The sequence below is a fragment of the Gemmiger qucibialis genome, assembly GCF_027689445.1.
Taxonomy (GTDB): Bacteria; Bacillota; Clostridia; order Oscillospirales; family Ruminococcaceae; genus Gemmiger; species Gemmiger qucibialis.
In genome coordinates this window covers 346,030-576,715 of the sequence record NZ_JAQFEN010000002.1, presented here as the reverse complement: position 1 = coordinate 576,715, position 230,686 = coordinate 346,030, and the positions used below count along the sequence as shown (strand labels likewise).

205 protein-coding genes, 7 tRNA genes, 1 pseudogene, 2 riboswitches and 2 other annotated features (2 of these 217 running past the window's edge) are annotated in these 230,686 nt (G+C 56.5%); of the genes and pseudogenes, 90 read left to right on the top strand and 123 right to left on the bottom strand.

Going from position 1 to position 230,686, the window contains the following annotated elements; genetic code table 11:
* Window positions 1-1,166: the 5' end (the start) of a transglycosylase domain-containing protein gene (locus PG062_RS06465; protein WP_270751646.1), read on the bottom strand. The gene continues 1,315 nt to the left of window position 1, outside the view; 1,166 of the gene's 2,481 nt are visible here — the first part of the coding sequence; its start codon is at window positions 1,164-1,166; its stop codon lies off the left edge, out of view.
* Between the two features lie 299 nt (window positions 1,167-1,465).
* On the opposite strand from PG062_RS06465, the gene PG062_RS06460 reads away from it, so the two are divergent.
* The 7 genes from PG062_RS06460 to PG062_RS06430 all read left to right on the top strand — a co-directional run bounded on the left by PG062_RS06460 (window position 1,466) and on the right by PG062_RS06430 (window position 5,379).
* On the top strand, window positions 1,466-1,777 hold the full coding sequence (locus PG062_RS06460) for a hypothetical protein (RefSeq protein ID WP_113999996.1): 312 nt from the start codon (window positions 1,466-1,468) through the stop codon (window positions 1,775-1,777).
* A gap of 153 nt (window positions 1,778-1,930) precedes the next feature.
* Window positions 1,931-2,173, top strand: coding sequence for an acyl carrier protein (locus tag PG062_RS06455; RefSeq protein ID WP_113999997.1), 243 nt, complete (start codon window positions 1,931-1,933; stop codon window positions 2,171-2,173).
* Between the two features lies 1 nt (window position 2,174).
* Entirely contained in the window at window positions 2,175-2,591 is a 417-nt protein-coding gene (locus PG062_RS06450) for a MaoC family dehydratase (protein WP_270751645.1), read from the top strand.
* 17 nt (window positions 2,592-2,608) lie between these two features.
* Complete coding sequence (locus tag PG062_RS06445; protein WP_270751644.1) at window positions 2,609-3,355, top strand: SDR family NAD(P)-dependent oxidoreductase; 747 nt, start codon at window positions 2,609-2,611, stop codon at window positions 3,353-3,355.
* A complete protein-coding gene (locus PG062_RS06440; RefSeq protein ID WP_270751643.1) occupies window positions 3,348-4,361 on the top strand; it encodes a hypothetical protein in 1,014 nt (337 codons plus the stop codon). The genes PG062_RS06445 and PG062_RS06440 overlap by 8 nt, the downstream gene beginning before the upstream one ends.
* 11 nt (window positions 4,362-4,372) lie before the next feature.
* Window positions 4,373-5,137, top strand: coding sequence for an SDR family NAD(P)-dependent oxidoreductase (locus PG062_RS06435; protein WP_114000001.1), 765 nt, complete (start codon window positions 4,373-4,375; stop codon window positions 5,135-5,137).
* A gap of 29 nt (window positions 5,138-5,166) precedes the next feature.
* Window positions 5,167-5,379 carry a zinc ribbon domain-containing protein gene (locus tag PG062_RS06430; protein WP_270751642.1) on the top strand — a complete coding sequence of 71 codons (213 nt, stop codon included), beginning with the start codon at window positions 5,167-5,169 and terminating at the stop codon, window positions 5,377-5,379.
* Between the two features lie 506 nt (window positions 5,380-5,885).
* Here the strand turns inward: PG062_RS06430 and PG062_RS06425 are convergent.
* The 3 genes from PG062_RS06425 to PG062_RS06415 all read right to left on the bottom strand — a co-directional run bounded on the left by PG062_RS06425 (window position 5,886) and on the right by PG062_RS06415 (window position 9,237).
* The gene (locus tag PG062_RS06425) at window positions 5,886-6,836 is read right to left on the bottom strand and encodes an alpha/beta fold hydrolase (protein ID WP_270751641.1); all 951 of its coding nucleotides are present in this window, start codon (window positions 6,834-6,836) and stop codon (window positions 5,886-5,888) included.
* Window positions 6,837-7,019: 183 nt separating this feature from the next.
* Window positions 7,020-7,418, bottom strand: a complete 399-nt coding sequence (locus tag PG062_RS06420; protein ID WP_270751640.1) for a Fur family transcriptional regulator — start codon at window positions 7,416-7,418, stop codon at window positions 7,020-7,022.
* Window positions 7,419-7,959: 541 nt separating this feature from the next.
* Window positions 7,960-9,237: a replication-associated recombination protein A gene (locus tag PG062_RS06415; protein ID WP_114000005.1), complete on the bottom strand. Its 1,278-nt coding sequence runs from the start codon at window positions 9,235-9,237 to the stop codon at window positions 7,960-7,962.
* Window positions 9,238-9,540: 303 nt separating this feature from the next.
* Between PG062_RS06415 and PG062_RS06410 the strand changes: the two genes are divergently transcribed.
* From PG062_RS06410 to bsh, 3 genes are all read left to right on the top strand, one after another.
* Window positions 9,541-10,200, top strand: coding sequence for an endonuclease III domain-containing protein (locus PG062_RS06410; protein WP_270751639.1), 660 nt, complete (start codon window positions 9,541-9,543; stop codon window positions 10,198-10,200).
* A 145-nt stretch (window positions 10,201-10,345) separates the two neighbouring features.
* Complete coding sequence (locus tag PG062_RS06405; RefSeq protein WP_270751638.1) at window positions 10,346-11,101, top strand: GntR family transcriptional regulator; 756 nt, start codon at window positions 10,346-10,348, stop codon at window positions 11,099-11,101.
* Between the two features lie 163 nt (window positions 11,102-11,264).
* The gene (gene bsh, locus PG062_RS06400; RefSeq protein ID WP_270751637.1) at window positions 11,265-12,239 is read left to right on the top strand and encodes a choloylglycine hydrolase; all 975 of its coding nucleotides are present in this window, start codon (window positions 11,265-11,267) and stop codon (window positions 12,237-12,239) included.
* Between the two features lie 329 nt (window positions 12,240-12,568).
* Here the strand turns inward: bsh and PG062_RS06395 are convergent, their stop codons facing one another.
* Entirely contained in the window at window positions 12,569-13,426 is an 858-nt protein-coding gene (locus PG062_RS06395; protein WP_270751636.1) for an AraC family transcriptional regulator, read from the bottom strand.
* Between the two features lie 206 nt (window positions 13,427-13,632).
* Here PG062_RS06395 and glgP point away from each other — a divergent pair, with 206 nt between their 5' ends.
* The 11 genes from glgP (at window position 13,633) to PG062_RS06340 (ending at window position 26,277) form a co-directional block, all read left to right on the top strand.
* Entirely contained in the window at window positions 13,633-15,897 is a 2,265-nt protein-coding gene (gene glgP / locus PG062_RS06390; protein WP_270751635.1) for a glycogen/starch/alpha-glucan family phosphorylase, read from the top strand.
* 287 nt (window positions 15,898-16,184) lie between these two features.
* Window positions 16,185-17,492 carry a TrkH family potassium uptake protein gene (locus tag PG062_RS06385; RefSeq protein WP_270751634.1) on the top strand — a complete coding sequence of 436 codons (1,308 nt, stop codon included), beginning with the start codon at window positions 16,185-16,187 and terminating at the stop codon, window positions 17,490-17,492.
* 7 nt (window positions 17,493-17,499) lie between these two features.
* The gene (locus PG062_RS06380; RefSeq protein WP_270751633.1) at window positions 17,500-18,171 is read left to right on the top strand and encodes a potassium channel family protein; all 672 of its coding nucleotides are present in this window, start codon (window positions 17,500-17,502) and stop codon (window positions 18,169-18,171) included.
* 327 nt (window positions 18,172-18,498) lie between these two features.
* Window positions 18,499-19,230 carry a DeoR/GlpR family DNA-binding transcription regulator gene (locus PG062_RS06375; protein ID WP_408611397.1) on the top strand — a complete coding sequence of 244 codons (732 nt, stop codon included), beginning with the start codon at window positions 18,499-18,501 and terminating at the stop codon, window positions 19,228-19,230.
* Window positions 19,227-20,135 carry a 1-phosphofructokinase gene (pfkB, locus tag PG062_RS06370; RefSeq protein ID WP_114000014.1) on the top strand — a complete coding sequence of 303 codons (909 nt, stop codon included), beginning with the start codon at window positions 19,227-19,229 and terminating at the stop codon, window positions 20,133-20,135. Before PG062_RS06375 ends, pfkB begins: the two co-directional genes overlap by 4 nt.
* 269 nt (window positions 20,136-20,404) lie before the next feature.
* Window positions 20,405-22,357, top strand: coding sequence for a PTS fructose transporter subunit IIABC (locus tag PG062_RS06365; protein WP_270751631.1), 1,953 nt, complete (start codon window positions 20,405-20,407; stop codon window positions 22,355-22,357).
* 63 nt (window positions 22,358-22,420) lie between these two features.
* Window positions 22,421-22,903: a hypothetical protein gene (locus PG062_RS06360; RefSeq protein WP_270751630.1), complete on the top strand. Its 483-nt coding sequence runs from the start codon at window positions 22,421-22,423 to the stop codon at window positions 22,901-22,903.
* A gap of 121 nt (window positions 22,904-23,024) precedes the next feature.
* Complete coding sequence (locus tag PG062_RS06355; RefSeq protein WP_270751629.1) at window positions 23,025-24,368, top strand: alanine/glycine:cation symporter family protein; 1,344 nt, start codon at window positions 23,025-23,027, stop codon at window positions 24,366-24,368.
* Between the two features lie 99 nt (window positions 24,369-24,467).
* A complete protein-coding gene (locus PG062_RS06350; RefSeq protein WP_270751628.1) occupies window positions 24,468-25,898 on the top strand; it encodes a DUF3329 domain-containing protein in 1,431 nt (476 codons plus the stop codon).
* 53 nt (window positions 25,899-25,951) lie between these two features.
* Window positions 25,952-26,143: a ferredoxin gene (locus PG062_RS06345; RefSeq protein ID WP_114000912.1), complete on the top strand. Its 192-nt coding sequence runs from the start codon at window positions 25,952-25,954 to the stop codon at window positions 26,141-26,143.
* Between the two features lie 58 nt (window positions 26,144-26,201).
* Window positions 26,202-26,277 (top strand) — tRNA-Gly (locus PG062_RS06340).
* Window positions 26,278-26,364: 87 nt separating this feature from the next.
* Here PG062_RS06340 and PG062_RS06335 read toward each other — a convergent pair.
* Window positions 26,365-28,491 (bottom strand): polysaccharide deacetylase family protein, encoded by a 2,127-nt coding sequence (locus PG062_RS06335; RefSeq protein ID WP_270751626.1) that lies wholly within the window; start codon window positions 28,489-28,491, stop codon window positions 26,365-26,367.
* 248 nt (window positions 28,492-28,739) lie between these two features.
* Here PG062_RS06335 and relB point away from each other — a divergent pair, with 248 nt between their 5' ends.
* Entirely contained in the window at window positions 28,740-29,090 is a 351-nt protein-coding gene (gene relB / locus PG062_RS06330; RefSeq protein WP_270751625.1) for a type II toxin-antitoxin system RelB family anti-toxin, read from the top strand.
* Window positions 29,091-29,105: 15 nt separating this feature from the next.
* Window positions 29,106-29,438 (top strand): hypothetical protein, encoded by a 333-nt coding sequence (locus tag PG062_RS06325; protein WP_114000909.1) that lies wholly within the window; start codon window positions 29,106-29,108, stop codon window positions 29,436-29,438.
* 476 nt (window positions 29,439-29,914) lie between these two features.
* Here PG062_RS06325 and pepT read toward each other — a convergent pair whose 3' ends face one another.
* Window positions 29,915-31,138, bottom strand: coding sequence for a peptidase T (gene pepT, locus PG062_RS06320; protein ID WP_270751624.1), 1,224 nt, complete (start codon window positions 31,136-31,138; stop codon window positions 29,915-29,917).
* Window positions 31,139-31,348: 210 nt separating this feature from the next.
* Between pepT and PG062_RS06315 the strand changes: the two genes are divergently transcribed.
* The 8 genes from PG062_RS06315 to PG062_RS06280 all read left to right on the top strand — a co-directional run bounded on the left by PG062_RS06315 (window position 31,349) and on the right by PG062_RS06280 (window position 40,743).
* Complete coding sequence (locus tag PG062_RS06315; RefSeq protein ID WP_270751623.1) at window positions 31,349-32,401, top strand: polysaccharide biosynthesis protein; 1,053 nt, start codon at window positions 31,349-31,351, stop codon at window positions 32,399-32,401.
* Complete coding sequence (locus tag PG062_RS06310; RefSeq protein WP_270751622.1) at window positions 32,398-33,597, top strand: capsular polysaccharide biosynthesis protein CapF; 1,200 nt, start codon at window positions 32,398-32,400, stop codon at window positions 33,595-33,597. The genes PG062_RS06315 and PG062_RS06310 overlap by 4 nt, the downstream gene beginning before the upstream one ends.
* Window positions 33,598-33,960: 363 nt before the next feature.
* The gene (wecB, locus tag PG062_RS06305; RefSeq protein ID WP_270751621.1) at window positions 33,961-35,100 is read left to right on the top strand and encodes a non-hydrolyzing UDP-N-acetylglucosamine 2-epimerase; all 1,140 of its coding nucleotides are present in this window, start codon (window positions 33,961-33,963) and stop codon (window positions 35,098-35,100) included.
* Window positions 35,101-35,469: 369 nt separating this feature from the next.
* On the top strand, window positions 35,470-36,699 hold the full coding sequence (locus tag PG062_RS06300) for a glycosyltransferase family 4 protein (RefSeq protein ID WP_270751620.1): 1,230 nt from the start codon (window positions 35,470-35,472) through the stop codon (window positions 36,697-36,699).
* 37 nt (window positions 36,700-36,736) lie between these two features.
* Window positions 36,737-37,465, top strand: coding sequence for a glycosyltransferase family 2 protein (locus PG062_RS06295; protein ID WP_113999737.1), 729 nt, complete (start codon window positions 36,737-36,739; stop codon window positions 37,463-37,465).
* A 15-nt stretch (window positions 37,466-37,480) separates the two neighbouring features.
* Window positions 37,481-37,843 (top strand): DUF2304 domain-containing protein, encoded by a 363-nt coding sequence (locus PG062_RS06290; protein ID WP_113999738.1) that lies wholly within the window; start codon window positions 37,481-37,483, stop codon window positions 37,841-37,843.
* Between the two features lie 21 nt (window positions 37,844-37,864).
* Window positions 37,865-39,322 carry an MBOAT family O-acyltransferase gene (locus PG062_RS06285; RefSeq protein WP_270751619.1) on the top strand — a complete coding sequence of 486 codons (1,458 nt, stop codon included), beginning with the start codon at window positions 37,865-37,867 and terminating at the stop codon, window positions 39,320-39,322.
* Between the two features lie 20 nt (window positions 39,323-39,342).
* Window positions 39,343-40,743: a hypothetical protein gene (locus PG062_RS06280; protein ID WP_270751618.1), complete on the top strand. Its 1,401-nt coding sequence runs from the start codon at window positions 39,343-39,345 to the stop codon at window positions 40,741-40,743.
* Window positions 40,744-40,960: 217 nt separating this feature from the next.
* Here PG062_RS06280 and PG062_RS06275 read toward each other — a convergent pair whose 3' ends face one another.
* The gene (locus PG062_RS06275; protein ID WP_270751617.1) at window positions 40,961-41,482 is read right to left on the bottom strand and encodes a PglD-related sugar-binding protein; all 522 of its coding nucleotides are present in this window, start codon (window positions 41,480-41,482) and stop codon (window positions 40,961-40,963) included.
* Window positions 41,483-41,931: 449 nt separating this feature from the next.
* Here PG062_RS06275 and purE point away from each other — a divergent pair, with 449 nt between their 5' ends.
* The 13 genes and pseudogenes from purE to PG062_RS06210 all read left to right on the top strand — a co-directional run.
* The gene (gene purE, locus PG062_RS06270) at window positions 41,932-42,438 is read left to right on the top strand and encodes a 5-(carboxyamino)imidazole ribonucleotide mutase (protein WP_113999742.1); all 507 of its coding nucleotides are present in this window, start codon (window positions 41,932-41,934) and stop codon (window positions 42,436-42,438) included.
* 95 nt (window positions 42,439-42,533) lie between these two features.
* Window positions 42,534-43,247, top strand: a complete 714-nt coding sequence (gene purC / locus PG062_RS06265) for a phosphoribosylaminoimidazolesuccinocarboxamide synthase (RefSeq protein WP_113999743.1) — start codon at window positions 42,534-42,536, stop codon at window positions 43,245-43,247.
* Window positions 43,248-43,349: 102 nt separating this feature from the next.
* Window positions 43,350-44,819, top strand: coding sequence for an amidophosphoribosyltransferase (gene purF, locus PG062_RS06260; RefSeq protein WP_270751616.1), 1,470 nt, complete (start codon window positions 43,350-43,352; stop codon window positions 44,817-44,819).
* 21 nt (window positions 44,820-44,840) lie between these two features.
* Window positions 44,841-45,881 carry a phosphoribosylformylglycinamidine cyclo-ligase gene (purM, locus tag PG062_RS06255; RefSeq protein WP_113999745.1) on the top strand — a complete coding sequence of 347 codons (1,041 nt, stop codon included), beginning with the start codon at window positions 44,841-44,843 and terminating at the stop codon, window positions 45,879-45,881.
* Complete coding sequence (gene purN, locus PG062_RS06250; protein WP_270751615.1) at window positions 45,878-46,471, top strand: phosphoribosylglycinamide formyltransferase; 594 nt, start codon at window positions 45,878-45,880, stop codon at window positions 46,469-46,471. The genes purM and purN overlap by 4 nt, the downstream gene beginning before the upstream one ends.
* A gap of 21 nt (window positions 46,472-46,492) precedes the next feature.
* Entirely contained in the window at window positions 46,493-47,224 is a 732-nt protein-coding gene (locus tag PG062_RS06245; RefSeq protein WP_270751614.1) for an IMP cyclohydrolase, read from the top strand.
* Window positions 47,225-47,228: 4 nt separating this feature from the next.
* Window positions 47,229-48,410: a phosphoribosylaminoimidazolecarboxamide formyltransferase gene (locus tag PG062_RS06240; RefSeq protein ID WP_113999748.1), complete on the top strand. Its 1,182-nt coding sequence runs from the start codon at window positions 47,229-47,231 to the stop codon at window positions 48,408-48,410.
* A gap of 184 nt (window positions 48,411-48,594) precedes the next feature.
* Window positions 48,595-49,893 (top strand): phosphoribosylamine--glycine ligase, encoded by a 1,299-nt coding sequence (purD, locus tag PG062_RS06235; RefSeq protein ID WP_113999749.1) that lies wholly within the window; start codon window positions 48,595-48,597, stop codon window positions 49,891-49,893.
* A gap of 6 nt (window positions 49,894-49,899) precedes the next feature.
* On the top strand, window positions 49,900-53,586 hold the full coding sequence (locus PG062_RS06230; RefSeq protein ID WP_270751613.1) for a phosphoribosylformylglycinamidine synthase: 3,687 nt from the start codon (window positions 49,900-49,902) through the stop codon (window positions 53,584-53,586).
* 29 nt (window positions 53,587-53,615) lie between these two features.
* A complete protein-coding gene (gene purB, locus PG062_RS06225; RefSeq protein ID WP_270751611.1) occupies window positions 53,616-55,049 on the top strand; it encodes an adenylosuccinate lyase in 1,434 nt (477 codons plus the stop codon).
* Window positions 55,050-55,598: 549 nt separating this feature from the next.
* Complete coding sequence (locus PG062_RS06220) at window positions 55,599-55,883, top strand: hypothetical protein (protein WP_195380173.1); 285 nt, start codon at window positions 55,599-55,601, stop codon at window positions 55,881-55,883.
* Between the two features lie 16 nt (window positions 55,884-55,899).
* Complete coding sequence (locus tag PG062_RS06215) at window positions 55,900-56,391, top strand: helix-turn-helix domain-containing protein (RefSeq protein WP_195380174.1); 492 nt, start codon at window positions 55,900-55,902, stop codon at window positions 56,389-56,391.
* A gap of 37 nt (window positions 56,392-56,428) precedes the next feature.
* A pseudogene (locus PG062_RS06210) lies at window positions 56,429-56,569 on the top strand (cysteine-rich KTR domain-containing protein); the annotation flags it as partial.
* Here PG062_RS06210 and PG062_RS15985 read toward each other — a convergent pair.
* The 22 genes from PG062_RS15985 to ylxM all read right to left on the bottom strand — a co-directional run bounded on the left by PG062_RS15985 (window position 56,561) and on the right by ylxM (window position 78,278).
* Window positions 56,561-56,881 carry a hypothetical protein gene (locus PG062_RS15985; protein WP_514130911.1) on the bottom strand — a complete coding sequence of 107 codons (321 nt, stop codon included), beginning with the start codon at window positions 56,879-56,881 and terminating at the stop codon, window positions 56,561-56,563. The pseudogene PG062_RS06210 and the gene PG062_RS15985 sit on opposite strands and share 9 nt — an antisense overlap.
* Before the next feature lie 415 nt (window positions 56,882-57,296).
* Window positions 57,297-57,914 carry a zf-HC2 domain-containing protein gene (locus tag PG062_RS06200; protein WP_270751610.1) on the bottom strand — a complete coding sequence of 206 codons (618 nt, stop codon included), beginning with the start codon at window positions 57,912-57,914 and terminating at the stop codon, window positions 57,297-57,299.
* Window positions 57,911-58,411, bottom strand: coding sequence for an RNA polymerase sigma factor (locus tag PG062_RS06195; protein WP_270751609.1), 501 nt, complete (start codon window positions 58,409-58,411; stop codon window positions 57,911-57,913). Before PG062_RS06195 ends, PG062_RS06200 begins: the two co-directional genes overlap by 4 nt.
* 139 nt (window positions 58,412-58,550) lie before the next feature.
* Entirely contained in the window at window positions 58,551-59,834 is a 1,284-nt protein-coding gene (locus PG062_RS06190; protein ID WP_270751608.1) for an FtsQ-type POTRA domain-containing protein, read from the bottom strand.
* Window positions 59,835-59,892: 58 nt separating this feature from the next.
* Window positions 59,893-61,014, bottom strand: coding sequence for an undecaprenyldiphospho-muramoylpentapeptide beta-N-acetylglucosaminyltransferase (gene murG / locus PG062_RS06185; protein ID WP_270751607.1), 1,122 nt, complete (start codon window positions 61,012-61,014; stop codon window positions 59,893-59,895).
* Window positions 61,015-61,279: 265 nt separating this feature from the next.
* The gene (locus PG062_RS06180) at window positions 61,280-62,527 is read right to left on the bottom strand and encodes an FtsW/RodA/SpoVE family cell cycle protein (RefSeq protein WP_270751606.1); all 1,248 of its coding nucleotides are present in this window, start codon (window positions 62,525-62,527) and stop codon (window positions 61,280-61,282) included.
* Between the two features lie 27 nt (window positions 62,528-62,554).
* Window positions 62,555-63,568 carry a phospho-N-acetylmuramoyl-pentapeptide-transferase gene (gene mraY / locus PG062_RS06175; RefSeq protein ID WP_113999758.1) on the bottom strand — a complete coding sequence of 338 codons (1,014 nt, stop codon included), beginning with the start codon at window positions 63,566-63,568 and terminating at the stop codon, window positions 62,555-62,557.
* A 24-nt stretch (window positions 63,569-63,592) separates the two neighbouring features.
* A complete protein-coding gene (locus tag PG062_RS06170; protein ID WP_113999759.1) occupies window positions 63,593-64,972 on the bottom strand; it encodes a UDP-N-acetylmuramoyl-tripeptide--D-alanyl-D-alanine ligase in 1,380 nt (459 codons plus the stop codon).
* A 76-nt stretch (window positions 64,973-65,048) separates the two neighbouring features.
* A complete protein-coding gene (locus tag PG062_RS06165) occupies window positions 65,049-67,694 on the bottom strand; it encodes a penicillin-binding transpeptidase domain-containing protein (RefSeq protein ID WP_270751605.1) in 2,646 nt (881 codons plus the stop codon).
* A gap of 177 nt (window positions 67,695-67,871) precedes the next feature.
* The gene (locus PG062_RS06160; RefSeq protein ID WP_113999761.1) at window positions 67,872-68,348 is read right to left on the bottom strand and encodes a hypothetical protein; all 477 of its coding nucleotides are present in this window, start codon (window positions 68,346-68,348) and stop codon (window positions 67,872-67,874) included.
* A 104-nt stretch (window positions 68,349-68,452) separates the two neighbouring features.
* Window positions 68,453-69,376, bottom strand: coding sequence for a 16S rRNA (cytosine(1402)-N(4))-methyltransferase RsmH (gene rsmH / locus PG062_RS06155; RefSeq protein ID WP_270751604.1), 924 nt, complete (start codon window positions 69,374-69,376; stop codon window positions 68,453-68,455).
* Window positions 69,377-69,444: 68 nt separating this feature from the next.
* Entirely contained in the window at window positions 69,445-69,861 is a 417-nt protein-coding gene (gene mraZ, locus PG062_RS06150; protein WP_113999628.1) for a division/cell wall cluster transcriptional repressor MraZ, read from the bottom strand.
* Window positions 69,862-70,152: 291 nt separating this feature from the next.
* Window positions 70,153-70,638 (bottom strand): ATP synthase subunit B family protein, encoded by a 486-nt coding sequence (locus tag PG062_RS06145; RefSeq protein ID WP_113999629.1) that lies wholly within the window; start codon window positions 70,636-70,638, stop codon window positions 70,153-70,155.
* Window positions 70,635-71,186, bottom strand: coding sequence for a 16S rRNA (guanine(966)-N(2))-methyltransferase RsmD (gene rsmD / locus PG062_RS06140; RefSeq protein ID WP_270751602.1), 552 nt, complete (start codon window positions 71,184-71,186; stop codon window positions 70,635-70,637). The genes PG062_RS06145 and rsmD overlap by 4 nt, the downstream gene beginning before the upstream one ends.
* 394 nt (window positions 71,187-71,580) lie before the next feature.
* A complete protein-coding gene (uvrC, locus tag PG062_RS06135) occupies window positions 71,581-73,425 on the bottom strand; it encodes an excinuclease ABC subunit UvrC (RefSeq protein WP_270751601.1) in 1,845 nt (614 codons plus the stop codon).
* A gap of 105 nt (window positions 73,426-73,530) precedes the next feature.
* Window positions 73,531-73,794 (bottom strand): HPr family phosphocarrier protein, encoded by a 264-nt coding sequence (locus tag PG062_RS06130; protein WP_113999630.1) that lies wholly within the window; start codon window positions 73,792-73,794, stop codon window positions 73,531-73,533.
* 271 nt (window positions 73,795-74,065) lie between these two features.
* Complete coding sequence (gene trmD, locus PG062_RS06125) at window positions 74,066-75,304, bottom strand: tRNA (guanosine(37)-N1)-methyltransferase TrmD (protein ID WP_270751599.1); 1,239 nt, start codon at window positions 75,302-75,304, stop codon at window positions 74,066-74,068.
* A 3-nt stretch (window positions 75,305-75,307) separates the two neighbouring features.
* Entirely contained in the window at window positions 75,308-75,838 is a 531-nt protein-coding gene (gene rimM / locus PG062_RS06120; protein ID WP_270751597.1) for a ribosome maturation factor RimM, read from the bottom strand.
* Window positions 75,839-75,928: 90 nt separating this feature from the next.
* A complete protein-coding gene (locus PG062_RS06115; RefSeq protein ID WP_113999633.1) occupies window positions 75,929-76,162 on the bottom strand; it encodes a KH domain-containing protein in 234 nt (77 codons plus the stop codon).
* A 19-nt stretch (window positions 76,163-76,181) separates the two neighbouring features.
* A complete protein-coding gene (rpsP, locus tag PG062_RS06110) occupies window positions 76,182-76,421 on the bottom strand; it encodes a 30S ribosomal protein S16 (RefSeq protein ID WP_113999634.1) in 240 nt (79 codons plus the stop codon).
* Between the two features lie 122 nt (window positions 76,422-76,543).
* Window positions 76,544-77,887: a signal recognition particle protein gene (gene ffh / locus PG062_RS06105; RefSeq protein WP_270751596.1), complete on the bottom strand. Its 1,344-nt coding sequence runs from the start codon at window positions 77,885-77,887 to the stop codon at window positions 76,544-76,546.
* Entirely contained in the window at window positions 77,877-78,278 is a 402-nt protein-coding gene (ylxM, locus tag PG062_RS06100) for a YlxM family DNA-binding protein (RefSeq protein WP_256359660.1), read from the bottom strand. Before ylxM ends, ffh begins: the two co-directional genes overlap by 11 nt.
* Window positions 78,279-78,601: 323 nt before the next feature.
* On the opposite strand from ylxM, the gene PG062_RS06095 reads away from it, so the two are divergent.
* Window positions 78,602-79,495: a PLP-dependent cysteine synthase family protein gene (locus PG062_RS06095; RefSeq protein WP_270751595.1), complete on the top strand. Its 894-nt coding sequence runs from the start codon at window positions 78,602-78,604 to the stop codon at window positions 79,493-79,495.
* A 157-nt stretch (window positions 79,496-79,652) separates the two neighbouring features.
* On the opposite strand, the gene PG062_RS06090 is transcribed toward PG062_RS06095, so the two are convergent.
* Window positions 79,653-79,736, bottom strand: a tRNA-Leu gene (locus PG062_RS06090).
* A 256-nt stretch (window positions 79,737-79,992) separates the two neighbouring features.
* Between PG062_RS06090 and PG062_RS06085 the strand changes: the two genes are divergently transcribed.
* Window positions 79,993-80,077: transfer RNA gene (locus PG062_RS06085), tRNA-Tyr, on the top strand.
* A 274-nt stretch (window positions 80,078-80,351) separates the two neighbouring features.
* On the opposite strand, the gene PG062_RS06080 is transcribed toward PG062_RS06085, so the two are convergent.
* From PG062_RS06080 to PG062_RS06035, 10 genes are all read right to left on the bottom strand, one after another.
* Window positions 80,352-81,203, bottom strand: a complete 852-nt coding sequence (locus PG062_RS06080) for a C40 family peptidase (protein WP_270751594.1) — start codon at window positions 81,201-81,203, stop codon at window positions 80,352-80,354.
* A gap of 23 nt (window positions 81,204-81,226) precedes the next feature.
* Entirely contained in the window at window positions 81,227-82,207 is a 981-nt protein-coding gene (locus tag PG062_RS06075; RefSeq protein ID WP_270751593.1) for an ABC transporter ATP-binding protein, read from the bottom strand.
* Complete coding sequence (locus PG062_RS06070) at window positions 82,204-83,190, bottom strand: ABC transporter ATP-binding protein (protein WP_113999639.1); 987 nt, start codon at window positions 83,188-83,190, stop codon at window positions 82,204-82,206. Before PG062_RS06070 ends, PG062_RS06075 begins: the two co-directional genes overlap by 4 nt.
* A 20-nt stretch (window positions 83,191-83,210) precedes the next feature.
* Window positions 83,211-84,116, bottom strand: coding sequence for an ABC transporter permease (locus tag PG062_RS06065; protein ID WP_270751592.1), 906 nt, complete (start codon window positions 84,114-84,116; stop codon window positions 83,211-83,213).
* Between the two features lie 3 nt (window positions 84,117-84,119).
* Window positions 84,120-85,040, bottom strand: a complete 921-nt coding sequence (locus PG062_RS06060; RefSeq protein WP_270751591.1) for an ABC transporter permease — start codon at window positions 85,038-85,040, stop codon at window positions 84,120-84,122.
* A gap of 526 nt (window positions 85,041-85,566) precedes the next feature.
* On the bottom strand, window positions 85,567-87,249 hold the full coding sequence (locus PG062_RS06055; RefSeq protein ID WP_270751590.1) for an ABC transporter substrate-binding protein: 1,683 nt from the start codon (window positions 87,247-87,249) through the stop codon (window positions 85,567-85,569).
* 241 nt (window positions 87,250-87,490) lie between these two features.
* A complete protein-coding gene (locus PG062_RS06050; protein ID WP_270751589.1) occupies window positions 87,491-88,996 on the bottom strand; it encodes an IMP dehydrogenase in 1,506 nt (501 codons plus the stop codon).
* Between the two features lie 254 nt (window positions 88,997-89,250).
* Window positions 89,251-90,456: an HAAS signaling domain-containing protein gene (locus tag PG062_RS06045; RefSeq protein WP_270751588.1), complete on the bottom strand. Its 1,206-nt coding sequence runs from the start codon at window positions 90,454-90,456 to the stop codon at window positions 89,251-89,253.
* Window positions 90,453-90,773 (bottom strand): PadR family transcriptional regulator, encoded by a 321-nt coding sequence (locus PG062_RS06040; RefSeq protein ID WP_270751587.1) that lies wholly within the window; start codon window positions 90,771-90,773, stop codon window positions 90,453-90,455. The genes PG062_RS06045 and PG062_RS06040 overlap by 4 nt, the downstream gene beginning before the upstream one ends.
* 210 nt (window positions 90,774-90,983) lie before the next feature.
* Window positions 90,984-92,681 (bottom strand): M3 family oligoendopeptidase, encoded by a 1,698-nt coding sequence (locus tag PG062_RS06035; RefSeq protein WP_113999644.1) that lies wholly within the window; start codon window positions 92,679-92,681, stop codon window positions 90,984-90,986.
* Between the two features lie 299 nt (window positions 92,682-92,980).
* Between PG062_RS06035 and PG062_RS06030 the strand changes: the two genes are divergently transcribed.
* Window positions 92,981-93,994 (top strand): alpha-hydroxy-acid oxidizing protein, encoded by a 1,014-nt coding sequence (locus PG062_RS06030; RefSeq protein WP_113999645.1) that lies wholly within the window; start codon window positions 92,981-92,983, stop codon window positions 93,992-93,994.
* A gap of 619 nt (window positions 93,995-94,613) precedes the next feature.
* On the opposite strand, the gene PG062_RS06025 is transcribed toward PG062_RS06030, so the two are convergent.
* Together PG062_RS06025 and PG062_RS06020 are read right to left on the bottom strand one after the other, a co-directional pair.
* Window positions 94,614-95,522 carry a class B sortase gene (locus tag PG062_RS06025; RefSeq protein WP_270751586.1) on the bottom strand — a complete coding sequence of 303 codons (909 nt, stop codon included), beginning with the start codon at window positions 95,520-95,522 and terminating at the stop codon, window positions 94,614-94,616.
* Window positions 95,523-95,524: 2 nt separating this feature from the next.
* Window positions 95,525-97,519: an MSCRAMM family protein gene (locus PG062_RS06020; RefSeq protein ID WP_270751585.1), complete on the bottom strand. Its 1,995-nt coding sequence runs from the start codon at window positions 97,517-97,519 to the stop codon at window positions 95,525-95,527.
* 274 nt (window positions 97,520-97,793) lie between these two features.
* Here PG062_RS06020 and PG062_RS06015 point away from each other — a divergent pair, with 274 nt between their 5' ends.
* Complete coding sequence (locus PG062_RS06015) at window positions 97,794-98,195, top strand: NifB/NifX family molybdenum-iron cluster-binding protein (RefSeq protein ID WP_270751584.1); 402 nt, start codon at window positions 97,794-97,796, stop codon at window positions 98,193-98,195.
* A 143-nt stretch (window positions 98,196-98,338) separates the two neighbouring features.
* Here the strand turns inward: PG062_RS06015 and PG062_RS06010 are convergent.
* The 8 genes from PG062_RS06010 to PG062_RS05975 form a co-directional block, all read right to left on the bottom strand.
* Window positions 98,339-98,419, bottom strand: a tRNA-Leu gene (locus PG062_RS06010).
* Between the two features lie 364 nt (window positions 98,420-98,783).
* Window positions 98,784-99,341, bottom strand: coding sequence for a Fe-S-containing hydro-lyase (locus tag PG062_RS06005; protein ID WP_113999649.1), 558 nt, complete (start codon window positions 99,339-99,341; stop codon window positions 98,784-98,786).
* A gap of 7 nt (window positions 99,342-99,348) precedes the next feature.
* The gene (locus PG062_RS06000; RefSeq protein ID WP_270751582.1) at window positions 99,349-99,567 is read right to left on the bottom strand and encodes a hypothetical protein; all 219 of its coding nucleotides are present in this window, start codon (window positions 99,565-99,567) and stop codon (window positions 99,349-99,351) included.
* Window positions 99,568-99,783: 216 nt separating this feature from the next.
* Entirely contained in the window at window positions 99,784-100,623 is an 840-nt protein-coding gene (locus tag PG062_RS05995; RefSeq protein WP_270751657.1) for a fumarate hydratase, read from the bottom strand.
* Window positions 100,624-100,625: 2 nt separating this feature from the next.
* The gene (locus PG062_RS05990) at window positions 100,626-101,801 is read right to left on the bottom strand and encodes an NAD(P)-dependent malic enzyme (protein ID WP_113999651.1); all 1,176 of its coding nucleotides are present in this window, start codon (window positions 101,799-101,801) and stop codon (window positions 100,626-100,628) included.
* A 42-nt stretch (window positions 101,802-101,843) separates the two neighbouring features.
* Window positions 101,844-103,034: a cation diffusion facilitator family transporter gene (locus PG062_RS05985; RefSeq protein ID WP_270751581.1), complete on the bottom strand. Its 1,191-nt coding sequence runs from the start codon at window positions 103,032-103,034 to the stop codon at window positions 101,844-101,846.
* Between the two features lie 175 nt (window positions 103,035-103,209).
* Entirely contained in the window at window positions 103,210-104,502 is a 1,293-nt protein-coding gene (locus tag PG062_RS05980) for an adenylosuccinate synthase (protein ID WP_113999653.1), read from the bottom strand.
* 194 nt (window positions 104,503-104,696) lie between these two features.
* Window positions 104,697-104,900, bottom strand: coding sequence for a DUF896 domain-containing protein (locus tag PG062_RS05975; RefSeq protein ID WP_113999654.1), 204 nt, complete (start codon window positions 104,898-104,900; stop codon window positions 104,697-104,699).
* Window positions 104,901-105,134: 234 nt separating this feature from the next.
* On the opposite strand from PG062_RS05975, the gene PG062_RS05970 reads away from it, so the two are divergent.
* The 4 genes from PG062_RS05970 (at window position 105,135) to PG062_RS05955 (ending at window position 108,256) form a co-directional block, all read left to right on the top strand.
* Window positions 105,135-106,328, top strand: a complete 1,194-nt coding sequence (locus PG062_RS05970; protein WP_113999655.1) for a trigger factor — start codon at window positions 105,135-105,137, stop codon at window positions 106,326-106,328.
* 145 nt (window positions 106,329-106,473) lie between these two features.
* A complete protein-coding gene (locus PG062_RS05965) occupies window positions 106,474-107,313 on the top strand; it encodes a YhfC family intramembrane metalloprotease (protein WP_270751580.1) in 840 nt (279 codons plus the stop codon).
* Window positions 107,314-107,316: 3 nt separating this feature from the next.
* A complete protein-coding gene (locus PG062_RS05960; protein WP_113999657.1) occupies window positions 107,317-107,604 on the top strand; it encodes an autorepressor SdpR family transcription factor in 288 nt (95 codons plus the stop codon).
* Window positions 107,588-108,256 (top strand): SdpI family protein, encoded by a 669-nt coding sequence (locus tag PG062_RS05955; RefSeq protein ID WP_270751579.1) that lies wholly within the window; start codon window positions 107,588-107,590, stop codon window positions 108,254-108,256. Before PG062_RS05960 ends, PG062_RS05955 begins: the two co-directional genes overlap by 17 nt.
* Window positions 108,257-108,425: 169 nt before the next feature.
* Here PG062_RS05955 and PG062_RS05950 read toward each other — a convergent pair whose 3' ends face one another.
* Together PG062_RS05950 and PG062_RS05945 are read right to left on the bottom strand one after the other, a co-directional pair.
* Window positions 108,426-109,397, bottom strand: a complete 972-nt coding sequence (locus PG062_RS05950) for a 3'-5' exonuclease (RefSeq protein ID WP_270751578.1) — start codon at window positions 109,395-109,397, stop codon at window positions 108,426-108,428.
* Entirely contained in the window at window positions 109,394-110,212 is an 819-nt protein-coding gene (locus tag PG062_RS05945) for a Cof-type HAD-IIB family hydrolase (RefSeq protein WP_113999660.1), read from the bottom strand. The genes PG062_RS05950 and PG062_RS05945 overlap by 4 nt, the downstream gene beginning before the upstream one ends.
* 739 nt (window positions 110,213-110,951) lie before the next feature.
* On the opposite strand from PG062_RS05945, the gene PG062_RS05940 reads away from it, so the two are divergent.
* Window positions 110,952-111,503, top strand: a complete 552-nt coding sequence (locus tag PG062_RS05940; RefSeq protein ID WP_270751577.1) for a manganese efflux pump MntP — start codon at window positions 110,952-110,954, stop codon at window positions 111,501-111,503.
* 191 nt (window positions 111,504-111,694) lie between these two features.
* Here PG062_RS05940 and PG062_RS05935 read toward each other — a convergent pair whose 3' ends face one another.
* The 6 genes from PG062_RS05935 to PG062_RS05910 all read right to left on the bottom strand — a co-directional run bounded on the left by PG062_RS05935 (window position 111,695) and on the right by PG062_RS05910 (window position 121,522).
* Window positions 111,695-112,738: an RICIN domain-containing protein gene (locus tag PG062_RS05935; RefSeq protein WP_270751576.1), complete on the bottom strand. Its 1,044-nt coding sequence runs from the start codon at window positions 112,736-112,738 to the stop codon at window positions 111,695-111,697.
* 307 nt (window positions 112,739-113,045) lie between these two features.
* Complete coding sequence (locus tag PG062_RS05930) at window positions 113,046-114,974, bottom strand: ABC transporter ATP-binding protein (protein ID WP_114001091.1); 1,929 nt, start codon at window positions 114,972-114,974, stop codon at window positions 113,046-113,048.
* Entirely contained in the window at window positions 114,967-116,730 is a 1,764-nt protein-coding gene (locus PG062_RS05925; RefSeq protein ID WP_270751575.1) for an ABC transporter ATP-binding protein, read from the bottom strand. Before PG062_RS05925 ends, PG062_RS05930 begins: the two co-directional genes overlap by 8 nt.
* Window positions 116,731-117,139: 409 nt before the next feature.
* On the bottom strand, window positions 117,140-117,631 hold the full coding sequence (locus PG062_RS05920) for a MarR family winged helix-turn-helix transcriptional regulator (protein WP_270751574.1): 492 nt from the start codon (window positions 117,629-117,631) through the stop codon (window positions 117,140-117,142).
* Window positions 117,632-117,783: 152 nt separating this feature from the next.
* Window positions 117,784-119,400: a hypothetical protein gene (locus PG062_RS05915; protein WP_270751573.1), complete on the bottom strand. Its 1,617-nt coding sequence runs from the start codon at window positions 119,398-119,400 to the stop codon at window positions 117,784-117,786.
* Window positions 119,401-119,476: 76 nt separating this feature from the next.
* The gene (locus PG062_RS05910; RefSeq protein WP_270751572.1) at window positions 119,477-121,522 is read right to left on the bottom strand and encodes a penicillin-binding transpeptidase domain-containing protein; all 2,046 of its coding nucleotides are present in this window, start codon (window positions 121,520-121,522) and stop codon (window positions 119,477-119,479) included.
* A 397-nt stretch (window positions 121,523-121,919) separates the two neighbouring features.
* Here PG062_RS05910 and PG062_RS05905 point away from each other — a divergent pair, with 397 nt between their 5' ends.
* Window positions 121,920-123,287 carry an MATE family efflux transporter gene (locus PG062_RS05905; protein WP_270751571.1) on the top strand — a complete coding sequence of 456 codons (1,368 nt, stop codon included), beginning with the start codon at window positions 121,920-121,922 and terminating at the stop codon, window positions 123,285-123,287.
* Between the two features lie 123 nt (window positions 123,288-123,410).
* Here the strand turns inward: PG062_RS05905 and PG062_RS05900 are convergent, their stop codons facing one another.
* The gene (locus PG062_RS05900) at window positions 123,411-124,406 is read right to left on the bottom strand and encodes an asparaginase (protein ID WP_270751570.1); all 996 of its coding nucleotides are present in this window, start codon (window positions 124,404-124,406) and stop codon (window positions 123,411-123,413) included.
* 206 nt (window positions 124,407-124,612) lie between these two features.
* Here PG062_RS05900 and PG062_RS05895 point away from each other — a divergent pair, with 206 nt between their 5' ends.
* The 9 genes from PG062_RS05895 (at window position 124,613) to PG062_RS05855 (ending at window position 132,817) form a co-directional block, all read left to right on the top strand.
* The gene (locus PG062_RS05895) at window positions 124,613-124,990 is read left to right on the top strand and encodes a BlaI/MecI/CopY family transcriptional regulator (protein WP_113998878.1); all 378 of its coding nucleotides are present in this window, start codon (window positions 124,613-124,615) and stop codon (window positions 124,988-124,990) included.
* Between the two features lie 39 nt (window positions 124,991-125,029).
* Window positions 125,030-126,931 (top strand): M23/M56 family metallopeptidase, encoded by a 1,902-nt coding sequence (locus PG062_RS05890; RefSeq protein ID WP_270751569.1) that lies wholly within the window; start codon window positions 125,030-125,032, stop codon window positions 126,929-126,931.
* 10 nt (window positions 126,932-126,941) lie between these two features.
* On the top strand, window positions 126,942-128,165 hold the full coding sequence (locus PG062_RS05885; RefSeq protein WP_270751568.1) for a murein hydrolase activator EnvC family protein: 1,224 nt from the start codon (window positions 126,942-126,944) through the stop codon (window positions 128,163-128,165).
* 45 nt (window positions 128,166-128,210) lie between these two features.
* Window positions 128,211-129,671, top strand: a complete 1,461-nt coding sequence (locus PG062_RS05880; RefSeq protein WP_270751567.1) for a M23 family metallopeptidase — start codon at window positions 128,211-128,213, stop codon at window positions 129,669-129,671.
* A 443-nt stretch (window positions 129,672-130,114) separates the two neighbouring features.
* A complete protein-coding gene (locus PG062_RS05875; protein ID WP_113998882.1) occupies window positions 130,115-130,579 on the top strand; it encodes an Lrp/AsnC family transcriptional regulator in 465 nt (154 codons plus the stop codon).
* Between the two features lie 140 nt (window positions 130,580-130,719).
* Window positions 130,720-131,094, top strand: coding sequence for a GntR family transcriptional regulator (locus PG062_RS05870; protein WP_113998883.1), 375 nt, complete (start codon window positions 130,720-130,722; stop codon window positions 131,092-131,094).
* Window positions 131,091-131,951, top strand: coding sequence for an ABC transporter ATP-binding protein (locus PG062_RS05865; protein WP_270751565.1), 861 nt, complete (start codon window positions 131,091-131,093; stop codon window positions 131,949-131,951). The genes PG062_RS05870 and PG062_RS05865 overlap by 4 nt, the downstream gene beginning before the upstream one ends.
* 2 nt (window positions 131,952-131,953) lie before the next feature.
* A complete protein-coding gene (locus PG062_RS05860) occupies window positions 131,954-132,607 on the top strand; it encodes an ABC-2 transporter permease (protein ID WP_270751564.1) in 654 nt (217 codons plus the stop codon).
* A gap of 135 nt (window positions 132,608-132,742) precedes the next feature.
* Window positions 132,743-132,817, top strand: a tRNA-Gly gene (locus tag PG062_RS05855).
* A 188-nt stretch (window positions 132,818-133,005) separates the two neighbouring features.
* On the opposite strand, the gene PG062_RS05850 is transcribed toward PG062_RS05855, so the two are convergent.
* The 9 genes from PG062_RS05850 to rfbC all read right to left on the bottom strand — a co-directional run bounded on the left by PG062_RS05850 (window position 133,006) and on the right by rfbC (window position 142,806).
* The gene (locus tag PG062_RS05850) at window positions 133,006-135,162 is read right to left on the bottom strand and encodes a polyribonucleotide nucleotidyltransferase (protein WP_270751563.1); all 2,157 of its coding nucleotides are present in this window, start codon (window positions 135,160-135,162) and stop codon (window positions 133,006-133,008) included.
* A gap of 415 nt (window positions 135,163-135,577) precedes the next feature.
* Complete coding sequence (gene rpsO, locus PG062_RS05845; RefSeq protein ID WP_113998887.1) at window positions 135,578-135,850, bottom strand: 30S ribosomal protein S15; 273 nt, start codon at window positions 135,848-135,850, stop codon at window positions 135,578-135,580.
* A 187-nt stretch (window positions 135,851-136,037) separates the two neighbouring features.
* Window positions 136,038-137,882: a glycosyltransferase family 2 protein gene (locus tag PG062_RS05840; RefSeq protein ID WP_270751562.1), complete on the bottom strand. Its 1,845-nt coding sequence runs from the start codon at window positions 137,880-137,882 to the stop codon at window positions 136,038-136,040.
* 194 nt (window positions 137,883-138,076) lie between these two features.
* The gene (locus PG062_RS05835; RefSeq protein WP_270751561.1) at window positions 138,077-138,418 is read right to left on the bottom strand and encodes a transposase; all 342 of its coding nucleotides are present in this window, start codon (window positions 138,416-138,418) and stop codon (window positions 138,077-138,079) included.
* Between the two features lie 51 nt (window positions 138,419-138,469).
* Window positions 138,470-138,718: a fatty acid kinase subunit FakA-related protein gene (locus tag PG062_RS05830; protein ID WP_113998889.1), complete on the bottom strand. Its 249-nt coding sequence runs from the start codon at window positions 138,716-138,718 to the stop codon at window positions 138,470-138,472.
* A 21-nt stretch (window positions 138,719-138,739) separates the two neighbouring features.
* Window positions 138,740-140,626, bottom strand: coding sequence for a glycosyltransferase family 2 protein (locus PG062_RS05825; protein ID WP_270751560.1), 1,887 nt, complete (start codon window positions 140,624-140,626; stop codon window positions 138,740-138,742).
* 5 nt (window positions 140,627-140,631) lie between these two features.
* Window positions 140,632-141,414 carry an ABC transporter ATP-binding protein gene (locus tag PG062_RS05820; protein ID WP_113998891.1) on the bottom strand — a complete coding sequence of 261 codons (783 nt, stop codon included), beginning with the start codon at window positions 141,412-141,414 and terminating at the stop codon, window positions 140,632-140,634.
* Between the two features lie 12 nt (window positions 141,415-141,426).
* Window positions 141,427-142,224 (bottom strand): ABC transporter permease, encoded by a 798-nt coding sequence (locus PG062_RS05815; protein ID WP_113998892.1) that lies wholly within the window; start codon window positions 142,222-142,224, stop codon window positions 141,427-141,429.
* A 15-nt stretch (window positions 142,225-142,239) separates the two neighbouring features.
* Complete coding sequence (gene rfbC, locus PG062_RS05810; protein ID WP_270751558.1) at window positions 142,240-142,806, bottom strand: dTDP-4-dehydrorhamnose 3,5-epimerase; 567 nt, start codon at window positions 142,804-142,806, stop codon at window positions 142,240-142,242.
* A 241-nt stretch (window positions 142,807-143,047) separates the two neighbouring features.
* On the opposite strand from rfbC, the gene PG062_RS05805 reads away from it, so the two are divergent.
* Both PG062_RS05805 and PG062_RS05800 read left to right on the top strand, forming a co-directional pair.
* Window positions 143,048-143,608 carry a 5-formyltetrahydrofolate cyclo-ligase gene (locus PG062_RS05805; protein WP_158538786.1) on the top strand — a complete coding sequence of 187 codons (561 nt, stop codon included), beginning with the start codon at window positions 143,048-143,050 and terminating at the stop codon, window positions 143,606-143,608.
* 117 nt (window positions 143,609-143,725) lie between these two features.
* Window positions 143,726-144,439, top strand: coding sequence for a hypothetical protein (locus PG062_RS05800; RefSeq protein ID WP_270751556.1), 714 nt, complete (start codon window positions 143,726-143,728; stop codon window positions 144,437-144,439).
* 210 nt (window positions 144,440-144,649) lie between these two features.
* On the opposite strand, the gene PG062_RS05795 is transcribed toward PG062_RS05800, so the two are convergent.
* The 8 genes from PG062_RS05795 to coaD form a co-directional block, all read right to left on the bottom strand.
* Window positions 144,650-146,020 carry an NCS2 family permease gene (locus PG062_RS05795; RefSeq protein WP_270751656.1) on the bottom strand — a complete coding sequence of 457 codons (1,371 nt, stop codon included), beginning with the start codon at window positions 146,018-146,020 and terminating at the stop codon, window positions 144,650-144,652.
* 271 nt (window positions 146,021-146,291) lie between these two features.
* Window positions 146,292-147,392, bottom strand: a complete 1,101-nt coding sequence (acrA, locus tag PG062_RS05790; protein ID WP_113998897.1) for an acryloyl-CoA reductase electron transfer subunit beta — start codon at window positions 147,390-147,392, stop codon at window positions 146,292-146,294.
* A 17-nt stretch (window positions 147,393-147,409) separates the two neighbouring features.
* Window positions 147,410-148,195, bottom strand: coding sequence for an acryloyl-CoA reductase electron transfer subunit gamma (acrB, locus tag PG062_RS05785; protein ID WP_270751555.1), 786 nt, complete (start codon window positions 148,193-148,195; stop codon window positions 147,410-147,412).
* Window positions 148,196-148,211: 16 nt separating this feature from the next.
* Window positions 148,212-149,381 carry an acyl-CoA dehydrogenase family protein gene (locus PG062_RS05780; protein WP_270751554.1) on the bottom strand — a complete coding sequence of 390 codons (1,170 nt, stop codon included), beginning with the start codon at window positions 149,379-149,381 and terminating at the stop codon, window positions 148,212-148,214.
* 132 nt (window positions 149,382-149,513) lie between these two features.
* A complete protein-coding gene (locus tag PG062_RS05775) occupies window positions 149,514-150,386 on the bottom strand; it encodes a 3-hydroxyacyl-CoA dehydrogenase family protein (RefSeq protein WP_113998900.1) in 873 nt (290 codons plus the stop codon).
* A 183-nt stretch (window positions 150,387-150,569) separates the two neighbouring features.
* Window positions 150,570-151,355, bottom strand: coding sequence for an enoyl-CoA hydratase-related protein (locus PG062_RS05770; protein ID WP_113998901.1), 786 nt, complete (start codon window positions 151,353-151,355; stop codon window positions 150,570-150,572).
* Window positions 151,356-151,373: 18 nt separating this feature from the next.
* On the bottom strand, window positions 151,374-152,588 hold the full coding sequence (locus PG062_RS05765) for a thiolase family protein (protein WP_113998902.1): 1,215 nt from the start codon (window positions 152,586-152,588) through the stop codon (window positions 151,374-151,376).
* Window positions 152,589-152,688: 100 nt separating this feature from the next.
* The gene (gene coaD, locus PG062_RS05760) at window positions 152,689-153,177 is read right to left on the bottom strand and encodes a pantetheine-phosphate adenylyltransferase (RefSeq protein WP_113998903.1); all 489 of its coding nucleotides are present in this window, start codon (window positions 153,175-153,177) and stop codon (window positions 152,689-152,691) included.
* Between the two features lie 569 nt (window positions 153,178-153,746).
* Between coaD and PG062_RS05755 the strand changes: the two genes are divergently transcribed.
* Together PG062_RS05755 and PG062_RS05750 are read left to right on the top strand one after the other, a co-directional pair.
* The gene (locus PG062_RS05755; RefSeq protein ID WP_113998904.1) at window positions 153,747-155,093 is read left to right on the top strand and encodes a butyryl-CoA:acetate CoA-transferase; all 1,347 of its coding nucleotides are present in this window, start codon (window positions 153,747-153,749) and stop codon (window positions 155,091-155,093) included.
* A gap of 476 nt (window positions 155,094-155,569) precedes the next feature.
* A riboswitch (ZMP/ZTP riboswitch) is annotated at window positions 155,570-155,660 on the top strand.
* Window positions 155,661-155,713: 53 nt separating this feature from the next.
* Complete coding sequence (locus tag PG062_RS05750; protein WP_270751553.1) at window positions 155,714-157,381, top strand: formate--tetrahydrofolate ligase; 1,668 nt, start codon at window positions 155,714-155,716, stop codon at window positions 157,379-157,381.
* Window positions 157,382-157,503: 122 nt separating this feature from the next.
* Here the strand turns inward: PG062_RS05750 and PG062_RS05745 are convergent, their stop codons facing one another.
* The 4 genes from PG062_RS05745 to rplM all read right to left on the bottom strand — a co-directional run bounded on the left by PG062_RS05745 (window position 157,504) and on the right by rplM (window position 160,502).
* The gene (locus PG062_RS05745; RefSeq protein ID WP_270751552.1) at window positions 157,504-158,019 is read right to left on the bottom strand and encodes a transporter; all 516 of its coding nucleotides are present in this window, start codon (window positions 158,017-158,019) and stop codon (window positions 157,504-157,506) included.
* A gap of 377 nt (window positions 158,020-158,396) precedes the next feature.
* Window positions 158,397-159,524 (bottom strand): resuscitation-promoting factor, encoded by a 1,128-nt coding sequence (locus PG062_RS05740; RefSeq protein ID WP_270751551.1) that lies wholly within the window; start codon window positions 159,522-159,524, stop codon window positions 158,397-158,399.
* 130 nt (window positions 159,525-159,654) lie between these two features.
* Window positions 159,655-160,053 carry a 30S ribosomal protein S9 gene (gene rpsI / locus PG062_RS05735; protein WP_113998908.1) on the bottom strand — a complete coding sequence of 133 codons (399 nt, stop codon included), beginning with the start codon at window positions 160,051-160,053 and terminating at the stop codon, window positions 159,655-159,657.
* A 17-nt stretch (window positions 160,054-160,070) separates the two neighbouring features.
* A complete protein-coding gene (rplM, locus tag PG062_RS05730; RefSeq protein ID WP_270751550.1) occupies window positions 160,071-160,502 on the bottom strand; it encodes a 50S ribosomal protein L13 in 432 nt (143 codons plus the stop codon).
* A 494-nt stretch (window positions 160,503-160,996) separates the two neighbouring features.
* On the opposite strand from rplM, the gene PG062_RS05725 reads away from it, so the two are divergent.
* Genes PG062_RS05725 through lepA form a run of 3 tightly spaced genes read left to right on the top strand, consistent with a single transcriptional unit; the run spans window position 160,997 to window position 164,794 of the window.
* Window positions 160,997-161,737 (top strand): tRNA 2-thiocytidine biosynthesis TtcA family protein, encoded by a 741-nt coding sequence (locus PG062_RS05725; RefSeq protein ID WP_270751549.1) that lies wholly within the window; start codon window positions 160,997-160,999, stop codon window positions 161,735-161,737.
* Between the two features lie 40 nt (window positions 161,738-161,777).
* Window positions 161,778-162,986, top strand: coding sequence for an alanine racemase (gene alr, locus PG062_RS05720; protein ID WP_270751548.1), 1,209 nt, complete (start codon window positions 161,778-161,780; stop codon window positions 162,984-162,986).
* Window positions 162,986-164,794: a translation elongation factor 4 gene (lepA, locus tag PG062_RS05715; RefSeq protein WP_113998912.1), complete on the top strand. Its 1,809-nt coding sequence runs from the start codon at window positions 162,986-162,988 to the stop codon at window positions 164,792-164,794. The genes alr and lepA overlap by 1 nt, the downstream gene beginning before the upstream one ends.
* 237 nt (window positions 164,795-165,031) lie before the next feature.
* On the opposite strand, the gene pheT is transcribed toward lepA, so the two are convergent.
* The 3 genes from pheT to PG062_RS05700 all read right to left on the bottom strand — a co-directional run bounded on the left by pheT (window position 165,032) and on the right by PG062_RS05700 (window position 169,657).
* Complete coding sequence (gene pheT / locus PG062_RS05710) at window positions 165,032-167,452, bottom strand: phenylalanine--tRNA ligase subunit beta (protein WP_270751546.1); 2,421 nt, start codon at window positions 167,450-167,452, stop codon at window positions 165,032-165,034.
* A 14-nt stretch (window positions 167,453-167,466) separates the two neighbouring features.
* Window positions 167,467-168,489, bottom strand: a complete 1,023-nt coding sequence (gene pheS, locus PG062_RS05705; protein ID WP_270751545.1) for a phenylalanine--tRNA ligase subunit alpha — start codon at window positions 168,487-168,489, stop codon at window positions 167,467-167,469.
* An 87-nt stretch (window positions 168,490-168,576) separates the two neighbouring features.
* Window positions 168,577-168,823, bottom strand: a binding site (T-box leader).
* A 108-nt stretch (window positions 168,824-168,931) separates the two neighbouring features.
* Window positions 168,932-169,657 carry a Bax inhibitor-1/YccA family protein gene (locus PG062_RS05700; protein WP_270751544.1) on the bottom strand — a complete coding sequence of 242 codons (726 nt, stop codon included), beginning with the start codon at window positions 169,655-169,657 and terminating at the stop codon, window positions 168,932-168,934.
* 326 nt (window positions 169,658-169,983) lie between these two features.
* Here PG062_RS05700 and hemW point away from each other — a divergent pair, with 326 nt between their 5' ends.
* Complete coding sequence (hemW, locus tag PG062_RS05695) at window positions 169,984-171,066, top strand: radical SAM family heme chaperone HemW (protein WP_270751543.1); 1,083 nt, start codon at window positions 169,984-169,986, stop codon at window positions 171,064-171,066.
* A gap of 3 nt (window positions 171,067-171,069) precedes the next feature.
* Here the strand turns inward: hemW and PG062_RS05690 are convergent, their stop codons facing one another.
* The 15 genes from PG062_RS05690 to PG062_RS05620 all read right to left on the bottom strand — a co-directional run bounded on the left by PG062_RS05690 (window position 171,070) and on the right by PG062_RS05620 (window position 185,758).
* Window positions 171,070-171,459 carry a type II toxin-antitoxin system PemK/MazF family toxin gene (locus PG062_RS05690; protein ID WP_270751542.1) on the bottom strand — a complete coding sequence of 130 codons (390 nt, stop codon included), beginning with the start codon at window positions 171,457-171,459 and terminating at the stop codon, window positions 171,070-171,072.
* A gap of 291 nt (window positions 171,460-171,750) precedes the next feature.
* Complete coding sequence (gene acpS / locus PG062_RS05685; RefSeq protein ID WP_113998918.1) at window positions 171,751-172,128, bottom strand: holo-ACP synthase; 378 nt, start codon at window positions 172,126-172,128, stop codon at window positions 171,751-171,753.
* Window positions 172,125-173,504, bottom strand: coding sequence for a CCA tRNA nucleotidyltransferase (locus PG062_RS05680; protein ID WP_158538787.1), 1,380 nt, complete (start codon window positions 173,502-173,504; stop codon window positions 172,125-172,127). Before PG062_RS05680 ends, acpS begins: the two co-directional genes overlap by 4 nt.
* A gap of 46 nt (window positions 173,505-173,550) precedes the next feature.
* The gene (locus tag PG062_RS05675) at window positions 173,551-173,940 is read right to left on the bottom strand and encodes a hypothetical protein (protein ID WP_113998920.1); all 390 of its coding nucleotides are present in this window, start codon (window positions 173,938-173,940) and stop codon (window positions 173,551-173,553) included.
* Window positions 173,941-174,061: 121 nt separating this feature from the next.
* Window positions 174,062-174,505, bottom strand: a complete 444-nt coding sequence (locus tag PG062_RS05670; protein WP_270751540.1) for a GNAT family N-acetyltransferase — start codon at window positions 174,503-174,505, stop codon at window positions 174,062-174,064.
* A gap of 378 nt (window positions 174,506-174,883) precedes the next feature.
* Window positions 174,884-175,903 (bottom strand): glycosyltransferase family 2 protein, encoded by a 1,020-nt coding sequence (locus tag PG062_RS05665; protein ID WP_270751538.1) that lies wholly within the window; start codon window positions 175,901-175,903, stop codon window positions 174,884-174,886.
* Between the two features lie 205 nt (window positions 175,904-176,108).
* The gene (locus tag PG062_RS05660) at window positions 176,109-176,786 is read right to left on the bottom strand and encodes an HAD family hydrolase (RefSeq protein WP_270751537.1); all 678 of its coding nucleotides are present in this window, start codon (window positions 176,784-176,786) and stop codon (window positions 176,109-176,111) included.
* 305 nt (window positions 176,787-177,091) lie between these two features.
* Window positions 177,092-177,232 carry a hypothetical protein gene (locus PG062_RS05655; RefSeq protein ID WP_158538904.1) on the bottom strand — a complete coding sequence of 47 codons (141 nt, stop codon included), beginning with the start codon at window positions 177,230-177,232 and terminating at the stop codon, window positions 177,092-177,094.
* A gap of 143 nt (window positions 177,233-177,375) precedes the next feature.
* Window positions 177,376-177,501, bottom strand: a complete 126-nt coding sequence (locus PG062_RS05650) for a hypothetical protein (protein ID WP_256359671.1) — start codon at window positions 177,499-177,501, stop codon at window positions 177,376-177,378.
* Window positions 177,502-177,787: 286 nt separating this feature from the next.
* Window positions 177,788-178,204 (bottom strand): putative ABC transporter permease, encoded by a 417-nt coding sequence (locus tag PG062_RS05645; protein ID WP_158538905.1) that lies wholly within the window; start codon window positions 178,202-178,204, stop codon window positions 177,788-177,790.
* Window positions 178,205-178,308: 104 nt separating this feature from the next.
* On the bottom strand, window positions 178,309-179,754 hold the full coding sequence (locus PG062_RS05640) for a nicotinate phosphoribosyltransferase (RefSeq protein ID WP_270751536.1): 1,446 nt from the start codon (window positions 179,752-179,754) through the stop codon (window positions 178,309-178,311).
* A 227-nt stretch (window positions 179,755-179,981) separates the two neighbouring features.
* A complete protein-coding gene (locus tag PG062_RS05635) occupies window positions 179,982-181,331 on the bottom strand; it encodes a D-alanyl-D-alanine carboxypeptidase family protein (protein WP_270751535.1) in 1,350 nt (449 codons plus the stop codon).
* Window positions 181,332-181,488: 157 nt separating this feature from the next.
* Window positions 181,489-183,531, bottom strand: coding sequence for an ATP-dependent DNA helicase RecG (gene recG, locus PG062_RS05630; protein ID WP_270751534.1), 2,043 nt, complete (start codon window positions 183,529-183,531; stop codon window positions 181,489-181,491).
* 96 nt (window positions 183,532-183,627) lie between these two features.
* On the bottom strand, window positions 183,628-185,328 hold the full coding sequence (gene fakA / locus PG062_RS05625) for a fatty acid kinase ATP-binding subunit FakA (protein ID WP_270751533.1): 1,701 nt from the start codon (window positions 185,326-185,328) through the stop codon (window positions 183,628-183,630).
* A gap of 76 nt (window positions 185,329-185,404) precedes the next feature.
* The gene (locus tag PG062_RS05620; protein ID WP_114000827.1) at window positions 185,405-185,758 is read right to left on the bottom strand and encodes an Asp23/Gls24 family envelope stress response protein; all 354 of its coding nucleotides are present in this window, start codon (window positions 185,756-185,758) and stop codon (window positions 185,405-185,407) included.
* A gap of 359 nt (window positions 185,759-186,117) precedes the next feature.
* On the opposite strand from PG062_RS05620, the gene PG062_RS05615 reads away from it, so the two are divergent.
* Window positions 186,118-186,585 (top strand): CBS domain-containing protein, encoded by a 468-nt coding sequence (locus PG062_RS05615; RefSeq protein ID WP_270751532.1) that lies wholly within the window; start codon window positions 186,118-186,120, stop codon window positions 186,583-186,585.
* Between the two features lie 503 nt (window positions 186,586-187,088).
* On the opposite strand, the gene PG062_RS05610 is transcribed toward PG062_RS05615, so the two are convergent.
* The 12 genes from PG062_RS05610 to PG062_RS05555 all read right to left on the bottom strand — a co-directional run bounded on the left by PG062_RS05610 (window position 187,089) and on the right by PG062_RS05555 (window position 205,012).
* Complete coding sequence (locus PG062_RS05610; RefSeq protein WP_270751531.1) at window positions 187,089-190,328, bottom strand: hypothetical protein; 3,240 nt, start codon at window positions 190,326-190,328, stop codon at window positions 187,089-187,091.
* Window positions 190,328-192,841 (bottom strand): efflux RND transporter permease subunit, encoded by a 2,514-nt coding sequence (locus tag PG062_RS05605; protein ID WP_270751530.1) that lies wholly within the window; start codon window positions 192,839-192,841, stop codon window positions 190,328-190,330. The genes PG062_RS05610 and PG062_RS05605 overlap by 1 nt, the downstream gene beginning before the upstream one ends.
* 389 nt (window positions 192,842-193,230) lie before the next feature.
* Window positions 193,231-193,605 (bottom strand): 50S ribosomal protein L7/L12, encoded by a 375-nt coding sequence (rplL, locus tag PG062_RS05600; protein ID WP_270751529.1) that lies wholly within the window; start codon window positions 193,603-193,605, stop codon window positions 193,231-193,233.
* Window positions 193,606-193,691: 86 nt separating this feature from the next.
* Window positions 193,692-194,207 (bottom strand): 50S ribosomal protein L10, encoded by a 516-nt coding sequence (rplJ, locus tag PG062_RS05595; protein WP_270751528.1) that lies wholly within the window; start codon window positions 194,205-194,207, stop codon window positions 193,692-193,694.
* Window positions 194,208-194,252: 45 nt separating this feature from the next.
* Window positions 194,253-194,393: a sequence feature (ribosomal protein L10 leader region), on the bottom strand.
* A 46-nt stretch (window positions 194,394-194,439) separates the two neighbouring features.
* The gene (rplA, locus tag PG062_RS05590) at window positions 194,440-195,132 is read right to left on the bottom strand and encodes a 50S ribosomal protein L1 (RefSeq protein WP_114000483.1); all 693 of its coding nucleotides are present in this window, start codon (window positions 195,130-195,132) and stop codon (window positions 194,440-194,442) included.
* Between the two features lie 59 nt (window positions 195,133-195,191).
* Window positions 195,192-195,617, bottom strand: a complete 426-nt coding sequence (gene rplK / locus PG062_RS05585; protein WP_114000482.1) for a 50S ribosomal protein L11 — start codon at window positions 195,615-195,617, stop codon at window positions 195,192-195,194.
* Between the two features lie 154 nt (window positions 195,618-195,771).
* Window positions 195,772-196,314 carry a transcription termination/antitermination protein NusG gene (gene nusG, locus PG062_RS05580; RefSeq protein ID WP_114000481.1) on the bottom strand — a complete coding sequence of 181 codons (543 nt, stop codon included), beginning with the start codon at window positions 196,312-196,314 and terminating at the stop codon, window positions 195,772-195,774.
* A 24-nt stretch (window positions 196,315-196,338) separates the two neighbouring features.
* A complete protein-coding gene (gene secE, locus PG062_RS05575) occupies window positions 196,339-196,647 on the bottom strand; it encodes a preprotein translocase subunit SecE (protein WP_114000480.1) in 309 nt (102 codons plus the stop codon).
* Between the two features lie 19 nt (window positions 196,648-196,666).
* On the bottom strand, window positions 196,667-196,816 hold the full coding sequence (rpmG, locus tag PG062_RS05570) for a 50S ribosomal protein L33 (protein WP_114000479.1): 150 nt from the start codon (window positions 196,814-196,816) through the stop codon (window positions 196,667-196,669).
* A gap of 231 nt (window positions 196,817-197,047) precedes the next feature.
* Window positions 197,048-200,587: a UvrD-helicase domain-containing protein gene (locus tag PG062_RS05565; RefSeq protein ID WP_270751527.1), complete on the bottom strand. Its 3,540-nt coding sequence runs from the start codon at window positions 200,585-200,587 to the stop codon at window positions 197,048-197,050.
* 402 nt (window positions 200,588-200,989) lie between these two features.
* Window positions 200,990-204,319 carry a PD-(D/E)XK nuclease family protein gene (locus PG062_RS05560; RefSeq protein ID WP_270751526.1) on the bottom strand — a complete coding sequence of 1,110 codons (3,330 nt, stop codon included), beginning with the start codon at window positions 204,317-204,319 and terminating at the stop codon, window positions 200,990-200,992.
* Window positions 204,320-204,373: 54 nt separating this feature from the next.
* Entirely contained in the window at window positions 204,374-205,012 is a 639-nt protein-coding gene (locus PG062_RS05555; protein WP_270751525.1) for a stage II sporulation protein R, read from the bottom strand.
* On the opposite strand from PG062_RS05555, the gene PG062_RS05550 reads away from it, so the two are divergent.
* Window positions 204,985-205,281, top strand: a complete 297-nt coding sequence (locus tag PG062_RS05550) for a hypothetical protein (protein ID WP_270751524.1) — start codon at window positions 204,985-204,987, stop codon at window positions 205,279-205,281. The two genes, PG062_RS05555 and PG062_RS05550, sit on opposite strands and share 28 nt — an antisense overlap.
* Window positions 205,282-205,627: 346 nt before the next feature.
* Here PG062_RS05550 and ispE read toward each other — a convergent pair whose 3' ends face one another.
* From ispE to PG062_RS05520, 6 genes are all read right to left on the bottom strand, one after another.
* A complete protein-coding gene (ispE, locus tag PG062_RS05545; RefSeq protein WP_270751523.1) occupies window positions 205,628-206,545 on the bottom strand; it encodes a 4-(cytidine 5'-diphospho)-2-C-methyl-D-erythritol kinase in 918 nt (305 codons plus the stop codon).
* Between the two features lie 27 nt (window positions 206,546-206,572).
* Window positions 206,573-207,751: a pyridoxal phosphate-dependent aminotransferase gene (locus tag PG062_RS05540; protein ID WP_270751522.1), complete on the bottom strand. Its 1,179-nt coding sequence runs from the start codon at window positions 207,749-207,751 to the stop codon at window positions 206,573-206,575.
* Window positions 207,751-208,230 (bottom strand): Lrp/AsnC family transcriptional regulator, encoded by a 480-nt coding sequence (locus PG062_RS05535; protein WP_113998876.1) that lies wholly within the window; start codon window positions 208,228-208,230, stop codon window positions 207,751-207,753. Before PG062_RS05535 ends, PG062_RS05540 begins: the two co-directional genes overlap by 1 nt.
* Window positions 208,231-208,388: 158 nt before the next feature.
* Window positions 208,389-209,192 (bottom strand): TIGR03915 family putative DNA repair protein, encoded by an 804-nt coding sequence (locus tag PG062_RS05530; RefSeq protein ID WP_270751521.1) that lies wholly within the window; start codon window positions 209,190-209,192, stop codon window positions 208,389-208,391.
* Entirely contained in the window at window positions 209,171-210,535 is a 1,365-nt protein-coding gene (locus PG062_RS05525; RefSeq protein ID WP_270751520.1) for a putative DNA modification/repair radical SAM protein, read from the bottom strand. Before PG062_RS05525 ends, PG062_RS05530 begins: the two co-directional genes overlap by 22 nt.
* A 170-nt stretch (window positions 210,536-210,705) precedes the next feature.
* Complete coding sequence (locus PG062_RS05520; protein ID WP_113998875.1) at window positions 210,706-211,332, bottom strand: LexA family protein; 627 nt, start codon at window positions 211,330-211,332, stop codon at window positions 210,706-210,708.
* Window positions 211,333-211,651: 319 nt separating this feature from the next.
* On the opposite strand from PG062_RS05520, the gene PG062_RS05515 reads away from it, so the two are divergent.
* The 4 genes from PG062_RS05515 to PG062_RS05500 all read left to right on the top strand — a co-directional run bounded on the left by PG062_RS05515 (window position 211,652) and on the right by PG062_RS05500 (window position 213,307).
* Window positions 211,652-211,936 carry a hypothetical protein gene (locus tag PG062_RS05515; protein WP_270751519.1) on the top strand — a complete coding sequence of 95 codons (285 nt, stop codon included), beginning with the start codon at window positions 211,652-211,654 and terminating at the stop codon, window positions 211,934-211,936.
* 273 nt (window positions 211,937-212,209) lie between these two features.
* A complete protein-coding gene (locus PG062_RS05510; protein ID WP_270751518.1) occupies window positions 212,210-212,959 on the top strand; it encodes a copper homeostasis protein CutC in 750 nt (249 codons plus the stop codon).
* 126 nt (window positions 212,960-213,085) lie between these two features.
* A tRNA-Ser gene (locus PG062_RS05505) sits at window positions 213,086-213,176 on the top strand.
* A gap of 40 nt (window positions 213,177-213,216) precedes the next feature.
* Window positions 213,217-213,307 (top strand) — tRNA-Ser (locus PG062_RS05500).
* 346 nt (window positions 213,308-213,653) lie between these two features.
* Here the strand turns inward: PG062_RS05500 and PG062_RS05495 are convergent.
* Both PG062_RS05495 and fucO read right to left on the bottom strand, forming a co-directional pair.
* The gene (locus PG062_RS05495) at window positions 213,654-214,103 is read right to left on the bottom strand and encodes a hypothetical protein (protein ID WP_270751517.1); all 450 of its coding nucleotides are present in this window, start codon (window positions 214,101-214,103) and stop codon (window positions 213,654-213,656) included.
* 206 nt (window positions 214,104-214,309) lie between these two features.
* The gene (gene fucO / locus PG062_RS05490; protein ID WP_113998849.1) at window positions 214,310-215,458 is read right to left on the bottom strand and encodes a lactaldehyde reductase; all 1,149 of its coding nucleotides are present in this window, start codon (window positions 215,456-215,458) and stop codon (window positions 214,310-214,312) included.
* Window positions 215,459-215,854: 396 nt separating this feature from the next.
* On the opposite strand from fucO, the gene sdaAB reads away from it, so the two are divergent.
* Window positions 215,855-216,541 (top strand): L-serine ammonia-lyase, iron-sulfur-dependent subunit beta, encoded by a 687-nt coding sequence (gene sdaAB / locus PG062_RS05485; RefSeq protein ID WP_270751516.1) that lies wholly within the window; start codon window positions 215,855-215,857, stop codon window positions 216,539-216,541.
* Window positions 216,542-216,543: 2 nt separating this feature from the next.
* Window positions 216,544-217,419 (top strand): L-serine ammonia-lyase, iron-sulfur-dependent, subunit alpha, encoded by an 876-nt coding sequence (gene sdaAA / locus PG062_RS05480; RefSeq protein ID WP_113998847.1) that lies wholly within the window; start codon window positions 216,544-216,546, stop codon window positions 217,417-217,419.
* A 176-nt stretch (window positions 217,420-217,595) separates the two neighbouring features.
* Here the strand turns inward: sdaAA and PG062_RS05475 are convergent, their stop codons facing one another.
* The 3 genes from PG062_RS05475 to PG062_RS05465 all read right to left on the bottom strand — a co-directional run bounded on the left by PG062_RS05475 (window position 217,596) and on the right by PG062_RS05465 (window position 219,705).
* Window positions 217,596-218,585 (bottom strand): helix-turn-helix domain-containing protein, encoded by a 990-nt coding sequence (locus PG062_RS05475; RefSeq protein ID WP_270751515.1) that lies wholly within the window; start codon window positions 218,583-218,585, stop codon window positions 217,596-217,598.
* Between the two features lie 138 nt (window positions 218,586-218,723).
* Window positions 218,724-219,215 (bottom strand): HD domain-containing protein, encoded by a 492-nt coding sequence (locus PG062_RS05470; RefSeq protein ID WP_270751514.1) that lies wholly within the window; start codon window positions 219,213-219,215, stop codon window positions 218,724-218,726.
* A gap of 97 nt (window positions 219,216-219,312) precedes the next feature.
* Entirely contained in the window at window positions 219,313-219,705 is a 393-nt protein-coding gene (locus PG062_RS05465) for a BlaI/MecI/CopY family transcriptional regulator (RefSeq protein ID WP_270751513.1), read from the bottom strand.
* A 364-nt stretch (window positions 219,706-220,069) separates the two neighbouring features.
* Between PG062_RS05465 and serC the strand changes: the two genes are divergently transcribed.
* Window positions 220,070-221,167: a 3-phosphoserine/phosphohydroxythreonine transaminase gene (serC, locus tag PG062_RS05460; protein ID WP_270751512.1), complete on the top strand. Its 1,098-nt coding sequence runs from the start codon at window positions 220,070-220,072 to the stop codon at window positions 221,165-221,167.
* 176 nt (window positions 221,168-221,343) lie between these two features.
* Entirely contained in the window at window positions 221,344-222,504 is a 1,161-nt protein-coding gene (locus PG062_RS05455) for a phosphoglycerate dehydrogenase (RefSeq protein WP_113998842.1), read from the top strand.
* Window positions 222,505-222,906: 402 nt separating this feature from the next.
* On the opposite strand, the gene PG062_RS05450 is transcribed toward PG062_RS05455, so the two are convergent.
* A complete protein-coding gene (locus tag PG062_RS05450) occupies window positions 222,907-223,086 on the bottom strand; it encodes a DUF2613 family protein (protein ID WP_113998841.1) in 180 nt (59 codons plus the stop codon).
* 387 nt (window positions 223,087-223,473) lie between these two features.
* On the opposite strand from PG062_RS05450, the gene PG062_RS05445 reads away from it, so the two are divergent.
* The 9 genes from PG062_RS05445 to PG062_RS05405 all read left to right on the top strand — a co-directional run.
* Window positions 223,474-224,325: a bifunctional hydroxymethylpyrimidine kinase/phosphomethylpyrimidine kinase gene (locus PG062_RS05445; RefSeq protein WP_270751511.1), complete on the top strand. Its 852-nt coding sequence runs from the start codon at window positions 223,474-223,476 to the stop codon at window positions 224,323-224,325.
* A 23-nt stretch (window positions 224,326-224,348) separates the two neighbouring features.
* A complete protein-coding gene (locus PG062_RS05440; RefSeq protein ID WP_113998839.1) occupies window positions 224,349-224,846 on the top strand; it encodes a tRNA (cytidine(34)-2'-O)-methyltransferase in 498 nt (165 codons plus the stop codon).
* An 8-nt stretch (window positions 224,847-224,854) separates the two neighbouring features.
* A complete protein-coding gene (locus tag PG062_RS05435) occupies window positions 224,855-225,763 on the top strand; it encodes a DegV family protein (RefSeq protein ID WP_270751509.1) in 909 nt (302 codons plus the stop codon).
* An 88-nt stretch (window positions 225,764-225,851) separates the two neighbouring features.
* Window positions 225,852-227,279: an MATE family efflux transporter gene (locus tag PG062_RS05430; protein ID WP_270751508.1), complete on the top strand. Its 1,428-nt coding sequence runs from the start codon at window positions 225,852-225,854 to the stop codon at window positions 227,277-227,279.
* Window positions 227,280-227,296: 17 nt separating this feature from the next.
* Complete coding sequence (locus PG062_RS05425) at window positions 227,297-227,638, top strand: arsenate reductase family protein (RefSeq protein ID WP_113998836.1); 342 nt, start codon at window positions 227,297-227,299, stop codon at window positions 227,636-227,638.
* A 482-nt stretch (window positions 227,639-228,120) separates the two neighbouring features.
* On the top strand, window positions 228,121-229,599 hold the full coding sequence (locus PG062_RS05420; RefSeq protein ID WP_270751507.1) for an alpha-N-arabinofuranosidase: 1,479 nt from the start codon (window positions 228,121-228,123) through the stop codon (window positions 229,597-229,599).
* On the top strand, window positions 229,599-229,862 hold the full coding sequence (locus PG062_RS05415) for a DUF6171 family protein (RefSeq protein ID WP_113998834.1): 264 nt from the start codon (window positions 229,599-229,601) through the stop codon (window positions 229,860-229,862). The genes PG062_RS05420 and PG062_RS05415 overlap by 1 nt, the downstream gene beginning before the upstream one ends.
* A 150-nt stretch (window positions 229,863-230,012) precedes the next feature.
* Window positions 230,013-230,106: riboswitch (PreQ1-III riboswitch) on the top strand.
* Window positions 230,107-230,115: 9 nt separating this feature from the next.
* Window positions 230,116-230,646, top strand: a complete 531-nt coding sequence (locus PG062_RS05410) for a QueT transporter family protein (protein WP_270751506.1) — start codon at window positions 230,116-230,118, stop codon at window positions 230,644-230,646.
* A 33-nt stretch (window positions 230,647-230,679) separates the two neighbouring features.
* Window positions 230,680-230,686, top strand: partial view of an HAD family hydrolase gene (locus PG062_RS05405; protein WP_270751505.1) — the 5' end (the start) only. Its footprint extends 653 nt past the window's final position; 7 of the gene's 660 nt are visible here — the first part of the coding sequence; the start codon lies at window positions 230,680-230,682; its stop codon lies off the right edge, out of view.

Here is a 230,686-nt window from a genome sequence, read left to right as displayed (position 1 = left end):
TAGGTAATCTCGCTGTCCGCCGGGATACCGGAAGAAACCTCTTCCTCGTGCCACAGGGCCGGGAACAGCTCGCCGTCGCCGGTGTCCTCGTTCAGCATGACCTGCTCCATGGCAGACTGTGCTTTCTGGTCCAGGGTAGAGTAGATGCGCAGGCCATCGGAGAAGATCTTATCCTGTGCTTCGGCACGGGTGCAGCTTTCCTGCTCCATGATTGCCTGGGTGACATCCGCAAACAAAGCGTCATCAAAATAAGAGTTGCGGGAAGTACGGGTGACCTTTTCGGTGGCCGATTTGCTCTCGGCCAGGGTGATGGGTTCCGCCTGTGCAGCAGTGCACTCTTCATCAGTAATATATCCCTGGTTGCGCATCAAAGCCAGAACATGGTTGCGGCGCTTGAGCAGATTTTCCGGGTTGGTAGCCGGGTTAAAGCTCTTGGGATTCTTGGTGATGGAAGCCAGCTCGGCGCATTCGGCCAGGCTCAATTCCTCCACGCTCTTGCCAAAATACTCCTGTGCGCCGGCTTCCATGCCATAGATGGTGCCGGTCAGCGGGATGGTATTGAGGTAAGCTTCCAGGATGGTTTCTTTGCTGTAGCGGTTGCAAAGGCCCAACGCGCGGAAAATCTCGCGCACCTTACGCAGAACGTCCTGTTCACTATCACCGGTCAGGTTTTTGACCAGCTGCTGCTCCAGCGTGGAAGCGCCCTGCTTGGAGCCAAGCAGCGCGTTTCCGGTAAACTCGTTCAGGGCAGCGGCAATGGTGCGCTTGACGTTGATGCCGGGCTCGCTGCGAAAATCCTTATCCTCAACGGCGATGACCGCATTCTGCAGGTTTTCCGGCATGGCCGAAATTTCGCGCCAGATGCGGTTATTTTCGCCAGCAAAGGTGTTCACCTCGTTGCCATCACGGTCATACACAATGGAGGTCTGTTTGAGCTTCTGCTCATCCAGGTCCAGCTTGCCGTCCGGGTCCTCGGTCACCTGCACCACATACAGCGAAAGCAGCACCGCACCGGCGCTGGCCGCCATGACGCAAACGCACAGCAGGCAGCCAATGAACCGCATGATGGTGCCGAATATACTGCGGTGCGGCTTATTTTTTTTCTTTTTTCCGTTTTTCTTTCGGGCGGAAGTTGCGGCTGTTTCCGGGCTTTTTGCACTTTGCATGGAAATGTGCCGTTCCTGTTTGGGGTCTATGGGGACCGCCTCCTTTGGGATAATTGCGGCAGGCGCGGAGCCTGCCTGCGCCTGCACTGATACGCGGCCGCACAGCGCGGTCACGCAGATGGGCATAAAGCCATAGAATGAATTATATCACAAAGTATTGCCAAAAGTACAGTAGCAGGCAGACAATTTTCACTTTTTTACGGTTTGGGTGCCGCCAAACCGGGCATACTGCTTGCAGGAGCGTACTATTTGATTTGTGAAATTTGCGAATACCACAAAATAGAGGGAGGTTTTTGCCCATGCGTTACCAACTGCCGCGGGGCTATCGCCGCTACCTGCTGGGGCTGGCCATGCTGGCGCTGCTGTGCATTGCCGCAGCCGTAACAGTGTTTTTTGTTCCGGTGCAAAAACAGCAGCCGCAGGCGCAATACTTGTTAAAAGATAACGCCGGGCGGCTGGCCCTGTATACCCCGGACGGCACCGGTCCCCTGGCGCAGTACGATGTATACACCCGCCTGCTGCCGGAGCCGGACTGCCTGGCATTGCAGCAGGGCGTGAGCATTTATACCGAAGCCGAATTGCAGCAAAAATTGGAAGATTACGGCCTGTAGCCCCCTTTTACCCTGTCTGCGCTTGTGTTGCCGGGCATTTTATGGTACACTTCTATTTAATAAGATGTGGTAGTGTCCCCTGCGGCAAGCCGCCATCTTGAATGATTGCTGTCATTATATAATGTGTTTATTTTTGTAAGGAGTGTTCTAACTATGACCGAACAGGCAATTCTGGAAGCTGTACAGGAAATTTTCCGCGATAATTTTGACGATGATACCCTGGAAATCACCCGCGCCACCTGCGCTGATGACATTGAGGATTGGGACAGCCTGGAGCAGATCAACCTGCTGACCGCCATCGAGAAAAAGTTCAATATCAAATTCAAGCTGGCCGATGTGCGCAACCTGAAAAACGTTGGCGACCTGCTGGACCTGGTTGCCCGCATGGTGGGTTAAGATGAACCACTACACACTGGCCGAGATGACCCCCGGCCTGAGCGAAAGCTTTACCGTTACCGTAACGGAAGAGATGATGGCCCGGTTTGAAGCCATCACCGGGGATGTTTCCCCCATCCACATGGATGCCGAATACGCCCAAAAGCGCGGCTACCCCGGCCGCGTGGTATACGGCATGCTGGGTGCCAGCTTTTTCTCCACCCTGGCGGGCGTTTACCTGCCGGGCGAACACTGCCTGCTGCACGGCGTGGAGTGCAAGTTCGCCAAGCCGGTTTTCATTGGGGATACTTTGACCATTACCGGCACCGTGGTAAACGTGAGTGAAGCCGTGGCTGAAGCGGAGATCAAGGCTGTTATCACCAACCAGGACGGCAAACGGGTCACGCGCGGCATCATCAAAGCCGGGCTGGCCAAATAAAAGTGAGGGTAACTTCCATGGCATATACATATCTCATCACCGGCGCCACCAGCGATGTGGGCGCCGCACTGATTCGCCGCCTGCTGACCGAAGCCCCCGGCGAGGACCGCACCATTCTGGCACAGGGCTGCGGCGATCTGGCCCGGCTGGATGCCTTAGTGCAGCAATTCCCCGGCCGCATTGTTACCTTTGACGCGGACCTTTCCAGCCCCGAAGCGGTGGATGCCCTGTGCGCCCGCTTTGGCAAAGATTTGCCCTGCCCCACCCATTTTGTACACCTGCCGGCCCTGCCGGTGGTGAACGCCAAGTTCAAAGCGTTTGATGAAGCCCGGTTCCAGAAGGACTGGGAGATTCAGGTACATTCCGCCGTCAAGCTGTGCAAGGCGGTGTTGCCCGCCATGAGTAAGGCGAAGTTTGGCCGGGTGTTGTTTATCCAGACCAGCTACACCATTGGCTGCCCGCCCAAAAACACAGCTGCCTATGTAATGAACAAGAGCGCTATCGGCGGGCTGGTGAAAAGCCTGGCTGTGGAGTACGCCCGCTTTGGCATAACGGTAAACTGCGTGGCCCCCAGCATGATGGAGACCCACTTTTTGAAGGATACGCCGGACCTGATCGTGCAGGCCGCAGCGGCAGACAACCCAATGGGCCGCAACGCCACGCCGGAGGATGTTGCCCCGGCCATGGCGTTCCTGTTGAGCGAGGAAGCCCGCTTTATCACCGGCGTTACCCTGCCGGTCACGGGAGGTTCCGCCATTGTCTGACCTTGTGCTGCGTTTAGCCCGCCCCGGCGAGGATGCCCGCATTGCGGATTTCATCAACCAGAATTTTGACATGCGCCTGCCGCTGATCAACCGGGCCGATTTTTACCAGTTCTATTATGCCCACACGCCCGGTGCCGCCCCACAGTTTGCGCTGGCGGAGCAGGACGGCGAAATTCTGTGCGCCGCCGGGTACATTCTGGCCAACCAGAGCGAAACGCCGGACATCTGGGTTTCGGTCTGGGTTGCCGCAAAGGGCCATAACGGTGTGGGACTGGAGTTGATGGACGCCCTGTCCGGGCTTTTGAATGCCCGCGTGGTTGCCTGCAACAACATCCGCGCCAACACCTGTGTGCTGTACCACTTTTTGGGCTGGCAGGCCGAGCGCCTGCCGCATTATTACCGCCTTGGCGCACCCGGTGCAAAGGGCTGGCAGCTGGCGGTGCTGGGTCCAAATTCTGCTCCCTTGCCGGTACAGGATGACCTGCCCCTGATTCGTGTGCCGGATGCCGCTGCGCTGGCCGAACTCGGCCTGCCCCACAGCAGCCACACGCCGCATAAAGATCCCTGGTATTTGCAGCGCCGGTACTTTGCCTACCCGCACCAGAGCTATGATGTGTGGGCGGTGCAGGAAGCCGGTGCCCTGCTGGCTTACGCGATCACCCGCACCATCACAGCTGCCGAGACCGGCTGCGTACCGGTGGTGCGGCTGGTGGATTTTATCGGCGATGATGCTGTTCTGCCCCGCATTGGCGGCGCACTGGACAAGCTGCTGCACGATGCGGGCGCGGAATATCTGGATTGTTACAACGCCGGTATTCCTGCCGCCGTATGGGCCGCCGCCGGGCTGACGGAGCGGTGCGAGGACGATGGGGTCATTATCCCCAACTATCTGACCCCGCCGCTGCGGCAGAACACCGAGTATTATTACTTTACCAACCAGCCGGACGGCTTTGTTCTTTTCAAGGCTGACGGCGACCAGGACAGACCCAACCTGCCCTGCGATTGAGGATAACTGCCATGAAAATTGCATTGGTGACCGGTGCTTCCAGCGGTTTGGGGCGCGAGTTTGTGCGCCAGATTGCGGAGCAGGGCAAAGTGGAAGAAATTTGGGCCATCGCCCGCCGCCGCGACCGGCTGGAAGCGCTGCAATCCATCAGCGCGGTGCCCATCCGGGTGCTGGCGCTTGACCTGACCCGCCCGGGCGATATGGAGTACCTGCGCAACACCCTGCAGGATGAACTGCCGGACATCCGCATTTTGGTCAATGCGGCAGGCATGGGACGCATGGGTCCGACGGTGGATATTCCCGCCAAAGACAACGACGCCATGATCGACCTGAACTGCCGCGCCGCCGTGGATGTGACCGATGCGGCGTTCCCCTATCTGCACCCAGGCAGTCAGGTACTGGAGATTTGCTCCACCGCGGGGTTCCAGCCCATTCCGGGGCTGAACGTATACGCCGCCACCAAGGCGTTCCTGCTCAGCTACACCCAGACGCTGCATTACGAGCTTTCCCCTGCGGGCATCCATGTTACTGCGGTATGCCCCTACTGGGTCAAGGATACCGAGTTCATTGGCATTGCGGAAAAAGGCGGGCATGGCTTCCGCCATTATCCGCTGGCCAGCCGCAGCCAGGATGTTGTGCGCCGCGCCCTGCGGGACAGTGCGCTGAACCTGCGCGTCAGCACACCGGGGCTGGTGTGCACGCTGCACCGCGCCGCGGCAAAAGTTACCCCCAACCTGCTTTGCCTGCCGCTGGCCGACTGGCTGAGCCACGTTTGATCCAGCCTTACAATACGGAGGAATCCATTATGGAAAAGCACCAATACATCTGCCCCAAATGCGGCTGCCAGCAGTATGAATCGGACCGGCTGCAGGCCACCGGCGGGAACTTCGCCAAAATGTTTGACATCCAGAACAAAAAGTTCGTCACCATCAGCTGCTGCAACTGCGGCTACACCGAGCTGTACCGCCAGACCGGCGGCGAAGGCTGGGATTTGCTGGACTTTTTGAGTGGGTACTAAAACCGCGGGCATTCCATCCCCCCGCCTGCCGAGCGTTGCAACAGCCCGGCATCGCCCCGGTACGTTTTCAGCCTATGATTTCTATTTAGGGTGTATCTGAAAAGTCGAAAATATCGTCTATTTCTACAAGCGCAGAGCAGGGTTTTACGCTAAATCCTGCTTGTGTTTGCGAAATATCCGTCATTTTCTTTGTTTTCAGATACACCTTAGCGTTTACTATGTTTTAAGGCCCGATGCGCTTGCATCGGGCCTTAAGTTTTTATTTGCAATAAATAATAAAGTATATTCGTGTCAGCGCTTCAAAAAGCGCGATAAACAATAAAATCGCCAGCAGGGCGGGATGACCTCATCCCGCCCTGTCCCATGCCCATATGGCCCATTAAAAATGTGCAACTAACGAACATATTATTTGTGGAGCGATGCAATTTCCATTATCGCATATGCCCCAATGTATCGGAACGGTCAAGACCGTTCCCTACAGAATACCGTGTTTATCCTATCATTATTTATTGACTCTCATCTTCCGGCAGGCGATCCATCAGCCAGCCGTACACATAATCAAACACTTCTTCGCGGTTGGTTTCGTTGTGCAGCTCATGGCGGGCATCGTGCCAGATTTCGCAGCTCAGGTCCTGTACACCGGCATCCCCCAGCATGGCCCACACTTTGCGCACGCCCGCGCCGTAATCACCAACAGGGTCCGCCGTTCCGGCAATCAGCAGCACCGGCAGATCCTTGCGGATATTCTGTGCCCATTTGCGGCTGCTGACATGGCACAGGGTGGCCAGCATTTCGCGGTAGGTCGCCGCGGTAAATGGGAAGGTGCACAGCGTGTCTGCATCGTATGCCTTTACCACTTCCGGGTCACGGCTGATCCAGGCATTGGGCGAAACAGCATCCGGAATGCGGTTGCAATAGGCCCCCATATTCAGCTTGACCAGCGTTTTGGAAACATATTTTGGCCCGCGCACAGCTGCGGTCAGCGCGGCAACCGCCCAGCCCGCCTGGTTGCGGATGTGCGGACCCGCCGTGCCGCTGAAAATAGCGCCGGAGATGCTTTCCGGCCAGGTTTCGGCATACCAGCGGGCGTAAAAGCTGCCCATGCTGTGGCCATACAAAAATACCGGCACGCCAGGGAACTTTTGGTGGATGATGCCGTTCATCGTGTGCAGGTCGTTCAGCAGGTGGTAACGGCCGTGGGGCTCGCCATAATGGCCGTGCTCCCCTTTGTTTGCGGTACCGCCGTGACCCAGGTGGTCGTTGCCGGCCAGAGCTATGCCGCGCTGGGCATACCACTGCGCCATGGGGCGGTAGCGCTGTACATACTCGCACATGCCGTGGCTGAGCTGCAGCACGGCGCGCACCGGCACCCCCGGCATGGTATACATGCTGGCCGCCACGGTATGAACGCCATCGGCAGACGGGAAACGAATTTCTTCACACTGCAGTTGGGGCATAGGTCTTACCTCCGCTGTTTTGGTCTGGCCGCACCGCACAGGGCAGCACATTCACTATTCTATAAATAGTGTACCACAGTTTACCGCGCAGAACAACGCACAGCAACGCTGTTTTGCACAAAATACACCCCACAAATGCCAAAACAGCCCGCCTGAACGGTGAATATCGGGCGGGCTGTCTTCTTACAATTTCTCGGTTTCCTTGGCCGCTTTGACGGCGCATTCATCGCACAGGCCAAACACAGTCAGGCTGTAATCTTCCGGCACAATATCGGGGCAGGCATCAATCAGGGCTTTGAGCTTCGCATCCGAAATATGGATGCTTTTTACTTTTTGGCAGCTGCGGCAATACAGCTGCTGATGATCCTCCTGCGGGCCCTCAAAACGGTCTGCTTCGCCGGGGATGGAAACACGCCGCACTTTGCCAATATCAACCAACGTATTCAGGTCGCGGTAAACGGTGCCAAGGCTCAGCCGCGGGCACACTGCCCGCAGAGACGTACAGATCTGCTCCGCGGTTGGATAATCGCTGCGCGAAAGTACCTCCCGCAAAATCAGTTCACGTTGATGAGAATAGCGCATACTAAAAATCTCCTTCTCATACAATGCAGAGGAAAGAACTCGAAACATTTTCCACTTCACATTGTATACATGATTCCTGTACCTTATCATATCAAATGATATTAAAGATTGTCAATACATTAAAATGTGACGTTTTTTCGAAAAAGTTCTTGATATTTTCTTTCAAGCTAACAGGAATTGACTGTAATAATGTTGCCTTTTCTGATTATCTCGGCATTTTTCTTTTGTCATTCAGGAGATGATTTAATTTTTGACACTGTTTTTTCTTTTTGTTCAATTCCCATAAAATATTTTCATCAAAAAAATATTTTTATATTCCTATTTTGATATAGGTTATTATGGCTTTTATTGCGCGCAATTATAGTTGGCAATACCGCATAATTCTAAGTGCCGATACGGCGAGCGAGGTGCGGCAGATGCCAAGCCAAAAGCGCAGATAATACTGGATGTCTTATCGAGCATTTTGGCAACGCAGATGCCGTGCCGCAGCTGCCGGAGCGGTGCTTAAGCCGCAAGGCGGGAATTGTGCGGTGTTGCCAGTTCATTTTTTGAACTTATCACCTTTGATGCGCTGCCAGTAAGCGGCGGCGGCCTGCTCGTTTTTGTTATCGCCAAACTGGTAATACTGGCGGTCCCGGATGGCATCCGGCAGGTACTGCTGGTCCACCCAATGGTTGGCAAAGTCGTGTGCGTACTGATAATGCTGGCCTTTTACTGCGGCATCGGCGCCATCATAATGCTTATTTTGTAGCTGCCGCGGGATCGGCCCGCTGCGGCCTGCCCGCACATCTGCCAGCGCACGGTCAATAGCGGCTTCGCCCGTGTTGGATTTGGGGCTGGTCGCCACCAAAATTACCGCGTCCGCCAACGGAATGCGCGCTTCCGGCAGGCCCAGCATGTTGGCAGCATCCACAGCCGCTTTTACGATCGGGATGATCTGCGGGTAAGCAAGGCCAACATCCTCGCAGGCGCACACCATCAACCGGCGGCAGGCGCTGGGCAGGTCCCCCGCTTCCAGCAGCCGGGCCAGATAGTGCAGCGCTGCATCCGGGTCCGACCCGCGCATCGACTTCTGATAGGCCGAAACAATATCATAATGGTCATCGCCCTCTTTATCGTATCGCATGGCGGTACGCTGGGCCACCTGCGTGACCATTTCCAGCGTAACCAGCCGCGTGCCATCCTGCACGGGGGCTGCGTTGACGGCAAATTCCAGGTTGCCCAGCGCCTTGCGCATATCGCCGCCCGCGCTTTGGGCCAGGTATTCCAGCGCATCCACCGGGATGTTGACCGGCGTACCGTCACTTTCGCCCAGGCGCTGGGCGGCGTGTTTCACGCCTTCGGCAATATCCTCTGCCGTCAGGGATTTGAACTCGAACACTGTGCAGCGGGATAACAGCGCGTTATATACATAAAAGTATGGGTTCTCGGTCGTGGAGGCAATCAGCGTCACGGTTCCCTGCTCCACGCATTCCAACAGGCTTTGCTGCTGGCGCTTGTTGAAATACTGGATCTCATCCAGATAGAGCAGAATTCCGTTGGCGGCATGCAGGGTGCCAATATCGCCCAATACGCTTTTGATATCGCTGGTGGAAGCGGTAGTACCGTTCAATTTATACAGCCGCATACCGCTGTTGGCCGCAATAATGCTGGCCACGGTGGTTTTGCCTACGCCGGACGGGCCGTAAAAAATCATATTGGGGATCACGCCTCTGTCAATGGTGCGGCGGAACACCTGGCCGGGGGCCAGGAGATGGCGCTGGCCGCACACTTCATCCAAAGTGCGCGGGCGCAGGCGTTGGGCAAGCGGTTCCTTCATGGGGGTACTCCTTTATGTTACCTTTATATATAAGGAAATATATTCTAAACTTCATTCCAAGTGGCAGACATGCACCGACGCTCAAAATCCTTTGTGAGCAAAAAATTATGTTCGCGTGCCGCCCCGGCATGAGAAGGTAGGTTTTTGTGAGGGAGCAAGGGGCAGCGGCCCTTCTTTTGAAGCTTTGCAGCGTTAGAAGGCGGCACCATGCTACTTGCATTATAAACGCTATCTGTGGTAGAATCAAGCCGTAAGCCCCGCCGGCCCGCGCGCCGGGAAGTGATAAAAGAGAGTGTGACCCCCATGGAGATTCATGATAAAAAACAGCTGGCCGCCATCTGCATTGAGCGGCTGAAAAAAGAATACCCGCTTTCGGACTGTACGCTGGATTACGAGCACGCCTGGCAGCTGCTGGTGGAAGTGCGCCTTGCTGCACAGTGCACCGATGCCCGCGTGAACGTTGTGGTACAGGATCTGTTTGCCAAATACCCGAATGTGGCCGCTTTGGCCGCCGCGGAGCCGGAGGAAATTGAAGAGATCGTGCGGCCCTGCGGACTGGGGCGCAGCAAGGCGCGGGATATCAGCGCCTGTATGCGGATGCTGCGCGACAAGTATGACTGCAACGTGCCCGATGATTTTGACGCCCTGCTGGAACTGCCCGGCGTTGGCCGCAAAAGTGCCAACCTGATCATGGGCGATGTGTTCGGCAAGCCCGCCATTGTAACGGACACCCACTGCATCCGGCTGTGCAACCGCATTGGGCTGGTGGATAACATCAAGGAACCCAAAAAGGTGGAAATGGCGCTGTGGAAGATCATTCCCCCGCAGGAGGGCAGTGATTTCTGCCACCGGCTGGTGGACCATGGCCGCGCCGTGTGCACCGCACGCACCACACCGTATTGTGAGCGCTGCTGCCTGCGGGATGTGTGCCGCTATGCGCATGAAGAAGGCAAAGCGGACTGAAGCAAGGAACGCACTACATCGCACCACGCCTTTTATTTGCCTGCTTTTTTATAAAACACTTGGTTTTTGGCTTTGGGGTATGCTATAATAAGAGTACGACTTTTGCGGCCTGCACCGGCACGCACAGGAAAGTAGGAACCCGATTATGGCAACCAAACATCCCGACAGCGCCCCCCGCCTGGGTGGCGTATTGATTTCTAACCAGGTTGTGGCCGAGCTGCTGGAGCAGCTGCGCAACGGTATTTGGCAGGATACCGACCATCTGCCGCCCGAGCTGGAGCTGGCCAACCGGCTGAACGTAAGCCGTACCGTTGTGCGCGATGCACTGAGTGAACTGGAACGTGCCGGCTACATTGAGCGCGTGCGCGGCATTGGCACCGTGATCAACCGCGATGTGGTCAACCTGGCCCGCCGCATGGACCAGAAGTTTGAATTCACCCAAATGATCCGGGCGCGCGGCATGCAGCCCAACAGCGACGATCTGCGGGTATCGCGCCACACGGCAGATGCCGATGCAGCCCAGGCACTGAACATCAGCCTGGATACCCCGGTTTATTACATCTGCCGCCGGGTGCTGGCGGATAACACCCCAGTATTATTTTCTACCGATATCGTGCCATGCTCGCTGTTCGGCACCACCCGCACCGATGGCATTGACTTCACCCGCCCCATTTTCGATATTCTGGATGAAGCGTGCGGAATTCAGATTTCCAGCACCATTACCCATCTACGCGCCGCCATGGGGGACCCCGCCGTGCGCCATGCCCTGGCCCTGCAGCGTGATCAGGCCTTGTTGGAATTGAGCGAAACCTGCTATTCTCGCCTGTGCCGCCCGGTGCTGCGCTGCCGCACTTTTTATACGGACTTTTTTGATTTTGCACTGGTGCGCAAGCTGGTGTAAATCCACTTTTCTCCCGCAGGACCTGTTTACAAAGCAGGGCTGCGGGATTTTTTATTTGGTACAAAATTTCAAAAGTTCACAAAATCTTCTCGATAGCAGCACTGCGCCGTGGTATAATAACGTTAAAGACATCATTTACGATACGACCGGAGGGCTTATTTGTATGTGCACTGCTGCAACGTACCAGACCAAAGATTTTTATTTTGGCCGCAACCTGGACTATGAATTCGGTTACGGCGAGACCGTCACTTTTACCCCGCGGCACTATCCGTTCCAGCTGAACGGCCTTGGCGTGCTGGACCAGCACTATGCCATTTTGGGCATGGCCTGCGTGCAGAATAACTATCCCCTGTATTACGATGCCATCAACGAAAAAGGGCTATGCATTGCCGGGCTGAACTTTGTGGGCAACGCCTGGTATTGCAAAGATGAACCCGGCAAAGATAATGTTGCCCAGTTTGAGCTGATCCCCTGGTTGCTGGGCCGCTGCGCTACCGTACAGGATGCCCGCACCCTGCTGGACCGCATGAACCTGGTGGATACCCCGTTCTGCGAAGGGATGCCCGTTGCCAGCCTGCACTGGATGATTGCCGATAATCATGAGTGCATCACGCTGGAATCTACCAAAGACGGCCTGCATGTATATGATAACCCCGCCGGTGTGCTGACCAACAACCCTCCGTTCCCCATGCAGCTGTTTGCTTTGAATAATTATATGCAGCTTTCCCCAAAGGCAACCGGCAACCACTTTGCACCCAACGTGCCGCTGAACGCTTACAGCCGCGGCATGGGGGCCATGGGTCTGCCGGGGGATCTTTCGTCTCAGTCGCGGTTTGTACGGGCGGCTTTCGTGCGCGCCAACTCCCGCTCCGGGGAAAGTGAAGCAGAAAGCGTGAGCCAGTTTTTCCATATTCTCGGCTCGGTAGAGCAGCAGCGCGGCTGCTGCGAGCTGGACAACGGTAAGTACGAGATTACCCTGTACACCAGCTGCTGCAATGCCGACAAAGGCATTTATTACTACACCACCTATGAAAACAGCCAGATCACCGCTGTGGATATGCACAAAGAGGACATGGACGGTACCGAGCTTGTCAGCTATCCGCTGGTAAAAGAGCAGCAGATCCGTTGGATGAAGTAATTTTTGTCGCTATTTTCTTTTGCCTGTAGGGTCCCCGCCCGGCCACACCGCTTTCCTGCCGGATTGCCCACTTTATCATTTCTATGGCAATACCGCACAATTCCCGCCTTACGGCTTAAGCACCGCTCCGGCGGCTGCGGCACGGCATCTGCGTTGCCAAAATACTCGATAATACACAAAGTATTATCTGCGCTTTTGGCTTAGCAGCTGCCGCACCTCGCTCGCCGTATCGGCACTTAGAATTATGCGGTATTGCCCTATAAGAATATATAACCCCGCCGCCCGGATGCTGTGCACATTCCGGGCGGCGGAGTTTGGTTTTTGCTGCTTTATTTGCTACGGTATTCCCGCGGGGTCATGCCATAGCGGCGCTTGAACAGGCGGTTAAAGTATGAAAGGTTATCAAACCCCACCCGGCCTGCGATATCCAGCACGGTGGCGTCCGTAATGCGCAGCAGTTCTGCGGCAAGGTTCAGCCGGTGGTCGTTCAGGTAGGCGGTAAAGCCCTGGCCGGTCATTTTTTTGAACCAACGCATAAAATGGCTTTGGCTGCATCCGCAGGCTTCGGCGGCGTCCTCAATCCGCAGCGGGGTAGCATATTCCGCTTCGATCAGCTGCAAGACCGTTTTCAGGCGGCGGGTGTCAGTAGTATCCGCCGGGAGCGGGGTGCCGTGCTGGCCAATCAGGATGGACAAAAACCGCAGCAGCGCCCCTTTGATGGCCAGCTCATACCCGGCGGTTTTTACCTTGTTGGCTTCCTCCGCTTCCTGCAGGCAGGCCGCCGCCTGGGGATAGCCCGCCTCGCCGGGGATGATGCGCGGCTGCAAAGCCATGCGGCCGCTTTGCAGCGGCAAAAGGTAGCGCTCGGCGCACAGATCATCCGCACCACCCAGCAGCTCCAGCTCAAAAATGATATTTTCGTATTCCATCACGGCCTGGCCGCGCTGGTGCAGGGCGTGGAGGGTGCCGGGGGAAAAAATGTAAATATCACCCTGCTCCGCCGGGTAAGCGTTCACACCGACCTGCACGATTCCGCTGCCTTTTTTAACATAGACAAGTTCCATACTGTCGTGCCAGTGCAACGGCACCTGCAAAAAGTCCCCCGGTATGGTGCAGGGGTAGATATTAAAAGGGAACCGCACCGCACCATGGTGTTTGGTTTCCCGCAAGCGTTCCTGGTTTGGCATGTTGTAGCCCCCTTTTGCATTCCTGATGCTTGTATTGTACCACAATCCGGCAGAATTGCACAAGAATTTTACCGATTTTGTATGATATTCTGGATATAGCAAGAGGAAGTGCGGGCCGCACCGCAAGCTTCCCCACTTGAGGCCTGAACCAAAGGCGATAGCAACGCCTTGGCCTCTGCAAATTAATTTTTTAGGAGGAACCCGCTATGCAGACCATGACGGAAACTTTACAGAAGCTGATCGGCAAGCCCCTTGTCGAATCCACCGACCAGGAAATTTACCTTGCCCTGCTGGATCTTGTGCGCAGCAAGAGCGCCGCACAGGTACGCCCGGTCAACGGCCGCAAGCTGTATTATATTTCGGCTGAATTTTTGATCGGCAAACTGCTTTCCAACAACCTCATCAACCTCGGCTTGTATGATGATGTGCGTGATGCCCTTGCTGCCGCAGGCAAGAGCCTTTCCGACATCGAGGAAGTCGAGCCGGAGCCGAGCCTTGGCAACGGCGGTTTGGGCCGTTTGGCTGCCTGCTTCCTGGATTCTCTGGCAACGCTGAACCTGCCGGGCGACGGCATCGGCCTGCGTTACCACTTTGGCCTGTTCCACCAGAGCTTTGCCGACGGCTTGCAGAACGAACTGCCGGACCCCTGGCTGAACGAACATTCCTGGGCGGAAAAGACCGATATCACCTACCCCGTCACCCTGGCAGGCAAACCTTACACTGCCCGGCTGTACAAACTGGCCGTGACCGGCTACGAGGGCCGCACCAACACCCTGAACCTGTTTGACCTGGACACCATTGATGAAAGCATTGTGCATGACGGCATCCAGTTCGATAAAACCGCCATTGCCAAAAACCTGACCCTGTTCCTGTACCCGGACGATTCCGACGAAGCAGGCCGCATGCTGCGCATCTACCAGCAGTACCTGATGGTCAGCGCCGGTGCCCAGCTGATTTTGGCCGAATGCGCCGCCCGCGGCTGCAACTACCATGACCTGGCCGATTACGCCGCCATCCAGATTAACGATACCCACCCCAGCATGGTTATCCCCGAACTGATCCGCCTGCTGGGCGAAAAGGGCATCGAGTTTGACGAAGCCGTCAAGATCGTAACCGACACCTGCGCTTACACCAATCACACCATCCTGGCCGAAGCGCTGGAAACCTGGCCGCGCAGCTATCTGGACAAAGTTGTGCCCCAGCTGATGCCGGTGATTGAAAAGCTGGATGCTGCCGCCAAAAAGCGCACCAATGATACCGGCCTTGCCATCATTGACGCCGACGACCGCGTGCACATGGCCCACATGGACATCCACTTTACCCATTCCACCAACGGCGTTGCCGCCCTGCACACCGAAATTTTGAAGGAATCCGAGCTGAACGGCTTCTATAAGCTGTACCCGGAAAAGTTCAACAACAAAACCAACGGCATCACCTTCCGCCGCTGGCTGCTGGAATGTGACCCCGCACTGGTCAAAGAGATTGAATCCCTGATTGGCCCCGGTTTCCGCAAGGATGCCGCCGAGCTGGAAAAACTGCTGCCCTATGCCGAGGATGCCAATGTGCTGCAAAAGTTCTCCCAGGTCAAGGCCGACAACAAAAAAGCCCTGGCTGACTGGCTGGAGCACACCCAGGGTGTGAAGGTTGACCCCACCGCCATGTTCGATATCCAATCCAAGCGCCTGCATGAGTACAAGCGCCAGCAGCTGAACCTGCTCTACCTCATCCATCAGTATTTCGAGATTCGCGCGGGTCACACCCCGGCTGTGCCGCTGGTGAGCATTTTTGGTGCCAAGGCCGCCCCAGCTTACATCATCGCCAAGGATATCATCCACGCTTTGCTGACCCTGTCCAAAGTGATTGCCGCTGATCCGCTGGTGGCCCCCTGGCTGCAGGTCGTGTTTGTGGAAAATTATAACGTGACCGCCGCCGAAAAGATGATCCCCGCCTGCGATCTTTCGGAGCAGATCAGCCTGGCCTCCAAGGAAGCATCCGGCACCGGCAACATGAAGTTTATGCTGAACGGCGCTTTGACCCTTGGCACCATGGACGGCGCAAACGTGGAGATCAGCCAGCAGGTTGGCAACGAGAACATCTACATCTTCGGCCAGACCTCCGGCCAGGTCATCCACCGTTATGCTGCGGGCGATTACAACCCGGCAGACTGGTACGAGGGCGACCCCAACCTGCGCCGTGCCATCGACTTTTTGACCGGCCCCGAAATGCTGGCCGCCGGCAAGGAAGAAAACCTGGCCCGTTTGCAGCATGAACTGAAAACCAAGGACTGGTTCCAGACCCTGCCCGATTTCAACGCTTATGTGGTGCGCAAGGGCCAGGCTTTGTCTGATTATGCCTGCGACCCGCTGGGTTGGCGCCGCAAGTGCCTGATCAATATCTCCAAGGCTGGCTTCTTCTCCAGTGACCGCACGATTGCAGAGTACAACAGCGATATCTGGCACCTGGGCGAATAATTTCCCGCCTGCCCCACTGCGTTAAAATTCCATCATCTCCCCTATGGTCCGGCAATTTTTTGCCGGGCCGTTTTTGTTTCGTATACATTTTCTTACCGCAGCCAGATTCCTTTATTCCTCTTTCCCTGCCCGGTGCCCAATCCTTATCCTGCCTTTATCTTTTGCACAAAATGCTTGACATCGCCGCTAAAAGCGGCTATGTTTATATATCAAGTGAGCTTTTTCGTCCAAACAAATATGATAAGTGGGTTTAGTTGTTGCCTTGCTGACCCGGCCTGATACTGCATATGAAACGATTCAAACAAATTTTCAATCATCAGCCTCCTGCAAGATTGATTGCTCTGGGGTTTGCTTCCACCATTTTACTGGGTACGCTTTTGTTGCTCATGCCATTTTCCATCCGGTCGGGCATTACCGTACAGCCGGTGGACGCTCTGTTTTCCGCCACAAGCGCCGTCTGTGTAACCGGCCTGCTGACCGTGGATACCGCCGATACCTTTACCCCCGTGGGGCAGGCTGTGATGGCGGTACTGATCCAGATCGGCGGTTTGGGCATTACCTCCATCGGCATGGGGCTTGCCTTGGCTGCGGGACGGCGCATCAGCCTGCGGGAGCGTACCCTGATCCGGGAAGCCATGAATGTGAGCAGTCTGGAGGGCATGGTGCGGCTGGTACGCGCCATCATTAAGCTGACCCTTGCTTTTGAGCTGGCCGGGGTCATCCCCATCTTTGCAGTGTTTGCGCAGGATTATCCACCATTGAAGGCGCTGGGTTTGAGTGTGTTCCACTCCATCTCATCCTTCAACAACGCTGGCATCGATATTTTAGGTGGCGGGCGCAGCCTGACCCCCTATCGGGATAATGTGCTGCTGAATTTGAGCACCTGTTTTCTGATTATTTCGGGTGGTATCGGTTTTCTGGTCATGGTGGATGTGGTCAAGTGTCGGTTCCGCTTCCGCAAATTCACCCTGCATTCCAAGGTTGTGGTAACCACCACGGCATTTTTGCTGGCAGCAGGTACCCTGTTATTAAAGTTCACCGATCCTCTCAGCTGGCTGACAGCATTTTTCCTGAGCGTATCAGCCCGCACGGCCGGCTTTGCCACGCTGGATCTGGGCAAACTGAGCAACGCCGGGTTGTTTACGATTCTTATCCTGATGTTCATTGGCGCTTCGCCGGGGTCTACCGGCGGCGGCATCAAAACCACCACCATTTTTGTTCTGGCGCAAGAGATTCGCTGCATTTTCAGCAAGCAGCGGCCGGGTGCATTCCGCCGTGCATTGCCTGCCAACGCCATTGCCAAGGCTTCCACCATTGGGCTGCTGGGCATGCTGGTGGTATGCTGCACCACATTTCTGCTCTGCATCCTGGAACCCGGCCTGCCGTTCATCAGCCTGCTGTTTGAAGCGGTCTCCGCCTACAGCACTGCCGGGCTTTCCACCGGCATTACAGCGCAGCTTTGCCTGCCCGCCAAGCTGGTGCTGATTTTTACCATGTACACGGGCCGCGTTGGGGCTTTTACCCTGCTTTCCCTCTGGGTGGAACGCCCGGAACCCAACGCGCACTTTACAGAAGAAGCCATTACGATTGGATAGGTGCATTATGAAAAAACAGGATTCTTCCGCTTTGTTCGGCGTTATCGGGCTGGGGCGCTTTGGTTCTGCGCTGGCCCGCACCCTTGCCGAAGCCGGCAAAGAGGTAATTGCCGTTGACTGCGATGAGCAGAAGGTCAAGGCTATTCGCAAATATACTGACTATGCCTTTGTGGTAGATGATTTGAGCGAAGAGGCTCTGACCGAAGTCGGCATTCAGAACTGCGGTACGGTAGGCATCTGTATTGGCGAGCAGATCGACATCAGCATTCTGACCTCCATGCTGGTGCTGAACATGGGGGTGCCGCATGTGATTGCCAAAGCCAGTAGCCCTGGACATGGCGAGGTTCTCAAGCGGCTGGGCGTGACCGTTGTTTATCCCGAAGCCGATATGGCAGTGCGCATTGGCAAGCGCCTAATCTCCGGCAACCTGCTGGACTACATTGCCCTGGAGGACGGTGTGGAGGTACAGCGCATTCAGGTAAACGGCAAGATGCTGAACAAAAGCATCCGGGAGCTGGATATCCGCCGGCTATACGGCATTAACATTATTGCCATCGAACGCGACCACCGTACCGATGTGGAGTTTTCGCCGGACTCTCGGTTCCAGAACGGGGACACCATTTTGGTGATTGGGAAAAGCGAAAAAATCGACCGCTTTGAACGCTCTTTTCAGGATTGACGCTTTTTGACTGAATCTGATTTTTACTTTCCGTTTTTTGACGATCCTTACGATACATATTTCTCGGCCGGGCACTGCCGCTGCGCAGTGTCCGGCTTTTTATGTGCTTGTTTTCCAAATGCAGAGCGTTTATCGTTGTCAAATTGCACAAAAAGTAGCCCGCAAATTTTATGTTTTGCTTTGGCGTTTCATGATTGCTTTTGACTGTTTGTGCGTGTATAATACAGGCGTAAAGCAAAAAAGCTTCAAGAATTGCCAGGGGAATCACCTGAAGTATTGTCCTGTTTTAAGGAGGATATTGTCTTGCTTGCCGAAGAACGTTTTGCTATGATATTAGATTTGCTGGCACAAAAGCGCTCGGCCACCGTGCTGGAGCTGTGTGATGCCCTGGATGCAAGCGAATCCACCATCCGCCGCGACCTGACCCAGCTGGACCGGCAGGGCCTGTTAAAAAAGGTACACGGCGGTGCCACGCTGGTTGGGCGCACCGTTTTGGCGGACGAGCCCCCCATGGCGGCCCGCGAGGAACAGTCTGTGGAAGAAAAGCGTCTGATTGCCCGCGCCGCCGCCGCAATGATCACCGAGAAAGACTTTGTCTTTCTGGATGCCGGCAGCACCACGCTGGCGCTGGCCGCCGCGCTGGAGGGCCCTGCCCTGCAGGCTGCCTATGTGACCAATGGCATTGCCCATGCGCGCATGCTGGTGCAAAAGGGCTGCCGCACCTACCTGCCCGGCGGGCAGGTGCGCCCCATCACGGAAGCCATTACCGGGCCGGAAACGCTGGCCGCTTTACAGCACTACAACTTTACCAAAGCGTTTATGGGTGCCAACGGCGTAAGCCCTGCGGAGGGCTTTACCACGCCGGACCCGGAGGAAGCCAGCATCAAAACCGCCGCATTGCAGCGCGCGCGGGAACGCTGGTTTCTGGTGGATAACACAAAGTTTGATATGGTATATTCCGCCGTGATCGGGGATATTGGCTGCGGGGCCATTTTGACCAACCACTGCCCGGACCCCCGGTACGCACAGCTTACCTTTGTAAAGGAGTGTTCCGTATGATCTACACCGTCACATTTAATCCTGCGATCGACTACGTTCTGCATCTGACTGCCCCCCTGGCGGTTGGCGAGATCAACCGCACCTCAGACGAAGCCTGCCAGTTTGGCGGCAAGGGCATCAATGTTTCCGGCGTTTTGCGGGAGCTTGGGTGCGAAAGCATCGCCCTTGGCTTTACAGCTGGCGAAACTGGTGCCTGGCTGGAGCGCGGCTTGCAGCTTTCCGGCCTGAAAACCCGCTTCATCCGCCTGCCGGACGGCATGACCCGAATCAACGTTAAGGTAAAGGGCGCAAAAGAGACCGAGATCAACGGTTCCGGCCCGAACATTACTCCCGAAGCCATGCAGGCCCTGTGGGACAATCTGGAAGAACTGGGCGAGGGTGACATTCTGGTACTTGCCGGCAGCATTCCTTCCAGCATGCCGCAGGATGTTTACCAGCAGATTCTGGCTCGGCTGGATGGCCGCGGCATCCGCTTTGTGGTGGATGCCACCCGTGATTTGCTGGTAAAGGTACTGCCCTACCACCCGTTTTTGATCAAACCCAACAACCATGAACTGGGTGAGATCTTTGGCAAAGAGCTCAATCGTGATGAAGAGATTACCCAGGCTGCCCGGAAATTGCAGCAGCGTGGTGCACGCAATGTTCTGGTAAGCATGGCGGGCGATGGTGCCCTGCTGCTGGATGAAACCGGTGCGGTGCACCGCATTGGCACCCCAAAAGGCAAAGTGGTAAACAGCGTTGGCGCTGGGGACAGCATGGTAGCCGGTTTTATTGCCGGTTACCTGCAAAGCGGGAGCTACTCTTACGCCCTGCGCCTTGGCACCGCCTGCGGCAGCGCAACGGCATTCAGCCTGGGCCTTGCCGAGCGCCGCGATATTGATGCCCTGCTGAAAACCATTGAATGATTCAGGCTGATCTGAAAAGTCGAAAATTCAGTCTATTTCTTTGGGCAACACCGCACAATTCCCGCCTAGCGGCTTAAGCACCGCTTCGGCGGCTGCGGCACGGCATCTGCGTTGCCAAAATGCTCGATAAGACATCCAGTATTATCTGCGCTTTTGGCTTAGCAGCTGCCGCACCTCGCTCGCCGTATCGGCACTTAGAATTATGCGGTATTGCCTTTGTTTTTAAAACCACCCCAGTAAATGCAAAACATGTAGAAGGAGAAGGAAAGATGCGTATCACGGAACTATTCAACATCCAATCCATTGCACTGGATTCTGCCGCAGCGGACCAGGCGCAGATCATTGACGAACTGGTGGAGCTGCAGGCCACCCACGGCAACCTGACCGACAAAGCCGCGTACAAAGCTGCCATTTATGCGCGTGAAGCGGAGGCTTCCACCTATGTGGATAACGGCATTACGGTGCCGCATGCACGCGCCGCCTGCGTGACCCGCCCCAGCCTGGCTGCCCTGCGCCTGAAGACCCCCGTGCAGTACAATGCTGACGATGACGGCAAGACGGATCTGCTGTTTATGATTGCCGCACCGGAAAACGGCAGTCTGCACATTGATATGCTGGCCCGCCTGATGCAGATGCTGATGAATGAAGACTTTGTGGCAAAGCTGCGCGCCGCCAAAACGCCCAAAGAATTTTTGGATACGATTGACGCCCAGGAGGAAGCCCAGTTCGGCAACGAGAGCTTTACTCAGGAAGAGCTGCCTGCCACCTACCGCGTGTTGGCCGTTACCGCCTGCCCCAACGGCATTGCCCATACCTACATGGCCGCCGAAGCACTGAACAAGGCCGCTCAGAAGCTTGGCATTCCCTGCAAGGTTGAAACCAATGGCTCTGATGGCCCCCAGAATGTGCTGACCGCCGATGAGATTGCCGCCTGCGATGGCATTATTGTGGCAGCTGACAAAAATGTGGAAACCGCCCGTTTTGACGGCAAGCCGGTGCTGTTCGCCCATGTGGATGATGGCATCCATAAGCCGGAGCAGCTGCTGCAGAGCGTTTTGGACGGCAAAGTTCCGGTGTTCCATTCCACCGTGCGCGAATCTGACAAGAACCTGCTGGAGCAGAACCGGGGCGGTGCCGCAAAGGACAGCCTTGGCCACACCCTGTACAAGCACCTGATGTACGGCATCTCCCACATGATCCCCTTTGTTGTGGGCGGCGGCATCATGATTGCCATTGCTTACCTGCTGGATGATTACAGCATTGACCCCGCCAACTTTGGCATGAACACCCCGGCTGCCGCATTCTTTAAGACGGTCGGCTCCGCTGTGTTCAACTACATGTTGCCCATCCTGGCTTCTTACGTTGCCATTTCCATTGCCGGTGAACCCGCTTTGGCTGTCGGCTTTGCCGGCGGTGTGCTGGCTATGAACGGCACTAACTTTACCGGCCTGCTGAACTGCCAGGTGGATGGCGTTTCCGGTGGTTTCCTGGCTGCCTTGCTGGCTGGCTTTGTGGCCGGTTATGTAGTCCTTTTCCTGAAAAAGATCACCGAAAAGCTCCCAAAAAGCGTCAGCGGCCTGCGCCCCATGCTGATCTACCCGCTGGGCGGTGTGTTTGTGATGGGCGTGTTCATGTGCGGCATCAACCCGGTCATGGGCATCATCAACGACTTTATCACCAACTGGCTGAACTCCCTGGGCGGCACCTCTGCCATCCTGCTGGGCGCTGTCTCTGCTGTTATGATGAGCATTGATATGGGCGGCCCCTTCAACAAAGCTGGTTACCTGTTCGGCACTGCAGCCCTTGCTTCCGGCAACTATGAGGTCATGGCTTCCGTTATGGTCGGTGGCATGGTTCCTCCGATCGCCATTGCATTATCCACCACCTTCTTCCCCAAAAAGTGGACCCCGGACGAGCGCCGCAACGGTGTGATCAACTATGTAATGGGCCTCTGCTTTGTTACTGAGGGCGCTATCTCCTATGCAGCCTCTGACCCGCTGCACGTTATCCCCAGCTGCGCCATTGGTGCAGCCACCGCCGGTGCGCTTTCCATGGCGTTCCACTGCGGCCTGCGCGCCCCCCACGGCGGCATCTTCGTGTTCCCCGTTGCCACCAACGCCCCGATGTACTGCGTTGCTTTGGCCGTTGGCAGCATTCTGGGCGGGTTGATCCTGAGCCTACTGAAAAAGAACCTGCCCCAAGAGCAATCCTCTGAATCCTGATTTCCTGAATTTTAACTTTCTGCCCCGGTGGGGTGCGGCGCTGCTGCCCCTGCCGGGGCTTTTTTGCTTCCTGTGCTTACAAAAGCAAAATACGGCCCAAGATTTTTGGCAATACCGCATAATTCTAAGTGCCGATACGGCGAGCGAGGTGCGGCAGATGCCAAGCCAAAAGCGCAGATAATACTGGATGCTGCAAAGGTGAGCGCCGTCAGTGGCGGAAACAGCGAACCGAAGCAGGGGCAGCGGTCGCAGAGTGCGAGGGGCTTTTGCCCCCGAAGCACGATGCGGGTACCGCAACCCGACATTATCGAGCATTTTGGCAACGCAGATGCCGTGCCGCAGCTGCCGGAGCGGTGCTTAAGCCGCAAGGCGGGAATTGTGCGGTGTTGCCTTTTCTTTTCCTGTGTTTCCCCCAACGCGGACGGATTTTCCGGCGTTCTGTCCCGGCGTTTTCTCGAATTTGCGAATCATTTTTTGTTTTCTCAATTTCCGCGTCATGTTCCAGGAAAAGTCATACTTTGTCACGCCAGAGTGTTTTCGGTATAAATACACTTGACTTTATCTAACGGGCATGGTATTGTTATTAGGTCGCTTCGTGGCAGCTGCCCATACCGGGCGCTGCCGGATGTGTAAGATATGGGATATTGTATTAGGGGGAATTTTAATCATGGCAGCATTTACGCAGATCGTAGAGCAGGCCAGCGACATTTTGTGGAATTATCTGTTGCTGTTCCTGCTGGTGGGCACCGGCATCTTCTTTACTATCAAGCTGCACTTTGTTCAGTTGAGCAGTTTTGCAGATGGTGTGCGTCACTTGTTCAAAGGTTTCAGCCTGCACGGCAAGGCAGCTGATAAAGACGGCATGAGCTCTTTTCAGGCATTGGCCACCGCCATTGCCGCACAGGTTGGCACCGGCAACATTACCGGCTGCGCCACCGCCCTGGTCAGCGGCGGCCCCGGCGCATTGTTCTGGACCTGGGTTTCTGCCTTTTTCGGCATGGCTACCATTTACGCCGAAGCCGTTCTGGCCCAGACCTACCGCACCACGGTGGACGGCCAGGTGACCGGCGGCCCGGCGTATTACATCCGCGCGGCATTCAAGGGCAAGTTTGGCAAGTTCCTGGCCACTTTCTTCTCCGTTGCTTTGATCCTTGCCCTCGGCTTTATGGGCAACATGGTGCAGTCCAACTCCATTGGTGATGCGTTCCACAATGCGTTCGGCGTTAACCGCGTGGTGGTTGGCGTTGTGATCGCCGTTCTGGCAGCTTTCATCTTCCTGGGCGGTGTTAAGCGCATTGCCGCTGTTACCGAAAAGCTGGTTCCCATCATGGCACTGTTTTACATTATCGGCTGCGTCATCATCCTGGTCATGAACGCATCCGCCATTCCCAACGCATTTGTTCAGATCTTCACCCTGGCTTTCCAGCCGCAGGCCATTGCCGGCGGCGTGGCTGGCGTTACTGTGCAGCAGGCCATGCGTTACGGCGTTGCCCGCGGCCTGTTCTCCAACGAAGCCGGCCTTGGCTCCACCCCGCACGCCCACGCACTGGCCAAGGTCAAGCAGCCGCAGGACCAGGGTGCGCTGGCCATCATCGGCGTATTCGTTGATACCTTTGTCATCCTGACTCTGACCGCCCTGGTACTGATCACCTCCGGCCTGATTCCGGAAGGCATGACCGGCACCGCCCTGACCCAGGCCGCATTCAGCCTGACGTTTGGTTCCTTTGGCAAGGTGTTCATTGCCATCTGCATGCTGTTCTTTGCGTTTTCCACCATTTTGGGCTGGTACTTCTTCGGCCAGGTCAACTTCAACGCTCTGTTCGGCTCCAAGTACACCAAGGTGTACAGCCTGATTGTTGTGCTGTTCATCCTGATCGGTTCTTCCCTGAAAGTGGATCTGGTTTGGGCGCTGGCGGACTTCTTTAACGGTCTGATGGCGGTTCCCAACCTGCTGGCGCTGCTGGCGCTTTCCGGCGTTGTTGCAGGCATCGCCCGCAACAAAAAGGACTGACCTTGCACTTTGGCAGCACAACCGATATAATAAAGATAATGTTGATCTTACGGGCTCCCCTGTTCGGCAGGGGGCCCGTTTTTGTTTTGGAGGTTGCCCATGGCACAAACAAAAAAGCCCCTCAGCAGCCGCATGTTCCGGCTTGTGGCCGGGCTGGTGTTCTGCTGGATGCTGCTGCTGAACTGCTTAACGCCCTACCTGGCCGATGATTACACGTTCGCTTATGCCTTTGATACCGGCGAACGGCTGCACAGCCTGCCGCAGTTGATTTCCAGCCTGGTGTTCCACTATCACGAATGGAGCGGCCGGGTCATCGTCAAATTTTTTGCCCAGGGGTTCACCATGTTTCCCAAGCTTCTGTTCAATGTGTGCAATGCTGGGATGTTTATGGCGCTGGGTCTGGTTTTGTACAAGCTGGCCGTTGGGCGGCGCAGCCAAAAAGCGGACTGGCTGGTTTTGGCCCTGATTTATGCCGCGCTGTGGGAGATCAGCCCTGTATTTGGCCAGACCAATTTGTGGATGTGCGGCGCCTGCAACTACCTGTGGGCCACGGTGGGATGCTGCGCCTTTTTGCTGCCCTGGCGGTATTATTTGCAGCAGCCGTTTGCCAGTACGGCGCGCATGGCGGCCGGCATGGCGTTGGCCGGGCTGCTGGCTGGTTGGTTAAGCGAGAATACCAGCGCCGGAATGCTGGTTTGTTTGGTGCTGGCCGGCGCTGTTGTGTTCAAGCGGGAGCGCAGGCTGCCCGCCTGGATGGCGACCGGCCTGGCGGGGGCGCTGGTTGGGTTTGCTTTGCTCATCACCGCGCGCGGCAACTTTAACCGTGCCAGCGGCTTCAGCGATTACGACAGTCTGCTGACCCGGTACGCCATGCGCTTTTTTGCCTGCCTGAATATGCTCAAAGACTATGCCCTGCCCCTGCTGTTTTCCTTTGCGATTTTGTTTTTGCTGCTCTGCTTTGCCCGGCAGGATGCCGTAAAAGCTGACCTGCTGTGGCCGCTGATTCTGCTGGCCGGGGCGCTGGGGGCAAACTTTGCCATGATCGGCAGCCATGACTACTATCCCCGCTCCACCCACGGTGTGTTTGCTCTGCTGGCTGCCGCCTGCGCCGCCTGCCTGGTACAGCTGAACAGCAAAGCGTTCCGCCGGGGCCTTGCCTGCTTGAGCGCCTGCGTGGGGATCGTCTGCGGCATCCACATGCTGGAAGCCGGGTATGACATTGCCAGCTACTGGATGATGGACCATGTGCGCACCCAGACGCTGCGGCAGGAGATTAGCGAGCTGGATGAGCCCGCCGCGGCTAACATTATTAGCTATGGTATCGAACCCTACACCAAATGGTGCGGCGCATACGGCCTGCCGGATATCCGCGAAAACGGTGAGGATTCCCTCGCTTTGGGCCGCGCCCGCTGGTTCGGCGTAACCAGCATTACCGCCACCGAAACCCGTACCTACCCCTTTGCAGGCCACACCAACGAAACCTATGCCGCCGGGGAAACCGCCGCAGAAAACGCAGAAAGCATGGATTGATTGCCGCTGATTGGGCATACTGTTGATAACACATCGTGAAAGGATGACTGCCCATGAAGTTCCATGTAAATGCCGACTGCATCGGCTGCGGTTTGTGCGTGAGCACCTGCCCCGAAGTTTTTACCATGACGGACGGCGGCACCGCAGCCGCTGCCCCTGCCGATGTAACCGGCCCCGATGAAGCCGCCGCCACCGATGCCATGCAGACCTGCCCCGTTGGCGCGATTGAATCCGTTGACGGCTGATACCTTCGACCGGGGCTTGACAAACCGGAACTTGGGAAGTATAATAAAAGCTACCGATGCGGGATTAGCTCATCCGGTAGAGTGACTGCTTCCCAAGCAGTAGGTGGCGAGTTCGAGACTCGTATCCCGCTCCAAAAAAGCGCAGAACCAAAAGTGGTTCTGCGCTTTTTCTTTTTATTCAACAGCTTTTGGATTTTTTGTTGAAAAACCGCGCTGTATTGTCAGTCTATGATCAGCAGTGCATTTTCCAGATTCTGGATGGCGCCTTGCTGGCTTTGGGTATAGGTCCCCGCCCGCAAAATATCCAGCAGGGTGCGCACCGCTGCAACCGTAAGCACCGGGGCTTTGGCCGCAATGCGGGTGGTGTATTGGGCCACCGCGTAGGATTCCGGCTGGATTTCCAGATTTGCTGCCACGCGGAAATAGGCAGTGTTTTCCGGCATTGTCACCGCAAAGTCGGTCAGTACCTCACCGGCGGCATTGTTGGGGGCCTGGCGGCAGGCCAGCACGCTGTTGTCTGCCGCATAGATCACATACAGCGCGTTGTTCCAGTTGGCCGAACAGCTCAGGCGGTAGGTATCCCCTGCCGCAGCGGCAACTTTTTCGCTGATGCGCCGATTCTCGTTTGCATAGTTGACGGTCGATCCGGAAATTTTGAGCACATAGTTGGCGTGCCAGGCAACCGTCATGCTTTTTACCTGCTGCACCAGGTTTGCCGCGCTGACCAGCCTGACGGCGGGCAGCGCCTGGTACAAATTGCCCGCCACGATCAAAGTAGCTGCCCCCTGCGGCACGGTCACTGCCTGCCGGGTCAGGGTATTGCCGCCCGCAGCATAATCGGCATCGGCCGCTTTTACGGCAAGGCAGGTACCCGCCGCATCAAAGAAAGAATAGAGCGCAAAACCCGTATACGCCCAGGCCGTTACCAACACCTGGGCCGCGCTTGTCACATCCACCGGCTGGGTGACCCGGAACCCGGTATCTGATGTTTTGATTGCCTTGCCGGTGGCGGTGGAGATCACATATCCACTTTGCAGGGCTGCCCCCACATTGGTGATGCCATCTGCCGGGCGTAAGTTCTCCAGCGCGTTGGTCCAGGCGCGGCCATCCGCATCCACCACAAAAAACGGTTCCGCTGCATCCGCGCCCGGCTTTTGGTAGTCGCCCGCTTCCACCACGTTGCCGGTGGCATCCAGTGCATCGTACAGGTCCATCAGCTCCGCACCGCTGGCCCGGATATAGCCCACCAGCTCTTTGAGCTGTGCTGCATCAAAGGTCGTGTACCATGCGTGGGTCATCAAAATCAGCCAGCCGCCATCCTGCACGGCTTTGTCTACCCACGCTTTTACATCCTCCAGCGTGTAGCTTTTGTTCTTTGGGAACACTTCCACGCGCTTCATGCGGCAGCTTTCATACGGGATCTGGTTGATGCCTTTTTCCACCGTAAGGCCCAGGTCAAAATGCTTTTTTACGGTGTTCAGGCAGTCCGCCTTATAGCGCCCGTTCACATAGGCATAGCTGCGCACCCCACGGATGCCCCAGCGGCGCATCTCTGCTTCAAACTGCTGCAGGGTGGCTTCCAGCGTTTCGGGGGTATCCTGCTCCATATCGGTTTCGGTCATCGTATGGCATGCCACTGTCACGCCGCTGCGCGCCATTTCCTGCAGCTGTTCCACCGTCATGCGGCCGGTTTTGCCCATAAGCCCCGCCGGGCAAGCCACGGTATAAGGCATACCAAGCTCCTGCACCAGCGGGAACAGCACGGTGTACGCTTCGCTGCGGCAGTCGTCATCCACAAACGATACAATGGCTTTCTTTTTGCTGCGGCCCGCGTTGGTCAGCATGTGGGGTGTGGTTTCGGTTTGGGTGGTGGTGCCGTCGGCCCAGTACAGGTCCATATCCTGCGCGGACGCCTTGGCCAGCACCTGCCCGGTACTGCCGCCCGTGGGGATCAGCTTATCGGCATACTGTTTCCACACACTTTCCGCCGGGTCGGTCTGCTGGCCGGGCACCGGGGCGTGGTTCAGCACCAGGTATGGGATGTTGCAGCTGATGCACTGCACGCCATCCCGCACGCCGCGCACCGTAACGCTGCCGCTGTTGGTTGCCTGCGCTGTGGCGGCGGGCGGCACCGCTACGGTGTCCCCTGCATCCGCCAGCACCGTTGTCCCCTCCGCCTGGGGGTCCGGGGTAAACGTGACATCCAGCGCAAGGCCATCCCACCCGGTGCCGCGCTGGAAATGCAGAGCCTCCATGCCATAGCTGGCTTTGGTGCCAAGGCACAGCATACGCATGGGGCTGCCAAGAATTTTAGGGTAATATCCTTCCAGTTCAATTTCGTGGGTCATTCCATTCCTCCTTATGATCCATTTGAAACCTGATAAGTTACTTGTGTTTCAAATAAAAGCGGCCCTGCTGCCGCCGCTTTGTTGTTGTTTTCTCTGTCTTTGCCTGTTTTGCAGCCGAAAGAGAACATTCCTTCTTGAAACTTATCAGGTTACTCACAGGATAGCATCCTTGCTGTAACTTGTCAAGTTATTTTTATCATCTTGTAAACCCGCAGGTTTTTTGCTATACTTTTTGGGAGGTGATCCGCATGACCATTGGGGAACGCATCCGCGAAGCACGCACCGCCAAAGGGCTGACACAGGAGCAGCTGGCCGAACAGGTGCATGTGACCAAACAAGCGGTTTATAAATACGAGACCGGCATTGTAACCAATATTCCACTGGATAAGCTGGAAAGCATTGCCGCCTGCCTTGGCGTGGCGCCCGGCTACCTGGCCGGGTGGCAGGGCTCCCCTGCCGGGGCGGAACTGGACGCTTTGATTCAGGACGAACCCATTGCCGCCTACCAGAACCTGAAAGACCAACTGACCCAGGCCGATAAGGAAGATATTGCCCGCCTGATCCAACTACGCGCGGAACTGAACCGCAGCAAAACCTGAAAGTGAGGAGATTTTATGCTGGACTGCCTGCCCATCTACCATTGGTTCCACTGCGGCAACCCGTACTCCGGCGCACAGGGCGGCATGCGCTATCTGGTAGCCCCCGCCAAAAAAGCTGACCCCGCCGATGAAAGCGGCAAGCGGAAGATCGAATATCTGACCGCCACCATCTGGCCTGGCCCATGGAGCTTGGAACACACCGCCGATGAAAAGCAGGAGATGGCAGAGTTCCCCGGCAATCAGGAGGGGCTCGATGCCGCCGTTGCCTGGCTGCACGAACGGTACGAAGCCGAACCGGATAAATGGGCCAATATTCCCTCCATTCTGGACTGTGAACCGGATAAATAAGCAAATAAACAAACAGCGCCCGACAGGTACGCTTAAACCGTCGGGCGCTATTTTTCTATCAGGAATGAAATAATAAATAATAATGAATAAAGGCAACACCGCCGTGGGCACCACACGACTATTACTCTTTTTTATGCGAAGCCAATTAAAGGCAATACCGCATAATTCTAAGTGCCGCTACGGCGAGCGAGGTGCGGCAGCTGCTAAGCCAAAAGCGCAGATAATACTGGATGCTGCAAAGGTGAGCGCCGCCAGTGGCGGAAACAGCGAACCGAAGCAGGGGCAGCGGTCGCAGAGTGCGAGGAACTTTTGCCCCCGAAGCACGATGCGGGTACCGCAACCCGACATTATCGAGCATTTTGGCAACGCAGATGCCGTGCCGCAGCCGCCGGAGCGGTGCTTGAGCCGTTAGGCGGGAATTGTGCGGTATTGCCTAAAGTTTTTCGCCAGGCCTTTTTTCAAAAAGGCCGCGCTGGTTACTGGACATCCTTGTAAATATCGGCCAGGTTCAGCAGAATCTCGGTTGCCTTATCCATAGCCTCTACCGTGATGCCTTCGCACGGGCCATGGTAGTTAAAGCCGCCGGTGCCAAGGTTCGGGCATGGCAGGCCCATGTAAGACAGGGTCGCGCCGTCCGTGCCGCCGCGAATGGGCGTTTCCAGCGGCTCCAGGCCAACCTTGCGGATGGCGGCGCGGGCATTTTCCACCAGATGGAAATGCGGCTTGATCTTTTCCAGCATGCTGAAATAGCTGTCCTTCAGCTCCAGCTCCACGGTGCCTTCGCCATACTTTTCGTTCAGCAGCTTGGCAATGTGGCGCATGGTCTCCTTGCGGGCGGCAAAGCTTTCGGCACTGTGGTCACGCACAATGTAGCCCAGCTTGGCGCCGGTCACATCGCCTTCCATGCTGCACAGGTGGTAGAAACCCTCGCGGTTCTCAGTGTATTCGGGGCGGTCGTAATACGGCAGGGCGTTGTGGAACTCAATGGCAATGTTCTGCGCATTCTTCATGGCGTTCTTTGCGCTGCCCGGATGGACCGAGAAGCCGTGTACCGTGACAAAAGCAGCGGCAGCGTTAAAGTTTTCATAGCTGATTTCGCCCGCTTCGTCGCCGTCCACCGTGTAGGCATAGGCTGCGCCAAAATGCTCCACATCAAACAGGTCAGCACCCTGGCCAACCTCCTCATCGGGGGTAAAGCCCACGCAGATCTTGCCGTGGGGGCGGTTTTCTTTCTGCAGGATCTCCAGCATGGTCATAATCTCGGCCACACCGGCTTTGTCGTCCGCACCCAGCAGGGTGGTGCCATCGGTGGTGATCAGGGTTTGGCCCTTGAGCTTTGCCAGGAATGGGAACTGCCTGGTGCTGAGAACTGCGCCGGTACCGGGCAGGACAACATCGCCGCCGTCATAATTTTCATGGATCTGGGGCTTCACATTCTCGCCCGGTGCATCGGGGGAAGTATCCATATGGGCAATAAATCCAAGGCCCTTGGCAGCTTCGTGGCCGGGGGTGGCGGGCAGCGTGGCGTAAACATAGCAGTGCTCATCCACATGGGCATCCGCAAGGCCAAGGTCCTGCAGCTCCTTGACCAGCATGCGGGCCAGGTCAAACTGGCGGGCGGTGGTGGGGTGGGTATCGCTTACGGGGTCCGAGGTGGTATACACCTTAACGTAATTCAGCAAACGTTCATAAGCGCGCATAAAATCTGATTCTCCTTTATTGTATAATGGTTGCACTGGAGGTATTGTACCACAAAAAACAGCATTTTCCAAGGTCAGGCCCTTTTCAATCTGTAACTTTTATGTTAGAATTGGTTGTATATAGGGGAAGTGTTGGCTTTATGGGCATTGGAAGATGCCCGACGCTGCTGCGCCTACCACCAAAAGTTCGTCCCCTGACAGGAGGAAACCATGGCAGATACCATTTTCAAAGATAAAACCTTGTTGATCACCGGCGGCACCGGCAGCTTTGGCCACACCGTGCTCAAGCATTTTTTGACGACTGATATCGGCGAGATCCGCATTTTCAGCCGTGACGAGAAAAAGCAGGACGACATGCGCCATGAGCTGCAGGCCAACTATCCTGACTATTACAATAAAGTCAAGTTCTACATCGGCGATGTGCGCAACATCCAGAGCCTGCGCGATGTGATGCCCGGCGTCAACTTTATCTTCCATGCCGCTGCGCTCAAGCAGGTTCCTTCCTGCGAGTTTTTCCCCATGGAGGCCGTGCGCACCAACATTGAGGGCACCGACAACATGCTGCATGCCGCCATTGAAGCAGGCGTGGAGCGCGTGGTCTGCCTTTCTACCGATAAAGCCGCTTACCCCATCAATGCCATGGGCATCTCCAAGGCCATGATGGAGCATGTTATCACTGCCAACGCGCGTGTCAGCGCACAGCGCGGCGGCCCGGTCATCTGCTGCACCCGTTACGGCAACGTGATGTGCAGCCGCGGCAGCGTGATTCCGCTGTTTGTGGAGCAGATCAAGGCCGGCAACCCCATTACCATCACCGATCCCAACATGACCCGCTTTTTGATGAACCTGGATGAGGCCGTTGACCTTGTCATGTTTGCCTTTGAGCACGCCAATCCGGGCGATCTGTTCATCCAGAAATCCGATGCTTCCACCATTGGCGATCTGGCCAAAGCCGTGCAGCAGCTGTTTGGCGACACCGGCACCCGCGTGATCGGCACCCGCCACGGCGAAAAGCTGTACGAGACCCTGATGACCAAGGAAGAGCGGATGCGCAGCGAGGATATGGGCAACTATTACCGCGTTGCCGCCGACAACCGCGACTTGAACTATGACAAGTACTTCATCAAGGGCCAGGTTCACACCCAGGCCGATGAAGATTATACCAGCCACAACACCCGCCGCCTGGATGTGGAGGGCACCATCAAAAAGATCATGACCACCGAGTACATCCAGGAAGCACTGAAAGAGGCAGGCAAGGCATGAACATTCTTGTCACCGGGGCAAAGGGTTTTGTCGGGCGCAATCTGTGTGAAAACCTGAAAAATATCCGCGATGGCAAAAACCGCACCCGCCCGGCCCTGAACATTACTGATATTTTTGAGTATGACCTGGACACGGCTCCGGCGCTGCTGGATGAATACTGCGCCAAGGCAGACTTTGTATTCAACCTGGCCGGGGTCAACCGCCCCAAAGTGGAAAGCGAGTTCATGGCGGGCAATTTCGGCTTTGCCTCCACCCTGCTGGATACGCTGAAAGCCCACGGCAACACCTGCCCGGTGATGCTGTCCAGCTCCATTCAGGCCACGCTGATCGGCCGCTATGGCAAAAGCGATTACGGCAAAAGCAAGCTGGCCGGAGAAGAACTGTTCTTTGAATACAGCAAAACCACCGGCGCCCCGGTGCTGGTTTACCGCTTTCCCAACCTGTTTGGCAAATGGTGCCGCCCCAACTACAACAGCGCCGTGGCTACTTTCTGCCACAACATTGCCAACGGCCTGCCCATCACCGTCAATGACCGCGCAACTGAGCTGGAACTGCTGTACATTGACGATCTAGTAGAAGAGATGCTGGATGCGCTGGAAGCTGCGCCCCACCGCTGCAATTATGACGGACTTACCCCGGTGCCTGCCGTGGATGGCCGTTACTGCTTTGCTCCCGTCACCCACAAAGTGACCCTTGGGGAGATTGTGGATCTGTTGGAACAGTTCCACGCCCAGCCCGCCACGCTGGTGGTGCCGGAGATCCCGGCGGGCAGCTTTGCCAAAAAGCTGTATTCCACCTATCTTTCCTACCTGCCCAAAGAGCGGATTGCCTTTCCCTTAAAAGTCAACGCAGACGAGCGCGGCAGCTTTACCGAGCTGCTGAAAACTGAAAACTGCGGCCAGTTCAGCGTGAACATTTCCAAGCCCGGCATTACCAAGGGCCAGCACTGGCACAACACCAAGTGGGAATTTTTTATTGTGGTTTCCGGCCACGGGCTGATCCAGGAGCGCAAAGTTGGCTGTGACGAAGTGATGGAGTTTGAGGTGTGGGGCGATAAGCCCACCGCCGTGCAGATGCTGCCCGGCTGCACCCACAACATCATCAACTTAAGCGATACTGAAAACCTTGTGACCCTGATGTGGGCCAGCGAACCGTTTGACCCCGCCAAGCCGGACACGTTCTTTTTGAAAGTGTAACATTTTAAACGTATATACTCAGGTAGGAGTTAGGAGTTTTGAAACCTGGTCAAGGTAAATGTCTCAGAACATTCAAAGCCGTTCCCTGCGAAACTCTTTATCGTTTGCGGAAGACAATAAAACCAGCAGTCGTTCTTCAACTCCTAAGGCAATACCGCATAATTCTAAGTGCCGATACGGCGAGCGAGGTGCGGCAGCTGCTAAGCCAAAAGCGCAGATAATACTGGATGTCTTATCGAGCATTTTGGCAACGCAGATGCCGTGCCGCAGCCGCCGAAGCGGTGCTTAAGCCGCTAGGCGGGAATTGTGCGGTGTTGCCCTAACTCCTCACTCCTACCTCCTAACTGTATCGGGTGTTTTACAATGAACAAGCTCAAACTTATGACCATTATCGGCACGCGGCCGGAGATCATTCGGCTGTCGGCTGTGATTAAAAAGTGTGATGTGTATTTTGACCAGATTCTAGTCCACACCGGCCAGAACTATGATTATAACCTGAATCAGGTATTCTTTGAGGACCTGGGCCTGCGTGCGCCGGATTTCTATCTGGATGCCGTCGGCAAGGACCTGGGTGAAACCATCGGCAACATTATTGCCAAGTCCTACTCCCTGATGGTGGAACAGAAGCCCGATGCCCTGCTGATTCTGGGCGATACCAACAGCTGCCTTTCCGCCATTGCGGCCAAGCGGCTGCACATTCCCATCTTCCACATGGAAGCCGGCAACCGCTGCTTTGACGAGTGCCTGCCTGAGGAAACCAACCGCCGCATTGTGGACCACATTTCCGATGTGAACATGTGCTATTCCGAGCATGCCCGCCGTTACCTGAATGCCGAAGGCACCGCCAAGGAGCGCACCTTTGTGACCGGTTCCCCCATGGCGGAAGTGCTGCACGCTAACCTGGCCAAGATCGAAGCCAGCGATGTGCTGGAGCGCCTGGAGCTGGAGCCGCACAAATACATGCTGCTTTCCGCCCACCGCGAGGAGAACATTGATACCGAAAAGAACTTTATCGACCTGTTCACCTCCATCAATCACCTGGCCCAGACCTATGATATGCCCATTCTGTATTCCTGCCATCCGCGCAGCAAAAAGCGGCTGGACGCCATGGGCTTCCAGCTGGACGAGCGCGTAAAGCTGCATGAGCCCCTGGGCTTCCATGATTACAACCATCTGCAGATGAACGCGTTTGCCGTGGTCAGCGATTCCGGCACCCTGCCGGAGGAATCCAGCTTCTTTACCAGCGTGGGACATCCGTTCCCGGCTGTCTGCATCCGTACCTCCACCGAGCGACCTGAAGCACTGGACAAAGGCTGCTTTGTGCTGGCCGGCATCAGCGAGGGCGGCGTGGAACAGGCGGTTGCCACCGCCGTTGCCATGAACGCCAACGGCGACAACGGCATCCCCGTCCCCTACTACACGGAAGACGTTTCCACCAAGGTCGTCAAGATCATCCAGAGCTACACCGGGGTGGTTAATAAGATGGTATGGAGAAAAAACTGAGTTTTTTTAGTTAGGAGGTAGGAGTGAGGAGTTAGGGCAATACCGCATAATTCTAAGTGCCGATACGGCGAGCGAGGTGCGGCAGATGCCAAGCCAAAAGCGCAGATAATACTGGATGTCTTATCGAGCATTTTGGCAACGCAGATGCCGTGCCGCAGCTGCCGGAGCGGTGCTTAAGCCGCAAGACGGGAATTGTGCGGTGTTGCCTTAGGAGTTTTTTGAGGCTGCGACAAGCTGAATGCTTTGGAACGGTCAAGATCGTTCCCTACAGAGCATTTTATAGATTGCAAAAGACCTCAAGTCTAGCAGCCGTTCTTCAACTCCTAATTCCTACTTCCTAACTCCTAACTTTCGAAAGGTGTGTGCCCTTTGCCCTCTCAAAAAAAGATTCTTGTTGTTACGCAGCATTTCTGGCCGGAAAATTTCCGCATCAATGATATTGTGGAAGGTTTTTTGCAGGATGGCATTGCGGTGGATGTGCTTTGCGGGCTGCCCAATTACCCAAAAGGCGAATGGTTCCCCGGTTACAGCGCCGCCGGCCCTTTTGAAGAAGAATGGCACGGTGCCCGCCTGTACCGCTGCAAAGAGGTTCCGCGCAGGGGCAACACCTCGGTCAACATTTTTTTGAACTATGTCAGCTGGCCGTGGTACGCCGCCCATGCGCTGCACCGCCTGCCGGGCGGGTACGATGCGGTGTTCTGCTTTAACACCAGCCCGGTACTGATGTGCTGGCCCGCCATCCGCTATGCCAAAAAGCACCACATTCCCTTTACCAACTATGTGCTGGATATCTGGCCCGAAAACCTGTACAGCGTGCTGAATGTGAAGAACAAAGCCCTGCGCGCGATTGCCCAGGGTGTAAGCGACGCTTTATATAAGAAGGCCGACCGACTGATTGCCATGAGTGAGCCGCTGCAGCAGCGGCTGTGCCAGCGCACCGGTATGCCGCCGCAGAAAGTTGCTGTGATCCCGCAGTACTGCGAGGATTTCTACGCCGTTCCTCAGCCGGATGCCGCTTTGCAGACGCAGTTCGGCGGGCGGTTCAACCTGGTGTTTACCGGCACTTTTACCCCCGCCCAAAGCCTGGAGACCGTCATCACGGCGGTGCAGGATGCGCGCAGCCGCGGGGCAGATATGTTGCACCTGTTGCTGGTGGGCGATGGCATGAGCCGCGCCGCGCTGGAAGCCAAAGTGAAAGAGCTGCACGCCGAGGATGCCGTTACGTTTTACGGCAGTGTTCCGGCAACGGATATCCCCAAGTTCACCGCGCTGGCCGATGCTTTGATCGTCTGCCTGTCGGATTCGCCGGACTTGGGGCTGACCGTACCGGCCAAGGTTGCCAGTTATATGGCCGCCGGCAAGCCGGTCTTGGCCAGTATGGACGGCGCCGGCAATGCGGCGGTTGCCGCGGCAGGCGGGGTAAGCTCCCCTGCCTGTGATGCCGCTGCCCTGGCAGACAACCTGCTGGCACTGACCCGCATGGACGCCGCCCAGCGCGCCGCCATGGGCCAGAGCGCCAAAGAATATTATCTTGCGCATTACCGCCGCAGCGAGCTGCTGCGCAAACTGGAACATTTTATTTTGGAAGGCCGCGTTTGATGCCAAACCGGTCGTTCCCCTGATGTGAGGTGCCCTTTTGAATCACCCAGCCAAAATTCTTGTTATCATTCCCTGTTATAATGAGGAAGCCAACATCGTCAGCACCGTGGAACGCCTGCGTGCCACCTGCCCGCAGGTTGACTTTTTGATCATCAACGATTGTTCCACCGACCGCTCGGCTGAATTGCTGGCGGAGCATGGCTACCCGTTTTTGGATCTGCCGGTCAACCTTGGCATTGGCGGCGGCGTGCAGTGCGGTTATCGCTATGCCCGCGCCAATGGTTATGATGTTGCTGTACAGATGGACGGTGACGGCCAGCACGACCCCGCTTATCTGATGCAGGTCGTTCAGCCGGTATTGGACGGCAAGCTGGATATGTGCATCGGCAGCCGCTTTATCAAGTGCGAAGGCTTCCAGACAAGCTTTATGCGCCGGGTCGGCATCCGCTTTTTAAGCTGGCTCATCCATATTCTCTGTGGTCAGCGCATTCTGGATGTCACCAGTGGTTTCCGTGCCACCGGTCCCCAGCTAACCGCCTATTTTGCGGAGCATTATGCTTCGGATTATCCGGAGCCGGAAGCCATTCTGGCTGCCACGCTGGCCGGGTTCCGCGTAGGCGAAGCCCCGGTCGTCATGAAAGAACGTCAGGGCGGCGTTTCCAGCATTCGCAGTTTTAAAAGCGCGTATTACATGATCAAGGTTTCCCTGTCTTTGATCATTGACCGCCTTTCTATCAAGAAAATCCACCAGCCGAAAAGCAAATAAGGAGGCACAACGCCCATGACGGCACATTTCCAGTTTTTTATGATTTTGGGTGCGGCCATCCTGCTGCTGATTATTTTTGCGCTGCTGAAAAAGGGCCAAATGAGCGTAAAATACAGCCTTCTCTGGCTGGCACTGGCCGTGGTTCTTGTCATCTTTGCGGTATTCCCCTATGTTGTTTACGTCCTGCGTGATCTGCTGGATGTACAAATGCCGGTCAACCTGGTATTTATGCTCATGTTCTGCTTTGTGCTGCTGGTGCTGCTCAGTTTAAGCATCGGCGTCAGCCAGCTTGCGGATAAGTGCAAGCGCCTTACCCAGGAAAATGCTATCCTGGAAAAGCGCGTGCGGGATTTGGAGAAAAAACTCAGCGGCAAATAATCCCGCCAAAGGAGTTTGAGGATGGAACTGACAACACTGCTATTTCTTGGCTTTTTTGCGGCAGTGGCGCTTTTGAACTATACCCTGCCCCGTGTTCTGCGCCCTTACTGTCTGCTGGCTGCCAGCTACCTGTTTTACTGTTGGGGGGCCAACGACCGCCTGTTGGTACCGGTTTTGGTTGCGGCAACACTGGTCACATGGGGCTGCGGGCTGGTGATCGGCAAATGCCGGATAGGTCCCGTGCGGGTGATTTTCCTGCTTTTGGCGGTGTTCACCTGTGTGGGGCTTTTGTTCTATTACAAATACTGGAACCTGTTGGCGGCAGATATCCTGAGCGGCACGGTATTGCAGCCCCGCACGGATATGGTTACCCCGCTGGGCCTGGGCTACTTTACCCTTGCTGCGCTCAGCTACACCATTGATGTATACAAGCGCCGCTGCAAGGTTGAGCTGAACCCGCTGCATTATGCGCTGTTCGTCAGCTTTTTTCCCACCATGACCACCGGCCCAATTGAGCGCTACCCCCATTTTCGGCCACAGATCCACAAATCCCGCCGGTTCAGCTACACCCGGTGTGCGGGCGGTGCGTTCCGCATGCTGTGGGGCTACACCAAAAAGATGGTCCTGGCGGACAACATGAACCTGTACATCAAGATGGTGTACGATACCCCCGCTGATATGAATGGCCCCAACCTGGTGGCCGCCACCCTGCTGTTCAGCCTGCGGCTCTACCTGGATTTTTCCGGCTGTTGCGATATCGCCATCGGTGCTGCCCGCATTTTGGGGTATGACCTGCTGGAAAACTTTCACAGCCCGTTCGAGGCTACCAGCTTTGCCGGGTTGTGGCAGCGCTGGCACATGAGCCTGACTGGCTGGCTGCGGGATTATATCTACATTCCTCTTGGCGGCAGCCGCTGCAATGTGGTGCGCCATATGCTGAACACGCTGATCGTGTTTGCCGTCAGCGGCCTATGGCACGGGGCTGACCTGCGCTATCTGGAATGGGGCATTGCCTGCGGCGTGATTTCAGTCATTGCCCAGCTGAGCAAAGCTCCACGCAAAGTGTTGTGGCGCTATAACCCGCTGTACCGCGAGCCTGCCGTGCAGACCTTCCTCCAGCGCTGCATCACCTACCTGCTGTTCAGTTTTACAATGGTGTTTTTTGCTTCTGCCATTTACAACGCTGCCCCCGGCGAGGTATTCGCCGGAATACTGCAGGGCTGGCAGGGCGGCTTTGCGGCTGGATGGGAAAGCGTTACCAATCTGGTCACCAGCAGCGGCATTGACGGCCGCCTGCCGGTGGTGTTGACCTGCGGTACCGCCATTGTGCTGGCCATGGAGCACAACGGCAACAATGTTGCCCGCTGGATCCGCAAGCAGTGCTTTGTGCTGCGTTGGACGGTCTATTATGCCGCTGCGGTATCCATCTTGTTCTTTGCCGCGTTCGGGCAGTCGGCGTTCATTTACCAGCAATTTTAACGGGGGGAGGGAGATCAATTATGCCAACACAGACCCCTGCTTCCGCCCCGCGCGGCACCCAAAAGGTCAGCCGCAGTGCTGTTGCCGCCCCGGCCCGCAAGCCCACCACAAAGCAAAAAAAATCCGCTCCCTCACCGCGCAGACGCCCCAAAAAGCCAAATATCTTCGTTCGCTTTTTGCATGGTTTGGTCCGCCGGCTATACTTTGGCAGCAAAACGTTGTTCAAGTTTGCCCTGTTCATTCCCATTCTGGTTTTCATGGTCTGGTTCAGCTATACGGTAGACCGCAGTGGCCTGTTCCAGGGTGAGCTTGCCCCCCGCCGCATTGTGGACTTGATGCTGCAGGGCTATGATGTGAGCAACTTTGAGCAGATGAACGAAATTGAGCGCGAGGTTGTCCAGCTGTTTGCACAGGATGTTCCGGACACCCCGGAAGTGATCGGCATTGGCTCCAGCCGCGTATTACAGTTCACACGGGAACTTGTCGGAACCGACAGTTTTTTCAACATGGGCGTTACCGGCGCGGATGTGCGCGATAACATGACCAGCTATTATAAGATGGTCTGTTACGGCAAAGCGCCCAAGGTGCTGATTTGGAGCGTGGATCCCTGGGTGCTGTATGGGGACGAAGCCGCCTTTGACAAGCGCGCCGATGTGGAGCTGTACAACGAATTTTTGACTAAGGTTCTCGGTGTTGAAACCGACTATGAGGAAGAGGACCGCGTGGCGCTGTGGAAAGCGCTGGTGGAACCGGCTTATTTTCAGGGCAACGTAGACTATTACTTAAAGAACCGCGGCCAGAGCGTTGTGACGGATGACAATGGCAACCCCATTGACTTTAACCCGGTGGACGGCGACCCTTACGAGCAGCCCACCACCATCAAGCGCTCTGACGGCAGTGTGCTGTATGACCCCGAATTCCGGGATGCCAACACCGACCAGGTGCGTGCCCTTGCCGCCGAAGCCTGCCCCACGTTCAACAGCGTACATATGGAAGGGTTCGACTCGCTTTCCCCCAAGCAGGAAGAAGCGTTTGACAAGTTTATCCAGTATGCGCGAAATCAGGGCACCACGGTGATTTTGGCCCTCTCCCCCTGGCACCCGTACCTGTATGACTTTCTGCTGACGGAAACCGACCAGCACCAGGGCTTTTTTGAAACCGAAAACTGGATCCGCCAGTATGCGCATGACTACAATATTCCGCTGTACGGCAGTTATGACCCCACCTGCATTAAGGGGTTGGATGAGACCGACTTTTTCGATGGCCTGCACTGCAAGGGCTGCGGCATCGCCAAGTTCTTCCCCGGTGTGCCGCAGGTGTTGCAGGATGTTAAAAACAACACCCTGCCCGACCCCCTCAGCGTGACCCCGCGCACCACCCTGCCGGTGGATGGTGAGGAGAATGTTGAAAACGTCGGGTAAGCGCTTTGCTTCTTTTAGCAGGTTGTTCCCTGCTTGATTTTCGCCTTTTGCTTACGACTTATAAAACCAGCCGCCTGCTTTGTGCATTTGCACGGCAGGCGGCTGGTTTTTACGTTCGTTTATTATTAAGGGCAACACCGCAATATACCCAAATTGCGGGGCCGCTTTTTTCAAAATTCTGCCTGCATTGTTTGGCTGCCGGTTCCGCGCAGCTGCATTATTTTTCCCATGGGCTGCGGATAATTTCGTCGCTGTCCACTTTCATGCAGCGCTCCACGGTTGCCCCGGCTTTGATGGTTGCACGGGGGGCGGCGTGCACACCGTCTTCCAGCACGGCGTTATGGTCCACAATGGCACCGGCATTGATGATGCACCCTGCCCCCACTTTGGTTCCTGCGCCCACAAAGGCAAATGGCAGCACCACGGTCCCTGCCCCCAGGGCTGCGCTGCTGCATACTTCTGCCGCCGGGTGTTCAAACACCGGTGTCTGGTAGCCCGCAGCCACCAGCTTTTGCAGCCATTGCAGCCGCAGCTCATTGTTGCCAAGGCCCACAAAAGCCGCGGTGCAGCGTTCCCTGATGGTGGGATCCAGGTAATCTGCCAGTTTGCCCGCAGCGTCCGGTGCCTGGTCATCCAGGTACAAAATACGGGAATAGCCGCCGGCTTCCGCCAGCATTTCTCCCAGCTGTGTGCCAAAGCCCCCCTTGCCAAGCACAAGGGCTGTGTGGAACAATTTCATTGCGATACCCCTTTCCCATCCTGCCTTATGGCAGTATTTTCTGGTATGGTTATTATAGCACAAAAATCCTTATCAAAAAAGTCATACTTCACCCCGTTTTTCTCCATCAACTTTGACAAAAAGCCCTATCTTATTTTAAACACAATAGGAAGTGCGCCAAAAATAGTTTTGGCTCTTGCTTTTTTGCGCTGCACGCTTTACACTTTAATTACAGAGATTTTCCGTACGGGTGTTTTGTGTGTTATTCTGTACACAGCCCGCCAGGGGATCCAGCCATACATTAAAGGATGGAGGGCGACTTTGTGCATTACACGAATCTTTTCGGACCATTCCCGGTCGGTTTGCGCAGCTGTGTTCTTCATGCGGTGTATTATAAGCATAATAGCCTTGTATAAGCGCAGTGTACCCGTGTACACCGCGCTCTTATTTTTTGAAGGAGGATCTGTAACATGCCGAACCGTAAAAAGGTTGCCATCATCATGGGGTCTGACAGTGACTGGCCAGTTGTAAAAAGTGCCTGCGGGGTGCTGAAAGATTTCGATGTACCGTTTGAGGCGCACATTCTTTCCGCCCACCGTACGCCGGAAGCCGCCGCTGCCTTTGCCAAATCTGCCCGCGCCAATGGTTACGGTGTTATCCTGTGCGCTGCCGGTATGGCGGCCCACCTGGCAGGTGCCTTTGCCGCCAACACCACTTTGCCGGTGGTCGGCATCCCGATGAAGGGCGGTGCCATGGACGGTCTGGATGCTCTGCTTGCTACCGTGCAGATGCCTTCCGGCTTCCCGGTTGCCACGGTTGCCCTGAACGGTGCCAAGAACGCCGCTTACCTGGCCGTTGCCATCCTGGCTGTTGCCGATGATGAGCTTGCCGCTAAGCTGGATCAGTTCCGTGCCGACACCGCCGCCGCCATTGCCAAAAAGGACGCCGCCATCGCTGCCGAAGCCGCAGCTATGTAACTTCAAATCCCGGTTTATTTGCTGTTGTTTTATTCCTTTTTATAAAAGGGATTCCATAAATCAATTCATGAAAGAATATAAAGGAGCGCATTACAATGAACGTTGAAATTAAAGAACAGATGTACGAAGGCAAAGCTAAGCAGGTATTCGCAACTTCTGACCCCGAAATCGTTATGGTTCATTACAAGGACGATGCCACCGCCGGCGACGGCGAAAAGAAGGGCACCATCCGCGATAAGGGCATTGTCAACAACAAGCTGTCCAACGCTCTGATGCAGAAGCTGGAAAAAGAAGGCATCCCCACCCATTATGTTGAGGAGCTGAACGACCGCGATACCCTGGTCAAGAAGGTTCAGATCGTTCCTCTGGAAGTCATCATCCGCAATGTTGCCGCCGGCCACTTCAGCCTGCGCATGGGCGTGCCCGAGGGCAAGGTGTTCAAGACCCCCATCCTGGAGTACAGCTACAAGAACGACGACCTGCATGACCCGTTCATCAACCATTATTACGCCTTGGCCCTTGACCTTGCCACCCAGGAAGAGCTGGACACCATTGCCAAGTACGCCTTCAAGGTCAACGAAGTGCTGAAGAAGATCATGCTGGATGCCAACATCCGCCTGATCGACTTCAAACTGGAGTTTGGCCGCCTGTCTGACGGCACCATCATTCTGGCTGACGAGATCAGCCCGGATACCTGCCGCTTCTGGGATGCCACCACCGGTGCCCACCTGGATAAAGACCTGTTCCGCCGCAGCCTTGGCGGTGAGGCCGATGCCTACCAGGAAGTTATGAAGCGCCTGCTGGGCTGATTGAACCAAGCTTAGTCCAGCCAATGTTCAGGGTGTACTGGAACCGCCGTTCGCTCTTCCGGTGCACCCTGCCATCGTTTGAAACAGGAAACGGAGAACTGAATGAAGGAGCTTTGTCCCGCCGAAGCACTGCATGAAGAATGCGGCGTGTTCGGTATCTATGATTCCACCGGCAAAACCAACATGGTCAGCGCCGTGTACAGCGCGTTGTATGCCCTGCAGCACCGCGGCCAGGAAAGCTGCGGCATTGCCCTGAACGTGGACGGTGTGCTGACCGGCTACCGCGATCTTGGCCTGGTCAGCGAGGTATTTACCCCGCGCGTGCTGGCTGACCTGCCGCAGGATGCCAAGATGGCCACCGGCCATGTGCGCTATGCCACCAGCGGCCAGCGCACCCGCGCCAACGCCCAGCCCATGGTTCTGCACCACTGCAAGGGCACTATGGCCATCTGCCACAACGGCAACCTGACCAATGCCCCCCAGCTGCGTCACAAGCTGGAAATGAACGGTTCGATCTTCCACGGCACTTCGGACACCGAGGTCATCGGCTATCTGCTGACCCAGAACCGCCTGATCAGCCCGGATATTGAAACAGCTGTCTGCCGCACGATGGAGCAGATCGTGGGTGCTTACAGCCTGGTCATTATGACCCACACCAAACTGATCGCCGCGCGCGATCCTAACGGCTTCCGCCCTCTCTGCATTGGCCAGCTGCCGGATGGCTCCGGCTGGGCTTTTGCTTCGGAATCCTGTGCGCTGGATGCTGTAGGCGCCCGCTTTGTGCGCGATGTACTGCCTGGCGAGATCGTGGTGGCAGACTACACCGGCCTGCGCACCATCCGCACCCACTGCGGCACCGCGCCGCACACGATGTGCGTGTTTGAGTACATTTATTTTGCCCGCCCCGATTCCATCATCGAGGGCACCTGCGTGCATGACGCCCGCCTGCAGGCCGGGCGCTTTCTGGCACAGGAGCATCCGGTGGAAGCCGATGTCGTCATCGGTGCGCCGGATTCCGGCCTGGATGCCGCCCTTGGCTATGCGCAGGAAAGCGGTATTCCCTATGGCGTGGGCTTTATTAAAAACAAATATGTGGGCCGCACCTTCATCCAGGGCTCCCAGGCCCAGCGTGAAAGCAGTGTGCGCATCAAATTGAACGCAATTTCCTCCACCGTTGCGGGCAAGCGCGTTGTGCTTGTGGATGACTCCATCGTGCGCGGCACCACCAGCGCCCGCACCATCAAGCTGCTGCGCGACGCCGGTGCCAAGGAAGTACACTACCGCATTTCGGCCCCGCCGTTTGCCCACCCCTGCTATTTCGGCACCGACATCCCGGACGAAAAAGACCTGATTGCCACCGGCCATACGGTGGAGGAGATCCGCCAGATCGTGGGGGCCGATTCCCTGGGCTACCTGAGCATTGAACATGTGACCCAGCTGGCCATCCACAGCAAGTGCGGGTTCTGCACCGGCTGCTTTACCGGCCATTACCCGGTGCCCGCCCCCAACGAGACGATGGACATTGTATATGATAAACCCCTGAGCCAGTCCCAGACCAAAAAACGCCTGTAAGCTGATAAGGAGAGAAACATAATGGAAAAAAGCTATTCTGCAAGCTACGCTGCCGCTGGTGTGGATATTACTGCCGGTTACAAGGCAGTTGACCTGATGAAGCAGCACGTTGCCCGCACCATGAACGAGCACTGCATTGGCGGCCTGGGCGGCTTTGGCGGCCTGTTTGAGCTGGACTGCACCGATATGCCCCACCCCGTGCTGATTTCCGGCACGGACGGCGTTGGTACCAAGCTGCGCATTGCCCAGTACATGAACAAACATGACACCGTTGGCATTGATTGCGTTGCCATGTGCGTGAACGATGTCATCTGCGCCGGTGCTAAGCCGCTGGTGTTCCTGGATTACATCGCCTGCGGCAAAAACGTGCCGGAGCGCATTGCCGAGCTGGTTGCCGGTGTAGCCGAAGGCTGCGTGCAGGCTGGCTGTGCCCTGGTTGGCGGTGAGACCGCCGAGATGCCCGGTTTTTACCCGGAGGACGAGTACGACCTGGCCGGCTTTACCGTTGGCGCTGTGGACAAGAGCAAGATCCTGGACAACTCCACCATGCAGCCCGGCGATGTGATCATCGCCCTGCCTTCCACCGGCGTACACTCCAACGGGTTCTCCCTGGTGCGCAAGATCTTTGACCTGGAGAACAACCCCGATGTGCTGAAAAAGACCTTTGACGGCATGGACAAGACCCTGGGCGAAGCCCTGCTGGCCCCCACCAAGATTTATGTCAAGCCTGTGCTGGCCGTGATGAAGGAAGTTACCGTCAAGGGCGTTTCCCACATTACCGGCGGCGGCTTTTACGAGAACATTCCCCGCAGCCTGAAAGCCGGCTGCTGCGCTGTGATCAAGAAGAGCGATGTGCGCACCCCTGTGCTGTTTGATGTGCTGGCCAAAGAGGGCAACATTCCGGAGCGCGATATGTTCAACACCTTCAACATGGGCGTTGGTATGATTTTGACCGTGGCTGCCGAGGATGCCGACAAGGCCATTGAGATCCTGAAAGCCAACGGCGAGGATGCTTACCGCCTTGGTGTGATTGGCGAAGGCAGCGGGGTGCAGCTGGTATGATGAAGATTGCTGTGCTGGTTTCCGGCGGCGGCACCAACCTGCAGGCCATCCTGGAAAGCGAACGCCGCGGGGAGAACCCCAACGGTAAGGTTACCCTGGTGGTTGCCAGCAAACCTGGTGTGTATGCGTTGGAACGCGCTGCAAACTTCGGCGTGGAAACCGCCGTGGTGCGCCGCAAGGATTACGCCACCAGCGAGGAGTTTGACACTGCCCTGCTGAGTGTGCTGAAAGACCATGGCATTGAGCTGGTGGTTCTGGCAGGATTTTTGAGCGTGCTGGGCCCCAGCGTGATTGCCGCTTACCCCAACCGCATCCTGAACATCCACCCCAGCCTGATTCCCAGCTTTTGCGGCCCCGGCTACTATGGCCTGAAAGTGCATGAGGAAGCGCTGAAGCGCGGCGTGAAAGTGACCGGCGCTACCGTCCACTTTGTCAACGAAGTGTGTGACGGCGGGCCCATCCTGCTGCAAAAAGCCGTGGAAGTGCAGCCCGGTGATACCCCCGAAGTGCTGCAGAAGCGCGTGATGGTGGAAGCCGAATGGAAGTTGCTGCCCCAGGCCATTGCCATGGTGTGCAATGGCGAAGCCTGACCGAACAAGGAGGATTCCCGCATGAAAAAGAATCTTTATACTTATCTGGCCGGTAACGAATATCCCGGCCGCGGCATCTGCATCGGCCGTTCGCCGGATGGCACCAAGGCCATGATTGCTTACTGGATCATGGGCCGCAGCGCCAACAGCCGCAACCGCGTGTTTGACGCCATCCCCGGCGGCATCCGCACGGTAGCCGCAGACCCCGCCAAGCTGGAAGATCCCCACCTGATCATCTATAACCCGGTTTTGACCCTGAACGATACCACCATTGTGACCAACGGTGACCAGACGGATACCATTTACCGCTACATGCGGGATAACCTGTTCCCCGGTTACGGCTTTGAAGCAGCCCTTGCCACCCGCACTTTTGAGGACGATGCCCCCAACTTTACCCCCCGCATTTCCGGCGTTGTGGATATGCGTCGCGGCGGCTACAAGCTGAGCATCCTGAAAAGCTGCGATGGCAACCCCGCCAGCGTGCAGCGCCAGACCTTTGACTATCCACAGCCCGTTGCAGGCGAAGGCCAGCTGATTACCACCTACCAGAAAAACGGCTCCCCCATCCCCAGCTTTGCCGGTGAGCCGCTGCGCGTGACACTGGACCAGAACGATGCCGACGAATTTGCCGGAAAGTTGTGGGAAGCCCTGAACGAAGATAATAAGGTCAGCCTGTTTGTGCGTGCCATCACGCTGGAAACCGGCGATTATGAAGATGTGATCCTGAACAAATACAACACGGTGGAGGGCTGAACTTATGAACGAATTCCAGCTGAAATACGGCACCAACCCCAACCAGAAGCCTGCCCGCATTTTTATGGCAGACGGTTCTGATCTTCCCGTTACCATTTTGAATGGCAAGCCGGGCTACATCAACTTTCTGGATGCGTTCAACAGCTACCAGCTGGTGCGCGACCTGAAAAAAGCCCTGGGCCAGCCTGCTGCTGCCAGCTTTAAGCATGTTTCCCCCGCCGGTGCCGCCATTGGCCTGCCACTGGACGAAACGCTAAGAAAGATGTATCATATTAGTGCAGAGGCTGAGCTTTCTCCCCTGGCCTGCGCTTATGCCCGCGCCCGTGGTGCGGACCGCATGTCCAGCTTTGGTGACTGGATCGCCCTGTCTGATGTGTGCGACCTTGCCACCGCAAAGCTGATCCAGCACGAAGTTTCGGACGGCATCATTGCCCCCGGCTATGACGCCGACGCCCTGGAAGTGCTGAAATCCAAAAAGAAAGGCAACTACAACATCGTTGCCATTGATCCGGATTATATCCCCGCTCCGCTGGAGCGCCGCACCGTATTCGGTGTCACCTTTGAGCAGGGCCGCCAGGATCTGGAGATCAGCGTGGATACCATGCTGCAAAACTTTGTAACCGAGAACAAGACGGTGACCGATGCCCAGAAGCGCGATCTGATCATGAGCCTGATCGTGCTGAAATACACCCAGTCCAACTCCGTCTGCTATGTGCAGGACGGCCAGACCATCGGTGTGGGCGCAGGCCAGCAAAGCCGCATCCACTGCACCCGCCTGGCAGGCCAGAAAGCCGACAACTGGCAGCTGCGCCATATGCCCAAGGTTCTGGACCTGCCGTTCCGCGAGGATATCTCCAAGCCAAACCGCGATAACGCGATTGATGTTTACATCGGCGATACCCCGGAGGATGTGATTGGGGATGACGTTTGGGCCGAAACCTTTACTGTGCAGCCTGCCCCGTTGACTGCCGAGGAAAAGAAAGCCTGGCTGAGCAAGGTAACGAATGTTGCCCTGGGCAGTGATGCATTCTTCCCCTTTGGGGACAACATTGAGCGCGCCCGCCGCAGCGGTGTGACCGCCATTGTGCAGCCGGGCGGCTCCATCCGCGATGATCAGGTTATTGCCACCTGCAACAAGTACGGCATTGCCATGGCGTTCTGTGGTATCCGGCTGTTCCACCACTAAGCAAAAACGAAGTTTTTGCTAAATAATAAATAATAAAGAATAATTAAGAATGAAGGTGTGCCGCAAGCGGCACGGTTTTGGATATTAGAGTTCTAATATTTTTTAAGCGGTGCGCAGCAACGCGGTCCACCTTCATTATTCTTTATTCATTATTCTTTTTTCATTTCAAGCTAAGGAGTTTGCCATGAAAATTCTGGTTGTTGGCGGCGGCGGGCGTGAACACGCCATTATCCGCGCGCTGAAAAAAAGCCCCGACTGCGGCGATATCTGGTGTGCCCCTGGCAACGGCGGCATTGGTTACGATGCCACCTGCAAAAACATCCCTGCAACGGATGTAGACGCCATGGTCGCCTTTGCCAAGGCAGAAGCCTTTGATTATGTTGTTGTTGCACAGGACGATCCCCTTGCCCTTGGCATGGTGGATGCTTTGGCCAAGGTGGGCATCCCTGCTTTTGGCCCGGATGCCGCTGCCGCCCGCATTGAAGCCAGCAAGGTGTTCAGCAAGGACCTGATGAAAAAATACGGCATTCCCACCGCCGGCTATGAAACCTTTGACGACCCCGCCAAGGTGATGGATTACATCCGCAGCAAGGGCAAGTACCCGGTTGTTATCAAGGCGGATGGCCTGGCGCTGGGCAAAGGCGTGCTGATCTGCCAGAATGAGCAGGAAGCCGCCGATGGCGTAAAGGAAATCATGCTGGACAAAAAGTTCGGCGCTTCCGGCAACCATGTTGTGGTGGAAGAATTTTTGACCGGGCCGGAAGTCAGCGTGCTGTCCTTCTGTGATGGCAAAACCGTCAAGCCGATGGTTTCCAGCATGGACCACAAGCGCGCTTTGGACCATGACGAGGGCCTGAACACCGGCGGCATGGGCACCGTTGCCCCCAACCCCTGCTACACCCCCGCCATTGCTGCCGAGTGCATGGAGAAGATTTTCCTGCCTACGGTTGCCGCCATGCAGGCAGAGGGTTGCCCCTTTAAGGGCTGCCTGTACTTTGGCCTGATGCTGACCCCGGACGGTCCCAAGGTGATTGAATACAACTGCCGCTTTGGCGACCCCGAAACCCAGGTAGTATTGCCCCTGCTGGAAAGCGACCTGCTGACCGTGATGCAGGCCTGCACCAACGGCACGCTGGACAAGACCGAGGTCAAGTTCAGCGATGGCGCTGCCGCCTGTGTGGTGCTGGCTTCCGGCGGATACCCCGTTGCCTATGAAAAGGGCAAGGAGATCACCGGCCTGGAGAATGGCCAGGTGCCCGGTGCTGCCGATGTGACCGTGTACCATGCCGGTACCGCCATCAAGGATGGCAAGCTGGTTACCAACGGCGGCCGCGTGCTGGGTGTAACGGCAACCGCCGCCACCCTGCCCGAAGCCTTGAAAAAGGCTTACGCCGCTGCTGACTGCATCCATTTTGACAAACTGCACCGCCGCAGTGATATTGGTGCCCGTGCCCTTGCGGCAATGAAAGCACAGGAGGGTTAAACAAGAATGGTTTACCGCATTTATGTAGAAAAAAAGCCCGGCTTTGACGGCGAAGCTCAGGGCCTGAAGCATGAACTGGTTGAGCTGGTTGGCATTAAGGGCCTGAAAGCTCTGCGCCTGTTGAACCGCTATGATGTGGAAGGCATTGACCGCGACCTGTTTGAGAAAGCCATCCCCACCGTGTTCAGCGAACCGCCAGTCGATGTGACCTATACCGAGCTGCCCACCGCCAAGACGGTGTTTGCTGTGGAGTATCTGCCCGGCCAGTTTGACCAGCGTGCAGATTCTGCTTCCGAGTGTATCCAGCTGCTGAGCCAGGGCGAGCGTCCGTCTGTGCGCAGTGCCCGCATCTACCTGCTGGACGGCGAGCTGAGCGCAGAGGATCTGGAAGCCATCAAGAAGTACGTCATCAACCCGGTGGAAGCCCGCGAGGCCAGCCTGGACACCCGCGATACCCTGAAAATGGAATTTGCCGTGCCCACCGCTGTGGAAACCCTGAACGGCTTCTGCGCTTTGGATGACGCTGCGTTGGAGAATTTTCGCAATGAAAAGGGCCTGGCCATGGACCACGCCGACATTGTGTTCTGCCAGAACTACTTCAAATCTGAACAGCGCGACCCGACCATTACCGAAATCCGCCTGATCGATACCTACTGGTCTGACCACTGCCGTCACACCACCTTCGGCACCATCCTGAACGATGTCAAGATTGACGACGAAGTTGTGCAGGCTGCATTTGACCGTTACATGGCCCTGCGTGCCGAGACCGGCCGCGATAAAAAGAACCGTACCCTGATGGACCTGGCCACCATCGGTGCCAAGGCCCTGAAACAGCGCGGCATCCTGCAGAACCTGGACGAGAGCGAAGAGATCAATGCCTGCACCGTCAAAATCAAGTGCGATGTGGACGGCGAATTGCAGGATTGGCTGTTCCTCTTCAAGAACGAGACCCACAACCACCCCACCGAGATTGAGCCATTCGGCGGCGCTGCTACCTGCATCGGCGGTGCCATCCGTGACCCGCTGTCCGGCCGCAGCTATGTTTACCAGGCCATGCGCGTGACCGGCGCAGGCGACCCGCTCAAGCCGGTTGCCGAAACCATGCCCGGCAAGCTGCCCCAGCGCAAGCTGGTTACCACTGCTGCTGCCGGTTATTCCAGCTATGGCAACCAGATCGGCCTTGCCACCGGCCAGGTTGCTGAACTGTACCACCCCGGCTACGTGGCAAAGCGTATGGAGATCGGCGCTGTTGTGGGTGCTACCCCGGCCAGCCATGTCCGCCGCGAAGAGCCCCAGCCCGGCGATGTGATCATCCTGCTGGGCGGCCGCACCGGCCGTGACGGCATTGGCGGCGCTACCGGCTCCAGCAAGGCCCACAAGCTGACCAGCCTGGAAACCTGCGGTGCCGAGGTGCAGAAGGGCAACGCCCCCATTGAGCGTAAGCTGCAGCGCCTGTTTCGCCGCGAGGACGCCTGCTGCATGATCAAGCGCTGCAACGACTTTGGCGCAGGCGGCGTTTCCGTTGCCATCGGTGAGCTGGCCGACGGCCTGAACATTGACCTGAACAAAGTTACCAAGAAGTACGAGGGCCTGGACGGCACCGAGCTGGCTATCAGCGAAAGCCAGGAGCGCATGGCTGTTGCCGTTGCCGCTGAGGATGCCGAAAAGTTCATTGCCCTTGCCAATGAGGAAAACCTGGAAGCCACCGTGGTTGCTACCGTTACCGAGGAAAAGCGGATGCGCGAGAACTGGAACGGCGTTGCCATCGTGGACCTTTCCCGCGAGTTCCTGAACTCCAACGGTGCCGAGCGCCATGCCGATGTGCATGTTCTGCCCGGCACGGTATGGCAGCCCCAGTGGGCCGGTTCCACCTTTGCCGAAAAGCTGGAAAACCTGGTTGGCGACCTGAACGTTTGCAGCCAGAAAGGCCTGGGCGAGCGGTTTGACTCCACCATCGGCGCTTCCACCGTGCTGATGCCTTACGGCGGTAAATACCAGCTGACCCCCACCATGGCCATGGCTGCCAAACTGCCGGTGGATGGCGAAACCACCACCTGCTCCGGCATGGCCTGGGGCTTTAACCCCTATCTGACTGAAGCGGACCCCTACCGCGGCGCTTACATGGCCGTTGTGGAAAGCGTGACCAAACTGGTTTGCGCCGGTTTCCGCCACAAGGATATGTACCTGACTTTCCAGGAATATTTTGAGCACCTGAACACTGCCCCCGAACGCTGGGGCAAGCCGCTGGCCGCCCTGCTTGGCGCGCTGGATGCCCAGATGGGCCTTGGCATTGCTTCCATCGGCGGCAAGGACAGTATGTCCGGCAGCTTTGAAGGCCTGGATGTTCCCCCCACGCTGGTCAGCTTTGCCACCGCCATTGGCAACACCGCCAACGTCATGAGCCCTGAGTTCAAGAAAGCCAACAGCTCTGTTGTCATCCTGAAGCCGCAGTACAAGGACGGCATGCCGGAGATCGGCAGCCTGCTTTCCATCTACAAGATCGTGGAGCAGATGATCGACGAAGGCAAGGTGCTGGCCGCAGCAACGCCGGGTTACGGCGGCGTTGCCGAAGCACTGTTCAAGATGTGCGTCGGCAACCACGTGGGCCTGTCCCTGAGCCGCGATATCAACCTGGACGACCTGTTCAAGCCCTGCTATGGCGCAGTTATTCTGGAGCTTCTGGATGCTTCTGCCGGTGAATTCCTCGGTTCCACCACCGTGGATTACGTCATCAACGTCAACGGCGAAAACATCGACCTGCAGCACCTGCAGGATGTATGGGAAGCAAAGCTGCAGCCTGTCTTCCCCTACCTCAAGGCTGGCGAGGAAGTTAAATCCCTGGAATACAAGGTCAACTGCTTCCAGCGCGTTGCCCCGGCTGTGCGCCTGGCCACCCCGCGCGTTATCATCCCTGTGTTCCCCGGCACCAACTGTGAATACGACACTGCACGCGCATTCCGCCGCGCCGGTGGCGACCCGCACATTCTGGTGTTGAAGAACCTGACCCCCGCCGACGTTGCCGCCAGCTGCGAAGCCCTGGTGAAAGAGCTTGACCAGAGCCAGATTCTGATGCTGCCGGGCGGTTTTTCCGGCGGCGATGAGCCGGACGGCTCCGCCAAGTTCATTGCGGCGTTCTTCCGCAACCCCGCTGTGGCCGATGCCGTCAACCGTCTGCTGAACCAGCGTGACGGCCTGGCACTTGGCATCTGCAACGGCTTCCAGGCATTGATTAAGCTGGGCCTTGTGCCTTATGGCGAGATCCGCCCGATTACCGAGAACGACCCGACCCTAACCTTTAACACCATCCACCGCCACCAGAGCATGCTGGTGCGCACCCGCGTAGCTTCCAACAAGAGCCCCTGGCTGAGCGAATGCAATGTGGATGATGAACACCTGATCGCCATCAGCCACGGCGAAGGCCGCTTTGTCTGCAATGACGGCCTGCTGCAGCAGCTGATCAACAACGGCCAGGTTGCCACCCAGTATGTTGACCTGAACTGCGTGCCCACCATGGATATGCGCTACAACCCCAACGGGTCTGTGCTGGCCATTGAGGGCATTACCAGCCCGGATGGCCGCGTGTTCGGCAAGATGGGCCATTCTGAGCGCAGCGGCGACAGCCTGTACAAAAATGTTACCGGCGACAAGTACCAGCCGATTTTTGAAGGCGGCGTGAACTACTTCAAACTGTAAGACATGCTGTAAGAAAGGAAACCCGACCAATGGCACATGATCGTTATATTTCTCCGTTTTCCACCCGTTATGCTTCCGATGAGATGCAGTATACTTTCTCGGACGATAACAAGTTCCGCACCTGGCGCAGGCTGTGGATTGCGCTAGCCAAGGCTGAGCAGAAGCAGGGCCTGGACATTACCGATGAACAGATTGCCGAGCTGGAAGCCCACAAGGATGACATCAATTACGAGGAAGCCACTGCCCGCGAAAAGCTGGTGCGCCACGATGTCATGAGCCATGTTTACGCTTACGGCCTGCAGTGCCCCAAGGCAAAGGGTATCATCCACCTGGGTGCTACCAGCTGCTATGTTGGCGATAACACCGATGTTATCATCATGCGCGAAGGCCTGCAGCTGGTGCGCAAAAAGCTGATCGGCGTGCTGGCCAACCTGGCCGATTTTGCCGAGCAGTACAAGGATATGCCCTGCCTGGCTTACACCCACTGCCAGCCCGCCCAGCTGACCACCGTTGGCAAGCGCGCTACCCTGTGGATGAACGAGTTCTACATGGACCTGCAGGAGATTGACCATCAGATCAGCCAGCTGGCCCTGCGCGGCGTTAAGGGTACCACCGGCACCCAGGCCAGCTTTATTGAGCTGTTCAACGGCGATTCTGCCAAGGTCAAGGCAGTGGAAGCCGATGTGTGCGCCCAGATGGGCTTTGACAAGGTTGTGCCCGTCTGCGGCCAGACTTACAGCCGCAAGGTGGACTACAATGTGCTTTCCGCCATTGCCGGTCTTGCCCAGAGCGCCATGAAGATGGCCACCGACATCCGCCTGCTGGCCAACTTTAAGGAGATGGAGGAGCCGTTTGAAAAGAACCAGATCGGTTCTTCCGCCATGCCGTACAAGCGCAACCCCATGCGCTGCGAACGCATCTGCGCGCTTTCCCGCTACCTGATGGTGGATGTGCTGAACCCCGCCATTACCGCCGGCACCCAGTGGTTTGAGCGCACGCTGGACGATTCCGCCAACAAGCGCATCGCCATGGCTGAGGGCTTTTTGGCCGCTGATGCCATCCTGAACATTCTGCTGAATGTTTCGGACGGGCTGGTGGTTTACCCCAAGGTTGTCCGTAGCCGCGTGATGGCTGAGCTGCCGTTCATGGCCAGCGAGAACATCATGATGAAAGCCGTCAAGAAAGGCGGCGACCGCCAGGAGCTGCACGAGCGCCTGCGCGAGCACGCCGTGGCCGCTGCCGCTGTGGTCAAGCAGGAGGGCAAGCCCAATGATATGATTGCCCGCGTGGAAGCTGACCCTGCATTCGGTCTGACCCGCGAGGAGATCGAGGCCGAGCTGAGCCCTGAAGATTTCACCGGCCGCGCCCCGCAGCAGGTGGAAGAGTTCCTTGCCGAAGTTATCCGTCCCGTGCTGGACGCCAACAAAGAGGATCTTGGCCAGCATGTGGAGCTGAATGTTTGATTTATTTGGGCTTGAGGAATTATAAGATTACGATAGCATCATGATTGGATGAATAAGCGAAAGGCTGCTTCTTCGGTTGAAGGAGCAGCCTTTTTGAGTTTTAGGGGGATTATATTCCATCATACATCTAAGGCAACACCGCACAATTCCCGCCTTGCGGCTTAAGCACCGCTCCGGCAGCTGCGGCACGGCATCTGCGTTGCCAAAATGCTCGATAAGACATCCAGTATAACAAGTCGAAAATGACACAAATCTCACAGTATGAGCTTGTGCTCCATAAGGACGATAACTGGAAGATTGTAGGATGAATATTACAGCAGAATAGTATAGTGTTTTATTGCTTTATCTATACTGTTCTGCGTTTCATTATGATATAGTATGAATTAAGAAATATACCAATCAGTGTTTGTAGAATTTGTAAATTCCTATTTTGCTTTTGATGACTAAAATGCAAATTGTTACCGTTGCGTCTGTTTTCACAAGCGTTGCGTGACATAAAAAGAATTCTATTTTATTATTTTAGTATCAAAAATAAAGGAGGTTCTTTTTATGCTGAAGGAATTAAGGAAAAACAAAATGAGTGTTGTTGTAACTGGGATTTTATTTGGTGTTATGGGGGTGTTAATTATTCCTATAATAGCGGGAATTGTAAAAATATTAGGTACATTATCCCAAAAGTATCCTAGAATATACAAATATAGTATGATTGCTTTTATCATTATGTTATTGGCAATCAGCCTATTTTATTTAGTTATTAAACATCAGATTATTTTTCTTGCAATAGTAACTTATTTAGCAATGAAATTATGCGATGTTATATATAAAAGAAGATAATAAATGGAGTACAACTATGGAAATATCAGATTTGATTAAATCAGCCAGAATTGAAAAGGGATTAACCCAACAACAACTGGCTGATGCAGTCTTTGTTACGCGACAGACAATTTCGAAATGGGAATTGGGAAAAAGTGTTCCTGATCAAGCCTCTCTAGTATTGCTATACCAGTGTTTGGATATCAATGATAATGAGAAGAAACAATTATCAAAGCTTATTTTTAATAAACAAAATATTATATTAGTTTTGATAGCAATTTTATTTTCTCCTATTGTTATTGGTGTACGTTTTATCTGTTGTAAAATTGATAAGATTGAAAACCGAAAAATTAAAGCGATAATCAAGACCATTAGCTTTGTTGTATTCTCATTATATCTAATATCTTTAAAAGAAAATGTGGCATATTTGTTAATTGGTATATTTTCTATAGGGTATTTGTTATATCAATTCTATTTGAGTAGTTTGGAAAAAACTAATGCGTCATACACACAAAAATATAAAGAATAGATTTTAAAAATCTATTATCGTAAAAGGTGGTGCTTCTATGAGTAATCAATCATGGGTGTTATGTCCTATTTGTAATAACAAGACACGAACCAAAATACGGGGCGATACAGAATTGATAAATTTCCCGTTATTCTGTCCGAAGTGCAAGCAGGAAACTTTAATCAATGCTTCAAATCTCCCCCGCCGCCACATCGCCGGATTCTATGCATTGGGCAAGAGCGGTCTCATAGGGGATATCCCGCTGGATCATGGTCACATTATAGGTGGCAAAATGGTAGCCGTTTGCTTCGCAGGCGGCTTTTATTTTTTGCAGGGCGGGCTGGAAATCCGCGCGCTGGGGCTGCGATGTGGTTTCAATCGTGACCCACAGTTTGGCCGGTATATGCTGCAAAATGTCTTTTTCAAACGGGGCGTCCAATGGCAGCCACTGCTGGTATTCCATGCCCAGATCAAAGGCATTTTTCCCTGATTCATACGGCAGAATCACCATCACGCACTGCTCCGCTTCATCGTAGGGAATGTCGTATTCCGACAAAGCATCAACCAGGACCGGTGCCACCTCATCCTGCGCCTCCAGCTCCATGCGATTAGATGTATTAAGCCGCGCATCTATGTACTGGGTGTGGTCGATCGTATAGATATCACTGGTAAAAAGCCAAAAGTGCGTTTCCACATAAAACCAGGTATCCTTGCTTTGCTGGGACTGCACTCTGGTTGTATAGCAGAATCCCCGCATCGAACCCGCGCCTTCCGCCGTAAAGGTCTGGTCCGGGTAAAGTTTTTCCGCAAACTGTATGGCCCGGTGCATGGCCCAGCGCTCGCTGATAGGGTCGCCGTTGATGCAGTCAAAGGCCAGCAGCACCAAAGCAATCAGCACCGCCGCCAGAATGCCTGCCATCTTCCGCTTACTTTTCACTTTCATGTTTTTTCTCTCCTTTCCCGCTGGCATAGTTCAGCAGCCAGCCAATCAGGCAGCCAACTCCGCACAGCCCCAGCATAAAAACGCTGTACACAATTAGGGTGACCGGGTACTCCATCAGGGTGGCCCCATACTGCCAATAACGCACGAAGGTCCGCAGCAGCGCGCAAAGGGCAATGCCCTCCCCCACTGCCATCAGCAGCTTCCACATCTGGGGGTCCTGATACACGGCCGCAGCACACACAAACGGGAAAATCAGGATGATCCAGTTGGAATGTTCGCCGTAACTTGTCAGCACCCCAAAGCCCATGCCCAGCGCGGCAAACATCAACAGGCCGGTATTGTATTTATGGCGGATCTTTTGCAGCAGGCGGGCATCATCGGGTGCAGGCAGGTTTTGGGGCAGGGCCTGCCCGCCGCCCGCCTGCCACAGGGTGCGGCATTCCGGGCAGGTTTGCAGGTGGGCTTTTACCAGCGCTTCACTTTCCGGGCTGGCAACGCCATCCTGGACCAGCGGGATCAAATCCCGGCAGACCGCGCAGGGAATTTCGGTTTCTGCTTTTCCCTGTTCTGCTTGCCGGTTTGTTTTTTTTTCTTGCGTCATTCGTCGTATCCCTCCTTTTGCAGGGTTGCTTTCAGCCAGGCGCGGGTACGGTGCTCCACCACCCGCGCGGATGCTTCGGTTATTTGCAGTTTTTGGGCAATTTCCTGGTACGAATACCCCTGCGCCCGCAGGTATACCACGCTGCGGGTGCGCTCGTCCTTTTGCTGCAGCAAAGCCTGCACGCGGCGCAGCTTTTGGCGGGCGGCGGTGGTTTCGGTCAGGGCATCATCGGTTATGTAGCGTTCCATCAAATCGTCCAGGCTGACGGACTGGTGCCGCCTGCGCAGGCTTTCCAGCCAGATATTGCGTGCAATGCCAAACAGCCAGGTTTTTACCTCGCACTCTCCACGGAAAGTGGGCAGCCGCTTGATGACCCGCACAAAGGTTTCACTCAACAGGTCTTCCGCCTGCACAGGGTCGTGGGTCAAAAAGCAGAGGTAGCGGTACAGATCCATCCGGTAGCGCCGGTACAGTTCCTCCAGCTCCGGCAGTTTCATGCTTTGGCCCACCTCCTTTCGCTTTGTTCAGGCGCCTTACATGATATTGGTGGCCGCGGCTGCCGTTTTGTTACAGGCAGCGATAAAAAAAGTCCTGCCGCACCGCTTGGAAACGGCATCGGCAGGATCGGTTGTTCTTTTATTCCTGGCTTTGGGTGTCATCCTGGGGCGCATCGGCAGTCAGGTCTGCACCATCTGCTGCTGCATCGGCGGCAGCATCCGTGGTATCCTCTGCCGGGGGTTCCGGGGTCGGCTCCGGGGTGGCCACAGGGTTTTCCGCCGGCAAAAAGCGCGGCTGAATGGTGCCGTCCGTCTGCTGGTCCGAAACATCCAGCGTACCGCGGTCACTGCTTGCCAGGCCATCGCCACCGGTATCCAGAATGATATAGGCGGCAAACCGGATCTTGTAATCCAGATTGTTTGCCGTGCCCAGCTGAACCGACACACGGCCCTGATACAAAAAGCTCAGCTCGGTCATGTTCTGCATGGTCAGCACCGTGGTGCCATCCAGCAGGCCATACTGGTCCAGTTCGCCCAGCAGTTCGTTCAGCACCTCGTTGGGGGTCTCCTGTGCCGTATCGGCTTCGTCTGCATTTTCCGGCGTTGCGGTGCCGCTTGGCATGGCCGTTGCCAGGGCGGTCGGCTCGCTGGGGGCATCCAGTGTCAGGAAGCTGCCCGGCGTGGTGGCCGCGCCCTCTGGCAGCAGGGCATCCAGCTGCACCAGATTATCCGGCTCTGCTGGCTCCACACGCAGCACTTTCAGCTGTTCGCTCAGCACCAGCCAGCTGCCGGAATACTCCATCTTAAAGCGTTCCACCGCAGGCTGCACCCGGATGATCACGGTGCCGGGGGCCTGGCGGGTGACGACTGCCACATCCAGGTACGGCATCTGCGCCAACAGCTGGTCAGATTTTTCTTTGGTGGAAAAACCGTACAGGTTATCCCCCACCTGAATGCCGGTTGCATCGATCATCTGTTGTTCGGTATAAATGCCGGTATTGGCGGGGGTGGTGCGGTCCGCATTTTCCACCCGGAAATCCGTCACCTTGAACAACAGGTTGATGGAAAGCACAATGCCGACCACCAGCACTGCCAAAACGCACAGCACCCCGATGATGGCCTTGCGGCGGCGGATTCGCAGCTGTTCCGCGCGGGTAACGCGGCGCTGCACCTGTGGCGCGCTGGAACGGTACCCCGGCTTTTGGGGGTTCTGTTGGGGGCGGGGGCGCTTTTGCTGCTGTTTGGGCGGCTGGCGTTCGGGCTGTTTTGCGGGACGCTGGCCGCTGCCCTTTGGCCGCTGCTGGCTGCCCGCCGGGCGGCTGCTGCGCTGCGGCGGGGCGCTTTTGGTGTTGCGATGGCTGGGCTGACCCTTGCGGGGAGGTACACTTTTTTTCTGGTTTCGGCTGCGCTGATTGCGGTCCATGGGGTGTACCTCCTTTCTGTGTTTCAGCTTTTATTTGCTGCCGGTTTGTTCCGGCAGGTTACTTTCCGTTCACCAGTTCCAGCAGCTTTGCGGTGATCAGTTCCAGGCTCTTGGGGTTGCCCAGGGTCTTGGCGGCGGTGCCCATGGCCGTCAGTTTGCCGGGCTCTGCCAACAAGGCATGCACGGTTTCGATCAGCTTGATACCGGTCAGGTCTTTTTCTTCAATCACAATGGCGGCACCGGCGTTTTGCAGCTCCAGTGCATTGTAATACTGGTGGTTTTCGGCCACATTGGGGCTAGGGATCAGGATGGACGCGCGGCCCATGGCTTCCAGCTCCGCCAGCGTCAGCGCACCGGAGCGGGAAATAACAAGGTCCGCCGCGGCCAGCAGATCCGGCATATTATCAATGTATTCTTTTACCACAAGGTTGGCACCGGGGGCAAAGTGGTTCTTGGCTTCCAGGTCCTCAAACAGCTTTACGCCGCGGCTGCCGGTGGCGTGCAGGTGCAGCACGGGCAGATCGTTTGCCTGCTCCCACGCGCACAGCTCTGCCACAACCTCGTTGATACGGCGGGCCCCCAAAGAGCCGCCGAAGCTCAAAATCACGGTGCGGTCCCCCGCGTGCACAGCAGCACGGGCGGCGGCGCGGTCACGGTTCAAAATTTCCGGGCGGACAGGGTTGCCAACCACAAGGGTCTTCTCCGGCGCGCCAAGCTTTTCCACCGCAGCGGCGGAAGCGGCAAACACCACGTCCACATCCTTGGCCAGCAGCTTGTTGGTCACACCGGGGAATGCGTTCTGCTCATGGATGGCGGTCTTGATGCCCTTTTTGGCGGCGGCGCGCACCACCGGGCCGCTGACATAACCGCCGCAGCCGATGACCAGATCGGGCCGGACCTCTTTCAGGATAGCCGCCGTGCGCGGGCCGGACAGGGCCAGGTGGTAGAGCGCTACCACGTTGCGGCCCACGTTCTTCAGGGTTGGCTTGCGCTGGAAACCGTTGATCTCAATATGGTGGAACGGGTACCCTGCCTTGGTTACAAGGCCGTACTCCATGCCCTCTTTCCGCCCGGCAAAGTGGATCTCGGCCGCGGGGTCCGCCGCCTTTAAGGCTCCGGCAATGGCAAGCGCCGGGTTGATATGGCCGGCTGTGCCGCCGGCAGCAATCAAAACACGCATAATGGTTCCTCTTTTCTCCGTAAAATCGAACGTTTATGTTATGGCAATACCGCATAATTCTAAGTGCCGATACGGCGAGCGAGGTGCGGCAGCTGCTAAGCCAAAAGCGCAGATAATACTTTGTGTATTATCGAGTATTTTGGCAACGCAGATGCCGTGCCGCAGCCGCCGGAGCGGTGCTTAAGCCGTAAGGCGGGAATTGTGCGGTATTGCCTTATATCTAAAACCAAAGAGAACAATGCTTTCCGCAGGCATGCGGGAATTCTCAGTTGCTGTGCAGGGCTTTGTGGGTGCGGCGCTGCGGGTTCATCCGGCGGGCAAGTTCTTCATGCGAGCGCTTGCTGCGCGCAGCGTTTTGCGCGTTGCCCGCCCGCGATATGCTTAGTATAATGCCCATCTCACACAATAGAATCAGCAAGCTGGTACCACCGGAGGAAAAAAACGGCAGGCTGATGCCGGTATTTGGGGCCACATTGGTGACCACCGCAATGTGGATCATGGTCTGCCAGGCAATTTGCGACATAATGCCAATACCCAGCATCGTACCAAAATAATCCGGCGAGTTCAGGGCGATGATAACGCCCTGAATGATCAGTGCGGCAAAAAGGCCCATACAGATCACCGCACCGATAAAGCCCAGCTCTTCGCACAGAACGGAAAAGATAAAATCGTTGCTGGCTTCCGGCAGCCAGAGGTGCTTTTGGCGGCTGTTGCCAATGCCCAGGCCGGTCAGCCCGCCGGACGCAATGGAATACAGGCTCTGCTGGGTCTGGTACAAAATATCGCCCTCGTCACCGTTCCATGCGCCGAGGCGCTGCTGAACATAGTTATTCTGTCCGGTCAGCATTTTGTAAATCACAAACGCAGCCGCGCCTGCCGCCGGGATGCACCAGAACCGGCCCACACCGCCACACAAAATCATACTGCCCGCAATCAGCAGGATCAGCATGATAGCAGAGTTATGGGGTTCTTTGTACAGCAGAACCACCACCGGCAGCAGCGGCAGCACGGGCAGCACAATGCCGTAAAGCAGTGTTCCCCGTTTTTCATAATGCCGGTCCGCAAAGCAGGCAAGACCCAAAATAGCCGAAAACTTTGCCAGCTCCGAAGGCTGCAGGGTTGTGCCAAACATATACACCCAGCGGTAACAGCCGTTGTACGGCTCACTGAACAGGGCCCACACCAAAAGCAGCAGCGTTAAAATGTATAAGTACCAGTTCATGTGGCGCAGGCTGCGGTAGTTGATGTTGGAAATCAGATACATCAGCACCAGCCCCACCACCGCCAGAATTACCTGCGGGCGGATAAAGTGGTAAATATCCCCCTTGAAGCGGTAATACCCGGTGGAGTAACTGGCGGAGAACAGCATGATCAGCCCGTAAGTCAACACAAGGATCAGCGTGCCAACAAGGCCATAGGAAAGTTTGCCGCGTTCCTCTTTTTTGAACGCGATTTCCTTAAAAAACCTGCCAATGTTGCCAAAGGCCAAATCGAAAAGCTGGGCAAGCGTCATTTGCGGCACAGCCCCCTTTCTGATATTTTATGCCATGTAAACGTACATCAGGCCCAGCACCACGCCGATAATGGCGATCAGGCTGAAGAAAAAGTCGATCTTGACTTCTTTCCAGCCGCGCATCTCGAATGCGTGGTGGATCGGTGTCATGCGGAAAATGCGCTTGCCGTGGGTCAGCTTGAAGTAAACGCGCTGGATCACAACGGTCATGGCGTCCCAGATATACACAATGCCAAAGAAGAACACCAGCTCCGGCCGGCCCATGATAAAGGCAAGGGCCGTTACCATACCGCCCAGGAACATGCTGCCGGTATCGCCCATGAACACTTTGGCCGGGTAGAAGTTCCACACCAGGAAGCCCGCTGCCGCAGCAGCCGTTGCCGCCGCCAGAACGGCCACATGATAAAAGCTGAGCATGCTGGCAGCCAGCAGGTAGCCCAGCATGGAAACAAAGGTCACACAGGAGCACAGGCCGTCCAGACCATCCGTCAGGTTGACGGCATTGACCAAAAAGATGATGCCGAAGAACGCAATGGGGTAATACACCCAGCCCAGATCTACCGCACCGATAAAGGGCAGCATAATGATGGTGGTCAGCAGGCCCTGCATGTGCAGCCCCACCAGGAAGCCGCCGGTAACAATGAACTGCATGATAAGCTTTTGCCAGGCAAGCAGGCCCAGGTTGCGGTGCTTGACGACCTTGATATAGTCATCCAGAAAACCGATAAAGCCGGAACCAAACGCCAGGAACAGCGCCAGCAAGGCGGCGCGCACCTGCACAATGCCCAAAAGGTCCTGTGCATAGCGGTAGAACCCGGCATACACCAGGCCGCAGGCCACCAGAATGCCAAAGATGAAGCACAGGCCGCCCATGGTGGGTGTGCCCTGTTTTTTGTTATGCCAGGTCGGGCCGGATTCCCGGATGGTCTGGCCGAAGTGCAGCTTGTGCAGTGCCGGAATTACAAAACAGCCTGAAAGTGCCGTAACGGCAAACGCACCGATTGCCGCGGCAACCAGCATCCAAGAAACGATCATTCCCATGTGATATTCCCCCAAAATATGCAATTATGCGTTTGGCAGCGCCGCGTAAAGCTGCTTTAATACATCATCCAGCTTCATGGCGTGGCTGGCTTTTGCCAGCACAACATCGCCGGGGCGGACGTTCTGCCGTAGATATTCTACTACTTCCTCCGCTGCTTGGCAATGGATGGTTTGCAGCCCTTTCTGCCGGGCTGCTTCGGCCATGGCTGCGCTCAACGGGCCGTAAGCCACCAGCAGGTCAGCGGCATCGGCAGCCCATTTGCCGGTCTGGCGGTGGCCGGGTTCACTGGCAGCGCCAAGTTCCAGCATATCGCCCAGCACGGCAATGCGGCGGCCGCCGGGGCCGGGCTGGCGGTCATGCAGAATCTGCAAGGCTGCTTTCATGCTGTCCGGGCTGGCGTTATAGCAATCCTCAATAAAGGTCACACCGCCGTGCTGCACAATGTTCTGGCGCATACCGGTGGTCTGATAGCTGGCCAGCGCACGGGCGGCGCGGGCACGCTCCAGCCCCAAGCGGGTGGCTGCAGTGTAAGCAGCAAGGGCATCATACACGGTATGAACGCCTGCCGTGGGGATGGTTACACTGAACTCATAGGTTTCACCGTCCACATTATCCACCAGGGTAAAGCCGGTACCCTCCCCTACGGTATGAATATTGATGGCGCGCACATCGGCGGAGCTGGAGCGGATGCCGAACCACACCGGGCGCAGGCGGCCGGGGATCTGCGCGGTGGGCAGCAGGTCATCGTCCGCATTCAGAACCAGCGGGGCGCCGTCCGGCAGGCCTTGGCAGATTTCCATCTTTGCCTTCAATATATTCTCCCGCGTGCCAAGATTTTCCAGGTGGGAAACGCCGATCATCGTAATGATACCGGCAGACGGCCGCGCTGCGCGCACCAGGCGGGCAATCTCGCCCAGGTGACTCATGCCCATTTCCACCACAGCATACTGGGTGGTATCTTCCAGGCGGAACAGCGTGTTGGGCAGGCCGATCTCATTGTTCTGGTTGCCTTCTGTTTTTAAGGTATTGCCAAAAGCCGAAAGAACCGCATAGCAGAACTCTTTGGTGGTGGTTTTGCCCACGCTGCCGGTCACACCGATCATCAGCGGGCTGAACAGCGTGCGGTAGTTGGATGCCATACGGATCATGGCAAGGTAGCTGGATTCACAGATGACAAGGTGATCCTCCGGCACGCCCTCCACGGGATGGTTGGCGATCACATACTCGGCCCCGGCCTGGTACGCCTTGGCGGCATAGTCGTGGCCGTCCACACGCTCGCCGGGGAAGCAGACAAAAATGCAGCCCGGCTGCACCTTGCGGGAGTCCGTTACAACGGCGGTGATGGGCACCGGGCGGGCCAGTGCCAGCCCGGCCAGAAGTTCGTTCGCGTTCATGGGTTTCATGGGAACACGCTCCTTTTGGTTGGTTTAGTTGCGGCATGTTTCAGTTTGCTGTGGGGTCCCCCTGCCGTGGCCGGGGTTATTGCTGCTCGGCATCGCTGCCGGTATCATCCTGGGTCGTGCTTTCCTGATCGTTTTCACCGGCGGCGTCCTGGGGCGTATCGTCCTGGGCGGCATCGTCCTGCGAGGTATCTGCATCCTGCTGGGCATCGCTGCTGCCGTCTGGTTCCGTGGTCAGGGTAACGACTGTGCCGTAGGGCACCACACTCCCAACCTCAATATCCTGGCTGACAACACGGTCCGATGCACTGCCCGAAATTGCCACATTGACGCCGGAAGCCTTGAGCATCTGTGCGGCAAAGGTTCCGGTTTTGCCGGTGGCATCCGGCACGGTGGTGGTGGCGTCGGTGGTGGACTGGGTATACAGGTAAACCGTGGAGCCTGCGGGCACCACGGTGCCGCCTGCGGGGTACTGATACACAACATCGCCATCGCTGGTATCCACAAACCGGTGGGAAAGCCCGGCGGCGTTCATCTTGACCTGGGCGGAAGTCCAGCGGGTGCCAATGGCATTTGGCACTTCCACACTGCCGTTGCTATCATAAGAAGCATCCCGTTCAATGCCAAGATACGGCGCGATCTGGCTGATGATGTTGCCGGTAACAGGGGCCACAATCTGGGAAGCGTAGTCAACGATCCAGCGCGGGTCATCCATCATGACCAGCACCAGAATTTCCGGGTCGTCCGCCGGAAGGATGGCAGCAAAGCTGATGGCCTTGCGGTAGTCGCCGTCCGGGCGGTACTTGTAAGCGCCTTTCCAGTCCAGCTGTTCTCCCGTACCGGATTTGCCGCCGATGCGGTAGCCCGCCACATAAGCGCTGGCACAACCGTGATAGTCCAGGTCATTGCTGGTACCGGTGTGACCCACGTTGTTTTCCATCATGGCGCGGATCTGCTCACTGACTTCCTCGCTGACGACCTGGCGCTTAATGTCGGTTTCAGCCTGCCATACCACGTTGCCGGTGTCGTCCGTCATATTATCCACCACATAGGGGGTCATCAGGTAGCCGCCGTTCACGGTGGAAGCCACGGCGGCTGCCATCTGGATCAGGGTCAGCTTTTGGGACTGGCCGAACGCGGTGGAGTACAGGTCCGTTTCCACCTGCTCCATCTCCTGCTGGGTTTTGGAGATGCCCTTTGCCTCATACGGCAGGTCAATGCCAGTGGTCTGGGTCAGGCCAAACGCCTGGTAGTAGTTATAAAAGAATTCGGCGCTCATTTTTTCCGCCACCTGGATAAAGTACAGGTTGCAGCTGTGGTTCAGCGCCCCGGCCATATCCAGCCAGCCGTGAGCGTTGCCCTCGGCGCAGCGGTAGCTGTGTTCCCACTCGGTATTGGGGAATACTGTCAGGTCGCTGCCGCAGTAAAACTGCTGGTCCGCCCCCATCAGGCCGGAATCCAGCGCCGCAGCGGCCGTCATGAGCTTAAAGACTGAGCCGGGGTAATGCAATTCCGTCACGGCTTTGTTCTTCCACTCGGCCTCACGGATCATGCCCTGCAGCTGGCTTTTTTCGCTGGGAACGTCGATTTCGTTGCCTTCTTCGTCGATGCTTTTTGTTCCGTTGGGGTTCACAACGCCGTCCGCAATGATATCAGCTACGGCGTCCTGCCCCAAACGGCTTTGCAGGACGGAAATATCGTCCTCCGTCAGTGCCGTTCCGGCATTATCCAGGATAGCCTGCAATTTGGGTTCGGTGATATTATACGGATCGTTGGGGTCAAACTGCGGCGCCGTTGCCATACCCAGCACCGCGCCGGTGTTCACATTCATCACAATGGCGCTGGCACGGTTCTGCACATCATAGTCATCAATCGCGTTGGAAAGCTCGGTTTCCAGCACGGTCTGGATGGTATCGTCAATGGTCAGGTTCAGGTTATAGCCGTTGATAGCCGCATGGGTATCGCTTTCCTCGTTAGCCAGTTCATAGCCCCATGCGTTCTCGCTGCTGATGCTGCGCCCCGGTGTACCGACCAGTTTCTCATCATACGATTTTTCCAGGCCGTACATGCCGTTGCCGCTGTCATCACAAAAGCCCAAGACCGAGGAAAGGTACATTCCGTTAGGGTATTCCCGCGTGGAGGAGGATTCCTTGTACATGGAAAGCACCGTTTCGTACTTGGCATCCGGATCCCCCTCCGCCTTGCCGTTGGTAATGCGTTTGGTGTTGGCATAGTCAATAATGGATTGCGCCGTTACCATATCAATGTCCTTGGCAATCACGCGGTACTGGCTGTTCGTTTTGCTCAGCTGCTCCTGAATTTTTTCCGCGCTGACGCTCCCGTTCAGCAATTCGCTGATTTTCTGGCTGGCTTCCGCCACATAATCCTGGTTGCACTTGGACGGGTTGGCAATAATGTTCCACACCACACTGCTTTTGGCCAGCAATTTGCCGTTAGCGGAATAAATAGAGCCGCGCGTGGCGGGGATCTGGGTATCGGAAAGCTGCTGTTCCGCCGCCTGAACACGGTACTGCTCAGCATCCCGGATCTGCAGGGTATACAGCTTATAAATCAGAACGCCGCACCCCGCAGCGATAAAGCCGATCACCAGCAGCAAAACCATGATGCGTCCGTTCAGCGTAAGCGCATGATTCTGCCCCGGCTCCGGGCTGCGACGGTTGTGATGACGCGTGGATTGATTCTTGTTGTCGGGTTGCTTTGGCATAGGTTCATTCCTTTACAGAAAAGGCTGTTTGCACGAATACGCGCCCGCCCATGATGGCAAAAAAAGCGTGCTCCTGTTGGGATGCACGCTTTGGCGCAATGTAAGGGCAGCACCGCATGATTCCCACCTGACGGCTTGGGCACCCAAAGTTATGCGGTATTGCCTTGACCGGATCGCTTACGGGTCAAAACTGCCAAGCAGACTGAGCGCTGCGGTTTTGATACCGGCAAAAAACTTGTCTGCTGTACCGGCTGCGCGTTCGATCACGCTTTCATCCTCCAGCCGGACATACGTCACCTGGCTGGGGTCCATTTTAACCAGCCCCAGCCGATCCTCCGCTTCCTGCTGGACGCTGGTGCTGTTGGTGATCTGATCCATGGTGGTGGACAGATAGTCGTTATAGCTCTGGGCATTGGTCAGTTCCGACTTGGCGTCATCAATTTCGCCGGAAAGCTGTGTGATGCGTGCCTGGCTGGCGACAATGCTGGCAAACAAACCAAAAAAGATGGCAATGACCAGCACCGTGCCCGCCGTGCGGGCAAACTGGCGTGCCTTGCTCAGGCCGTAGCGTCCGCCCTTGACAACGCGCACCCGCGGTGTGCGGGAGGAACCGGAATGATTGTTGGTTGAAATTTCTGCTGCTGTGGAAGCCATGGGCGCCGCCCCCTTTCTCGTATCGTAAAATTTCGGCTTTCCTTAAGCTGTGCGGCATGGTCACAAGCGCCATGCCGCGCTGCCAATGTTCCCTCCTGGCACACTTATAATTTTTCCAGTACGCGCAGCTTGGCGGAACGGCTGCGGCGGTTTTCTTCCAACTCACCAGCGTCCGCTTCAATCGGCTTGCGGGTAATCAGTTTAGCTTTGGGCATCCCGCCGCAGGTGCAAATAGGCTGCTCCGGCGGGCAGGTGCAGCGCTGGGCCCAGCGGCGGAACTTCTGTTTTACCAGCCGGTCCTCCAGGCTGTGGAACGTGATGATGCAGAACCGCCCGCCGGGGGCCAGGCGGCTGAAAATCGCCTCCATCCCCTCGTTCAGGGCATCCAGTTCCCCATTGACGGCAATCCGCACTGCCTGGAAGCTGCGGCGGGCGGGGTTCTTGTTCTTGCGGCGCTCGGCAGGCGGCATAGCGGATGCAATCAGGTCCGCAAACTGCAGAGTCGTCAAAATCGGGGCTTCCTCCCGTGCTTTCACGATTTTACCCGCAATCTGCCAGGCATACGGTTCCTCACCATAATCGCGCAGGATGCGGGTCAGTTCCTCACGGTCCAGGGTGTTCACCAAGTCTGCCGCGGTGGGCCCCTGCTGGCTCATGCGCATATCCAGCGGGGCATCCGCGTGATAGGAGAAGCCACGCTCGGCATCGTCCAGCTGGTGACTGGAAACGCCAAGGTCCAGCAGCGCGCCATTGATGAAGGGGATCTCCAGTTCATCCAGCACGCGGGCGGTTTCGCGGAAGTTGGCCTGAACCACCTGGGCGGGTAAGCCCTTTAGCCTTGCGGCAGCAGTTGCCACCGCATCCGGGTCCTGATCCAGCGAGATCAGCCGCCCGGTGGTCAGGCGTTTTGCTATTTCCTTTGAGTGGCCTGCCCCGCCGGCCGTTCCGTCCAGATAAATCCCGGCAGGGTCAATGGCCAACCCATCAAGGCATTGGCTGAGCAAAACGGGGATATGACTAAATTCCACGGTGTTCTCCTCTTTCCCCGTTTCACACGGTTTAACATGCAGGGGTACACCCCCGCTCAAAGTGTATCTTAAAAATCAAGGTCTTCCATTGCGGCGGTAAAATCTTCATCGCTTTCCGCCTGGCGGGCTTCCCAATCCTGGGTGTTCCAGATCTCCGCAAAGTTGCGGTTGCCGATCACGCTCACATCGTGGTCCAGGTTGGCGTATTCCCGCAGTTTTGCGGGCAGCTGAATGCGGCCCTGCTTATCCGGTGTTACTTCCACCGCAGAGGAATACAGCATACGGCTGACATTGCGGCCCTTTACCATACCTTTTTCGGCAATGCGCTGGGCCACTTTTTCAAACTCCTCCGGCGGGAACGCGGCAAGGCAATGGTCCAGCCAGCGGGTCACGATAAAGGTTTCGCCCATTCCATCCCGGAACTTTGCGGGGAAATTCAGACGGCCCTTTGCATCCACTGCGTAGTCATACTGACCCATGAACATTGTCGAACCCGCCCCCTTCCCGGTTGGAACTGTCGCTTTTTTAGCGTTTCAGCGGAATTTCGCGGTTAACAACCCTGTGGAATGTGTGGATAACTCACCACTTCAACCCTAAACTGCCCACTTTTACCCACTGGAACACTTATATAGTACCAAATCGCGGGGCAAAAAGCAAGCCCACAGCGCCAAAAAGCGCTGCGGGCCATAAAGTTTTCACAAATGCTGTCTTATTTGTTGTTTGCGGGGCGGGAACCGTGCAGATCTCTTTCACAAAGCCCGCACAGGGGGCCGATTTTACAGATTCGGTTTCTGTGGGCCATGGGGGCCGCGGCTGGCCAGGTTGCGCAGGTTCATGCGGGTATTTTTGATATCCGCCACACTGCGGGCCAGAACTTCCTCCGAGTTTTTGAGGATATTCTCACAATAAGCCGCGGAGGCATTGTTGATCTTTTTCGCCTGTGCCTGTGCGGCGTTCACCAACTCCACGGCCATCTTCTGTGCGCGCTTGGTGATCTCTTTGTCCGATACCAGTACCCGTGCGCGTTCCTCTGCCTGCTTGATGATGTTATCCGCATCGGTCTGGGCGTTCTTTAAAATCTGCTCGCGGTCTGCCACAATCTTTTTGCTGTCGCGCAGTTCATCGGGCAGGTTATTGCGCACCTCATCCACGATATCGCGGCAGCGGTCCACATCTACCACACGCTTGGCGGCGGCAAACGGCACAGCGGTACCCTCCTCCAGCGTTTCCTCCAGCATATCCAGCAGTTCCTCAACATTCATAGCTGTTCCTCTTTCTCATAGCGGCTTACCAAAATCTTGCCGTACTTATATTGTTTTGCCAAAACAAGCCCCTCAACCTGTTCCGGCAGCTCGGCGTCCAGTTCTGTTTCACACAGCACCACACCGCCAGGGGCCATGTGCGCTGCCAGCTGCGGCAGTGCTTTGGCTACCGTGCCGTGGTGGTACGGCGGGTCCAGCAGGGCAAGATCAAACTCTTCCTGCGTGGTGGCCAAAAAGTGGAACGCATCATCCGGGATGACCCGGCTCTGCGCAAACACGCCCGCCGTTTTGCAGTTGGCCAGCACGATCTGGATCGCCTCGCGGGAAGCATCCAGGAAAACACAGCGCTTGGCCCCGCGGGATAATGCCTCAATGCCAAGCTGGCCGCTGCCTGCAAACAAGTCCAGCACGCGCGCGCCGGGCACAGAGAACTGTACGCTGGAGAACATTGCCTCCTTTACGCGGTTAATGGTGGGGCGGGTAACATCCTCCCCCGGTAGCGCAGCAAGGTTTTTGCCGCGGGCTGTACCTGCAATCACACGCATCATGTTAGACCGCCTGCCTTTCATTTGTTATATGGCAGCCACCCATCCCGCTGGGAAGCTCAAGCCAGAGCACTCCTATTCGGGATAAACAGTTGCACTTATGGCAATACCGCATAATTCTAAGTGCCGATACGGCGAGCGAGGTGCGGCAGCTGCTAAGCCAAAAGCGCAGATAATACTTTGTGTATTATCGAGCATTTTGGCAACGCAGATGCCGTGCCGCAGCCGCCGAAGCGGTGCTTAAGCCGTCAGGCGGGAATTGTGCGGTGTTGCCTTATACATTATGGATGGTTCAAATCCGCTTGTCAAGGGAGTTTACCGTCATTCATTCTTATTTTACAACCCAGCCTGCAATCCAGCCGGGTTTTCCCCTCTCCTGCCGTTGCCGGCGTTGAGTTTACTGGCGCAGAGCATTATAAATGCTCTCCGCCTTGGCGTGGCTGATGCCCTTGACCTCTTCCAGGTCCGAAATAGACGCCTGCTTGACTGCCGTTACGGTTTTGAAATATGCCAGCAGTGCCGCGCTGGTCTTGGGGCCAACGCCGGGCAGCTCTGTCAGGGTTGCCGCATAGGACTTTTTGTGCATCATCCGCTTGCGGTAATCGTTGGCATAGCGGTGGGTTTCATCCTGGATATTGGTCACAAAGGTAAAGATATTGCGGTGCCGGTTGATGGCGATTTCCCCGCCCGCATCATCCACAATGGCGCGGGTGCGGTGGTGGTCATCCTTGACCATGCCAAAGGTGGGCACATGTTCCAGTGCCGTGCCGCGCAGTGCCTGTTTAACGGCGCTCACCTGCCCGCGGCCGCCATCGATCAGCAGCAGATCCGGCATGGTGGCAAACTGGTTGGTTTCATTATCCGGCTTTTCGCCGCGCCGGGCCGCCTCGTACTCCGCAGCCCGGCGGGAAAGCGTTTCCGCCATAGAGGCATAGTCGTCCGTGCCGGCAACGGTGCGCATCTTAAAGCGGCGGTAGCCGGCGCGGTAAGGCTTGCCATCCTTGAACACCACCATACCGCACACGCTGGAGCCATCGCCCCAGTTGGAAATATCATAGCTTTCAATCACCCTCGGCGGGGTTTTCAGGCCCAGCACCTGGGCGGCTTCTTCCAGCAGCTTTTCCTCGCGGGTATAGCGGCCGCTCTCGCGCCCCAGGCGCTCCACAGCGTTGGTGTAGGCCATTGTTACCAGCTTGGCCACATCGCCGCGCTGGGGCACATACAGCTCCACCTTGCTGCCGCGTGCTTCGTTCAGCGCCTGGTTCAGCGCTTCGGCGTCCGGCGGCAGGGTATCCACCGCAATGGTTTTGGGGATCGTCTCGCCATCCAGATAATACTGGGGCAGGAATTCCTCCCGCACGGCTTCGATATCGGTCGTATCATGAAAGACGAACTCCCTCTTATCGGTCAGGCGGCCATCCCGGTAGCGCAGCACCGCTGCGCATACCGCGCGGGTAGTGCCCGCCAGTGCGATGACGTCCATCTCTGTCCCGGCATCCATAACCACCTTCTGGCCCGCCGCCACGCGGTCAATGGCCGCGATCTGATCCCGCAGCAGGGCGGCTGTTTCAAAATCCAGCCGGTCAGACGCCGCCTGCATCTTCTCTTTCAGCTGCTTGACGATATCTTTTTTGCCGTACCGGATCATGCGCAGGGCGCCCTGCACCGCTTCGTTATAAGCTTCGCAGGTGATTTTGCCGCTGCACACGGCCATGCACTTGCCGATATGGGCATTCAGGCAGGGGCGGCCCTTGCCGATATCACGCGGGAACTCTTTATTGCAGCGGGGCAGCAAAAAACAGTTCTGGGCAGTTTCCACCATCTCCCGCACCGCAAAAGCCGAGGTGAACGGGCCGATATAATCGGCGTTCTCATCGTCCTTTTGCAGGGCAGCAGAAATACGCGGCCAGGGGCCGTGGGTGATCTTTACATAGCTGTAGCCCTTATCATCTTTGAGCAAGATATTATACTTTGGCGTATGGGCCTTAATCTGGCTGGCTTCCAGCACCAGGGCCTCAAATTCGCTTTGGCAGACGATGACATCGAATGCAAATGCGTGGTTGATCATTTGGGTGACCTTCGCGTCATGGGGCACGCCCTCGCGGAAATACTGTGAAACACGGATGCGCAGGCGCTTGGCTTTGCCAATATAGATGATGGTATCCGTTTTATCGCGGATGATATACACCCCCGGCAGCAGCGGGAGCATACAGGCTTTTTTGTAGAGTTCTTGTTTTGTCATGGTTTTTGAATAAGGGTGGTGAGTGATTTTTTGTCTGCGCGGCATGGCCGCGCAGACAAAAAAAGGCGGGTGACCAGTCACCCGCCGCAAAAACAAAAGATCTGATTATTCAGAGAAGCCGGAGTTGACCAGCTTGACCAGACCATCCACAGCAGCCTGTTCATCAGTGCCGTCAGCAATGATACGGATGGTGGTACCGCCAACGATGCCGAGGCTCAGAACACCCAGCAGGGACTTAGCGTTGACGCGGCGCTCTTCCTTTTCGACCCAAATGGAAGACTTATACTCGTTTGCCTTCTGGATGAAGAAGGTGGCCGGACGAGCGTGCAGACCTACCTGATTCTCAACGGTAACTTCTTTAACGTACATAACTATTCTCTCCTACTTATATGAAAAGATACGCCCAAGTTCTCTACCGCGGGCTCCTTTCAGGCGGTATTGCACAATCAGTGCCGCCTTGATTGTTTATATTTTATCCCATTTGTTCGACTTTGTACAGTGTAAATTTGCAATTTTGGCAGGATTCCGCATTTGGCACAAATCGCGCCGGGCCCGCTTGTGCAACTTTACCAGTTTATTTTCAACCGGATTGTAGATAGACTACAAAACCTGTACGAAAAACCGACAGAATACCGCAGGTTCAGCCTTGATCCTGGGGCTGATAGCGCATAACAAGCTCTTTGCAGGGCTTGCAGAATGCTACATTCACCCCCGGCTGGTACATGTTCCGCACGCCATCCGGCAGGTAGCCCATGCGCCGGTAAAGGCCGATGGCCGCCGTGTTTACATCCAGCACGGCCAGCCAGGGCCGGGCGTGCTCCGCAAGTTTTTTGCGCGCAAAATCCAGCAGCTTTGTGCCAATGCCGCTGCCGCGGGCGGACTGTGTGACAAACAGGTGGCCGATCTCCCCCGTTTTATGGCAGACACCCACCATGCCGTCCGGCGTATCTGAAGTGGTGTGCAGGTAGAATGCCCAGCCCGCCTTGCGCTCTTCTTCCAGGCACTGGCGCATGACTTCCGGCGTATATTCTGCAAGGCCTGCTTCGGTGCACACATCCCGGCAGACGGTGCGGCAGCCTTCGGCAAACAGTTTTGCGGCTGCATCCAGCTGGGCATCCGCCTTGATCAGCTGGGCACGCTCGGTACGCTTCCAGCGCGGGATCTGGGTGATCGGGTGGGTGGCGCACCACTGGTCATACAGGTCCGGGCGGCGCTGGCGGGTGCGTTTCCGGCTCTGGCGGCCGCGCCAGGCGTCAATTTTGTTGTGGTCCCCGGTCAGCAGCACCGGCGGGATGGGCTGGCCCTCCCACACTTCCGGGCGGGTGAACTGGGGGTATTCCAGCAAGCCGTCCCAGTAGCTTTCATCCTGGTAGCCTTTTTCCTCGGCCAGCACGCCGGGCTGCAGGCGCAGCACACTATCTGCCACCACCAGGCTGGCCAGCTCGCCGCCGGTCAGCACATAGTCGCCGATGGAAATTTCCTCATCGCCAAAGGTATCAATCACGCGCTGGTCAATGCCCTCATAGTGGCCGCACACCAGCGCAAGGCTTTCATAGCTGGAAAGCCGACGGGCGGTCTCCTCGTTATAGGGCTGCCCGGCGGCGGTCAAAAACACCACATGGGGCTTGGCGCGGCCCTGCTGGGCACACTGGTCCGCCACAGCGCGCAGGCAATCTGCAATGGGCTGAGCATACAGCACCATGCCGCAGCCGCCGCCATAGGGGTAATCGTCCGTCTGGCGCTGTTTGTTTTTGGTGTAATCCCGGATCTGGTGGCAGTGCGCTTCAAACAGGTTTTTGGCGCGGGCACGGCCCAGGATGCTGGTGCTCAAAAAGCCATCGCACAGTTCCGGGAACAGGGTGACAATATCAATGCGCATCAATTACTCCTCATCGCCGTTGACCGGCTCATCAAACATGCCCGCAATAGGTCGCATTTTTACCGTGCGGGCCGCAATATCCACATCCACCACAAACTCCGGCACGGCAGGAATCCAGTGCTCTTCCCCCGCTGCATCGCGCACAATATAGATATCCTGTACGCCGGGGTGGTCCACCTTTGCAACGATGCCAAGGGTGCGGCCATCGTCCGCATGCAGCACAGTGCAGCCGATCAGATCATCAATAAAATAGCGGCCCTCCGGCAGTTTGGCATCCGCCTTGGCAAAATAGTAGGTTTTGCCCACCTGGGCGCGGGCGGCATCCATATCCTCCACCCCGGCCAGCTTGACCAGCAGCATATTGCCCTGGGCGCGCACCCCGCGCAGCGCAACTTCGCCGCTGCCGTTTGCGGCAGCGTACAGGCGCTTGAACTTGGCCAGGAACTGTGCGCCGTCGCACAGCGGCAGGGCTTTCATTTCGCCGCGGACACCGTGGGTGGAAACAATTTTGCAGGCGGGCAGATAGTTTTGCATAGGGGGAACCTCCTAGAATAAATCACACAAAAGCGGCGGCAAATAAAAAGCACCCTGCGCGCAAAGCGGCAGAGTGCTGGGTGGCAAAAATCAACCGATTTCCACCACGACTTTTTCGTTCTGGCGGACGGCGGCGGCACGCATGACAACACGGATTGCCTTGGCAATGCGGCCCTGTTTGCCAATCACGCGGCCCATGTCGCCTTCTGCCACCGTGAGGTGGTACACAACCGTGCCGTCCTCACGCGCGGGGTCAACCGTTACCTGCACCGCGTCCTTATCTTCCACAAGGCCACGGGCAACGGCAATCAGCAGTTCCTGCATGTGGCGTTCCTCCGTTTAATTACAGGATGTTCTCTTTCTTCAGCAGAACACGAACAGTATCGGTAGCCTGAGCGCCGTTGGCCAGCCACTGCTTAGCCTTGTCGGCGTCGATCTTGACAACGCTGGGCTCCTTGGTCGGATCGTAGTAGCCGATCTCTTCGATGAAGCGGCCGTCACGAGCAAAGCGGCTGTCAGCAACAACAATGCGGTAGAAAGGAGCTTTCTTGGCGCCGATGCGGCGCAGACGAATCTTAACCATGGTAAATATCCTCCAAAATTTTGTTTTTACGGCCCCGTGGTTTTCCCTCGTGGGCTTGCAATTTATATATCACCCTGGGGCCAGAGAGGCTTACGGGTCATATCAAATTCATAACAGGCTGCTCAGCGCAGGCCTCTCATTCCGCCAAGGCCGCGCATAAAGCCCTTGGGGTTGCGCTTGACCTTTTTCATCATCTTCTGCATGGCTTCAAACTGGCGCAGCAGCTTGTTCACGTCCTCAACCGTCTGGCCGCTGCCCGCCGCAATGCGGCGCTTGCGCTTGGGGTTGATGATGGAAGGATGCGCACGCTCTTCCGGCGTCATGGAGTAGATGATAGCTTCAATATGGGGCAGCGCCTTTTCATCGATCTGGTCCATCTGTTCGGAGCTGATCTGGTTGGCGCCGGGCATCATGGCCAGCAGCGCGGACGCACCGCCCATCTTGCGGATCTGGGCGAACTGGGTCAACATATCGTTCATATCGAACTTGTTGGCCATCATTCGCTTGGCGGCTTCTTCGGCTTCCTTGTCATTCTGCAAGGTCTGGGCCTTTTCGATCAGGCTCAGCACATCGCCCATGCCAAGGATTCGGCTGGACATGCGCGCCGGGTAAAACGGCTCCAACGCATCCAGCTTCTCGCCGGTGCCCTGGAAGTAGATCGGCTTGCCGGTAACGGCCAGAACCGAAAGCGCCGCACCGCCGCGGGTGTCGCCGTCCGTCTTGGTCAGGACCACGCCGCTGATGCCAACCTTTTCGTTAAAGGTCTTGGCAACGTTGACGGCTTCCTGACCGGACATGGCATCCACAACCAGCAGGGTCTCATCCACCTCAACAGTCTGCTTGATGCGCACCAGCTCGTCCATCAGCTGGTCGTCGATCTGCAAACGGCCTGCGGTATCAATGATAACGATATCATAGCCGTGGTCTTTGGCGTACTCAACTGCCTGCTTGGCAATCTTTTCCGGCTTTTCGGTGCCCATCTCATAGACGGGAACGCCTGCCTGCTCGCCTACAATGCGCAGCTGGTCAATTGCTGCGGGGCGGTAGATATCACAGGCTACCAGCAGTGGGCGGCGGCCCTGGGCTTTATAATAGCGGCCCAGCTTTGCCGCATGGGTGGTTTTACCGTTACCCTGCAGGCCGCACATCATCATAACGGTCTGGCCCTTATTTTTGATGTGCAGGGTCTGGGGTTCTTCGCCGCCCATCAGCTTGGTCAGTTCTTCGTTGACGATCTTGACAACCTGCTGGGCGGGGGTCAGGCTTTCCATCACTTCCTGGCCCATGGCGCGCTCCGAAACCTGCGCGCAGAAATCCTTTGCGACTTTGTAGTTGACGTCCGCTTCAAGCAGCGCCATGCGGACTTCCCGCATCGCAGCCTTGATATCCGCTTCACTCAGCTTGCCTTTGCCGCGCAGTTTTTTGAAAACGCCGTTCAGACGCTCGCTTAAAGATTCAAATGCCATCGGGCAGTTCCTCCTGCGTATCAAGGCGGTGAATAATGGTCAGCATCTCCTCGGTAGCCCGCTGAACGCGGGTATCCGGTTCAAACAACCCAGTATTGCACACGCGCACCTCGCTGACAAGCTCTTCCAGCCGGGCAAGATCTGCCCGAATGGCTTCGGTCCGGCGGGCAGTGCCCAACTTTTCCTCCATCTCCATCAGGGTCGCTTCGCCATGCTTGATGGCATCCCGTACTCCCTGGCGGGTTATGCCATAATTTTCGGCAATTTCGGCCAGCGAAAGGTCATCGTTATAATATTCTGTCAGAATATTGCGCTGTTTTTCCGTCAGGACCATGCCGTAATAATCCAGCAGGATGGAAAACCCAAGGTCCTTACCTGCTTTGGCTGCCACGGCTGTGCCCCCTTTGTGTTGTCTGTTCCTCTGACTGCTGTAAAGTGTTTTTCTTTACAGCTTTTGAATTATAACACTCTAAAGTCATACTGTCAAGGCCCAAAGGTGCGGTATCCGGCTGTTTTTTGCGTTTTTTTCAGCTTTTTGTGCCCGCCCAGCATTTTTGCCGTAAAAACTGCGGCAAAATATGTTTTTTTCATGTACAAAGCCGCGCCGGATATGCTATAATATGTTGTATATTGGGTGAAATTTACAGAACGGGGCGGATTTTACGGACTGCGTGTTCTCCCCTGCCTGATTTTTGCAAGGAGGTCTGCCAGGCTATGGCAATATTGCAGAGCTATTATCAGGACGTGTACCGTTCCCCGGTGGTGCGGCTTTCGGGGTATTCCGGGCGGCACGAACTTGCTTCCAGCATATTGGCATATCTGGATTTCGGCGGCGCTACCGGCACCTGCAAGGACGGCGTGGCCGAAACCATGCTGGCTTTTGCCACCGAGCGCGGCACATTGCAGCCCGGCATGCCGGTGGTGGAAGCCAGTTCCGGCAGTTTTGGCGCTGCCCTTGCGGTAAGCTGCGCCACCACAGGCCACCCCTGCATTCTGGTGGTGCCCAGCAGCCTACCGCTTTCCCGCAGGCAGCATTTGCAAAACCTGGGGGCGCGTATTGTGGTATGCGGCAGCGGCGGCCGCCGTGCGCTGGAACAGGTTGCCAAAGACACCGCCGCCCGCTATAACGGTTACTTTACCAACTACTTTGCCAATGATGATAACCCCGAATACCACCGCCGCGTGACCGGCCCCCAGATTTTAAAAGCCGCCGGGGATGCGATTGATGCTGTGGTGATCGGCGTGGGCAGCGGCGGCACCATTACCGGCGTGGCGGAATACCTGAAAGCCTGGAACAGCATGATCCGCATTGTGGCCGTGGAGCCCAGCGAATGCGCCGCCATTTCCGGCGGGTTCATTGGCCACCACAGCATTGCGGGCATCGGGCCCGGTTTTGTGCCGGAAAACTATAACCCCTATGTAGTGGATACCGTGCTGACGGTCTCTTCGGCCGATGCCGAGCGCGCCGCACGGGAGGTGCTGTTCTATGACGGCATCCCCGCCTGTTCCAGCGCCGGCGCAACCCTGTGTACTGCCACCCAGCTGATGGGCACCGGCAAGTGTAACCGCCCTCTGTGCATTTTTGCCGGACGCCGCACTTACGAATGATTCAAATAGACCAGGCCGCACGGCTGCCGCCATTAAAGAATGGCGCAGGCTGTGCGGCCTGTTTTGTTCTATGTACATTGTGAGAGGCTTTGTTGAAAGAGTGGGTACTGATAAACCAAAAGAGCGCTGAACCTTAACGATTCAGCGCTCTTTTGGTTGGTGCGGAAGATGGGACTTGAACCCACACGTCATAGACACACGCACCTCAAACGTGCCTGTCTGCCGATTCCAGCACTTCCGCATAAGGCAATGCCTTGGCATTGCAAAAAGTATTTTAGCATACCCGCCGCAAAAAAGCAAGGGCTTTTTGGGCTTTTCTTCAAATTATTAACCACTGTGCCTTCTCGCGCGAAAATTGTTCGTTATACAGCATCTTTTACCCCATTTTCCCGCATTGCAGCAAAAAACTTCAATTTTTTTCAAAATAGGGCTTGCATTTTTGCTCAGGCTCTGATATACTAATCAAGCACTGTTAAGGCAGGCGCACGAATGAATATGGGAGCTTTCCCGAGTGGCCAATGGGGACAGACTGTAAATCTGCTGCTTAATGCTTCGGTGGTTCGAATCCACCAGCTCCCACCAAAAGAGATCCGCAACTGAGGTTGCGGGTCTTTTTTTGTGCTGGAACTGGTAGGGTTCGAACAGATCGGTCGCCCGAAGGCGGCAGGCAACAGTCCTGCGGACTGTTGCTTAGACCGCGACTTGGCGAATCCACCAGCTCCCGCCAAAGTGTTGAACGTTAAAACGTATGTTTTATCGTCCAGTTTTTTTATCTGACCGCATTTATTATAAAACCCATATCAAAGCGCCCCTCTGTTCCTATCACAGAGAGGCGCTTTTCTTCATTTCAATTTTATCAGGTTGCCTCCCGGCGGGCAAAGTAGGAGCCTACTGCGGTGATCTGCTTGGGCAGGTCAGGGCGGTAGAGGGGGGAATCCGGGTAAAAGCTGTTGATCACAACACCATTATCCCCTGCTCGCGCGGTGGAATGAATGTACTCTCCATTGCCAAGATAGAGCGCCACATGGCCGGGGAAATACACCAGATCTCCCACGCGCATATCCGAAACATGGGCCGGATGGATGGGGTAGCCCTCTTTCAGCTCGGAATCCCGCCAGATGGAAATACCGCACAGCAGGTATGCCATGCTGCACAGGCCGGAGCAATCAATGCCCGCCGGGGTTTTGCCGCCCCAGCGGTAGGGCGTGCCAAGGTAGCGCTTGGCTGCCTGGGCAATGGCTGCACGCAGCTTTTCCTGGTCCTGCTCGCAGGGCTGGGTGTACAGCGGGGCCAGCGCGTCCGCACGCAGGTAACCGGTGCGGCCATCCGGCAGCGTTACGGCCTGCCAGCCGTCTTCCGGCTCCCCCTGCACGGCCACGCGGGCGCCCAAGGGCAGGCCAGCAGCCACGCAGGCCCCCTGCACACGGGGTTCCGCCAGCACATCAGCCCAGCGGGCTATGACCACCATCTGCGGCTGAACCAGCCATTCTTCCGCCTTGGGGCCAGTCAGCAAAGCATCCTGTGCTACCCAGCCGGTATAGCCGTAAAAGGTGCGTACCGGTACCATGTGCTGTTCAGCTTCGCCGGTAATTTCCACCGGCATGCCCAGCAAAAGCTCATCCACCAGACGGGATTGCTGCGGGTTCTGCGCCCAGAGGGCCGGGTTTGTGGTAAGCGGCGCTATGGCCACGTTGATTACTGCCTGCATTGTTATTTCCTCACTGTGTTATCTCAGTCCCAGTTTTCGCCCGCGCGGTGGCAGGCAACCATACGGCCATCCCATTCCCGCAGCTCCGGAACCTCGGTGCCGCAGCGCTCCGTTGCGTAAGGGCAGCGGGTATGGAAGCAGCAGCCGGACGGCAGATTGACCGGGCTGGGCACTTCGCCCATCAGCACACGGCGGTGCTGGTTGCGGCGGTGTGGATCCGCCTGCGGGATGGCATCCATCAAAAAGGCGGTATAGGGGTGCATGGGGCGGCTGTAGAGCTCTTCCTTGGTGGCAACCTCGCACACATGGCCCAGGAACATTACGCAGACGCGGTCCGCAATAAAGTTGATGACAGAAAGATCATGCCCGATGAAGAGATAGGTCAGGCCGTACTGCTTTTGCAGGTCCTTGAGCAGGTTCAACACCTGGCTCTGCACCGAAACATCCAATGCGGAGACCGGTTCATCGCAGACGATCAGGTCCGGCTGCAGCGCAATGGCGCGGGCAATGCCGATGCGCTGGCGCTGGCCGCCGCTGAATTGGTGCGGGTAACGGTTCAAAAACTCTGCCGGTACACCAACAGCCTGCATCAATTCCAGCACGCGGTGGGTGGTTTCGGCTTTGGTTTTGCATACATGATAGGTTTCCAGCGGTTCGGCAATGATATCCCGCACCTTCATGCGCGGGTCAAGGCTGGCATACGGGTCCTGGAAGACCATCTGCATCCGGCGGCGCAGGGGGGCAAATTTCTTATCCTTCATGGCGGTGATGTTCTGCCCCTCAAAGGTCACGCTGCCCCTGGTTGCGGGCAGCATGCGGATCAGGGTGCGTCCCAGGGTGCTTTTGCCGCAGCCGCTCTCCCCCACCAGGGCCAGCGTTTCGCCGCGGTACAGGGTCAGATCCACATTGGTCAGGGCATGGACGGTCTGGTCTTTTTTGCTGGTTTCAAAGTTTTTATAAATACCTTTTGCCTGCAAAAGAACTTCGTGTTTTACCTCGCTCATTGATGTTCCTCCTCACAGCGGAAGCAGCGCACCTGATGATCCGGTGCAACGGGATGCAGCTGCGCTTTTTCCGTGCGGCATTGGTCGGTGGCATATTCGCAGCGGTTGCTGAACGGGCAGCCCTGCGACAGGTGCAGCAGGTTGGGCACCACACCGGGGATGGTGTGCAGCCGCTCAGCGTTCTGGCCAATGCGCGGGATGGAATCCAGCAGGCCCTTGGTATAGGGGTGCATGGTATGGTCAAACAGCTCAAAGGTTTCGGCCTGTTCCATGATCTTGCCTGCGTACATGACATACACATAGTCACAGATTTCCGCCACAACGCCCATGTTATGGGTGATGATCAGCACGCTCATGCCGGTTTCGTCCCGCAGCTCCTTCATCAGGCGCAGGATCTGGGCTTCAATTGTCACATCCAGTGCGGTGGTGGGCTCATCGGCAATCAGCAGCTTGGGCTTGCATACCATGGCCATGGCAATCATCACGCGCTGGCGCAGGCCGCCGGAAAGCTCGTGCGGGTAGCAGTCATAGCGCTTTTCCGCTTCGGGGATGCCAACACGCTGGAACATTTCCACCACGCGCTGCTTGGCTTCCGCCTTGCTCATGGTCGGGTTATGCACCAGCAGCGTTTCGCGCACCTGGCGGCCCACCTTGAGCACCGGGTTCAGGCTGGTCATCGGCTCCTGAAAGATCATCGAAATATCATTGCCGCAGATCTTGCGCAGCTCTTTATCCGAAAGTCTGGTCAGGTCCTGATCTTCAAACCGGATGCTGCCGCCCGCCACGCGGCCGGGGTATTTCAGCAGGCCCATAATGGATTTGGCGGTCATGCTTTTGCCGCAGCCGCTCTCCCCCACCAGGCCGATGATCTTGCCCTTGGGAATATCCAGGTCCAGGCCATCCACCGCCGGGGCCACGCCTTTTTCGGTAAAGAAATAGGAGTTCAGGCCGCGGATTTCCAGAACATTATTATTATTTTCCATCTTTTACTTCTCCCCCGCCGTTACTGGTTCTTCATGTAGGGGTCCAGCACATCGCGCAGACCGTCACCCAAAAAGTTGAACGCCAGCACCACGATCATAATGGCAATGCAGGGTGCCAGGGCCAGCCAGGGCTGGGTGAACAAAAACTGCTTGGACTGGTTGACCATCAGGCCCCAGGATGCTGCCGGGGGCTGTGCGCCGATGCCCAAAAAGCTCAGCGAGCTTTCAGACAGAATGGCAGAGGGAACATTCAGGGTAAACAGAACGATCAATGAGGGAATGCAGTTGGGCAGGATATGCTTGAGCATGATTTTGCCGTTGCTGACGCCGATCGAACGGGCAGCCTCAACATATTCGCTCTCCTTCAGGCTCAGGGTCTGGCTGCGCACCACGCGGGCCACACTGGCCCAGCTGGTGAGGGAAAGCGCGATAAACAGGTTGACAGTGGACTGGCCCAGGGTGTACATAACCACCATGGCCAGCAGCAGGGACGGGATGGACAGCATGATATCCGCCAGGCGCATGATGACATAATCCACCCAGCCGCCAAAGTAACCGGCCAGCAGGCCAAAGAAGATGCCCACCACCAGCGAGATGATGCTGGGCAGAATACCGATGGTAAGCGAGAGGCGCGAACCATACAGAATACGGGAGAACACATCGCGGCCCAGTTCATCCGTGCCAAACCAGTGGGCAGCGCTGGGGCCCTGCAAACGGCTGATCAGGTCCTGCTCAGCCTCACCATAGGGGGCCAGAACGGGAGCAAAAATAGCCATCAGGATGACAACCAGAATCAGCACAGCCGAAAAGGCAGCCAGCTTGTTCTGGCGGCACATGTGCAGCAACTGTTCTTTCAGGCCGTCCTCTTCGCCGATCTGGCTTTCCAGTTCCTGCGGCTGGGCATTTTTCAACATTTTGTCTGCCATGGCTTATGCCTCCTTTCTGATGCGCGGGTCCAGCACAGAATACAGCAGGTCTGCAATCAGGTTGCCTGCAATGACCAGCACGGTGGTAAACAGCACGGTCCCCTGCAGCACCGGCATATCACGGTTCTGGATTGCTGTGGTGGCAAGGCGGCCGATGCCAGGAATGGCAAAAATGCTCTCGGTGATAACCGCGCCGGACAGCATGCCGGAAAACTGCAATGCCATCATGGTAATGACCGGCAGCATGGAGTTTTTGAGCGCATGGCCCAGAATGACCGCCTGCTTGCGCAGGCCTTTGGCACGGGCGGTATCAATATAATCCGCCTGCATCACTTCCAGCAGGCTGGAGCGCGTCATACGGGCAATGCTGCCTGCGCTGTTCCAGCCCAGGGCAATGGCGGGCAAAATCATGGAAAGGAAGGTACCATCCAGCGTAAGCGGGAATGCCTTGATTTTGAAGGCAAACAGGTATTGCAGCAGCAGCGCCACCATGAAAATAGGCATGGAAACGCCAGCCAGCGAAACGCCCATGAACAGGTGGTCCACAAGGCTGTTCTGCCTGATGGCTGCTATAATACCGGTGCCAAGGCCCAGCACCCAGGCGAACAGCGCCGCCAGCAGGGCCAGTTCCAGCGTGTAGGGGAACGCCTCCATGATCATATCGGTAACAGCGCGGTTATATTTATAACTGATGCCCAGGTCCCCATGGATCGCCCCGGCCAGATAGTCAAAGAACTGCACGATCACCGGCTTATCCAGCCCCATCACTTCAGTCAGGCGGTCAATGGTGGCCTGGTCCACATGTTCACCCAGCAGCATAGCCGCCGCATTGCCGGGAACAATGCGCAGCATGATGAAGATGAGCAGTACCACGCCGATCAGCACCGGAATGGTGCCCAAAATGCGCTTTATCACGCTTTTCACACGGAGTCACTCCCCTTTTGTCCCTCACAGCCGCTGTTTCCAAACTGCCAATCGGTTAAAACCACGCTCTGTGCAGGTGAACATCATTTTCCCCGCAGGCGTTGCTTCGGCACAGCGCTTTTATAAAAAGCGCTAAGGCAATACCGCATAATTCTAAGTGCCGATACGGCGAGCGAGGTGCGGCAGATGCCAAGCCAAAAGCGCAGATAATACTGGAGTCTTATCGAGCATTTTGGCAACGCAGATGCCGTGCCGCAGCTGCCGGAGCGGTGCTTAAGCCGCAAGGCGGGAATTGTGCGGTGTTGCCCTAAGTTTTCAGGTTCGTGGGCGCACAATGTGCGCCCCTACGGTCCCTGCCAGGCAGAATGCAGTTTTACCTTATGGACAGTCTGTTTGAGCGGCTGTATATTTTTACACTTTTATGCTGTAAAATATACAAGCATTAAAATTATAACATAAAAAATGCAGGCTGCAACCTGTGGTCGCAGCCTGCATTGCATTATTTGTAACTTTTTTTGTCCAAAAATTACTTCAAGGTAACGTTGATATACTGGGTATCGTTATAACCAGCCCAGTGCGGGGTGAAGGAGGCGATCCGGTCGCCCTTAACAAACAGGTGGGAACGGCTGAACATGGGTACCCATGCAGCGTCCTCTTCCACGATCTGCTTTTCCAGCGCGGCATACTCGGTCAGGCGTTCGGTGTCGTCCACAATGCCGCGGGCGGCAGCAACACGGCTCATAACGTCGGTGTTAAAGTAGTTCAGGCTGCGCACATTGCTCTTTTCGGGGGTACCGAAGAACGTGTAAATGAAGTTATCCGGGTCGTTATAGTCGGCCGTCCAGGAGCTGACAAAGCTGACCATATCGCCGCTCTTGCGCAGATCCAGCCAGCTGGCGGGGTCATAGCTCTTGATCTCGGCGTTAATCCCGATCTGCTGCAGGTACTGCTGCACGATCTGGATGACCAGCAGAGTGGAATCGCTGCTGGAGTTATCGGCAGCAATCTCCATGGTAAAGCCATCCGCGTAACCGGCTTCGGCCAGCAGGCTCTTGGCCTGTTCGGGGTCGTACTTCAGCCAACCCTCGTTGTCCTCGGTGTAGCCGATCAGGCCTTTGGGGTAAATGCCGTCCACCAGGCTGCCATCGCCGTTATACACGGTATCCAGGATGGTCTGGCGGTCAATGGCCATCTGGATGGCCTTGCGGACCTTGACATCGTTCAGCGGCTCCACATTCTCGTTCAGAGCCATGTAGGTGGTGCCCAGACGGTTGGAGGTTACGATATCATCGGCATACTGGGTCTTGTAGGTAGAGTTGACAACGGCAGCGTCAATGTAATCGCAGTCCAGGATATCCAGCTCACCGTTCTGGAACATCATGCTCATGGTGGAAGAATCCGGCACGATGGAAATTTCCACATGCTGCACGCTGGGCTTTTCGCCCCAGTAGTTGGGGTTGGCATCCAGCACAATGCTGCTGTCGCGGGTCCAGCTGGTGACCACATACGGGCCAGAGCCGATGGTCTTGGAGCAGTCCATACCAAACTGGTCGCCTGCTTCCTCCACGTTCTTCTCGCTCATGATGGAGCAGGAAGCGGTTGCCAGCTCATACAGGAAACCGGCAAACGGCTTCGACAGGGTAACGGTAAAGTGGGTGTCATCAATCACCTGAATGCCTTCCAGGTCGGTGGCGGTGCCATCCATCACAGCTTCCGCACCGGCAATGGCAGAGGCATAATCCGTCTGCACGCTGTCCGGCAGGGCCAGCATACGGGTAAAGGTATACTTGACATCGTTGGCGGTCAGCGGGGTGCCGTCAGAGAACGTAACACCGCTGCGCAGGGTGAAATCATAGGTCAGGCCGTCGTCCGAAACGGTGTAGTCTTCCACCAGGCTCTTCTCCAGCTCAGTGGAGCCGTCCGCATTGGTTTTGATCTCAAACAGGCGGTCAAAGATATTCAGCGGCACCATGTAGTCGTTGTTGGTCTTGTGCACATCCATCGTCTGGATATCGGTGTTCATGGCAACGCGCAGCGAACCATCTGCTGCAGCCCCGGTGGAAGCGGCAGCTTCGGTGGAAGATGCCCCGGTATCGGAGGATGTATCAGCGGAGGAAACCGCTGGGGTGGTGGACGCGGAGCTGCCGCAGGCAGCCAGCATGCTGGCCAGCAGTGCAGTGCTCAGCGCAGCGCAGGCAAATTTTTTCATAATTCTTTCCCTCTCTTAATTGGCGCAGCCATTCTGCCGCGTCCCTGATTGTTTTGGGGCTGAGCCCCCGGCCCCAGGCGGTTAAAACGCACAATGTTACCGCCTGAACCCGCAAAAGTGCAAAAAAGGGCAGCTGTATTGGTAGCTGCCCCTTTGCATCTCATGTTGGTTATAATACCACAAATCCTATCAGATTGCAAGCGCAAATTCTGCTGGCCGTGGTTCCCCAACCCGGAACAGCTTAAACGTTGTTCGGGCTGTTTTTCAGGATAACGTCATGGCTGCCGCCTTCCACAATGGAGGTGGAAGAAACAACCGTCAGACGGGCTTTCTGCTGCAGTTCCGGGATGGACAGCGCACCACAGTTGCACATGGTGGAGCGCACCTTGTACAGCGTGGTCTGCACGCCATCGGCCAGCGGGCCGGCATACGGAACGTAAGAATCAACGCCTTCCTCAAAGCTCAGCTTCTGGGCACCGCCAAGGTCATAGCGCTGCCAGTTGCGGGCACGGTTGGAACCTTCGCCCCAGTATTCCTTCACATAGTTGCCGCCAACGCGCAGCTTGTTCGTGGGGGATTCATCAAAGCGGGCAAAGTAACGGCCCAGCATAACAAAGTCAGCGCCCATTGCCAATGCCAGGGTGATGTGGTAGTCATGCACAATGCCGCCATCGGAGCAGATGGGGATATAGATGCCGGTCTGCTCATAGTATTCATCGCGGGCTTTGGCAACCTCGATAACGGCGGTTGCCTGGCCGCGGCCAATGCCCTTGGTTTCGCGGGTGATGCAGATGGAGCCGCCGCCAATGCCGATCTTGACAAAGTCTGCACCGGCTTTTGCCAGGAACAGGAAGCCCTCGCGGTCCACCACGTTGCCTGCACCGACCTTTACCTTGTCGCCGTAATGCTCACGGATCCAGGCGATGGTACGGGACTGCCATTCGCTGTAACCTTCGGAAGAGTCGATGCAGAGCACATCCACGCCGGCATCCACCAGGGCGGGCACGCGCTCGGCATAGTCGCGGGTATTGATGCCGGCGCCGACAACATAGCTCTTGTTGGCATCCAGCAGCTCATTGGCATGTTCCTTGTGGGAATCATAATCTTTGCGGAAAACCATATACTGCAGGTTGCCCTGCTCGTCTACCAGCGGCAGAGAGTTGATCTTGTTATCCCAGATGATATCGTTGCAGTCATGCAGGCTGGTGTTGGCCGGTGCGGTAACCAGCTTGTCCAGCGGGGTCATGAACTCAGTCACTTTCAGATCGGTGCTCATGCGGGACAGGCGGTAGTCACGGGATGCCACAATGCCCAGCAGCTTGCCGTGGGGGGTGCCGTCAGCCGTGATGGCAACGGTGGAATGGCCGGTACGGGTTTTCAGGTCCAACACATCAGCCAGGGTAGCCTCCGGCGGCAGGTTGGAATCAGAGGTGACAAAGCCCTTTTTGTAAGCCTTGACACGGCGAACCATATCAGCCTCGGACTGAACGGACTGGGAGCCGTAAATGAAAGAAACGCCGCCCTGCTTGGCAAGGGCAATGGCGAGCTTTTCACCGGAAACGGACTGCATGATAGCCGAAACCATGGGGATGTTCATGGTCAGGGGGCAGGCTTCTTCGCCCTTGCGGTACTTGACCAGCGGGGTTTTGAGGCTGACAGCCGTGGGGATGCACTCCGAAGAGGAATAGCCGGGGACGAGCAGATACTCGCCGAAGGTACGGGACGGTTCACTAAAATAATACGCCATTTCGCAATTCTCCTTTACCCTTTTCGTTGCCTGATTTGCTTATTGGTTATTGTACCACATTCGCGTACAATATGCAAAATTTGTTGCATTAAATCTTTTTTTGGCCTTTTGGGCAAAAGTTGTATAAACTGCACCATGGCCAGGCGCAAGAGTATGACTAATCAAAACATTTTGCACATCGGCACCCGTCCGCCGTTTGGAACGGGCTTCAAACGCGTTCCGGCATGCCGCACATGTGATGCTCTTTTCCCCGCTCATTCCTCAAAGTTCAGGGTAATATCCCCCAGCGCGGCATCCAGAATCACAGCGTTGGCTGCTTTGCTGTTGGCGCTGTAAGGGCTTGCCTGCTTGGCGCCGCTTACCGTAATGCTGCCCAGGCCGCATGCAGCCTGCACGCTGTAACCGTCTGCCTTTTCCCCCAGGGTCAGGGCAATATTGCCCAGCTGGTCGGTTACCTGCACCTGGCTGGCCCCCACCAGGCGGCTGATCGTCACATCGCCCTGGGCGTCTTCAATCGTCACGCACTCTGCCTGCACGGTGCCAAGCTCTGCACTGCCCAGGGCAAGCGTTGCATCCAGCTGCCCGGTTTGCAGCTCATCCGCATACAGGCTGCCGAGGGCAAGGTCTGCCTGTATGCTTTTGGCTTTCAGTGTACCAAGGTCGGCGCTGCCCAGGTTCAGATTCAGCTCTATCTGTTCCAGTTCTATCTCCGGCAGGGCGATGCTCAGCGCGGGCGTGGGGTCACTGCCGAAAATATAGCCTTTGGGTATTTTGTACCGCACCTTAAAGCTGTCCTCGTCCACGGTACGCTCCAGCCAGTCGGAATAGAAATTTTCAAACCGGAGTGTTATCTCATCCGCTGCATTGCTGCGCACAAAAGCAACCTCGCCGCAGTCCAGGTCCAATACCATCGTTTGGACCTGCTTTGCATCCAGCGTCATCGTGCTGCTTTCCAACCGATTGGTGCTTTCGCTTTTTGCACTTTCCTTTGTGATGGCTGTTTCGGTATTTTCATCCGTGCTTTCGTCCATATTTTCGGTTGTTCCCCCGGCGGCTTCCCCGGTGGCTTCCTGCGGGGGAACTTCTTCTGCCGTTGCGCTCTCTGCAATGCTGTACTGATATTTTGTCACAATTTTGAAAGAGCCGATGAACACCAGCAGCACAACAATCAAAATTGCAAGGATAGCCAGCACAATCCACACCGGGCTTTTTCTGCGCCTGCTGCCCTGTTCTGGCATGCTGTTATCCGGCATCGGCGTGCCGAACTGTGCCCCGGTACCCTCCCATATCTTTTCCGCCACATTCTGGGGGCTGCCCAGTTCCTGGATGGTCTGGGCCTCTTTTTCGGGGCCTGCAGCATCAAAGTATTCTTCGTAATAATCCAGGGCATCCCGGCGTTCGGCTTCCGGCATTGCGGCCAGCAGAGCTGCCAGCTGCTGCATATATTCCTGCCTTGTCATTTTGCATCCTCCCCAAAAATATGGTCAATGTTGGCGGCGTAAACTTTCCACTCTGCCTTGTAGCCTGCCAGCTGCTGCCGCCCCAGCGGGGTAATTTTGTAATAGCGGCGGTTGCGGCCATTGAACGGTTCATCGTAAATGGTCAGGCAGCCATCTTTTTGCAGCCGCCGCAGCACCGGGTACAGTGTCGATTCGCTCAATTCCAGCGCCTGCTTGATCTCCTGGGTGATCTTGTAGCCATAAGTACCTTCTTCCTCGCGCGATACGACCGCCAGCACCACGGCATCCAGCAGCGCCGCGCCTGTGGTAAAGCTCATGTGGGTGCCCCCTTCCCTGTTGTATTAGCCCGGCAGTGCCGCTGCGTGTGGCGGCGGCTCTGCCGGTATTATTTTGTTCTATATATTATATATCATATAATATTATGTCAGTCAATACATTTTATCTGGTTCTTTCCCACTGCTTCAAAAATGGCAGCAAAAATGCCGCAGGCACACAGCCTGCGGCATAAAAGTGATGCTTATTCTGTTTTAGCTTACCTGATGCTGCTCGATCCAATCCGCCACCGCGCGGGAAAGCTCGGTCAGGCTGCCCTTGGTAAAGGGGGCTTTCATTCCGGCGCTTTCGGCCAGCTCGGTATAGGTTGCCATACCGGCCAGGTTGGTCAGCTTCATATAGCGCTGCCAGGCGTCCTTGTGGTCCTTCAGGCTGGCCACAAAGAACTGCAGGGCAATGGCGGTTGCCAGGCAGTAATCAATATAGTAGAACGGGCATTCAAAGATATGCAGCTGGCGCTGCCAGCCTGCGCCGCGGCCATAGAACGGCAGGTCGCCGAACTTGTTCCAGGGGCGATATTTCTTTTCCAGCTCCAGCCAGACGGCATTGCGTTCATCCGGCGTAAGATCTGGCTGCTGATACATAATGTGCTGGAATTCATCCACCATGCAGCCGTATGGCAGGAAGATAAAGCTGTCCTCGGCGTGCAGCAGCTCGTATTTATCCGTATCCTCCTTAAAGAAGAGGTGATGCCACGGGGCGGTCAGGAACTCCATGCTCATGGAGTGGATCTCGGCGCTCTCCATACCGGGGCACTGGATATCTTCGGGGATGTTCTTGGGGCTGCGGGCAGCCAGGTAGCCTTCCAGCGCATGCCCTGCTTCATGGGTCAGCACATCCACATCCCCCGCCGTGCCGTTCCAGTTGGCAAAGATGAAGGGGGTCTTGTAATCGGGCAGCATTTCCTCATAACCGCCGCTCATTTTGCCGGGGCGGCTGAGAACGTCGAACATCTCGTTATCCTGCATGAAGTCGATGAACTCTGCCGTTTCGGGGCTGAGCTCATGGTACATCTTGCGGGCACCGGCCATCAGCTCGTCATAGCTGCCGTGCGGCACGGGGTTGCCGTCCGCAAAGCTGATGGTGCTGTCCCAGAACATGGGGTTCTCAATGCCGGTGCGCTTGTTGCGCAGAGCCAGAGCCTTCTGGATCATGGGCACCACCTGCTCCACCACTTCCTGGCGGAACGCGGCAACCTCCGCCGGGCCGTAACCGATGCGGTTCATGCGGATATAGCTCAGCTCGCTGTAATCGTTGTAGCCCAGGATGCGTGCCTGCTCGTTGCGATTCTTGACCATCTTATCATAGATCTCGTCAAACTCGGCGCGGTGGGCGTCAAAGTAAACGGCTTCCGCCTCGTAAGCCTTACGGCGCATGGCGGGGTCAGTGCTCTGCTTATACAGCGTCAGCTGCGGGATGGTCAGCTGTTTGCCGTCCAGCTCCGCCATTGCACCGCCGTACAATTTCTGGTAAGCACTGGTCAGAGCATTTTCCTCTTTCTGCAGTTCGATCACCCGGTCGTCCATGCTCAGCACCAGGTTGCGCAGGCTGGGCAGAATGCGGGTACCGAACGCTTCTTCCAGCGCTTTGGCGTGCGGGTTGGAAAGAATCGCCTCCGCAACATTGCGTGCTGCATTGCTGACCGCCGGGCCGGTTGCATCAAACCATTCCTGTTCCCCGCTCCAATATTCATCGCGGGTATCCTGGGTATAATGGATGGATGCCAGGCAGGATGCCGTGTGGTAATGGGCCATCATGGCGTTTTCTTCGCGGTAAAGCTGTACCAGTTCTTCGCCGCTCTGGGCAGCGGCCATCTTTTTGGCATACTCTTCGCACTGGGCCAGAACCTTATCCAGGTCCGGGCGTTCGTACTTCATTTCTGAAAATTTCATAGCGATTCCTTTCTATTGTACATCCATTTTGGGGATACCGGAAATTCAAAAAGTCCGCCACGTTGCAAAAACAGGCCATTTTTTTGCTTTTTTCGGCTTTCCCAACGGATAAGTATTTTTCCGTGCAGGCACGGGCATTTGGCGCTAAACCTTGTTATGTTAATATCATAGCACACCAACAGGTATTTGGGTAGCCCCCTGTGCGGCGGGCAAAATGCACTTGCGGGTTTGCGGCAAATAGGCTACAATGGCAGTGAGCAAACACTGCGGCTTTTGCCGCCACAAAGGAGCAAACGACCATGACGTATAACGAAGTACTTACTGCAGCGCGTGGCCAGATGGGGCCCTGCAAAGCGTGCCCTGTGTGTGATGGGCGTGCCTGCCGCAACACGGTGCCGGGTCCCGGTGCCAAGGGCGTGGGTGATGTTGCCATCCGCAATTACAGCGCATGGCAGAACGTGCGGGTGAACATGGACACCATTTGCGAATCGGGTGAGCCGGACACCACGCTGGAAATGTTCGGCCACAGTTACCGCATCCCGGTTTTTGCCGGGCCGGTGGGTGCCATGCAGCTGCATTACGGCACCAAGTACACCGACCTGGAGTACAATGATATTCTGGTTCCCGCCTGCCACGATGCCGGGATCCTGGCTTTCACCGGTGACGGCACCAATCCCGCGGTTATGGTGGGTGCCTGCAAGGCGGTAAAAGCCAATGCCGGGTTTGGCATTCCAACCGTAAAGCCTTGGGATGCCGGGACGATTGCAGAAAAGATGGCCCTGGTGCGTGCCACCGGCGCGTTTGCCGTTGCCATGGACATTGACGCCGCCGGTCTGCCGTTTTTGAAGAACCTGAACCCGCCCGCCGGCAGCAAAACGGTGGAAGAGCTGCGCGGCATTATTGCGGATGCCAAGGTTCCGTTCATCATCAAGGGCGTCATGACGGCACGCGGCGCGCAGAAAGCGGTGGAAGCCGGTGCTTCGGCGATCGTGATTTCCAACCACGGCGGGCGCGTTCTGGACCAGGTGCCCGCCACAGCAGAAGTTCTGCCGGAAATTGCGGAGGCCGTCAATGGCCGCTGCAAGATTCTGGTGGATGGCGGCATCCGCACGGGTGTGGATGTATTTAAGGCGTTGGCCCTTGGCGCAGACGCCGTATTGATTGCCCGCCCCTTTGTGAACGCCATTTACGGTGCCGGTGCCGAGGGTGTTCAGGTGTATGTGGACAAGCTGGCCGGTGAGCTGGCCGACACCATGAGTATGTGCGGTGCACATTCCCTGGCCGAGATCACCCGCAACATGGTGAGAGTGTGATTTTTTACGAGGGTTTGTGTTCCTTCTTTGAAAAGAAAGAACCGAAGAAACTTTAATCTCGTATTACATACAAAATAAGATCAAGGCCCGTTGCACAGGATTTTGGGATGCAGCGGGCCTTGGTTGTTTTAGATGATATTTTTTATTGCTCTGTAGGGAACGGTCTTGACCGTTCCCTACAAATTGGGCAGGGTTTCTGCCCTCTTTCATACTATACAAATACAAAACCAAAATAACCGCCCGCCTGCCGGAATGTCATATTCCAAACAGACGGGCGGTTATCTAAGGCAATACCGCATAATTCTAAGTGCCGATACGGCGAGCGAGGTACGGCAGATGCTAAGCCAAAAGCGCAGATAATACTGGATGCTGCAAAGGTGAGCGCCGCCAGTGGCGGATACAGCGAACCGAAGCAGGGGCAGCGGTCGCAGAGTGCGAGGGGCTTTTGCCCCGAAGCACGATGCGGGTACCGCAACCCGACATTATCGAGCATTTTGGCAACGCAGATGCCGTGCCGCAGCTGCCGGAGCGGTGCTTAAGCCGCAAGGCGGGAATTGTGCGGTGTTGCCTTATATTTGTCTTATCATTTCGGGTGCTTTTGTCTCGCTATCCCGCAACCTTACTGCGCGTGGTTGATGGGTTCCATGATGGCGTGTACCACAAAGCGCTGGTTGTTGGAAGCATAGGCGGAGCGGCAGGTGGAAAGCGTCAGGATATGGCTGCCGCTGGGAACATCCACGCCGGTATCATACAGCGAAAGTTCTTTCAGATACCGCAAAAAGGCATCGTAATCTTCGCCCTCACTGTAATCCAGCGCATAGCACGGGTCGTCCGATTTGGCATCGTGCGCCGAGAAGATGCGGCACAGGTAGTCGCCATCCGGCGTGTACAGGGTAAACGTTGGGTTTGCGCTGTAAAAATCCTGCTTGCGGTAAGCATCCAGCTTGCCGAACATGGCGCCGTTATGGATGTTGTGGCCATGGATCACATGGCACAGACCGTCCGCCCAGCTGGTGGAATCCCACGAAGGGCGGATCAGACAGCCATCGTTGCTGCTTGCACCGGAAAAGCTGCGGCGCAGGTAATAGTTGGAATCTTCGTTCTGCACCACCGGCAGCGAAAGTTCCAGCCCCTGCACACTGAGCCATGCGGTAACGTCCGGGTTTTGCTCTTTCAACACGGTAAAGTCCAGGCGGGAAGCCGGGGCGTTATCGCCGCCGGTGCTGGTATCCATCCAGACAAGCTGGGTGCGCAGGGTCTGGTATTCTTCATCACTTTTCTGGTAGCTTGTCCACTGCCAGAAGAACAACAGCAGGAACACCACCGCGGCAGCCAGCAGCGCCGGTACAATAAACTTGGAAAGCTGCGCTGCCGTTACGCCATCCGTACTGCGCCGACGGTGCGGCTTGGGGTCTTTCTCCGGCGGCTCACGGTACATGGTGTACTGCTTTCTGCTGGATTTGTGGTGGGTACTGCTGCCTGTGGAGCGGCGGGGCTGCCCGCTATAAGAGGGATTTTGTCTGCTCATGCTTACCCCCTGTCGGAATGCGAGGCATCATCGCCGTTTTCTTTCTTTTTGCGCACCACGGTCACACCTACTGCTGCGCCAACGCACACAATGGCCAACACCAGGAAGATCCACATCACCGGGCTGTCACCGGTGGGCAGGCCGTACTGACCGTTTGCAAAAGCCGGAACATTCGGCGGGGCCGTGGGGCTAATCTTGGGGGTATCACCATTGCCATTGGGTATTGCGTTACCCGACATATTCGGGTTGTCGCCGGGATTACCCGGGGTCGGATCACCATCCGGGTTGGGCGTTTCGTCCGGGTTCTCCGAAGGATTGCTCGGTGTCGGCGTTGCGCTCGGCTGGTCCACCATCTTGACCAGGTGGTAGCCACAGTTGGGGATGGTGCCGTCACCGTTAAAGTAGAACTCTACATCCGCGGCCTGAGCATAGCCCTCTGGGGCGCTTTCCTCGTGCATGATGTAAGTATGGCCTGCCACCAGCACTTCGCCGGTGTTGCCGGTCATCACCAGCTTTTCCGGTTCTGTACCGGAAACCCAGCTGTGAACCAGCTTGCCAGTGTTCTTATCCGTCAGCGTCATGGAAGCCCCTGCCAGAGAGTTGCCGTTGGGGTCCACCTTGGAAAGCTTGACTTCCAGTGGCTGGTCAATAACAGTCAATGTCTGGCCATCCAGCTTGCCGGATTTGGAAGTTACGGCAACGGTAAAATCCGAATTGATAGTAAAAGTAATATCGCTGGTCATGGCATAGCCTGCCGGAGCGTAAGTTTCGCGCAGCAGGTAGTTGCCGGGCGAAAGCTGCATCTCGTGCGGAGTGCTTTCGGTCTTCCAGCTGTCGATCTCGCTCTGGGTGCCATCGGAGCCTACGCTGTAAACCACCAGTTTTGCGCCGGGCAGTTCATCGCTGCCGGTGGCGGACTTTTTGCTCACGATCAGCTTTTGCCGCTTGGCGTTGGTAAAGGTAAAGGTTTTGCCGTCATCGCTGGTGGTCATGGTGGAAACATAGCCATCCAGGCCGGTCATATCCTCGCTGATGTTGCAGTTGGTCATGCCCTGGCGGATATCAAAGTAAACGGTGCCATCCCCCGTGATGGTACGGGTGGCGCTGCGCTGCTGGCCATCCTGGGTATAGGTCAGCACAATTCTGGCCGGGCCGTGGTTGCTGTCATCGGTAATCCACTTTTTCTTGACCGTGATGCGGCCATAGCTGCTGATGTTGCCGGAGTAACTGTTTTCCACATGTTCCTTGACCATAACGTACACGATCCAGCTGGTACGAGAACCAAAGAAACAGTTGGGTACCGGGATGGTAATGCTGTCCATCGTGCGGGAAAGGGTTGTGGTAATGGTAAAGTAGCCGTTCTCAGCATAGGTATCATTGCCGATGCCGTGCGGAAAGTAAACATACAGATAGCGGTTGTTTTCGCCGCCCTGATAGAAGCTGACGTTGCCATCCGTATACTCGATATTATAGTTGCCGGGGCAGGCATCCAGCAGCCAGCCGATATCCATACGCAGGTAGCTGTTGCCCTTGGTGGTGTTTTCTTTCATCAGGCTGGAGTCATCCAGGATTGCCTGGCTGCCCGCTGCCACCGTTGTGCCATCCAGCATGGTTGTATCATGGGTATAGGTCACATAGGTTGAATTGGACTCATCCACCAGTGTGGCATCGTTCGGGTCATAAGCGCGGCCCTGCAAACCGAACAGCACGTTGAAGGAGATGGTATCGCCAACCTGCATGGTCAGCGGGGTTCCCTGCTGGCGCATCTGGTCCAGCTGGTTCAGGGTATAGTCCACACCATTGACCGTAACGGTAACACGCTTGACGTAATTCATCAAGTCCACACATCCATTGGCCGATGCATCATAATTGGGATAATAGTAATCATCCTGTGCCGCATGGGCACCTGTTGCAAAGGCAAGCACCAACAAAATCAGCAACAGGCAGTACCGCACGCCGTTCCGTAAGTATTCCATCTTCTGGTTCAACGTTTTCAACCTCAATCACCTGACATCCTTGTTTTTTTACAGACGCTACAATGTATTTTATCATTTTATAACGTCTGCTCGTTTTATCTTGTTCCTTTAACTATGTAGTTTATTTTATCATATCCTTGTGCTGCTTTCAACCTGCAAAGCTTCCAAATTTACACTTTTTTGTCACAGATTCCTTGGGTGCATCTGCTATTTGTTTCCCGCGGCAGGCAACAAATGTCCGGCATTTTTGCTGTGTTCACGCCGGATTGCGTCAGCTTTTGTGAAGTATCCTCACATGCAGCAAATAGCAAAGGCCGGCGGCTCCGTTTTTTGGGCAGCCACCGGCGTATTCAAAATCTACGATGCAGAAAACGGCCTAATTTTGAGCAGCGAGGTTGTTTCCACCAACGGGCAGGGCCATGGTGCGCTGGTAGGCTTCCTGGTTCAGCATCAGGTCAATGTGGTTTTATGCGGCGGGATTGGTGCCGGTGCCCAGGCCGCCCTTGCGCAGACTGGCATCCAGCTGTTTGGCGGTATTTCCGGCAGTGCAGATGCCGCTGCCGCAGATTATCTGGCTGGTCGGCTTGTTTTTGACCCCAACGCCCACTGCAATCATCATGCCCACGAAGCAGAGCACGCCTGCGGTTCCCATTCCTGCCACGAGGACAAAGGCGGCTGTGCCGGGAGCTGCCACTGACCAAAAGAGTTAAAAAGTGCCGCGTCCCGAGAGAAAAATCGAGATGCAGCACTCATTTGTATCCTCATTTTTGATTGTTGAAGAAAACCAAAAATCCGAACCCTCTCCCCTGTCGAGAAAAGGTTCGGATTTTTATTATTCAGTGCGGATAACAGGACTTGAACCTGCACGTCGTAGACACTGGACCCTAAAACCAGCGCGTCTGCCAATTCCGCCATATCCGCTCAAAATACCTTTGTATTTTAACAGGTATCACGCTTTTTGTCAATGCAGGCAGACGGGTCATATTAGGGCAATACCGCATAATTCTAAGTGCCGATACGGCGAGCGAGGTGCGGCAGCTGCTAAGCCAAAAGCGCAGATAATACTGGATGCTGCAAAGGTGAGCCGCCGCCAGTGGCGGAAACAGCGAACCGAAGCAGGGGCAGCGGTCGCAGAGTGCGAGGGGCTTTTGCCCCCGAAGCACGATGCGGGTACCGCAACCCGACATTATCGAGCATTTTGGCAACGCAGATGCCGTGCCGCAGCTGCCGGAGCGGTGCTCAAGCCGCAAGGCGGGAATTGTGCGGTGTTGCCTCAGGTTTCGTATCAGGTCAGGCTTTGCAGGTATGCCTGTGGGCCGGACTGGTACAGGTCGCCGCCATGGGCATCCAGCAGAACGGTAAGGGGCATATCCACCACTTCCAGGCGGCGGACAGCCTCGCACCCAAGGTCCGGCCAGGCGATGATCTCGCAGCTTTTTACGCTGCCAGCCATCAGGGCACCTGCCCCGCCAATGGCTGCCAGGTACACAGCACCGTTGCGCACAACGGCGGCCTTTACGGCTTCATCCCGCTTGCCCTTGCCGATCATACAGGCAAGGCCCAGGTCCAGCAGGCGCGGGGTAAACTTATCCATGCGGCCGGATGTCGTGGGACCCGCCGCACCAATGGCACAGCCGGGGCGCTCCGGTGTGGGGCCGACATAATAGATGGCCGCGCCTTTGATATCGAACGGCAGCGGTTCCCCACGGTCCAGCGCTTCGTTCATACGGGCGTGGGCGGCATCGCGGGCGGTATATACGGTGCCGGTCAGCAGCACGGTATCCCCCGCGTGCAGCGGGGCAAGCTCCTGCCGTGTAAGCGGCGTTGTTAAACGTACCTGCATATAAAAATTACCCTTCCTGCTGCACGCGCGCGCGGCGGTGCTGCTCCCTGACTTCCTCATGGTGGCGGTTTACCATTTCCATTTCAGTTTGCAAAATCTGCCCCGGTGCCGGGTCCGGCTGCAGCTTGGGCGGCTGATCGTCATCCAAGGAGATATCGATTTTACTGCCCGGTTTATGCTGAGCCGGTTCCCCCAGTGGGATATCAATTTGCGGTTTGTTTGCCAATTTGATCTCTTCCTTAAAAATTTGTGTCTTGCTTTGGGGCAGCATGTTATGATGCTGTTTCCCCTGTTTTGGTGGCTTAGCTCACATCGCATTTCGCAGTTGATGTTGCCCATATTTCATTGTTTCGCCGTTCTTTTCCACCGTTTATTCCTATATTGCTCAAAGTTTCTGCTTCCTTCTTTTCAAAGAAGGGACAACAATGCCCGTAAAAAGTCCTTACACCTCAGCGCTGGCGCGGCGGGTAACGTGGCAGCTTACGTTGACTGCCACCGGCAGGCAGGCCACATGGGTGGGCAGCTGTTCAATGCAGACGCCCAGGCAGGTGGTTGCACCGCCAAAGCCCTGCGGGCCAAAGCCGGTTGCATTGATGGCATCCAACAGCTCTTTTTCCAGCGCGGCATAATAGGGGTCCGCGTTGGGCTGGTCCAGCGGGCGCAGCAGTGCCTTTTTGGCCAGAGCTGCGCATTTATCAAAGCTGCCGCCAATGCCAATGCCCAGCACAATGGGCGGGCAGGGGTTGGCCCCCGCCTGCTTGACGGTTTCCATCACAAAGTCTTTTACGCCCTGCACGCCATCGGCAGGTTTGAGCATGGTCAGGCGGCTCATATTCTCGCTGCCTGCGCCCTTGGGGGCTACGGTAATTTTGCAGACATCCCCCGGCACAAGATGTACCGTTAAAAACGCCGGGGTGTTATCCCCCGTGTTCACGCGCTGCAAGGGATCCGCGGTGATGGACTTGCGCAGGTAGGCTTTCTCATACCCGCGGCGCACGCCCTCGTTCACAGCTTCGTCCAGATTGCCGTTGATATGCACATCCTGGCCAAGCTCGATGAACACACAGGCCATGCCGGTATCCTGGCAGATCGGCAGGTCTTTTTCTGCAGCAACGCAAAGGTTCTGCTGCAGCAGTTCCAGCGTCTGGCGAGCCAGCGGCCAGGGTTCGGCGGCATGGGCGTTATCCAGCGCCTGCTTCACATCCGGCGGCAGCTGGGTGTTGGCGCGGATGCACAGTTCTTCCACCGCATCGGTAATGGCGACGGCGTTTACCTCCCGGATGCTCATACCCGCGCCACGCCGCTTTCCCGTGCAGCTTGCGCCACAGCGTCAGCCACAGCCGGTGCCACACGCGGGTCAAAGGCCTTGGGCAGAATGTTTTCCTCGTTCAGCTCGTCCTCCGGGATCAGGCCGGCGATGGCCTTCGCGGCGGCCATCTTCATCTGGGGGTTGATGTCCCGTGCGCGGACGGAAAGTGCGCCCTTGAAGATGCCGGGGAACGCCAGAACATTGTTGACCTGGTTGGGGAAATCGCTGCGGCCGGTGCCGATGACCCGCACACCGGCTGCCTTGGCGGCATCGGGCATGATCTCCGGGTTGGGGTTGGCCATGGCGAACACAATGGCATCCGGTGCCATGGTGGCGGCCATCTCGGTGGTCAGCGCACCGGCAACGGAGGTGCCGATAAAGACATCTGCACCGCGCACGGCATCGGCCAGGGTGCCGGTCAGGTGTTCGGGGTTGGTCACGGTTGCCAGCCATTCCTTATGGTCGGCAAGGCCCGCCGGGCGGCCGGGGTACAGAATACCGTGTTCATCCACAGCAACAATGTTTTTGGCACCGGCAACCTGCAGCATTTTGATGATGGCCGTACCGGCAGCGCCGGGGCCGTTCTGCACGATCTTGACATCTTCCAGCCGCTTGCCAACAACCTTGAGGGCGTTGAGCACGCCGGCCAGCACGATAATCGCGGTGCCGTGCTGGTCGTCATGGAATACAGGGATATCCAGGTCGCGCTCCAACTCCGCTTCAATATCAAAGCACTCCGGGCTGCGGATATCCTCCAGGTTGATGCCGCCAAAAGTCGGAGCAATGGCCTTGACAGCGGCAATAACTTCCTCGCGGGTGGAAGCATTCAGGCAGATGGGGAACGCATCGACACCGCCGAACTCCTTAAACAGAACGCACTTGCCTTCCATGACCGGCAGACCAGCTTCGGGGCCGATGTTGCCCAGGCCCAGCACAGCAGTACCGTTTGTGACAACTGCCACGGTGCGGCCCTTGAAGGTGTATTTATACACATCGTCCGGGTTCGCCTTGATCTGGCGGCAGGGCTCCGCAACGCCGGGGGTGTAGGCAGTGGACAGGGCGTCACGGTCCTTGACTTCAAACAGGCTGTTGACCGTCAGCTTGCCGGGGTATTTTGCATGCATTTCAAGTGCGGCGGCATTGTAATCCATGGTAGTTGCTCCTTTGTTCGTATTCCTGTATTGATTTTGTTTTTATTTCAGTTTTGCATAAATCGGTTCCAGCTGGATCACGCAGAAATGGTCCGGCCAGCGGTCCGATACCGCTTTGCGCAAAGCAGCCGGGATTTTGTTGGCGCGGTGGTCCTTGGCGGCCAGCCAGTCTGCGGGCACAGCACAATCAAAAATCACATTGGTATGGGTGGGGCCGGGCACAATGCGCAGGTCATGGATATCCGCTTCCGGCGCAATCTCGGCCAGCTGTTCTTTCAAGAATTTCCGCAGTTCGTTGATATGCGGGTCATCCGTCACAACAGGGTCAAAGTGGATCGTGACCAGCAGATGGTCATGCACCTGAAAATCCCGCTCGATAGAGTCGATCAGGTCATGGCTTTTCATCACATCACTGTCGGCGGAAAGCTCAATATGGAAGCTGACCAGCTTGCTGCCGGGCCCGTAATCATGCACCATCAAATCATGGATGCCCAGCACACCGGGGTAACTCAGGGCTTTTTTCTCAATGTAATCGATCAGTTCCGGGTCAGGGGCCGCGCCCAGCAGCGGGCTGATGGTATCCCGCACCAGGCCGACGCCGCTCCAAAGGATAAACAGCGCCACGCCAACACCCATCAGGCCATCAATGCGGTCAATGCCAGTCAGGTGAGCCAGAATGGTAGCGGCCAGAACCGCGGCAGTGGTAACCACATCGTTGCGGGCATCCGCCGCAGTGGCCATGAGCGTTTCGGACTTGATGCGGCTGCCAACGCTGCGGTTGAAGCTGCTCATCCACAGTTTGACCAGGATGGACACCACCAGCACCGCTATGGTCAGCGCGCTAAGGGTGACCGGCGTGGGGTGCAGCACCTTGAGGAAACTTTCTTTCAGCAGCTCAATGCCGATGACCAGTATCATGACCGAAACCGCCAGCCCCGCCAGGTATTCGTACCGTGCATGGCCGTAAGGGTGCTCATCATCGGCAGGTTTTGACCCCAGGCGGAAGCCCACCAGGCTGACCACGTTGGAGCTTGCATCGGACAGGTTGTTCAATGCGTCCGCCGCAATGGCCATACTGCCAAACAGGGTGCCCACCGTAAACTTGCCCGCAAACAGCAGCACATTGCACACAATCCCCACCATGCAGGCCAGGTTGCCGTAAGCAGTGCGCACGGTGCGGTCCTGGATATTGGCCGGATCACGGATAAAAAGTCTGATCAGAAGTTTTGTCAAGAATTGCTCTTCCCTTCCCCTACAGATATGGATATTCGGAATTGAAGTTTCCTGCTGGGGCGTTGTATCCGACAAAACCCACAGACAGATAATTTACAAAAATGGCGGACCGATGGGGGTCCGCCATTTATCATTTCAGGTTCAAGCAGCGTTCCTGCTGACCATCTTATGCAGATCAGTCACGAATGATGCAGGCATCGCGCTCCGGGCCAACGGAGATATACTTGATCTTGCAGCCAACGGCCTTTTCCAGATATTCCACATAGCCGCGGGCAGCTTCCGGCAGGTCCTCGTACTTGCGCACGGAGGTGATATCGCAGTGCCAGCCCGGCAGCTTGACGACAACCGGCTGTGCATCGTCCAAAGTCTTGCCGGTCGGGAAGCGGTCGGTCACAGTGCCGTCAGCCAGCTTGTACTGGGCAACAACGGGAACTTCTTCCATATAATCCAGAACGTCAAACAGGGTCAGGGCCAGCTCGTCACAGCCCTGGCACTGAACGCCGTAACGGGAAGCAACCACATCAAACGGGCCAACGCGGCGCGGGCGGCCGGTGGCAGCGCCGTATTCATGGCCGGCTTCACGCAGCAGGTGCTTTTCTTCCTCGGTCATAGCCAGCTCGGTGGTAAAGGGGCCGTCACCCACGCAGGAAGAATAAGCCTTCATGATACCGATGGACTTGTTCAGCTTGCGGCCGGGGATGCCAGCGCCGATGGGTGCATAAGCGCCGATGGTGTTGGAGGAAGTGGTGTAGGGATAAATGCCGTAGTCGATATCACGCAGGGCTCCCAGCTGGGCCTCAAACATGATCTTCTTGCCGGCATCGTCAGCATCTGCCAGGTACTGGCCGACATCGCAGATGTAAGCGCTGAACACTTCCTGGAAGTGCTTGCACCAGTTCCACATATCGTCCACGCTGACAGGCTTCTGGTTATAAATGTTGACCATGGTCAGGTTCTTGGATTCCACCAGGGTTTCCAGGCGCTTGCGCACACTGGCATCCATGTGGACCAAATCGCCCATGCGCAGGGTTTTCTTCATGTACTTATCACCATAGGTGTAAGCAATGCCGCGCTTGGTGGAACCAAACTGTGCGCCCGTTTTGGCAAGGCGGGCCTCCTCCAGGCCATCCTGCTCCACATGGAACGGCATGGTGATGGTAGCACGGTCAGAAATTTTCAGGTTGTCCGGGGTAATCTTAACACCCTGTTCGCGCAGGGCGGCGATCTCTTTTTCGAGATGTTCCGGGTCAATGACCATACCGCCGCCCATAACACAGACAATGTTGGGGTGCAGGATGCCGGAGGGCACCAGGTTCAGTACGAACTTGCCGCACTCGTTTTTGACGGTGTGGCCGGCGTTGTCGCCGCCCTGGTAACGGGCAACGATGTCATAATCGCGGCAGAGCAGGTCCACCATACGGCCCTTGCCCTCGTCGCCCCAGTTGATACCGGTAATTGCAGTAAGCATGAAAAATAACCTCGCTTTGGCAAAATGTACAGCCTTTTCCGTTCAGTCTGCCGGGTGGCTGACTGATTTCTTGTAGCCGGGATTCGCCGCCAGCTATATTATAGCAAACCCGCTTGCAAATTCCAATACCCCGGCACAATTTTGTGCAAACCACACAGCCCCGCGCCAGCCGGGCCGCCACTTTGAACAGGGGATCAGTGGCGCACCTGCAGCTTGCGGCGGGTGCCGTCCGGTTCAATCACCGTGGTATGCTCCAGCTGGTCAATCATGGATGCGCGGATATCGGCCAGGTATTCCTGCCGCAGGGCGTCACGCTCCGCCAGTTCGGCTTCCGTCAGGCCGGAAGTTTTTGCTTTATGAGCCAGCGCATTGATGCGCGCGATTTTTTCTTTTTCCATAGGGTTCTGTTCCTTTCCTTATATAAGGATATCCGGGCAGCAGGTCTGCCGCCCATGGCAGAGCATTGGGTGCTCTGCCATGGGTATTATAACACACCCGCTTCCCTTTTGTGAATGCAGGGCTGTACTTTTTGCAAAAAAGCTGTATAATAGAAAAGTATCCGCTTTTGACGGGGGTATTTTTCCCTGCTGCGGTACGCGATGTATTTTTTCAAAAAAGACAGGAGACAACCCATGAAAAACACCAACCTGACCCGCGCTGCTGCCAGCCTGCTGGCATGCGGCATGGTTTTTGGCCTGACTGCCTGCAGTTCCAGCGCATCCTCCAGCGAAGCAACCGCCGAGAGCGCAGCTTCCAGCGAAGCTGCCAGTGAAAGCACTGTTCCTGACGACGCTACCGCAGAAAGCGCCGCCGATGATTATTCTTATCTGGCTGATTTTTCTTTCAGTGATGCCTATGACGAGAACGGCTACCTGAAAGGCATCACCGCGCTGGATTACGTCACGCTGCCGGATACTGAGAGCTTTACCCTTTCGGACGATGCCACCACCGTGAGCGACAGTGATATTGACGATTACATTTCCAACAACATTCTTTCCAACTATAAGACCACCAACGAGATCACCAACCGCGCCGCCGAAAACGGTGACACTGTGAACATTGACTTTGCCGGTTCCATTGACGGCGTTGCCTTTGACGGCGGCACCGGCAGCGATTATGATCTGACCCTGGGCAGCGGCACCTTTATTGACGGCTTCGAGGATCAGATCGTTGGCCACATGCCCGGCGAAACCTTTGATGTGAATGTCACCTTCCCGGATGACTACCAGGCCACCAACCTAGCCGGCAAGGACGCAGTGTTCGCCACCACGCTGAACTACATCAACGAGGATGTGACCCCCGACCTGACTGATGATTGGGTCAGCAGCAACCTGGCCGAGTCCATGGGCATGAACAATGTGGCTGAGCTGAAAACTTTTGTCAGCAACAGCCTGCTGTTCAATCAGGAAGCCAATGAGCTGTACGGCCAGCTGTACGATGCTGCCGAAGTCAATACCGATACCCTGCCCGAAGATGTGCAGCAGTATTTCACCAATACCGTGCTGTACCAGCCGTACCTGTACGCCCAGATGCGCGGCGTTTCGCTGGAGACCATGCTGAGCCAGGCCGGTTACAGCAGTGTGGATGAATACCTGGAAAACAGCGAAAGCTCCAAGCAGAGCATGATCAAGCAGATCCTGATCATGCAGGCTTTGGCGGAGAAGAACAACATTGTATGCGATACCGACATTCTGAACGCTGAGTTCTCCCGCTACTTTGGCTCCACCGATATGACCAGCTATGTGAACGCTTACGGCGAAAACTACGTGAAAACCAACATTCTGCATGACATTGTGATGCAGAACCAGATCGACAACGTTGCCTAAGCTGCCCAAGCTGTTTGGCTACCCCCTTAACCGTACCACCCGCGCCCGCTTGACAAAGCCGTGTGCGGGTGGTATATTAGGGCCATAATATTTAGACGTTTATCTAAATATATAATTCTTGTGATTTTCTGAAAGGGTATATGTTATGAGCACGATAATTTCTTTGCAGACCATTTTGTGGAGCGCCTTGGCCGCCGCAGCCGGTATCGGGCTGCCGGTTCTGGTTCTTTTGGTATGGAAGTTCAAATTCTGCCGGGGTGCAAAGCTGTTTCCTGCTGTTGTCGGCGCGGTGACCTTCGTCGTTTTCGCCCAGGTACTGGAAGGTGTGCCCAAGGCCATTTTCTTTGGCGGCGGCACCGGCGTTTCGCAGTATGTGCTGACCCATGCGTGGGCTTACACCCTGATCGGCTGTCTGCTGGCGGGCGTGTTTGAGGAAGTCGGGCGCTATCTTGCGTTTCGCTTTCTGCTCAAGCGCTATACCAACCGGCGGGACGCCGTAACCTATGGCATCGGCCACGGCGGGATCGAGGCAATCCTGGTTCTGGGGCTCACCGCCATCAATAATATTGCGATTGCGCAGCTTGTCAACAGCGGCAGCATTGAAACCATAACCAATGGGCTGACCGGCGCGCAGCTGGACCAGGTACAGGCACAGATCGCCGCCGTTGCCAGCTTTGGGGCCGCCAACCTGCTGCTGGGGCTGGCTGAACGCGCGATTGCCATGACGCTGCACATTTCCCTCTCGGTGGTTGTATTCCGGGCTGTCCGGCAGCGCAAGGCCGGGTATCTGGGATTGGCGGTGGCGCTGCATGCGCTGTTCGATGTTCCCGCCGCTTTATTCCAGTGCGGCGTGCTGCACAGTACCTGGCTGGTGGAAGCACTGCTGCTGGTGCTCTGCCTGGGCTGCGCGGCTTACGCCAAAAAGCAGTATTGTGCATTGCAAGAACCGGAACAGCAGACGTTATCCGATAAGGAGGAAAGCTGACCTATGGTAGGCGATGCGTTTAAGGCTTTGGGGGATCCCACCCGGCGGCGCATTCTGGAGCTGTTGAGCGAAGGCGAAATGAGTGCCGGTGATATTGCTGCGCACTTTGATATGGCAAAGCCATCCGTAAGCCACCACCTGAACATTTTGAAAAATGCCGGGCTGGTAACGGATGAGCGCCGCGGCCAGAATATTGTGTACTGCCTGAACCTGACCGTGTTCCAGGAAGCTGTTAAGTGGTTTTTCGATTTTGGCTTTGTGAAAGGTGGACCTGATGATGAAACGAAATAAACTGTTTTGGGGGCTGCTGATTTTTTGCGCCATCAACTTTGCGGCGCACCTCTGCTTTTATGGCTCCCTGCCGGATGTTGTGCCCACCCACTGGGGCGCGGACGGCCAGGCCAACGGCTGGGGGCCAAAATCCACTGTGCTGATTATGGCAGCCCTGCCCGCCCTGATGCTGATTTTGATGGCAGTGCTGCCCCGCATTGACCCCAAACACCAGAATTATGAAAAGTTCAAGGGCGTCTGGAACGCCTCCCTCACTGCCCTTACAATATTTATGTCAGCTATGAGCTGGTTTTCGGAGCTGAGCGTGTTCGGCTTGATTCCGGAAGGCAGCAGCCTGGTCGGTATTCTGGTCTGCGGCGGCTGCGGGGTACTGTTCATCTTTTTGGGCAACTATATGCCGCGCATCAAGCAGAACTATATGTTCGGCTGCAAAACTCCCTGGGCGCTGAACAACGAACACAACTGGAACCGCACCCAGCGCATGGGCGGCATTGTGTTTGTTGTTATGGGTGCTGCTTTGATTGTAATTTCACTGCTGGCCACCATTTTGGGCGATACCGCCACCATGATCCTGCTGCTGGCCGTTGTCTTTGGCGGCTCCGCCTGGATCTACCTCTACTCCTACCTCGTCTACATCGGCAAAATGAAGTAAGTAAGCGCCCCCACCCGGAGCGCATTCTTTATCCTGCATCGTGCCTAATATCCAAAAAAGGCGCGCAGCGCCCACCACCATTCTTCTTTATTATTTATTCTTTATTCATTACAAAACGCTCCCCTCTCCATGCAGTTCTCTTATGCACAGGTCGGGGAGCGTTTTATTTTTATTCCTGAGTTTTCTTTCCAGCACGTTCCGCTTTCATGCGGATGCGCTCGCGCTGGGATTTTTCCAGTTTTTTATAGCGGGCATAGCTTTCGGGGCGCACGGTCTCAATGCAGCGGGCAAAGTTCCAATGCAGACCGTCGCGGCGGTTCAGCTTAAAGCGCAGGAACCACGGGCCGTGGTCCGGGCAGGTGGCTTCGGTATAATAACCGGTGTTGCCGCGCTTGAGCCAGATATCGTTCAGCACCAGCGGCTTGCCGCAGAACGGGCAGCCCACCTGATACAGCGCAGGGTCATTTTTATAGGCATCGTGGTCCAGGCGGTCAAAGTAGGTCTGGATATCGTACGTTTCGGTATCGGTATTGTTCAGCAGGGCGGCTGTCAGCTGGGCGGCGGGGTCCGGGTATTCGGCAATGCCCTGGGCCAGCGGCAGGCGGCGGCAGATTTTTGTGGTGTACAGGGCATCGTCCAGCGCATTGTGGAAATCGCCGTCATGCTCAATGCCAAGGCGGTCCACCACGCTTTCCAGCGTCAGGCCCTCGCCTTCCCCGCGGGGGAAATTTTTCAAAAAGATCTGCTGCAGGTCATACCAGCGGGTGGGCCAGCTTTCGTCCATATTATAAAGGAACAGGTTCTGCTTCAGCACCGGCACATCGTCCAGACCCCACTCGGCAAATTCGGCATCGGGGCCGGCCCATTCCTGGAACCGCCGCAGGCCTTCGGCAATGGGCACCCCGGCTTCCAGATCACCCTGGCTCAGGCCAGTCACCTCCGCAATGCGCCAATGCAGCTTGCGGAAAATGCGGGGGCGCAGGGTCATCTCAAAGGTATCCAGTACATCGCCATTCTCGTCCACCCGCGCTGCACCGATCTGGATGATCTCACCCCGCAGGGTCAACTCCGCCCCATGATAATTAAAGGTTTTGGGCGCATTGCCCATGTTCCATTCCAAGTCAAAAACGATCAGGTTCACTGCGGGTCCTCCAAGATGAATTTTTCAACGGCCAGCCCTACCCCGTCATGCTCATTATCTGCGGTGACGTATTTGGCTGCCTGTTTTACTTCCGGCACAGCATTGCCCATGGCAACGCCCATGCCCGCATAGCGGATCATGGGCAGGTCGTTCCAGCCATCGCCGCAGGCCATCAGGTTTTCGGGGCCAAGGCCCATGTTTTTCAGCAGCAGCGCCAGCGAGGCGGATTTTTCCACCCCCAGGGGCATCGTTTCAATAAAGAACGGCGCCGAGCGGTAGATGGAAAGCTTGCCCGCAAACTTTTGCTGCATCAGCTCCTCCACATGGGGCATATCCACGGGGTCGCCAACCAGCAGCAGCTTGTTGATGGGCCACTGGATCTCGGCGGGCAGGTTTTCCACCTGGCGGGCCGGGATTTTGTTGATGCGGGCTTCCTCGCCAACATAGGGGTTGGCGGCATCCTCGGTCACAATGCCTTTGGCATCATAGGTCAGCGGCATCACGTTCCAGTAGCGGGCAAAGGTGCACACCGGGTCGATCAGCTCCGGCGGGAACTCATGCTGCACCAGCGTTTCGCCGGTTTTGCAGTCAATGATCTTACCGCCATTATAGCTCAGGATGCAGCCGCCGCGGCGGTCCAGCTCCAGCTCTTTGGCAAGCGGCTCAATGCCCACGGTGGGGCGGCCGCTGGCCAGCACAATGCGCACGCCGCGGTCCGCTGCTGCCTGCAGGGCAGCTTTGGTGCGTGGGGTAATGACTTTGGCATTGTTGGTCAGTGTGCCATCCAGATCCAGTGCCAGAACTTTGTATTGCATAATATCCCCTGTTTCTTTGTTTTTTCGTCTTTTTATTTTACCCTATCAGCCGCCATTGCGCAAGGGGGCGGTAAAGATTCCGGTTGTTTCTGCCTGCATTGCTCTTTGGAGCGCAGCAGGGCTGATTTTGCGGTGCAGCACACCCATTTTTGTGGCAAAACCCGGAAAATGACCGGGATTTTAACGGTTAGCAATAACTAACGCATTGACAACAAATTTTCCACATGGTACACTATTCAGGCAATAAGGGAGTAGTCGGCGCGGCACTGGGCAAGAGCAGCTGTGCAGTTTTGCCAACACAATGAGCTAACAGCAAAGGCTCTGGCACTACTTGAAATGACGAGACTTATCCGCACAGGGTTCACCTGCATGCTGTGTGCAGGTGCTGGGCGGATAGGTCTTTTTTGTTTGCCCGGCTCTGCCCTTGGATCTAAGGCAACACCGCACAATTCCCGCCTTGCGGCTTAAGCACCGCTCCGGCAGCTGCGGCACGGCATCTGCGTTGCCAAAATGCTCGATAATGTCGGGTTGCGGTACCCGCATCGTGCTTCGGGGGCAAAAGCCCCTTGCACTCTGCGACCGCTGCCCCTGCTTCGGTTCGCTGTTTCCGCCACTGGCGGCGCTCACCTTTGCAGCATCCAGTATTATCTGCGCTTTTGGCTTAGCAGCTGCCGCACCTCGCTCGCCGTATCGGCACTTAGAATTATGCGGTATTGCCCTAATTTGGAGGTATTTGGGTATGAGTTTGTTTGACTTGATCATGATCGGCATCAGCCTTTCGATGGATGCGTTTGCGGTTTCCATCTGCAAGGGGCTTTCGGTGCGCAAAGTACAGCTGTCCCACGCGCTGATCTGCGGTGCCTGGTTCGGCGCGTTCCAGGCCATTATGCCGTCCTTTGGCTACTTCCTCGGTTCCCGGTTCGAGCACCTGCTCAACAGCGTTGGCCCTTGGGTTGCCTTTATCCTGCTGGCTGTAATCGGCGTAAACATGGTGCGGGAAAGCTTTGGCGGCGATGAAACTGTGGACAACGATTTTTCCGCCAAAGCCATGCTGCCGCTGGCCGTTGCAACCTCCATTGACGCCTTTGCCGTTGGCGTTGGCTTTGCCGCAATGGAAGCCAACATTGTGGTTGCTGCCCTGCTGATCGGCTGCACCACCTTTACCCTGTCTGCCATCGGCGTTAAGGTTGGTGCCGTGTTTGGCGATAAGTACCGCGCCGTTTCGGAGCGCATTGGCGGCCTTGTGCTGATTTTGATCGGCCTGAAAACCTTGATCCAGAGCTTCCTGTAAAATTTGGCTTTCTCTTATTTCCGTTATTCTGATAAAACAGCTGCCCGCATCCTTTCCGGTTTTTGGCCGGAGTGATACGGGCAGTTTTCTTTGGGATTGATCCTGCACAAAAAAGGTCCCGCCCGGCAGCGAGGGGTGCTGCGGGCGGGACTTATTTTTTATCAGGGGGTATTCTGACACTTTAAAATAAATTACTTTCTGCTGCGCTTTTTGCGGGAGTTTTTGCCCTTTACAGCAGGCTTAGCAGCCTCAACAACCGGCTTTGCAGCTTCCACAACGGTCTTAACGGCTTCGTCAGCGGCCTTGGCGGCAGCCTTGACAGCAGGCTTCTCGGCAACTTCCTTCACGGCCTTGTCGGCAGCTTCCACAGCAGCCTTGACAGCGGGCTTTTCGGCAACTTCTTTTACAGCCTTCACAGCTTCATCGGCAGCGGCCTTAACGGCGGGCTTTTCAGCAACTTCCTTGACAGCGTCGGTGGCCACGGCAGCAACGGCAGTGGCAGCCTCGGCTGCCTTCTTTGCGGTGGTCACAGCAGCCTCGGCAGCCTTTTTGGTGCTGGTCTTGCAGGCGGCCTTCTTGGCGGTCTTAACAACCTCAGCGGCGGTTTCAGCAACCGGCTTATCGGCAGAAGCCTTCACGGCGTCAACAACCTCGGTAGCAACTTCGGCAGCAGCCTTGGCAGCGGCGTCAACGGTCTTGGCAGCGCTTTCAGCGGCAGCCTTCACTTCAGCCTTTGCTTTAGCGGCGGTAGCCTTGGCGCTGGTCTTGGGCTTGCGGGTCACTTCGTTGATGGTCCAGTACTGGTTATCGCCGTTCACATCGGCCCAGATCTGCAGGACTGCACCGTTTTCGGTGTTCATGTTGACCAGGTCCAGGCACTTGCCGGCCAGGTTGGACTTGATCTTTACGCGGCCATCATTGGCGGGCTCCACGATCCACAGCTGGCTGGAAGCGTTAGCGCCTTCCCACTGGTGAACATGGGTGCCATCGGTCACGCCGGAGCAATCCAGGTCCATCATCTTGCCGGTGAAACGGTTCTTGATGCGGTACACGCCCTCGCCGGCGCGCACAAAGCTCCACTGCTGCCATTCGGCGTTGGCATTATCCCACAGCTGGATCTGAGCGCCGTTCTCGGTGTTGTAATCCTTTACTTCAACAACCTTGCCGTTTGCAGCGGCGATGGTATAAAACTTATCCTCAGTAATAACGGTCTGAGCAATTTTCTTGGTAGCCATGTATAAGCTCTCCTCTCAGTTTATCGTGTTGGTTGTTCAGTTTTGTACGCCTGCGGCTGGCAGTGTTCTGCGCAGCCCCCCTCCAAAGCGTCATCTATATAAAAAGGAGTGCTGTGTTGGTTCAGCCTCCTTGTGTTCCCCTCTATTATAGCCAATTATTCCCACATCGTCAAGTTTTGTGCGGCGTGACGGCATTTTACACAAAAACGCCGGGAAGGGTGGAATCCTTCCCGGTATTTTTATGGGGATTTTCCGTTTTTATGCCGATTGCGCTTTTGTTGCGCACTTATCCGGCAGAAAGGCTATTTCAGGAGTTTTCCGCAAAATTGCCGGTGTACAGGCGGTAGTAACGGCCCTTTTGGGCAATCAGCTCATCGTGGGTGCCGCGCTCAATAATGCGGCCCTGTTCCAGCACCATGATGCAGTCCGAGTTGCGCACGGTGGAAAGGCGGTGGGCGATAACAAAGGTGGTGCGGCCATACATCAGGCCGTCCATGCCCTGCTGCACCAGGCGCTCGGTGCGGGTATCAATGCTGGAGGTTGCTTCGTCCAGGATCAGTACCGGCGGGTCCGCAACAGCGGCACGGGCAATGGCAAGCAGCTGGCGCTGGCCCTGGCTCAGGTTGGTGCCGTCGCCGGTCAGCGTGGTGTTATAGCCATCCGGCAGGTGGCGGATGAACTCATCGGCGTTGGCCAGCTTGGCGGCGGCGCGGCATTCCTCGTCCGTTGCATCCAGGCGGCCATAGCGGATGTTATCCATAACCGTACCGGTAAACAGGTGGGTATCCTGCAGAACAATGCCTAAGGATGCGCGCAGGTCGTCTTTATGAATATGGGTCACATCAATGCCGTCATACTCAATGGTGCCCTTCTGGATATCATAGAAGCGGTTGATGAGGTTGGTGATGGTGGTTTTGCCTGCGCCGGTGGAACCGACGAAGGCGATCTTCTGGCCCGGACGGCCATACAGGTTGATATCATGCAGGACGATCTTGCCCGGATCATAGCCAAAGTCTACATCCTTAAAGACGATATCTCCCTTCAGTTCACGGTAGTCTGCGCTGCCATCGGCGTTCACACGCTTCCAGGCCCACAGGTTGGTGCGCTCCTTGGTTTCGGTCACAGAATCATCCGGCAGGCGTTTGGCGTTGACCAGCATGACCTTGCCCTCGTCCACTTCCGGCTTTTCGTCCAGCAGGTCAAAGATACGCTGGCCGCCGGCCAGAGCCATGATGATGGCGTTGAACTGCATGGAGATCTGGCTGATGGGCATGTTCAGGGTGCGGTTGAAGGTCAAAAAGCTGGCCAGCTTGCCCAGGGTCAGGCCTGTCATGCCAGACAGAGCCAGCGCACCGCCGATCATGGCGCAGAACACATAGGAAAGGTTGCCCAGCTGGGTGTTAGCCGGACCGCCGAGGTTGGAGTAACGGTTGGCCTTATCCGCGCTTTCAAACAGCTGGTCATTGAGCTTATCAAACTGCTCAATGGCTTCTTCCTCGTGGCAGAACACCTTAACGACTTTCTGGCCGTTCATCATCTCTTCAATGTAGCCGTTCACCGCACCAATATCACGCTGCTGGGAAACAAAGTACTTGGAAGAGTTGGTGGTAAGATACTTGGTGACCAGCAGCATAATCCCGACCATGACCAGGGTGAGCACCGTCAGCGGCACGCTGAGTACAACCATGGAAACCAGCACGCTGACAACGGTAATAGCGCTGTTCAGCAGCTGCGGCATGCTCTGGCTGATCATCTGGCGCAGGGTATCAATATCGTTGGTATACAGCGACATGATATCGCCGTGGGCGTTGCGGTCAAAGTATTTGATGGGCAGCGTCTGCATATGGGTAAACATTTCATCGCGCAGGCGCTTCAGGGTGCCCTGGGTAACGTAAGCCATCATACGGGCCTGGGCAAAGGCGGTAACAATGCCGATGCCGTAAAAGCCTGCCGTGCGGGCGATGGCATGGGCCAGGCCGGAAAAATCACTGCTCTGCTCTTTCAGCAGGGGCAGGATGTAGCCATCGATCAAGGTCTGCATGAACAAAGTGCCCTGCACGTTGGCAAACACGCTGACAAAAATGCAGATGACGACCGCAACGACCTGAATGCGGTAGCATTCCATCACATAGCGCAGGATGCGCATGAAGATCTTGCCGGGATTCTGGACTTTGGGGCGCGGGCCGCGGGGGCCACCGCGGCCAACCTTAACCACTTTTGCTTTCTGCTCAGCCATTGTTATCGCCTCCCTTTTCGTCAAAGTCGCCGGAGCCTTTGGTCTGGCTGTTATAAACTTCCTGATAGATGGGGTTGGTGGCCAGCATTTCGGCCGGGGTACCGTAACCACTGATCCTGCCGTTATCCAGCACGATCACATGGTCGGCGTTTTCCACGCTGGAAATACGCTGGGCAATGATGAACACCGTGGTGCCGGGAATCTTTTCGGCAAAGCTCTTGCGGATCTTGGCGTCGGTGCCGGTATCCACAGCGGAGGTAGAGTCGTCCAGAATCAGAATGCGGGGCTTTTTCAGCAGAGCACGGGCAATGCAAAGGCGCTGCTTCTGGCCGCCGGAAACGTTAGTGCCGCCCTGGTCAATGTGGGTGTTGTATTTATCGGGGAAGCGCTCAATAAATTCATCGGCGCAGGCCTGCTTGCATGCCTCCTCGATCTCGGCATCGGTGGCATCCTTATTGCCCCAGCGCAGGTTTTCGGCAATGGTGCCGCTGAACAGTTCGTTTTTCTGCAGCACCATGGCAACGCTGTTGCGCAGGATCTCCAGGTCGTAATTGCGTACATCCACGCCGCCAATGTACACATGACCGGCGGTGGTATCATACAGGCGGGGCAGCAGCTGCACCAGGCTGGTTTTTGCACTGCCGGTGCCGCCGATGATGCCGATGGTCTCGCCGGAACGGATGTTCAGGTTGATATCAGACAGCACATCGCGGCCATCGGCCTTATAGCGGAAGCAGACATGATCAAAGCGGACAGCGCCGTTCTTGACTTCCATAACCGGGTTTTCGCCGTTGGACAGGGTGCTTTCTTCTTCCAGCACTTCAGCCACACGCTTGGCGGAAGCGGCGGACATGGAGATCATGATGAACACCATGGACAGCATCATCAGGCTGGTCAGGATGTTGGTGCAGTAGGTCAGCATGCTCATCAGCTCGCCGGTGGTAAAGCTGGTAGCACCGGACAGCACGATCATGCGGGCACCCAGCCAGGAAATCAGCAGGATGCAGGTGTAAACGGTGGCCATCATCAGCGGAGAGTTGAAGGAAAGAACTTTTTCAGCACGCAGCAGCAGATCCTGCACATTGCCGGATGCCTTTTTGAACTTTTCACTCTCGTAATCTTCGCGCACATACGCTTTGACCACGCGGATGGCGGAAACATTTTCCTGCACGCTCTCATTCAGGTCATCGTACTTTTTGAATGCGGCGGAGAAGTAGTTGCTGGCGCGGGACATGATGAGCACCAGGCAGCCGCCCAGAATGATGACCGCCACCAGATAGATGGAAGCCAGCTTGGCGTTGATGGTGAACGCCATGATCATGGCAATGACCATGCTGGACGGCGCACGGATGGCCATACGCAAAATCATCTGGTAAGCGTTCTGGATGTTGGTCACGTCGGTGGTCATACGGGTGACCAGACCGGCGGTGGAATATTTATCGATATTGGCAAAGCTGAATGTTTGGATATTGCGGTACATGGAGCGGCGCAGATTGCGGGCGTAACCGGTGGAAGCACGCGCACCAAACACACCGCCCAGCACGCCGAACAGCAGGCCAAAGGCCGCTGCCACGATCATCCAGCCGCCAATGCGGTAAATGTGGGAAAGATTGCCGGCGGTAACGCCATCATCAATGATGGAGGACATCAGCTTGGGGATGATCATTTCCATCACCACTTCGCCGATCATGCACAAAGGGGTCAGGATGGAAACCAGCCGGAACCCCTCTGTTTCTTTGTAAAGTGACTTAAACATATGGTATCTCCTGTTTGGCTGCCCGGGGGCAGCGCCTGAACTTCTTAAGCCAAAGCATTGCGGAACACTTTGGGGTGTGTCTGAAAACAAAGAAAATAACGGATATTTCGCAAACACAAGCAGGATTTAAGGCAAGGAGCCGCAGGAATCCTTTATGGATCCAAGGGCGATACCGCATAATTCTAAGTGCCGATACGGCGAGCGAGGTGCGGCAGCTGCTAAGCCAAAAGTGCAAATAATACTGGAGTATTATCGAGCATTTTGGCAACGCAGATGCCGTGCCGCAGCCGCCGGAGCGGTGCTTAAGCCGTCAGGCGGGAATTGTGCGGTGTTGCCCAAGGCTTTTTAACGCAAAATCCGGTTGCGCTTATAGAAATAGACCAAATTTTTGACTTTTTTCAGATACGCCTTAATTTTTGCCGCGGATGGCTTTTGCATTTTCAATCAGCTTGTGCAGGGTGCCCTGGATCGCTTCCAGTTCCTGCGCACTGACCCCGTTTTGCAGGTCATGCTCAAAATCCGAAATGCACTGGTGGATGGCGGCGGCGCATTGGCGGCCTTTCTCGGTCGGAACCAGGCTTTTGAGCCGGGCGTCTTTGGCGACAACTTCCCGCGTGATAAAGCCGGACTGCTCCATGCCCTGCAGCATGGTGGTAATGCTGGAACGGTTGGTGTGGAACCGGGCTTCCAGATCACGCTGGTAGATTTGCTTGCCGCTTTCCGTTTCCTGCATCAAAAATCCCAGCACCATGCCGCGCATACCGGTCAGCTCCGGGCTGACCCTGGTGCTGATGTACGCATCCAGCGCGCAGGAAATTTCCCGCGCGGCATAGTTTAAGGTGCGGCCCACATGCACAAAGCCGTGGTCATCCTGTTGGTTGCGGTTCTGCGTTTGGATCACCTCACTTTCCAATTCGTTTGATTGTTAATTGTTTGAATTGAAACAGTTTGATTTGCAACAGTACGATTATAAACAAATCCCGCCGGTTTGTCAACCAGCGGGATGTACTTATTTTCAAAGAAAATTGTGAAAAGTTTGTGACGGCTTATTTTTTATGGGAATGCCGCAAATCCGCACGCCTGGCGCATGGCTTCATCGCTGGCGAAACCGTAAATCTTTACGGTTTCATCCTCATAGATCAGCGCATCCTCCGGCATGGCATCGGCAAGGGCCTGGGTAGTGGGCTGGCGCTCGCCGTATGCTTCCCATTTGGAGATAACAAAGAAAATTTTACCCTGCGGAGGGGTTTGCAGATGGCTGGTGACCTGCAGCCAAGGGCGCAGCTCCGGCACACTGTTTGGGGTCAGGGTCCACACGCTCAGGGTGCCGTCCGTCAACTCGGTCATCACATTACCGTCCCAAAAAGAAGCGTACCCGTCCCGGTAGCCGTTCTGCACCAAGAACTGTGCCGCCCCTTGGTTGGGGTTGGTTGCCACTGCCGCTGCGCGGTAGTCTGTTCCGGCGCGCAGCAGTAATATCGCCGCCATCAGGGCCGTCAGACCACGGGCATCCGGGCGGTGCCGGGGGGTGCAGTCCGCCAGCATGATTTCCAGCAGCGGTACAAATAAAATTGCCAGCGGCAGCAGGTAGCGGTCCGAATGGCCGCTGTTGGTCAGCCCGTACAGCAGCGCAAAGCAGACGGCCCCGGCCAGGAAAAATGCTCCCACCAGCCGGTGCCCCAGCGGGTAGCGTGCTTTGCCGCGCACCAACCGAACAGAAAACACAAAGCAGAAAAGGATCAGCGCCGCAGCCGCAAGGTTAAACAGCGCGGCCAGAGAAAACACTTTGCCCTCCTGCCAGCCAAAGGAAGCCAGCAGCGCATTGACAAACCATTGCAGGCGGTCCAGGTTCAGCCCCGTAAATGCCACATACCCCTGGTCCTGGAAGTGATATTTTTCCGCCAGCACCTTTGCGTTGACCACATACCCCGCCAGCGCGGCAGCATCCGCCGCAAGGGTGGGCACCAGCAACGCCCCGCCGGGGGTGCGCCAGGCATTGGCCAGCTTTTGGCGCAGGGTATCCGCAGGCGGAGCATCCAGCCAACAGAGCAGCGCTGCAGCCACGGTAAGCGGAATGTTCAAGATGAACAGCTGCCGCGGCCCGCCCAGCGCTGCAGCAAAGCTGAACAGCACCATGCCCGCCGCCGGGGCCAGCCGCCGCCCGCCGCGCAGAATGCGCACCGCGCACCCCAGCACCACAAAGCTGATGGTAATGTGCGGAATATAGTAAAGGCCCTCCAGCACATACTGGCGGTACAGCGCGCCATAGGGTAGCATCAGCAGCCCGGCCCCCAGCAGGCCGCTGTACTTGAGCTTTGCACTGCGCCCGAACCAGAACCACGCCGCAAGATACAAAAGGATCAGCACCACGCTGCCCACCACGCGCACAGTATGCCAGCTGGTGAACAGCCGGAACAGCGGTGCCATGACCAGCTGGGTGTTGAGCACCCGCAGCTCAGTGGAATAGTACCAGCTGGTGCTCATCACGCCGCCCTCCTGCGCCAGCAGGTTGGCAAGCAGTTGTTCGGACGCCATGTCGGCGTCCAGCCGGTTGGGTGCCCAGCAGCACCAGTCCACCACCAGCAGGGCAAAGCAGACCGCCGCCCAGAGCAGCAGTATCATATAGGTGGTTCGTTTTTGTTTTGCGCCGTTTGTTTGCAGCTTTGGCAAGCGGCTCCCCTCCCCTTTTTGGGATAAACTTTATATTATTGTATCGCAAATGGGGCGGGGGTGCAACCACTCGGCGTTATCCTTCGTCCGCTGCGGGGTCCAGCTGGCCGGTGGTGTCCAGCTGGATGGCGGAGCCGCGCCGCACGGTGGTGCCTGCCCGCGGGTACTGGCTGACGACCCGCTCCCCCTGCCCCAGCACATCCGCAGTCAGGGTATACTCGCTCAGCTTTTGGGCCGCGGCGGGGGCTTTCCAGCCGGTCACATCAGGCACAGTGGTAAAATATTTAGCCTGCTCTGCTTCCGTATAGCTGGGCTCGATGCCCAGCCGCGGCAGGCTTTTTTGCAGCACTTCCGCCGCCACGGGGCCGGAAAGCGCGCCGCCGCTGGTGGTCCAGCTGTGGGGTTCATCCAGGCAGATGAGGACTGCGATTTTTGGGTTTTCGATCGGTGCCACTGCCACAAAGCTGGCAATGCGGGCGCGCTCATTCTCGCTGTCCAGCTTTTGGCTGGTGCCGGTTTTGCCGCCCACACGGTAGCCCGCCACGGCACCGTTTTTACCGGTGCCGGTGGTCACAACGCCCTCCATCAATTCGCGCATGACGGCGCTGGTTTCGGGCCGGATGACCTGCGCTTTTACGGTGGGCTCCACCTGCTGCACGGTATTGCGCTCGGCATCGCGGATGGACTGCACCACATGGGGCTGCATCAGCTTGCCGCCGTTGACCACCGCGCAGACGGCTGTGATCATTTGCAGGTAGCTCACCTTACTGCTTTGCCCGAAGGAGCAGGAAGCCAACTCCACCGGGCCCATGCGGTCGGCGGTATAGTATTCGCTGCGCTTGATCTCGCCGGGCAGGTCAATACCGGTTGCGGCGCGCAGGCCAAAGGCGGCAAAGTAATCGCAAAAGTTCTGTTTGCCCAGCCGCGCCCCCACCTGGATAAAGCAGGGGTTGCAAGATACCGCCAGCCCCTGGGCCAAGGTTTCACTGCCATGGATATGCCCGTTTGCGCAGCGGAAATTTGTGCCCGCCACATTGATCTTGCCCGCGCAGACAAAGCGGCTGTTCCGCGTGACTGCACCGGTATCCAGTGCCGCAGCGCAGGTGATGAGCTTGAACACACTGCCGGGTTCGTACAAATCGGAAATTGCCTTGTTGCGCCACTGGGCCTGCTGGGCGGTCTGCAAAGCTTTGCTGCGTTCTTCCCCGCTCAGGGCGTTCACCTGCTGGCGGATGGTTTCATCCACAATGGTGCGCGGATCGTTGGGGTCGTAATCCGGCTTGGTGGACATGGCAAGGATCGCGCCGGTATCGACCTCCATCACAATGCCCACCGCACGGGCCGCCACATGATGCTCCGCCACGGCGGCACTGAGCGCACTTTCCAGATAGTGCTGGATGTCCGCCCGGATGGTCAGGGTGATATCATTTCCCGGCACGGCATCCTGCAGGGTGCTGTAATGGGTGGGCATATCATACCCCCAGGCATTTTTTGCAGTCAGGATGGTTCCGTTCCGGCCGGTCAACTGGGCGTCATATTGCAGTTCCAGCCCCCAAAGGCCCTGATTATCCACATCGGTAAAGCCCAGCAGACAGCCCATAAAGTTGCCCTGCGGGTAAACGCGCTTGGTATCCTGCAAAATCTGGATACCCTGCGCGTTGTTCTGCGTGCACCAGGCCCGCACGGAGTCCGCCAAATCGGCATCCACCCGGCGGCGGAGCAGGCAGTCATTGCTGGTGCGCTTGCTCAGCTTTTGCAGGGTAGCGTCATAATCAATATCCAAAATTTCGCTCAGCGCTTTGGCGGCGGGCTGCACCAGCTCATCCGCCAGTTCCCGCGGGGAGGCCCGGATGGTCCAGCAGGTTTTGCTGGTGGCCAGGGTAACGCCATCGGCGGAATAAATTTCGCCGCGGGCGGCGGGCAGCGTGGTATCCCGCAGCTGCTGGGCCGCGGCACGGTTGGCGTAACCGCTGGGGTCCAGTATTTGCAGGGTAAACAGCCGGGCCAGCAGCCCGCCAAAGCACAAAACCGCCACCAGCCCGGCCAGCACACGGGTGCGCCGCCGCATGTGGCGGTTCTGCGCAGGGCAAATGCTGCGCGGCGGGCGGTGGGTCTGTTTCATGGCGGTCTGCCTCCCCCTGTATTTTCTTCCACACACAAGCGTATGTGCTGGCGGGGCGGTTTATCCCGGTTTTGTGCGCCAGTATTGCAAGATTGTTTCCTTGCCGCACTGAAATTGCCCGGTGTTTAACGCTGGATTTTGCCATTAGTCGATATTTGTTTTTATCTTTTTCCTTTTCTTTCAGAACAAATTTCGCTCAAGCGCTGTTTTCATCGTTGCTTTTCGTTTCAGATACCCTTGCAAAATCCATTCTTTTTTTGCTTTTTGAAAACGAAATTGCTCATTTGCAAGGACAATATCGTTTCAATTCGCACAGATATTGCTTTTCTGCTTTTCTCGTTTTATAATGATAAACATGTAAATTCTTCGTAAAGCGAATAAGGAGTATCGGGAGCGAATGAGCAACACAAAAAGCGCTGAATCCACCCTGTCGGAGCCGATTTTTAACCGCCAGGCATTGGTTCGGCTGATTTTGCCGCTGCTGGCGGAGCAATTTTTGTCGGTATCCATGGGCATGGCGGATACCCTTATGGTATCCGGCGTTGGCGAAGCCGCTGTGTCCAGCGTGAGCCTGGTGGACAGCCTGAATATTTTGATCATCCAGATCCTGTCCGCCCTGGCAACCGGCGGCGCGGTCATCAGCAGCCAGTACCTTGGCCGGCGCGATGGTGAAAAAGCCGCCAAAAGCGCCGCACAGCTGTACACCGTTCTTGCGGTCAGCACCATCGCTGTCATGCTGGTCATTCTGGTGCTCAGCCGCCCCATCCTGCGCATTGTTTTCGGCCGCATTGATGACGATGTGATGAGCTTTTCACAGACCTACTTTTTGATCAGCGCCATCTCCTACCCCTTTATCGGTTTTTACAACGCCGGGGCCGCTTTGTTCCGTGCACAGGGCAACAGCCGCATTTCCATGCTGGCCAGCCTGGTCATGAACATCATCAATATCTGCTTCAACGCCCTGTTCATTTATGGGCTAGGCATGGGGGTACTGGGCGCTGCACTGGCCACCCTGTTGGGGCGCGTGTTTGCCGCGGCGTGGGTGTTCTGGCAGCAGCAGCAAATTGAAAACCCGCTCTGCATCCGCCATATTGCGGATATGAAGCCGGACGGCGACCTGATCCGCCGCATCCTTGGCATTGGCATTCCCTCCGGTTTGGAGAACGGCATGTTCCAGATTGGCAAGCTGTGCGTCAGCAGCTTGACTTCCACCCTGGGCACCTCCGCCATTGCGGCCAACGCGGTGGCCAACACCATCAGCGGCATTGCCAACATTCCCGGCAGCACCATGGGCCTTGCCATGATCCCCGTCGTCAGCCGCTGCCTTGGCGCAGGAGACAAAAAGCAGGCCAAGTATTACGCCAAGATGTTTATCCTGATGGCAATGTTCGGTTTGTTCTGCACCAACGCCTGCCTGTTTTTTACGATTCCTTACATTGCACGGCTGTTCAGCCTTTCGGATACTGCGCTCAACATGTGCGTTACCGTTATGCACTGGTTCTCTTTGTTCAGCGTTCTCTGCTGGGCTACCAGTTTTACGCTGCCCAACGCCCTGCGCAGCGGCGGCGATGCCCGCTACACCATGACGGTGAGCATTTTCAGCATGTGGCTGTTCCGCGTAATTTTGAGCTACATCTTCGTGCTCAAGCTCAACATGGGGCTGACCGGCGTGTGGTTCGGTATGTTCATTGACTGGATCTGCCGCAGCGTATTCTTCATGATCCGCTTTGTCAGCAACAAGTGGATGGACCACAACGTAATCTGATACTATTTCTGCTTTAAGTTTCCTTAGCTCACATTCTAAATAACATCAAAAAGCGGCGCAGAGCCGGGCGTTATCTTCTCCGGTTCTGCGCCGCTTTTTTATTTTTATGTGATAATGAACGATTTACAGGATATCCCACTGCACGGGGGTCAGGAACAGCTTTTCCGCCTCGGCACGGTCGGTGGTCTGGCCCAGCACCCACATCAGTTTGACTGCGGTGGCTTCGGGGGTCATATCGTGCGCTTCCAGCACACCGGGCAGGGCTTTGGCCGCGCGGCCAACTTCGTACACGGCAAGGTCGCTGCCCTCATGCGGTACCTGGGTAGTGAACACAGCCAGGTGCCCCGCGCCGCACCAGTCCCGCACGGCGGCAAACATGGCACCATCATCCTCGCCGGGCAGACCGCCCACGCCAAAGCTTTCCAGCACCAGAGCGCGGTAACGGCCCTCCAACATGGGGATGATATCCGCCCGCATGCCCGGCACCAGCCGCAGCACAAACACATTGGGGTCCAGCGCGGTACTGAACACCGCATGGGTATACTCCGCCGGGCGCTGCAGGAACTGGATCAGGCGGCGGTCCCGGAAGATGGCAGTTTCGGGATAATCAATGCTGGAAAACGCGTTAAAACTCTTGGTTCGGGTTTTGCGGGCGCGGGTGCCCAAAATCACCTGATTGTCAAACACGATCTGCACACCCCAGGCATCCGGATGGCAGGCATAGGCCACGGCGCGCCACAGGTTGTTGCGGGCATCGGTATCGCGGTTATAAATCGATTTCTGGCTGCCGGTCAGCACCACCGGCTTGGGGCTTTTGCGTATCATGTAGCTGAGCGCTGCGGCGGTATAGCCCATCGTGTCCGTGCCATGGGTGATGACAAAACCGTCATAGCGGTCATAGTTTTCCTGCACAGCGGCGGCAATGCCCTGCCACTGTTCGGGGCCCATGTTGGTGGAATCCAGGTTATACAGCTGGATGGCATCAATGCGGCAGAATTCCGCCAGTTCCGGCACGCAGGAAAGCAGCTCTTGCGAGGTGATAGCCGGGGCAAGCCCGCCCGCCGCCGTTGGGCGCGAGGCAATGGTGCCGCCGGTTGCAATCAGCAGGATCGTTCTCATAAATTGGAGTTCTCCTTTTATTTTTCACTGCACGGTGCCTTGGCGCAGGGGCGGGGCACCCTTGTGCATAATATTCATAAGTGCGCTTATTATACCATCTGTGTGCGCGCAAGGCAAACATTTTTTGCAGGGGGTTGACAAGCTTGGTCTATTGTTATAGACTAGGTTTATAGCAATAGACCAAATGAGAGAAGGAGCACCCCGAAATGGAACAGGATTACCGCCTTGCGGAAGGCGAATACCGCTTTGCCTGCCTGGTGTGGGCCAACGAGCCGCTGGGCAGCGGCCAACTGGTAGCGCTGGCAAATGAAGCCCTTGGCTGGAAGAAAAGCACCACCTATACCGTGCTGAAAAAGCTGTGTGAACGCGGTATATTACACAATGCAAACGGCACCGTAACGGCACTGGTCAAACAGGCCCAGGTTCAACAGGAAGAAAGCGCCGCCGTCGTGCAGAAAAGCTTTGGCGGCAGCCTGCCCCGCTTTGTGGCCGCTTTTTTGAACACCAGCTCCATCAGCGAGGAAGAAGCCGCCGCCATCCGCGCCATGCTGGATGACGCCCGCCGCCAGGACAGCGACGCCTGAATGCTGCTTGCTTACTGCTTAACGGAAAGGAAAAACGCCATGATGTTCAGCATCCGTTCTTTTGTGCTGTATGCCGTTGGCACCAGTATGTGCGGCGGCCTGCTGGTACTGCTCTGCCTACCGTTGTGCGCGCTGCTGCGCAGGCTGCGGGCACCCAGCAAACTGCTGTGCCTGCTTTGGCTGGCGGTCGGGCTGCGGTTTCTGCTGCCGGGCGGCATCCCGGTATCCATCCGGCAGCCGGGCAGCGCGGCCCCCATTCAACAGGCTGGCGCCGTGGTTCAGGCGCTCACCGTGCCCGCGGAACTCCCGGCGCAGGCTTTGCCGGGCGCGGCAGGCAGTGCTCCCCTGCCCGGCAGCATGTTTAACATCTGGGTGGCACTGGCAGCGATCTGGGCTGCCGGGGTAGTGGTTTTACTGGTGCGCGCGGCAGCTGGCTATTGCCGCCTGCGCCGCATGGTAACCCTTGCCTGCAAAACGCCGGATAGCTGCTACACCTGCGCTGCGGTTGCCACGCCGTTCACACTTGGCGTGCTGCGCCCCCGCATTTATATGCCGCAAAGCCTGCAGGGTCCCCCACGCCGTGCGGTACTGCTGCATGAACGCACCCACATCCGCCGGGGTGACCCCATTACCAAGCCGCTGTACTATCTGGCCGCCTGCCTGCACTGGTGGAACCCGCTGGCGTGGCTGGCGTTCCGTCAATTTGAGCAATACATGGAACTTGCCTGTGACGAAGCCGCCATCGGCACCGCTCCCGCTGCCGAGCGCGCGGATTACTGCGAAAGCATTCTGCGCTTTGCCACGGTGCGCCAGATGCCCGGTGCCCTCGCTTTTGGGCAGGGCCAGGTGGCCAAGCGGGTGGCCCACTTGCTGAAATACCGCAAACCCGCCCCGCTGCTGTTAGCCCTTGGCTGTGTGCTGGTTGCGCTGGGCTGCGGTGCCTGCGCCCTGCGGCCCCAGGCGGAAACCATAACACCGCAGGCCGAACCCGTTTCCGCTGCGGCAGAACCCACGCCGGAACCTGCCACTCCTGCTGATGATACGCTGACCAACAGCGCCGCGGAACCCACCGCACAGCCGGAGCAGCCCCAGGCCACGGCAGAGCCGCTGGTTTTTGGCTGGCCGGTGGCAGATTTCCATTACATTGCCCGCTTTGTATCAGACTGTCACCGCGGAGCGGATTACAGCGCCACCAAAGGTACGCCGGTGCTGGCAGTGTATAACGGCACGGTGGTGGTTGCCAACAACCACTACAGTTACGGCAATCATGTGGTGATCGACCACGGCACCCTGCCGGACGGCCACAGTTACCGCACGCTGTATGCCCACCTGGATACCCTGAGCGTGGCAGCTGGCGATACAGTGACCCAGGGCCAGCAGCTTGGCACGGTGGGTTCCACCGGCAAATCAACCGGCAACCACCTGCACCTGGAGCTGTTTGTGGATGGAGCCTTGACCGATACCCGCACAATGATTCCTTACGATAACACCACCTCCCCGGACCTGCATTTGACCACCACGCTGGATTTTATCTGCCCGTTACAAGACTACACGGCAATTTCTGCCCCTTTCCGCACCGATGATTCTGACACACCGCCGCACCTGGGTGTGGATTTTGCCGCCGCGGGCGGCACACCGGTCCAGGCTGCGCAGAGCGGCGTTATAACCCAGGCAGGCTGGGATGATGACCACGGTTACTTTGTAACCATCTACCACGGTGCAAACGCCGCTGCCAACGATGACGGCGTTTACCCTGCCAACTATGCCACCAGCTATGCTCACCTGCAAAGCAAGCCCGCCGTACAGGTGGGGCAGCGGGTCGCGCAGGGGGATGTGATCGGCTATGTGGGCAGCACAGGCAGTTCCACCGGCAACCACCTGCACTTCCAGCTGCTGGTAAACGGCACCCCTGTTGACCCGCTGGCCATGCTGCTGCAATAAGAGAAACCAAATGAAACTGAAAACATTCTATGTACGGGCTGCTGCAGCTGCGGCGGCAGCCCTGCTTTTTTTGTACCCATTCCCCGCCCATGCAGCGGATTCCGCTGCCTTGCAGGGCCAGGTGAGCGCAGCGCAGCGCGAATATGAAAGTGCCGCCAGCACACTGGACAGCATGCAGCAGCAAGCCAGTGACACCCGCCAGCAGGTCAACGACTTGCAAAGCCAAACCGACGCACTGCGCGGCCAACTGGGCAGCATTGTGGCCCAGCTGGAGCAAAGCCGCACCGAGCTGGCTGAAGCCCAGAACCAAGCAACCGCTGCGGCCAAGGCGCTGGAAGAAAAGCAGGCTGCGTTCAGCGCCCGATATGACAGTTGCAAGCAGCAGCTGACCGCCATGCAGCTGCTGAACGAAGGCGGGGAAATCAGCCTGTTGATGCAGGCGGATGATTTGTACGAACTGCTGACCTTTTGGCAGGTGCTGAACGATTTGACCGAGCACAATAAACAGCTGCTGGACGAGTTGGATGCGGAAGCTCAGGCTCTGGACACCCAACGCCAGCAGGCCGAAGCCGCTGCAACGCAGGCCGAACAGGCCGCCCAAGCCCTGCAGGCGCGCCAGGATAAACTGACCCAGACGCAGATCCAGCTGGAACAGGCCTTGCAGCAGGCCAGCACGGAACTGGACAGCCAGCAGGCAGCCGCCGAAGCCCAGGCCGCCGTGACCGAAGAAAAACGCAAGGCCTATGAACAGGCCACCGCCGCGCTGGATGCCTACTTAAAAGCGCAGAGCCAGAAATACCAGGATCCCGCCCGCCATTGCAGTTTGGATTTCACCTGTCCCCTGCCCAGCGTGGGGCGCATCAGCACCTACTTTGGGGAGCCGGATGCTGTATACAACAAGCCGCACACAGGGGCCGACATGCCCGCCGCCAGCGGCACCCTCATTTACGCCGTGGCGGATGGCGTGGTCAGCGCGGCATCCGCCCGGCCCAGTTATGGCAACTGTGTGCAGATCGACCACGGCACCGCGGATGACGGCAGCAGCTATGCCACCCTGTATGCGCACATGTCCAGCTTTTGCGTCAGCGCGGGGCAGACGGTGCATAAGGGCGATGTGATCGGCTATGTGGGCAACACCGGGGATGTGCGCGGTGCCAACGGCGGCTACCACCTGCATGTGGAGCTGCGCATCAACGGCACCCGCACCGACCCGCTGCAATACATCCCGCACTGAACAGTGAATGTCGATTGACCGGCTAACGTACAAAACAAACACACTATGGCTGAACTGCAACACAAAACACCGCGCAACCCCCGCCGCACCAACCTGCGCCGGCTGCCCGGCTGGCACAAAACTGGCGAGATTTTTTATGCCGTCGGCTTTTTAACAGAATATTGGCTCATCTGCCTGGGCCGCAAGGCTGCCGCCGCGGCGCACGCTGCGCGGGATGCTGCGCTTTATCTTATCTGGCTGCTGCTTGCCCCGGTGTTGGAGCTGGGGCAGGCATTCTGCACCGCGCTGGCCGGGCCGCACCCGCTGCGGCAGCTGGTGCCATGGCTTGCCCCCTGCGCCGCCGGGGTGATACTTTGGGCTGTGGTTGCCCATGGGCTGAACCTGCACTTTACCCTGCAGGTGGAAGTAAACGGCACCGTGGTTGGCAGCGTTGCCACCGAGCAGAACTTTGATACCGCCCGCGCAGACCTCCAGGCCCGCCTTGCCGCCGCACGGCAGCTGGCGGATTCCGATACCGCCGCCCTGCCGGTGCTGGAGCCAACCTATACCCTGCACATCGGCGGTACCCCCATGACAGAATTGCAGCTGACGGATGCTATTCTGCGCGCCAGCGGCAGCTCCATTGTGGAAGGCACCGCAGTGTATCTGGATGGCAGCCTTGCTTTTGTTACGGTAGAGGGCGACCACCTGCGCTGCTTTTTCAACCAGCTGCAGCGGCCCTGGCGCGCCCCTAGGCAAAGCAATGTGCGCACCGCATTTCTGCACGAGCTCCGGCTGGTGGATGGCATCTATCTGGCGGGTTCGGTGCAGCCTTATGGCGAGATCGTTCAGCAGCTGCAAAGCCGCGATCTGCTGCAGGTCAAAACTGTGTACACCCGCGTGTATCAGGAGCCGATCCCCTATGACCAGCAGACGGTGGAACGCAGCGACCTTGGCTTTGGCGTGGTGGAAACCATCCAGCAGGGTGTTGACGGCACCCAGCAGCTGACTGAGGAGATCACCTATGTGAACGGTGTGCAAACTGCCGCCGAGGTGGTACATATTGATATATTGACCCCCGCAGTGCCGGAGATCACTGCCCGCGGCACTCATCTTGCGCCGGGCATGACGGCGGAGCTGGACGGGCACACCTTCATCTGGCCGGTGCCGCAGTACAAGCATGTCAGCCGCTGGATGGGCGGCAGTGACAACCACAAGGGCGCGGATATTGCCGCGCCGCGCGGCACCCCCATCATTGCCTCAGCAAGCGGCACGGTGGTAACGGCCACCTACCACAACAGCGTTTTCAGCTATGGCAACTATGTCATTCTGGACCACGGGGATGGCTACCGAACCTTGTATGCCCACATGAGCGCTTTTGCCGTCAAGCAGGGCGATGTGGTGCAGCAGGGCCAAATAATTGGCTATGTGGGGGATACCGGGTATTCTTTCGGCTGCCACTGCCACTTTGAAATGTTTGGTCCCGGCGGGCGGTTCAGCGCGCAGCTACTGTTCCCCACTTTATAGTGCAGCAGCTTTCCATTTTTATAAGGCAACACCGCACAATTCCCGCCTTACGGCTTAAGCACCGCTCCGACGGCTGCGGCACGGCATCTGCGTTGCCAAAATGCTCGATAATGTCGGGTTGCGATACCCGCATCGTGCTTCGGGGGCAAAAGCCCCTCGCACTCTGCGACCGCTGCCCCTGCTTCGGTTCGCTGTTTCCGCCACTGGCGGCGCTCACCTTTGCAGCATCCAGTATTATCTGCGCTTTTGGCCTAGCAGCTGCCGCACCTCGCTCGCCGTATCGGCACTTAGAATTATGCGGTGTTGCCTTATAAAATTTTGCAATCCACTTTACCTTTTCCATTTTTTGTGTTAGAATTTTAAGTAATTTATGGGGACAATGTCGTCCGCCCTTGTTGGCGGCTGCATTGTTCCCTTTTTTACTTATAATGGAGGTGGATGGTATGGACCGCATTGACCGCAAAATCATTGATATTCTGCAAACAAACGCACGCGCCCCACTGAAAGAAATTGCCGACCGGGTGTTTTTGTCCTCCCCTGCGGTTTCGGCCCGCATTGCTAAACTGGAAAAAGACGGCGTACTGACCGGCTATCAGGCGCAGGTTGCCCCGCTCAAGCTGGGGCAGCTGGTCAAGGCGTTCATCAACCTGGATATGGACCCCAAGCTCAAGCCGGAGTTTTACCCCTACATCCAAAGCTGCGGCAATGTTGTGGAGTGCAACTGCGTGACCGGCGATTACAGCATGCTGATTGAAGTGCTGTTTGGCACCACGCAGGAGTTGGATACCTTTATCAACCATCTGCAGCAGTTTGGCCGTACCCGCACGCAGATCGTGTTTTCCACCCCGGTGGAGCACCGCGGCCTGCCGGTGAGCGAACCGGAGGAAGAACCGGCGGCGGAAACCTGACTGCCTGTTCCCGCCTTTTCCCATCCCTGTCCTGAATATGGGCGGGGATTTTTTTATTTTACCTGTTGACAGCTGTGTATATTGCGTATATACTGTATATACAGCATATGAACAGTTCAGATTGCAAGGAGGAACACGGCATGGAGCTGTATATCTCCAATTCCGGCCAGGAACCCATTTACGCGCAGATCACCCGGCAGATCAAAGCCAAAATTTTGAACGGCGAATTGCAGCAGGGCGATGCACTGCCCAGCATCCGCCTGTTGGCGAAGGAGCTGCGCATCAGCGTGATCACCACCAAACGCGCGTATGAGGACCTGGAGGCCGATGGTTTTATTACCACCATGCCGGGGCGCGGCAGCTTTGTTGCGCCGCAAAACCCGGCTCTACACCGGGAGGAAAGCTTAAAACAGATGGAAGAGCACCTGCAGCACGCCATTGATGCCGCGCGGCGCGGCGGCATTACCAAAGACGAAGTGCGCGAAACCCTTGACCTTTTGTGGGAGGAATCATGATGGCTGAACCTTTGGCCGCCGCACTGCATGGTGTGGCAAAACATTACCACGGTTTTACCCTTGGCCCGTTGAACCTGGAAATTCCCGCCGGGAGCATTGTTGGCCTGATTGGTGAAAATGGCGCGGGCAAAACCACCCTGCTCAAACTGCTGACCGGTGTAAACCGCCCGGATGCCGGCACCGTGGAGCTGCTGAGCGCCACCCCAGATGATGCCGCTGTGCGCGCGAAAATTGGCGTTGTGTTTGAGGATGCCTATTTTTATGAATCGCTGACCCCCGCACAGGTTGGTGCCAGCCTGCGCGGCATATTTGGCCCAGTGTGGGATGCCGGTTATTTCGCCGCTCTGCTGGAGCAGTTCCACCTGCCGCCGAAAAAGAGCATCAAAGAACTCAGCCGCGGCATGCGGATGAAGCTGAACCTTGCCAGCGCTTTGGCCCACCGGCCGGAGCTGCTGGTGCTGGACGAAGCCACCTCCGGGCTGGACCCCGCCGCCCGCAGCGAGATTTTGGATATCCTGCTTGATTTTATCCAGGATGAGCGCCACAGCGTGCTGTTGAGCAGCCACATTACCACCGACCTGGAACAGATCGCCGATACCATTGCCTACCTGCACCACGGGCAGCTGCTGTTTGCCAAAAACAAGGATGACCTGATGGAAGAATACGGCATTCTGCGGTGCAGCCAGCAGGACCTTGACCGCCTGCCGCCGGAGTGGATCGCCGCCACCTGCCGCACCGCCGCCGGCTGCGAAAGCCTGGTACACCCGCGGGTCAGCGTCCTGCGCGCATTGCCCGGTGTGGTATGCGATGCCGCCAGCATTGATGACATCATGCGTCTGACCAGCAAGGAGGGATAACAATGAAAGGTCTTTTGTGCAAAGACTGGGCCATTTTGGTGAACAGCTACAAGAAAAATTTCCTTATTATGGTTGTGCTTTATCTTGGCATGGCGGTCTGCCTGCATATGAATTACCTGTGCTATGCGCTGGTTGCCGTGTGCGGCGTTTACGCATCCAGCACCATGAATTTTGATGATTACGCCCACTGGGATACCTATGCCCGCACCCTGCCGGTCACACCGGGGCAGGTTGTTGGCTGCAAGTACCTGCTGGGGCTGCTGTTCACCCTGTTTGGCAGCGTTTGCGCCGCGGTGGGGATTTTCCTTACCGGCCAATACACAGATGTGTTGGAAGCGGCATTCTCGATTCTGCTCATTGCCGCGTTTTCCCTGCTGCTGTTTGCCGTCAACATGCCGTTTTCCTACAAATTCGGCGCGGTGCGTGCCCGCACCTGGGTGTACCTGGTCGCATTCTTTGGTGTTTTCCTCATAATTTTTGCCATGGAGCATCTGCCCTATCTGCAGCGTTCTTCCGTCATTTCCCTGCTGGACGCTTTGGGCAATGCCCTCACCGCGCAGCCGGTGCTTTTGTTGCTGCCCTGCGCGGCCGTGCTGCTGCTCTACCTTGGCAGCTGGGCCTTGAGTGTACAAATTTATCAGCGCAAAGAGTTTTGAGGGAATTCCTGGTTCTTTTGCTCGGCGGTAAAAACGCTGAGTGAAAACACGCCGGATCAGGCCGGAGCAGCTAAAAACCGGCAATCCGCTATTGACAAACCGGCACCCGTGCGGTAAAATAATTAAGTATTCAATGCGGGTGTCGTACAACGGCTAGTACATCAGCCTTCCAAGCTGGGGACGAGGGTTCGACTCCCTTCACCCGCTCCATAGAAAAACAGCGCAGAAGCGAAAGTTTCTGCGCTGTTTTTCTGCTCAAGTACCCACTTTCTTTTTTACCCAATACCAAAACAGGCAGTGTCCTTCTCCCCTTTCCGGGAGCGGCACTGCCTGTTTTTATTCTATTAAAGTTTCTTCGGTTCCCTTCTTTTCAAAGAAGGAACAAAACTCCCGTAACTTTACTGCTGCTGTTCCGCGCGCTTTTTGGCGATGGCGGCCAGGGCATCCTTGCGGGACAGGTTGATGCGACCCTGCTGGTCGATGTCGGTTACCATAACGATGATGGGATCGCCCACGGCAACAACATCTTCCACATGCTCTACACGGTGGTCGTCCAGCTTGGAGATGTGAACCAGACCTTCCTTGCCCGGGGCAATCTCAACAAATGCGCCAAAGTTCATCAGGCGGGTCACGCGGCCCTTGTAGATAGCGCCCACTTCGGGATCTTCCACAATGGTCTTGATGGTGGAAATCGCGCGCTTGGCGTCGTCCTGATCCACAGCGGAGATAAAGACGTGGCCGTCCTCCTCAATGTCGATCTTGCAGTTGAAGTTGGCGCACATTTCCTGAATGACCTTGCCGCCCTTACCGATGACGTCCTTGATCTTGTCAACGGGGATTTGCATGCTGAACATCTTGGGTGCATACTTGGAAAGCTCTGCGCGCGGCTCGGCAATGCAGGGCTTGATGATCTCGTCCAGGATGAACAGGCGGCCCTTGCGGCACTTTTCCAGTGCTTCGGCCACAATATCATAAGTCAGGCCGTCCACCTTAATATCCATCTGGATAGCGGTAATACCGCGGCGGGTGCCGCCAACCTTAAAGTCCATATCGCCGTGGAAGTCCTCCACGCCCTGGATATCCAGCATGGTCATCCAGCGGCCGCCGTGCAGCGGGTCGCCATCGGTGATCAGGCCGCAGGAGATACCGGCAACCGGTGCCTTGATGGGCACACCAGCATCCATCAGGGCCAGGGTGGAAGCGCAAATAGAAGCCTGAGAGGTGGAGCCGTTGGAGCTCATGATTTCAGAAACGGTACGGATGGTGTACGGGAACTCTTCCATGCTGGGCAGCACGGGGATCAGGGCACGCTCCGCCAGGTTGCCGTGGCCGATCTCGCGGCGGCCGGGGCTGCGGGGTGCGCGGGCTTCGCCGGTGGAGTACGGCGGCATGTTATAGTGATGGATGTAGCGCTTGAGCGGGGTATCGGACAGGTCGTCCATTATCTGGGCATCTTTGGTGGAGCCCAAGGTGCAGATGGTCAGGGCCTGGGTCTGGCCGCGGGTGAACAGGCCGGAGCCGTGCACACGGGGCAGCACACCGACTTCGGCGGCCAGCGGGCGGATCTCATTGATGCCGCGGCCGTCAACACGCTTGCCTTCTTCCAGCAGCCAGGTGCGCACAACTTTCTTCTGCAGCTTATAGCTGATCAGATCCAGGTCGGCGGCGTTCAGTTCGGGGTGTTCCTCGGCAATAGCATCCATGATGGGCAGCATGGCGGCATCGCGGACGTTTTTGTCGTCGGTGTTCATGGCAGCCTTGACATCTTCCAGGTGCTTGGCGTACACATCCGCCAACAGAGCGTGGTCCAGTTCCACCGGGGTAAAGCTCTTCTTCGGCTTGCCGATCTCTGCAACAATGCCGTTCATAAAGGTGAGCAGCTTTTTGATTTCCTCATGGCCAGCCTTGATGGCGTCCATCATGACCTCTTCGGTCACTTCGTTGGCGCCGGCTTCAATCATGACGATCTTTTCCATGCTGGCAGCCAGGGTCAGGGCCAGGTCAGAGCGCTCGCGCTGCTCCTTGGTGGGGTTCAGCACGATCTCACCGTCCACATAGCCGACTGCCACGCCGCCGATGGGGCCATTCCAGGGGATATCCGACATGGCAATGGCGAGAGACGCGCCGTTCATACCGGCAATCTCAGGGGAGCAGTCCGGGTCAAGGCTCATCACAGTCATGGTCACGCAGACATCGTTGCGCATATCCTTGGGGAACAGCGGGCGGATGGGGCGGTCAACCACGCGGGAGGACAGGATGGCGTGTTCGCCGGGGCGGCCTTCGCGGCGCATAAAGGAGCCGGGAATGCGGCCGGCGGCGTACAGCTTTTCTTCAAATTCCACGCTCAGGGGGAAGAAATCCACCCCTTCACGCGGCTTTTCGCTCATGGTAACATTGCACAGCACGCAGGTTTCGCCATAGCGGATCATTGCGCTGCCATTGGCAAGGCCGCAGAGCTTGCCGGTTTCCACCACAAACGGGCGGCCGGCAAAAGTTGTTTCAAACTTGCGGTAGTTGGGGAAGGTTGCCTTACGGGATGCAAATTCCAGTGCCATAGTAATTCTCCTTCTGATATAATTTTTGATACCTGGTGGGAATATGCGGTTCAGGCAGCCCCATGCTTTGAGCAATAAATCCAGCGGCGGAACGGTTGTTTTGCTCCGGCGTTCGATTTACTGCACAAACCATGCGGGCGGCCAAAAACATTAAGTTAGGAGGTAGGAGGGAGGAGTTAGGAGTTACAGCACTGACCAAAGGTACCGCACATTACATTGTAAAAGGCAGTGGGATATAATGGACTGGCAACGGTGGCCGGAGTGCCAAAGTACCGTTCTTCTCCCTCGGGGTCCTAACTTTATTCAATATTATTACAGGTCAGCGGCAGAGCATAATAAAAATGAATGCCGGAACACCTGCTGAAATATAGAAAATGGGCAGGGCGCACATACAGCGCCCTGCCCGTTTTGCGAATTACTTGCGCAGACCCAGTTCAGCGATCAGAGCACGGTAACGGTTGATGTCCTTCTTCTGCAGATAGGCCAGCAGGTTACGGCGGCGGCCGACCATCTTGAACAGACCACGACGGCTGTGGTTGTCGTTCTTGTTGGTCTTCAGGTGCTCAGTCAGGTGGTTGATGCGTGCGGTCAGCAGCGCAACCTGAACTTCCGGAGAACCGGTGTCACCCTCATGGATGGCGGCTTTTGCAATGATGGGCTGTTTTTCGATAGCAGACTTCTGGCTCATAGTAGTAATACCTCGCTTTATAATATTTGCCTACGGCGCAGCAAAAGGCAATCAAGGCTCCCTGATGCAGGGCATACACCCAAAGCCGGGCCGCGGTAACATTTAGATTATAGCATATCCGGCATAGCGTGGCAAGCCGTAACAGCAAAAAAACTGCACAGATTTTGCCCTGCTTTTCCGGCATGGGTCACAGGGTCACGTTTTTCAGATTGCGCAGATCCCCGCTTTCGCGGAAATCCTCATAATCCAGGCTCAGGTTCGGGTTGTAATAGGGGTCATGCAGGATATTCTGCTTACCGTGTACCTCATACAGGCGGGCCTGCTCCTTGGCAAAGCGGGCCTTTTTGGCGGGGTCTTCCTCGTCCGAACCGCGGGATTTGCTTTCGTGGTGGTACAGCTCCGCATAGGGGGTCCACACAATACGCCAGCCTTTTTCCCGCAGGCGCAGGCAGAAATCCACATCGTTGAATGCAACAGTAAAGGCTTCATCCAACCCGCCAACGGCATCATAAGCCGATGTGCGCACCAGCAGGCAGGCCGCAGTGCAGGCGGAATAATCCTGCACGGTGGCCAGGCGGAACATGTACCCGCTACCGCCGCGCTTGTGGTACTTGTGGCTGTGGCCCGCATACCCACCCAAACCGGTGATAATGCCCGCGTGCTGGATGGTATCGTCCGGGTAATACAGCATGGCGCCGCAGGCCGCCACGCCGGGCTGGCTGGCTTCGGCCACCATCTGGGTCAGCCAGTTTCCGCTGATGATTTCAATATCGTTGTTGAGCAGCAGTAAGAACTTGCCGTTGGCAAACTTGCGGCCAAAGTTATTGATGCGGCTGAAATTGAACCCGCCGCTGTAAGCCACCACGCGGCAGTTGGCATAGCGGTCCGGCAGCTTTTCATAATAAGCCTTTGTGGCGGGGTCGGTGGAGTTATTTTCGATGACGATCACTTCAAACGCTTCGTACAGCGTTTTGGAGTACAGGCTGAACAGACATTTTTCCAGGTCGTCCACATGGTCCTTGTTGGGGATCAGGATGGACACCAGCGGTTCCGGCTCCGGCAGTTTCCACTGCACATGGCAGGTACCGGGGAAGATGCCCTCCTCTACCCTGCCGCTGCGGCCGGTTGCCGCCAGGTGGTCCGCCACGGCTTTCTGCGCGGCTTTTACCACATAGGGCTTGGCCTCGGTGCCGCCGGAGGTGGACGCCGCATGAACCCGCCAGTAATACAGCACCTGCGGGATATGCAGCGGTGCGGCGTTGGCGTCTTTCGCCTGCATGGCGTCGATCAGCCGCAGGAACAGATCATGATCCTGTGCGCCGTCACACTCCGGGCGCTCCCCGCCGATGGCATCAAACAGACTTTTGCGGAACACGGCCAGGTGGCAGATGTAGTTGCAGGCCATCAGGTATTCCGGCGCATAGTCCGGCTTAAAGTGGGCCACATGGGCGGTTTTGGGGCTTTTGCGGAAAAGGGCTTCATCGCTGTAGGCGAAATCGGCCCCCGTTTTTTGCAGTTCTTTGCCCATGCAGTAGATAGCATGCGGGGCCAGGATGTCATCATGGTCTGCCAGAGCCAGATATTCCCCCTGTGCCAGCCGGGCCGCCGCGTTGGTGTTGGCCGCAATGCCCTTGTTTTCAATTTTCACATAGCGAATGCGCGGGTTGGCCGCCACGTGCTTTTGCACCAGCTCCCCCACATAGGTGTGGGCATCGTCCGAAGCATCCGCCAGGCAGAGCTGCCAGTTGTGGGCGGTCTGGTTTTCCACACTATCGAGAAATTCTGTTAAAAAGTTTTGCGGCGTATTGTACAGCGGCGTTAAAATAGAAATGATGGGGAAGTTTTCCGCCGCGGGGTCGCTGCGCTGGGCTTCCAGCGCCATGTTGGACGGCCAGTACCGCGCCCGCTTGCCGAAAAAGCGCCGTTTGAAAAAGCCCGCCGCACGCACGCACATGGTGCCAATGCCCTGTTCCTTCGTCAAGGTACGGGCATAGCCAAATAGTTCTTTGATGCGCTTGGCCTGCTGGTTCATAACGTTACGTCCTTTCGGGTGTCAGATTGTTGGGGGTTGTTCCGGTTCGGGTTCAGGCAGTCCGTCTGCCATGTTTGGGGGTTGGAATCGATGTACAGCCAGATGGTTTCATAATCTGTCTGGGTACGGATGACGTGGTCATGGAAGGATTTTTGCCAGATGGGGTGATGGAGGTGTTTGGTTACGCTGCTCTTTCATTGTTGGACGATGTTGGAAACCGTAGGGGCGCGCATTGCGCGCCCGTCGCCCTGGATCAAAAGCAGCAAATGCACATGGTTGGGCATGACCGCGTATTTTTCCAGATGCACCGTCGGATATTTATCAGGGATTTGCAAAACAGCCTGTTCAACCACATTCCCTATCGCAGAGGGTTCCGGGCAAGGTGACGGGCGCGCATTGCACGCCCCTACGGCCTGGGAATTCTGCCGCAATCGGGTGGGTTCTTTCCAAAATAAATGCACTCTGCCCTGCGTACAGAAGGTTATGAAATATGCACCATTTTGGCTGTAATCATATCCCTGCAAACGGTTTGGCACTCTTGTATGATACGGCATGCCGTTCACCAAACATAAAAATCCTGATATACTTTACCCATCCAGCCCGTTTGCTTGGCGCTCCATGTTTTCTACAATGATCTTGTGCAAATCGCCTTGGCTGGCGGCGTATTCCAGCACCTTCCAGGGAGTATCGGTGTGGTAATGTACTTTCACCACTTCCTCATCCCCCACCACGATCAGGCAGTCGCCCTCGGCGCTGGCCATAATCCCGGCGCGGATGTCATCCTCGTCCAGGTTGCTGCCTTCGATCAAAAACTGGGTATCAAACTTATTTACCATAGTTTTAACCTCTGCCCCGCCTTATTTCAGCCCAAAGTTTTCAAACAGGTTGTTGAAATGCGGGTTATAGTACGGGTCATAATGATCAATATATTCTTGATACTTCGTGTAAAAGTTTGCCTTTTCGCGGGCATAGCGGGCGGCGTTTTCCGGGGTGGTGTCCAGACCGCGGCTCTTGCTCTCGTAATGGTAGGCTTCGGCACGGGGGGTATACACATTCAGCAGGCCCTTCTGCCACAGCTTCAGGCAGTAATCCACATCGTTATAGGCCACGGCAAATTTGGCTTCGTCCAGGCCGCCCGCCGCGCGGTACAGCTCCGTTTTGGTCATCAGGCAGGCACCCGTCACGGCCATATAGTCCTGCGTGGTGACAAGGCGGTACAAATCGCCCACAGCCTTGCGCGGGTAGCTCTTGTGGCTGTGGCCTGCACTGCCGTTGATGCCCATAATCACGCCCGCATGCTGGATGGTATCATCCGGGTAATAGAGCTTTGCGCCCACAGCACCCACATCCGGCCGCTGGGAATAGCTCAGCAGCTCCCGCAGAAAATCATGGCTGAGTACCTCGATATCGTTGTTCAGCAGCAGCAGATGCTCGCCCTTGGCAAAGCGCGCACCAAGGTTGTTGACGGCAGAAAAGTTAAACGGCCCCACATAGGTCACCACCCGGCTGTTGGGGTAACGCTCCGGCATGGTTTTGTAGTAGGCGAATGTTTCCTGCTGTTCAGAGTTATTTTCAATGACCAGGACTTCAAAGTTATCATAGCCTGCGTTGGCGTACAGGCTTTTCAGGCAGCGGTCCAAATCGTCAATATGGTCTTTGTTGGGGATCATAACGCTGACCAGCGGGTGGCCGGTCAGCTCGTACCGCACCTGGAACGCACCGGGCGCGTCCTCCACCTGCATGGCTTTGCCGGGCAGGTTCAGCCGCTTGAGCTGGGCATCAATCGCGCGCACACCGGCCGCCAGAGCATAGGGCTTCGCCTCCATGCCCGCCGCGGTGGAACCCGCATGGCCGCGCCAGATATAGAGCACCTTTTTGATATGGGCAATTTTATCCCGCGTGGTCTGTTCGGTCAGGCGCAGCATCAGGTCATGGTCCTGTGCACCATCGTACTCACTGGATTCATATGCACCGGCACGGTCCAGCAATGCGCGGGAGAACACCGCCAGATGGGTGATGAAGTTGACCCCGCGCAGATAGTCCGGCGCAAAGTCCGGCTTAAAGTGGTAGCCGCCCAGCTGTTTCAAATCCGCCGAAAGCACGATCTCATCGCTGTACACCAGCTCGGCTCCCTGGCTTTGCAGGGTTTTCACGCTCTCATACAGCGCGTTGGGGTACAGCACATCGTCATGGTCCAGCAGGGCGATATACGTTCCCGTTGCCAGCGCAAAGCCTGCCGTGGTGTTGGCCGCAATGCCGCCGTTTTCCACTTTCTTATACAGGATGCGCGGATCCTTTGCCGCGGCCTTGCTGGCATGGGTGCTGAACGCGGCATGGGCTGCGTCCGAAGCATCCACCAGCACCAGCTGCCAGTGGGGGTAGGTCTGCTTTTGCACGCTGGCCAGCATCTGGCCAAAGAACTTTTCCGGCGTGTTGTACAGTGGCACTACAACGCTTACCACCGGTCCCGGCTTGCCGTCTGCGTACTCGGCGCGCTGGGCTTTCAGCTCCCGGCGCAGGGGCAGGTCTGCCCGGTGCTGCCAGGAATCATGGTGGAACGCCAGCCCCACGCGGAAGGTCACATCGCGCCACAGCTGCTCGGCACCCTGCTCTTTCAGGGTGGCGGCGCTGCGGCGGGCAAGGTCTGACAAATGGGCGGGGTTCAGCAGGCGTTTGGCCATGCCGCCCACACTGTCCGCCTGGGCCACATCCGCCGGGCGGTTCTGGTTCGTGTCCTGTGCCATGCGCCTTATCCCTCCACTTTGTCCGCCTTCATGGCGTCCTTCTTTTCAAACTTGCGGTATTCCGCCGTCACCTCTTTGGTGGGGCCAAGGCGGCGCAGGTGGCCGTGGTCCAGCCAGGCCACCTTATTGCACATGCGCTCAATCTGCTCAATGGAATGGCTGACCAGAATCACGGTCGTGCCGCCGGAAAGCAACTCCGCCATGCGTTTCTCACACTTTTCCTGGAACAGGAAATCACCGACCGAAAGGATCTCATCCGCAATCAGGATATCCGGCTTGGTCATGGTTGCCACGGCAAAGGCCAGGCGCGCCACCATGCCGGAGGAATAGTTTTTCAGCGGCACATCCAAAAATTCCTGCAGCTCGCTGAACTCCACAATATCGTCAAACTTGGAATCAATATACTTGGGGGTATAGCCCAGGACCGTGCCGTTCAGGTAGATGTTTTCCCGCGCGGTCAAATCCATGTCAAAACCGGCACCCAGTTCGATCAGCGGCGCAATGGTGCCGTTCACCGTCACTTTACCGGCGCTGGGTTTGTAGACGCCGGAAATCACTTTCAGCAGCGTACTTTTGCCGGAGCCGTTCAGGCCGATCAAGCCGTAAAAATCCCCCGGCATAATGTCAAAGCTAACATCCGAAAGGGCGAAGAATTCATCAAATCGCACACCGCCGTGCAAAAGGGCCACAAAATATTCTTTCAGGCTTTCGTGCTTTTCTTTTGCCAGGTTAAAACGCATCGAAACATGGTCGATGGAAATAATGGGCTGTTGCTTTTGTTCGCTCATCTTGCAGCCCCCTTACATATACAGGACAAATTTGTCCTGGTTCTTTTTGAATACATATACACCGATCCCCAGACTGAGCGCAGAACACAGGAAAGGAATCAGCACCATGTTCAGGGTCAGGCCGGTGCCCCACATCACGCAGGAACGCACCGCCGTGATGTACCAGTAGATGGGGTTCAGGTTGATGACAGCCTGCATCCAGGATGCCATCTGACTGGGGTCATAGAAAATGGCACTGCCGTATACCAACAGGGTGCAGAAGACCTCCCAGATGTGCATGATATCGCGCACAAAGACATACATCGTGGACAGGATCAGCCCAACGCCCAGGCTGAAAACGAACAGCATAACAATGGGATACACCGCCAGCAGCACCGTGCGCAGCGAAATATGGGACCAGGTAACCAGCGCTACAAAGAAGAGCGCCACCAGGCTGAAAAAGAAGTTGACCAGCGCAAAGCAGCATTTTTCCAGTGGAAAAATGTACTTGGGGATATAGACTTTGCGCAGCAGCGGGCCGTTTTTCAGCACGCTTTCCATCGCCATGCTGGTGGATTCGCGGAAGAAGTTGAACATCAACTGGCCAATGATCAAAAACAGCGGGAAATCCTCAATGCCATCCCCGCGCTGGTTGAACAGCGCGCCGAACACAGCCCACATGACAAGGCAGGTCAGCAGCGGGTTGAGCACGCTCCAGGCAACGCCCAGCACGCTGCGGCGGTACTTGAGCTTAAAATCCCGCGTGATGAGGTTTTGCAGCAGGTAGCGGTATTTCCAGAAACTTGCAAACGAGTTTTTTAAATTCTGCACATCGGTTCCCCTGAATCAGTATTTTTCAAAGTATTCAAACTTCTGCTCGGCAAAGGGCGTGTGTTCTTTGTCCTTGGCGCTGGTCTTATGCTCGCAGCCGCAGTCCGGCCACTGAACGTTGACGGTCGGGTCATCATAGGGGATGCCGCCCTCTGCGGTCGGATCATATACGTCGGTACACTTATAGCAGAATTCCGCCACATCAGACAGCACCAGAAAGCCATGGGCAAAGCCTTCCGGGATATAGAACATCTTTTTGTTCTCGGCGGAAAGGTTCACACCCACCCACTTGCCAAAGGTTTTGCTGTTGGGGCGGCAGTCCACGGCAACGTCGTACACTTCGCCCATGGTCACACGCACCAGCTTGCCCTGGGTATGGTTCTTCTGGAAATGCAGGCCGCGCAGCACGCCCTTAGTGGAGCGGCTCTGGTTATCCTGTACAAAGGGCTTGTCAATCCCGGCGGCGGCGAAATCGTCGATCTGATAAGTCTCCATAAAATAACCGCGGTCATCGCCAAACACGGTCGGTTCGATCACAACAACGCCGGGGATTTCGGTTTCAATAAAATTAAACTTACCCATTTTTTCATATTCTCCTTTTATCGTTCGGGCTTTGCCCGTAGAATAACATAATAATACAGATACATTATATTCTGTTTCCGGTTTTTGCGCAAGACTTCCTGAATAAATGGCCGCCTTGCTGTAACAAACGGGCGGAAAAATCCGTTTATTTGGGTAAGAGGGCACCGTAAAACAGAAAATGACATTGCGGCCGGCCCTCCCCTATCCCGCAAATTTATGCTACAATGGATGCGAGGTGAACATGATGACAAAAACTGAGGCACGCGCGCAGGCCAAGGCACTGCGCAAAAATCTGGACCTGCACGCCATCGGCGCTGCCATGACCCAGCAACTGTTTGCCCTGCCGGCATGGCGGCAGGCGGGCACGGTGTTCTGCTTTGTTTCCATGCGGGACGAACCGGACACCACCGCTATTTTGCAGCAGGCCCTGGTCAGCGGCAAGCGCCTGTGCGTGCCGCGCTGCCTGCCGGGCAATGACGGGCGGATGGAGCTTGTGGAAATCACCAGCCTGAACGACCTGCAGCCGGGGCGGTACGGGATTCTGGAGCCCTGCGGCGGCCGCACCATCGCCGCATTGGAGCCGGGCGCACTGGCCTTGATTCCCTGCCTTGCTGTGGACAAGCAGGGGGTGCGCCTTGGCCGCGGAGCCGGGTATTATGACCGGTTCCTTACCCGCTTTGGGCAGACCGGCCCCAAGCTTTTGCTCTGCCCGGAGGCACTGGTCTTTCCCGCGCTGCCCACGGACGAATGGGATGTTCCCTTTACCCCCGGTGAAATATTGACGGAAAATGGGGTAAAATAAAAACAGTGGGGCATTTGCCGCACCCTGCCCCCCTGCTTGCTCCCGCTGCGCATTCCAACAACACAACCTACGCAGCCCTGCATCATACAGGGCCGCGCAAGATAAAGGAGATTTTTTATGAAAAAGCTGACATTATTTCTGGCTGCTGCCCTGCTGGCTGCCAGCTTTGCTGCGTGCGGAAATTCCGGCGCGTCTTCCTCCACAGCGCCGGAGCCAACGGCCATCCCGGATGACATCCTGAACGCCCCGGCTACCAAGCCGGACCCGGACATGGAGATCGATCCCGGTTTCGGTGTTGACCCGGAGGACAGCAGTGCTGCGCTCCAGCCGGAACCGGATGCCGAGCTGAGCGGCATTGTGGACCAGATCTATGCCGCACACCCGGTTGACCTGATGATGGTGGAAACGACCGCCGTGGACCTGACCAACGCCGAGTGGTACCCCTACCAGACCGGCCTGAATGAAGAGCAGATCACCAAGGTAGATGCCGCTGTAACCAGCGAGCCAGGTGTCGGCAGCCAGGCTTACTGCATGGTACTGGTGCGCCTGAAAGACAAAGCCAATGGTGATGAGATTGCCGAAGCCATGCTGGACGGCATTGACATGCACAAGTGGGTCTGCGTGGCGGCCGACAAGGCCAGCGTTGCCACTTTTGACGACAAGGTTCTGTTCGTTATGGCTGACAGCGAACTGGTGGATGTAGACGCCCTGATGACGGATGCCGCCAACGCCCTTGGTGTGACTTTTGGTTACAATATGAGCAAGGAATCCGCTGAAGATTACGGCGAACTTCCGGATGAACTGCTGGCTACCCCCGCGGTTGTTGGCTGATTTTTTACCGCTCTTTCAAAAATTTGCATAAAAAATGCGCCTGTGCTCAAAGCAAGCACAGGCGCATTTTATTGGCAATGCTGTAACTTATGGCAACACCGCACAATTCCCGCCTTGCGGCTTAAGCACCGCTCCGGCAGCTGCGGCACGGCATCTGCCGCACCTCGCTCGCCGTATCGGCACTTAGAATTATGCGGTATTGCCTTATAATTACAGGAAGATGTACTTTAGGATGAACAGCACGGTCAGAACATACATCAGCGGGGTGATCTTCTTTTCCTTAGCCTTACCGGACAGCAGGTTAATCAGCGTCCAGGAAACAACGCCGATTGCAATGCCCTCGGAGATGCTGTAAGCCAGCGGCATGACCAGGATGGTCAGGAAAGCCGGGATGGCATCAGTCATATCGTCAAAGTTGATCTTGGCAACAGCGCCCATCATGTAGAAACCAACAACGATCAGGGCCGGAGCAGTTGCAAAGGAAGGGATGGTCAGGAACAGGGGGCTGAAAATGCTGGCCAGCAGGAACAGCACAGCGGTGGTAGCTGCGGTCAGACCGGTGCGGCCGCCCTCGGTAACGCCGGAAGCACTTTCAACATAGGTGGTGGTGGTGGAAGTACCCAGCACAGCACCGGCGCTGGTTGCGATAGCGTCAGCCAGCAGGGCGCCCTTGATGCGGGGCAACTTGCCCTCTTCGTCCAGCATATCAGCCTTGGAAGCAACACCAATCAGGGTGCCCAGGGTATCGAACAGGTCGACAAAGAGGAAAGCGAACATAACAACGATGAAGTTGCCAATATTAAAGTTGGTGAAATCCAGGTTGAACACCTGGCCGAAGGTATTGCCCAGGTAGCTGAAGTCAAAGCTGACGAATGCGGTGGGGATGACAGAGTACATGCCAGCTTCTGCATCCGGCACATAGATGCCGGTCAGTTCGCAGATGATGCCCAGCACCCAGGTCAGGATAATGCCGTACAGGATAGCGCCCTTGACGTTCTTGATGAGCATAACGGCGATCAGCAGCACGCCGACCAGAGTCAGCAGAGCACCGATGCCAACGCTGTGGAAGGTTTCGCCCTTGAAGTGCTGGTAGGTCAGCAGGGTGGAATCGCTGTTGACGATGAGCTTGGCGTTCTGCAGGCCGACAAAGGCAACAAACAGGCCAATGCCCACGCTGACAGCGGATTTCAGCGTCAGGGGGATGGCGTTGAAGATGGCCTCGCGCACATTGGTCAGGGACAGCACGATGAAGACGATGCCTTCAACAAAGACGGCCAGCAGAGCCATCTGCCAGCTGTAGCCCATGGAGAGCACAACGGTGTAGGCAAAGTAGGCGTTCAGGCCCATGCCGGGTGCCAGTGCAAAGGGGTAGTTTGCCAGGAACGCCATGAGCATGGTGCCGACAAATGCTGCCAGAGAAGTGGCGATCAGAACTGCCTTTGCATCCATACCGGCTGCAAACAGAATGTTGGGGTTGACCGCAAGAATGTAAGCCATCGTCATAAAGGTCGTGATACCGGCCATGACTTCGGTTTTTACATCCGTGTGGTTTTCTTTCAGGTGGAAGAATTTTTCCATGATGTACCTCCGTTTTAAAAACGTTATTTCCGGGGCACACCAAAAGCGCCCGCACAGCGGGATTTTTTAGCAGACATGCCCGCCGCGCCGCAGGTTTCCGCAAACGACGCAACATTTTTATTCTTGCCTATTCCTTTGCATTTGTAAACGGTATTTGTGAAAATAATTGCAATTCTGCGTCAAAACATTCATCTGCCGCTCTTCCCCGCCCTGCCGCCGGGCAGCAAAAAGGGCCGCACCCCTGCGGGTACGGCCCTTAAATGAGCAGCAGAAATTATGCCTTGGCGGCTTTGATCTCCTTGATCAGTTCGGGAACGACCTTGTACAGGTCGCCAACGATGCCATAGGAAGCAATGCCGAAGATGGGGGCATTCTCATTCTTGTTGATGGCGATGATGGTCTCGGAATCCTGCATGCCGGCAACGTGCTGGATGGCACCGGAGATGCCCAGAGCAACATAGATGCGGGGATGCACGGTCTTGCCGGTCTGGCCAACCTGATGGTCAGCAGACAGCCAGCCTTCATCGGTAACGGCACGGGAAGCACCGACAACGCCGCCCAGGGCACCAGCCAGCTCTTCGGCCAGGGCAATGCCCTTTTCGGGGTCAGAGCTGATACCACGGCCAACGGAAACAACCACATCAGCACCGATCAGGTCAACCAGCTTCTTAGCGCTCTTCTTGATGTCCAGGATTTCAACATGGATATCGTCAGCAGTCAGAGCGGGGGTAACCTTCTCAACAACAACCTTGGCAGCACCAGCTTCGTCGAACGGCTGGGTCTGCATAACGCCGGGGCGCACGGTGGACATCTGCGGGCGGAAGCGCGGGCAGATGATGGTGGCCATCAGGTGGCCGCCGAATGCGGGACGGGTCATCTTCAGGTTGGTGTTCTCTTCAAACTTGGTGTTGTCCACATCAATGGTGGAGGTGGTGCGCAGGAAGTCCTTATACTTGGCGACATCCACATCCAAGTGGGTGCAGTCAGCAGTCAGGCCGGTGTGCAGGCGGGCTGCGCAGCGGGGGCCAAGGTCACGGCCCAGGTTGGTAGCGCCAATCAGCATAATTTCCGGCTTTTTCTCCATGATGAGGTCACACAGAACCTTGGCATAGCCATCGGTGGTGTAGTCCTTCAGCAGGGGGCTGTCGATATAGTAAACGCGGTCTGCGCCGTAGCCGCCGAGAGCCTTGAGGTAGTCCTCGTTGACCTCGCTGCCCATCACAACGCCGCACAGCTCAACGCCAAGGTCGTTGGCCAGCTTGCGGCCTTCACTCAGCAGCTGATAGCTGATGGCCTGTACCTGGCCTTCGCGCTGTTCGCAGAATACCCACACGCCCTTGAAGGCGGCGGTGTCCATTGCATTGAATTCAGCCATTGTACTTCTCTCCTCTCTCAAATCAGGTGCTTGTCGTTCAGGATGCCAACCAGCTGGGCAGCACCCTCAACCATCATGCCGGCGCCCTTGACCGGGGGAGCAAAAGACTTGTAAACGTTCGTCGGGGAGCCCTTCAGGCCGATGGTGTCGGTCTCAATGAGGGGATCATCCTTCAGAGCATTGTAGTCGAACACTTCAACGGGCTTGTCATAGCACTCAAAAATGCCGGAAACACTCATGTAACGCGGGGTGTTCAGCTCCTTGATGCAGGTCAGCAGGCAGGGGGTGTTCACCTTCAGCTCCATGTAGCCATCTTCAAGCTGGCGCTTGACGATCAGGGAGTTGCCGTCCTTCTTGATATCGGTAACATAGGTGACCTGGGGCAGGTGCAGCTTTTCAGCAATCTGCGGGCCAACCTGTGCAGTGTCGCCGTCGATAGCCTGACGGCCGCAGAAAACGATATCCTCCGGGCCAACGCCGATCTTGTTAACGGCAGCTGCCAGGATCTGGGAAGTTGCAAAGGTATCGGAACCGCCGAACTCACGGGCAGATACCAGCACGCCGCGGTCAGCACCGCGGGCGATCAGCTCACGAAGCATGCCTTCTGCCGGCGGCGGGCCCATGGTAACAACAACAACTTCGCAGCCGGTCTCATCTTTCAGCTGCAGGGCAGCCTCAACGGCGTTCAGGTCGTCGGGGTTGGTGATGGTTGCCATCGCAGCACGGTCCATGGTGCCGTCAGCCTTGACAGCAACCTTGCCCTGTGTATCGGGAACCTGTTTGACACAAACAATAGCTTTCATTGTACGTCTTGCCTCCTTACTTCAGCAGCGCGCCGGAGATGACCATCATCTGCACTTCGCTGGTGCCTTCGTAGATCTCGGTGATCTTGGCATCGCGCATCATGCGCTCGATGGGGTAGTCACGGGTGTAGCCGTAACCGCCGAACAGCTGCAGGCAGCGGCGGGTAACATCGCTGGCGGTGCGGGCTGCAATCAGCTTAGCCTCGGCAGCCTCAACGCTGTAACGGACCTTAGCGCCGTTCATGGCCTGCTGCTTTTTCAGGCCAGCCTTGTAAACCAGGTACTTGGCAGCGTCAACGCGGGCTTTCATCTCAGCCAGCTCGAACTGGGTGTTCTGGAACTGAGCGATGGAACGGCCAAACTGCTTGCGCTCCTTGACATAGGCAACAGTCTCGTCGATTGCGCCCTCTGCGATGCCCAGAGCCTGTGCGGCAATGCCGATACGACCGCCATCCAGGGTAGCCATAGCCAGCTGGAAGCCCTTGCCCTTAACGCCGAGCAGACGATCCTTGGGGATGATGCAGTCTTCCATGATCAGCTCGCAGGTGGAAGAACCACGAATGCCCATCTTATCTTCGGGCTTGCCGACCTTGAAGCCGGGGTCGGTGCGCTCCACGATGAACGCGGAGATTTCCTTCTGCTTGCGGCCGCGCTTGTCGGTCACAAAACCGGTAACAGCAATGATAATGAAGACATCAGCATAGCCAGCGTTGGTGATGAAGATCTTGGAGCCGTTCAGCTTCCAATGGTCGCCCTCATCCACAGCAAAGGTCTGCTGGCCCTGTGCATCGGTGCCGGCGCCGGGCTCAGTCAGGCCGAAAGCACCCAGCCATTCGCCGCTGCACAGCTTGGGCAGGTACTTTGCCTTCTGGTCTGCAGTGCCGTTCTCATAGATAGGAGCAGCACACAGGGAGGTATGGGCGGACAGGATAACACCTGTGGTGCCGCAAACCTTGCTCATTTCCTCAACAGCCATCACGTAGGAGAGCACATCGCCGCCTGCGCCGCCGACCTCTTTGGGGAAGTAAATGCCCATCATGCCCAGCTTTGCCATCTTTTCAACGGTCTCTTTGGGGAAATATTCCTCCGCGTCAACCTTTTTGGCAAGGGGTTTGACTTCGTTCTCAGCAAATTCTTTGTACATTTTCTGTACCATAGCCTGCTGCTTGGACAGAGTAAAATCCATAACGGTATCCTCCTTATCTAACAGTGCGCCTGCTGCCCCGCAGCCAAAGCCGCAAGGGCAGGTTTACAGGCGACTGAACAAATCAATCCTGACGGAGATTTTGCACTCCGTCAGGAGAGATTGTTTCAAATTTTACAGGGCATCAACAGCGGTCTTGGTGCGGTCTGCGTTGTAAACGTAGAAGCCCTTGCCGGTCTTGCAGCCCAGGTTGCCGCCGCGAACCATCTTACGGATGAGCGGGCAGGCGCGGTACTTGCTGTCGCCGGTCTCCTTGTACAGAACGTCCATGATGGCCAGGCAGATATCCAGGCCAATGAAGTCACCCAACTCCAGGGGGCCCATCGGATGGTTGGCACCCAACTTCATAGCGGTGTCGATGCCGGCAATGTCAGAAACGCCTTCCATCTTGATGAAAGCAGCTTCGTTGATCATGGGGATCAGGATGCGGTTGACAACAAAGCCAGCAGCCTCGTTGACCTGAACGGGGGTCTTGCCGATCTCAACGCTGATCTTTTTGATGGTCTCAACAGTCTCGGCGGGGGTGTTCACGCCTGCAATAACCTCGATGAGCTTCATACGGTCAGCGGGGTTGAAGAAGTGCATACCAACCAGGGGACGGGTCAGGCCCTTGCCGATCTCAGTGATGGACAGAGAAGAGGTGTTGGAAGCAAAGACGCACTCCGGCTTGCAGATCTTGTCCAGCTCGCCAAAGGTGGTCTGCTTGACCTTCATATCCTCAAAAGCAGCCTCAACGATCAGGTCGCAGTCAGCGCACAGATCTTCTTTCAGGCCAGCGGTGATGGCAGCCATACGGCGGTCAACTTCAGCCTGATCCAGCTTGCCCTTGGCAACCAGCTTTGCATAGCCAGCTGCGATCTTATCCTTGCCTTTATCGGCCCATTCCTGCTTGATATCACACAGGGCAACAGTGAAGCCCTCAGTCTGTGCAAATGCCTTAGCAATACCCTGGCCCATAGTGCCAGCGCCAATAACGCCAACTTTCATAGTTGTGCCTCCTGTTAAAAATAATAATGAATAGAGAAAAAGGAAGAATGAAGGTGTGCCGCAAGCGGCACGATTTTAATAAGGAACTTTGGTGCAGCCACAGCGCCCGCCCTTTTTGAACAGCGCGCAGCGCTGTGATCCACCACCATTATTCATTATTCTTTATTCATTTTTCTTTCAAAATCAGTTGTTGGTAAACACTGCCTTGGGTTTCGGCTTTTCACGGCTCAGGAAGCACTGCATGCCTTCCACCTGGTCGTGGGTTTCGAAGCAATCGCCAAACAGTTTTTCTTCAACCGCAACAGCCTCGTTGATGGGCTTGGAGATGCCCTCGTTGATGGCCTTCTTGCAGTGGCGGACTGCGATGGGAGCATTCTTGGCAATCTTATTTGCCAGCTTCATCACATTCTCCATCAATTCAGCCTGCGGGTAAACAGCGTTGACCAGGCCGATACGCAGGGCTTCGTCTGCCTTGATGTTCAGGGCAGAGTAAACCAGCTGCTTTGCCATGCCCATGCCAACCAGGCGGGCCAGACGCTGGGTGCCGCCGAAGCCAGGGGTGATGCCCAGGCCAACTTCGGGCTGGCCGAAGACGGCGTTATCGGAGCAGATGCGGATATCGCAGCTCATGGCCAGCTCATTGCCGCCGCCAAGGGCAAAGCCGTTGACAGCTGCGATAACGGGCAGCGGGAAGCTTTCGATCTCCAGGAACACATCATTGCCCAGCTTACCGAAGGCCTCGCCTTCTGCCTTGGTCATGGTGGACATGGAGCCGATATCAGCACCGGCAACAAAGCTCTTGTCGCCTGCACCGGTCAGAACAACGCAGCGCACGGTGTTCTGGTCGATGGCTTCAAAAGCGGCCTTCAGGTCAGCCAGAACTTCGGGATTCAGTGCATTCAGGGCTTTGGGACGGTCAATGGTGACGATCGCAACAGCGCCCTGAATTTCAGTCGTAACAAAGGACATTGTCAATTCCTCCGTAAATTACATTTCCACGATGGTGGCGCAGCCCATGCCGCCGCCGATGCACAGGGTAGCCAGGCCCTTGTGTGCGCCGCGATGCTTCATGGCGTACAGCAGAGTGACAAGGATACGAGCGCCGGAAGCGCCAACGGGATGGCCCAGAGCAATGGCGCCGCCGTTGACGTTCAGCTTTGCCTGGTCAAAGTGCAGAGCCTGGCCGACTGCAACAGACTGTGCAGCGAATGCTTCGTTGGCTTCGATGAGGTCCATATCATCAACAGTCAGGCCGGTCTTTGCCATAACCTTCTTGGTTGCGGCGATGGGGCCCAGACCCATGACTTCCGGCTCAACACCAGCCAGTGCACCGGCAACCCAGGTAGCCAGAGGCTCAACACCCAGCTCCTTGGCCTTTTCTTCGCTCATGATAACCAGAGCAGCTGCGCCATCGTTGATGGCGGAGGAGTTTGCAGCGGTAACGATACCATCCTTCTTGAAGCAGGGCTTCAGCTTGCCCAGAACTTCCATGGAGCTCATGCGGGGGCCTTCATCGGTATCAAACACGGTGTCACCCTTCTTGCCCTTGATGACAACGGGAACGATCTCATCCTTGAAAGCGCCATCAGCGATAGCCTTGGCTGCCTTCTCCTGAGAATGGTAAGAGAACTCATCCAGCATCTCACGGGTGATGGGGCTGTAGCCGTACTTCTTCTGGTAGGTTTCGTTGGTGCAGACATTCTCGGCGGTCATGCCCATGTGCATGTTGCAGCCGGTTGCATCCCACAGAGCATCGTTGACCATGGTGTCCACCAGCTCGCTCTTGCCCATGGGGTAGCCCATGCGGTAGCCGTAACGGCCCTTCATCATAGCGAACGGAGCCATATCCATGTTTTCCATACCACCTGCAACAACGATGTCAGCATCGCCTGCTTCGATCATCTGGGCAGCCATGTTCACACAGTTCAGGCCAGAGCCGCAGACAACGTTGACGGTGACAGCGGGGGTCTCGATGGGCAGGCCGGCTTTCAGAGAAGCCTGGCGTGCAACGTTCTGGCCCAGACCAGCCTGGATAACACAGCCCATGTAAACGTGGTCAACCTGCTCCGGCTTGACATTGGCGCGGTTCAGGGCTTCCTTGATGACAATGGAGCCCAGCTCTACAGCAGGAACATTGGCCAGGGTGCCGCCGAACTTGCCGATAGCAGTACGGCATGCGGATGCGATAACGATTTTCTTCATAAGAAACAGCCTCCTAAAAATATGAATCTTATTTAGACGGTTGGGAATCCTTTGTATCTTTACAGGCCTTAGCGACCCGACAAAGCACGTTTTCGGGGGGTCAAACTTTACCCTCACGGATTTTTTTCTTCAGGGCAGCTTCCACATTGGGGGTAACGAACTTGGAAACATCGTGGTTGTAATGGGCAGCCTCCCGCACAATGGTGGAGGAAAGGTAGCTCCATTTCAGGGACGTTGACAGAAACACGGTTTCGATCCCCGGGTAGAGCGCGTGATTGGTGTGCGCCAGCTGGATCTCGTTTTCAAAATCCGTTACGGCGCGCAGCCCCCGCACCATTACGGTGGCGTGCTGCTGTTGGGCAAAGTTGACTGTCAGGCCGTCAAAGCTCATCACCTTGACATTGGGGATATCCTTGCAGCATTCCCGCAGCATCTCTTCCCTTTCCTTCACGGTAAACAACGGGGTTTTGGCGCTGTTGTTTAGCACGGCAACGATCAGGGTATCAAACATGCGGGAACTGCGTTTGATAATATCCAGGTGGCCGCGTGTAACGGGGTCAAAGCTGCCGGGATACATTGCAATGGGCATAATCTTTAGTTCCTCTGCAGTGCCAAAGCTGTTAAAAATCTAACAGTCCTGGACGGAAATAAAAGCACCATGCGCGCCGCGCGTTTAATGGGCGGGCCTTAACCCCCGCCGCAGACCGTACCGCCTGCCTGGTGCTGCAAGTGAACTCCGGCTCCTATTTCAGGGATCCGTTTGGCTCACACTTATAGTTTTACACTTTTGTTAAGCTTTTGTCAATGGCTTATCTGTTAAAAATCCGACAAAAGTTTCTGGGCTGTTTCAGTGGAATGTACAAAATCCACCCGATTTGCACGTTTTGGGGGCAAAAAATGAACTTTATTGGTTGACAAGCGTCAATATAATGTTAAAATAATATCAATGGTTGTGGTGCTGTGCCGCCATTCTTCCGGCGGGGCTCCCCCGCTGCGGGCAGCGCGCCACGCCACCGGGCGGCTGATTTTCAGGCATCCGCACTGTGCGTACCGCCAGAGCAGCGTACCGCCCCATAAACATTATATAAATAGGTAAGCAAATCCGCAAAGATTACATAAGCAGTTTTTGCGGAATGAACAAAGGAGCTGTTTGTAGAAATGGATTTTAACACTGTTTATGCACAGAAACTGACAACGGCCGACCGCGTTGCCGCTTTGGTCAAGGATGACGATTGGGTCGATTACGGCTGGGCCATCGGCACCCCTGTCAGCTTTGACGCTGCTTTGGCCAAGCGCCTGCCGGAGCTGCACGGGATTAAATTCCGCGGCGGCATCCTGTGCCATGTGCCGGAAATTTTCAAGATCGAAAATCAGGCAGAGCACTTCTGCTGGAACAGCTGGCATATGGGCGGCATTGAGCGCAAGGCCGTTGCCGCCGGTTACGCTTACTATTCTCCCCTGCGCTACTCCGAGCTGCCGCGCTACTACCGCGAAAGCCCCGACCCGCTGAACATTGCGGTGTTTGTGGTTGCCCCCATGGATAGCCACGGCTACTTCAACCTCGGCCCCTGCGCCAGCCATCTGGCCGATGCTGCCCGCAAGGCCGACAAGGTGTTTGTGGAAGTGAACAAGAACATGCCGGTCTGCCTGGGCGGCTACGACAACTGCCTGCACATTTCCCAGGTTGACGGCATTATCGAGGGTGACAACCCGCCGATCGACCAGCTGGGCGGCGGCGGTGCCCCCACCGAAGTTGACCAGGCTGTTGCCCGCCTGGTGGTGGACCGCATCCCCAACGGCGCCTGCCTGCAGCTTGGCATCGGCGGCATGCCCAACGCCATCGGCGCCATGATTGCCGAGAGCGACCTGAAAGATTTGGGCGTACATACCGAGATGTATGTGGACTCTTTTGTAGATATGGCAAAGGCTGGCCGCATTACCGGCCGCTGTAAGAACATTGACAACGGCCGCCAGGTCTATGCGTTCGGTGCCGGCACCCAAAAGATGTACGACTACCTGGATAACAATCCGGAGTGTATGTCTGTACCCGTTGATTACACCAACGATGTGCGGGTGATCAGCAGCCTGGATAACTTTATCTCCATCAACAACGCCATTGACGTTGACCTGTATGGCCAGGTGAACGCCGAAAGCAGCGGCACCCGTGCCATTTCCGGTGCAGGCGGCCAGCTGGACTTTGTGCTGGGTGCCTATCTTTCCAAGGGTGGCAAGAGCTTCATCTGCCTGTCCTCCACCTTCTTTAACAAAAAGACCGGCCAAAACGAAAGCCGCATCCGTCCCACGCTGCACCCCGGCAGTGTTGTGACCGATACCCGCGCCAACACCGATTATCTGGTGACCGAGTACGGCGTTGCCCGCCTGAAGGGCCTGACCGCCTGGGAGCGTGCCGAAGCCCTGATCAACATTGCCCACCCAGATTTCCGTGAGCAGCTGATTGCCGACGCCGAAAAGATGGGCCTGTGGCGCAAGAGCAGCAAGCGCTGATCCGTTGTTTTTTATTCTGTTCTTGACGGCCTTGAAGCGGGCAACGTTGGTTGCAAACTTCTTGTCATCATCCCCACGGGTGCGGTTAGTGTTGACAGAACGGGCGGCGGTAACGATAGCAGTAGAAGTGAACGTAAGATACTTCCTTTCTTGCCTTTCGGCGATAAAATATTGACAGAGTGGTAAGCTCTGTGGTACAATACAAAGAAGAGGATGGGGTGCCGCCGCGTGAACAGTGACGCTCCGCTTGCCTAGGAACTAATCGGCTTCTTCCGCTTCCAATTCCCAGCATTCTGTGTCACTAACGAACGCAGAAACACCGGAATTGGCTCGGATATGTACTCTGAATCTGTCCACATTGGCAACCCCCCTTTTTCTGCCGCCTGGGTATAGCACGGGCGGCTTTTTTCTACCCTTTTGTATCCGCCAAAAATTGGCTTGACAAACTGTGTGCCGGTGTGATACAGTAACAATAACGCAGGGCCGCTGACTGACGGAATCTGGTGGGCATGACCACCGGGGAAGCGGGCTATTCCCTGCATTAAGCCGACCGTCTGGGCTGCATACACTGATGTATAGTGTACGCAGCCCTTTATTTTTTGTAAACGGAGGAATGCCACATGCTGAGCGACATTGTAATTGCACAGGCAGCCAAAATGCTGCCCATTGCCAAAGTAGCTGAAAAACTGGGCCTTACGGACGAGGACCTGATTCCTTATGGCCGTTACAAAGCCAAGATCAACCACAAGCTGATCCACAGTGACCGCCCAGACGGCAAGCTGATCCTGATGACCGCCATCAGCCCCACCCCTGCTGGCGAGGGCAAAACCACCACCAGTGTTGGCCTGGCGGACGCCCTGAACGCCATGGGTAAAAAGACGATGCTCTGCCTGCGTGAGCCCTCCCTTGGGCCCGTGTTCGGTGTAAAGGGCGGCGCTGCGGGCGGCGGTTACGCCCAGGTTGTGCCCATGGAAGATATCAACCTGCACTTTACCGGCGATATTCACGCCATTGGCACCGCAAACAACTTGTTGGCTGCCATGATCGACAACTCCATCCAGCAGGGCAACCCGCTGAACATTGACCCCCGCCGCATCGCCTGGAAGCGCTGCATGGACATGAATGACCGCCAGCTGCGCTTTATTGTGGACGGCCTGGGCGGCAAGGTGAACGGCACCCCGCGTGAGGACGGCTTTGACATCACCGTTGCCAGCGAGGTCATGGCGATCTTCTGCCTGGCCACCGACCTGGCCGACCTGAAAGACCGCCTGAGCCGCATTGTGTGTGCTTATACTTACGATGGCCAGCCGGTCACTGCGGGGCAGATCGGCGCAGCAGGCGCTATGGCGGCTTTGCTGAAAGATGCCATTGACCCCAACCTGGTCCAGACGCTGGAAAACAACCCCGCCATCATCCACGGCGGTCCCTTTGCCAACATTGCCCACGGCTGCAACAGCGTGACTGCCACCAAACTGAGCCTGAAGCTGGCCGATTACGTTGTGACTGAAGCAGGCTTTGGTGCCGACCTGGGCGCTGAAAAGTTCCTGGATATCAAGTGCCGCATGGCGGACCTGCACCCCTCTGCGGTGGTTCTGGTTGCCACCGTCCGTGCGCTGAAATCCCACGGCGGCGTTGCCAAGCCGGATTTGAACAAGCCTAGCGTGGAGGCCGTCCGCAAGGGCGCGGCCAACCTGGAGCGCCACATTGACAACATCAAGAACGGCTTTGGCCTGCCCGTCTGCGTTGCCATCAACGCTTTCCCCACCGACACGCCGGAAGAGATGGCCGTAATCGAGGAAGTATGCGCCAAGGCGGGCGTCAAGTGCGCCCTGTCCGAAGTGTTCGCCAAGGGCGGCGAGGGCGGCAAAGCCCTGGCCGAGACCGTTCTTTCCATCATGCCGGAAGCCCCCCAGCCCATCCAGTACACCTACGACCTGGGCGCTTCTCTGCCGGAGAAGATCGAAGCAGTTGCCAAAAAAATCTACCGTGCTGACGGCGTGACCTACACTCCCGCCGCCAAGAAGATGCTGGACGACCTGGCCGCCATGGGCTACGGCGAGCTGCCTGTCTGCATTGCCAAAACGCAGTATTCTTTCAGCGATAACGCCAAGCTGACCGGCGCCCCCACCGGCTTTAAAATGAATGTACGCGAAGTGCGCCTTTCCGCCGGTGCTGGGTTTGTGGTCGTCATCTGCGGCAGCATTATGACGATGCCCGGCCTTCCCAAGCACCCCGCCGCCATGGATATTGATGTGGACGCAGAAGGCCGCATTACCGGGTTGTTCTGATGGCGTTTTATCCCTGAAACAGCTTAAATTTACATAATATGCCAAAAAGCTCCGCAGCAAAGGCAAATGCCCAGCTGCGGAGCTTTTGTTTTGGCTGATTTTTGTTTTTACAGCGCAGTGGCTTATTTTTCGCTCTCCCCTGCCGTATCCTGTTTTTCCATCTCCTCAATATCCGGTGCCTTGCGGCCGCCGGGCATGGTTGCACCAAACGCCGGAACAAACAGGAACTTGCGCACAAAGAAGATGAGCGCAATGGATGCCACGCTGATAAAGTTTTCCACTGCCGATTCATGCCCAACGATCATATGGCGGGCAATGGCATACAGCAGCACTTCCAGCGCACTGCCGGGGCTGTGCTTGGCAAGCATCTTGATGAACTCGATGCCGATGACGATATCCAGCGCGCGCTGCAAAAACAGGCTGATTTCCACTTCATTGGTATCCACCAGCAGGCCGGGCAGCATTTTGATCAGCGGCACCACCGCCAGCATCAACGCCACCACAACCAGCAGCGAAATGCCCACTTCCAGCAGGCCGGCCAACTCGGCCAGCTGGTCACGAAAGATGCGTTTTACACGTTCTTCCCCGTTATGCAGCACCGTGCGGGAAAAATGGGGGTGTTTGTTGTTTGTATTCATGTTTCTACTCCCTTGGGGTGTATCTTAAAAGCTGAAAATACAGCCCGTTTCTCTGTTTTCCGATACACCTGTTTTGCTTGTTGCTTGTATTATAGCAGATAACCGCTGCCGCGTACTGCATAAAATTTTATATCAGGTGTTATGCAAAACGCCCGCCGCACAGCAACGTGCGGCAGGCGCTTTTTTGTCTGCTGTTTATTTTTAGGCAACACCGCACAATTCCCGCCTTGCGGCTTAAGCACCGCTCCGGCAGCTGCGGCACGGCATCTGCGTTGCCAAAATGCTCGATAAGACATCCAGTATTATCTGCGCTTTTGGCTTAGCATCTGCCGCACCTCGCTCGCCGTATCGGCACTTAGAATTATGCGGTATTGCCTTTATAATCCGGGCGTATTATCTGCCTCTAAAATGGCGTCGTTTTCTTCTTTATACTTGGCTGCGGTATCGCTGTCCAGCACATACACATTCACGGCAATCACTGCATTATCAACGCTTTCGGAGTAAGTCTCGTAATACAGGTCAATAAATGCGCTCCCCGTCATCATGGCTGTGCCGGTATCTGCCGCATAAGCATAACCGTACACAAACCGGCCGTCTGCGGAGGTAATATACATCAGGCTGCCATAGGGAATCACATTGGGGTTGACCGCCACCGTACCATAGGTCAGCCGCCGCCCCGAAGATCCTTTTGCCGTCGGCGATGCCGAATACCCGGTGGAACGCTGTGCGGTATAAGTCGCCGCAATGCCCTCGCATGGTTTGCCGTCCACGATCTCGGGGCCCACGAAGGAGCTGACAGGTGCCTGATCGTCATAGTGTTTTATAATGGTGGGCACCATTTCTATCACAGTTTCGCGGTTCGTTTCTGTTGTGTCAGTCAGTTCGCCATCCACATAGGTTTCCCGGTAGCTCACGCTGCACAGGCCGTCGCTGCCCTGCCGGATCAGCTGTTCTTTGCTCTGTTTGCGGTAGAACAGGCTGGTTTCCACATACTGGGTCTCAGTGGGAATCACTTCGTCCTGAGTGTATTCTTCATAGCGCACCCGCTGGATGGTCACCATGGTGTTTTCCTGGGCCGGGGTATCCAGCGCAGGCTCAATCCAGTCATCTGGGCCAAGGGTAATGCCGGCTTCCGCCAGAGCATCTCCCACGGTGCCGCCGGTCACCACAACCTCCTGCACACCGCCGTCCACCGTGACGGGCACGGTGTAAGCGCGCAGGATGTGGATCTGGTCAAGGCCTGCATCCTCGGTAATTTCCAGCTCGTCCTCGGTATCGGGTGCCGCAATGCCGGCTTGCTGCATCAGCGTTTTGATATCATGCGCCGAGGTGATAGCCATGCCCTGTGCACCGTGGGTATCGGTAATTTTAACCACATGCAGCTGGCTGCCGGTGAAGGCCACACAGCCCGCCAGCGCCCCCAGGCTTACCAGCAGAGTTCCCCACCGCGGCAACCCAAGCGCGGCACGGCGCCGGATATGCTCTTTTGTTTTTGTTGATAACATAAGTTCCCCTTCCACATCAAGTCCAACCGCCTGAACGGGCAGGCACTATGTTCCTGACTGTAACAGAAAACACGTCATAAAAAATGTCGGCCCAAAATGAGCCGACATAATAAGAATCGGATTGAATAAATCAGCGCTTGCTGAACTGCGGTGCGCGACGAGCGGCTTTGAGACCGTATTTCTTACGTTCCTTCATACGAGGATCGCGGGTCAGGAAGCCAGCCTTCTTCAGGGTGCTGCGCAGCTCGGGGTCGAACTGCAGCAGAGCGCGGGACAGGCCGTGGCGGATAGCGCCAGCCTGGCCGGAAGTACCGCCGCCGACAACGTTAATCACGATGTCGAACTTGCCATCGGTGTTGGTCAGAGCCAGCGGGCTGCGGACCATCAGCTTCAGGGTTTCCAGGCCGAAGTAATCGTCGATATCACGATTGTTGATGGTAATCTTGCCGGTGCCATTGTAGACGCGGACGCGGGCAACGGAATGCTTACGACGGCCAGTGCCGTAGAAATACTGTTTAGTTTCGTACATCTTCTATTGCCTCCTTATCAAAATTCCACAACTTCGGGCTTCTGGGCAGCATGTGCATGCTCAGCAGTCTTGTAGCAGTGCAGGCGGGTCATAGCCTTAGCGCCCAGGGTGTTGGAAGGAACCATGCCCTTAACAGCGTAGGTCATAGCCTTATCGCTGGCTTCAGCCATCAAGGTCTTATACTGGGTTTCCTTCAGGCCGCCGATCCAGCCAGAATGGGTGCGATGATACTTCTTTTCCAGCTTCTTGCCAGTCAGAACAGCTTCGTCGCAGTTAATCACGATGACATGGTCACCGCAGTCAACATTGGGGGTAAAGGTAGTCTTGTTCTTACCACGCAGCAGGACAGCGGCCTGGGCAGCAACGCGGCCGAGCGGTTTGCCGGCAGCATCAATAACATACCACTTGCGGTCGACCATCTCAGCGGGCTTAGCGAGAGTAGTGCTCATGATTTGAATCCTCCATACTTTATAGTGACGCATCCGAATCATTTCGGTTTATTCAAAGCGCAATGCACAGCACGGCACTGCGCTGATTTCGCGCAAGTATGATTTTAGCAAATACGCGCTGTTTCGTCAAGGGATTTTGCAAATAAAATCATTTTATTCTCGCGTAGCTCTTGTTTTCTTGCGTTTTCTCTTGTTTTCTAACGTTTTCGTAAACGGCATTTTACTGTTTTGCCTTTTGCACCTGTTTTTGTGTACCCTGCAGCAAAGTGTTCTGCCCGCTTTGTGCAGTCTGCTGGTTTCCGGTTTTCTCCCCTGCCCTGCTTTGCCAGCCAAACTGCGGCGCGGGTGCGGCTTTGTTTTTGCAGCTCCTGTGCGGTGCTTTGATAAAATTCTTCCGATTTGGCTGCGGCTGTTGGCATTGGACAGCAGGATGTGCTATAATAGCGATGTTTATAGTATCGTCTTAGAGTGTATAAAGGTAAGGTGGAACGGGCATGCAGCGCTTGGAGGGTCTGCTGCGCAAGGCAGTGCAGGATTACGAGATGATCGCACCGGGCGACCGGGTATGCGTTGGTGTTTCCGGCGGGAAGGACAGCGTTGCGCTGACCGTGGCGCTGGGACACCTGCGGCGGTATCTCGGCGTTCCGTTTGAGGTCATGGCGGTCACGCTGGACCCGCGCTTTGGCGGGGTGGAAGCCGACTACCAGCCACTTGCGGACCTGTTTGCGCAGGAAGGCATTCCTTACGAAATACGGCGCACGGATATCGGCCCCGTGGTATTTGATTACCGCAAAGAGCCGAACCCCTGCGCGCTGTGTGCCAAAATGCGGCGCGGGGCACTGCACGCTGCCGCGCAGGAACTTGGCTGCAACAAAGTGGCGCTGGGGCACCACCTGGATGATGCCGTGGAGACTTTTTACATGAACCTTTGGCGGGAAGGCCGTATTGGGTGTTTTTCGCCCGTGACCTATCTGGACCAGCGCAACATTACGCTGATCCGGCCAATGATCTTTGCCACCGAAAGCGAGGTAAAAAGCGCGGTATACCACGCCGGGCTGCCCATCATCAAAAGCCGCTGCCCGGCTGATGGCGCCACAGTGCGCGAACAGACCAAATTGTTTGTGCAGCAGATGAGCCGGGACGACCCGGCTTTCCGTCAGAAAACACTGCACGCTTTGCAGCAAAGCGGCATTGACGGCTGGCGGCCGCTGCATACCGGGCGCACGCGGGGTTAGATTCCCTGTTGTGTTTTGTATCGAAATGGGGTGGATTGCAATGACGAACGAACTGTACGAAAAGCATTGTTGGGCATTGGTTGATCTGGATGCTATGCAGAGCAACCTGGCACTGATCCAAAAGACGGTGGGCGCGCCGGTGTGCTGCGTTGTCAAGGCGGACGCTTACGGCCACGGCGCCGCTGTGGCCGGGCCCTGGCTGGAAGAAAACGGTGCAGCCGCTTTTGCGGTCAGCTGCCTGGCCGAAGCGCGGCACCTGCGCCGCCACGGGATCAGTAAACCCATCTTGATTTTGGGCTACACCGACCCGCTGCAGGTGGATCAGCTGGCGTTCAACTGCATTACCCAGACCGTCTATTCCGAAGAGTATGCCAAGGCGCTTTCCGCTGCCGCCCAAAACGCCGGCGTGGAGGTATACTGCCACTTTAAGGTTGATACCGGTATGGGACGCATTGGGTTCAGCGTGCGTTCTGACTTTGAGGCGGCAATCGCTGCCATGGAGCGCTGCGCCGCCCTGCCCAAGCTGCACTTCAGCGGTATTTTCCAGCATTTTGCCGTGGCAGACAGCACCACGCCGGAAAACGAAGCCTACACCCAAGCCCAGCACGCCCTGTTTGAGCGCACCGTGCAGCGGCTGCAGGCGGACGGCGTTGCCCTGCACACCATCCATTGCGCCAACTCTGCCGCACAAATGCGCTACCCGGAATGGCACCACAGCCTGACCCGCGCAGGCATTATCCTGTATGGGCTGGACCCCAGCCCGGAAGTGCATTTTGACGGCCTGCGCCCCACCATGACGCTGAAAAGTGTTGTGGAATTTGTAAAGGACCTTTTACCCGGCGAGAGCGTGAGCTATGGCCGCACCTACACAGCCAACACACCCCGCAAGGTTGCCACCGTATGCGTTGGCTATGCGGACGGCTACCCCCGCGCGCTTTCCGGCAGCAATGGCAACCCCAATGCGGGGGTTATGAGCATCCACGGAAAGCCCGCCCCGATAATCGGCCGGGTGTGCATGGATCAGACCCTGGTGGATGTGACCGACATCCCCGATGTTAAAATGAATGATGAAGTAACGGTATTCGGCCCTGAAAACGCTGCGATCGGCGCAGATACCGCCGACAGCATTGCAGCTAAGACCGGCACCATCAACTATGAAATTATCTGCGGCATCAGCCGCCGGGTTCCCCGTGTTTACCTGCGGGACGGCGCGCCGGTGCGTATCTGGAACGATTTGGAGGAAACCTGATGGCACGCGACAATATTCGCAACTTTTGTATCATTGCCCACATTGACCACGGCAAGTCCACACTGTCGGACCGTATTCTGGAGCTGACCGACAGCGTGGACAAGCGCACCATGGAGGACCAGATTCTGGACGACATGGAGCTGGAACGCGAGCGCGGCATTACCATCAAAGCCCGCGCCGTTACCATGCACTACCACGCCGATGACGGCAAGGAATACGAATTCAACCTGATCGACACGCCGGGCCACGTTGACTTTCAGTACGAAGTCAGCCGCAGCCTGGCTGCCTGTGAGGGTGCCATCCTGGTGGTGGATGCCAGCCAGGGCGTGGAAGCCCAGACGCTGGCCAACTGCTACCTGGCCATTGACCACAACCTGGAAGTTGTGCCCATCCTGAATAAGATTGACCTGCCCAGCGCTGACCCGGATGCCGCCGCCAAAGAGGTGGAGGATGTCATCGGTCTGCCCTGCATGGATGCCCCGCGCGTGAGCGCCAAGATGGGCATCAATATCCGCGAAGTGCTGGAACGCGTGGTGCAGGATGTTCCCGCCCCGCAGGGCGACCCCGATGCCCCGCTGAAAGCCCTGATCTTTGACTCCATTTACGACAGCTACAAGGGCGTTATCGTCTATGTGCGCGTGTTTGAAGGCACCGTGCGCCCCGGCGATACCATCAAGCTGATGAACACCGGCGCAACCTTCCAGCTGGTGGAAGTAGGCCACATGGGTGCTACTGCCCTGGCCCCCTGCGATAAGCTGGAGGCCGGTGAAGTCGGCTACCTGACAGCCTCCATCAAGACCGTGCGCGATACCCGCGTGGGCGATACCATCACCCTGGCCGAAGCCCCCACGGCGGAAGCTCTGCCCGGTTTCCGCCAGGTAACGCCGATGGTGTTCTGCGGCATTTACCCCGCCGATGGCGCCGACTACCCTGATTTGAAAGATGCGCTGGAAAAGCTGCAGCTGAACGATGCCGCCTTGAGCTTTGAGCCGGAAACCAGTGCAGCCCTGGGCTTCGGCTTCCGCTGCGGGTTCCTTGGGCTGCTGCACATGGAAATCATCACCGAGCGGTTGGAGCGCGAGTTTGACCTTGACCTGATCACCACCACCCCCGGTGTTCAGTACCGGCTGACCTTGACGGACGGCACGGTGGAAGTGATCGATAACCCCTCCGCCTATCCCGACCCGGCCCGCATTGCCAAGGCGGAAGAACCATTTGTGGATGCCCACATTTACACCCCCAACGATTATGTTGGCCCGCTGATGGACCTGTGCCAGCAAAAGCGTGGCACCCTGATTGCGATGGATTACCTGGATGAGACTCGCGTGGACCTGCATTACCAGATTCCGCTGGGCGAGATTGTTTATGACTTCTTTGACGCCATCAAGAGCCGCAGCCGCGGTTACGCCAGCTATGACTATGCGTGGGAGGGCTGGCACCAGTCCGAGCTGGTCAAGCTAGACTTCCTGCTGAACGGCGAGATCGTGGATGCGCTTTCGATGATTGTATTTGCGGATAACGCTTACGCCAAGGGGCGCCGCATCTGCGAAAAGCTGAAGGAGAACATCCCGCGCGCTTTGTTTGAAATTCCCATTCAGGCGGCCGTGGGCGGCAAGATCATTGCCCGCGAAACAGTCAAGGCCGTGCGCAAGGATGTTTTGGCCAAGTGCTATGGCGGCGATATTACCCGTAAAAAGAAGCTGCTGGAAAAGCAGAAAGCCGGTAAAAAGAAGATGCGCAAACTGGGCAGCGTGACCCTGCCCAGCGAAGCCTTTACCGCCGTGCTGAAGCTGGATTCCGATACCTGATTGACTACAGCACCATAGATAGCAGCACCCGCCGGGGCGGCGCAGCACAACAGCTGCCTGCCCCGGCGGGTTTGTTTTTGGCGCGGCGCATTTAGGCCAGTGGCCGAATATAAAACGACCACCCCCTGCCCTGCCGCACAAGGTTTTACCGTGCGGTCGGGGCAAGGGGTGGTTTTGTGTTATTTTCGTTCAGGCGTTCAGCTTACCGCCGGGCGGCAGCGAACGCGGCAAAAGAGTTCAGCGGATCTCAATGCCCAGCTTGAACTTGAGGTTGCCGAGGATTTTCTTGACAAAGCGGTCCACATCGGCAGCTTCCAGGGCTTTGTTTTCCGGTGCAAAGTGCAAGGTGAACGCCATGCTCTTTTTGCCGGCGCCAATGGCTTCGCTGCGGTAGATATCAAACAGCTCCACATCGGCCAGCTGCTTGCAGGCGCGCTTCATTTCGGCAATGATGGTGCCGCAGGGGGTTTCCTCGTCAGCAACCAGAGCCAGGTCACGGGCCACGGTATCGAACTCCGGCAGCGGATGATAACGCAGACCGGCAGGCAGCTGTGCCACCAGCGTCTCGTAATCGATCTCGCCCAGGAAGATCTTCTGGTTGGCGCGGCTGTCACGCGGCAGATCCAGACCGGCCTGCACATCGTTGGCCAGCTTGCCAAAGCTGCCCACACGCACGCCGTTGCACAGGATGTAAGCGGCAATGCCGGGGTGCAGGTAAGGCACATCCTCGGCACGCTCCACCTCAAAGGTTACGCCGAAGGAAGCAGCCAGGTCTTCCAGTGCGCCCTTAACGGCAAAGAAGTCCTCATGCTCACCAAAGGCCACAAAGCCCAGGTGCAGGCGCTCTTCCGGCAGTTCGGTCAGCGGAAGCTGTTTGGGCACATAAATGTTGGAAAGCTCAAACAGGCGGCCGGCAGCGTTGCCCTTTTTCAGATTGGTAACCGCCACGTTCAACAGGCTGGGTGCCAGCAGGGAGCGCATGATGGTCAGGTTGGAGGAGATGGGGTTGACAATGCGGATGGCATTGCGCTCCGGTGCATCGGGGGCAATGTGCAGGGCATCCAGGTCGGCATCCGCATAGAATGCCAGCGTCATAGCCTCATAGAAGCCTTGGGCACACATAGCGCTCTTGAGCTTATCGCGGCGGTGCTGGTCAGCCGTCAGGCCCCCGGTGGTGACCTGGGCAGCTTTCAGGAAGGTGGGGGTGATATGGTCATAGCCATATTCACGGATCACTTCCTCGGCCAGGTCCGGCTCGCCGATCTCGATATCCTCGCGGTAGCGCGGAGCAACCACCTGCATGGTGTCACCGTCGGCTTCCATCGTCACTTCAAAGCTGAGCTTTTTCAGGATGGCCAGAATTTCCTCGGTGGGCACGGTAATGCCCAGAATGGCGTTGATGGCGCTGATGCGGGCGGTGAAGTGCTTGCCTTTACGCGGAGCCCCGGCAGAGCAGTCAAACTCGGTGGCGGTCACTTCGCCGCAGCCCAGCTCCTGGATCAGGTGCAGGGCGCGGGCCATGCCCAGCTCGGTGATATATTCGCTGATGCCCTTCTCGTAATGGGCGGAAGCATCCGTGTTCTGGCCAAGGCCGCGGGCGGTCTTGCGGATGTTATCGCGGGCAAACTTGGCAGATTCAAACAGCAGCTGGGTAGTTTCCGGCTTGATCTCGCTGTTCAGGCCGCCCATAACACCGGCCAGGGCAACCGGCTTTTCGCCATCGCAGATGACCAGGTTCTGGGGGGTCAGGGTAAACTCCTTGCTGTCCAGCGTGGTGATCTTCTCGCCGTCCTTGGCACGGCGCACAATGATCTGGCAGCTTTCCAGCGTGTCCATATCAAAGGCGTGCATCGGCTGGCCGATTTCCAGCATGACATAGTTGGTGATATCCACCACGTTGGAAATGCTGCGCAGGCCGCACAAGGCCAGCTGGCGGCGCATCCAGCGCGGAGATTCACCGGTGGTGATGTTGCGCACATAGTGGCCCAGGTAGCGCGGGCACAGGTCCGGTGCTTCCACCGTAATGCTCAGGCGCGGGTCCTTGTAATCGCTCACGGTGTAATCGGTGGCAGGCATTTTCAGGGGCTTATTCAGCACAGCGGCAACTTCGCGTGCAATGCCCAGAACGCTCTGGCAGTCGGCACGGTTGGCGGTGATGGAGATATCAAAGATATAATCATCCAACCCAACAACCTGCTGAATGGGGGTTCCGGGCACGGTATCTTTGGGCAGGTCCAGCAGGCCGTATACCTCAGCGCCGGGGTACAGGTCCTCGTTCAGACCCAGTTCCTCGCCGGAGCAGAGCATACCGTTGGATTCAATGCCCATCAAGGGCTTTGCCTTGATCTTGATGCCTCCGGGCAGCGTGGAGCCGTCCAGAGCAGCGGGGGTGTGCATACCGGCGTACACATTGGACGCACCGGTGGAGATCTGAATATCATGGCCATAGTCGCCGCAGTCCACCTTACAGATATGCAGGTGGGTGCCCTCCTGGGGCACGCACTCGGTCACAACGCCAACAACAACCTTGCTGATCTCAGCGCCAAGGTCGATGAGTTCTTCTACTTCAAAGCCACAGTCGAATAGTTTGGTTTCCAGCTCCTGGGCGGAAACATCAATATCCACATACTGTTTAAGCCAGCTGAATGGTACTTTCATTGTTGTTCCCCTCCTTAACCCTTGAACTGTTCGAGGAAGCGCAGGTCGTTCTCGAACATCAGGCCGATGTTGTTGATGCCGTACTTAAGCATGGCGATACGCTCGATACCGATACCGAAAGCAAAGCCGGAGTATACCTCAGGGTCAATGCCGCAGTTTTCCAGCACGCTGCGGTGCACAACGCCAGCCCCCAGAACTTCGATCCAGCCACTGTGCTTGCACAGAGGGCAGCCCTTGCCGTGGCATTCAAAGCAACTTACGTCAACCTCCACACTGGGCTCAGTGAACGGGAAATAGGACGGGCGCAGGCGGGTTTTGACCTCCGGGCCAAACAAAGCCTGCACAAAGCGGTCCAGCATGCCCTGCAGGTCGCACAGGGTAATGCCCTTATCCACAACCAGACCTTCCATCTGGTGGAACATCGGGGAGTGGGTTGCGTCAGAGTCAGAGCGGAACACGCGGCCGGGCACCAGAACCTTGATGGGGGGCTTTTCCTTATCCATCACACGGATCTGGCCGCCGCTGGTCTGGGTGCGCAGAACAATGTCATCCGCCACATAGAAGGTATCCTGCATATCGCGGGCCGGGTGGTTTTTGGGTACGTTCAGGCGGGTAAAGTTGTGGTCATCGTCCTCAATTTCGGGGCCTTCGTAAATTTCAAAGCCCATGCCGGCAAACACATCAATGATCTCATTCTTGATCTGGGTGATAGGATGCAGTGCGCCGGTGGCGTGGTGGGTGCCGGGCAGGGTGATATCCACGGCTTCGTCCTTGTTGCGGGCGGCAAGTTCGGCCTTTTCGATCTCGGCGGAAGCAGCCTGATACTGGCCCTCCACCCAGACCTTGAATTCGTTGATGGTTTTACCGGCGGCGGGGCGTTCCTCTTTGGGAACATCGCGCAGGGACTTGGTCAGTCCGGTCACGCTGCCGTTTTTGCTCAGATACTTCTGCCAAAAGGCGGAAAGTTCATCTTTGTTGTGCACTGCTGCAAGGTCGGCTTCCAGCTCGGCGCGCAGTGCGGCGATTTTTTCTTCCATAATGCACCTCTTTGATGATTTACGGGGCGAAGGCTGCTCGCTTTTGCTGCAAAACAAAATAAAAAAGCCCCGTCCCTGAACGGTAAAATCAGGGACGAAGCTGTAACATTCATTTACACTCCGCGGTACCACCCGTGTTCCGCCAAACCATGTCTGGCGGCACTCGATGCTTTGTAACGGGGCAGACCGTCCCGCGCTAATGGCTGCAATGCAGGGTTCACACAGGCCGCTCAGGAGCGAACTTCTGCCAGCAGGCTTTCGGGGCGGCTTACAGCCGATGGCCGCCCTCTCTGTGCTAAGTTTGCAGGCATACTTTCTCCGTCAATGCGTTTAACATAAAGCATTATAGGCCGTTTGGCCTTTTTTGTCAACCCTGGACGCACAGCAAAAAGAGCGCTGCCCCTTGCGGAACAGCGCCCTTTTTTCAAATTATCAAAACCGATCAGTTGTTGCGGCGGGAACGGCCCACGATGCGGACGATATACAGGAAGATGTTGATATAATCCAGGTACAGGCTGAGTGCGCCGATGATGGAGGATTTGTGCAGCATGGAAGCATCGCCGCCATAGTAGGCGTAATAGTACTTCAGCTTCTGGGTGTCATAAGCCGTGAACAGCATAAACACCAGGACCGAAACCGCGCAAAGCACGATATCCATCATACCAAAGCCCGCGCCGGTCAGCATGCCGATCAGGCCGCCCACCAGGCTGGTCAAAATAATGGCAATCAAAGCACCCATCAGGTTGATACCCCAGCCGCTCAAATCGCGCTGGGTTCGGGCACCGTAAACAGCCATAACGCCAAAGTACACGGTACCAACCAGGAACGCCAGAATCAGCGTGGAAAGATCATAGATGATAAAGTAGGTGCTCAGGTTGATGCCGTTCAGCACCGCATAGGCGAAGAACAGCCCCGTTGCGGTGGTGGGCTGCAGGCGTTCCACCCTGGCGGACAGAACCGCAACCAGCACCAGCTCCGCAATGCTCAGGAGGAATACCAGGCCAGTGCTGAACATCAGCTCAAACAGCGGGGTGGTAACGGTAAGCAATGCCGTTGCAAAGGTAACCAGCAAACCGGCGGCCATCCAGCCGTAGGTGCGGGTCATATACTGGTTTAACGTGCCGAACGGACTTTCGGCATAGGAGATATTATAATATTTCTGGTCCATAAAACAGACCCCTTTCTTTTTGGCTGATTCTATTATATACTCTGTATTGAGTGAAATGTGTTATCGATATGTGAATTCTCTATTACACTTTTCCGTTCCTGCCCTATTTTAAGGCAATACCGCATAATTCTAAGTGCCGATACGGCGAGCGAGGTGCGGCAGCTGCTAAGCCAAAAGCGCAGATAATACTTTGTGTATTATCGAGCATTTTGGCAACGCAGATGCCGTGCCGCAGCCGCCGGAGCGGTGCTTAAGCCGTTAGGCGGGAATTGTGCGGTGTTGCCTTAACGGAATTCTATCATTTTTGCAAGATAAGGAGCCATGCCTTGCCCAACCCCGATACTTACGGCATTTACCTGCACATTCCTTACTGCCGCAGCAAATGCCGCTATTGTGATTTTTACTCTGCCCCCGGCACGCGCGGGGTGCCGGATGAATATGTAACTGCACTGCTGCGCGAACTTTCCAAAAGCTCCCGCAGGCCGGACACGTTATATTTTGGCGGCGGCACCCCCGCCCTGCTGCGGCCGGACCAGGTGCACCGACTGATCAAAGCCGCCGCCCCGCTGCCGGGTGCGGAGATCACGCTGGAAGCCAACCCCGATGTAGTGACGCCGGAAAATCTGGCTGGTTTTGCAGCCGCCGGGGTAACCCGCATCAGCTTTGGGGTACAGAGCGCAGACGACGCCCAGTTGCGCCGCCTGGGCCGCACCCATACCGCTGCTGCCGCCGCGCAGGCGTTTGCCTGGGCGCGGGAGGCAGGCTTCCGGGAGATCTGCGGGGATATTATGCTGGCGCTGCCCTATTATTCCATCGCGGAGTTTGATAAAACCCTTGCCCTGCTGCAGGCGGGTGGCTGCACCCATATTTCGGCCTACCTGCTCAAAATCGAGCCCGGCACCGCCTTTGGCCGCAACCCGCCGCCGGGCCTGCCGGATGCCGACGCCGCTGCGGAGTTTTACCTGTACGCCGTGCAGCGTCTGGCGCAGGAGGGCTACCGGCAATACGAGATCAGCAACTTTGCCTGCCCCGGCCACGAAGGGCGGCACAATCTGCTGTATTGGAACTGTAAAGATTACTGGGGCATTGGTCCGGCGGCCCACAGCTGCCTGGGCAGTGTGCGCCGCTTTTGGCCCAATGACACCGCTGCTTTTATTGCCGGGACTGTTCAAGAGCAGTACGAAGGCCCCTGCAACGCCGAGGATTACCTGATCATGCAGTTGCGCCTTTGCAGCGGGCTGAATCTGACCGAGTATGCGGCCCGGTACGGCGTTCGGTTCGATGCCGGCCAGATGGCATTTTTGCGCCACTGCGCCGCCAGCGGCTATGCTGTGTTGGATGGCGATACCCTGCGGCTGACGCCGAATGGCATGATCGTGCAGAATGCCATTCTGGAAGAACTGATTTGATTTTCAAAAATATCCGCCGTCCATATGGGTGCTTTGGGCCACTGGCTGGTCGTGCAGCCCCATCGAAACGCCCAGTGCTTCATCCACGCGGCGCATGTCATCTTCCGGAATGCGCCCGGCGCGCTCCCTCAGGCGGCGTTTATCCAGTGTGCGAATTTGTTCGGTCAGCACAATGCTGTCTTTGGCCAGGCCGCAGCGGTTGGCCCGCACGCCGATATGGGTGGGCAGGCGGTTTTTATCCTGCCTGCTGGTGATGGCGGCAGCGATCACGGTGGGGCTGTGCCGGTTGCCGATATCGTTCTGAATGATAAGTACCGGCCTGATTCCCCCCTGCTCCGACCCAACCACCGGGCTGAGATCTGCGTAAAACACTTCACCTCTGTGCACTTCCATAACAAAACCTCCCTGCTGATACTGCAATGCGTTCTGTTTACAGTATAAGCAGGGAGGCTTTATTTTAATCATGAATCGGTGGGGCAAAAAAGCATTGCGATTCTATCTGGCGGGGAATGCAAGTGGTTGCCATATGCCCAACATGCGGGGCAGCAAGCATCGTCCCCTACAAATGATTTGCAGCGTTTGCTGCAATCAGCAAGGTTTCCATGCGGCGGGGAGGGGCCTTGAAATGTACCACAAACCACACAAATGCTTTGCCGTGCTTTACTGCTTGCGGCAAACCATGTATCACTCCACCCGTTCCAACACCACAAACGCACCGGCAAGGCCGGCCTCATGGGTCAAGCTCAAATGAGCCTGCAAATGGTTCTGCGCCATGAAACGGGCGGCTTTACCGGTAAATTCCAGGTAAGGCGCACCGCTTGGCTGGCGCAGGGCGGCGATTTCCGCCATGGAGAACCCGGAAAGGCCGGTGCCGCAGGCTTTCAAAAATGCTTCTTTTGCAGCAAAGTTGGCCGCGGCGGTTTCCGCCTGCTTCTTGCCCGTATGGGCGACAATGAGCTCCTGCTCCGCCGGGGTATACACATGCTGCAAAAATGCCGGGCGGGCAATGCTCTTTTCAATCCGGCCCACATCACACAGGTCTGTGCCAATGCCGTAAATCACAGCAGGCCCTCCTTTTCCAGCGCGGCCAGCAGGGCAGCTTTCTCGTTGGGCAGGCGGCCCTCCATCACGGCGCGCAGCAAGGTGTTCAGCGCCTTACCCACCGCGGGACCGGGGGTGATGCCTGCATCCATCAGGCTGGCCCCGTTCACGGCAAGCTGGCCTACCGTATAACAGGCGGTAGCCGAAAGTTCCAGCATCCGTCCCTCAAAAGCGCGCACCTGCTGTTCGCGCTGCATCACTCCTGCATTGCGGGCATGGGCGGCAAGATCCGCGAGCTTCAGGCGGCAAAGGCGCTGCAAAAATGCGGCACCATAGCGGTTCAGCATGTTCAGGATGCCGGCATCATCGCTGGGCAGGGCACCATCGTGGATAGCAACCAGCGCGCTGGCGCTTTCCACAAGATAAGTAGGCGCCTTGAGCCGCAGCAGAATGCTGCGCGCCATTTTACTTCCGGCCTGGTTGTGGCCGGGGAAATGCGCCGCGCCGTCCGGGCCGACGGTGCGGCATTCCGGCTTGGCCAGATCATGCAGAAAAACACTCCACCGCAGAATGCGGGCATTTTTATCGTCCATGCCCGCCACATCCAGCAGTTCCACCGCCACGGCGGTGTGCTGCCACACATCATAGCAGTGCCAGCGCCCCGGCTGGGTGCAGCCGATGCATGGCTCAATCTCCGGCACCGCCCCGGCAAGAATCCTGCCATAGCGGCTCAGCACTTTGCCCGCAGCGGGGGCGGCCAGCAGCTTATCCAGCTCGGTATAAATGCGCTCGGCGGAAATATTCTGGATGCTCTGCCGCATGTCCAGCGCGGCGCGCTCGGTGGCTTCCTCCAGAGCAAAATCCAGCTGGGCGGCCAGCCGCACCGCGCGCAGGATGCGCAGGGCGTCCTCGGCAAAACGTTCTTCCGGGTCGCCCACGCAGCGCATCAGGCAGGCGTGCAGGTCACTGCGGCCGCCGTACAGGTCGATCAGTCCCTCGCCGGGGGCATAAGCCATGGCGTTGATGGTAAAATCCCGCCGGGCAAGATCCGGCTGCACCTGCGGCACAAACTGCACGGCATCCGGGTGGCGGCTGTCATGGTACTGGCCATCCACACGGTAGGTGGTGATTTCGTAGGGTGTGCCGCCCACGATGACGGCAACGGTGCCGTGCTTTTCCCCCGTTAAGATCTGGCGGTAGGCGGAAAACACCGTCCGCACCTGTTCCGGTCTGGCAGAGGTACATATATCCCAATCGCCGGGGGTACGCCCCAGCAGGCTGTCCCGCACGCAGCCGCCTACGACATAGGCTTCAAACCCGGCGCGGCGCAGTGCCCCCAACAGGCGGGATGCCGCCGCGGGAATGCTGATTTTGATTTGCGGTTCATGGCCAGACAAGGCGGTCACTTCCCCTCTGCAAGTATTTCAGCCGCACGGCGGTTTATCAGCCAAAGTTCCATTCTTCGGCAAGGTCTACGCAGCAGGCCACACAATCGCCTTCCTCACGCAGGGCGGCAATCTTAGCTTCAGCTGCTTCGGCATCCGGCATCCAGGTAACAATAAAAAAGTTCTCCGCCGGAACGCCGTAATACACCCAGGTGCCATCGGCACGCACCAGGTCTGCCAGGTGGTCCAGTTCCTCGCCGTCGGTCAGGCCCTGGCCTTCTTCGGCGTAAATCATTTCCGGCTGCACCTGCATGGAATCGATCACGGTAATGCTGCTGTTGATGTAAGTATCGCGGTCGGTGCTTTGGTCGCTGTTTTTCCACGCGGTAGCAAACGCTTTTACAAGCAGCTCCCGCACTTCCAGCATTTTATCGCCTTGCTGATACATGATAACTCTCTGCCTTTCCATTTATAAATATATAATACAGTATAACACGAAACAGGCCTGCACGCCATAAGAATAGAAAGAATTTTGGCGCGCGCCCCGTAGGGCAATGCCGAGCAGTGCTTTACCCCCGCCGCATATACAAAATCGGGTACGGGCCTCCCTGTTCATCCAGCTCACTGCGGCGGTATACGGCAAAGCCCATGTGCCGGTAAAAACCGGCTGCCGCCGGGTTCTGCTCGTTCACGGTCAGCTCACTCACGCCGTACTGCTCCATGCCAAGGCACAGCAGGCGGGCACCAAGGCCCTGGCCGCGCGCCTCCGGGTCCAGAAAGAGCATTTCCAGCCGGTTCTCCTGCACGCCCATAAAGCCGACCGGTGTGCCGCTTTCATCCTGCGCAACAATCAGGTGTTCCACCCCGCACAGGGCCTGCGGAACATAAGTACGGATAGCGGCAATTTCCGGCACAGACAAAAACAGGTGGGTTGCCTGCACAGAGCGCTGCCATACCTCCACCAGCTGTTGGACCAGCTGCGGGGGCCGGGCAGAAACTTCGGCTATTTTCACGGTGATATCCTCTCTTTTGTTTTATGCTCTAAGGCAATACCGCATAATTCCCGCCTTGCGGCTTAAGCACCGCTCCGGCGGCTGCGGCACGGCATCTGCGTTGCCAAAATGCTCGATAATGTCGGGTTGCGGTACCCGCATCGTGCTTCGGGGGCAAAAGCCCCTCGCACTCTGCGACCGCTGCCCCTGCTTCGGTTCGCTGTTTCCGCCACTGGCGGCGCTCACCTTTGCAGGATCCAGTATTATCTGCGCTTTTGGCTTGGCATCTGCCGCACCTCGCTCGCCGTATCGGTACTTAGAATTATGCGGTATTGCCCTAAATCCTGTAATAACAAACAACGGGGAGCTGCCAGGCAGTCCCCCGTTGCTTGTTATTATTTAGTTGAACTTAAAGATTTTTTGTGCCACATGGTAGCCCCACAGGGTGATCTTGTGACCCAGCGTACCGGGCAGGTTGCAGGCACCGGCGACGGAATAGCGGCACTTGTTGTACACGCGCTCATCGTGGTTTTTCAGGTACTGCCACAGCTCGGTCTTTTTTTCAAAAGCCTCCGGGCGGCCATCCATCGTCAGGAACACGCTGGAGATCGCCATCATCATGGACAGATAGTTGAACATGTAGGCGCGCAGCTTTTTCTGGCTTTCCGGCAGAGCATACAGATCCACCGCGTCGATCATGATCTTGGTCACGCGCAACTGCTGGTCCACGCGCTTGACCATCACGCTCTCATTCACGCTCTGGTCATCACGGCCAATAAAGTAACGGTACAGGTCAATATCCATATAGTACAGACGCTGGCAGAGCGGCAGCGGCTGGTAGACGAACACGTTATCAACATAGAAGGTATGCTTGGGCAGCTCCAGGCCGCTGTCACGCAGGATCTGGGTGCGGTAGATGACGGTGTGCATCAAAATGTTCTGGCTCGGCGGAAAACGGCCGATCTCATCCCAGGAAAACACACGGTCCTGCGGCAGAATACTCTTGTAGCTGACGGTGTGGTGGGTGTTATCCACCACATGCTCGTACACATAGTTGCACATCAGCAGGTCCACCGGCTGCTCCATGGCGGCAAAACCGCGCAAGGTCTGCATGATCTTTTGCAGAGCTTCGGCATCCAGCCAGTCGTCAGAGTCCACGACTTTGAAGTACATACCGCTTGCGTTGCGGATGCCCTGGTTGACACCCTCGCCATGGCCACCGTTTTCCTGGTGGATGACCTTGACGATGTTGGGGTATTTTTCAGCATAGGCATCGGCAATTTTGCCGGTGTCGTCCTTGGAGCCGTCATCTACAAGGATGATCTCGGCCTCCTCCCCGGCGGGCAGCAGCGTTTCTACGCAGCGGTCCATATAGGCTGCGGAATTATAACACGGTACGGTAAAGGTGATCAGCTTCATAACAGGCCTCAATTCTTAGGCAACACCGCACAATTCCCGCCTGACGGCTTAAGCACCGCTCCGGCGGCTGCGGCACGGCATCTGCGTTGCCAAAATGCTCGATAAGACATCCAGTATTATCTGCGCTTTTGGCTTAGCATCTGCCGCACCTCGCTCGCCGTATCGGCACTTAGAATTATGCGGTATTGCCCTTATAGTTTCATGCTTATTTGCGGGGTGCGGGGCCGGTCTGCTGCACATTTTGCAGCCAGTCCTGCCAGGTGCGGCTGGCAAAATCCGCCGTTTGGGTAATCTGCGGCCAGAACTCTGCCATTGGTTCATCATAAATGCCAACGGTGGCGAAACCGGCGGCGCGTGCGGTGGCAATCCCCACGGGGGAATCCTCAAACACGGTTGCCTGCACGGGGTTCTGCACGCCAAAACGGTGCAAAGCATCCAGATATACATCCGGCTTCTTTTTGCCGTCAGGGTTCTTGCAGTCCACCGCAAATTCAAACCAGCGCATCAGCCCGTGGGAGGTCAGCGCGGCTTCGATCAGCGGTGTTTCGGTGCCGGATGCCACGCACATGCGCATACCGCGTGCGTGCATGGCTGCCAGCACCTGCTCAACGCCCGGCTTTACGGTGGCTTCCTGCGCATAGCCGTACCGCGCTTCGGCACGGATCAGCTCTGCGCATTCAGGCTCCGTCAGCGGCACGCCAAGCTGCTGCACAAACATCGCGGCGGTTCCTTCCACCGTAAGGGTCATGTTGGCCATGCGCTGTTCATGGGTGATGGTTTTGCCATATTTTGCAAGGATGCGGTCCGTTACATGGTCCCACATGCCGGTGGAGCACAACAGGGTGCCATCCATATCAAAAATTGCGTAAGGGGTCAGTTCCACGGCGTACCTCACAATCGTTTTGGGGTGCAAAATTGTACCCTGCAATAAGCAATACGTTTTAAGGATACTAAATTTTGCAAAAAAAAACAACCCCTCCGGCATAACCATTGCCGGAGGGGCTGCGCACCGGGTGGGTGGCCTGGTGCCTGCTTGCTTGTTTCAAGGTGCAACAAACAGTATTATGGTGAATCAATCATCCATATCCTATTTATGCCCTATTCGTGGTAAATTCCGGTCAGAGCCGCATCCTTCTGCGCACCATTACCGTGTGCGGGTCCAATCGTCGAGAACGATACGGTACCGTCTTAGTACTCCCGGTCGAAGCGGCAGAAGTCATGAACGCCGGAGGGGATCACGTCGTTGTAGACATCTTCCGGCAGGTTATAGGCTTCCTCACTGTCCAGAATACCACGTACCCACTTTGCAAACGAACGAAGGTTCAACATTGCAACCCCATCTCCTTTCTGTCTTTATTATATCCAGCGCAGGGGGATTTTGCAATGCACGCTTTGTACAATCTTACAAAAGTTTTTTGTATATTATAAACTATTTCGTTATTTTGTATATTTTGCAGCTTCATCTGTACGCGTCACGCGGACATTTCGTCTTGGTAGTCCTCCCATGCCTCCTGCATGGTATCGGCGGAAAAAAGGAACTCGCCCGTTGCGGAATAAACTTCAATGTGGCCTGCTACATACCGGAATTGTGCTGTCATGGGAACCCCTGCCTTTCTGCTTTGCTATGGGCAACACCGCACAATTCCCGCCTTGCGGCTTAAGCACCGCTCCGGCAGCTGCGGCACGGCATCTGCGTTGCCAAAATGCTCGATAATACATCCAGTATTATCTGCGCTTTTGGCTTGGCATCTGCCGCACCTCGCTCGCCGTATCGGCACTTAGAATTATGCGGTATTGCCTATGGTTTTATTATAGCAGACATCCAGGGCGATAAACCGGACTTCCAGTCCTCGCAGACGAAAAAGCAGGGTGATAAAGTGTACTTTAAGCCTTTGTGCGGGCCACATAGGCGGCAAAACCGCGCAAAAAGCGCATCATACCCAGCACCCACAGGCACAAAAGGAACCAGAGTGCCGTGTATTTTGGGCACACAAGCCCGGCAAGGTTGCCCCATTCCTGGCTGTAATCCCACACCTCAACATGCAGCAGACGGCGGCAGGCAAGCCCGGTGCCCAGTTCCAGCACCGAAACCCCAACCGCGCCGATCCCCGCCAGCAGCGGGGTGGGCAGTGGCAGGCGGCCGAGGGCATCCAGTGCGCAAAGGCAGGCCCCGCCCGCCAAAAACATCGTCCAATGGGTTGTGCCGCGCCAGGCGATCTCCAGCGCAAGGTACGCGGTACCGCCCATGGCAAACAGCACCAGCTGCCCCGGCGCAGCCAGACGGTGGAAACAAACAGACATACAAACGCCCCCTGTACAGTATGGAAGAATGACCCCGTCATCCTTTGCCATAGTATGTGCAGGGGGCGCAGCTTGTAACCATTTTGTAATAAAATTACAGCATTTTATTTGGACAGCTTCTTCAGCAGTTCGCTGCGGGTATCCCACAGGTTCCTGCTCAGGTCAACATAATAGCGGTGCGGGTTTTCAAAGCGTTTTACTTCGTCCCACAGGGTGCCCACCTGGGCTTTGCAGAACTTGCGGATATCAGCCAGGTTGGGGCTGGTGTAAACGCGCTTGCCGTTCTCATAGATCGGGGTGGAAATGCAGCGGGCAGTGCTGTTGACATAGGTACATTCCTTCCAGGTCTCGATGGGGTCAAACAGGGTAATGCCGTTCTTGGTGTCCACCACTTCGTCTGCCATAGTGATCAGGTCTGCCTGGGCTTTGCCGTCCTCATCATAGATACGCCATACCTTTTTCAGGCAGGGAATGGTCATCTTTTCCACGGATTCGGAGAGCTTCATCTTGGGGGTATAGCTGCCGTCATCCTCTTTCACTGCGGCCAGCTTGTACACGCCGCCAAACACGGGGTCGCTCTTGGCGGTGATCATGTTCTCGCCAATACCAAAGCTGTCCACACGGGCCCCCTGCAAAATCAGGTCGCGCACGATGTATTCATCCAGAGAGTTGGAAGCGCAGACGGTGCAGTCCGGGTAACCGGCGGCATCCAGCATCTGGCGGGCCTTTTTGGAAAGGTAGGCAATATCGCCGGAGTCAATGCGCACACCTTTGGGGCGCTTGCCCATCGGCTTCAGCACTTCGTCAAACACCTTGATGGCATCGGGCACGCCATGGCGCAGAACGTTGTAGGTATCCACCAGCAGCACGCAGTTGTCCGGGTACATCTCGGCATACTTCTTGAATGCGTCATACTCGGTGGGGAACATCTGCACCCAAGAGTGTGCCATAGTGCCGGATGCCGGGATACCGAAGTCACGGGCAGCCATCACGCAGGAGGTGGAGCCGCAGCCGCCGATGTAGGAAGCGCGGGCGCCAAAGTAGGCGGCGTCATACCCCTGGGCACGGCGGGCGCCAAACTCCATAACCGGACGGCCAGCGGCAGCGCGGCAGATGCGGTTTGCCTTGGTGGCAATCAGGCACTGATGGTTAAAGGTGACCAGCAGCAGGGTTTCCAGCAGCTGGCACTCAATAGCCGGGCCTTCTACGGTCACAATGGGCTCCTGCGGGAAGATGGGCATGCCCTCTTCAATCGCCCAGATATTGCAGTGCAGCTTAAAGTTGCGCAGATAGTCCAGGAACTGCTCATTGAAAGCACCGGTGGAGCGCAGATAATTGATGTCTTCCTCGGTAAATTTCAGGCTGTCCACTGCGTTGATGAACTGCTCCAGGCCGGCCATAATGGCGTAACCGCCGCCGTCCGGCACCTTGCGGAAGAACATATCAAAGACGGCAATTTTATCCTTATACCCTTCGTCCAGGTAGCCGGCCGACATGGTAAGCTCATAAAAATCCGTCATGGTTGTCAGGTTGCGTTTTACATCCAACATAGTACAATGTACCCCCTTATGGCTGGCTGGTGCCCGCCATTATTTCTTAGGCAACACCGCACAATTCCCGCCTTACGGCTTAAGCACCGCTCCGACGGCTGCGGCACGGCATCTGCGTTGCCAAAATGCTCGATAAGACATCCAGTATTATCTGCGCTTTTGGCCTAGCAGCTGCCGCACCTCGCTCGCCGTATCGGCACTTAGAATTATGCGGTATTGCCCTTATTTCAATCGTTCGGTTTATTTTTGCGTTTTGGGGTCGGTTGCTCCACACGGCGCACCGTAAGCAGCATAACATACACCCACAAAACCGCATAGACAGCAGCCGCTATGATGCAAAGCACAATAACGACCTTGAAATAAGTGCTTGAAAAGAAAGCCTTTACCTTCGCCATGGTATACAATAGCTCGTTGCGGTCCACGCTGCTGCCGGCCAAAAGGTCCACCGTGCCAACGGTTTCGCCCTGCATGGTAACGGTAACGGTACCCACCACATCGCCCTGCTTGATGGGCGCGGAGAGGTGCTCCGGAACATTAAAGATCTTTTCCGTCAGCTCTGCCCCGCCCTGCCGCGGCAAAAGGGTCTGCATATCATCCGCCGGGTAGATCATTACCGTATCCGTCTGGGAGGAATACACAATAGGCAGCTCGGTGATGGGCTGGGTGGTATCCAGCGCCGCGGTTACGGTAAAGGTGGCGAACGCCCAATCCATCAGCTCGGCGGTTTCGGTCAGCGCCGGGCGCGGGTCTTCGTCCGTTTTGGGACTGTGCAGCACCACGCTGACATAGGTTTCGCCGTCCTGGGTGTGCCAGCCCGCAAAATTCTGCCAGTCATCCAGGCTGCCGGTTTTGCCGCCTTTGGTGTAAGAGCGGTAATAGTTGCTGCTGGGCGAAACCAGCTTATCACTGGTCAGGATGGTATAGGGCGAATCATGCTTGGTGGAGGCCGGCATCTGGTAGCTTTCCTCCCCTGCCGCCTGGGCAAAGGCATCATAGCCCATAGCCACCCGCACCAGCAGGTAGGCATCCCGCGCGGTGGTCACGTTGCCGGGATCCAGCCCGCAGGGGTCAGTAAAGGTAGTGCCGGTGCAGCCGATGCGGGCAGCTTCATCGTTCATCATGGCCACAAAGTTATCAATGCTGCTGCCGCTCATATAGTCTGCCACGATATACGCTGCCTCGTTGGCGCTGGGTAGCAGCATGGCATACAGCAGGCTGCGCAGGGTATGGGTCTCGTCTTTCCAGATATCCGCCGTGGAAGCATTTTTGCCGTACAGGTAATCATAGATATAGCCCGGCGCTGTAATGCTGATGGTATCCAGCTGGTCCTGGTAGCTTTCCAGCATCAGGATCATGGTCATCAGCTTGGTCAGGCTGGCGGCGGCCATGGGGGTTTCGCTGTTTTTTTCATAAACAACCAGCCCCGTATCGGTGTTAGCCACATAGGCTGCCTCTGCGGTAACAGAAAATCCCGGTGTCAGGTTGGGGGCATCGGCGGTTTCCTCCGCTGCGGCGGGCAGGACCAGCAGCACCGCCAGCAGCAGTACCGCAAGGCAGGCAGACAGGAATTGTTTCATGGCATGTCCTTTTTGGTTTGTCGGCCCAACCTGTAAAGTTATGTGTCAATACAGGTTAAACCTTAGTATAGCAAATTCTTTCTGCAAAAAAAAGAGATTATACAAAAAAATCAAAAATAATTTGGGCAGTTTTTTATTGGAAATAAAGATGTCAAGACTAATTCATGGCCCCGGCTGTGGCAAACAGGCGCTCCACTTCGTCCGAAAGGGCTTTGTGCTCCGGTTTGGCCAGGTTGGGGTCCAGGGCCAGCAGGGCTTTGGCTTCCTGCTGGGCAACGGTCAGGGTGCGGGTATCCTGCACAAGGTCCGCCACATGCAGGGTGGGCAGGCCGTGCTGTGCCTCGCCGAAAAAGTCGCCTGGGCCGCGGGTTTCCAGGTCATACTTGGCAACGGCAAAACCATCCGATGTGCGGCACAAAAAGTGCAGCCGCTGGCGTACCGCTTCTCCCTCGTTATCCGAAATCAGGATACAGCAGGAATTCGCCGCACCGCGCCCCACGCGGCCGCGCAGCTGGTGCAGTGCCGAAAGGCCGAACCGCTCTGCATTTTCGATCACCATTACGGTTGCATTGGGCACATCCACACCGACTTCAATCACGGTGGTGCTGACCAGCACATCCAGCTCCCCGGCCTTGAACTGCTGCATCACTTCATCTTTATCTTTCGGCTTCATTTTGCCGTGCAGCAGGCCGATGCGCCGCCCCGGCAGCAGCGGGCAGGCCACCTGCTCGTAATACTGCTTGACGGCTTTCATGCCGGAATCCATTTCGTTTTCCTCAATGGCCGGGCAGACGATATATACCTGATGCCCTGCGGCGATCTGTTTTTCCAGAAAGCCGTACATATCGCGGCGCTTTTTGCCAGTGATGAACCAGGTCTTGATGGGCTTGCGGCCGGGGGGCAGCTCATCCAGGATGGAGATATCCAGATCCCCGTACATCAAAAGCCCCAGAGTACGCGGGATGGGGGTTGCGCTCATGACCAGCAGGTGCGGGTTGTTGGCCTTGCCCGCCAGAATGCCGCGCTGCCGCACGCCAAAGCGGTGCTGTTCGTCCACAATGGCAAGGCCGAGATTTTTGAACACCACGCTGTCCGTCAGCACCGCATGGGTGCCAACCACCAGCCCGGCACGGCCATCCGCAATGGCGGCAAGGGCCACCCGCTTTTCGGCGGCTTTCATGCCACCCACCAGCAAGGTAACGTTGACGCCAAACGGCTCCAGGCGGTCGGCCAGGTTGGCGGCGTGCTGGCGGGCCAGAATTTCCGTTGGGGCCAGCATGGCGCTCTGCCAGCCATTTTGCGCGGCAAACCAGATGGCCGCAGCGGCCACCAGCGTTTTGCCGCTGCCTACATCGCCCTGCAGCAGACGGTTCATCGGGGTCTGGCCGCACAGATCATGGCAGATTTCTTCCGCCGAGCGGCGCTGTGCCCCGGTGGGTGCATAGGGCAGGCTGCGCCAGAACGGCGCAAGGTCCAGCTCCCGCATGGGGGCACCGGTAATTTTGCGGCCATGGCCTCGCATCAAAAATATGCCCAGCTGCAGGATATACAATTCTTCAAAGATCAAACGGCGGCGGGCGGCAGCGGCGTCCGCCGTGTCCCGCGGGGCATGGATGGCCCGCACAGCGTCCGCTTTGGGCGGCATGCGGTAGCGGGTCAGCAGCTCTGGCGGCAGCGGGTCATCCAGCTGGGCCACATATTCCAGCGCCAGCTGGGCGCAGCGGGTCAGGCGGGCGGCGGGCAGCCCTTCGGTGCTTCCGTAAACCGGCAGCAGGGGTGCCGCAGCAACCTGGGCTTCGGTGCGCACAAGCGGGTGCAGGATTTCCCGCCGGGTCATCATGCCGCCAACGCGGCCCTCGAAATAATATTCGGTTCCAGGTTCCAGCTTTTCCGCCGCATAGGGCGCGTTGAACCAGGAAAGCGCCAACATTCCCGTATCGTCCCCTGCCAGCACATGGGAGAGCATCCGCCCGCCTTTAATGCGCCGGTCCGGGTCCCGCTGCAGCACCGTTGCCTTTACACAGCAGTCCACATCAAACGGCGCTGATACTACCGTGTACGGCTGGGAATAATCAATATACCGCCGCGGATAGTGCAGCAGCAGATCCCGGATGGTATAAATGCCGAGCTTGGCAAACTTTTTGGCGTAAGCCGGGCCAACGCCCTTCAGGTATTGGATGTCGCTGTTGATATCCGGCATGGCTGCACCTCCTTCCGGTAGGGTTATAAACAAAGGACGAACATGCGTTTTGATGCACAAGTTCGTCCTTGAATGGTTTTGTCCGTTATGCCGGGATCATTCCACGCTGAGCATATAGTAGTAAACCGGCTGACCGCCATGGATATGGCTGACCTCCACGCTGGAGCCGCATTTGGACTGCACCAGTTCGGTGGTACGTTCGGCATCTTCCTCGCTGACTTCCGCACCGGAGATCACGGTGATGAACTGGCTGTCCTTTTTCTTCATGGAACGTGCCAGGCGGTAGGTCATCTTGGTAATGTCGCTGCCAGTGGCAACGATCTTACCGTTTTCCAGCGCCATGATCTCACCCTTACGGATGGGGCGGCCGTCAAACTCGCTGTCGCGGGCGGCATAGGTGATCAGGCCGGTAGCAACCTTTTCGGCGGCGGCCATCATGTTGACGGCGTTCTCCTCCGGGGCGACTTCGGGGTCAAAGTTCAGCATGGCGGTCATGCCCTGGGGCACGGTACGGGTAGGCAGAACCAGGACCTTGCGGTCAGCCAGCTTTTCTGCCTGTTCGGCAGCCATGATGATGTTTTTATTGTTGGGCAGCACCAGAACGGTCTTGGCGGGCACGCTCTGGATGGCAGCCAGGATATCCTCGGTTGCCGGGTTCATGGTCTGGCCGCCGGAAACAACGGCATCCACGCCCAGGTCCTCAAACACGGATTTCAGTCCATCGCCCGCCGCCACGGCAACAAAGCCATAGGCGCGGTCCGGGTCAACTGCAGCGTAAACAAAAGTTTCCTTTGCGCCGGTCTCGGCAGCCTTTTCCTCGGCTTCGGCCTGCTTTTCCAGGCCCTTGGCCTGCTTCTGGCGGGCCAGGAACTGCTCGTGCATGTTCTCGATCTTAAAATTGGTCAGGTAGCCATACTTGATGGCCTCGCTCAGCATCATGCCGGGGTCAGCCGTATGCACATGGCAGTTGGCCACATCGTCATCCTCGATCACAACAACAGAGTCGCCGTTGGATTCCAGGAAAGCGCGCAGGCGGGTGATGCTTGCTCCGGAATCCTTATGGACCAGGAACTGGGTGCAGTAGCCGTTTTTGATATCCTCAACCTTCATCAGGTCGTCGGTAAACACGCCCTTGCCCGCTGCGCTGGAATCCAGCTTCGGCTTGGCGGCAACCTCGGCACCGGCAACGATCTCGCCGCCGTCAAACACCTGCTTCATGCCCTCAAACACCCGCATGATGCCCTGGCCGCCGGCATCCACAACGCCAGCCTTTTTCAGCACAGGCAGCAGGTTGGGGGTGTCCTCTAGAGCTTTCTGGCCAGCTTCGCACACGGTGGCCCACAGCTGCGGCACATCGTCGGTTTCAGCGGCAACGGCAGCCTCGGCAGCCAGGCGGGTAACGGTCAGGATGGTGCCCTCGGTGGGCTTCATGACCGCCTTGTAAGCAGCTTCCACGCCCATCTGCAGGGCTTTGGCCAAGTCAGCGGCCTCGGCATCGGTTTTACCAGCCAGCGCCTTGGAAAAACCGCGGAACAGCAGGCTAGTGATAACGCCGGAGTTGCCGCGCGCACCGCGCAGCATGGCGGAAGCAGCGCTCTTGCTGGCTTCGGCCACCGTGCAGGTATCCGGCATGGCGTTCAGCTCGCTCAAGGCCGCGCCGATCGTCATGCTCATATTGGTACCTGTATCACCATCCGGCACAGGGAAAACGTTCAGCTCGTCCACGCGGGTACGTTGATTTGCAATATTGTTGGCGCCGGAAATGATGGCGTCGCGCAGTGTCTTACCAGTAATCATTCTAACAGTTGCACCTCATTGTAATTTTTGGGGAAACAAGCCGCCGGGGCAAATGCCAGCCGGGGCCCCCGCCGCTTTATTCGTCAATGATATCATCAACAAACACATCAATGCGGGCCACTTTCAGGCCGGTTGCATGTTCAACTTCATCTTTAACGCGGTGGGTAATGCTTTGCGTGATGGAAGCGATGTTCAGGCCATACCCCACTTTGATGTGCAGGGTGATGACCAGCCGCCCTTCCTGCTGGCTTACGGTAACGCCTTTTTCGGGCAGGGAGCCGTTGCGCAGCGCTTCGCGCACTGTGCTGGCGGCAGAGCTTTGGCCCATGGCGGCAATACCGTAACAGTTTTTGGCAGCTTCGGCCACAAGGCCGGAGAAGTAATCATTCGTAAGCGAAATATGTCCCAAAGGATTCACTCGTGTGATCATTTGCGTTCCTCCCTATGGAATACAGATGAATTCCCAGCTTCGGGTTTAACCCTTTTGCCGGGTTCCATGTGCGTCAGTTACAGCTAACGCAATTCTATTATACACGATTTGTTTCGGTTTGAACAGAGCTTTTTGTAAAAAGCCCTGCCGAAAAGGGAACAAAATTTGCAGCCTAATTTTTTACATCGGTTTTAACAATCCATTCACAAAGTTCTCCCAAACGGCGCGTATACTTAGTATTAGTAAAGGTCGTACTTTTAACGCCTGCCCCGGCAGTAGATGCGGGGAGCAGCAAAAGCCGCCGTACACAGTGCTTTCCCTTTCCATCAAGATAACCTGCAAAGGAGTTATTTTCCGCCATGAATCTGTTGTTCTTTTTAACGCCAAAACAGGACGTTTTATTTATCTATGAAGATTTTACCCTGCGCCAGACCCTTGAAAAATGGTCCAACCAGCGCTTTGCCACCATTCCGGTATTAAAACGCAACGGCGAATACCTGGGTACCATGACCGAGGGCGACATTTTATGGGGCATCAAAAGCATTCACGGGCTGGATATTGACGCCAGCGAGGATATCCCCATCGCCTCTTTCCCCCGCCGCCGGGATTACAAGGCAGTTCCCGTTACCACTGACATGCACGCTTTGCTGAACGCCGCCGTTGACCAGAATTTTGTTCCCGTGGTGGATGACCGCAACGTATTTATCGGCATTGTACGCCGTACCGCAATTTTGCAGCAGGTTGCCAAAGACTATGAGAGCCCAAAGGGCAATGTGATCCCGGAAACCGCTAAAAGCAAAGCCCGCAAGGAGGCGGCATTTGTGTAAGGGCAACACCGCACAATTCCCGCCTAGCGGCTTAAGCACCGCTTCGGCGGCTGCGGCACGGCATCTGTGTTGCCAAAATGCTCGATAAGACATCCAGTATTATCTGCGCTTTTGGCTTAGCAGCTGCCGCACCTCGCTCGCCGTATCGGCACTTAGAATTATGCGGTATTGCCTAAGAAAATCCGGTTGTTTGCACCGCATTTTTAATGTGTTTTATTCCACCGTGACCACCGGGGCGCACATTGTATGCCCGCCAACCTGGCGGCATATCAATGCCAACGCAAAGACGTCACATATTTTAACAAGCCGTACACACAGCAAACAGCCGCGGGCGAACGATGTTCGCCCTTACCAAGGCATTTATATTTTTAACTTTCCTGTTCATCCGCAAACTGTAAACTAAAAACGCAAAACATCCCCCGCAAGTCAGCGATTGCTGCACCTGCGGGGGATGTTTCAACTTTATTTTTGCAGAACGTTGAAAGTTCTGCGTTTTTTATTTTTTAGTAGAACCAGCCATTTTCGGTTTCTTCGGCTCGTTTGCGTTCCTGTTCTGCTTTCTTGGTCAGGCGCTTTTTGCGGTGTTTGTGGCCCAGAATGGACAGGATAACCAGCAGCACCGCTGCCACGGCGCCGCCGATCAGAATCGGCAGCGGAATACCGGGCTTTTCTACTGCGGCAAGGGTCGTTTCGTCCGTCATGGCGGTAAACACCAGATAGCTGCCGTCCTCGGTGGTGTCTACTTTGCGCCAGCTGCCGTCAGCATCGCGCAGGTATACCACAGTATTGTCCGAAGGTGCCAGATAATGCAGCACATGGCTGTCGGAGTGGTCCTCCGGCAGGGTGATTTCCCAGCATTCCAGCAGCGTTCCCACCGCGCCGGGGCTTTCGCTGGACGGGGTCAGCGTTACTTCCGCCGTGCCAAAAGCGCCCTCTGCCAACAGGATGGGCAGGCCGTTGCGGGTATCGCCGCTCTGCACCACGGAATCCAGCGGGGTGTATACTGCTTCAATCGTCTGGTCAAACACAACATGGTCATGGTCAAAGTCCGACCATTCCGCCGTATAGCCGCCCTTGGCAGGCAGCTCCGGCGCATTGGCCATATCAAAGGCCGCACCGTACTCCACCGTAACAGCTTCCACCGTAACCTGGTTGGCGACAAAATTCAGGGTAACATTGCGGAATTCATCCGGCATGCCCTCCTGTGCCGTCAGGTCACAGAATTCCTGGAACGAAAGCGGTTCCGCCTGACCTGCATAACTTACGCCGTCAATGCCGCCCAGCGTTTCGCTGACAAAATAGTTGCCGCTCTGCTCGGACTCGGAATCCTGAAGTGCGCTGTTCAGGTTGGTGATGGAATTGCTGCTTTCCAGCCCACCGGCAATCGCGCCGACATACTCATCGCCATCCGCCAGCACAAAGCTGCGGCTGCCGGTAATGGTAAAGCCGCTGCCCGCAATGCCGCCGACATAGTTATCACCGCTCAGGCGGCACTTGGCTGCGCTGCGGCGGATGATGGACTTGCTCTGCCCGGCAATACCTCCAACATAATCCGCATCGTCCGATTCCAGATTGCCAAAGTTATAGCTTTGCAGCACCGAGCCCATATCCATGCTGCCAACAATGCCACCGCCGCCTTTTTTCTTGACATTGACAGCCCCCTTATTGATGCAGTCCCGCACCACGATGCGGGTCTTGTAGGTCACATTCAGTGAGCTGCTGCCGCTGGTTTTGGTATCATCTTCGGGGTCCAGGTCGTTTTCACGGGCCATGGCGCCGGTAATGCCGCCTGCATTGATATCGGCGTTTACCTCGCCAAGGTTCATGCAGTTGAACACTTTACCTTCGGTATCGCCATCGGTATCGCTGTCTGAAACATCTTCAAACAGGTTGTTGTCGTCCTCGCTCTGGTCTGCAGCACCAGCCAGCGTATCGCCAATTTTGTTCAGCTGGCTGCTGATGGCCTGCACATCCTGGATCAAAGCCTGGGTGTGGCTGCCGGTGTTGGTGTTCAGGCTACTGACACCGTCAATGATGGAAGCCAGGCTACCGTTCAGGCTGCTGCGGGCTGCGGTGATGGAATCGCGGTCGCTCAGCGTAATACTGGGCACCGTCAGGTCAATGTTGCTGTCGATCTGGCCTTCGCCGCCATGGTCGATGGTCACATCGCCGCCAGCGTCACCGCCGCCTTCCCCGCCAAAATCGAGATCCACATCAAAAGTAGGTTCATTGCGGCGGGGGCGGCCATGTGCTTCGCCCTCGCGGTCGTCCTCGCTCTGCTCTGCGGGCTGGTCGTCAGGCTGGTCCGGCTCCGGGGCAGGCGCCGCAGTCGGATCCGGGTCAGGGGCCGCGGTGGGGGCTTCCGTCACGGCCGGCGCTTGCGTCACAGCCGGCGTTTCGGTGGGTTCCGGGGTTTCCTCCGGTCCTTCGGTCGGCTCCGGGGTGGGCACCAGCTCAATGGTGCCGTTGATGTTGCCATTGCCGGACCCGTTGGCGCTGCCGTTGCCGCTGCCATTGATCGTACCCTGCCCGGTCAGTTTGGTCAGGTTGGTAATGTTGATGGTCTGGGTGCCGATATCAAACCCGTTGACCGTCTTATCGATCAGGGTATCCACGGCTTCGCGCGCGCTGTCCACCCGGCCGGTCAGATCATTCAGCTGGCTGGTCAGCTCACTGGAAGAAGCCGAGGCATCGTTGGTGGCCTTGTTCATCAGGGCAGAAAGGGTATTCAGTTCGCCCTGCAATTCCTGCAAGGTATCCTGGTTATATTGCAGCACGCTGGAGGGTTCCATCTGGCCCACAATGCCGCCGCCCTCCTTGCGGGCGTTGACGGTGCCATAGTTCACGCAGCCTTCCACATAGCCGGTCTGGCTGCCGGTAATACCGCCGACATTATAGCCAATGTGGCTGTAGCCAATGGTTCCGCGGTTGATGCAGGCGCGCAACACACCGGCATTGTTGCCCGCAATGCCGCCTGCATCGGTCACATCGTTGGCCTTTTCGGTTTTCAGCACATCGTCCAGGGTCAGGTCATTCAGCTTGACTTCGTTCTGGCTCACGGTGGTATTCACGCTGGCCACGTTGGTGCAGTTGGCAGCCACGCCGTCATTCTGGCCCACAACGCCGCCCACAAAGTGGCTGCCGTACACTGTGCCGCTTACCGTGCAGCCGTTGATGCTGCCCTTGACCGTATTGACACCGGCAATGCCGCCAATCTGGCTGGTGCCGGATACCACGCCGTCAAACGCGCAATTTTCAATCGTACCGGCGTTGCTGCCCGCAATGCCGCCCACGCTGGCGCGGGTTCCGCCCGGCTTGATACGGCCCTTTACCGTCATATCGCGCACCAGGGCCCCCTGCTGCACATAGCGAAACAGGCCCTGCACGCTGCCGTCCTGGCTGAGGGAAAGTCCGGTAATGGCGTGGTTCTGGCCTTCCCATGTGCCGCCAAAGCTGGGGATACCGTTAAAGTCAACACTGGAAAGGTCAATATCGGCTTCCAGCACAACGGTGCGGTTCTGGCTCCAACTGTCCAGGCGGCAGTCCTTGGCCAGCTGGATCAGGTCATCCGCACTGGAAAGGTAGACCGTATCTTTTGGGGCCGTATCCTGCACGATTTCGGTCTGGGCGGTGTCGGCTTCCTCGGCAAACACCTGGGCGGGCAGCATGGCCCCCAGCATACACAGGCAGATACACACAGAGAGGAGTTTTTCCAGCGTGCGTTTTGCTGTATTGCGTTCCATCAGACTTCCTCCCCTTCCGTATAATTTTCTGCCCATTCAGCCGCCGCTTGTTCCTTGCTTTCCGGCAGATAAAAATCAGGCTTTGTTGGTTCTATCGTTGTGCCGCTGGTAACAGAGGCTTTCAACGTACCGTTCAACGTACCCTTGATCTCGGCATCGATCACACCGTTCACATAGCCGCGCACCCGGCCGCTGACGCGCATGTTGCCGCTGGCCGTGCGGTTGACGCGGGACAGATCCACAGGAACTTTTACATCAAAGCTGGTGCGCTCCACAATGGTATCGCCGATGAGCAGGATCTGGGGCAGAACCGCCATAACCAGCACAATGGAAATGACCGTGCCGCGGCCCAGGCAGGTGCCGATGGCAGCGATGACCGGATTGGTGGTCATAACGCCGATCAGCGCACCGGCCACCGCCAGAATGGTGCCGGATGTAAAGATAGTAGGGAACGCTTCGTTCAATGCGGCGATAATTGCCTCTTTGGGCCGCATTTCTTTTTTCAGGTCAGTGTAATGGCTGGAAATAACGATAGCATAGTCAATGTTTGCACCCATCTGGATGGAGTTGACAATCAGGTAACCCAGGAAGTACAGCGATTCATGTTGGATGGTCGGCACCGAGAAGTTGATCCAGATACTGCCCTGAATGACAACGATGAGCAGCACCGGCAGACCAGCCGATTTGAAGGTGAACAGTAGGATAATGACAACAAACAAAGCAGACAGCACACTGATCAGCATATTATCCTCGCCAAAGGAGCTGGACAGATCTTTGACGTTGGTGGAGTTACCGACAATGTAGGTATCGCTGCTGTAATACTTAGCAATCAAGGCGTGCATCGTATCCAGGAAGTCCATGGTCTCGCCACTTTCTTCCGGCAGGTTCAGGTAGACAACCAGGCGGCTGTATTTATCGCTTTGCAGCTGCAGCTGTGCCTTGTTCAGCTGTTCAAACAGGTCATCCAGCGTTTCCTGAATGTCGCCGTCCAGCGTAATGTTGCCGTCTTTCATCTCCCGCTGCAGGAACATGAACATATCAAACAGCGGTACTTTATAATCGCCAAGGCCGCTGATCAACTTGCCGTATTCGTTCTGGTCCACGGCATAGGCAGCGTACAGGGCTTCGGCCACCTCGTAATCCAGCCCGGCCAGTTCTGACATCTGGCGCGGGGTCAGGGCATCGGCCAGTTTGTAGCCATCCATAGCGTCAATGTTGGCCAGGCCCTGGGTGGATTTTACTTCCGCGCAGGAATCCAGGTCCTTGAGCAGCTGGCGTTCAGAATCATAATCCCCTGTCGGCACGATCACCGCCACCATGTTGTTGACACCAAAAGTGTTCTTGATTTTCTGGTGGGCAATCTGGCTTTCACTCTGCTTGGCGGTGACCAGGTCTGTATAGCTGTAGCAGTAGGGGCACTTGTTGGCCAGCACTGCGGTGACTACAACCACAACGGCAAAAATCGGCGGGACAATAAACCGGGTGGCGACATCAAACTTGCCCAGGAAGGTGATCTTGGGGATCAGGTTTTTATGGCGGGTTGCATCGATCTTTTTGCTGAACACCATCAGCAGGCCGGGCATCAAGGTAAACACCGACAGCAAGCTGAACAGAATAGCCTTGATCAGCACGGTTGCCATATCGCGGCCAATGCCAAAGTGCATGAACGCCAAAGCCCCCAAGCCGGAAATGGTGGTCAGAGAGGAAGAGCTGATTTCGGGGATTGCCTTGGACAATGCCGCGATACAGGCCTCCCGCGTATCCTTGGTTTCGTGCTCATCCGAGAAGCGGTGGCACAGGATGATGGCGTAGTCAATGGCCAGTGCCAGCTGCAGAATAACGGTAACGGAGTTGGAGATAAAGGAAATGGTGCCACACAGGAAGTTGGTGCCCATATTCAGCAAAGCCGCCGCGCCAAAGGTCATAATCAGAACCGGAACCTCGGCATAGGAACGGGACGTAAGGGTAAGCACCAGCACGATGACGATGGCCGCCAGTACCAGAATGACGCTCATCTCGCTTTGCAGGTCTGCGGAGGTATCCACGCCGACTTCGGTATCAATATAGGTATCGTACCCGGCCAGCATATCCCGGATGGTATGCAGCGCATGGATGCTGATATCGTCCGTTGTGGTACCGTCAAACGTTACGCTGAACAGCGCCGAAGCGGATTTGTAGTGGTCCGTGGTATCATCAAAATCCACGCTGGTAACGCCATCAATGCTTTCCAGGTCACTGCAGATATTCTCGGCGGTTTCATATGTAACATTGGAAACCATCACGCGGGCTGTGCCGTATGTAACAAAGTTATCATTCATCACGGTCAGGCCCTGGCGGGTTTCGGTATCCTCCGGCAGGTAGGTAGTAATATCATTTTCCACCTTGACCCAGCCGGTTGCTACAATACTGAAAATTAACGCAAATGCATAAAGCAGAAAGAACAGGTTGCGCTTATCCACAATAAAGGTAGCGATTTTTTCCATACCGCTGCCTTTTGGCTTTTGCTCCTCCATATACACACTCCTTACCTGATTAGCCACAGTACCAAAAGCACAAAACCAACAGCACCGTGCATGGTTTGCCGGTGCACGGTGTGTGGCTGTGCCTTTCCCGTACTTAACACCCAATAATTTTATCGGCACTCTCCTGCCCTATTTTTATATGGAACCGGGCGCAGAGAGCACTTTATTTATATCATTTTTATTATAAGGATTTTTGTGTCAGAAAGAAATGGATATATCTTGAACATTTGTAAAATCACACTGTCAAATTCTCGTTTTTGTACAAAAATGAAACCGTGATTTGTGTATTTCGCGCAAAGGGGATCCAGGTGGCTGACATACAAAAACCGCCCCGCGGTTTACACCACGGGGCGGTTTGGAAAAGATTCAAGTAAGAAGAATTACTTCAGCTCAACCTTAGCGCCGACTTCTTCCAGCTTCTTCTTCATTTCCTCAGCGTCAGCCTTGGAAGCCTGCTCCTTCAGCTTAGCGTTGGCAGTCTCAACGAGCTTCTTAGCTTCCATCAGAGAAGCGCCGGTCAGCTCCTTAACAGCCTTGATGACCTGCATCTTGTTAGCGCCGACATCAGCCAGGATGACATCGAACTCGGTCTTCTCTTCCTCAACAGGAGCAGCAGCGCCAGCAGCAGCCGGAGCGGCAGCAGCAACAGCGGAAACGCCGAACTCTTCGCAAATGGTATCAACGAGCTCTTTCAGCTCGAGAACGGTCATAGTCTTGACAGACTCGACAATGGCAGTGATCTTTTCAGAAGCCATGGTAGTTACCTCCATAATTTTTATAATTGTTTGTGTGCGGCGGTTTTGTTGAGGTTTACGCCGCTTTCCTCATGCTGCAAGATAAATCAGGCAGCGGGGGTTTCTTCCTGCTTGTCGACGATCCCCTGGATCGCAACAGCCAGACCGCCGATGATCCCGTTGAGGGAGCCAGCCAGCATAGAGAGCAGGCCTTCGCGGTTGGGCATGGTGGACAGGCTCTTGACGCCAGCGGCATCCAGCACCTGGCCGTCGCAGAAGCCACCCTTAACAGTGAAGCGCTTGGACTTGTCTGCGTCAGCAACCTTGCACAGGATGCGGGCAGCAGCAGCCGGGTCCTCAGCAGACAGAGCAATTGCGGTATCACCCTTGAAGTACTCAGCAATAGCTTCGTACTGGGTGCCAGCAACAGCACGGCGCAGCATGGTGTTTTTGACAACCATGTACTCAACGCCAGCTTCACGCAGTTCCTTACGCATCTTGGTATCATCAGCAACGCTGATGCCGTTGTAAGAAACGACAACGCCAGCCAGAGAACCAGCGATCTTGGTGTTCAGTTCTGCAACATAAGCCTTCTTGGCTTCCAGAATCTTTGCACTGGGCATTTGTTTTCACCTCATTCCGCTTGTAAGATATACAGGCAAGCGGCTCTATCAAAAGAAAAAGCCACTTTCCCGTTGCCGGGAAAATGGCTTTGAAGCAAATTCAAAACGCACGTTTCTCGGCAGGTGGGTCAAACCCGTTAGGCCCCAAAGGGCGCCTGCTGTCTTAAAAACAGCTTAATTATAATAGCACGGGAATGTGCGTTTGTCAAGCATTTTTTAAGAGAAAATTCTCTTATACACCATACTTGTTGGTGGCAACGCGAACGCCGGGGCCCATGGTGGTGGCGATGGTTGCGCTCTTGAAGTACTGGCCCTTGGCAGCAGCCGGCTTAGCCTTAGCAATGGCTTCCAGGACGGTGTCCAGGTTGGCCATCAGCTTTTCAGCGCCAAAAGAAGCCTTGCCAACGGGAACATGGATGATGTTCTGCTTGTCCAGGCGGTACTCGATCTTACCGGCTTTGGCATCGGTAACAGCCTTGCCAACGTCGGGGGTAACGGTGCCAGCCTTCGGGTTCGGCATCAGACCACGAGGTCCGAGGATCTTACCCAAGCGGCCAACGCGGCCCATCATATCCGGGGTGGTAACCAGAACGTCGAAGTCCAGGTAGCCGCCCTGGATCTTGGCGATCAGATCATCATCGCCAACTTCCTGAGCACCGGCAGCCTCAGCAGCCTTAGCAGCGTCGCCCTTGCAGATAGCAACAACGCGAACGTTTTTGCCAGTGCCGTTGGGCAGAACAACAGCGCCGCGGACCTGCTGATCAGCATGGCGGCTGTCAACGCCAAGGCGGACATGCAGCTCAACGGTCTCGTCGAACTTGGCCTTAGCGGTCTTGCAGCACAGCTCCAGGGCTTCCTGGGGCTCGTAGGTCTTGGTACGGTCGATCAGCTTAGCGCTGTCGACATAATGTTTACCGTGATTCATTACTTTATTCCTCCATTGTGGTAGTTATCGGATTTATCCTCCCACGCAAAAGAGCTTGATCAGCCCTCGACGGTGACGCCCATGCTGCGGCAGGTGCCCTTGATCATGCTGACGGCAGCTTCCAGAGAAGCAGCGTTCAGGTCAGGCATTTTGGTCTTGGCGATCTCTTCGGCCTGAGCCAGAGTGATGGAGCCAACCTTGTTCTTGTTGGGCACGCCAGAGGCGGTGTCGATGCCAGCGGCCTTCTTGATCAGGACCGGAGCCGGCGGGGTCTTGGTGATGAAGCTGAAGGAACGGTCAGCGTAAACAGTGATGACAACGGGGATGATCATGCCGATCTGGCCCTTGGTACGTTCGTTGAACTCCTTGGTGAACGCCATGATGTTAACGCCCTTCTGGCCCAGAGCAGGACCAACAGGGGGAGCCGGAGTTGCCTTGCCGGCGGGAATTTGCAGCTTAATGTAGCCAGTGATTTTCTGTGCCATGATAAATTGCACCTCCAAAATTTGTGGTGAGTTGCGGCCCGCGGTGCAGGCCTCCCACGAGCATGCGACCCTCGCACGCTCTATAAAAACTGCTCATGCGCAGTTTCTACCGGAATTACTTGCCTGTTGCCAGGCGATTTGCGCTAAGTTCCGCTTACAGAAGTTTGACTTCGTGCAGACCAAGTTCTGCCGGGATTTCGCGGCCAAACATGTTGATCTTGATGCGGACCTTGCGTTCGTCGAGATTGATCTCTTCCACCGTACCGATGGAACCTTCCATTGTGCCGGAAGTGATCTCGACATTGTCGCCCACGGCATAATCGACTTCGGGCGCGGCAACGCCGTTATCAACGCCGAGCTTGGCGACTTCCTCCTCCGAGAGGGGTTCCGGCTTGGAAGCCGGGCCGACAAAACCGGTGCAGCCGCGGGTGTTGCGGACAATGTACCAGGTATTATCGTTCATGACCATTTTGACAAAGACATAGCCGGGGTAGATCTTGCGCTGAACTTCTTTTTCGCCGATCTTATTGCCGGTTTTATCAAACTGATCCTCCATCACGGTCTCGGTGGGGACCTTGACATCGCAGATAAGATCCTGAATGCGGCGGTTTTCCACCATGGTCATCAGATCCGTTGCGACTTTGTTTTCATAGCCGGAATAGGTATGCACAACATACCAATATGCTTGTTCAGCCATAGTTGCCTCCGCTCAAAAGCCGGTTCACGCGCCGATCAGCAGGTGAATGATACCGCCAAACGCCATGTCCAGCAGCACCAGCACAACAGCCGCGATTACCACAACCACAATAACGGTAATGGTGTTGTTGCGGGTGTCTTCCTTGCTGGGCCACACAACCTTTTTCAGCTCGCTTTTGGTATCACGGAAATACTTGGTGATACGGCCAAAAAAGTTTTTGACCTTGGCAGTGAAGGGAACCTTCTTTTTGCCGTCGTTTGCCTTAGCCTTTTTGTCAGCTTTAGCTTCTTCCGGCTTGGCGGCGGTCTGGTTTACCGCTTTGTTATCAGCCATCTTAAAAGCTCCTTCAAACTTACTTTGTTTCGCGGTGAACAGTATGCTTCTTGCAGAAACGGCAATACTTCTTCATCTCAAGACGATCCGGGTTGTTCTTCTTGTTCTTTTCCTTGTTGTAGTTACGCTGCTTGCACTCGGTGCAGGCCAGGGTGATCTTGACAGTCATTCGTTCGGCACCTCCAATTAACGGTTTATACGGGTGCAGCACCGAAGTTAAAGCTTGATGCTTTGCGCTGCGCCCAAAGGCCTCCCTCGTTGTGCAAAGGGTTGCCGCCCTTTGCGCCCGCGGGCCCTGTGCCTAAAAATGGGCACAAAAAAATAGACCCGCAAAAGAGGTATTACTATAATAGCATACCAACCCCCGTGCGTCAAGGGGGGCAGGCAGAAAAAAATCACGTTATCTGCCCAAAAGTTTATCGCCTATTCCAAAGGCGGCATATTCCAGCGGGATATCGATCTCATCCTGCATGGCGAACGAGTAGATGGTCAGCTTTGTTACCGGCACCGGCAAACGCAGGGCAAACGCACGGCGGTACAGCCGCAGCTGCGCGGCATAGCTCTCAATATAATAGGTGGCATTGCGGCTTTTATCGGTTTTATAGTCCAGAATTTCGGCGTGGTCGTCAAACACCAGCACCACATCGGCAATGCCCTGCACCAGCACCGGGGCCTTGGCCGCTCTACCCTGCCCCGCCGCTTCGGGGACGACTTCTCCGGCCGGCAGCGCGGTAATGAACGGTTCTTCCCGCAGGACCTGGCGGGCAGCGGCAATGCGCTGCCATACCCCGCTGGCAAAAAACGGGCGTACCTGTTCCAGATCCAGCACTTTGGCCAGCTCTGGGTCCAGCAGGTGCAGGTCCAGCTGGCGTTGCACTTCGGCTTCCAGCTCTGGCGGCTGCGGGCCAAAGGGGACGCTCTGCAAAAACGCATGGATGGCCGTGCCGCGTTCCGCCCCGGTCATGCCGGACTTTTGCAAAAAGGCCGGGCGGCGCAGGGTCAGTTCCTGTTTGGTGTGGGTCACGGCGCTGACACTGACTTTAACCGGGATGGTTTCCAGCGCTTTGTTGGGGCTTTGCCATGTAAACGCTTCCAGCAGGCGTTCGGTCAGGGCATCGTCCGGCAGGGCCGGGGCTTCCGGCTCCGCTGCCTGCACCGCGGGGGGCGGGTCCAGCAGGCGGATGTTCAGCGGCGCTTCCGTTGGGATATGATGGGGCAGCAGTTCGCTGTATTTCCACAGTTCCTCGCTGGCCGGGTGCAGCATAGCTGCCGTCAGCAGCCAGAGCGCCCAGTTCTGTGCCCCCAGCATGGCTTCGGCATCCGTTGCCTCGGCGCTGGCAAACATGGCCGGATTTTTCAATTCACTTTCCGGTCTTTTCAGCGGTACCGTAATGATCAGCGCATCCTGCGCACGGGTCAGCGCCACATATAAAATGCGCATTTCCTCGCTGAGTGTTTCACGTTTGATCGTCTGCACCACGGCGGTATAAGGCAGCGTTTTGTAGCGGCTGGCACTGCTGCCCGCGCGCAGCATCAGGCCAATGCCCAGCTCCTTATGATACAGCACCGGATAGATGGCATCGCTCTGGTTGAACTTGTGGGAGGTGTTGGCCACAAACACCACCGGGAATTCCAGCCCTTTGGAGCGGTGGACCGTCATAATGCTCACGCAGCCGGGGCGGCTTTGGCCGATGGAAGGCGCCTGCACCCCGCTGCCCGCCTTGGCGGCATCCATTGCGCGCACCAGGGCCGAAAGACCGCGCGCCCCGGCGTTCGCTGCCCACGCGGCAAATGCCAGCAGGTCATCCCGGCAGCGGGCACCGTCCGGCATGGCGCCGACCGCCGCCAGGTAACCCGTGCGGGCAAACAGCTCTTCGATCAGCTGCCCCACCGTCAGGGTACGGGCCAGCTCGCGGTAAACCTCCATATCCTGCAAAAACGGTGCAAAGCGCGGGTCGCTGCCGTGCAGCACCGCCGCATACAGGCTGCCGCCGCGCACAGCCGCGCGCAGCTGCACCAGATCATCCGGCGTGTAAGGGTACAGCGGGCTGAGCAGCACAGAGGAAAGCTCCACATCCTGTGCCGGGTTATCCAGCACACGCAGCAGTGCGGCAAAGGGGCGCACATGAGGGGCGTCCAGCAGGTCAGCCGCCACATCGGCATAAACCGGGATCTCCAGCGCGGTCAGGGCAGCTTCATACAGCGCAAAGTCCGAACGGCCGCGCAGCAGAATACAGAAATCGTCATACTGGCAGGGGCGGGTTTTGCCGGGTTCGGCGTCCCGCACGGGGTAACCATCCGCCATCATCTGGGCAATGCGTGCAGCAATGGTGCGGGCATCTGCCGCGGTATCGGCTTCGCGGATCACATCCAGCTCGCACAGGCCGGGGTAGGTTTCGCCTTTTCTGCCCACCACAAGGCGCTGGCCATCGCCGTAATCAATGCCGCCGAGCCGCCGGGAGAAAAACGTTTCAAAAAAGTAGTTGATCCCCCGGATTACATCCGGCGCACTGCGGAAGTTGGCATCCAGCGCAATGGTGGCCGGTTCCGGGTAAGGTACCGGGGCATCGGCCGGGTAGGGCTGCCACGCCGTCTGCTTGCCCACAAAGACGGAGGGGTCCGCCTGGCGGAAACGGTAAATGCTCTGCTTGATATCCCCCACAAAAAACAGGTTAGAAGCATCCGGCGCGGCAAGGGCAAAGTAGATGGCATCCTGCAGCGCGTTGGTATCCTGGTATTCGTCCACCAGCACAGCAGAGTACCGCGCGCTGACGGTACGGCACAGGCTGGTGCGCTCGCACTCCGGTGTCAGCAGCAGTTCCAGCGTCATGTGCTCCAGGTCTGCATAGTCCAGCACTTTTTCTGCCAGTTTAGCTTCCAGCAGTGTGCGGCGGTACTGCTCCACTGCGCGGACCAGCGCAGCCACAAGCGGGGCGGCGCGGCGGCGGTCTGCCTGATAGTCAGCTGCCGGGCAGAGCAAAAAGTCCGTTCTCAGGGTCGCTATCTGTTTTTTGGCGCGGTCCCGCAGCATATTGGCCGACATTGCCGCTATGTTGGATGCGATCCCACCGGGCACCCGCCCGGCTCTGCGCCAGTTATCTGCGTTATCCAGTGCTTCCGGAACGGTGTCCCACGCGCCGTGATCGAGCCGATCCAGCACCAGCAGCATGCGGTCTTCGTCATCCATCAGTACAGCTGTCAGGGCTTTATCCGCCGCCGGGTCCTTCGCTGCAATTTTTTGCGCCGTGCGCAAAAGGCGCAATACGCCCTTGATCCGCGCAGAGGTTTCTCGCAGAACGGCCTGCCCCCACTGGGTCTTTTCCGGTGGGGCATCGCTCTGCCACATTTCAACAAAGCGCTGCAGCGCCTGCGCCGGGTGTGGCAGCGCCTGGGTAAAGTGATACAGTTCCTGCACCGCCCGGCCTGTGGTATCATCCGTCCGGCCGCGGTCATACAGGTCCGCAAAGGCACAGAAGTCAGGATCGGTATATGCCTGTTCCAGCACGGTGGAAAGGGTTTCCTGCTGCAGGCGCACCAGGGTAGCGTCATCCGCAATGGTAAAATCCGGCGGAACATCCAGAGCCGAAAAGTTCTGCTGCACAAAATGCAGGCAGAACGCATCCACTGTGCCGATGGATGCCCGCTGCAGCCGCATCTGCTGGCGGCGCAGGCGCACATCCTGTGGATGCTGGCGAATCTCTGCTGCCAGGCGCTTGGTAATATCCGCCCGCAGCTTGGCCGCTGCCGCATTGGTAAATGTCATGATCAACAGAGAATCTGCATCCACCGGGTGGTCCGGGTCGGTGATCAGCCCCGCCACACGTTCCACCAGCACCCGCGTTTTGCCGGAGCCGGCCGCAGCCGAAACCAACAGGCTGCCGCCGCGGGCCTGAATGGCCGCGGCCTGCGCCGGGGTAAATTGAATTTTCGCTTCCGCCATTGTTGTCTCCTTATCCGGCGTTTTTGCATTTTAAGGTATATCTGAAAGCAAAGAAAATAACGACAATTTTACAAACACAAGACGAATTCCAATGGCAATACCGCATAATTCTAAGTGCCGATACGGCGAGCGAGGTGCGGCAGATGCTAAGCCAAAAGCGCAGATAATACTGGATGCTGCAAAGGTGAGCGCCGCCAGTGGCGGAAACAGCGAACCGAAGCAGGGGCAGCGGTCGCAGAGTGCGAGGGGCTTTTGCCCCCGAAGCACGATGCGTGTACCGCAACCCGACATTATCGAGCATTTTGGCAACGCAGATGCCGTGCTGCAGCTGCCGGAGCGGTGCTTAAGCCGCAAGGCGGGAATTATGCGGTGTTGCCTTGACTTTCCAGCTGCCCCGCCGGTTTACTCTGCGCCAAACGGGTCGTCCGGTTTAAGCGGTGTGCGCTCCCCTTCGCCGTCCGCATGACGGCAGACGGTGCGGTACTCACACCAAAGGCAGGGGCTTTTGCCTGCATTGGGCACCAGCGGGGCCGCGTCGATTTCACCGCTGTACAGGTTCTTGGCCATATCGGTCAGCATTCCATCCAGGTGGTCCCGGATGCGGTTGAACTTTTCCCGGTCAGCCAGCCGCGCTTTGGCCGACTGTGCCGTTGGCTCCCCGGTTTTGGCGCTGAAGCTGAGGGGCACAAAGGCACCGGTGCCCCTGGTATCCATGGCATGGTAAATGCTCGGCTCATCCAGCAGCAGTCCTTCCAGCGGGTAGTTCTGCGCCTGCAAAGGTTCTGCATCATCTGTTTCCGGTCGAATGATATTTTCCGGCGCGGGATCCGCCCACAGGTATTCTACCCCGGCTGCCGTGCCCTGCGAGAACAGATGCCCGCCGTTGCGTTCCAGGGTAAACAGGTAGAGCAGCATCTGGCAGTCCAGGCCGTAATACACTTCCCGCAGGTCAAACTTTTTGGTTCCGGTCTTATAGTCCACCACACGGATGTAGGTTTTGCCGCCCAGTTCCATGGTATCCACACGATCCACCGTACCCACAATACGCACCGTGTGCCCCCTGCCATCGTCCAGCTGAACGGGGTCCACGCGTGGGGCATCCGGGTCATCGCTGTCCGGGCGGTCATCAATGCGCAGCTCAAACGCCACGGGCTGAAAGCCGGACTGCCGCACATCCCGCTGGATGAACCCCAGCAGCCCCACCAGGTTGCGCTGGATCCGCCCCAGCAGGTAGTTCATCCGCACCCCCGCGCCGGGCAGGTTGGCGGCGGTGTATTCCTGCACCAGGCTTTCCACCAGCTGTTCCAGCTGCGGCTGGGTCAATTTGGCAAAGGCACTGCCCTCCCGGCGCAGGGCCTGCTCCAACACCCAGTGGGTCAGCGTACCGCTGATATTGGGGGCCAGTTCGGCTTTCTGGCGCGGGCGCGCCCCCAGCACATACTGCATAAAATAGGCAAACGGACAGCTGATGTACCGTTCAAACCGCGTGGGGCTGATGCGCACACTGGGGCCAAGAATACTTTCCAGTGCCTTGACATCCTCCACGCGGGCGGGCTTGCGCTGGGCGGCGCGCTGCACGGCGGCATAGCCGGGTGCGGCCTGCGCGCTGCCCTCCACGGCTGCCAGTGCCGCCTGCACCGATGCCCGCTGCGGGGTGTTCTGCTGCCAGACATCCCCCAGCAGGTCAAGCGCAGCGGCGGGTGTTGCGGCCAGCTCTTCCGGCTGCACCACCGCCGGCGGCACCCGCAGCAATTCCAGCGCCGGGGCCAATGCCGCCGTGCCGGGCAGGCCCGCAGCGCCGCCCGGCCAGCTGAGCCACAGGTATTTCTGCGCCACCGTCAGTGCCTTATAAAAGCAGACCTGCTCACGGATCACACGGTTTTCAAAGCAGTCGGGCAGTTCCGCGCCAAGCGCGATCATGGTATCGCGGTCAGCGTGGCTCAAAAGGCCGGTATCCCCCGGTGTCTGGGGAAACTCCCCTTCTGCCAGCCCCATCACAAACACGGCCTCGGTTTCGGGCAGGCGCATGCGGCCAGCGGTGGTAAAGATCACGCTGTCCATGCTTTGCGGAATATGCCCCATATCCGTGGTGCGCAGCAGCAGGGTGAACAGGTCATCATAATCAGCTGGGGTGATGGTCTCCCCTGCGGGCAGCAGGTGCACCATCTGGTCCAGCAGCTCGGTGATCACATTCCATTCCCGCAGGGCTTCGTCCGCGTTGGGCAGGTCCCCGCATGCACGCAGGCCATCGGTCAGCTTCTGCAGGGCCTCCTCCGCCCCCAGGCTTTGCAAAAAGTAGTAAATTTGCGCCGTCAGGGTGGCGGTATCCGCATTGCGGGCACGGTCCATAAATTTCTGTACCCGCGGCACCAAAAAGCTGCGGGCTTCCTCGGCGCGCTGCAGGTCCTGCTGGCTCTGCTCGCTCATCCGGTCGGTGTAGCCCTCCGGGTTGCGGGTAAAGGGTTCCCGCCAGTCCTGCGCATGCAGCGGCCAGGTATAGGCATAGTTTTCCAGTGCGCACTGGCTGTCCCGGTCCAGGTCCACCAAGCCGGTTTTCAGCAGGCGCAGCAGCGCCGTGGTGGTCAGACCGCCGCGCAGCAGATCCAGCGCTGCATGGATCGCACGGGCCGGGGCGGTGTTTTCCGGCGTTGTGGGTTCATCACAGAACAACGGGATATTTTGCAGCCGGAATTCATACCGGATCTGCAGCAGGTACTGGTCGACCGTGCGGCAAATCACCGCCATTTTGTTATACGGCACACCCGCACGGGCACGCGCTTTGACGGCTGCCGCCACGGCCTTAGCCTCCGCCTGGCGGCTGTCCGCCTTATAATAGGTAATAGCCGGGGCGGCGGGGTCCACCTCTGCCTCCGGCGTATAGGTCGGATCCGCCAGCAAAAGGCCAAGCTCCGCCAGCACAGGGGCATCTTTGTGGCGCATATCCTGGGTCAGGCGGATTTCTTTACAGGGCACCCCCGCACTGGCCGCCATGGATTTCAAGGTATTGGCCACCCGCCGCGCACCGCTGAACACGCCATCGTCCGCCTGGTCCGGAGCCTGGTCACAGCACAGGCTTACCGTTACATCGGCAACCGGCAGCATGGCCGCCAGCATGGCGCGCTTGGAGTGGTTGAATGTATCAAATTCATCAATGTACACCGTGCGGCCCGCAAAAAAGGCCTGGTCCAGGCTTTTGGCCGCCAGCTCCACGCGGTCGCCGGGGTCCATGGCCGTTTGGGCCAGCAGGGTTTCATAGGTTCCAAAAATCAGGGCCAGTTCCCCCAGCTTATCTTTGTCCGCACCGGGGGCGTTGGCATAATCCGCCAGGGTCTCCGGGCGGATGCCCGCGCTTTTCAGCTCGCTGATGGTTTCCGCCGCCTTCTGGCAGAACGCAGCGCTGCGGCGCTGGCGGCTGTAATACACCACCTTGTCCATCATTTCATCCATAGCGCGGCGCACCAGCACGGCGCGTCCGGCCTCGCTCAGCGTGGGCACCGCCGCACCGCCATAGCGGCGCAGCAGGATTTCGGCCAGCGAGGTAAAGGAATAGCTCTCCACATAGGCAGAAAGTTCATCCCCCAGTGCGTGGTAAAGCGCACCTTCGGTCGAAGATGTAAACTGCTCCGGCACAATCAGGATGCTGCGCTGCCGGCTGCGCGCACGCTGGCGCAGTTCTTCCCGCAGGCGCACCGATTTTCCGCTGCCCGAAGGGCCAAGGATCAAGGTCAGCATGGTGTTCCTCTTTCTTTTGCAGAGCTTCTTCTTGCACGCCCTGCCGCCATTTTGTCAATCCGTTATTTTCTGCCACACGCTGCGGGCGGTATCCAACAGAGCAAACCGCACCTGATAGCCGCCAAACACCAGCGCGTTTTCTTCCGTATCCGCATACCTGGCTTCGCTGCTGCCCACGCAGAGCGCCGGGTACAGCACACAGAACCAGTTGTGCCCCTGGGCGCTGCCCAGTTCGATCCGCAGCGCCGTGTAAGTACCCGCCGGCAGCCAGAAGCCGGAATAGCGGCGGGCTGCAAACGGGATTTCTTCCAGCCTGCACTGTACCTGTTGGCTGCTGCCCGCATGGCGCAGCGTCCGTTGGGCTGTGCGCTGCAGGTCCGGCATGGCTGTGCGCAGGGTCTGCACCGCCTGCTGCTTGGTTTCGGCATACTGCGTTGCGGCTGTCACCTGTTCCAAAACAGCATCCCGCACCTGCAATTTCAGCAGCTGATCCTCCACTGTATCGCTGTTGGCTAAAATGTGCAGCCGCAGCGTATCCCCGCACACACGGGCACACACAGTTTGATACCGCACAGCCGCTGCAGTAAGTACAATGGTCAGCAGCAGGCCGCAGGCACAGCCCCATTCCAGAATTTTGCGAATCCTTAGCGGGCTAGCCCCGGCAGATGGTAATTTTTGCAGCAGTTTTTTCATCAGCGTTTCCCCCTTTTGCTGCAAAAGCAAAAAGCCGGCCCGGCAACAAACGCCCGGTGGCCGGCAATGCTTTTGTCTGCACGCTGCGCAGTTCCCTGCGCCGTGCCTTGCCCCTTGACGGCTTGATGTTACAAGCAGTATGGGGCCAAAGGAAAGCTGTTATTCAATTATTTTACGTTATCTACTCTTTATGTGATGTGCCCATGCATTTTTCTACACCACTATATTTTCTTTGTCTATATAGGCAACACCGCACAATTCCCGCCTGACGGCTTAAGCACTGCTCCGGCGGCTGCGGCACGGCATCTGCGTTGCCAAAATGCTCGATAATGTCGGGTTGCGGTACCCGCATCGTGCTTCGGGGGCAAAAGCCCCTCGCACTCTGCGACCGCTGCCCCTGCTTCGGTTCGCTGTTTCCGCCACTGGCGGCGCTCACCTTTGCAGCATCCAGTATTATCTGCGCTTTTGGCTTAGCATCTGCCGCACCTCGCTCGCCGTATCGGCACTTAGAATTATGCGGTATTGCCTATAGTTTTTATAAACCATAAAAGGCATAAAACCAAAGACGCAAAAGCTATTGGCAGGTCACATGCTGCAGACCTGCAACCAGCAGGCTTATTCTTCCCGCCTGGGTGTGTGGTCCTTTTTGGCAGGGCGCGGCAAAACGCGCGCACCGCCGCGCACCGGGCGGGCCAGATAAACCTGGTCATACCCGGCCTGCAATGCCTGTTGGGCCTGTTTCGCCTTTTGCCCATCATCAAACACACCAAACACCGCCGCGCCGGAACCAGTCATCAGGCTGGTTATTGCGCCTTGGGCATTCAGCTGCTTACAGATAGCGGCTGTTTCCACCGCGCCGCTGCAATGTTCCAACGCATTGCCCGCAGCGGTGCACATAGCAGCCAGATCGTTTTCGCGGATGGCCTGTTCCTGGCGCTCACAGTCCGGGTGAACCGGGCTTCCCATGATATCATAGCGCTTGAACGCCTCCGGTGTGGAGATGCCAACGCTGGGCATAACCACCACAAACCAGCAGTCCGGGCAGGGCGGCAGCGGCTTAATCAAATCGCCCACGCCCTTTACCCGGCAGGTTCCGCCCATCAGGGCAAAGGGTACATCCGCGCCAATGCCCGCACCGATGGCACACAGCTCGCTCATTGAAAGCTGCGCGTTGTACAGCTCATTCAGGCCAACCAGCACACCGGCAGCATCCGCACTGCCGCCCGCCATACCAGCCCGCACCGGCACATGCTTCTGGATTGTAATATCCACCCCGGCCAGCAGCCCGGTATAATGGAAAAACGCCACAGCCGCTTTGTACGCTGTATTTTTATCGTTGGGCGGAACAAAGCTGCCCGGCAGGCGCAGGGTCAGGTCTGCACTGCGGCGCAGGGTGATGCGTTCATACAGGTCAATGGTCTGCATAACCATGTCAAGGTCATGGTAGCCGTTTGGCAGCAGTCCAGCCACATCTAGCGAAAGGTTCAGCTTGGCAGGCGCCAACACCACGACCAATTGTTTTTGATATACCATATCCTGTTCAGCTCCTGTTTTTGCCGTTTATTCTGCCAGCCAGCCGTGGTCTTTCAGGAAAGTGCGGATGCGGCGCATGGCAGTTTCCAGGTGTTCCACGCTGTAGGCATAGCTGATGCGCGCATAGCCTTCCCCACTGGCGCCAAAAGCATCACCGGGGATAATGGCAACCTCCTGCTCTTTCAACAGCATTTCGCAAAATTCCTGGCTGGTCAGCCCGCTGCAGCGAATGCAGGGGAACACATAAAACGCCCCGCGCGGCTCAAAGCAGGTCAGGCCCATATCGTTCAGCGCCTTTACCACATAGCGGCGGCGGCGGTTATATTCATCGCGCATCATCTCAATAGAATCATCGCAGGAATGTAGCGCTGCGATAGCTGCATACTGGCTGGTGGTGGGGGCCGACATAATGCAGCTCTGGTGAATTTTGGTCATCACCTTGATCACTGGTTCCGGACCAACCGCATATCCCAGGCGCCAGCCTGTCATGGCATACGCTTTTGAGAAGCCGTTCACTACGATGGTGCGTTCTTTCATGCCCGGCAGTGTGGCAATGCTGATGTGGCGGTCCAACCCATAGGTCAGCTCCGCATAAATCTCATCCGAAAGCACCATAATATTGGTACCGCGCAGCACCTCCGCAATGGCTTCCAGATCTGCCGCATCCATCACGCCGCCGGTGGGGTTGTTGGGATACGGCAGGATCAACAGTTTGGTACGTGGCGTAATGGCGGCGCGCAGCTGGTCCGCCCGCAGGCGGAAATCATCCTCCACTTTGGTGGCAATGTGCACCGGCACGCCGCCGGTCAACGAAGTGATCGGTTCATAACAGACAAAACAAGGCTCCGGGATGATGACTTCATCCCCCGGTTTGACCAGTGCACGGATGGTCAGGTCAATGGCCTCGCTGCCGCCCACGGTAACAAGCACCTCGCTGGGCTGGTAGTTCAGCTCCATGCGGCGGGCCAAGTAGCGGCAAATTTCGGCGCGCAGCTCTTTGATACCCGCATTGGCGGTATAGCGCGTACGGCCTTGTTCCAGGCTACGGATGCCCGCATCCCGGATGGTCCACGGCGTCTTGAAATCCGGTTCGCCCACGCCAAGGCTAATGCAGTGCGGCATTTCGGCGGCCAAATCAAAAAACTTGCGAATCCCCGAAGGCCGCATGGATTTCGCAGCCGGCGCAAGCAGTTCATCGTAATTCATCACAGTACGGTACACTCTCTTTCGTCGGCTTCTTCGTTCAGGTACAGCTTGCCGCCGCGCTTATACGGGCGTAGCACAAAGCTGGTTGCCGTGGAAAGTACATCGTCCAGCGGAGAAAGGCGCTTTGCCACAAACAGGGCAATTTCCTGGAAGCTGTGGCCCTTGATGATGACCTGCAGATCATAGCTGCCGCTCATCAGCAGAACGCTGTCCACCTCGTCAAAGCTGGCGATCACCGATGCGATCTCGTCAAAACCGCGGCTCTTGCGCGGGGAAACGTGCAGTTCGATCACTGCTTCCACCACATTGATACCAGCCTGTTCCCAGTCGATCATGGCTTCAAAACCGCGGATATATCCCTTGGCAACCGCCTCATCCATCATAGTGGCAACCTGGGCAGGCGTTTTGCCCATCATAGCGGCGATATCTTCCACCGGCAGGCGGGCATTTTTTTCAAGAATATGCAGCAATTCTTCCATCATGCAGAAACTCCCCTATCTTTTCTGTTTTACCGTCTGCCGCAGGGCAAATTTCCTGCCTGCTTCCGGCCCGTGATCTTACACACGCATACAAATAATATATAGATATTAGTATACCACAAATTTTTATGTCTGCACAGGGGGTAAAGCTGCTGTTTTTATCGGGCTGCTTCCGCATTTTGCTCCGCCTTACCAGCGGTTCCCCGGCCCAGCAGCGCCATTTCGCACATATCTTTCCAATAGCGCTTGGGAGCGTGGGACATCTGGCAACGTTCATTGCGGCGCTGTTCAATGGTAACGGCATCAAAAAAGCGTTTCCACAGCTTTTGCCAGTCCAGTTCCTCCTGCCCGGTGTTTTTATCATAATGCTCCATGACCATATACTGCACTTTGCGGTCCCTGCGCAGCATGGCGATGCCGTGGGTCGCATCAAAAATCATAAAGTCTTCATCCGGTAACCGACTGCAAAAGTGCCCGCGCAGCAGCGGCAGAATCCTGTTTTTGGGGTGGATCACCGTGCCAAGCATCATACCACGCTGTTCAAAGCGGATGAACTCAATATACTTGCAGGCTTCATTATTGACCGCCCGTTCTAGGTCAAACGCCGCACAGATATCCGGGTCCCCTGTTGCACGCGCGGCAGCGGGGCCTTTTTCAAAGCAGATACGCGCAAAGCGCAGCAGGATCAGTTCATGTTCCGGGTCATCCGATAAAAATCCTGTTGTTATGCGTTCCTTTACCGTCGGTCCGAGCCGCTCCAATCCTCTTGCAACGCGCTGGGCGCGGGCAGGGTCTGTTACGATCTCGCACGAATCATAAAAGCTGATCTGCCCGCGGTCAGGTGCGCAGACGGCGGCAGGGATCTCTTTGCGGGAATAGCTTTCAAAAATGCAGCACAAAAAGCCCTGGAAGGTTCCATCATAGCGGTACACCGTGTCGGTCACATGCGCCGGGTAAGACATTGCAAAGCCTCCTGTTTTACCTCATAGGCTGCCTGGCGGGCGGGCATCCCCGCCGCGGCCAGTTTCTGCACAGCGGGCGCTGCATCCGGCAAAACCTTCGGGGTAAAGTCATCCAGCGAAAGCTGCTGCGTACCCACGGCAAATGCCTTGGGGTCCAGCAGCGCCGCGGCGATTTCCTGCCGGGTTCCGTGGGCTGCGGCGCGGCCGTTGCAGGTAATAAAGTACTGGGCACGTTTCAGCACAACCCCCATCCGCTTGAGTTCCGCCATTCCAAGGTGCTGCTGGCGGCGGGCGGACAAAATCCGCAATGCACTTTTGGGCCCGATACCCGGAATACGCAGCAGGGCCGCCTTGGGCGCAGTGTTGATCTCCACGGGGAAAAATTCCGGGTGGCGCACTGCCCAGGTACATTTGGGGTCCAGATAAGGGTCAAAGTTCGGCTCTTCCTCTGTCAGCAGTTCCCAAGCCGAAAAATCATAGTACCGCAAAAGCCAGTCCGCCTGGTACAGCCGGTGTTCCCGCAAAAGCGGCGGGCGCACATCCAGCGCAGGCAGGCGGGAATCACTGTTAACCGGAAGATACGCCGAAAAGAACACGCGCTTGAGCGAGTATTTTTTATATAAAGATTCCGCCAATCCCATAATGTGGCGGTCGCTTTCCGGCGTCGCTCCAATAATCATCTGGGTGCTCTGCCCTGCCGGTGCAAACGCCGGGGCGTGGCGGTACAGCACCAGCTCCTTTTTGCTCTGCGCACTCTGTACAGCGATCTGGCCCATCGGCTTCAAAATTGCCTGCTTCTTTTTATCGGGAGCCAGCAAGGAAAGGCTGGCTTCGCTGGGCAGTTCAATATTGACCGAAAGCCGGTCCGCCAAAAGACCGATACGCCGCACCAATTCCGCGTCCGCGCCGGGGATGGTTTTGGCGTGGATATAGCCGTTGAAATGATATTCTTGCCGCAGAATGCGCAGCGCCTCGATCATGCGTTCCATCGTATAATCCGGCGTACCGATGACCGCACTGGAAAGGAAAAGCCCTTCAATGTAATTACGCTTATAAAAGCCGATTGTCAGTTCTGCAAGCTCCCGCGGGGTAAAGGTCGCACGGGGTACATCGTTGGAGCGGCGGTTGACACAATAACCGCAATCATAACAGCAGGCGTTGGAATACAGCACTTTCAGCAGCGAAATACACCGCCCATCCGGCGTAAAGCTGTGGCAGATGCCCGCCGCCACGCTGCACCCCAGCTTGCCGTGTACCCCGGCGCGGTCCACACCGCTGGAAGTACATGCCACATCATACTTGGCGCTATCCGCCAAAATCGCAAGTTTATCTTCCAGCTGCATGGTTCGTTCTCCTCTTACTAGCCAGCACGGTTTTATAACGTGCCCTAAAAAATGGTATAAGAAATACACGCCGCCGCATAAGCATTGTTTTGCAGACGGCGTGTAGGAAAAATTTTATTCAGTTATCTGCTGGCCTCATCCGCATTACCGCGGGAACGCGCTGCGGTTTTTTACCACTTGGCTTTGGTCTCCACAACCTTACCGGCAATGTACAAATGGTCCAATTCTTCCCCGCGGATGATCAAATCCTCATAATCCGGGTTGAAAGGATGCAGCACAACAGCGTTGCCGCGCTGGATGTATTTTTTCAGGGTACCGTTGCCATCACCATACACCATAACGCCAAGGTCACCGTTATCCAGCGTATTCTGGCGGTGAATAAGGGCCAGATCGCCATCCGAAATGCGCGGTTCCATACTGTCGCCTTTAACCACAAGATAGAAATAATTCTGCGGGTCCTTTACGCTGGCGTATTCTGTACCGTAATCTTCCTCAAAAGCAAGGGCATCGTACCCTGCGCGCACCGTCCCCACAACAGGAATTGGGCACTGGGTATACTGGCTGAACGCACGCTGCCCAACGGCGCCGTGCGCGTCTGCGTTGCTTTGCAGGCCAAGCAGCATGTCTGCGGTAGTATCTAAAATTTCTGCCAGCCGGGCAACTGTCTGTGGGTCCGGGGTGGAGCGCCCAGTCTCCCACTTGCCAACAGCCTGTTGGGTAACGCCTAGCAGGCGCGAAACTTCTGCCTGGCTATAATGTTTCGCCTTACGGGCTTCTCTCAGTCGTTCTGAAAACATGGTTTTTCCTACTTTCACTGTGGTTGCCGCGCTGTACATAAAGCAGCAGTCAAGCGATGCACCCATGCACCAGCCCAAGCCGCGGCATTCGCCAAGTTTTATGGTTTCATTATACAACCCAAGGTAGTATTTGTAAAGAGATTCCGTGAAAAAATATTCTAGAAAAAGTTGTTTTGCGCCCCTTGACAACAACCGCTAGTTGTACTATTCTAGATTCATAAAACAACCTCAAGTTGTTCTTATGCATTTATCGTTGTACTTTTATTGCATTTTTCGCAACTGTTTTTTAATTTGCGGCACGATCCCGGAGGTCATAATTATGAAAATGAATCTACTTACCGAGCTTATCTGCAATGTCCTTTTGTATTCCATCGGTTTTGGCGGGCTGATGGTCGTCTGCGCCGTGGCAGAAGGTCAGCTTTCCCTACTGCCAGCCCTCGCCATTGGGGCCGTGCTGTGCTTCACCTTTAACGCAGTTGCTGGGGTACGCATTGCCCTGCGCAATACCAATACGCAAAAGCGGAGCGTAACCATTGCCCCGCAGCCACACCCACAAAGCAGCACCCCACCCCTGCGCGTTATGCGCGGTGGGCATGCCGCTTAAATTTGTCGGCGCTCTTTGGTAGCGCAAAGGCATTGTAACCCCGTCCGGAATGTGTTACTCTTATATTAAGGCAATACCGCATAATTCCCGCCTTGCGGCTTAAGCACCGCTCCGGCAGCTGCGGCACGGCATCTGCGTTGCCAAAATGCTCGATAAGACATCCAGTATTATCTGCGCTTTTGGCTTAGCATCTGCCGCACCTCGCCTGCCGTATCGGCACTTAGAATTATGCGGTATTGCCTTAAGTAAGAAAAATCGTTTTGGAGGGTCATTATGCTGCTGGAAGTTTGTGTGGATAGCCTTGCATCGGCGCGCGCTGCCATTGCTGGCGGGGCGGACCGTCTGGAACTGTGCAGTGCACTGCTGGCCGGTGGGCTGACCCCTTATACCGAGCTGCTGCGTCAGATCCGACACGAAAGCGATGTTGCCGTGCGCTGCCTGATACGCCCGCGTGCAGGGGACTTTCTATATATGCCGGAAGAGATTGAGATGATGTGCGTGCAGATCACCGAGCTGCACAGTGCCGGGGCTAACGGTTTTGTGATTGGCTGCCTGAACCCGGACGGCACGCTGGATTGCACCGCAACCGCACGGCTGGCAAAGGCCGCCAATGGTGCTGGGCTCACCCTACACCGCGCCATTGATGTATCTGCCGACCCATTGCAAACCTACCGCGACGCCGCCGCCCTTGGAATTGATACCGTGCTGACCAGTGGTGCCGCCGCCAGCTGTGTGCAGGGTGTTGACGTTCTGTGCAGCCTGTTGGCAGAGCGTGACCGCACCAATGGTCCGGAAGTACTGATCGGTGCCGGGGTAAACGCTGGGGTGATCCGGCAGCTTTCGGCTGCCCTGCCGGGCGCAAGGGCTTACCACATGAGTGGGAAAGTGGAACTGGAAAGCCGGATGGTGTTCCGCCGCGAGGGCGTTCCCATGGGGCTGCCCGGTTTGGACGAGTGGCATATCCAGCAGACGGATACAGCGTCCGTGCGTGCCGCGCGCCAAGTGTTGGACGATTTGGCGTGATTTTATTGTATTTTCTCTTTTTCTTTTTAATTTTTGCAATTTCTTTTGCTGTTTTTTCATTTTCATGCTTGACATTCTGCATGGCTTATGGTAATATAACTATCGCACCTTGGTGGTGGCCACTGTGGAGAGGTGTCCGAGTGGTTTAAGGAACTGGTCTTGAAAACCAGCGATTCGCGCGAGCGGACCATGGGTTCGAATCCCATCCTCTCCGCCATTTTGTGTGAAAAAGTGAATAGTTTATCACTTTGACTTGTGGAGTAATACTCAAGAGGTCGAAGAGGCGCCCCTGCTAAGGGCGTAGGGTCCGAAAGGGCCGCGAGAGTTCAAATCTCTCTTACTCCGCCAACAAAAACCCGCGTATCTGCGTAAGATATGCGGGTTTTTGGTTTATCTAAACGCACCTCTACCCCACCATTTACCTCAATAATACCCCTATCTAGGGTGTATCTGAAAAGTCGAAAATATCGTCTATTTCTACAAACACAGGTTGATGTTCATGGTATCCCGCACACAAAAACAAACAGGCCGCCCCAAGGCTTGTCCCCGCAAAGGGGGATGAGCAGCCCCGTTAAAACCGTTGCATTTGTTAGTTGTAACTAACTTCTTTTTCAAAAAATAGCCGGAGTGTTTCCACAAGCGTTTTGCGGGTATACTCCGGCTTTTATTATACGGTGCGGCACAAGGATGCAGTTCAGGATGCGCGGCGGCGGAACAGCACCGCCAGAGACCATACCAGCGTGGCCGCGCTGAACCACAGCCCGGTGCTGAACGCGTTGGCTGCCGCTGTGCGCAGCATGGCACCGGGCATGGGGATCTCCGGCATATGCCTGGCCGCCTGCCACACTGCCGCTGCTTGAACAGCAGCCTGCTCCGCCCCAACGGCGCAGCCAACGGTAGAAAGGATCATCGGCAGCAGCAGGCGCTTTTTATCTTTATGGCACCAGCCCAGCAGCAGGCCCGCGGAAATTATTCCCGTCCCCCACGGCAGAAGCCCCAGCAGGGTGCCCAGCCAGCTGTCGGGCTTCGTGCTGACAAATACCGCCGTTGGGCCATCTGCTCCGCCAATAATGCCAATGGTGCTGTTGGCCTGCGCTCCCCTTGCCTGCACCCGGTCTTTCAGCTGGTTCCAAAATTGGCTCACGATCTTCCCTGCCTTTCATTTGTTGTTTGGCCACTGCATGTATTTTGTTCTTGTTTGGTTAGCTATACTATAGCATGTCACGCTGTTTTCGTCAATGAAACATTAAAATCGCAGCATCCCTCAATATTTCTGCCACGAAAAACCACCCCGCATGCAGCAGTGGACAGCATGCGGGGCGGTAATTATGGATTCAGTTCATCGAAAGATCACAGCAGGCCCTTGTACAGTTCCTTGATCTCCTCAACGCTGGTATCACGCGGGTTGCCGGGGCAGCAGGCATCGGCAAAAGCGGACTCTGCCAGGAACTGGATGTCCTCTTCCTTCAGGATGCCATGCAGGTTTGCGGGGATGCCAACATCGGCGCTCAGCTGCTTGACGGCTGCGATGGTTGCATCAGCGGCTTCGGCATCATTCATCTCGTCAATGCCGGTCACGCCCATAGCCTTGCCGACTGCGCGGTAACGCTCGCCTGCAACACTCTTGTTGTATTCCAGGCCGGTGGGCAGGATGATGGCGCAGGCAACGCCATGCGGGGTGTCGTACAGAGCAGACAAACCGTGTGCCATGCTGTGGACAATGCCCAGGCCAACATTGGAGAAACCCATGCCGGCAATGTACTGACCCAGAGCCATGCCTTCGCGCCCTTCCGGGGTGTTCTGCACAGCGCCGCGCAGGTTCTCGGAGATCAGCTTGATGGCTTCCAGGTGGAACATATCAGAGATGGTGCAATGGCCCTTGGTGATGTAGCCTTCAATGGCATGTGTCAGTGCGTCCATACCGGTGGCGGCGGTCAGGCCCTTGGGCATGCTGGACATCATATCGGGGTCAACCACAGCGATTTCAGGAATATCGTTGGTATCCACGCAGACGAACTTGCGCTTCTTCTCTACATCGGTGATGACATAATTGATGGTAACTTCGGCAGCGGTACCGGCGGTGGTGGGTACGGCAATGGTAAACACAGCGTGCTTTTTGGTGGGGGCAACGCCTTCCAGGCTGCGGACATCCGCAAATTCGGGGTTGTTGATGATGATGCCGATGGCCTTTGCAGTATCCATGGAAGATCCGCCGCCAATGGTCACGATGCAGTCCGCCTCAGCTGCCTTGAAAGCAGCAACGCCGTCCTGCACGTTCTGGATGGTGGGGTTGGGCTTGATTTCGCTGTAAACAGCATAGGGGAAGCTGGCTGCATCCAGCAGGGCAGTGATCTTGCCGGTAACGCCGAACTTGATCAGGTCGGGGTCAGAGCAGACAAAAGCCTTTTTATAGCCGCGGGCGGTCAGTTCGGGAACAATGTTCTCGATTGCACCATGGCCATGGTAAGAGATAGTATTCAAAACAATGCGGTCAGCCATAATGGTATTACCTCCGTTTTCTGTGCATGGTTTGCTCTTGGGCACGCGCTGTACGCAGCCCGTTCCATGCCTTTGTTATAATTATAACATCGTTTTACCCTGCCGTCTTTGGGCTTTTGTATCCGCTTTATTGTGAAAATTCCACTTTGCTGTTAAGCCACCCAAAAGTTTCTAAAGTTTTTGGGCATTTCTTCCGTGCTGTCCCCCACTTGCAAACACCTGCGCGATATGCTATACTGTTTTTGCAATGAGGCGCGACCTGTTTTTTGGCCGTGCCTTTTTAACTATCAGGCCAAAGCCGCGGCGCGCAGCCCGGTTTTTTATAAGGTGTATCTGAAAGCAAAGAAATAAGCCAGATTTTCGACTTTTCAGGTACACTCTAGGAGGGATAACGTCATGCGCTTATTTGATGTGCTGGGCCCCGTGATGACAGGCCCTTCCAGCAGCCACACGGCTGGCGCGGTGCGCATTGGGCTTACAGCGCGCAACCTGTTGGGCGAAGCCCCAAAAACCGCCGAGATCCTGCTGCATGGCAGCTTTGCCGCCACAGGCCGCGGCCACGGTACCGACCGTGCGCTGGTGGCCGGGCTGCTGGGCATGCTGCCAGACGATGAACGCATCCCGGACAGCTTTTCCCTGGCGCAGCAGGCCGGGCTGGATTATACCATCGGCACCGTGGTGCTGCGCGGTGCCCACCCCAACACCGCCCTGCTGCGGCTGGAAGGGGTGAGCGGCCGCAAGCTGGAAGTAATGGGTGCTTCCATCGGCGGCGGGCGCATCAACATCTGCCAGATCGACGGCATTACCACCAACTTTGGCGGCGACCACAACACCCTGATCGTTCACAATCAGGATACCCCCGGCCATGTGGCCGAAGTGACCACCGCATTGGCGCAGCGGGGTATCAACATTGCCACCATGCAGCTGTACCGTTCCACCGCCGGGGGCTATGCCGTAATGGTGCTGGAATGTGACCAGCCCCTGCCGGACGCCTTAATTGCCGAACTGCGCGGCATGCAGGGCATTGTGAAAGTGACCGGTCTGAACCTTGCGCAGCAGACCGAAACAAAGGAGGGCGCGTGATTATGGCATATTCTTCCGTTAAAGCAATGCTGAACGTCAGCCGCCAGAACAACCAGCCCCTGTGGGACGTTATTTTGCAGAGCGACCTGCTGGAAAGCGGGCTGACCCGCCCCCAGTCCCTGGCCGAAATGCACCACCTGTGGCAGGTGATGGTGCAAACCAGCGATAACTACTGTGGCGCGGATCGTTCCGCCAGCGGCTTTGCGGGCGGCGATGCTGCCAAAGTGGCCGAAGCCGAAGCCCGCGGCCAGCTGTTGACTGGCGGCTATCTAGCCCAGGTGATGGCCGAAGCCCTGAAAACCGCCGAATGCAACGCCTGCATGAAACGAATTGTCGCCGCGCCCACGGCGGGCAGCTGCGGCGTTCTGCCCGCGGTGCTGCTGCCCTTGTGGCGCAGCGGCAACTATAACGAGGAAGCCATCTGCCGCGCGCTGTATGTCTCCGCCGGGTTTGGGCAGGTTGTGGCCGCGCGCGCCACGCTGGCCGGCGCCGAGGGCGGCTGCCAGGCCGAGGTCGGCGCTGCCAGCGCCATGGCAGCCGCCGCCCTGGTGGAGCTGCGCGGCGGCACCGCCGAACAATGCGCCGAAGCCTTTGCCATGGCGCTGACCAACCTGGAGGGCCTTGTGTGTGACCCCGTGGCCGGGCTGGTGGAAATTCCCTGCATCAAGCGCAATGTGATCGGGGCCATGAACGCAGTCTCCTGCGCGGACATGGCGCTGGCCGGCGTGGTAGGGCATATCCCCGCGGACGAGGTGATCGACGCGATGGCCGAAGTTGGCGCTGCCATGAGCAATGACCTGCGCGAAACCGGCATCGGCGGCCTTGCCGGCACCCCGACGGGAAAGGCGATCCGGGATATTGTGCAGATGCAGGGCTGATGCGCAGCATCAGAATGAATAAATAATAAAGAATAATGGCGGTGTGCGCGCCACGCGCGCACATTAAAATAAGGCGTTACTTTCCTTCATTGGCAATTTGCTGTAGGAAAGTAGCGCCCTATTTTTTGAGCCGTGCCACCGCACGGCGGTCCACCAACATTATTCTTTATTCATTATTATTTATTATTTTGCTTTCTCAGCGCCATTTTCACCACCAGCACTAGGGCCGCATACAGAATGCCGCCGATGGCCCAGATGAACCAGCTGTATTGGGGCTGGCCGTTGCCCTTGGGGCCAAAGGTGTACAGCAGGAATGCCGCCGTGACCACCAGCCAGTACACCACGCTGATGGCGGTACGCAGCTCACGGGTGGCTTTGCTGTGGCGGGTGTAGTCCCCTTCTTCCAGCAGCTTTTCCGTTGCGCCGTAATAGGTCCCGCCCAGCACAAAGGCAAAAACGCCGCAGGCAACCAACACCAGCAGAATACAAACCGCCGCATTCATCACGATTCCGCTGTTCACCATCATGGCCACAAACAGCGGAATAGCGGACAGAATGCACAGCACGGTGCCGGTCAGGTTCAATTTATCATAGGTGGGACGGTACGCCGCCTGGCGTTCCCGCACCATGCCGGTCACGCCGTATTCTGTTTCAAAGGGTTCCTTTTCCAAAAAATCAAAGTCCCGGTTCTTCGTGCCGCACAGCATAAACAGCACCACAGCCACGCATTCCATTACCAGCAGAACGCACAGGCCAATACCGGTCGCCACCTTCTCGTTCAGGCCAAACTGGGAATGCTGGCAGATTTCGCCCAAAAGCAGCAGCATAACAGGTGAAGCAACACAGAGCGCGGTTCCCCACGCCATGTAGGGAGCGTTGACCTTTGCCTGGGCCAGGGCAGCGTTAGCCTGCTCCAGCGTTACACGGCGCAGGGCGGTGAGCTCACTTTCGGCATATTCCGGTTCGCCCATCTCGTCTTTTAACAGGTAATCTGTGGTAACGCCAAACAGCTTGCTGATCTGCAAAATCTTTTCAATGTCCGGCACCGACTGTGCGCCCTCCCATTTGGAGACCGACTGCCGGGTCACGTTCAGCTGTTGGGCAAGTTCTTCCTGGGAATATCCTGCCTTTTTGCGCAGGGCGATCAATTTGTCTGCAAAGATCATGGTCAATGTCCTCTCTTGTGTTGTGGGGTTTTGTTTCGGTGGCTTTATCGTACCAGCTGGTGCCGTTGCAAAAAAGAACCTGACTGTTGGAAATGTGTCAACCGCCGGTTGCGGGCAGAAAATTTATCGTAGTATCGTTTACATCACAAACATTTCTTTGCAGATCGTTTTGCCTGTCTGCGTTTTGAAAATTTTATCCAGCGCGTTCTGCGCCGCTGCTTTGGGTACAGAATCCTCATACAGATTGACCAGGAAATCCGCTTCCACCAGGATCTGATAGTCCATTCCGTTGATATTGGTATACGTATGGTGGTGCCCCACCAGATAAGCAACGCGGTCGGCCTGCGCCGGGGTAAAGCCGCATTCCAACATCATGGCGCGGGCCGGGGCGGGGCCGAGCTCTTCCTGATATCTGCCCGCGGAGCTGCCATAGGTCTGCTCTGCCGGTTTGATTCCGATATCATGCACATAGGCAGCGGCTTCCAGAATTTCCAGCGTTGCGGCATCCATCCCCTCCTGCCGGGCAATCAGCGCAGCAAAGCTGTGCACCTTGATAAAGTGCTGGATGCGGGCAGGATCCGCTGCGTAATATGTAATCATATGCAAAGCAAGGTCATCCAATTTTGTCATGTCTTATTTCCCCTCTCATTCTGTTACAAGTCAAGCATCTGTCTGTATTGTACTGCACCGCCCTATAAAAGCAAGAGGCAGTTTTCCTTTTTGGGGGTCAATCGTAATCGTATTCCGGGCTTTCAGCCACGCGGGTGTCCAGCCAGCGGGCCAGACGCTCCATCTCAGCATTGGTGATGCGTCCGGTATCCGATAACGCTGCCACCATGCTGCGCAGGTCCCCGCCATACAGAGTTTGCAGGTGTGCCGCACTGACTGCCCCGCAATAGGTCACACGGCGCACCAGCGGGGTATAAATATTTTTGTTGCCCTGCTTTTCGGGCCGTACATAGCCCTTGGCTTCCAGCCGCAGCAGGAAGTTGAGCAGTGTGGAATCCGCCCACACACAGTCCGGCGGCAGTTTGGCCGCGATCTGCCGCCGGGTGGCCGGTTTGCCGCAGGCCCACAGCGCCGCCATGACCTGCTCTTCACTGGTTGAAAGTGCTTTCATTCTTCTCTCCATTCCGTTCTTTTATGTTTGTGGTTGATTTATGTGCTTTTATTTTACATCTGTGGCAGATATTTTAGCAAGGTGCATTTTGCACAAAATGTGCACTTACTTTTTGGCTGTTTTGGTGGTCAGCATTTTACATTTGTAAAAGCATCTGTTTTCGTTTTGCGCACATCTGTACTTATTGGCAGGCTGTCCGCGGCAATTTTCCACTTTTTTCGGTATTTTGACAAACGTGTTTTGCTTGCGGGCGGGCAGGTGCAGTGCGTATAATACAGGTGTTGTGAAAAACGAATCAACAAAGCAAGGCGCAGCGCGCCGCTTTGAGCTTGGGTGTAAGAATGAATTTAGGAGGTAACCTCTTATGAATCGTGTGTATAATTTCAGCGCCGGTCCTTCCATGCTGCCGGTTCCCGTTTTGCAAAAAGCTCAGGCCGACCTGCTGGACTACCATGGCAGCGGTATGAGCGTGATGGAGATGAGCCACCGCAGCAAGTGGTTCGATGAGATCATCCAGAACACTGAGGCCGGTATCCGCAAGGTGCTGAATGTGCCCGACAACTACAAGATCGGTTTCTTCCAGGGCGGCGCAACCCAGCAGTTCGCCATGGTGCCCCTGAACTTTATGACCACCGGCACGGCGGATTATCTGGTGACCGGCAACTTCAGCAAAAAGGCTGCCGAGGAAGCCGCTAAGTTCGGCACAGCCCGCATCGCTGCTTCCAGCAAGGATAAGAACTTCACCTATATTCCGGATGTCAAGGCCATTGCGTATGACCCCAACGCCAGCTACATCCACATCTGCCAGAACAACACCATTTTTGGCACTACTTATAAAGATGTGCCGCAGGTGGACGGCATCCCCCTGGTAGCTGACATGAGCTCCATGATTTTCAGTGAGCCGACCGATGTAAGCAAGTACGGCTGCATCTACTTTGGTGTGCAGAAGAACGTTGCCCCCGCCGGTATGGCCATTGCCATCATCCGGGACGACCTGCTGGGCAAGAGCGCAAAAGGCATCCCGGCGGAAAAGATCCCCACCATGATGAACTACACTACCCTGTTGGATAAGGACAGCATGTACAACACCCCGCCGTGCTGGTGCATCTACATGACCGGTCTGGTGATGGATTACCTGCAGAACGAGGTTGGCGGCCTGGAAGAGATGGCCAAGATCAACCACGCCAAGGCCAAGGTCCTGTATGACTACCTGGACGGTCAGGACTTCTATAACAATCCCGTTCAGCCGGAATACCGCAGCATGATGAACGTGACCTTCACCAGCCCCAACCCGGATATGGATAAGAAGTTCTGCGCCGCTGCTACCGAAGCCGGTTTCGTGAACCTGAAAGGCCACCGCCTGGTTGGCGGCATGCGTGCTTCCATCTATAACGCCATGCCTGCCCAGGGTGTGAACGACCTGGTTGATTTCATGGAGAAGTTCCGCAAGGAAAACGCGTGAAACTTTTCCAAAAGAATAACGAATAGAGAATAAAGAATAATGCCGGTGTGCGCGCCGCGCGCGTACATTAAAAACAGGCTGTTCCCTTCTTTTTTGAGCCGTGCCAGCGGCGGTCCACCTTCATTATTCATTATTATTTTTTATCTTTTAATTATTACAGGGGGTTATCCGCCATTATGTATACCATCAAAACCATGAACGCCATTTCGCCGGTTGGGCTGGCAAAGCTGCCGGCCAACCAGTTCGAGATCAATAACGAGGCCAACGACGCACAGGGCATTCTGGTGCGCAGCGCCGACCTGCATGATGTCGCCCTGCCCAAAAGCCTGCTGGCCATTGCCCGCGCAGGTGCCGGCACCAACAACATTCCCATTGACCAGTGCACCGAGCAGGGCATCGTGGTGTTCAACACCCCCGGTGCCAACGCCAACGCTGTGGCCGAGCTGGTCATCGGCGCGCTGGTGTCCGGCAGCCGCAATGTACCGGACGCTGTGCAGTGGGCGCAGGGCCTGAAAGGCAGCGCCACCCTGGCCAAGGATGTGGAGAAGGGCAAAAAGCAGTTTGTCGGCCCGGAACTGCGCGGCAAAACCATCGGTGTAATCGGCCTGGGTGCCATTGGTGCCCGCGTCGCCAACGCCGCCGTTGCCCTGGGCATGGAAGTTTTGGGCTATGACCCATACATTTCCATTGACGCTGCATGGAGCCTGTCCCGCAGCGTACAGCACTGCGTCACCCTGGGCGATATGCTGCCCCGCTGCGACTATCTGACCATCCATGTGCCGTACCTGCCCTCCACCAAGAACACCATCAATGCCCAGACGCTGGCCATGTGCAAGGACGGCGTGCGTGTGCTGAACTTTGCCCGCGGTGAGCTGGTTGATAACTTTGCCCTGCTGGATGCTCTCGGCACCGGCAAGGTTGCCCAGTATTTCTGCGATTTCCCGGCGGAGGAGCTGCTGGGTGTGAAAGGCGTTTACTGCACGCCGCACCTGGGCGCTTCCACCCCGGAAAGCGAGACCAACTGCGCTGTGATGGCAGCCAATGAGCTGAGCGACTACCTGAAAAACGGCAACATCACCCACAGTGTCAACCTGCCGGATGTCAGCCAGCCGCGCGTTGGCGGCAAGCGCATCTGCATCATTCACCGCAATGAGCCGGGCGCAATCTCTGCCATCACCGGCATTCTGACCGCCGCCAACCTGAACATTGAGAACATGGTGAACAAAGGCCGCAAGAATGTTGCCTACACCATGCTGGATGTAACAGGCAATGTGGATGCCGGCCTAACCGCACAGCTCAGCGGCATTGATGCCGCCATCCGCGTGCGTATCCTGTGATAATACCTTGAATTAGAGGGGTTTGGGTCTGCCGCAGCGGGGCATGGGGTTCCGTTGCGGCATTTTGTTTGGGCAATACCGCATAATTCTAAGTGCCGATACGGCGAGCGAGGTGCGGCAGATGCCAAGCCAAAAGCGCAGATAATACTGGATGCTGCAAAGGTGAGCGCCGCCAGTGGCGGAAACAGCGAACCGAAGCAGGGGCAGCGGTCGCAGAGTGCGAGGGGCTTTTGCCCCCGAAGTACGATGCGGGTACCGCAACCCAACATTATCGAGCATTTTGGCAACGCAGATGCCGTGCCGCAGCTGCCGGAGCGGTGCTTAAGCCGCAAGACGGGAACTGTGCGGTGTTGCCTTTGCTTTTTTATGTAATGCACCGCCATCATACGCGGTGCATTTTTGTTATTTGGTGTAGCTTTCCACCATGCGGTCAAAGTCGATCAAAGCTTTTTCTGCCCCGCGGGAAAGTCTGTGCACGGTGCGGCGGATCTGGCGGTGGTCCTGTGTGGCGGCATATACGGCGGCACCGCCAATGGCCATCCCCACGGCGGCAGCGGCAACGGTCGGGATCATGTTTTCCATTTTGCATTGCTCCTTTTGGTGTTTTTGGCTTTGGGATGCCGGCTTTCCATTCATCCCAGCCTGGGGATAGTTTTTCCATACAGTTTCGTGGTTATACGTCTTTTTCTGCGGGGAAGTTTGTGGTAAAATCAGTACAGACGTTTGGAAAAGACGTTTTCAGCCGCCGCGCATTCACTTTCCTGCTGCGGGCTGACCTAAGGCAATACCGCATAATTCTAAGTGCCGATACGGCGAGCGAGGTGCGGCAGATGCTAAGCCAAAAGCGCAGATAATACTGGATGTCTTATCGAGCATTTTGGCAACGCAGATGCCGTGCCGCAGCTGCCGGAGCGGTGCTTAAGCCGCAAGGCGGGAATTGTGCGGTGTTGCCCTAAATTCGATATAGAAATGAGCGTTTTTCTTATGTCCAATGCACCTAAAACAGTTCTGTGCATCCATGATCTGCCCGGCTTTGGGCGGGCTGGGCTTTCGGTCATTGTGCCTGTGCTTTCGGCGCTGGGGGCACAGGCCGTTGCCGTACCAACAGCAGTGCTTTCCACCCACACGGGCGGGCTGGGCACCCCGGCCAAGCTGGCCAACCCCGGTTACGGCCCCGCAGCCCTGGAGCATTACCGCCGCCTTGGCCTGCGGTTTGACTGCATTTATTCCGGCTACCTGGCCGATGCCAGCCAGGCCAAGCTGGTAGAGCAGGCCATGGACCTTTGGCCGGACGCCTTGACGGTGGTTGACCCCGTGATGGGCGACCACGGCCGGATGTACCGCGGCCTTGCGCCGGAAATGGTGCCCGCCATGTATACCCTGTGTTCCCGTGCCAGCCTGATTCTGCCCAACACCACCGAAGCCGCCCTGCTGCTGGGCGATCCGATGCCCGGTGTGACTGGCGAAGCGGAATTGCATACCGCGCAGACCCAGGCGCAGCGTTTAACGCGCATCTGCCCGCGGGTGCTCATCACCGGTGTGGCCGCCGGGCGCGGCATTGCCTGCGTTGGGGCAGACCGTGCCACCGGCGAAAGTCTGGTGCGCACCCCCATGGTACCCAAGAGCTTCCATGGCACGGGGGATATTTTCGGCGCGGTGCTGGTCGGGCGGCTGCTGCAGGGCAATGTGCTGCCCGCCGCCGCACAGGCTGCCGCCGTGTTTGTAGCCGACTGCCTGAAAGCCACCCCTGATGAAGCGGATGAGCGCCTTGGCGTGTGGCTGGAAAGCGTGCTGCCCCGGCTGATGCAGAACCCGGAATAAGAAACAATAAGGATGTGTAAATTTTGCCAACTGTAAATATTGTACTGGTTGAACCGCAGATCCCCCAGAATACCGGCAATGTTGCGCGCACCTGCGCCGTGACCGGTGCCCGCCTGCACCTGGTTGGGCCGATGGGTTTCACGATCGATGATAAAAAATTAAAGCGCGCCGGTCTTGACTATTGGGGCCAGCTTGATATAACATATTATCAGGATCTGGATGCGTTTTTTGCGGCAAATCACGGCCCGTTCTTCTACTTTACCTCCAAGGGGCCGCAGCGCCATACCGACGCCCATTATCCGGATGGTTCCTATCTGGTGTTTGGCCGCGAGGACGCCGGCCTGCCGGAAGAGCTGCTGGCCGCTAACCAGCAGCAGTGCGTGCGCATGCCCATGCGCAAAGGCGAGCGCTGCCTGAACTTATCCAATGCTGTAGCTGTGGGGGTATACGAAGTTCTGCGCCAGTGGGACTTTGCCGACCTGGAAACACACGGCCAGCTGACCCGATTTGAATGGAAGTGAGAACAAAGATGAGTGATGTGAAAGTTGCTTTTTTAACGGATTCCTGCTCCGACATTCCGCAGGAACTGACCGATAAATACGGCATTGATGTGATTGGGTTCCACATTATGCTGGACGGCAAGGAATACCTGGAACGCAAAGACATGACCAACGACCAGTTCTATGAGATGATGCGCCAGTCCAAAAGCGTACCCACCACCGCCGCCATCACCCAGCTGGAATGGGTGGATATCTATGCCAAATATGTAGACGCCGGTATACAGGACCTTGTGCACCTGTGCATCAACGCCGGTGGTTCCAGCACATACAATAACGCCGTAAAGGCTGCCGAACTGCTGGAAGACGAGCGCCCCGGCCACAAGATGAAGATTCATCTGATCGATTCGCACACCTACTCCATGCCGTATGGCTGGTATCTGTGCGAGTGCGCCCGCAAGGTGCGTGCCGGTGAGCCGCTGGATGCCTGCCTGCGCGAAATGCAGGACAAGCTGGCCCGGGTGGAAATCTGCCTTGCCGCATACAGCTTAAAACAGATGAAAAAATCTGGCCGTGTTTCCGCCGCCGCTGCCGTTGTGGGCGATTTGATGGGCATCCGCCCCATCATCAGCCTGAATGATGGCATCAGCAAGGTGGAAGCCAAGGTGCGCGGTGACAACAACGTGCCGCCTGCCATGGTCAAGTGGGTCAAGAGCCGCGTGGACGATGTGAAGAAAATGCCTTACATGGTTGCTTACTCCAGCTCCACCGCCAAGCGTGACGAACTTGTCAAGCTGTGCAAAAAAGAGTTTGGTCATGCGCCGCTGCTGGTGTTCCAGCTGGGCTGCGTTGTGAGCGCCAACACCGGCCCGGATGGTATTGCCATTGTATTTGAAGGCAAGCCCCGCCGCCTTGTGGATTACGCGGTGCCGCTGCCGTAAAAAGGGGTTGCTTTTTTCTGCTCTTCCTGCCGCTGTGTGCGGGAAGAGCATTTTTGTTATGGTGTAAGACTTGTAAAACGGAGGATGTATGGAGCAAAAAAGTTTAACCCTGCGGGAGTGCCTGATCGGTGACCGCACCTTTTACCGCCATGTTGCGGTGGTGGTTCTGCCTATTATTGTGCAGAACACCCTGTCCAACGTGGTCAGCCTGCTGGATAATGTGATGGTTGGCCAGGTGGGCACCCTGCCCATGAGCGCCGTTGCCATCATCAATCAGCTACTGTTTGTGTTCAACCTGTGCATCTGGGGTGCGCTGGCCGGGGCGGGCATTTTTGGCGCCCAGTATTACGGCCAGGGCAACATGGAGGGCGTGCGCCAGACCCTGCGCATGAAACTGCTGATTGCGGTCGGCCTGCTGGTCATCGCGTTCGGAGTGCTGCTGGGGGCCGGGCGGCCGCTGATCGAACTGTATATTTCAGCCGACACCACCGCCGCCGATGCCGCCGCCACGATGGAGTATGCCCTGGGCTACCTGCGTGTGATGCTGGTGGGGCTGATTCCCTTTGCGCTGACTCAGGCTTACGCCAGCACCCTGCGGGAATCCGGCCAGACAACGCTTCCCATGCGCGCCAGCATGATTGCCATGGGCATCAACTTTGTGTTCAACGGCCTGTTGATCTTTGGCCTGTTCGGCTTTCCTGCTTTGGGCGTAGTGGGTGCCGGTATTGCCACTTCGCTCAGCCGCTTTGTGGAGTTTGTCATCGTGGTCAGCGGGGCGCACCGCAGTGCCGAGCGCTACCCGTTCATGGAAGGCGTGTTCCGCAATTTCCACATTGACGGCAATCTGGCCCGCCAGGTGGCGATCAAGGGTTTCCCCCTTCTGCTGAACGAATGCCTGTGGAGCATGAGCCAGGCCATGCTGCTGCAATGCTATTCCGTGCGCGGCATCCAGGCCATTGCCGCCATGAACATTACCAACACCATCACCCAGATTTTTAACGAAGTTTTCCTTTCGCTGGGCAATGCCACGGCCATTCTGGTTGGGCAGGAGCTTGGTGCCAGCCGCATGACCGGTGCACGCCGCACCGCATGGCGGATGATCACCCTGAGTGTTTCCAGCTGCGCGGTGATGGGCACGCTGCTGGCCCTGTTCAGCCCGCTGATCCCCCACATTTACAACACCGAACCAGCCATCCGGGAGCTTGCTTCCAGCGTGATCCGCACGGCGGCGCTGTGCATGCCGCTGTTCGCCTTTGCCAACGCTGCCTACTTTACGCTGCGTTCCGGCGGCAAAACGCTGATCACCTTCTTTTTTGACAGCTGCTATACCTGGCTGATCAACTTTCCCATTGCCTTTGTCCTCAGCCGCTATACGGCACTGCCGCTGCCCATCGTTTACCTGTTTGTGAACGGGGTGGATCTGCTCAAGTGCATCATCGGGTTTATTCTGGTCAAAAAGGGCGTGTGGGTCAATAACATTGTGGCATCCAGCCAGGATGTCCCGCAGGCAGACTGATGGCGGGAGGAAAACGCATGAACATCCAGATTTTTGGCACCAACAAAAGCTTTGACACCAAAAAGGCGCAGCGCTGGTTCAAAGAGCGGCGCATCAAGTTCCAGATGGTGGACCTGAAAGAAAAGGGCCTGAGCCGCGGTGAGTTTGACCGCGTGTGCCAGGCCGTGGGCGGCTGGCAGGCCCTGGTGGACGAAACCGCCAAAGACCAGGATACCCTTGCCCTGCTGCGCTGGCTGGACGAAAGCCAGCAGGCTGACAAACTATTTGAAAACCAGCAGCTTTTGCGCCAACCCATTGTACGCAATGGCCGCGCCGCCACAGTGGGGTACCGGCCGGAGGTTTGGGAGAAGTGGGAATAGAGTTCGGAGTTCGGAGTTCGGAGTTCGGAGTTCGGAGTTCGGAGTTCGGAGTTCGGAGTTCGGAGCATTGTATGCAGGCTGAGCCTTCCTGTCAACTGCTTTTTCTTGTAAATTTGCTTATTCTTGCTTTCTATTTGCTTCTTTGTTTGCTTTTATCTGCCCTGCATTTTGTGCTTCTGCCGGAATGCAGGGTTTATTTTTTATTTATAGGAGATTGACATAACGAACGGGGTTTGTTATAGTGCTTTTAGGTTCCTATTTCATGTTGCTTTTTATGGGCAATACCGCATAATTCTAAGTGCCGATACGGCGAGCGAGGCACGGCAGCTGCTAAGCCAAAAGCGCAGATAATACTGGATGTCTTATCGAGCATTTTGGCAACGCAGATGCCGTGCCGCAGCCATCGGAGCGGTGCTTAAGCCGTAAGGCGGGAATTGTGCGGTGTTGCCATAGGTATTTTTTTACTTTTGTGAGGTGTTTTTATGGCATGTATTTTTGTGAACGCCAACCGTTCGGTCGGCACCATCAACCCCAATATTTACGGTCAGTTTTCGGAGCATCTGGGCCGCTGCATCTATCAGGGCATTTATGTCGGTCAGGCTTCTGATATTCCCAACACCAACGGCATGCGCAATGATGTTGTATCCGCGCTGAAAGCCCTGCATGTGCCCGTGCTGCGTTGGCCGGGCGGCTGCTTTGCCGATACCTATCACTGGCGCGACGGCATTGGCCCCAAGGAGAACCGCAAAACCATTGTAAACACCAACTGGGGCGGCGTGACCGAGGATAACAGCTTTGGCACCCATGAATTTATGGAGCTGTGCCGCCAGATTGGCTGCGAAGCATATTTCAGCGGCAATGTGGGCAGCGGCACCGTGCAGGAATTTTCGGACTGGGTGGAATACTGCAACATGGGCGGCATTTCCCCCATGGCATCAGAGCGCCGCGCCAACGGGCAGGACGAACCGTTCAACGTAAAATACTGGGGCATTGGCAATGAAGCCTGGGGCTGCGGCGGCAGTATGCGTGCCGAGTATTATGCCGATTTGTGCCGCCAATATTCCACCTACCTGCGCAACTACTCGCCGGAGCACAAAATCTTCAAGATCGCATCCGGCGCCAACGTGGCGGATTACCACTGGACCAAAACCGTGATGGAGCGCGCCGGGCAGGCCGTAGATGCGGTATCACTGCATTACTATACCGTGCCCCATGAGGATTGGCAGCACAAGGGCTCGGCCACAGACTTTACCGATGAGGAATACTATACCACCCTGCACAAGACCCTGCAGATGGAAGAGCTGGTGGAGAACCACACCCGCATTATCAAGCAGTATCAGGGTGACCGCAAAGTGGGCCTGGCCGTGGATGAATGGGGCACCTGGTACGATGTGGAACCGGACACGAACCCCGGCTTCCTTTACCAGCAGAACACCATGCGCGATGCGCTGGTGGCGGCCATCAACCTGAATATCTTCAACAACCACTGTGATACCATCTGCATGGCCAACATTGCCCAGATGGTCAACGTGCTGCAGGCCATGATCCTGACCGAAGGCAGCAAGATGGTGCTGACCCCGACCTATCATATATTTGAAATGTACAAGGGCCACCAGGGTGCCAAGCAGCTGGAAAGCTATGCGGAGACCACCCTGCTGAACCACGATGACCAGGCGGTGCCCGATCTGCATGTCAGTGCCAGCCAGCAGGCAGACGGCAGTATTCTGGTCACTGCGGCCAACCTGAACGATACGGCAGCTATCCCTGTTACCTGCATGCTGGGCGGGGCCAAGCCCACCGGTGTAACAGCCCGCGTGCTGGCCGGTGCCCCCGCCGCCCACAACACCTTTGCCGCGCCGGAGCAGGTTGTCCCCGCGGAACTGAACACCAGCCTGACGGCGGACGGCTTTACCGCCACCCTGCCGCCGTGCAGCGTAGCCGCTTTTGTGGTGAACCAGTAATGGAAGCCCAGCCCAAGCGCTGCCGCCGCTGCTTATTGCAGGACATGGCGGACGAAAACGACTATTACGCCAGCGTGGTGCGCTACCGCGCCACCATGCCCCGCCGTGTGCGCACCCCGGATGCGGAATACACTGCCCGGCTGGAACATTGCCGCACTTGCCCCAGCCTTAACGCCGGGACCTGCATGCAGTGCGGCTGCTATGTGGAAATGCGCGCCGCCCGCACAGACATGCACTGCCCGCTGGATAACGCGCCCTGGTAACAAACCTCTCTATCATTTTCTCCCGCACCGGCAGCCCGCCCGGTGCGGGATTTTTTGTCTGCAAAGGCAGTATTTTGCTCTTTTGCTGCAATATTATGCCCCTTTCCCCCTTGTATCCCCCATTTTCATTTGTTATAATAACAATTTGTTGAGCAACTTAGGATTTTAGGCTCCGCCTGGTTTTCAGGCGCAAACCCACCCAAGCCTGGCGGTCTTGGGCGCGGTCAAAATCTATCCGCCGGAGTGTAATTTTATGTCTACTAGCAAAAACAAACTGTCCGTTCAAACCCTGGTACGCTGCGCCATGATCGCCGCAGTTTACACCGTGCTTTGCCTGGTATTGCAGCCGTTCTCTTACGGCGCGGTACAGGTGCGCGTGGCCGAAGCATTCTGCCTGCTGCCGGTGTTTGGGGCTGAATACATTGTGGGCGTTACCCTGGGCTGCCTGCTGGCAAACCTGCTGGGTTCCACCATGGTGGATGTGGTGTTTGGCACTGCCGCCACCCTGATTGCCTGCCTTGCCACCTATGCCCTGCGCAATGTGCGCTGGAAAGGGCTGGCAATTCCGGCGTCTTTCCCTCCTGTTATCGCCAATGCACTGATCGTTGGCGCGTTTGAAATCACTGTGTTCTTCTCGGATTCTGCCCCCACGGCCACCATGGCGGTATTCAACGCCGTTGCTGTTGGCGTTGGTGAGATCATCAGCTGCTGTGTGCTGGGTGTTGCCCTGGTCAAGCTGATTGAGAGCAACGAATCCCTGAACAAAATTTTTGCAGAACAATAACCGCTTTCCCTGTATTCATTAAAAGGAGCTGCCATGAAAC

Bases quoted from the DNA above. Each gene is read 5' to 3' on its own strand.
- PG062_RS06460 (WP_113999996.1), top strand. From the start codon at position 1,466: ATGCGTTACCAACTGCCGCGGGGCTATCGCCGCTACCTGCTGGGGCTG.
- PG062_RS06455 (WP_113999997.1), top strand. From the start codon at position 1,931: ATGACCGAACAGGCAATTCTGGAAGCTGTACAGGAAATTTTCCGCGAT.
- PG062_RS06450 (WP_270751645.1), top strand. From the start codon at position 2,175: ATGAACCACTACACACTGGCCGAGATGACCCCCGGCCTGAGCGAAAGC.
- PG062_RS06445 (WP_270751644.1), top strand. From the start codon at position 2,609: ATGGCATATACATATCTCATCACCGGCGCCACCAGCGATGTGGGCGCC.
- PG062_RS06435 (WP_114000001.1), top strand. From the start codon at position 4,373: ATGAAAATTGCATTGGTGACCGGTGCTTCCAGCGGTTTGGGGCGCGAG.
- PG062_RS06430 (WP_270751642.1), top strand. From the start codon at position 5,167: ATGGAAAAGCACCAATACATCTGCCCCAAATGCGGCTGCCAGCAGTAT.
- PG062_RS06425 (WP_270751641.1), bottom strand. From the start codon at position 6,836: ATGCCCCAACTGCAGTGTGAAGAAATTCGTTTCCCGTCTGCCGATGGC.
- PG062_RS06420 (WP_270751640.1), bottom strand. From the start codon at position 7,418: ATGCGCTATTCTCATCAACGTGAACTGATTTTGCGGGAGGTACTTTCG.
- PG062_RS06415 (WP_114000005.1), bottom strand. From the start codon at position 9,237: ATGAAGGAACCGCTTGCCCAACGCCTGCGCCCGCGCACTTTGGATGAA.
- PG062_RS06410 (WP_270751639.1), top strand. From the start codon at position 9,541: ATGGAGATTCATGATAAAAAACAGCTGGCCGCCATCTGCATTGAGCGG.
- PG062_RS06405 (WP_270751638.1), top strand. From the start codon at position 10,346: ATGGCAACCAAACATCCCGACAGCGCCCCCCGCCTGGGTGGCGTATTG.
- bsh (WP_270751637.1), top strand. From the start codon at position 11,265: ATGTGCACTGCTGCAACGTACCAGACCAAAGATTTTTATTTTGGCCGC.
- PG062_RS06395 (WP_270751636.1), bottom strand. From the start codon at position 13,426: ATGCCAAACCAGGAACGCTTGCGGGAAACCAAACACCATGGTGCGGTG.
- glgP (WP_270751635.1), top strand. From the start codon at position 13,633: ATGCAGACCATGACGGAAACTTTACAGAAGCTGATCGGCAAGCCCCTT.
- PG062_RS06385 (WP_270751634.1), top strand. From the start codon at position 16,185: ATGAAACGATTCAAACAAATTTTCAATCATCAGCCTCCTGCAAGATTG.
- PG062_RS06380 (WP_270751633.1), top strand. From the start codon at position 17,500: ATGAAAAAACAGGATTCTTCCGCTTTGTTCGGCGTTATCGGGCTGGGG.
- PG062_RS06375 (WP_408611397.1), top strand. From the start codon at position 18,499: ATGATATTAGATTTGCTGGCACAAAAGCGCTCGGCCACCGTGCTGGAG.
- pfkB (WP_114000014.1), top strand. From the start codon at position 19,227: ATGATCTACACCGTCACATTTAATCCTGCGATCGACTACGTTCTGCAT.
- PG062_RS06365 (WP_270751631.1), top strand. From the start codon at position 20,405: ATGCGTATCACGGAACTATTCAACATCCAATCCATTGCACTGGATTCT.
- PG062_RS06355 (WP_270751629.1), top strand. From the start codon at position 23,025: ATGGCAGCATTTACGCAGATCGTAGAGCAGGCCAGCGACATTTTGTGG.
- PG062_RS06350 (WP_270751628.1), top strand. From the start codon at position 24,468: ATGGCACAAACAAAAAAGCCCCTCAGCAGCCGCATGTTCCGGCTTGTG.
- PG062_RS06345 (WP_114000912.1), top strand. From the start codon at position 25,952: ATGAAGTTCCATGTAAATGCCGACTGCATCGGCTGCGGTTTGTGCGTG.
- PG062_RS06335 (WP_270751626.1), bottom strand. From the start codon at position 28,491: ATGACCCACGAAATTGAACTGGAAGGATATTACCCTAAAATTCTTGGC.
- relB (WP_270751625.1), top strand. From the start codon at position 28,740: ATGACCATTGGGGAACGCATCCGCGAAGCACGCACCGCCAAAGGGCTG.
- PG062_RS06325 (WP_114000909.1), top strand. From the start codon at position 29,106: ATGCTGGACTGCCTGCCCATCTACCATTGGTTCCACTGCGGCAACCCG.
- pepT (WP_270751624.1), bottom strand. From the start codon at position 31,138: ATGCGCGCTTATGAACGTTTGCTGAATTACGTTAAGGTGTATACCACC.
- PG062_RS06315 (WP_270751623.1), top strand. From the start codon at position 31,349: ATGGCAGATACCATTTTCAAAGATAAAACCTTGTTGATCACCGGCGGC.
- PG062_RS06310 (WP_270751622.1), top strand. From the start codon at position 32,398: ATGAACATTCTTGTCACCGGGGCAAAGGGTTTTGTCGGGCGCAATCTG.
- wecB (WP_270751621.1), top strand. From the start codon at position 33,961: ATGAACAAGCTCAAACTTATGACCATTATCGGCACGCGGCCGGAGATC.
- PG062_RS06290 (WP_113999738.1), top strand. From the start codon at position 37,481: ATGACGGCACATTTCCAGTTTTTTATGATTTTGGGTGCGGCCATCCTG.
- PG062_RS06285 (WP_270751619.1), top strand. From the start codon at position 37,865: ATGGAACTGACAACACTGCTATTTCTTGGCTTTTTTGCGGCAGTGGCG.
- PG062_RS06280 (WP_270751618.1), top strand. From the start codon at position 39,343: ATGCCAACACAGACCCCTGCTTCCGCCCCGCGCGGCACCCAAAAGGTC.
- PG062_RS06275 (WP_270751617.1), bottom strand. From the start codon at position 41,482: ATGAAATTGTTCCACACAGCCCTTGTGCTTGGCAAGGGGGGCTTTGGC.
- purE (WP_113999742.1), top strand. From the start codon at position 41,932: ATGCCGAACCGTAAAAAGGTTGCCATCATCATGGGGTCTGACAGTGAC.
- purC (WP_113999743.1), top strand. From the start codon at position 42,534: ATGAACGTTGAAATTAAAGAACAGATGTACGAAGGCAAAGCTAAGCAG.
- purF (WP_270751616.1), top strand. From the start codon at position 43,350: ATGAAGGAGCTTTGTCCCGCCGAAGCACTGCATGAAGAATGCGGCGTG.
- purM (WP_113999745.1), top strand. From the start codon at position 44,841: ATGGAAAAAAGCTATTCTGCAAGCTACGCTGCCGCTGGTGTGGATATT.
- purN (WP_270751615.1), top strand. From the start codon at position 45,878: ATGATGAAGATTGCTGTGCTGGTTTCCGGCGGCGGCACCAACCTGCAG.
- PG062_RS06245 (WP_270751614.1), top strand. From the start codon at position 46,493: ATGAAAAAGAATCTTTATACTTATCTGGCCGGTAACGAATATCCCGGC.
- PG062_RS06240 (WP_113999748.1), top strand. From the start codon at position 47,229: ATGAACGAATTCCAGCTGAAATACGGCACCAACCCCAACCAGAAGCCT.
- purD (WP_113999749.1), top strand. From the start codon at position 48,595: ATGAAAATTCTGGTTGTTGGCGGCGGCGGGCGTGAACACGCCATTATC.
- PG062_RS06230 (WP_270751613.1), top strand. From the start codon at position 49,900: ATGGTTTACCGCATTTATGTAGAAAAAAAGCCCGGCTTTGACGGCGAA.
- purB (WP_270751611.1), top strand. From the start codon at position 53,616: ATGGCACATGATCGTTATATTTCTCCGTTTTCCACCCGTTATGCTTCC.
- PG062_RS06220 (WP_195380173.1), top strand. From the start codon at position 55,599: ATGCTGAAGGAATTAAGGAAAAACAAAATGAGTGTTGTTGTAACTGGG.
- PG062_RS06215 (WP_195380174.1), top strand. From the start codon at position 55,900: ATGGAAATATCAGATTTGATTAAATCAGCCAGAATTGAAAAGGGATTA.
- PG062_RS15985 (WP_514130911.1), bottom strand. From the start codon at position 56,881: ATGGTGATTCTGCCGTATGAATCAGGGAAAAATGCCTTTGATCTGGGC.
- PG062_RS06200 (WP_270751610.1), bottom strand. From the start codon at position 57,914: ATGACGCAAGAAAAAAAAACAAACCGGCAAGCAGAACAGGGAAAAGCA.
- PG062_RS06195 (WP_270751609.1), bottom strand. From the start codon at position 58,411: ATGAAACTGCCGGAGCTGGAGGAACTGTACCGGCGCTACCGGATGGAT.
- PG062_RS06190 (WP_270751608.1), bottom strand. From the start codon at position 59,834: ATGGACCGCAATCAGCGCAGCCGAAACCAGAAAAAAAGTGTACCTCCC.
- murG (WP_270751607.1), bottom strand. From the start codon at position 61,014: ATGCGTGTTTTGATTGCTGCCGGCGGCACAGCCGGCCATATCAACCCG.
- PG062_RS06180 (WP_270751606.1), bottom strand. From the start codon at position 62,527: ATGACGCTTGCCCAGCTTTTCGATTTGGCCTTTGGCAACATTGGCAGG.
- mraY (WP_113999758.1), bottom strand. From the start codon at position 63,568: ATGGGAATGATCGTTTCTTGGATGCTGGTTGCCGCGGCAATCGGTGCG.
- PG062_RS06170 (WP_113999759.1), bottom strand. From the start codon at position 64,972: ATGAAACCCATGAACGCGAACGAACTTCTGGCCGGGCTGGCACTGGCC.
- PG062_RS06165 (WP_270751605.1), bottom strand. From the start codon at position 67,694: ATGCCAAAGCAACCCGACAACAAGAATCAATCCACGCGTCATCACAAC.
- PG062_RS06160 (WP_113999761.1), bottom strand. From the start codon at position 68,348: ATGGCTTCCACAGCAGCAGAAATTTCAACCAACAATCATTCCGGTTCC.
- mraZ (WP_113999628.1), bottom strand. From the start codon at position 69,861: ATGTTCATGGGTCAGTATGACTACGCAGTGGATGCAAAGGGCCGTCTG.
- PG062_RS06145 (WP_113999629.1), bottom strand. From the start codon at position 70,638: ATGAATGTTGAGGAACTGCTGGATATGCTGGAGGAAACGCTGGAGGAG.
- rsmD (WP_270751602.1), bottom strand. From the start codon at position 71,186: ATGATGCGTGTGATTGCAGGTACAGCCCGCGGCAAAAACCTTGCTGCG.
- uvrC (WP_270751601.1), bottom strand. From the start codon at position 73,425: ATGACAAAACAAGAACTCTACAAAAAAGCCTGTATGCTCCCGCTGCTG.
- PG062_RS06130 (WP_113999630.1), bottom strand. From the start codon at position 73,794: ATGTACGTTAAAGAAGTTACCGTTGAGAATCAGGTAGGTCTGCACGCT.
- trmD (WP_270751599.1), bottom strand. From the start codon at position 75,304: ATGCGCATTGATATTGTCACCCTGTTCCCGGAACTGTGCGATGGCTTT.
- rimM (WP_270751597.1), bottom strand. From the start codon at position 75,838: ATGCAAAACTATCTGCCCGCCTGCAAAATTGTTTCCACCCACGGTGTC.
- PG062_RS06115 (WP_113999633.1), bottom strand. From the start codon at position 76,162: ATGCAGGAACTGCTGATTGCCGTTGCCCGTGGCCTTGTGGAAGATAAG.
- rpsP (WP_113999634.1), bottom strand. From the start codon at position 76,421: ATGGTTAAGATTCGTCTGCGCCGCATCGGCGCCAAGAAAGCTCCTTTC.
- ffh (WP_270751596.1), bottom strand. From the start codon at position 77,887: ATGGCATTTGAATCTTTAAGCGAGCGTCTGAACGGCGTTTTCAAAAAA.
- PG062_RS06095 (WP_270751595.1), top strand. From the start codon at position 78,602: ATGGCAATATTGCAGAGCTATTATCAGGACGTGTACCGTTCCCCGGTG.
- PG062_RS06080 (WP_270751594.1), bottom strand. From the start codon at position 81,203: ATGCAGGCAGTAATCAACGTGGCCATAGCGCCGCTTACCACAAACCCG.
- PG062_RS06075 (WP_270751593.1), bottom strand. From the start codon at position 82,207: ATGAGCGAGGTAAAACACGAAGTTCTTTTGCAGGCAAAAGGTATTTAT.
- PG062_RS06070 (WP_113999639.1), bottom strand. From the start codon at position 83,190: ATGGAAAATAATAATAATGTTCTGGAAATCCGCGGCCTGAACTCCTAT.
- PG062_RS06065 (WP_270751592.1), bottom strand. From the start codon at position 84,116: ATGGCAGACAAAATGTTGAAAAATGCCCAGCCGCAGGAACTGGAAAGC.
- PG062_RS06055 (WP_270751590.1), bottom strand. From the start codon at position 87,249: ATGAAAAAATTTGCCTGCGCTGCGCTGAGCACTGCACTGCTGGCCAGC.
- PG062_RS06050 (WP_270751589.1), bottom strand. From the start codon at position 88,996: ATGGCGTATTATTTTAGTGAACCGTCCCGTACCTTCGGCGAGTATCTG.
- PG062_RS06045 (WP_270751588.1), bottom strand. From the start codon at position 90,456: ATGACAAGGCAGGAATATATGCAGCAGCTGGCAGCTCTGCTGGCCGCA.
- PG062_RS06040 (WP_270751587.1), bottom strand. From the start codon at position 90,773: ATGAGCTTTACCACAGGCGCGGCGCTGCTGGATGCCGTGGTGCTGGCG.
- PG062_RS06035 (WP_113999644.1), bottom strand. From the start codon at position 92,681: ATGAAATTTTCAGAAATGAAGTACGAACGCCCGGACCTGGATAAGGTT.
- PG062_RS06030 (WP_113999645.1), top strand. From the start codon at position 92,981: ATGACGTATAACGAAGTACTTACTGCAGCGCGTGGCCAGATGGGGCCC.
- PG062_RS06025 (WP_270751586.1), bottom strand. From the start codon at position 95,522: ATGAGCAGACAAAATCCCTCTTATAGCGGGCAGCCCCGCCGCTCCACA.
- PG062_RS06015 (WP_270751584.1), top strand. From the start codon at position 97,794: ATGCAGCAAATAGCAAAGGCCGGCGGCTCCGTTTTTTGGGCAGCCACC.
- PG062_RS06005 (WP_113999649.1), bottom strand. From the start codon at position 99,341: ATGCAGGTACGTTTAACAACGCCGCTTACACGGCAGGAGCTTGCCCCG.
- PG062_RS05990 (WP_113999651.1), bottom strand. From the start codon at position 101,801: ATGGATTACAATGCCGCCGCACTTGAAATGCATGCAAAATACCCCGGC.
- PG062_RS05980 (WP_113999653.1), bottom strand. From the start codon at position 104,502: ATGCTTACTGCAATTACCGGTATCAACTGGGGCGACGAGGGCAAGGGC.
- PG062_RS05975 (WP_113999654.1), bottom strand. From the start codon at position 104,900: ATGGAAAAAGAAAAAATCGCGCGCATCAATGCGCTGGCTCATAAAGCA.
- PG062_RS05970 (WP_113999655.1), top strand. From the start codon at position 105,135: ATGAAAAACACCAACCTGACCCGCGCTGCTGCCAGCCTGCTGGCATGC.
- PG062_RS05965 (WP_270751580.1), top strand. From the start codon at position 106,474: ATGAGCACGATAATTTCTTTGCAGACCATTTTGTGGAGCGCCTTGGCC.
- PG062_RS05960 (WP_113999657.1), top strand. From the start codon at position 107,317: ATGGTAGGCGATGCGTTTAAGGCTTTGGGGGATCCCACCCGGCGGCGC.
- PG062_RS05955 (WP_270751579.1), top strand. From the start codon at position 107,588: ATGATGAAACGAAATAAACTGTTTTGGGGGCTGCTGATTTTTTGCGCC.
- PG062_RS05945 (WP_113999660.1), bottom strand. From the start codon at position 110,212: ATGCAATACAAAGTTCTGGCACTGGATCTGGATGGCACACTGACCAAC.
- PG062_RS05940 (WP_270751577.1), top strand. From the start codon at position 110,952: ATGAGTTTGTTTGACTTGATCATGATCGGCATCAGCCTTTCGATGGAT.
- PG062_RS05935 (WP_270751576.1), bottom strand. From the start codon at position 112,738: ATGGCTACCAAGAAAATTGCTCAGACCGTTATTACTGAGGATAAGTTT.
- PG062_RS05930 (WP_114001091.1), bottom strand. From the start codon at position 114,974: ATGGCTGAGCAGAAAGCAAAAGTGGTTAAGGTTGGCCGCGGTGGCCCC.
- PG062_RS05925 (WP_270751575.1), bottom strand. From the start codon at position 116,730: ATGTTTAAGTCACTTTACAAAGAAACAGAGGGGTTCCGGCTGGTTTCC.
- PG062_RS05910 (WP_270751572.1), bottom strand. From the start codon at position 121,522: ATGAAACAGACCCACCGCCCGCCGCGCAGCATTTGCCCTGCGCAGAAC.
- PG062_RS05905 (WP_270751571.1), top strand. From the start codon at position 121,920: ATGAGCAACACAAAAAGCGCTGAATCCACCCTGTCGGAGCCGATTTTT.
- PG062_RS05900 (WP_270751570.1), bottom strand. From the start codon at position 124,406: ATGAGAACGATCCTGCTGATTGCAACCGGCGGCACCATTGCCTCGCGC.
- PG062_RS05895 (WP_113998878.1), top strand. From the start codon at position 124,613: ATGGAACAGGATTACCGCCTTGCGGAAGGCGAATACCGCTTTGCCTGC.
- PG062_RS05890 (WP_270751569.1), top strand. From the start codon at position 125,030: ATGATGTTCAGCATCCGTTCTTTTGTGCTGTATGCCGTTGGCACCAGT.
- PG062_RS05885 (WP_270751568.1), top strand. From the start codon at position 126,942: ATGAAACTGAAAACATTCTATGTACGGGCTGCTGCAGCTGCGGCGGCA.
- PG062_RS05880 (WP_270751567.1), top strand. From the start codon at position 128,211: ATGGCTGAACTGCAACACAAAACACCGCGCAACCCCCGCCGCACCAAC.
- PG062_RS05875 (WP_113998882.1), top strand. From the start codon at position 130,115: ATGGACCGCATTGACCGCAAAATCATTGATATTCTGCAAACAAACGCA.
- PG062_RS05870 (WP_113998883.1), top strand. From the start codon at position 130,720: ATGGAGCTGTATATCTCCAATTCCGGCCAGGAACCCATTTACGCGCAG.
- PG062_RS05865 (WP_270751565.1), top strand. From the start codon at position 131,091: ATGATGGCTGAACCTTTGGCCGCCGCACTGCATGGTGTGGCAAAACAT.
- PG062_RS05860 (WP_270751564.1), top strand. From the start codon at position 131,954: ATGAAAGGTCTTTTGTGCAAAGACTGGGCCATTTTGGTGAACAGCTAC.
- PG062_RS05850 (WP_270751563.1), bottom strand. From the start codon at position 135,162: ATGGCACTGGAATTTGCATCCCGTAAGGCAACCTTCCCCAACTACCGC.
- rpsO (WP_113998887.1), bottom strand. From the start codon at position 135,850: ATGAGCCAGAAGTCTGCTATCGAAAAACAGCCCATCATTGCAAAAGCC.
- PG062_RS05840 (WP_270751562.1), bottom strand. From the start codon at position 137,882: ATGAACCAGCAGGCCAAGCGCATCAAAGAACTATTTGGCTATGCCCGT.
- PG062_RS05830 (WP_113998889.1), bottom strand. From the start codon at position 138,718: ATGGTAAATAAGTTTGATACCCAGTTTTTGATCGAAGGCAGCAACCTG.
- PG062_RS05825 (WP_270751560.1), bottom strand. From the start codon at position 140,626: ATGGCACAGGACACGAACCAGAACCGCCCGGCGGATGTGGCCCAGGCG.
- PG062_RS05820 (WP_113998891.1), bottom strand. From the start codon at position 141,414: ATGAGCGAACAAAAGCAACAGCCCATTATTTCCATCGACCATGTTTCG.
- rfbC (WP_270751558.1), bottom strand. From the start codon at position 142,806: ATGGGTAAGTTTAATTTTATTGAAACCGAAATCCCCGGCGTTGTTGTG.
- PG062_RS05805 (WP_158538786.1), top strand. From the start codon at position 143,048: ATGATGACAAAAACTGAGGCACGCGCGCAGGCCAAGGCACTGCGCAAA.
- PG062_RS05800 (WP_270751556.1), top strand. From the start codon at position 143,726: ATGAAAAAGCTGACATTATTTCTGGCTGCTGCCCTGCTGGCTGCCAGC.
- acrA (WP_113998897.1), bottom strand. From the start codon at position 147,392: ATGGCTGAATTCAATGCAATGGACACCGCCGCCTTCAAGGGCGTGTGG.
- acrB (WP_270751555.1), bottom strand. From the start codon at position 148,195: ATGAAAGCTATTGTTTGTGTCAAACAGGTTCCCGATACACAGGGCAAG.
- PG062_RS05780 (WP_270751554.1), bottom strand. From the start codon at position 149,381: ATGGATTTTACTCTGTCCAAGCAGCAGGCTATGGTACAGAAAATGTAC.
- PG062_RS05775 (WP_113998900.1), bottom strand. From the start codon at position 150,386: ATGAAAGTTGGCGTTATTGGCGCTGGCACTATGGGCCAGGGTATTGCT.
- PG062_RS05770 (WP_113998901.1), bottom strand. From the start codon at position 151,355: ATGTCCTTTGTTACGACTGAAATTCAGGGCGCTGTTGCGATCGTCACC.
- PG062_RS05765 (WP_113998902.1), bottom strand. From the start codon at position 152,588: ATGAAGAAAATCGTTATCGCATCCGCATGCCGTACTGCTATCGGCAAG.
- coaD (WP_113998903.1), bottom strand. From the start codon at position 153,177: ATGCCCATTGCAATGTATCCCGGCAGCTTTGACCCCGTTACACGCGGC.
- PG062_RS05755 (WP_113998904.1), top strand. From the start codon at position 153,747: ATGGATTTTAACACTGTTTATGCACAGAAACTGACAACGGCCGACCGC.
- PG062_RS05750 (WP_270751553.1), top strand. From the start codon at position 155,714: ATGCTGAGCGACATTGTAATTGCACAGGCAGCCAAAATGCTGCCCATT.
- PG062_RS05745 (WP_270751552.1), bottom strand. From the start codon at position 158,019: ATGAATACAAACAACAAACACCCCCATTTTTCCCGCACGGTGCTGCAT.
- PG062_RS05740 (WP_270751551.1), bottom strand. From the start codon at position 159,524: ATGTTATCAACAAAAACAAAAGAGCATATCCGGCGCCGTGCCGCGCTT.
- rpsI (WP_113998908.1), bottom strand. From the start codon at position 160,053: ATGTACGAAACTAAACAGTATTTCTACGGCACTGGCCGTCGTAAGCAT.
- rplM (WP_270751550.1), bottom strand. From the start codon at position 160,502: ATGAGCACTACTCTCGCTAAGCCCGCTGAGATGGTCGACCGCAAGTGG.
- PG062_RS05725 (WP_270751549.1), top strand. From the start codon at position 160,997: ATGCAGCGCTTGGAGGGTCTGCTGCGCAAGGCAGTGCAGGATTACGAG.
- alr (WP_270751548.1), top strand. From the start codon at position 161,778: ATGACGAACGAACTGTACGAAAAGCATTGTTGGGCATTGGTTGATCTG.
- lepA (WP_113998912.1), top strand. From the start codon at position 162,986: ATGGCACGCGACAATATTCGCAACTTTTGTATCATTGCCCACATTGAC.
- pheT (WP_270751546.1), bottom strand. From the start codon at position 167,452: ATGAAAGTACCATTCAGCTGGCTTAAACAGTATGTGGATATTGATGTT.
- pheS (WP_270751545.1), bottom strand. From the start codon at position 168,489: ATGGAAGAAAAAATCGCCGCACTGCGCGCCGAGCTGGAAGCCGACCTT.
- PG062_RS05700 (WP_270751544.1), bottom strand. From the start codon at position 169,657: ATGGACCAGAAATATTATAATATCTCCTATGCCGAAAGTCCGTTCGGC.
- PG062_RS05690 (WP_270751542.1), bottom strand. From the start codon at position 171,459: ATGGAAGTGCACAGAGGTGAAGTGTTTTACGCAGATCTCAGCCCGGTG.
- PG062_RS05675 (WP_113998920.1), bottom strand. From the start codon at position 173,940: ATGTATCAGCAAGGCGATAAAATGCTGGAAGTGCGGGAGCTGCTTGTA.
- PG062_RS05665 (WP_270751538.1), bottom strand. From the start codon at position 175,903: ATGAAGCTGATCACCTTTACCGTACCGTGTTATAATTCCGCAGCCTAT.
- PG062_RS05655 (WP_158538904.1), bottom strand. From the start codon at position 177,232: ATGTTGAACCTTCGTTCGTTTGCAAAGTGGGTACGTGGTATTCTGGAC.
- PG062_RS05650 (WP_256359671.1), bottom strand. From the start codon at position 177,501: ATGACAGCACAATTCCGGTATGTAGCAGGCCACATTGAAGTTTATTCC.
- PG062_RS05645 (WP_158538905.1), bottom strand. From the start codon at position 178,204: ATGTCTGTTTGTTTCCACCGTCTGGCTGCGCCGGGGCAGCTGGTGCTG.
- PG062_RS05640 (WP_270751536.1), bottom strand. From the start codon at position 179,754: ATGTTGGATGTAAAACGCAACCTGACAACCATGACGGATTTTTATGAG.
- PG062_RS05635 (WP_270751535.1), bottom strand. From the start codon at position 181,331: ATGAAACAATTCCTGTCTGCCTGCCTTGCGGTACTGCTGCTGGCGGTG.
- recG (WP_270751534.1), bottom strand. From the start codon at position 183,531: ATGCCGGATATCAACAGCGACATCCAATACCTGAAGGGCGTTGGCCCG.
- fakA (WP_270751533.1), bottom strand. From the start codon at position 185,328: ATGATTACTGGTAAGACACTGCGCGACGCCATCATTTCCGGCGCCAAC.
- PG062_RS05620 (WP_114000827.1), bottom strand. From the start codon at position 185,758: ATGATCACACGAGTGAATCCTTTGGGACATATTTCGCTTACGAATGAT.
- PG062_RS05615 (WP_270751532.1), top strand. From the start codon at position 186,118: ATGAATCTGTTGTTCTTTTTAACGCCAAAACAGGACGTTTTATTTATC.
- PG062_RS05610 (WP_270751531.1), bottom strand. From the start codon at position 190,328: ATGGAACGCAATACAGCAAAACGCACGCTGGAAAAACTCCTCTCTGTG.
- PG062_RS05605 (WP_270751530.1), bottom strand. From the start codon at position 192,841: ATGGAGGAGCAAAAGCCAAAAGGCAGCGGTATGGAAAAAATCGCTACC.
- rplL (WP_270751529.1), bottom strand. From the start codon at position 193,605: ATGGCTTCTGAAAAGATCACTGCCATTGTCGAGTCTGTCAAGACTATG.
- rplJ (WP_270751528.1), bottom strand. From the start codon at position 194,207: ATGCCCAGTGCAAAGATTCTGGAAGCCAAGAAGGCTTATGTTGCAGAA.
- rplA (WP_114000483.1), bottom strand. From the start codon at position 195,132: ATGAATCACGGTAAACATTATGTCGACAGCGCTAAGCTGATCGACCGT.
- rplK (WP_114000482.1), bottom strand. From the start codon at position 195,617: ATGGCACAGAAAATCACTGGCTACATTAAGCTGCAAATTCCCGCCGGC.
- nusG (WP_114000481.1), bottom strand. From the start codon at position 196,314: ATGGCTGAACAAGCATATTGGTATGTTGTGCATACCTATTCCGGCTAT.
- secE (WP_114000480.1), bottom strand. From the start codon at position 196,647: ATGGCTGATAACAAAGCGGTAAACCAGACCGCCGCCAAGCCGGAAGAA.
- rpmG (WP_114000479.1), bottom strand. From the start codon at position 196,816: ATGACTGTCAAGATCACCCTGGCCTGCACCGAGTGCAAGCAGCGTAAC.
- PG062_RS05565 (WP_270751527.1), bottom strand. From the start codon at position 200,587: ATGGCGGAAGCGAAAATTCAATTTACCCCGGCGCAGGCCGCGGCCATT.
- PG062_RS05560 (WP_270751526.1), bottom strand. From the start codon at position 204,319: ATGCTGACCTTGATCCTTGGCCCTTCGGGCAGCGGAAAATCGGTGCGC.
- PG062_RS05550 (WP_270751524.1), top strand. From the start codon at position 204,985: ATGGTAATTTTTGCAGCAGTTTTTTCATCAGCGTTTCCCCCTTTTGCT.
- PG062_RS05555 (WP_270751525.1), bottom strand. From the start codon at position 205,012: ATGAAAAAACTGCTGCAAAAATTACCATCTGCCGGGGCTAGCCCGCTA.
- ispE (WP_270751523.1), bottom strand. From the start codon at position 206,545: ATGGTATATCAAAAACAATTGGTCGTGGTGTTGGCGCCTGCCAAGCTG.
- PG062_RS05540 (WP_270751522.1), bottom strand. From the start codon at position 207,751: ATGAATTACGATGAACTGCTTGCGCCGGCTGCGAAATCCATGCGGCCT.
- PG062_RS05535 (WP_113998876.1), bottom strand. From the start codon at position 208,230: ATGGAAGAATTGCTGCATATTCTTGAAAAAAATGCCCGCCTGCCGGTG.
- PG062_RS05530 (WP_270751521.1), bottom strand. From the start codon at position 209,192: ATGTCTTACCCGGCGCATGTGACCGACACGGTGTACCGCTATGATGGA.
- PG062_RS05525 (WP_270751520.1), bottom strand. From the start codon at position 210,535: ATGCAGCTGGAAGATAAACTTGCGATTTTGGCGGATAGCGCCAAGTAT.
- PG062_RS05520 (WP_113998875.1), bottom strand. From the start codon at position 211,332: ATGTTTTCAGAACGACTGAGAGAAGCCCGTAAGGCGAAACATTATAGC.
- PG062_RS05515 (WP_270751519.1), top strand. From the start codon at position 211,652: ATGAAAATGAATCTACTTACCGAGCTTATCTGCAATGTCCTTTTGTAT.
- PG062_RS05510 (WP_270751518.1), top strand. From the start codon at position 212,210: ATGCTGCTGGAAGTTTGTGTGGATAGCCTTGCATCGGCGCGCGCTGCC.
- fucO (WP_113998849.1), bottom strand. From the start codon at position 215,458: ATGGCTGACCGCATTGTTTTGAATACTATCTCTTACCATGGCCATGGT.
- sdaAB (WP_270751516.1), top strand. From the start codon at position 215,855: ATGCGCTTATTTGATGTGCTGGGCCCCGTGATGACAGGCCCTTCCAGC.
- sdaAA (WP_113998847.1), top strand. From the start codon at position 216,544: ATGGCATATTCTTCCGTTAAAGCAATGCTGAACGTCAGCCGCCAGAAC.
- PG062_RS05475 (WP_270751515.1), bottom strand. From the start codon at position 218,585: ATGATCTTTGCAGACAAATTGATCGCCCTGCGCAAAAAGGCAGGATAT.
- PG062_RS05470 (WP_270751514.1), bottom strand. From the start codon at position 219,215: ATGACAAAATTGGATGACCTTGCTTTGCATATGATTACATATTACGCA.
- PG062_RS05465 (WP_270751513.1), bottom strand. From the start codon at position 219,705: ATGAAAGCACTTTCAACCAGTGAAGAGCAGGTCATGGCGGCGCTGTGG.
- serC (WP_270751512.1), top strand. From the start codon at position 220,070: ATGAATCGTGTGTATAATTTCAGCGCCGGTCCTTCCATGCTGCCGGTT.
- PG062_RS05455 (WP_113998842.1), top strand. From the start codon at position 221,344: ATGTATACCATCAAAACCATGAACGCCATTTCGCCGGTTGGGCTGGCA.
- PG062_RS05450 (WP_113998841.1), bottom strand. From the start codon at position 223,086: ATGGAAAACATGATCCCGACCGTTGCCGCTGCCGCCGTGGGGATGGCC.
- PG062_RS05445 (WP_270751511.1), top strand. From the start codon at position 223,474: ATGAGCGTTTTTCTTATGTCCAATGCACCTAAAACAGTTCTGTGCATC.
- PG062_RS05435 (WP_270751509.1), top strand. From the start codon at position 224,855: ATGAGTGATGTGAAAGTTGCTTTTTTAACGGATTCCTGCTCCGACATT.
- PG062_RS05430 (WP_270751508.1), top strand. From the start codon at position 225,852: ATGGAGCAAAAAAGTTTAACCCTGCGGGAGTGCCTGATCGGTGACCGC.
- PG062_RS05425 (WP_113998836.1), top strand. From the start codon at position 227,297: ATGAACATCCAGATTTTTGGCACCAACAAAAGCTTTGACACCAAAAAG.
- PG062_RS05420 (WP_270751507.1), top strand. From the start codon at position 228,121: ATGGCATGTATTTTTGTGAACGCCAACCGTTCGGTCGGCACCATCAAC.
- PG062_RS05415 (WP_113998834.1), top strand. From the start codon at position 229,599: ATGGAAGCCCAGCCCAAGCGCTGCCGCCGCTGCTTATTGCAGGACATG.
- PG062_RS05410 (WP_270751506.1), top strand. From the start codon at position 230,116: ATGTCTACTAGCAAAAACAAACTGTCCGTTCAAACCCTGGTACGCTGC.